Genomic DNA, 219,143 nt, shown 5'->3' with positions numbered 1-219,143 from the left:
ATGGCGAGGCGAACCGGTTTCAGCAGTTCTCGCTGATCTGGCGGGCGCTGCCGGTGCCGGTGATCGCGGCGCTGCAGGGGGTGGCCTTTGGCGCGGGGTTCCAGCTCGCGATGGGGGCTGATCTGCGGATCGCGGCGCCGGGGACGCGGCTGTCGGTGATGGAGATGAAATGGGGGCTGATCCCGGACATGGGCGGGATGGTGACCTTGCCCGAGCTGGTGCGGGCGGATGTCTTGCGGCGGATGACCTATACGGCCGAGGAGGTGAGCGCCGAGGAGGGGCTTGCGCTCGGGCTCGTGACCGAGATCGCGGCGGAGCCCTTGGCGCGGGCGCGGGAGCTGGCCGAGGCGATCGCGGGGCGCAGCCCTTCGGCGATCCGGGCGGCGAAGCGGTTGATTTCCAAGGCCTATACGGCGGGCGCGGCGGAGGTTTTGCTCGCCGAGAGCCGCGAGCAGACCGATCTGATCGGCAAGCCCGACCAGATGGAGGTGATCGCCGCGAACATGGCCGGGCGCGCGCCGAAGTTCGGCTGAGGGATTTGCGTATTTGAGCCAAGAAGAAACGGCATGAAAAAGCCCCCCGGCCGCGCGGCGCGGGGGGGTTTTGGGTTCTGGCCCCGGGTCAGCCGAGATCGGCGAGGCGTTTGACCGCGGCGGCGACCTTGGCGGCCTCGTCGGTGCGTTGGGCGAGGTTGTCGCGGCTTTCCTCGATCACCTCTTCGGAGGCGTTGGCGAGGAATTTCGGGTTGTCGAGCTTGGCCTTGAGGCCCGCGGCCTCTTTCTCGAGCTTGGCGAGGGCTTTCTCGAGGCGGGCCTTTTCGGCCTTCACGTCGATCACGCCTTCGAGCGGCAGGCCGAAGAGCGCGCCGGCGACCGGGATCGAGATCGCGCCTTTCGGGATCGCGGTTTCGGTGATGCTGTCGATGCGCGCAAGGCGCAGGATCAGCGCCTCGTTGCGCGCGATGGCGGCGCGGGCGGCCTCGTCGGCCTCGGCGAGCACCATCGGCAGTTTCAGCCCCACCGGCACGCCCATCTGGGTGCGGCTCGAGCGGATCGTGTCGATCAGGTCGATCACCCAGTTCATCTCGCGGTCGGCGTCCGGGTCGACGAGTTCGGCCCCGTAGCTCGGCCAATCGGCATGGACGAGCATCTTGGCGCGCCCGCCTTCCGGGGCGGTCAGCGCCCAGAGCTCTTCGGTGATGAAGGGCATCACCGGGTGGAGCATGGTGTAGCACTGATCGAGCACCCAGCGCATGGTGGCGCGGGTTTCCTCGGCCTCGGGCCCGTCGAAGAGCGGCTTGGCAAACTCGACATACCAGTCGCAGACCTTGCCCCAGACGAAGGCGTAGAGCCCAAGCGCCGCCTCATTGAAGCGATAGGCGGCGAAGGCGGTATCGACGAGCTCGCGGACCTTGGCGGTTTCGCCGATGATCCATTTGTTCACCGTATGGGTGGGCGTGGGCAGGCCGGTGGCCGGGCCCTCGAAGACGCCGTTCATCTCGGCGAAGCGCGTGGCGTTCCAGATCTTGGTGCCGAAGTTGCGATAGCCGGCGATGCGGTCTTTCGAGAGCTTCAGCACGCCGCCGATCGAGGCCATCGCGGCATTGGTCATGCGCAGCGCGTCGGCGCCGTATTCGTCGATGATCTCGAGCGGGTCGATGACGTTGCCCGCGGTTTTCGACATCTTCTTGCCCTTCTCGTCGCGGACGAGCTGGTGCAGGTAGACGGTGTGGAAGGGCACCTGATCCATGACGGCGAGCTGCATCATCATCATCCGAGCGACCCAGAAGAAGAGGATGTCGGCGCCAGTGACGAGCACATCGGTCGGGAAGTACTTCGAGGTGCTCTCATCCCAGTTCGGCCAGCCGAGCGTGCCGATCGGCCAGAGGCCCGAGGAGAACCAGGTGTCGAGCACGTCGGGGTCGCGGTAAAGCTCTACCGTCAAGCCGCGGCCATCTTTATTGAATCCGATCTCACCCGACGGGGCGTCGGTGGCCGTAATCGTGTAGGTGCGCGGGTAATATGATTGTGCGAGCTTAATCGCTTCTTCTTTCGTCGGCGCACAGAAGGCAACGTCGTCCGTAGCTGGTTGCGTCAGGCCGGAGCCAGACGTCCAAGTCGCGATTCCGTCGCCATCGTCAGACATTTTTGGCCCATACCACACCGGGATCTGATGCCCCCACCAAAGCTGGCGCGAGATGCACCAGGGTTCGATGTTCTCGAGCCAGTGGTAATAGGTCTTCTCGCCCGCCTCGGGCAGGATCTTGGTCTCGCCGTTGCGCACCGCGTCGAGCGCGCGGCCGACGATCTTCTCGGCGTCGACATACCATTGATCGGTCAGCATCGGCTCGATGACCACTTTCGAGCGGTCGCCGAAGGGCTGCATGATCGGTTTGTTCTCGACATGGGGCACAAGGGTTTCGACCTCGTTGCCCTCGTCGTCCTTGGTGAGGGCCGTGGTCATCACCGCGAGGCCCTCGGCGTTGATCTGGGCGACGACGGCCTTGCGGGCCTCCATCCGGTCGAGGCCGCGCAGCTCCTCGGGGATCAGGTTCAGCGTGTCGATCTCGGCCTCGGTGAAGGCCGCACCGCGCGAGATCTCCATCGCGCGGCGCGCGCAATCCTCGTAGCTCGCGCCATCGGCGCGCATCGCGCCTTTGGTATCCATCAGCCGATACATCGGCAGGCCCGCGCGTTTGGCGACCTGATAGTCGTTGAAATCATGCGCGCCGGTGATCTTCACCGCGCCCGAACCGAAGGTCGGGTCGGGGTATTCATCGGTGATGATCGGGATCAGGCGGCGGTGCTCCTTCGGGCCCACCGGGATCTCGCAGAGCATGCCGACGATCGGGGCGTAGCGCTCGTCCGAGGGGTGCACGGCCACCGCGCCATCGCCCAGCATCGTCTCGGGGCGGGTCGTCGCGATCGAGATATAGTCGCGGGTTTCGCGGAGCGTGACGTTGCCCTCGGCGTCCTTCTCGACATATTCGTAGGTGGCGCCGCCCGCGAGCGGGTATTTGAAATGCCACATGTGGCCGGCGACCTCGATATTCTCCACCTCGAGGTCGGAGATCGCGGTCTCGAAATGGGGGTCCCAGTTGACCAGCCGCTTGCCGCGGTAGATCAGGCCCTTGTTATACATCTCGACGAAGACCTTGATGACCGCGTCGTGGAAGTTGCCCTCCTCGCCCGCCGGCGCGCCGGGGGCGCCCGACATGGTGAAGGCGTTGCGCGACCAGTCGCAAGACGAGCCGAGGCGCTTGAGCTGGTTGATGATTGTCGAGCCGTATTGGCCCTTCCATTCCCAGACCTTCTCGAGGAATTTCTCGCGGCCGAGTTCGGTGCGCTTGGGCTGGCCGGTCTTGGCGAGCTCGCGCTCGACCATCAGCTGGGTGGCGATGCCGGCATGGTCCTGGCCAGGCTGCCAGAGCGTGTCGAAGCCGCGCATCCGGTGCCAGCGGACAAGGATGTCCTGGATGGTGTTGTTGAAGGCGTGGCCGACATGGAGCGCGCCGGTGACATTCGGCGGCGGGATCATGATGCAGAAGGTTTCCGGGCGCGAGGCATTGGCGCCGGCCTTGAAGGCCCCGGCCTCTTCCCATTTCGCATAGAGGCGCGGCTCGGCCTCGCGCGCGTCAAAGGTCTTTTCCATCGTCATCGGTCACGTCCTTGTTGGGCTTGAGGCTCTTTAACGCGCGCGCCCTGCAAGGAAAAGCCTTTCTCGGCGGGCTCTGGCGCGCAGGGGACTCTGCCCCCTCGACCCTCACGGGCCTCCCCCCGGGATATTTGGACAGCGTTGAAGGGAGATCTCCTGCTCTTCAATGATGCCGAAATATCCCGGGGGTCCGGGGGCTGGCCCCCGGTCCGCGGGGTGGCTCAAACGGCGCGGTCGAGTTTGGTGGTGAGGTGGATCAGGCTTTCGGAGCCCTGCACGCCGGGGATCGCGCCGACCTCGTCGAGGACCTTGTCGAGCTGTTGGGTGGAGGTGGCAGCGATTTGCAGCAGCAGATCGACCCGGCCCGAGGTGGTCGAGATCCGCTCGACCTCGGGGATCGCCTTGAGCCGGTGCAGGATCGTCGGCTGGGCGCGCAATTCGATCTCGAGGAGCACGGTGGCGCGCAGCCGCCCCGCGCGCGCCGCCTCGCCGAGCTTGACGGTATAGCCCGCGATCACGCCCGCGGTCTCGAGCCGCTCGAGGCGCGCCTGGGCGGTGGAGCGCGCGACCTTCAGTTTGCGCGCGAGCACCGCGAGCGACATGCGCGCATCGCCCGAGAGGAGCCCGACGATGGCACGATCGAGGTCATCCATGGTTTGCCCTCAAATTGACCGGCAGTTTCGTCATTATAACGATATTTCGCAGCAAATATACCCTTTTGCACGGTGAGATTGTGCCTCATATGGCGCAGCATGAACTGACAGGAAAAGGGCGGCTCATACGCACCTGGCCTGGGCTTGGAAGCAACGCGCAAGCGTCTCCCAACCCGAGTAGGGGCAAGAGGTGGCTGCGCTCATTGGGAGGGAGAAACCAATGGGCCTGTCGAAGACGATCTGGACCAATCCGGCCGAGTTGATCGCGCATCGCCGCCCGGCGCAGCCGGTGCTGGTCTTTGCGCCCTCCGTGTTGCAGGCGACCGCGCGGCGGTTCATCCGCGGGTTTCCGGGGCTGGTGACCTATGCGGTCAAGTCGAACCCGGAGGAGGCGGTGATCGACAATCTGGTTGCGGCCGGGGTGCGCGGGTTCGACGTGGCCTCGCCCGCCGAGATCGACCTGGTGCGCCGCCTCGCGCCGGGTGCGGCGCTGCATTACAACAACCCTGTGCGCGGGCGTGACGAGATCGCGCATGCGGTGGCGGCGGGGGTGAAGAGCTGGTCGGTCGACGCGGCGAGCGAGCTTGAGAAGCTGATCGAGATGGTGCCGGCGGAGGGCTGCGAGATCTCGGTGCGCTTCAAGCTGCCGGTGGCGGGGGCGGCCTATGATTTCGGCGCGAAATTCGGCGCCGAGCCCGCGCGGGCGGGGGAGCTTCTGGCGCGGGTGGCGCAGGCGGGGTTCCGCGCTTCGCTGACCTTCCATCCGGGCACGCAATGCATCGACCCGATGGCCTGGGAGGCCTATATCCGCACCGCGGCCGAGATCGGGCGTGCGGCGGGGGTCGAGATCGCGCGGCTCAACGTGGGCGGCGGGTTCCCGAGCCACCGCACGGGCCCGGCGCCGGCGCTCGAGGAGATTTTCGCGCGGATCGAGCGCGCCAGCGAGGAGGCCTTTGGCGCGGCGCGGCCGGTTCTCGTCTGCGAGCCGGGGCGGGGGCTGGTGGCGGATGCGTTCAGCCATGTCACGCGGGTGAAGGCGCTGCGCGACGGCGCGCAGGTGTTTCTCAACGACGGGGTTTATGGCGCGCTGGCGGAGATGCCCTTGATGGGCAATCTCGAGCGGATCGAGGTCTATTCGCCCGAGGGGCTGCGGCGGATGGCGGCGCCGGTGGGGCGGGTGGTCTTCGGGCCGACCTGTGATTCGGTCGACCGGCTGCCGGGCGAGGTGCCGCTGCCGGGCGATCTCGAGGAGGGCGATTTCATCGTCTTTCATGGCCTTGGCGCCTATTCGACCGCCACCAACACCCATTTCAACGGCTTCGGCCAGCTCGAGATCGCGACGGCGATGACGCTCGGGCGCTGAGCGCCGGGCGTTGATAGCTCTTTTACGACCTTGTCCTATATTGAAGGGCAAGGTCGTTTTTATGGGCGGAGAGATGGTCGTGATGTTCCACTTGCCGCGCCGGGCAGCCTGATGCGCGGGCTGTTGCAGCGCCTCTGGGATCGGATGTTCCGGTCCGAGCCGACCGATCCGGGCGAGAGCCCTGCGGGGCGGGTCCGCGGTTCGGTCGATCATGTGATCTTGCTCGATGGCACGATGGGGGCCTTGAAGCCCGAGTTGTTGACCTCGATCGGGCTGATCTATCGGCTGTTGCGGCGCGCGGGGCCGCGCGTCTCGGTGCATTACAACAAGGGGTTGCAGTGGCATTCCTGGCGCGATCTGCATGATGTATGGTTTGGCTGGGGGGTGAGCCACCAGATCTTGCGGGCCTATGGCTGGCTCTCGATGCGCTATCGGCCGGGGGACCGGATCTTCTTGATCGGCTATTCGCGGGGGGGCTTTGCGGCGCGCTCGCTCGCGGGGATGATCGACCGGGCCGGCCTCTTGCGCCCCGAACATGCGACGGAGCGCAATGTCCGCCTCGCCTGGCGCTATTATGAGGCGCAAAAGCTCAGCCCGGTCGCGGGGATCTTTCGCAAGCGGTTTTGCCATGAGACGAGCCCGATCGAGATGGTGGGGGTGTTTGATTCGGTGCGCGCGCTCGGGATCCAGTTGCCGCTCCTGTGGGCCCTGAGCGAGCCGCGCTGGCGGTTCCACGATGACCGGCTCGGGCCTTCGGTCAACCACGGCTATCAGGCGCTGGCCTATCATGAGACGCGGCGGATCCTGACGCCGCTGATCTGGGATTCGACGAATACCGGCGCGAACCGGATCGAGCAGGTCTGGTTTCGCGGCGTGCATGGCGATATCGGCGGCCAGCTTGGCGCCTTCGAGGCGGCGCGGCCGCTGGCGAATATCCCGCTCGTGTGGATGCTCGAGCGGGCCGAGGCGCTGGGCCTCGCGTTGCCGCCGGGCTGGCGGGCGGAGTTCCCGACCGACCCGGACGCGCCCTCGGTGGGCTCGTGGCGGTTCTGGGGGCGGTTCTTCCTGATGCGGGGCGCACGGGTGGTGGGGCGCGACCTCTCCGAGCGGCTTCATGAAACCGTCTCGGTGCCGCGCCGCCGCTTTGCCTTGCCGTGGCGGGCGGGCTCAGCCGGCCTCGCCCATGACGAAGCAGGTCGCCGAGCCGGTGGCGTAAAGTTTGCCATCCGCCGCGCCCCGGATCTCGCCTCGGGCGACCCCGGTTGAGCGGCCCAGGTGCATCAGCTCGCCCACGCCGATCACCTCGGTGCCCACCGGGATCGCGCGCAGCATGTTGACCTTGTATTCGAGCGTGGTCTGGAACTGGCCGCGCGGCAGGCCGGTGATCACCGCGCAGGTCAGGCAGGTGTCGAGGATCACCCCATACCAGCCGCCATGCACCCCGCCAAAGGCGTTGGTATGCTCGAAGCCGGGTGTGCCGGTGACCTCGACGCGGCCGGGGGCGACGGCGCTGATGCGGTAATTCGTGGCCTTGGCGAGGGTGGTGGTGGGCACCTCGCCGGCGAGCATTTTCTGCATGTATTCAAGGCCGGAATACTGTTTGATCGCCTCGAGGGGCAGAAAATCGGCGGGGCTTTCGGCAAATCTGGTCATGGTGGTCCTCCCTTTCGGGCAGCGTAGCGACGCCGTGGCCGAGGGGAAGGCGCTGCGAAAATGCCGTAACGTCAAAAGGGGCCCGAAGGCCCCTTTGTCATGCGACGTTCGAGAGTTTGACCTCCGGCGCCACGCCGAGCGCGTGGCAGACATCGCGGGTCATCTGCGGGCGGTTGAGGGTGTAGAAATGCAGATCCTCGACGCCGCCCTGGATCAGGTTGTCGCAGAGCTCCGAGCAGAGCGCGGTCGCCAGAAGCTCCTCGCGGCCATCGCGGGTGGCGGCCTCGAAGGCCTCTTCGACCCAAGCCGGGATCGAGGTGCCGCAGCGCTGGGCGAAGGCTTTGGCGCCTTTCCACGACTGGATCGGCAGGATGCCCGGGATGATCTTCGCGGTGATCCCTTCCTTCTCGCAGGCGTCGCGGAAGCGGAAGAAGGTTTCGGCCTCGAAGAAGAACTGGGTGATCGCCGAGGTGGCGCCGGCTTCGCATTTGCGCTTGAGCCAGCGGACATCGGCGAGGGGGTCAGCGGCCTCGGGGTGCGGCTCGGGGTAGGCGCCGCAGCGGATCGTGAAGCGGCCATCCTCGGCCAGGGCCTCGATCAGCGCGACGGAGCTTTCAAACCCCTCCGGGTGGGGGGTGAAGCGGGCCGCGCCCTTCGGCGGGTCGCCGCGCAGCGCCACGATCTCGGTCACGCCGACCTCGGCGTAGGAATTGACGATCTCGAGCGTCTCGGCGCGGGTCGCCTCGACGCAGGTCAGATGCGCCGCGACATTGAGGCCGTAGTTCTTGTGGATCGTGCCGACGGCTTCGTGGGTGAGCTTGCGGGTGGTGCCACCGGCGCCGTAAGTCACGGAAACAAAAGAGGGTTTCATCGGCGCCAGGACCTGCGCGGTCTCCCACAGACGGAACGAGGCGTCGAGCGTCTGGGGGGGGAAGAATTCAAAGCTGATCTTCGGCGTGGTCATGGCGGGTTCCTTTCGTTGGGCCCCTTGTGCCAGATTCGCGGATGTGAGACAAATTCATAAACTTCAAGAAGGTTATGAGCCGGGCAACAAGATGCACCTCGAGTTTCGACATCTGCGCACGATCAAGGCGATCCATGATGCGGGCGGGCTCGCGCGCGCGGCGGATATCTTGCATATCACCCAATCGGCGCTGAGCCATCAGGTGAAGGGGCTCGAGGATCAGGCGGGGGTCGAGCTGTTCGTGCGCCGCTCGAAGCCCCTGCGGCTCTCGGCGGCGGGGATGAAGCTGTTGCGGCTGGCCGAGCGGGTGCTGCCCGAGCTCGCCGCGACCGAGGCCGAGTTCGAGGCGCTGCGCCAGGGCCGCGCAGGGCGGTTGCATATCGCGATCGAATGCCACGCCTGTTTCGACTGGCTCTTTCCGGTGCTCGAACAGTTCCGCCGCGCCTGGCCCGATATCGACATCGACATCCGCCCGGGGCTCGCCTTCCAGGCGATGACCGCGCTCGAACGCGAGGAGGTCGATCTGGTGATTTCCTCGGACCCGGAGAAGATCGAGGGCGTCACCTTCAACCCGCTCTTCGATTATTCGCCGACCTTCATCGCCGCTTCGACGAGCCCGCTGGCGCAGAAGAACTTTGTCGTGGCCGAGGATTTCGCCGATCAGACGCTGATCACCTATCCGGTCGACCGGGCGCGCTCGGATGTGTTCTCGATGCTGCTCACGCCCGCGCGGGTCGAGCCGAAGGCGCATCGGCAGGTCGAGCTGACCGCGGTGATCTTGATGCTGGTGGCGGCGGGGCGGGGGGTGTCGGTTCTGCCCGATTGGGTGCTGCGCGAGGTGAAATATCAGCCCGATTACATCACGCGGCGGGTGACCGAGGCGGGGCTGACCAAGCGCCTCTATGCCGCGACGCGCGCCGAGGATGCGACCGAGCCCTTCATGGCGCATTTCCTGCGGCTGGCGCGGACCGAGCCGGTGAAACTCCAGCGCGCGTGAGCCCGGCGCGCCAAAGCCCTTGGAATCCAAGCCGCGCCCGTGTAAGCGAGGCGCTTGAGCCAAAGGAGTCCGCCCATGCAAGGTAGCGCAAATCTCAACCTGATGATCAAGGCCGCCCGCAAGGCGGGCCGGGCGCTGGTCAAGGATTTCCGTGAGGTCGAGAACCTGCAGGTCTCGTCGAAGGGCCCGGGCGATTTCGTCTCGAAGGCCGATCGTGAGGCGGAGCGGATCATCAAGGAAGAGCTGCGCGGCGCGCGTCCGGGCTATGGCTGGCTTGGCGAGGAAACCGGCGAGGATGCGGGCGAAGACCCGACCCGGCGCTGGATCGTCGACCCGCTCGATGGCACCACGAACTTCCTCCACGGCCTGCCGCATTGGGCGGTGTCGATCGCGCTCGAGCACAAGGGCGAGGTGGTCGCCGGGGTGGTGTTCGACGCGGCCAAGGATGAGCTTTATTACGCCGAAAAGGGCCTCGGCGCCTTCATGAACGAGACCCGTCTGCGGGTGTCGGGGCGGCGGCAGATGATCGAATCGATCTTCGCGACGGGCGTGCCCTTTGGCGGCAAATCGACCCTGCCGGCGACGCTGCAAGACCTCGCGCGGCTGATGCCGGTCTGCGCGGGCGTGCGGCGGTTTGGCTCGGCGGCGCTCGATCTGGCCTATGTGGCGGCGGGCCGCTACGACGGCTATTGGGAGCGCGGCATCCAGCCCTGGGATATCGCGGCGGGGCTGATTCTCGTCAAGGAAGCCGGCGGTTTCATCGGCCCGGTGCGCGAAGATCGCGATATTTTCGGCTCGGGCTCGGTGATCGCGGCGAATGGCGCGCTCTTTGAGCCGCTGTGCAAGATCATCCGCCAGCCGGCCTGACCGGGCCGCGACAGGGTGAACATAAAAAGAACACGCGGGCGTGTTGTTCACTTCTTGTTCACCCTGCTGTGACAGTCTCGACGCATCAACTTAGCGCGGGATGTCAACATGCTTCAGGATACGAATTGGATCAAAGCCGGCCGTCTCTATGCGGGGGCGCGTCCCGTGGGGGCGCTGTTTCCGCTCGAATCGGCGATGGATGAAATCGGCCGCGCGGCGCGCGATATCGCCTTTTGCGAGGCGGCCGAGGCGATCGCGCTGAACCGGATCTCGGCGCTCAAGGAGATGATCGCGGCCTGCGAGGCGGAGATCATGTTGCAAGACGATGATGTCGCGGCGGAGCTGCAATCGGCCTCCGAATCGCTGCGCGAGGAGCTGGCGTCCTTCGAGGGCACGCTGCCGCTCGAGCTCGATTTCCACGCGGATCAGCGCGATCAGGCGGTGGTGCGGATCATCGCGGCGCAAAAGCGGCTGCGCGGGTTCATCGCGCGCACCGATCAGGATGTGGAGCTCTTCGACCCCGCGCTGACGCGCGAAGAGGCGGTGACACTCGCCGAAGCCGCGCTGGCGCGCGCGCCCGAGGAGATCGTGCTCTCGGCGCGGGCCGAGGCGCGGGCCCGCGTAGCCGGCGCCCCGATCCCGATGCCGGAGGGCGAGGGCTATCACTTCACCCAACCCGAGGGCTGGACGGCCTGGCTCGCCACCCGTCTCGCGGCCTCGGCCGGGGTGACGCTGCGCCGCGCCGGCGCTCGCTGAGCGCGCTTGGCGGGGCCGGTCGCCCGGCCCCCGCGGCTCAGTCGCGCTTGGGGATCATCAGCCCGCGCTGCACGGCCGGGCGCGCGAGGAACCGCTCGAGATAGGCGGGCACATGGGCGAGCTTGTCCCAGCCGGTGAGGTCGCCCGCCTTGTAGAAGTCGCGCAGCGTCCGCAGCCAGGGCGCGATCGCGATATCCGCGATCGAATAATCCCCCGCGATCCACTCACGCCCCGCGAGCGCACCGTCGATCACCTTCAGGAGCCGCTCGCTCTCCGCCCGATAGCGTTCCTTCGGGCGCGGATCCTCGATCTCCTTGCCGGCGAAGGTGTGGAAGAAGCCGAGCTGCCCCAGCATCGGGCCGAGCCCGCCCATCTGGAACATCAGCCATTGCAGAACCTCGTAGCGGTTCGCCGCCGGCAGAAGCTGCCCCGATTTCTCTGCGAGGTAGATCAGGATCGCCCCGCTCTCAAAGAGGCCGAGCGGCTTGCCGCCCGGGCCGCTCGGGTCGAGGATCGCGGGGATCTTGTTGTTCGGGTTGAGCGACAGAAACTCCGACGTCATCTGGTCGTTGGTATCGAAGCGCACCAGATGCGGCTCATAGTCGAGCCCGATCTCCTCCAGCATGATCGAGACCTTGACGCCGTTGGGCGTGGGCAACGAGTAGAGCTGAAGGACATCGGGCCGGGTCGCGGGCCAGCGTCGGGTGATCGGGAAATCTGACAGGTCGGCCATGGGGGTCTCCTTTTCCTGCGCCAAGCGAAGCAGAAATTCCCCCCAAGGAAAAGATGCGAGCCGGCAAAATTCGTGTTAACCCTGACCCGCCGCGCCTCTCCATGCGGCTTGCTAAGGGGCAGTAAATGATCAAAGAGTTCAAGGATTTCATCGCCAAAGGCAATGTCATGGACATGGCCGTTGGTATCATCATCGGCGCGGCCTTCACCGCGATCGTGACGTCGCTCGTCGCCGATCTGATCAACCCGATCATCGGTGTGATCACCGGCGGGATCGATTTCTCCAACCTGTTCGTCAACCTCGGCGAGGGCGAATTCGCCTCGCTCGCCGCGGCGCGCGAGGCCGGGGCGCCGGTCTTCGCCTATGGCTCGTTCATCACCGCGGTGATCAATTTCCTGATCATCGCTTTCGTGGTGTTCCTGCTCGTGAAGGGCGTCAACCGGCTGAAAGACGCGGCCGTCGCCAAGCCCGAGCCGGCGCCCGCCGCGCCCACGGGGCCGAGCGAGCTCGATGTGCTTCTCGAGATCCGCGACGCGCTGAAGAAATGAGGAAAAGGCCCGGCCCTGCGCCGGGCCTTTTCTTACATCGCGAGCGCATCCGAGCCGGTGATGAACGGCAGGCCGAGCGCGCGCCCCACCGCCGGGCAGGTGATCTGGCCGGCGTGGACATTCAGCCCGTTGAGCAGATGCGGATCCTCCGCGCAGGCCCGTTTCCAACCCTTGTCAGCGAGTTCGAGCAGGAACGGCAGCGTCGCATTGCCGAGCGCCTGGGTCGCGGTGCGCGCCACCGCGCCGGGCATGTTCGCCACGCAATAATGGATCACACCGTCGATTTCGTAGATCGGGTCATCATGCGTGGTGGCGTGTGAGGTCTCAGTGCAGCCGCCCTGATCGATCGCGACATCGACGATCACCGCGCCCGGCTTCATCCGCCCGAGCATCGCGCGGGTGATCAGCTTGGGCGCCTTCGCGCCCGGGATCAGCACCGCCCCGATCACGAGATCGGCTTTGTAAACAAGGGCTTCGGTCGTCGCCTTGCTTGAATAGGCGGTGCGGAAGAGGCCGCCATAGAGCTCGTCGAGCTGGCGCAGCCGCGGGATCGAGCGGTCGAGGATGGTCACATCCGCCCCCATCCCGGCGGCGACCCGCGCGGCCTGCGTGCCGACGACGCCGCCGCCGATCACCACGACCTTGGCCGGCGCCACGCCCGCGACCCCGCCCATCAGCACGCCGCAGCCGCCGTTCGCCTTTTGCATCGCCCAAGCGCCCATCTGCGGCGCGAGCTTGCCTGCCACCTCCGACATCGGCGCGAGCAGCGGCAGCGCGCCGTTGCGGTCGGTCACCGTTTCATAGGCGATGCAGGTCGCGCCGGATTTGACCAGATCGCGGGTCTGATCGAGGTCGGCGGCGAGGTGCAGATAGGTGAAGAGCAGCTGATCGCGGCGCAGCATCGCGCGCTCCTCCGCCTGCGGCTCCTTCACCTTCACGATCATGTCGGAGGCGGCAAACACCCCCTCGGCATCGCGCAGGATCCGCGCGCCCGCCTCCTTGTAATGGCCGTCGTCATAGCCCGACCCGGCCCCCGCGCCGCTCTCGATGAGCACCTCATGGCCCCGCGCGGCGAGCTCCGTCACCGCCTCGGGCGTCAGCCCGACGCGATATTCCTGTGCCTTGATCTCCCGAACGCATCCGACTTTCATCGGCTCCGCCTCTGGTTGTCCCCAGGTTCAGCCTGCGCCCGATCTGTTGAAATTGTGTTGAATTTGCATTGATTTCCCCGGCTCTTCGCGCGCATATCTTCGGCCTGAGACCGAAATTGCCGAAGAAGATTGCGCGCCCATGAGCATTGACGCCACAGATCGCCGGATCCTCACCGTTTTGCAAAAGCTCGGGCGGATCTCCAACGCCGAGCTGTCCGAGCGGGTGAACCTCTCCGCCTCGGCCTGTCACCGCCGCGTGCAGCGGCTCGAGGAGGAGGGCTATATCCGCGATTATGTCGCGCTGCTCGATGCCCGCAAGCTCGGCCGGCCGACCACGGTTTTCGTCGAGATCACGCTCTCGGGGCAGGCCGATGAGGTGCTCGAGGCCTTTGAGCGCGAGGTCAAGAAGATCCCCGATGTGCTCGAATGTCACCTGATGGCGGGCTCGGCGGATTATCTTCTGAAGGTCGTGGCCGAGGATACCGAGGATTTCGCCCGCATCCACCGCGCCAAGCTCGCGCGGTTGCCCGGCGTGCAGGGGATGCAATCGAGCTTCGCGCTGCGCACGGTGTTCAAGACGACCGCGCTTCCGGTTTAAGCGCGCCAGAACCGCGGCAGCGCGAGCACCAGGATCGCCAGCAGCCCGAGCCGGCCGAGCAGCATCGCGAGCGTCATGATCCAGGTCGCGGTGTCGTTGAAATCGACCATCGTGCCGGTGCGCGCCACCATCGGCCCGATCCCGAAGCCGATATTGCCCAGGCACCCCCAGATCGCGAAGAGCGCCGAGGTCAGATCCACCCCCGCCATCGAGAGCGCGACCGAGAGCACGCCGAGCGACAGGATATAGCCGGTGACATGCAGCATGAGCGGGTAAAGCGTGCTGTCATCGAGGGTCTTGCCGTCGTAGCGCGGCTGGATCACCCGATGCGGCGCGCGCAATTGGCGCAGCGCGGTGTGGATCGCGGCAAAGACGATCTGGACCCGGAAGACCGAGAGCGCGCCCGAGCTCGAGCCGGTGCAGCCGCCCACCAGCCCGATCAGGAAGGCCGCCACCACCGCGAAGGAGCCCCAGGCCTCGATCCCGCTCACGCCAAAGCCGGTGCCGGTGAGCACCGAGGCGAAGTTGAACGAGGTCTCGCGGAAGATCTGTTCGAGCGGCAGATCCTCATGGGTGAGCCGGTAAAGCACTATCATCGCGGTGAAATAGCCATACCAGCGCAGGAAGGCGCGGGTCTGCGAATCGCGCCAGAGCGGGCGCGGGTTGCCCTGCACGAGCTGGAAAAACCGGATATAGGGCATCGCGCCGAGCAGCATCGAAACGGTGCCGACATATTGCGCCGCCGGCGACCAGACCGCGAAATTCGCGTCATAGGTGCCAAAGCCCCCCGTCGCGATCGCCGCCATCGCATGGATCAGCGCATCGAGCGGCGGCAGCCCGCAGCCCAGAAACGCCAGCGTGCAGATCAGCGTCAGCCCGGCATAGACCTGCAGCAGCGAGATCGCGATATCGCGCGCGCGCGGCAGCACCTTGCCCAGCGTGTCGAAGCCCTCGGTCTGGAAATAGCGCATGCCGCCGATGCGCATGACCGGCAGGAAGATCATCGCGACAAAGGCGATCCCCAGCCCGCCCATCCAGTTCAGCATGCCCCGCCACAGCACCACCGAGCGCGGCAGTTCCTCGAGCCCGGTGAAGACGGTGTAGCCCGTCGTCGTGATGCCGGAGACCGCCTCATAATAGGCGTCGGTATAGCTCACATCGGGTTTGCCGAGGATGAAGGGTAGCGCGCCGAAGGCCGGCACCACGATCCAGATCGCGGCGGTGAGCAGATAGGCCTGGCGGATCGTGAGGCCATGGCCGCTGTCGACCCGCGAGGCGAGCGCAAGCAGCGCGCCGAAGAGAATCGTGATCACCGCGGCCTCGAAGACCTGCGCCCAGTTCGCGTCGGCGAGCGAGAAATCGAGCCAGGCCGGCGCCAGCATCGTGACCCCGAGCGCCAGCAGGATCAGGCCGAGATGATGAAAGACAGGACCGAAATCGGGCATGATGACCGAGCCTTTGACCTTGCGCGCCGCCCGCGCAATTCACGACCGCGTGAGAACCAAAAAACCCCCGATGGCGGGGCCCCGGGGGTTGATCGGTGCGGATAAACCGCCAGCATTTTCAGGCTCTTAGAGAGCGCCTTCGCGCTGAGCTTTCTTCCGCGCCAGTTTACGGGCACGGCGAACGGCTTCAGCTTTCTCGCGCGCTTTCTTGACGGACGGCTTCTCGAAATGTTGCTTGAGCTTCATTTCACGGAAAACCCCCTCGCGCTGAAGTTTTTTCTTCAGAGCACGAAGCGCCTGTTCGACGTTATTGTCGCGAACGCTGACCTGCATGTGGTGTCACCACCTTCCTAAGTTAGAGTTGCATCAGTGTGCAGGAAGCGGCCATATAGCAAGGAAGCCCGGCTTTGTCTACGGCCCAGTTCGAGGATAATCCCATGAAAAACGACCATTTGGACGTGGATCGGCTGAAGGCCGAATTGCTCGGGGCGATTACCCCGCATGTGCCGTTCGAGGGTTGGTCGGAGCCCGCTTTCCGCGCGGCGGTGGCCGATCTCGGCGTCGATGAGGCGCTGGCGCGGATCGTGTGTCCGCGCGGCGCGGTGGATCTGGCGGTGGAGTATCACCGCGCGGGCGACCGGGCGATGGAGGCGGCGATCGCGGCGGCGGATTTCACCGGGATGAAGTTTCGCGACAAGATCGCGGCGGCGGTTCTGCTGCGGCTCGAGGCGGTCGATCGCGAGCTCGTCAGCCGCGGCGCCTCGGTCTTCGCGCTGCCGCAAAACGCCGCCACCGGCAGCAAGCTCATCTGGGAGACCGCCGACCGGATCTGGGCCGCGCTGGGCGACACCAGCCGCGATTACAACTGGTATACCAAGCGGATGACGCTCTCGGCGGTCTATGGCGCGACGGTGCTCTTCTGGCTCGGCGATGACAGCGAGGGCGGGGTCGAGACGCGGGCGTTTCTCGATCGGCGGATCGAGGGCGTGATGACCTTCGAGAAGGTGAAGGGCAAGGTGCTCGGCCTGCCGTTCCTCAAGGAGATGCTCGGCGCGGTGAAGGCGCCCGAGCCTGCCGACTTGCCCGGGCGGATGGGGGGGGCGCGATGAGCCTGCCGAGCCTGATGCGCGCGGTCGAGATTTCGGCGCCGGGCGGGCCGGAGGTTCTGCGCGCGGTGACGCGGGCGGTGCCGGTGCCGGGGCCGGGCGAGATCCTGATCGAGGTGGCCTATGCGGGCGTCAATCGCCCCGATGCGCTGCAACGCGCGGGCGCCTATCGCGCGCCGCCGGGCGCCTCGGATCTGCCGGGGCTCGAATGTTCGGGGCGGGTGGCGGCGCTTGGCCCCGATGTGGCGGGCTGGGCGGTGGGCGATGCGGTTTGCGCGCTTTTGCCGGGCGGGGGCTATGCCGAATATGTGGTCACCCCCGCGGCCCATGCGCTGCCGGTGCCCGAAGGCGTCAGCCTGCGCGATGCGGCCTGTCTGCCGGAGACCTGTTTCACCGTCTGGTCGACGGTGGTGATGCGCGGTGGGCTGGTGGCGGGGGAGCGGTTTCTCGTCCATGGCGGCTCCTCGGGGATCGGCACGACCGCGATCCAGATCGCCACGGCGCTCGGCGCGCGGGTCTTTGCGACGGCCGGCTCGGCGGAGAAATGCGCGGCCTGCGAGGGCCTCGGCGCCACCGCGATCAACTACCGCGAGGCGGATTTCGTCGAGGTGCTGCGGGCCGAGGGCGGCGCGAATCTCATCCTCGACATGGTTGGCGGCAGCTATATAGCGCGCGATATCAAGGCCTTGGCCGATGACGGGCGGCTGGTCTTCATCGCGTTTCTGGAAAGCCCGAAGGCCGAGATCAACTTCGCGCAGATCATGTTGCGCCGCCTGACGGTCACCGGCGCGACGCTGCGCCCGCAATCGGACGCCGCCAAGGCCGAGATCGCGCGGGCGCTCGTCGCGCAGGTCTGGCCGATGGTCGAGGCGGGCAAGCTGCGGGTGGTGTTTGACAGCGAATACCCGCTCGAGGAGGCCGCCGCCGCCCATGCGCGGATGGAAAGCGGCGCCCATATCGGCAAGATCGTGCTGAAGCTGCGCTGATCAGCGCACCCGCTCCATCAGCGCGTTGGTCATCGTGCAATCGCGGATCACATCGGCCCCGCATTTGCGCGGGGTCAGATCGCGGGTGAGGCAGATCCGCGCCTCCTGAATGCGGCCCTCGGCGCAGGTGATGGTGATCCCGTCGCGGGTGAGGCCGGGGTTCGCCTCGAGAAACGCCTCTTCGACGACCTTCGCGGGCAGCCGCACATCCTTCGGCAGGGCTTTGAAAACCTGTGGGATTTCAATGCTTTCATAGGCCGCGCGGGCGGTTGCATAATACTCGGCGGCGGAAAGGCCGGCGCAGCGGCCGTGTTTCTTCCATTGATACCAGGCCGCGCCATCGGAGCCCATGATATCCTCCATCGCCGCCGATTGCGCGCGCGAGGGGTCGCGGGCGGTGGTGCGGCAATAGCTTGGATAGCCCGCCTCGTCCTGCGGCCAGAGCCCGTGCAGCACGAAGCTCGCGTCATTGGCCGGGTCGCATTGCGCCGCGCCGCGCCCCGCGCCGTCGGTCGCGCACCAGCCCGGCGACCACGAGAGCGCGAGGACGTAATAGTCGAAATCCCCCGCGCGCTCGCCCTCCGCCCGGGCGATGGGCGCCGCAAGCGCGAGGCCCAGGGCGCAGATCGCTAAAACTCTCATTTTCTCTTCCCTCGCAGTGGATTTCTGACTATATACGCCCCAATTCCCCACCAGAAATGGACCGCGGCCCGGGGGAACCGAGGCCGCAGCCGGTTTCTCGGCACGGGAGAGATTTGTAAAGGATGGCTCCGATGACCAACAAGCCCCTGATGGCCAAAGCGACCGCCGTTTGGCTGGTGGACAATACGACGCTCAGCTTCAAGCAGATCGCGGATTTCTGCGGCATGCACGAGCTTGAAGTGCAGGGCATCGCCGATGGCGACGTGGCGGCGGGCGTGAAGGGCTTCGACCCGATCGCCTCGAACCAGCTCGACCAGAAAGAGATCGACAAGGGCGAGGCCGACCCGCTCTACAAGCTGCGGCTGAAGTTCAACGCCGCCGCGGTGGGCGAGGACAAGCGCCGCGGGCCGCGCTACACGCCGCTCTCGAAGCGTCAGGACCGCCCGAACGCGATCCTGTGGCTGGTGAAATTCCACCCCGAGCTCGCCGATGCGCAGATCGCGCGGCTGGTGGGCACGACCAAGCCCACCATCGCCTCGATCCGCGAGCGCACCCACTGGAACATCCAGAACATGACCGCGATCGACCCGGTGGCGCTCGGCCTGTGCCGGCAATCGGAGCTCGACAGCGAAGTGCAGAAGGCGGCGAAGAAACGCGCGGCCGAGGGCGTGATGTCGGATGACGAGCGTCGCAAGCTGGTCTCGACCGAGCAATCGCTCGGCATGTCGGACGAGCCGCGTCTGCCGTCCTCGATCGCGGGGCTGGAGAATTTCACCCTGGGCGGTGGCGCCGTCGAGGAAGAGCGCGAAGATCCGAAGGATTTCTCGGATGCCGACAGCTTCTTCAACCTGCCGCATGGCGATGATGAGGATGAGGACGACGACGATCGCAAGTGATCGGCGCCCGGACCGCAAGAGCCGCCCTTCGGGGCGGCTTTTTCGTCAGTCGGGCGGGGTGAGCGAGGCGAGGATCTTGGTCAGTTTGGCGCGCGCGCTCTGCCGGTCCTGCACGCTGTCATGCTCGGGCGAGACGACGATCTCCGCGAGCCGGTAAGCCTCTCGCACGGCGGCGATGGGTTGCGGTCGGGCCTTCCCGCGCGGTGCGGCGAGACGGGCGGAAGAGCTGGCGGCGCGAGCGAGCGACATCGTGATCTCCAATCGGCAATTGGTGGGGGCATCATCCCCTCTCCCCGCGATCACCCTCGCACAGCGGCGACCTTCATGCCTTGATCTGCGTCATATTGGCGCGGGGCCCGAAGGCCTCGCGCCGAAATTTTCCTGAACCTGTCTCGGTTTGGCGTCAGATCGAGAGGCAGATATATTTCATCTCGAGGTAATCCTCGGTGCCGTGATGCGAGCCTTCGCGGCCGAGGCCGGATTGCTTGACGCCGCCGAAGGGCGCGACCTCGGTCGAGATGATGCCGGTGTTGACGCCGACGATCCCGTATTCCAGCCCCTCTTGCACGCGGGTGATGCGGCCGATGTCGCGGGCGTAGAAATAGCTCGCCAGACCGAAGATCGTGGCGTTGGCTTTCTCGATCACCTCTTCCTCGGTCTCGAACTTGAAGAGCGGCGCGACCGGGCCGAAGGTTTCCTCGGTCGAGACTTTCATCTCCTGCGTCACGCCGGTGAGCACGGTCGGCTCGAAGAAGGTGCCGCCGAGCGCGTGGCGTTTGCCGCCGGTGACGACCTGGCCGCCGCCGGCGAGCACGTCGGCGATATGGTCCTCGACCTTGGCGACCGCCTTGTCGGAGATCAGCGGGCCGGTGGTGGTGCCCGCTTCGAGCCCGTCGCCGATGTTCAGCTTCGCCACCGCGGCGGCGAGTTTCGCGGCGAAGGCGTCATAGACCCCGGCCTGCACATAGATACGGTTCGCACAGACGCAGGTCTGGCCGTTGTTGCGGAATTTCGACATCATCGCGCCCTCGACCGCGGCGTCGAGATCGGCGTCGTCGAAGACGATGAAGGGCGCGTTGCCGCCGAGCTCCATCGAGCATTTCATCACCTGATCGGCGGCCTGGCGCATCAGCACGCGGCCGACCTCGGTCGAGCCGGTGAAGGTCAGCTTGCGCACCGTCGGGTTCTCGCAGAATTCCTTGCCGATGTCGGAGGCCTTGGTCGAGGTGATCACCGAGAGGATCCCCTTGGGCAGGCCCGCGCGTTCACCAAGCACCGCGAGCGCGAGCGCCGAGAGCGGGGTTTCCGCCGCCGGGCGCGCGACGAAGCCGCAGCCGACCGCGAGCGCGGGGCCGCATTTGCGGGTGATCATCGCATTGGGGAAGTTCCACGGCGTGATCGAGCCGACAACGCCGATCGGCTGTTTGATCACCTGGATGCGCTTGTCGCGCATATGGCCGGGGATCGTCTCGCCATAGATGCGCTTGGCCTCTTCGCCGAACCATTCGATGAACGAGGCGCCATAGGCGATCTCGCCCTTCGCCTCGGCGAGCGGCTTGCCCATTTCGGCGGTCAGGATCGCGCCGAGGTCGTCCTGGTTGGCCATCATCAGCTCGAACCATTTGCGCAGCACGCCGGCGCGTTCCTTGCCGGTGCGCGCGGCCCAGTCCTTCATCGCGACGCGGGCGGCCTCGATGGCGCGGGCGGTTTCGGCGCGGCCCAGATCGGGCACCGAGCAGATCACGTCGCCGCGCGCGGGGTTGAGCACGTCAAAGCGCGCGCCGTCATCGGCCTCGACCCATTCGCCCGCCACGAAGGCGCGGGTTTCGAGAAGGGTCGGGTCCTTGAGAAGCGATTTCAGGTCGGTCTTGGTATCGAGCATGAGGGGGTCTCCCGCGAGGATGGGCTTTGCGCGAGGGAACCATGCGCGCGCGGGCTTGTCCATCCGCCGCGGTGGCAAGCCGGGCGCGGGGATTTGCCAAAAGGGCGGGGTCAGGTGCCGAAAAGGTGGGACCAGGTGGGTTGCAGATCGCCCGGCTGTGGCGTCGCGGCATAAACCGCGCGGGCGATGGCGCGGGCCAGCGTGCAGGCCGCGGCATGGCCGAGCGCGAAGGTGTCGAGGGCCTCGGCGAGGGGTTTTTCGCCGGTCGCGGCGGCAAAGACGAGATCGCCGTCGAGCGGCGTATGCGAGGGCACGAGCGCGCGCGCCATCCCGTCATGGGCGGCGATGGCGAGGCGCTGGGCCTGCGCCTGGCTGAGCGCGGCATCGGTCGCCACGATCGCGATGGTGGTGGCCTCGCCGGTGCGTTTCATCGGGCGCGGTTCCTCGGTGGCGGGGTAGGCGCGCGCGGGGCCGCGCCCGCCGAATTCCGCGTCGATCTCCCAGGGCGCGGCCCAGAAATGCCCGCTCTCGCCCACCGTCGCGGAGCCCAGCGCATTGACCGCCACAAGCGCGCCGACCGTCAGCCCGTTGCCCAGCACCGCCGAGGCCGAGCCGAGCCCGCCCTTGAGCCGCCCCGTCATCGCGCCATAGCCCGCCCCGGCCGAGCCGATCTCGAATCGTGTGCCCGCGCCCGCAAAGGCCGCCCGCCCGAGCCCGCGATAGGGGTTCTCGGCCCAGCCCTTCTCGCCGCCGTTCAAGAGATCGAAGAGGATCGCGCTCGGCACGATCGGCACAAGCGCAGGCCCGACCGCAAAGCCCCGCCCGGCCGCGGCGAGCGCCTCCATCACCCCCGAGGCCGCGTCGAGCCCGAAGGCCGAGCCGCCCGAGAGCACCAGCGCGTCGACCTCCTGCACGAGCTTGTCGGGGGCGAGCAGATCCGTCTCGCGGGTGCCGGGCGCGCCGCCCATCACATGCACCGCGGCCGTGAAGGGGCGCGCCGCGCTCAGCACGCTGACGCCCGAGCGCAGCCGCGCGTCATGGGCGTTGCCGACGACCAGCCCCGCGACATCGGTGATCAGGTTGAGCGGGCCGGGGCGCATCTGGGTCTCCTCGCGTTTGCCCAAGCCTCGGCGCGGTCGCGGCCCGGGTCAACCCCCTTGCGCGGCGCGCGCGCCTCTGGCAGCATCTGCGCGACCGCGACGATGGCGTCGTCGCAGGAGGGGCACCTCCGAGGTTGGCGGGCAACCGCCGTTCGTCCTGAACGCCGGGATCTTTCGGGGTCCCATGGCCCCACAGGAGACTAAGATGCAACGCCCTGATTTCTATATCTGCGAAAACGGCGAAAAGGTGGTTCTGCCCTTTGCGGCGGCCGAATATGAGGCGCGGCTCGGGGGGCTGCGCGCGGCGATGGCGGCGGCCGGGGTCGAGGCGGCGGTGCTGACCTCGATGCAGACGATCGCCTATTACTCGGGCTTTCTCTATTGCTCCTTCGGGCGGCCCTATGCGCTGGTCGTCACCGCCGATGCCTCGACCACCGTTTCGGCGGGGATCGACGCGGGCCAGCCCTGGCGGCGCAGCCATGGCGCGAGCCTGACCTATACCGACTGGACGCGGGATAATTACTGGCGCGCGATCCGCCATCTGATCGGCGAGGGGCGCCGGCTCGGGATCGAGGCCGATCACCTCACCCTCGAGGCCTCGGCCAAGCTCGATACCTTCCTCAAACCCGCCGCCCGGGTCGATATCGCGCCCGCCAGCATGCGCCAGCGGATGGTGAAATCCGCCGCCGAGATCGCGCTGATCAAACAGGGCGCGGCGGTGGCCGATATCGGCGGCTACGCGATCCGCGAGACGATCCGCGAGGGGCTGCGCGAGATCGACGTGGCGATGGCCGGGCGCGACGCGATGGAGGCGGCGATCGCCGAGCGCTTCCCCGATGCGGAATATCGCGACACCTGGGTCTGGTTCCAATCCGGGCTGAACACCGATGGCGCGCATAACCCGGTCACCGGGCGGCGGCTGCGGCGCGGCGATATCCTCTCGCTCAACTGCTTCCCGATGATCTCGGGCTATTACACCGCGCTCGAGCGCACGATGTTCGTGGGCGAGGTCGATGCGGCCAGCCTGACGATCTGGGAGGCCAATGTCGCGGCCCATGAGCTCGGGCTCGGGCTTTTGAAACCCGGGGCGAGCTGCGCCGAGGTGACGGCGACGCTCAACGCCTTCTTCGAGGAGAAGAACCTGCTGCAATACCGCAGCTTCGGCTACGGCCACAGCTTCGGGGTGCTCTCGCATTACTATGGCCGCGAGGCGGGGCTCGAGCTGCGCGAGGATATCGAGACGGTTCTGGCGCCGGGGATGGTGGTGTCGATGGAGCCGATGGTGACGATCCCCGAGGGGCGCCCCGGCGCCGGCGGCTACCGCGAGCACGATATTCTCGTGATCGGCGAGGACGGCGCGGAGAATATCACCGGCTATCCCTACGGGCCGGCGTTCAACGTGGTGGGGTGAGGGGCAGGGGGCGCTGCCCCCTCGACGCTCGTCGTTACGCAATCGTCATGGCTTGGTCGCGGAGATGTTACCGCGCCCGGGCATGGCTCCGCTCAGCAAATGACGGAGACACCGATGATGATGCGACTTTCGCTCGGGGCTGTGCTTGCCCTGACCACGGCTCTGCCCGCTGCGGCCGAGATGAGCTTCAACCGGGTGGCGGCTTTCGCGACGCCCCTGAACATGGCGGCGGGCGAAGACACCGCCCGCGCCACCTCCGCCGAGATCATCGCCGCGAGCGAGGACGGGATGCGGCTGGTTTACACCGACAGCCTGCTTGGCGTGATCGGCATGGTCGATATTGCCGAGCCTGCGGCGCCGAAGCCGCTTGGCGCGATCGACATGAAGGGCGAGCCGACCTCGGTTGCGGTGGTGGGCGACATGGCCTTTGTCGCGGTGAACACCTCGGAAAGCTATGTCGCGCCCTCGGGGCGGCTGGCGATGGTCGATCTGGGCAAGGGCGCGGAGGTCGGCTCCTGCGATCTCGGCGGCCAGCCCGATTCGGTGGCGCGCGCCAAGGATGGCAGCTTCCTCGCGGTGGCGATCGAGAATGAGCGCGACGAGGATCTGAACGATGGCGATCTGCCGCAGATGCCGGCGGGCTATCTGGTCAAGCTGCCGCTCAAGGCGGGTGTGGCGGATTGTGGCGCGGCTGAGCGGATCGAGCTCACCGGCCTTGCGGGCGTTGCGGGCGACGACCCGGAGCCCGAATTCGTTGACATCAACGCGCTCGGCGAGATCGTCGTGACGCTGCAGGAGAACAACGAGATCGTGGTGATCGGCGCCGATGGCAAGGTCGCGGGCCATTTCAGCGCGGGCACGGTCAGCCTCGAGGGGGTCGACACCAAGAAGGACGGCAAGCTCGATTTCACCGGCGCGCTCAGCGATATCCCGCGCGAGCCCGATGCGGTGAAATGGATCGACGAGGATCATTTCGCCACCGCCAACGAGGGCGACTGGAAGGGCGGCTCGCGCGGCTGGACGATCTTCAAGAAGGACGGCACCGTCGTCTATGACAGCGGCAACACCTTCGAGCGCGCGCTGGCCCAGATCGGGCATTTCCCCGAGGGCCGCGCCGCCAAGAAGGGCGTCGAGCCCGAATCGGTCGAGGTGGGCGCGTTCGACGGCCAGCCGCTGGTGTTCATCGGCTCCGAGCGCGGCTCGATCGTGGGCGTCTATGACGTGAGCGATCTCACCGCGCCGAAGCTCCTGCAGCTCCTGCCCTCGGGGGTCGGCCCGGAGGGCTATGCCGCGATCCCGGCGCGCGGGCTCTTGGTTTCGGCCAATGAGACCGACCTTGGCGAAGATGGCGGCGCGCGGGCGCATGTGATGATCTTTGCGCGCGCCGAGGCCGCGGCCTCCTATCCGACGATCACCTCGGCGGGCAGCGCCGAGCTGATCGGCTGGGGCGCGCTTTCGGGCCTTGCGGCGGATCCGGCGGAGCCGGGCAAGCTCTATGCGGTCTCCGACAGCGTTTATGGCGCGGCGCCGACGATCTTCACCCTCAATGCCACGCAAAAGCCCGCGAAGATCACCGGCGCGACCGTGGTCACGCGCGGCGGCGAGGCGGCGCAGCTGATGGATCTCGAGGGGATCACCCCCGATGGCGAGGGCGGGTTCTGGCTCGCCTCCGAGGGGCGGTCGGACAAGATGATCCCGCACGGGATCGTGCATGTCGATGCCAAGGGCAAGATCAAGGAACAGATCGGCCTGCCCGCCGAGCTCGCCGCCGCCGAGACGCGGTTTGGCTTCGAGGGGATCGCCAAGCTCGGCGAGACGCTCTGGATGGCGGTGCAGCGCGAATGGGCCGATGACCCGAAGGGCATGGTCAAGCTGGTGGCCTACAACACCGAGACCAAGGACTGGGGCGCGGTGCACTACCCGCTCGAGCCGAAGGGCGCGGGCTGGATGGGGCTTTCCGAGATCACCATCCGCGGCGATTACGCCTATATCGTCGAGCGCGACAACCAGCTGGGCGACCTCGCCAAGGTCAAGAAGATCTTCCGCGTGAAGCTCTCCGAGATGGTGCCGGCGGCGCTGGGCGGCGATCTGCCGGTGGTGACCAAGGAAGAGGTGCGCGACCTGATCCCCGATCTGGCGGGTTATGGCGGCTATATCGTCGACAAGGTCGAGGGCTTCACCATCGACGCCGCGGGCGAGGGCTTTGTCGTGACCGACAATGACGGGCTCGACGACAGCTCGGGCGAGACCTTCTTCTTCTCGATCGGCAAGGTCGAGTGAGGGGGCGGCGCGGGGCCCGGCTCCGCGCCACTTTTGCCACGCTCGGGGGCCGCAAGGCCCCGGGCATCTTGACGCGGGCGCGCGGGCTTGGGCAGATGCGTGAAAGGGCCAGTTGCTCGGCCCGGTGACGTTGCCAAGGATGCTGCCCCGTGATCCGACCCGTTTTGCGCGTTTTGCGCCCCGCTCTTCTTGTGTCCGCCCTCGCTGTCGCGCTCGCCGCCTGTGGCGCGCCGCAGACCGCGCCCACCGCGACGCCGAGCACCGCCAATATCCCGGCCGAATATCAGGCCCGCCCCGATGGCGATATCACCATCCCGGCGGTGAGCCCGGCCTATCTCAACGATCACAACCGCCGCCAATGGGTCGATTACAACGGCCCCGAGCGCGCGGGCACGATCGTTGTCGACCCCTATGCGCGCTATCTCTACCATGTCGTCGAGCCCGGCCGCGCGATGCGCTTTGGCGTGGCGGTCGGCAAGGCGGGCAAGGGTTTCAAGGGCAGCGCCACCGTGCGCCGCAAGGAGCAATACCCCTCCTGGACGCCGACCAAGAACATGGTGCGCAACGACCCCGATCTCTACGGGCCGCTCGCGGGCGGGCTGAAGGGCGGGCTCGACAACCCGCTCGGTGCGCGCGCGCTCTACCTCTACCGCGGCGGGCGCGACACGATGTATCGCATCCATGGCACGATGGACCCGAGCTCGATCGGGCGGGCGACCTCGGCGGGCTGCATCCGGCTGTTCAACCAGGACATCATCGACCTCTATGACGAGATGGATCTGGGCACGCCGGTGAAGGTGCGCACGCTCTCCGAGAGCCTCGAGCTCGAGGGCGAGATGGTCGAGCTGCACACCGGCTATCTCGTGCCCGCGACCGATACCGCCGCGATTGCGGCTGATCAGGCGGCTTGGGAGGCGGGGCAGATCGTCGACCCGGCGGTGGCCGAGGCGCAATCGCATGCGGCCGCGGTGGCGGCGGCGGAGGCCACGGCCGCGGGCAAGACCCCGGTGCCCTACGACCCGACGAAAAGTGCTGAAGAGCGCGAGGCGCTGTTGATCGGCGCGAATTGAGACGAGAGGCCCGGGCCGGCGCCCGGGCCTTTGCTTTCATCGGTAGAGGATGACGTAATCCTTGCGGATCGTCTCCAGCACCTCCCAGGTGCCGGTGAAGCCCGAGCGCATCACGAAGGAATCGCCCGCGCCGACCTCGAGGCGGGAGCCGTCATCGCCCTCGATCACCGCGCGGCCCTCATGGATGCGGCAATATTCCCATTCGGTCATGGTGACGCGCCATTTGCCCGGGGTCGAGGTCCAGATCCCGCAATAGAGGCCGGCGTCGTCCTCGAGGTTCCAGGTGGTGTGCAGCGGGTCGCCCGAGACCAGGGTTTCGGGCTCGGGGCGGGTGATTTCGGGCTCGATGGCGCCGATTTCGAGTTTTTCGAGAAGCATATCGTCCTTTTGGGTGGTGAGAGCCGGGGCGCCGCCCCGGACCCCGGGATATTTGGGCATCATTGAAGGGGGAAACGTGGCGGCATTCTCCCTCGGGGTGCCGCGGCGCGGCATAGTTATCTTTGCATTTCCGCGCGCGGAGGGCTAGGAGACGGGCAAGGGAGAAGGAGATTGCGATGAGCGCTACCGGAACCACGCGGCAGAAGATGCCGTCGGATATTGCGGCGATGAAGGGGCAGGCCCCGATCGTCTGCCTGACCGCTTACACCACCCCCATGGCGCGGATGATGGACGCCGAGGTCGATGTCGTCCTGGTGGGCGATTCGGTGGGCATGGTGCTGCATGGGCTGCCCTCGACGCTGGGCGTCACGATGGAGATGATGATCCTGCACGGGCAGGCGGTGGCGCGCGGGCTCGCCCAGGCGTGTCTGGTGATCGACATGCCGTTCGGGAGCTATGAGGAGAGCCCGGCGCAGGCGTTTCGCAACGCGGCGCGGCTGATGGCGGAGACCGGCGCGGGGGCGGTGAAGCTCGAGGGCGGGCAGCACATGGCCGAGACGATCGCGTTTTTGGTGGCGCGCGGGATCCCGGTGATGGCGCATATCGGGCTGACGCCGCAATCGGTCAACGTGTTTGGCGGCTACAAGGTGCAGGGGCGCGGCGACGATGGCGCGCGGCTGGTGCGCGATGCGCAGGCGGTGGCGAAGGCTGGGGCCTTTGCGGTGGTGCTCGAGAAGGTGCCGGCGAGTTTGGCCGACCGGATCACCGCGGAGATCGCGATCCCCACGGTGGGCATCGGCGCCTCGGCGGGCTGCGACGGGCAGGTGCTGGTGGTCGATGACATGCTCGGCCTCTTCACCGCGTTCAAGCCGAAATTCGTCAAGCGGTTCGGCAACTTGGGCGAGGCGGGGGCGGCGGCGATCGCGGCCTATGCGGCCGAGGTGCGCGCGCGCAGCTTCCCGGCGCCCGAACATGTGTTTGCCGACGAGGTGAAGAAATGACGCAGGTGATCCGCTCCTCGGCGGAGCTGCGCGACAAGGTTGCGGCGTGGAAGCGCTCGGGGATGCTGGTCGGGGTGGTGCCGACGATGGGGGCGCTGCATGACGGGCATATGAGCCTCGTGCGCGAGGCGCGCAAACAGTCGGACCGGGTGATCGTGACGATCTTCGTCAACCCGATGCAGTTCAACAACGCCTCCGATCTCGAGAAATATCCGCGCGACGAGGCCCACGATCTCGCGATGCTCGAGGCCGAGGGGGTGGATGTGCTCTTCGCGCCGGGGGTGGATGAGGTCTACCCCGACGGCTTCTCGACCAAGATCTCGGTCGCGGGGGTTTCCGAACCGCTGGAGGGCGCGTTCCGGCCGGGCCATTTCGACGGGGTGGCGACGGTGGTGGCCAAGCTCTTCGGCATGACCCAGGCGGGGCGGGCGTTCTTCGGCGAGAAGGATTGGCAACAGCTGCAGGTGGTGCGCCGGCTGGTGGCGGATCTCAACATCCCTGTGCGGATCATCGGCTGCCCGACGATCCGCGAGGCCGACGGGCTGGCGATGTCGTCGCGCAACGTGCGCCTGACCGAGGCGGAGCGCGCGCAGGCGCCGGCGCTTCATGCGATCATGCAGGCGGCGGCGGCGCGGATGCGCGCGGGCGTGAGCGTGCAGGGCGCGCTTCTCGATGCTCAGGCCGAGATCCTCGAGGCTGGCTTCCGGGAGGTCGAATATCTTGATCTGCGCACCGCAGAGGGGCTGCGCCCGGCGGCAGATCTTGCCGAGCCCGCGCGGATGCTGGTCGCGGCCTGGCTCGGCGATGTGCGCCTGATCGACAATATCGCGGTGTGAGCCGGGGCTGGGGGCGCTGCCCCCTCGCCCGTTCCGGGCTCACCCCCGGGATATTTGGACATCATTGAAGCGCAAAGCCTGATTTCAACGATGCGGAAATATCCTCGGGGGGTGAATGCCGGAGGCAGAGGGGGGCGGAAGGCCCCCCTGCGCGGGTGCAAAAGGCGCCTCAGTTCCCGAGTTTGGCGTGGACTTCGTCGAGATCGACTTCGCCGGTCGGCATCTTGTTGTCCGGGTCGTCGAAGTCGTATTTGAAGAGCTGGAAATCCTTCTTGTAGATTTCCCACACAAGATGGCGCGAGAGATCGTCGAAATACTCCGAGATCTTGTGGATGCGCTTCGGGCCATGGCCCTCGGATTCGTTGAACTTCGGGATCGCCTTGATATCGACCGGCACCGGGGTCTTCACATGATCGAGGACCGATTGCATGCCGTCGTTGAACTTCTCGGTGAAGAAGATGTTGTCGTAGCGCCCGCCGTTGACGATGAAGGTCGAGATATGGCCCGACATTGCGGACCAGTGGATATCGGGCTCCATCGGGCGGCGCCAGCGGATGGTGTCGCGCGCGAAGAGCAGGAAGCGGCGGAAGGATTTGATCTGGTCGAAGTCGAACCCGTCCTCGGGGCTGCCGACCTCGATGCCGTATTTCTGCACGAGCTGCGGCACGAGGTTGCCGCGGTAGCGTTTGCCGTTGCGCTGGATGCCGGCGATCTTGTCGAAGAACGAGCTCAGGATCCGGCCGTAGGGGTTGCGCACGCAGGTGAAGGCGTAGCTCTTGTGGCCCTTCACATTCTGCTCGATCGGTTTCTGGCTCTCGGCCTGGGACCATTTGTGCAGCCCCGCGGTCGAGTCGTGAATGTCGCCATCAAAGAAACGACCGTGATCGGAATAGAACATGATCTGCCCGATCGAGGAGCAGGCGCATTTCGGGACGACCCGATAGACCATGCTCTCGCTCTCGGTCATCCACGTGCCGGGAAAACCCATTTATCAGCCTCCGTTATCGCCGCGCCCCCGGATCGAAACCGCAGCGTAATAATTACATCCTAAAAATCAAAGAACCTCTGTCATTTCAACGTCCTTTGACGCTATCAAGGCAGATAATGACTGAACCAGACCCCGGCTTGTTTCCGATATGGCAAAAATCGCCTTCATCTTGCTGACCCACAAGGACCCTGACGGGATCATCAAACAGGCGGAGCGGCTGACGGCAACGGGCGATTATGTCGCGATTCATTTCGATGCGCGGGCGAAGGCGGCCGATTACGCGCGCATCCGCGATGCGCTCGACTCGAACCCCTCGGTGGCCTTTGCCCGGAAGCGGCTGAAATGCGGCTGGGGGGAGTGGAGCCTCGTCGGCGCGACGCTCGAGGCGGTCAAGGCCGCGGTCGAGGCCTTCCCGGATGCGACGCATTTCTACATGCTCTCGGGCGATTGCATGCAGATCAAGACCGCCGAATACGCCCATGAGTTCCTCGAGCGCGAGGATGTCGACTATATCGAGAGCTTCGATTTCTTCGCCTCCGACTGGATCAAGACCGGGATCAAGGAGGAGCGGCTGATCTACCGCCACTGGTTCAACGAACGCGGGCGGAAATGGTTGTTTTACAAGAGCATGGAGCTGCAGCGCGCCCTGGGGCTCGCGCGTCGGGTGCCTGAGGACATCCAGATGATGATCGGCTCGCAATGGTGGTGCCTGCGCCGGCGCACGGTCGAATGGGTGCTCGATTTCTGCCGCGAGCGGCCCGATGTGATGCGGTTCTTCCGCACCACCTGGATCCCCGACGAGACGTTTTTCCAGACCATCGTGCGCCATGTCGTGCCCGAGCGCGAGATCCGCACCCGCACGCTGACCTTCCTGATGTTCACCGATTACGGGATGCCGGTGACCTTCTACAACGACCATTACGACCTGCTGCTCGCGCAGGATTTCCTCTTCGCGCGCAAGATCAGCCCGGATGCGGCGGAGCTGAAGGCGCGGCTCGGGCTCTTGTGGGGCGAGCGGGGCGTGGCCTTTCCGCGCTCGAACGAGGGGCGGGCGCTGTTCACCTTCCTCTCCGGGCGCGGGCGCATCGGGCGGCGGTTCGCGCCGCGCTTTTGGGAGACCGAATCGAGCCTCGGCCGCGGCCGGCAGCTCTTCATCCTTGTCTGCAAGAAATGGCATGTCGCCAAACGTCTCGTCGACCAGATCCGCGCGCGCACCGATCTGCCGGCGGTCGAATATCTCTTCAACGAGGAGGGCGGCTTGCCCGATCTGGGCGGCATCGAGCGCACCGTCGAGAAGCGCAACCGCCATCGCCGCGCGCTCCTGCGGATGCTCTACGACCATTTCAAGGACGAGCGGCTGATCCTCTGTCTCGATCCGGCGGCTTTCGACTTGATGCAGGATTTCACCGGCGACAAGGCCGAGGCGCGGATCCTCGAGATCGAATGTGACTTCACCGATGATTATCTGATCGGCCATGCCCAGCGGGTCGGCCTCGCCGGCGCCGAGACCCCGCGCGAGGTGATCGACCAGCTCTTGCCGACGATCCGCTATGATCTGAAGTTCGAGAGCGACCGGATCCGCGACGCGGAATTCCCGAAATTCGAGCGTATCCGCCAGAGTGCCTCGGTCGAGGCCAATGGCGCGGCGCTCGCGCGGTTTCTCGGCATCGACGAGGGGCTTGCGCGCGAGATCATGGCGACCGATTATCTGTTCGTCGATTGAGGAGACCTGCCGTGGCCTATGTCTATGATCCGAGCAATATTTTCGCGCGCATCCTGCGCGGCGAGATCCCGAACAACACGGTTCTCGAGACCGATCACACGCTCGCTTTCCGCGATATCGCGCCGCAAGCGCCCGATCATGTGCTGGTGATCCCGAAGGGGCCTTATGTGACCTTCGATCACTTCATCAACGAAGCCCCCGAGGCCGAGATCGTCGATTTCTACCGCACCGCGGGGCAGGTCTGCAAAGTGCTCGGCATCGAGCCCGGCCATGGCGGCGCGGGGTTCCGCGCGATCACCAATTCGGGCGAGAACGGCGTGCAGGAAGTGCCGCATTTCCACCTCCATATCCTCGCCGGGCGCAACCTCGGCCGGATGCTCGGCCGCGGTTGAGCCCCTTGCCGGGGCGCGCGGGGGCTCTTGCCCCGTGCGCCCCAATCGCTAATATGCGCGGCCAAATGGCGCAGCCGCGCCGCATCGCCAGCCGGAGCCAGCCCATGAGCCTTGCCGCCCCCGAGACCCAAGTCGTGACCACCTGGAAAGTCGCCTGCGACGGCGGCGAAGGCGCGCTCGGCCATCCGCGCGTCTATCTGACCATCCCGCATGACAGCGGCGAGGTCGAATGCCCCTATTGCGACAAGAAATTCGTCATCGACCGCGATCACGCGCATGATGACCACTGAGCGGCGCTGATCGCGCGCGCGGGGCGGCCTTCGGGCCGCCTTTTTCATTGCCCTTTCGGGTTTTCGCGCCCGCGCGGCTGTGGCACAACGAACCGTCACGGCAACGGAGGGTCCCATGGCGTTTGGCAAAGGCTGTCACCTGCATCTGATCGACGGTTCGGCCTTCATCTTCCGCGCCTATCACGCGCTGCCGCCGCTGACGCGCAAATCCGATGGCCTGCCGGTGGGCGCGGTCGCGGGCTTTGCCAACATGCTCTTCAAATATATCGAGGACGCGTCCGGCCCCGATGCGCCGACCCATGCGGCGGTGATTTTCGACCATAGTTCCAAGACCTTCCGCAACGAGATCTACCCCGCCTACAAGGCCAACCGCCCGCCTGCGCCCGAGGATCTGCGCCCGCAGTTCCCGCTGACCCGCGAGGCCACGCGCGCCTTCAACCTGCCCTGTCTCGAGACCGAGGGGTTCGAGGCCGATGACATCATCGCCACGCTCGCGCGCGAGGCCCGCGAGGCCGGCGGGCGGGTCACGATCATCTCGTCGGACAAGGATCTGATGCAGCTCGTCGGCGGCGGCGTCGAGATGCTCGACGCGATGAAGAACAAGGTGATCGGCCCCGATGAGGTGGTCGAGAAATTCGGCGTCGGGCCCGAGCGGGTGATCGATGTGCAGGCGCTGGCGGGTGATTCGGTCGATAACGTGCCCGGCGCGCCGGGGATCGGGCTGAAGACCGCGGCGCTTTTGATCAACGAATACGGCGATCTCGAGACCCTGCTTGCGCGCGCCGAGGAGATCAAGCAGCCCAAGCGCCGCCAGACCCTGATCGACTTCGCCGAGCAGATCCGGGTCTCGAAACGGCTCGTCACGCTCGAGGATCACGCGCCGCTGCCGGTGGCGCTCGACAGTCTCGAGATCCGCGACCCGGAGCCCGAGGTGCTGATGAACTTCCTCAATGAGATGGAGTTCCGCACGCTGACGAAGCGGGTGGCGGATAAATTCGGCGTGGCGGCGCCGACCTTGCCCGCGATCGCGCCGGGCGGCGGGGCCGATGCCGCCGAGCGCTGGGCGCGGGGGGCGGCCCCGGCCGCGCCCGCCGCGCCGGTCGCTGCGCCCGAGGCGCCGTTCGACACCGCCGCCTATACCGCGATTTCGACGCGCGAGGAGCTCGCCCGCTGGCTCGAGGCGGCGCGGGCGGAGGGCGTGCTCGCCGTCGATACCGAGACCACCTCGCTCGATGAGATGCGCGCCGAGCTGGTGGGGGTGTCGCTTGCGCTCGCGCCCGGCCGCGCGGCCTATATCCCGCTGGGCCATCGCGCGGGGGGCGACGATCTCTTCGGCTCGGCCGAGCTCGCGCCCGGGCAGATGCCGATGGAGGAGGCGCTCGCGCTTCTCAAGCCCGTGCTCGAGGACGACAGTGTCCTCAAGATCGGCCAGAACATGAAATATGATCTGAAGATCCTCGCCCGCCACGGCATCCGCGTCGCGCCCTTCGATGATACGATGCTGATGAGCTATGCGATGTTCTCGGGGCTGCATGGGCACGGGATGGACGAGCTCTCCGAGCGCTATCTCGACCACCGGCCGATCCCGATCAAGGAGCTGATCGGCTCGGGCAAGAGCCAGATCACCTTCGACCGCGTGCCGGTGGATAAGGCCGTCGCCTATGCCGCGGAGGATGCCGATATCACGCTGCGGCTGTGGCGCCGGTTCCGCCCGATGCTCGCACCCGCGCGCGCCACGACGATCTATGAGACCGAGGAGCGGCCGCTCGTGCCGGTGCTCGCCGAGATGGAGATGGCGGGGGTGCGCGTCGATACCTCGGTGCTCGCGCGGATGTCGAACGCTTTCGCGCAGAAGATGGCCGGGCTCGAGGCCGAGATCGCCGAGATCGCGGGCCAGCCCTTCAACGTGGGCTCGCCCAAGCAGCTCGGCGAGATCCTGTTCGACCAGATGGGCGTGCCCGGCGGGCAGAAGGGCAAGACCGGCGCCTATGGCACCGGCGCCGATGTGCTCGAGGATATCACCACGATGGAGGGCCAGCCGGTGGCGGCGCGGCTCGCCTCGGCGGTGCTCGACTGGCGCGCGATCTCGAAGCTGAAATCGACCTATACCGACGCGCTGCAGGGCCATCTCAACCCCGAGACCGGGCGGGTGCACACCTCCTATTCGATCGCCGGGGCGAACACCGGGCGCCTCGCCTCGACCGACCCGAACCTGCAAAACATCCCGGTGCGCTCCGAGGAGGGCCGCCGCATCCGCGAGGCCTTTGTCGCGGGGCCGGGGATGCGGATCGTCTCGCTCGATTACAGCCAGATCGAGTTGCGCATCCTCGCCCATGTCGCCGATCTGCCGGAGATGAAAGAGGCCTTCCGCCAGGGCGTCGACATCCACGCGATGACCGCCTCGGAGATGTTCGGCGTGCCGGTCGAGGGGATGGACCCGGGTGTCCGCCGCCAGGCCAAGGCGATCAATTTCGGGGTGATCTACGGGATCTCGGGCTTCGGGCTCGCGCGCAACCTGCGTATCCCGCGCGCCGAGGCGCAGGGCTTCATCGACCGCTATTTCGAGCGCTTCCCCGGCATCCGGCGCTACATGGACGACACCATCGCCTTCGCGAAAGAACACGGTTACGTCGAGACCCTGTTCGGCCGGCGCATCCACACCCCCGAGATCAACGCCAAAGGCCCCGGCGCAGGCTTTGCCAAACGCGCCGCGATCAACGCGCCGATCCAGGGCGCGGCGGCAGATGTGATCCGCCGCGCGATGGTGCGCATGCCCGAGGCGATCGCGGGCCTGCCCGCCAAGATGCTCCTGCAGGTCCATGACGAACTGATCTTCGAGGTCGAGGCGGGTGCCACCGGCGCGCTGATCGAGACCGCCCGCCGCGTGATGGAAGGCGCCGCCGACCCGGCGGTCCGCCTCTCCGTGCCGCTTGTCGTCGATGGCGGCGAGGGGGCGAGCTGGGCCGAGGCGCATTGACCCCGCCGCCCCGCAGGCGGAGAGTGCGGCTGCCTCCGGCGGGGATATTTCCGCATCGTTGAAGAGCGGGCCTCTTTCCGTTTCAATGATGCACAAATATCCCGGGGGAGGCCGCAGGCCGGGGGCAGCGCCCCCAGAACGCGCGCGAAAGGATCTCGACATGGCGCATGATCACCACGGCCACCACCACCCGCACGCCGATCATGGCGACCGGCAGGTGGCCTTCGCGGTGGCGATCAACGTGCTTTTGACCGTCGCGCAGGTGATCGGCGGCTATCTCGCGGGCTCGGTCGCGCTGATCGCCGACGGGGTGCATAATTTCTCCGATGCGGCGGCCTTGGTGCTGGCCTTTGGCGCGCGGCGGATCGCGCGGCGGGCGCCCGATGCGGCGATGAGCTTCGGCTATGGCCGGGCCGAGGTGGTGGCGGCCTTGGTCAATTATGTTGCGCTGATCCTTGTCGCTCTTTGGCTTCTGGCCGAGGCCTTGGGGCGGATGGCCAACCCGCCCGAGGTCGAGGGCTGGGTGGTGGTCTGGCTCGCGGGGCTCGCGCTCGTCATCGATCTGGGCACCGCCGCGCTCACCTTCCGGCTCTCGCGCGAGAGCCTGAACATCCGCGCGGCCTTCCTGCACAACCTCGCCGATGCCGGGGCCTCGGTCGCGGTGATCCTGGGCGGGGTGGTGATCTTGCTCTGGGATTGGCGGCTCGTCGATCCGATCCTGACGATCGGCATCTCGGCCTTCATCCTGTGGCATGTGGTGGCTGATCTCGGGCCGGTCCTGCGGATCCTGATGCTCGGCGCGCCGCGTCATCTCGACGAGGCCGAGGTCGCCGCGCGGCTCGGGGGGCTTGCGGGGGTCGAGGAGGTCCATCACCTCCATCTCTTCGAGATCGAGGAGGGGCGCGCCGCGCTCGAGGTGCATCTGGTGCTCGCCGAGGGGGCCGATTTCGCGCCGCTGATCGCGCAGGCGAAGGCGATGCTCGCGGCGGAGTTCGGGCTCGCCCATGCGGTGATCGAGCCCGAGACCCGCGCGGGGGGCTGCGCCGACCCGGAGGGCGCCTGTCTCAGGCGGTGAGCCAGCCGAGCCCGTCTTCGGTGCGCGCGGCGGGGTTGTATTCGCCGCTGACGTAGCCCTTGTAGCCGCCCTTGTCCAAGGCCTTGAAAAACGCCGGATAATCGATCGCGCCTTTCACCGGCTCATGGCGCCCCGGGTAGCCCGCGACCTGCACATGCACCGCCCGCGCGCCGTATTTCGCCCAGGCCCCCGCGGCATCCTCGGTCAGCATCTGTGCGTGATAGGCGTCGAATTGCAGGTTCAGGTTCGCCGCCCCCACCGCATCGAGCACCTCGATCGCCAGATCGAAACTGTCGAGGAAATAGCCCGGCATGTCATGGCGGTTGATCGGCTCGATCGTCAGGCTCCAGTTCGGCGCCCGCGCCGCGGCCCATTTCAGGTTCTCGATATAGGTCTGGCGCGCCACCGCGCCCTCGGCCTTGCCCGCCATGATATGGATATGGCGCGGCTTGAGCACCTCGGCAAAGCGCAGCGCGCGGTCGAAATCGCGGCGAAACCGCGCCTCGAGGCCGGGCACCGCGGCAAAGCCGCGCTCGCCGCCCGCGTAATTGGGCGGCGGCACGTTCATCAGCGCGAAGGTGAGGTCGTTCATCACCAGCTGATAGCGCAGCTCCTGCGCGGAATTGTCATAGGGAAAGAGGATCTCGACCGCATCGAAGCCCGCGGCCTTGGCGGCGGCGAAGCGCTCCATCATCGGGCGCTCGGTGAACAACATGGTCAGGTTGGCGCAGAATTTCGGCACGTCAAAGATCCGCCATCGGAATGATCGGGAAGAAGGCGCCGCCCGAGCGCAGGCCGAGCCACTCGGCGCCGTCATGGGCCCCCGGCGTGGCGATATCGACGAGCCGGTAGAAGGTCTTGCGGTCGATCAGCGCCTCGAGGCCCGCGCGCACCATCACATAGGGCGAGGGCTCGCCATCGGCCGCGCGGGTGACGCGGATCGGGTGCTCGGGGCCGGCGGTGACCTCGTCGCCGACATTGGTGGTGAAGGTCAGGCTCTGGCCCTCGCCCGCGCCCGAGACGGTGCAATCGACCGCCACGAAGGGCGCGTCGACCACCCGGATGCCGACTTTCTCGACCGGCGTGACGAGGAAATACTTGCCCTCCTCGCGCTTCAGGATCGAGGCGAAGAGCCGCACCAGAGGCGCCCGCCCGATCGGCGTGCCGAGATAGAACCAGGTGCCATCGCGGCGGATCTCCATGTCGAGATCGCCGCAAAATGGCGGGTTCCACAGGTGCACGGGCGGCGGGCCCTTCTTCGTGGCGCGGGTGGCGGCCGCGGCCAGCCCCTCGGCGGAGGGCTTCACGGCATTTTGTGTCGGCTCGGTTTCGGTCATCTGCTCTTTGCGGTTGGGTCCGGGGCGGATATCTGTTTGAGTTGAGACTATAGCGTCGAGGGAGCGTTTGTCATGTCCGAGCCGGTCGATCTGGTTGCCGAAATCGAAATGCTGGGCGCGAAACTCGCCGCCGCGCGGGCCTCGATCAACCGCCGCTTCATCGGCCAGGAGCGGGTGGTGGAGCTGGTGCTCGCCTCGCTGCTCTCGGGGGGGCATGCGCTCCTTGTCGGTCTGCCGGGGCTCGGCAAGACGATGCTGGTCGAGACGCTCTCGACGGTGATGGGGCTGTCCTCGAGCCGGATCCAGTTCACCCCCGACCTGATGCCTGCCGATATCTTGGGCTCCGAAGTGCTCGAGACCGCAACCGATGGCAGCCGGGCGTTCCGCTTCCTCGAGGGGCCGGTGTTCTGCCAGCTCCTGATGGCCGATGAGATCAACCGCGCGAGCCCGCGCACGCAATCGGCGCTTCTGCAGGCGATGCAGGAGCGTGAGGTCACCGTCGCGGGGGTGCATCACCCGCTCGGCCGGCCCTTCCATGTGCTCGCCACGCAAAACCCGATCGAGCAGGAGGGCACCTATCCGCTCCCCGAGGCGCAGCTCGACCGCTTCCTCGTGCAGATCGATGTCGACTACCCCGACCGCGCGACCGAGCGCGAGATCCTGCTCGCGACCACCGGCGCCGAGGAGGGCGCGGCGGTTGCCGTCTTCACGCCCGAGGAGCTGATCGCGGCGCAGGCGCTGGTGCGGCGGATGCCGGTGGGCGAGCGCGTCGTCGAGGCGATCCTCGATCTCGTGCGGGCCTGCCGCCCGGGCGAGCCCGAGGCCGCGGGCATCGCGCGTGACGCGCTGGCCTGGGGGCCGGGCCCGCGGGCGGCGCAGGCGCTCATGCTCACCGTGCGCGCCCGCGCCCTGATCGAGGGGCGGCTTGCGCCCTCGGTCGAGGATGTGCTCGCGCTCGCGCGGCCGGTGCTCAGCCACCGGATGGCGCTCAACTTCGCGGCGCGGGCGCGCGGCGAGACCGTCTCGGCGGTGATCGCGCGCGTCGCGGCCGAGGTCTCGGGCCTTGCCGAGGCGGCCGAGTGAGCCTTCCGCCGCCCGATCCTGCGCTCGATCTGCGCCGCGCGGCCGAGGCCGAGGCGGGGGCGCTGCCGGCGCTCTTGCTCGCGGCCGAGCATCTGGCGGCGACGGTGCAGGGCGGCGGCCATGGCCGGCGCCGGGCCGGCGCGGGCGAGGAGTTCTGGCAATATCGCGCCGCCCATGCGGGCGATGCGGCGCGGTTCATCGACTGGCGCCGCTCGGCGCGGTCGGATGCGCAATTCGTCCGCGAACGCGAATGGCAGCTCGCGCAATCGGTGCATCTGTGGGTCGATGACGCGGCCTCGATGCGGTTTTCGGGCGCCCCCGAGGGCGCGCGCGCCCGCCCCGAGAAAGCCGCCCGCGCGCGGCTTTTGGCGCTGGCGCTGGGCGTCCTGATGATCCGCGCGGGCGAGCGGGTGGGGCTCACGGGCCCGCTTGTGCCGCCGCGCCCGGGGCGCGCGCAGCTCCTCGCGCTCGCCAGCCATCTGAGCGCCCCCGCCCCGGCGGGCGAGTATGGCGCGCCCGAGGTGGCGGGCGTGTCCTCTGGCGCGCGGGCGGTGTTTCTCTCCGATTTCCTCGGCGATCTCGCCCCGCTCGAGGCGGCGCTGGGCGCGCTTGCGGGGCGCGGGGTTTCGGGCGTCCTGATGCAGGTTCTCGACCCGCTCGAGGAGGAATTTCCCTTCGAGGGCCGCACGGTCTTCGAGAGCATGACCGGGGCGCTGAGCCATGAAACCCGCGAGGCCGGCGCGCTGCGGGCGCGCTATCTCGCGCGGCTGGCGGAGCGGCGCGCGGCGCTCGCGTCGCTGGCCCGCGCGGCGGGGTGGCAATTTTCGACCCATCACACCGGGGCGCCCGCGCAGGGCGCGCTGTTGTGGCTCTGGGCGGCGCTTGAGCGGGGGGCGCGATGACCGTTCTCGGCCCGCTCGGCTTTACCGCGCCCTGGCTTTTGCTCGGGCTTCTGGCGCTGCCGGTGCTGTGGTTTTTGCTGCGCGCGGTGCCGCCCGCGCCGGTGCGGCGGCGCTTCCCCGGGGTGGCGCTGCTGCTTGGCCTCGCCGATGAGGAGGCGCAGGCCGAGCGCACGCCCTGGTGGCTTTTGCTCCTGCGGATGGCGGCGCTCGCGGCGGTGATCCTCGGCTTTGCGGGGCCGGTCCTGAACCCGGCGGTCGAGGCCGCGCCGGGCGGGCGGCTCTTGATTGTCGAGGATGGTTCCTGGGCCTCGGCGCGCGATTGGCCCGCCCGCGCCGAGCGGATGGAGCGCGCGCTCACCGAGGCCGCGGCGGCCGGGCGCCCGGCGGCGGTCTTGATCCTCACCGATCCCCCCGGCGGCGCGCCGGCGTTCACCGATGCGGGCGATCTCGCCGCGCAGCTCCCTGGTCTTGCGCCCAAACCCTGGGAGCCCGGCGCCGCCGCGCCGCCCCCGCCCGAGGGCGCGTTCGAGACGCTCTGGCTCTCCGACGGGCTCGCGCGCGAGGGGCGCGAGGCGCTTGCCCGCGCGCTTTTGGCGCGCGGTGCGCTGCATGTCTGGCAGCCCGAGGCGCCGGTGCTCGCGCTGGGCCGCGCGCGGGTCGAGGGGGCCGAGGTTGTCGTGCCGCTCAAGGCCTCCGCCGCGCCGCTCACGCCGCTCGATCTGCGCGCGGTCGGCCCCGATCCGGCCGGGGTGGAGCGCGAGCTTGCCCGGCTCAGCCTCGCGCCGGGCGAGGCCGAGGCGCGGTTCGATCTGCCGCCCGAGCTGCGCAACCGCGTCGCGCGGTTCGAGATCGCGGGGCTGCGCAGCGCGGGGGCGGTGAGCCTGACCGATGATGCGGTGAAGCGGCGCAAGGTCGCGTTGGTGGGCGCGGGGCCCGCGCGCGAGGGGCTCGCGCTTCTCGATCCGCTCCATTACCTGCGCGAGGCGCTCGCGCCCTCGGCCGATCTGCTCGAAGGCGCGCTCGAGGATATGCTCGCGGCCAAACCCGATGTGATCGTGCTGGCCGATAGCGCGCCCGGGCCCGCCGCCGACCGGCTCGCCGAATGGGTCGAGGAGGGCGGGCTTCTCCTGCGCTTTGCCGGGCCGCGGATGGCGGCCGAGGATGCGGCGGCCGATCCGCTCTTGCCGGTGCGGATCCGGGCGGGCGGGCGCACGGTCGGCGGCGCGATGAGCTGGGGCGCGCCGCGCAAGCTCGCGCCCTTCGCGCCGGGCTCGCTCTTCGCCGGGCTCGCCGTGCCCGAGGAGGTCGAGGTGCGCGCGCAGCTGATGGCCGAGCCCGGCCCCGAGCTCGCCGAGCGCAGCCTCGCGAGCCTTGCCGACGGCACGCCGCTGATCACCCGCGCGGCCTTCGGGACGGGCGAGATCGTGCTTTTCCATGTCACCGCCAATGCCGAATGGTCGAGCCTGCCGCTCTCCGGGCTCTTCCCGCAAATGCTTGCGCGGCTTGCGATTTCGGCGCGGGGCGCGGCGGCGCCGGGGGGGAGCGAGCTCGCCGGGCGGGTCTGGCAGCCGCTGCGGCTCGTCGATGCGTTTGGCCAGGTGTCGGGGGCCGAGGCGGCCGCCGGGGTCGCGGGCGAGGATCTCGCCGAGGCGCTCAGCGCGGGCCCGGGCGCGGCGACCCCGCCGGGGATTTACGCCGCCGAAGGCCGGGCGGTGGCGCTCAACGCGGTGCCGGAGGGGCGCGCGCTCGCGCCCGCCACCTGGCCCGCCGGGGCGCAGCGCGAGGTCGCGAGCGCGCTCGCGCCGATGCCGCTCAAAGGCGCGGCGCTCGGGCTTGGGCTCGGGCTTTTGCTCCTCGACATCCTCGCCGCGATGGCGGTGTCGGGGCGGCTGCGGGGGCCACGCGGCGCGGCGCTCGGGCTTCTTCTCCTCGCGCTTTGGCCCGTGCTCTGGCCAGTGCCCGGGGCCCGCGCCGAAGACGCCATGCCCGAGGAGCGCGCGATCGCCGCGGCCTCGAATGTCGTGCTCGCCGCGATGCCGTCGGGCGACGCCGAGGTCGACCGAATCGCGCTCGCCGGGCTGCGGGGGCTCTCCGATACGCTCGCGATGCGCACCACGGTCGAGCCCTCCGAGCCGATGCAGATCGACCTCGCGCGCGATGATCTGGCGCTCTTTTCGCTGATCTACTGGCCGGTGACCGCGGGCCAGCCCGCGCCGAGCCCCGAGGGTTATGCCAAGCTCAACCGCTATCTGCGCGGCGGCGGCATGATCCTCTTCGACACCCGCGACGCCGATCTCGCCGAGATGAGCGCGACCCCGGCGGGCCAGCGCCTGCAGGCCCTCGCCGCGCCGCTCGATATCCCGCCGCTCGAGCCGATCCCGCCCGATCATATCCTCACCCGCACCTTCTATCTGCTGCAGACGTTCCCCGGCCGCTATGATGGCTCGATCTGGGTCGAGGCTGCGCCGCCTGAGGCCGCCGCCGCCGAGGGGATGCCGTTTCGCCAGCTCAACGACGGGGTGACGCCGGTGGTGATCGGCGGCAATGACTGGGCCGCGGCCTGGGCGCAGGATGCGCGCGGGATGCCGATGTTCCCGGTCGGGCGCGGGCTCTCGGGCGAGCGTCAGCGCGAGGTCGCGCTGCGCTTCGGGGTCAATCTGGTGATGCATGTGCTGACCGGGAATTATAAGTCCGATCAAGTGCATGTGCCCGCGCTTTTGGAAAGGTTGGGGCAATGAGCGCCGTCTCGCTGGGGTTTTCGCCGCTCTTGCCCTGGGCGGTTCTGGCGGTGCTGGCGGCGCTTGCGGCGGGGCTCGTCGCGCTCGCGGTCTGGCGGCGCCAGCCGGGCGCGAGCCTGCGCGCGCTCGCCGCGATGGCGCTTCTGGCGGCGCTCGCGGGGCCCGCGGCGCTGCGCGAGGATCGCGCGGCGCTCAAGGATATCGTGGTGCTGCTCGATGACCGCACGGCCTCGCAAAGCCTCACCGACCGCCCCGCCCAGACTGATGCCGCGCTCGCCGATCTGAGCGCGCAGATCGCCGCGCGCCCGGGGCTCGAGCTGCGCCGCGTCACGCTTGGCGATGGGCCGGAGAACACCGGCACGCGCCTTGGCGCCGCGCTCGCCGAGGCGCTGGCCGCCGAGCCGCGCGGCCGCGTCGCCGGCGTGATCGCGCTCACCGATGGCCAGGCCCATGACGCCGCCCTCGCCCCCGACCTGCCCGCGCCGCTGCAGATCCTGCTCACCGGCCACCGCGCCGATTGGGATCGCCGGCTCGTCATCGAAACCGCCCCCGCCTTCGGCATCATCGGCGAGGCGCTCTCGATCCGGCTGCGCATCGAGGATCTCGGGCCGCGCCCGGCGCGCATCCCCGCCCGCGCGCAGATCTCGATCGCGATCGATGGCGCCGCGCCGCAGGACTATGAGGTCGAGACCGGCCGCGATCTCGAGCTGCCGCTGACGCTCGAGCATGGCGGGCAGAACGTCGTGCAATTCACCGTCGCCGCCGCGCCGGGCGAGCTGACCGAGGCCAACAATTCCGCGGTGGTGCAGATCAACGGCGTGCGCGATCGGCTGCGCGTGCTCCTCGTCTCGGGCGAGCCGCACCCGGGCGAGCGCACCTGGCGCAACCTCTTGAAATCCGACCCGGGCGTCGATCTGGTGCATTTCACCATCCTGCGCCCGCCGGAAAAGCAAGATGGCGTGCCGGTCTCCGAGCTCTCGCTGATCGCCTTCCCGACGCGCGAGCTCTTCATCGACAAGATCGACCAATTCGACCTGATCATCTTCGACCGCTACGGCGAGCGCGGCATCCTGCCCGCAAATTACTTCGAGAATATAACGCGTTACGTCGAGAACGGCGGCGCGATCCTGGTCTCGGCGGGGCCGGAATTCGCCACCGTCGAGAGCCTCTGGCAGACCGATCTCGCCGCGATCCTGCCCGCGCGGCCCACCGGGCGGGTGTTCTCCGAGCCCTATCTGCCGCGCCCGACCGAGCTTGGCCTGCGCCACCCGGTCACCGCGGGGCTGACCGGCGCGCCGCCGGTTTCGGGGGCGGCGGAGGGCGCGCATTGGGGCCGCTGGCTGCGCCAGATCGAGCTCACCGCGCCGAGCGGCGAGGTGGTGCTGAAAGGCGCGCGCGAGGCGCCGCTTCTGGTGCTCGCACGCGCGGGCAAGGGGCGGGTGGCGCTTCTGGCCTCCGATCATCCCTGGCTGTGGGACCGCGGCTATGAGGGCGGCGGGCCGCAGCTCGAACTGCTGCGCCGCATCGCGCATTGGGAGATGAAAGAGCCCGATCTCGAGGAGGAAGCGCTTTATGCCGAGCTCGAGCCGGGCAGCCTCGCGCTGACCGTGGTGCGGCGCACGATGGCGCCCACCGCCGCGCCGGTGACGGTGACGGGGCCGGATGGCAAGATGGTCGAGCTCGCGCTGCGCGAGGCGGGCGCGGGGCGGTTCAGCGCGACCTGGGTGGCGCCGGGGCCGGGGCTCTACCGGCTCAAGGAGGGCGATCTCGAGCGCGTCGTGGCGCTCGGCCCGGCGAGCCCGCGCGAATTTGAAAACCCGATCCCCTCGGGGGCGCCGATGGCGGCGGCGGTCAGGGCCTCGGGCGGCGGGGTGAGCTGGCTCGAGGACGGGGTGCCGAGCCTGCGGGAGGTGCGCCCGGGGCGGGTCTCGGCGGGGGCCGGCTGGATCGGGATCACCCCGCGCGGCGCCTCCGATCTGCTCGAGGTGCGGCGCAGCCCGCTTCTGCCGGAATGGGCGTGGCTCGTGATCGCGGCGGGGCTCGCGGTGGCGGCCTGGGCGCGCGAAGGGCGGCGGCTGCGGCGGGTCTGAGGGCGGATTTGCGTATTTGGTCAAAGAAGAAGCGTGAGGGGTTTCTTCTTGGCCTAAATACGCCCCCGCCGGAGGCGTCCGACAGATCTCTCAGGCGGGCGGGTTTTCGAGAAGCGCCTGCCGTGCCACCGAGGCGAATTCGCGCCGCCAGAGCATCCCGAAGGTGAACAGGCTCGCCCCGATCAGCGCCCAGGGCCCGAGCAGCCAGGCGAGCGAGGCCAGCGCGAAATAGACCGCGCGCAGGCCGCGGTTGAAGCTTTTCGCGGCATTGATGTTGAGGCGCGCGGCCTGCTCGGCGCGGGGATAGGCGAGCGGGTCGGTGGCATCATTGGGCACCGCCGCCATCGCGATTGCGGCATAGGAAAACAGCCGGTGCGACCAGACGAATTTCAAGAACGCATTCGCCCCGAACAGAACCGCGGTGAGGATCCGCGTCTCCCAAAGCAGTTTCGGCCCCGAGGCGAGCGCGAATTCCTGTGCGAGATCGGTGAGTTGTTCGGGGTTGCCGATCAGCGCGAGGCCGCCGCCGATCGCGATCAGCGCGGTCGAGGCGAAGAAGGTCGTCGATTGGCGCAGCCCGTCGATCATCGCGCTGTCGAAGATCCGCGGCTGGCGGGTGACGAGCTGGCGCATCCATTCCCGGCGGTAGCCCTCCATCAGCTTGCCGACCGAGGGGCGATGGGCGGGCGGGTGCTCGGTCAGGTGCCCGATCAGCAGCCAGGCGCCGACGAGGGTGACCAGCGCGGTCAGGTCAAGGGGCCCGAGCGGGCCGATATGGAAGGTCTCGATCATGGTGTGAGCCTAGCCGAGCGCCGTCGCGCTTGCCAGATGGCATGATTGGTTATAATTTCTGACCGGACGGGAGGAAAACCATGGATATGCCCAGCCCCAACGCGCGCGTTCTGGCGCGCAAGGCCGAGATCGTGGCGCGGCTGCGCGCCGCTTTGCCCGCCGATGCGGTGATCGACGCGCCGGAGGCCACGCGCGCTTATGAATGCGATGCGCTCTCGGCCTATCGCTGCGCGCCGATGGCGGTGGTCTTGCCGCGCACGACGGCGCAGGTTGCGGCGGTGCTGAAGATCTGTGCGGCGGAGGGCGTGCCGGTGGTGCCGCGCGGCGCGGGCACGAGCCTTGCGGGCGGCGCGATGCCCTCGGCGGATTCGGTCGTTCTGGGGCTCGCGCGGATGAACCGGGTGCTCGAGGTCGATTATGCCGACCGGGTGATCCGGGTCGAGGCGGGGCGCACGAACCTCTCCGTCACCGGCGCGATCGAGGGCGAGGGGTGGTTTTACGCGCCCGACCCCTCGAGCCAGCTCGCCTGCGCGATCGCGGGGAATATCGCGATGAACTCGGGGGGCGCGCATTGTCTGAAATATGGGGTGACGACGAACAACCTGCTGGGCGTGACGCTCGTCACCATGGCGGGCGAGGTGGTCGAGATCGGCGGGCCCTATGCGGATGCGGGGGGGCTCGATCTGCTCGGGCTGATCTGCGGCTCGGAGGGGCAGCTCGGCGTGGTGACCGAGGCCTGGCTCAGGATCTTGCCCAAACCTGAGGGCGCGCGGCCGGTTCTGATCGGGTTTTCCGCCAATGAGATCGCGGGCGCCTGTGTCGCCGATATCATCCGCGCGGGCGTTTTGCCGGTCGCGATCGAGTTCATGGACCGGCCCTGCATCGTCGCGACGGAGGCCTTTTGCCACGCGGGCTACCCCGATTGCGAGGCGCTTTTGATCGTCGAATGTGAGGGTTCGGAGGCCGAGATCGCCGAGCAGCTCGGGCTGATCCGCGAGATCGCGGCGCGCCATGACCCGGTCGAATTCCGCGAGGCGCGCGACGCCGAGGAAGCGCGCAGGATCTGGCTTGGCCGCAAATCGGCCTTCGGCGCGATGGGGCAGATGGGCGATTACATGTGTCTCGACGGCACGATCCCGGTCTCGAGCCTGCCCGAGGTCTTGCGCCGGATCGGGGCGCTCTCGCGCGAGTATGGGCTTGAAGTTGCGAATGTTTTTCACGCCGGCGATGGCAATATGCACCCGCTGATCCTCTACAACGCCAACGCGCCCGGCGAGCAGGAGCGCTGCGAGGCGCTTGGCGCGGAGATCCTCAAGCTCTGTGTGGCGGTGGGCGGCTGTCTGACCGGCGAGCATGGCGTGGGGATCGAGAAGCGCGATCTGATGGAGGTGCAATTCGCGCCCGAGGATCTGGAGGCGCAGATGCGGGTGAAGGATGTGTTCGACCCGGGCTGGCTGTTGAACCCGGCCAAGGTGTTTCCGCTGCATGTGAGCGCGGCGCGGCGGGGGGCGATGTGATGCGGGTGACCTGTGAGGCGGATCTGGCCGAGGCGATCCGCGGGGCGCGAGCGCCGCTTGCGGTCCGCGGTGGCGGCACGCGGGGCGGCGCGGCGGCGGGGCTCGAGGTCGCGATTTCGGGGATCTCGCTTTATGAGCCGGGCGCGCTCACGCTGATCGCCGGGGCGGGCACGCCCCTGGCCGAGATCGAGGCGGCGCTCGCGGCGGAGGGGCAGCGGCTGCCCTTCGAGCCGGCGCGCTGGGGCGGGCTTCTGGGCCTTGCGGGCGAGAGCACGATCGGCGGCGTGGTGGCGGCGAATGTCTCCGGGCCGCGGCGCGTGCAGGCCGGCGCCTGCCGCGACAGCCTGATCGGGGTGCGCTTTGTCGACGGCACCGGCACGGTGGTCAAGAACGGCGGGCGGGTGATGAAGAACGTCACCGGCTATGATCTGGTGAAGCTGATTGCGGGCAGCCATGGCGCGCTCGGCGTCTTGAGCGAGGTTGCGTTCAAGCTCCTGCCCGCGGCGCCGGCGCAGGCGACGGTGGCGATGGATCTGGCGCCGGGCGCGGCGGTGGCGGCGCTGGCGGCGGCGCTGGGCTCGCCCTTCGATGTCTCGGGGGCGGGCTGGTTGCCCGGGGTCGGCGCGATCGTGCGGGTCGAGGGGCTGGCGCGCTCGGTCGCCTATCGGGCCGAGCGGCTGACCGCGCTTCTGGCGCCGTTTGGCGCGCGGCAGATCGAGGGCGCGGGGCTCTGGGCGGACCTCGCCGAGGTGCGGCCTTTCCATGGCCGCGCGGGCGATCTCTGGCGGCTCTCGATCCGGCCCTCGCAGGCGCCCGAGGTCGTGGCGCGGATCACCGCGGCGGGCGGCGAGGTGGTGCTCGATTGGGGCGGCGGTCTCGTCTGGGCGCGGATGCCCGAGGGCGCCGATCTGCGCGCGCTCGCGGCGCCCTACAGCGGCCACGCGACCTGCCTGCGCGGGGCCGCGCCGCGCTTTGAACCCGAACCCGCCGCCGTCGCCGCGCTCAGCCGCGCGCTGCGGGCGCGCTTTGACCCGCGCGGCATTTTTACCCCGGAAGGCGCGCTCTGATGCAGACGAATTTCACCCAGGACCAGCTCGCCGACCCCGGCCTTGCGCGCGCCAACGAGATCCTGCGCGCCTGTGTGCATTGCGGGTTTTGCACAGCGACTTGCCCGTCTTATCAAGTGCTTGGCGATGAGCTCGACAGCCCGCGCGGGCGCATTTACCTGATCAAGGAGATGCTCGAGACGGGCCGGCCCGCCGACGCCGAAACCGTGCGCCATATCGACCGCTGCCTGAGCTGTCTGGCCTGCATGACGACCTGCCCCTCGGGGGTGCATTACATGCATCTGATCGACCACGCCCGCGCCCATGTCGAGAAGACCTATCGGCGGCCGCTTCTCGACCGGCTGTTGCGCTTTGCGCTGGCCAAGATCGTGCCCTATCCGGGGCGGTTCCGGCTTGCGATGCGCGGCGCGCGGCTCGCGCGGCCCGTCGCGCGGCTTCTGCCCGATGCGCGGCTCAAGGCGATGGTGGCGATGGCGCCGCCAGTGCTGCCCAAACCTTCCGAGAGCGACCGCCCGCAGGTCTTCGCCGCGATCGGCGAGCGGCGGCACCGGGTCGCCTTGCAGATCGGCTGTGCGCAGCGCGCGCTCGATCCCGATATCAACGACGCCACGATCCGGCTCCTGCGGCGGCTTGGCTGCGAGGTGGTGATCCCCAAGAATTTGGGGTGCTGCGGCGCGCTTTCGCATCATATGGGGCGCGCGAGCGAGAGCCACGCCCAGGCCGCGCGCAATATCCGCGCCTATCTGGCCGCCGGGCCGCTCGATGCGGTGATCATCAACACCTCGGGCTGCGGCACCACGGTCAAGGATTACGGGCATATGTTCCGCACCGGGCCGCTCGCCGCGGAGGCGGCCGAGGTGGCGGGGCTCGCGCTCGATATCTCCGAGTTTCTCCAGCAGATCGGCCTGCCCGAGGGCGCGCCGAAGGGGCTGCGGGTGGCCTATCACGCGGCCTGTTCGCTGCAACACGGCCAGCAGGTCAAGACCGCGCCGAAGGATCTGTTGAAACGGGTGGGTTTCGAGGTGGTGGAGCCCGCCGACAGCCATCTGTGCTGCGGATCGGCGGGGACGTATAACCTGCTGCAGCCCGAGATTTCGGCCGAGCTGAAGGCGCGCAAGGTCGCCACCCTCGAGGCGCGGCGCCCGCAGGTGATCGCGGCGGGGAATATCGGCTGCATGATCCAGATCGGCTCGGGCACGGCCGTGCCGGTGGTGCATACGGTCGAGCTTCTCGATTGGGCGACCGGCGGGCCGAAGCCGCGCGCGCTCGCGGATCTGCCTTAATCTCGCCGCAGGGGCGCGTTAGCCTCGGGGCATCCAGAAGGAGTTCCGATGCTGCGCCTTGCCCTCGCCCTGATCCTGCTCGCGCTGCCCGGCCTCGCCCAGGAGGCGCCGACGCGGCTCGAAACGCTCGAGACCGGCTCGGACAGCCGCGGCTGGGAGGCGGTGGGGCGGCTCGAGCTCGGCGCGAGCTTCTGCACCGGCACGCTGATCGGCCCCGATCTCGTGCTGACCGCGGCGCATTGCCTCTTCGACAGCCTCTCGGGCAAGATGATCCCGACCGATCAGATCCAGTTCCGCGCGGGTTGGCGCAACGGCCGCGCGGTGGCCTATCGGGGCGCGCGGCGGGCGGTGGCGCATCCCTCCTATCAATATCAGGGCGCCGACAAGATCGACCGTGTCGCCTGGGATCTGGCGCTGATCGAGCTCGATCAGCCGATCCGGCTGCCGCAGCTGCGCCCCTTCGGCCTCGATGGCCCGCCCGCGCCGGGCGAGCATGTCGAGGTGGTCTCCTATGCCCATGACCGCGCCGAGGCGCCGTCGCTGCAAAAATCCTGCACCGTGCTCGAGCGGCCCGCCGATGTCGTCTTGATGGATTGTTCGGTGGATTTCGGCTCCTCCGGGGCGCCGGTTTTTGCGATCCGCGCGGGGGCGCCGCAGATCGTCTCGGTGATCTCGGCCAAGGCCGAATACAACAAGACCCCGGTGTCGCTCGGCACGCTGGTGGGCCGGGTCGCGGATCTGAAGGCCGCGCTGAACGCCCGCGCCGCGCCGCAGGCCGCGCAATTCTCCCGCCAGGGCGGGGCGAAATTCGTCCGCCCCTGAGGCGGATGCAGGGCTTGAAACCGGCTTTTGCGCTCCCCAACTCTTCCTCATCGGGGCGCCACAACGGGCCCCGGCGCCGCGCCCGGAGGGGCGGGCTTTCCATCGCTCAAGTGAGGATGACATGCGCAATTTCGATCTTTCGCCGCTTTACCGCGCGACCGTGGGCTTTGACCGGGTCGCCGATCTGATGGACCGGGCGCTGGCCGCTGATCTGGCCCAGCCGACCTATCCCCCCTATAACATTGAGAAAACCGACGAGAACGCCTATCGGATCTCGGTCGCCGTCGCGGGCTTTGGCTCTGATGAGCTGAGCGTCGAGCTGCGCGAGGGGGCACTCATCGTCGCGGGCCGCAAGGCCGAGGATGTGACGCCGCGCAGCTATCTGCATCGCGGCATCGCGACGCGCGCTTTCGAGCGCCGCTTTGCGCTGGCCGATCATGTGAAGGTCACCGGCGCGAGCCATGCCGACGGGATGCTCCATATCGAGCTCGTCCATGAGGTGCCCGAGGCACTCAAGCCCCGGCGCATCGAGATCACCGGCCCGGCGAAGGGGACCGCGGTCGAGACGGTCGAGGCCTGATCCCGGCCCGAGAGACGCGGCGCGCGAGGCCCCTCGCGCGCCCTTTTCAGGCGCGCAGCGAAAGTTCGTCGCGCGCCAGCACCACCGATTTCAGGATCGCATGGCACCCCACCCCGGGCGCGAGGCCAAGCGCCGCGACCGAGCGCTGGGTGAGCCGCGCGAGGATCGCGCTTTGCCCGAGCCGGATCTGCGCCCAGGCGCGGCCGCCGGGCTCGGCCTCGATCCGCTCGATCACGCCGGGCAGGATGTTGAGCGCCGAGATCTGTTCGGGGCGGGTGCGCGCGATCATCACGTCGCTGGCGTGGATGCGCAGGCGCACCTCGGCGCCGGGCGGGGCGGCGAGATCGGCGATGAAGAGGGGGCCGGCCTCGGTCTCGAGGCGGGTGAGCCCGTCGGGCGCGGTCTCGGCCACGCGGGCGGGCAGGACGGCGCCCGCCTGATCGGCGCCGAAGAGCCCGGCGAGCCCCGGGTCGGCGAAAATCTCCGATGTCGGGCCGATCGCGCGGGCGCGGCCCTCAGCCATCAGGATCACGGTTTGCGCGAGCCGCGCGACCTCGGCCGCGGAATGGCTGACGTAGAGGACCGGCAGGCCCGCCTCGCCGAGGCGCTCGAGAAACGGCAAGATCTCGGCCCGGCGCGGGGCGTCGAGCGCGGCGAGGGGTTCGTCGAGGAGCAGGATGCGGGGCTTCGAGAGCAGCGCGCGCCCGATCGCCACGCGCGCCTTTTCGCCGCCCGAGAGCGCGGCGGGGCGGCGGGTGAGAAGCGCCTCGATGCCGAGCAGCGCGACGATCTGGTCAAACCCCGGCCCGGTGGCGCCGCGCGGCGCAAAGCGCGCTCCATAGGTCAGGTTCGCGCGCACGTCGAGATGCGGGAAGAGCCGCGCGTCCTGAAACACATAGCCCACGCGGCGCGCCTCGGGCGGCAGGCAGAGCCCGCGCGCGGTATCGAGAAGCACCTCGCCCGCGCAAACAATACGCCCGGTCTCGGGGCGCAGAAGGCCCGCCACCGCGTTGATCACGCTGGTTTTGCCCGCGCCAGAGGGGCCGAAGAGCGCGGTGACGCCGGGCGGCGCGGCAAAGCGCAGGTCAAGCCGCAGCGCGCCGAGCGGGTGGGAGAGGGCGACCTCGAGCATCATGCCCCCCGGATCCGCGCCGCGACCCGGCGCGCGATGAATTCCGAGGCGAGCAGCGCGCCGGTTGCCACCGCGACCGAGATCAGGGCGAGCCGAGCGGCGGCGGCGCTCGCCTCGGGGCCGGGCACCTGAAGGGCGGTGTAGATCGCCGAGGGCAGGGTCTGGGTCTGGCCCGGGATGTTCGAGACGAAGGTGATCGTCGCGCCAAACTCGCCCATCGCCTTGGCGAAGGCGAGGATCGCGCCGGCGATCACCCCGGGCGCGATCAGCGGCAGCGTGACGGTGGCGAAGACCGCGAGCGGGCGGGCGCCGAGCGTGCGCGCGGCCTCCTCGAGGCGCGGGTCCACCGCCTCGATCGCGAGGCGGATCGCGCGGACCATCAGCGGAAAGCCCATCACCCCCGCCGCGAGCGCCGCGCCCGTCCAGCGGAAGGCGAAGACGAGGCCGAAGGTCTCTTCGAGAAAGGCGCCGACCGGCCCCTTGCGGCCAAAGGCGAGCAGCAGGAAATAGCCGGTCACCACCGGCGGCAGGATCAGCGGCAGATGCACGAGCAGGTTGACCGCGCCGCGCAAGGGGCCGCGCCCGCGCGCCAGCCACAGCGCCACCGCCACCCCCGGCGGCAGCGCGCAGACGACCGCCACCGCCCCCACCTTGAGCGAGAGCAAAAGCGCGGTGAGTTCCTCGGGGGTTAGCCCCATCATTCCTCCGTGAGAACCGTGAAACCTTGCGATTTGAAGACGTTGGCAGCCTCGGGGCCGGTCAGGAACTGCTCGAACGCGGCGGCGGCCTGCGGGTGGGGCGCGGCGGCGAGGCGGGCGGCGGGGTAGGTGATCGGCGGGTGGCTCTCGGCGGGGAAGGTCGCGGCGAGATGCACGCGCGGCTCGGCGGCGGCGTCGGTGGCGTAGACGACGCCATAGGGCGCCTCGCCGCTCGCCACGAGCGCCAGCGCCGCGCGCACGTTATCGGCCTGCGCGACCTGCGGCGCGAGCGCGCCCCACAGCCCCAGGCTCTCGAAAGCCGCCTTGCCATATTGGCCCGCGGGCACCGAATCGACCAGCGCCATCGCCAGATGCTCCTGGCCGAGCCGCGCGGGCAGATCGGCGAGCGCGACCTCGCCCGCGGCATGGCCGACGAGCACGAGCCGGTTGCCCAGGAGATCGCGCCGCGAGCCCGGCGCCAGCGCGCCGCCCTCGGCCACCGCATCCATCCAGTTCGGCGCGGCCGAGATGAAGAGATCGGCCGGCGCGCCCGCGAGGATCTGCTGGGCGAGTTTCGAGCTGCCGGCATAGGAGATCACGGCGGTGTTGCCGGTCTTCTCCTGCCACTCGGCCGCGACGGCATCGAGCGCGGTTTTCATCGAGGCGGCGGCGAAGATCACCACCTCCTCGGCCTCGGCGGCCGCGGGGGTGAGCAGGGTGAGGGCGAGGAGAAGGGCGCGCATCGGGGGCTCCGTTGTGTTTCGTCGGACATAACAGGCGCGGCGCGAACCGGGCAAGCGTTATTTCTCGTCGGACATATCCGGGCGGATGTGGCGCCCGATCGCACCGATCTCCGCCGCCCCCTCTGTCGCAAGCCGCGCCTCGAGCCGCCGATAGGCCGCGAGCACCTCCGCGCCCGCCTCGGTCAGATGCGCGCCGCCGCCGCGCGCGCCGCCGCGCGCGCTCGCGACCAAGGGCTCGGCAAAGCCCGCGTTCATCTCCTCGACGAGGCTCCAGGCGCGTTTGTAGCTCATCCCCATCCGCCGCCCGGCGGCCGAGATCGAGCCCTCCGCCGCGATCCCCTCGAGCAGGTCGGCCTTGCCCGGGCCAAACATCAGCGGCCCGAAATAAAGCCGCAACATCATACGGGTCGGGTCCATCGCGCCCTCCTTTTGGCCTAGCCTGCCCGGCGCGCGCCGCCGCCGCAAGGCCTTGCGCGCGCCCGCGGTCTCTGTCAGCTTCGGGGCCTTCACGGGGGGGATCATGCGCCTGTCGATTGCTTTTCTGGTGCTGGGCTATGTGCTTAGCCAGTTCTACCGCGCCTGCCTCGCGGTTCTGACGCCGACCCTCAAGGCCGAGCTCGGCGCCGATGCGGGCGATCTCGCGGTGTCGCTGGGGCTTTGGTATGTCGCCTTCGGGGTGATGCAGATCCCGGTGGGCGAGGCGCTCGACCGGATCGGGCCGCGGCGCACGGCGGGGTGGCTGCTGGCGCTCGGCGGGGCGGGCGGGGCGGCGGCTTTCGCCATGGCCGAGGGGCCCTGGGGGGTGCATGTCGCGATGATGCTGATCGGGGTCGGCTGCTCGCCGGTCTTGATGGCGGGCTATTACATCTTCGCGCGCAGCTTCGCGCCGGCGATGTTTGGCACGCTGGCCGGCGCGATGCTCGGCACGGGCAGCCTCGGCAATCTCGCCGGCGCGGCGCCTTTGGCGGCGGCGGTCGAGGCCTTTGGCTGGCGCGGCACGCTGTGGGGGCTGGCGGTGGTGACGGCGGTGGTCGCGCTCGCGATCCTGACCTTAACCCGCGACCCCGAGCGCGTCGCCCATGCCGGCCCGCGCGGCTCGGTGCTCGATATCCTGCGGCTGCCGGGGTTCTGGATGCTCCTGCCGATGACGGCGGCGAATTACACCGCCGCGGCGGGGATCCGGGGGCTCTGGGCGGGGCCCTATCTCGACGCGGTGCATGGCGCGGATGCGGCGCTGATCGGGCAGGTGACGCTGGTGATGGGGCTCGCGATGATCGCGGGGAATTTCGCCTATGGCCCGGCCGACAAGATCTTCGGCAGCCACAAACGGGTGGCGCTCCTGGGCAATATGGTGCTCGCCGGGGCGATCGCGGTCTTGTGGCTCGCGCCGGGGATGGGGCTGTGGCAGGCGACGGCGGTCTTTGCGGTGATCGGCTTCTTTGGCGCGACCTTCCCGGTCTTGATGGCGCATGGACGCGCGTTCTTCCCCCCGCATCTTGTGGGGCGCGGGGTCACGCTCCTCAACATGTTCTCGATCACCGGGGTCGCGGCGGCGAGCTTCGGCTCGCGGCCCGTCTATGAGGCGGCGGCGCATCTGCCCCCGGCCGAGGCCTTCGGGCGGCTCTTTCTGTTCTTCCTCGTGCCGGTTTGTCTCGGCCTTGCGGTCTATCTCTTCGCCCGAGACAAACCCGACGCCGCGCGCTAGAACACGCCCATGACCCAGATCGATGTCATCGCCCCGAACCTCAAGCGCCGGCTCTCCGGCGTCACCGCGACGGTGGTGCGCCTCGTGCCGCTCCAGGCCAGGCTGATCGGCATCGCGGCGACGGGGCCGGGGCTGCCGCCTTCGGTGCCGCATGTGCCGCTCTGGCGGGTGCCGTTCCTGCCGCGGCGCCGCCGGGTCTGGCATGCGCGGCGCAATACCGAGATGTTGCTCGGGCTCGCGCTGAAGACGCTGGCGCGGATGGATCTCAAATTCGTCTTCACCTCGGCCAGCCAGCGCCGCCACACCGGCTATACCAAGTGGTTGATTTCAAGGATGGATGCGGTGGTGGCGACGAGCGCGCGCACGGCGGGTTATCTCGAGCGCCCGGCGCGGGTGATCTTGCACGGGATCGATACCGCGGGCTTTGCGCCGCCGAGCCACCGCGCGGCGCTGCGCGCGCGGCTTGGCCTGCCCGAGGGGGTGCTGGTCGGCTGCTACGGCCGGATCCGCGCGCAAAAGGGCACCGACGCTTTTGTCGAGGCGATGATCGGGCTCTTGCCGCAGCGGCCGGGGGTGACCGCGCTCGTCATGGGCCGCGCGACCGAGAGCCATGGCGCCTTTCTCGAGGGGCTGAAGGCGCGGGTGGCGCAGGCGGGGCTTGGCGGGCGGATCCTGTTTCTGCCCGAGGTCAGCGTCGACAAGATGGCCGATTGGTATCGGGTGCTCGATCTCTATGTGGCGCCACAGCGCTGGGAGGGGTTCGGGCTGACGCCGATCGAGGCGATGGCCTGCGGGGTGCCGGTGGTGGCGACGCGGGTCGGCGCCTTCGAGGAGATCGTGACGCCCGAGACCGGCGCGCTCGTCGCGCCCGACGATATCGGGGCGCTGGCGGCGGCGGTGGCGCCGTTTCTCGACGATGGCGCGCGGCGCGGCGCGGCCTCGCAGGCGGCGCGGGCGCGGGTCATGGAGCGGTTTCGCATCGAGGGCGAGGCGGAGGCTCTGGTGGCGCTTTACCGCGAGCTTTTGGCGTGAGCCGGGCGGGGTTTTACCTCGCGCGGCTGATGCGTCGCGAGGCGCCGATCGCGGCGCTGTCGGTGCCGCAGGCCGCGCTTCTCAATGATCTCGCCGGGCGGCGGGTGGCGCTGGTGGGCAATGCGCGCGCGCTCTCCGAGAGCCAGTTGGGCGCCGAGATCGACGGCCATGATCTGGTGATAAGGATCAACCGCGCGCCGATGCCGGCGGCGGCGAGCCACGGGGCGCGCACCGATTGGCTTGCGCTTGCGACCCGGCTGGGCGGGGCGGATCGCGCGCGGATCGGTGCCGCGCGCTATCTGTGGATGAGCCACAAGAGGAAGCGCCTCGATTGGGCGACCGCTTCGAGCCCCGGGTTTTACCTGCATCCGCTGGCCGATTACGCGGCGCTCAAGGCGCGGCTCGGCGCGCAGCCTACCACCGGCGCGATGCTGATCGATCTGCTTGCCCGCGCGCCGCTGGCGGGGCTGCGGCTTTACGGCTTCGATTTCATGGCCTCGCTCTCGCTCTCGGGCGGGCGCCGGGCCGAGCAGACGCCGCATGATTTCGCCGCCGAGGCCGCGATGGTCGCCGATCTGATGGCGCGGGATTCGCGCATCACCTTGGCGAAATCGTAGCGAATCCCTTTCCAAATCGGCGCGTTTCCGCTAAGCGGCCTCGTTCTTTCGAGAAGGAGGCCTTAGATGGGCTACAAAGTCGTCGTCGTCGGTGCCACGGGCAACGTTGGCAAGGAAATGCTGAACATTCTCGCCGAGCGCGAGTTCCCGGTTGATGAAATCGCGGCGCTGGCGTCGCGCAAATCGCTGGGCACTGAGGTCAGCTTTGGCGACAAGACTTTGACCACCAAGGATCTCGACACCTTCGATTTCACCGGCTGGGATATCGCGCTCTTCGCGATCGGCTCGGATGCGACGAAGGTTTACGCGCCCAAGGCCGCGAGCCAGGGCTGCGTGGTGATCGATAACTCCTCGCTCTACCGCTATGACCCCGAGATCCCGCTGATCGTTCCGGAAGTGAACGCCGACGACGTCGTGCGTTACAAGAACAAGAACATCATCGCGAACCCGAACTGCTCGACCGCGCAGATGGTTGTGGCGCTGAAACCGCTGCATGACCGCGCGAAGATCAAACGCGTCGTGGTCTCGACCTATCAATCCGTCTCCGGCACCGGCAAGGAGGCGATGGACGAGCTTTGGAACCAGACCAAGGGCATGTATGTCCCCGGTCAGGAGGTTGAGCCGAAGGTCTACCCCAAGCAGATCGCCTTCAACGTGATCCCGCATATCGACGTGTTCCTCGACAGCGGCGAGACCAAGGAAGAGTGGAAGATGGTCGCCGAGACCAAGAAAATCCTCGACCCGTCGATCAAGCTGACCGCGACCTGCGTGCGCGTGCCGGTGTTCGTGGGCCACTCGGAAGCGATCAACATCGAGTTCGAGGAATTCCTCGACTGGGAAGAAGCGACCGAGATCCTGCGCGAGGCGCCCGGGATCCTCGTCGTCGACAAGCGTGAGGCCGGTGGCTACATCACCCCGATCGAATGTGTGGGCGAATATGCGACCTATATCTCGCGGATCCGTCAGGACAGCACGATCGAGAACGGGCTGAACATCTGGTGCGTGTCGGACAACCTGCGCAAGGGCGCGGCGCTGAACGCGGTGCAGATCGCCGAAGTGCTCGGCCAGCGCTGCCTCAAGAAGGGCTGATCCGGCCCTGAGCTGACCGGAATTTGAGGGCGCCGTGATCGGCGCCCTCTTGCTTTTGGGCGGGCAAGGGCGGAGCCTTCGCGGAGATTTTCCGGGAGGACCCCATGAAACCTGTTTCCCTGATCGCCGCGCTGTGCCTGTGCGCCGCGCCAGCCGCGCTGTTTGCCGCGCCGCTCGAGAAAGCCGCGGCGCCGGTCGCGGTGACGCTCTACCCCTGGGGGGCGGAGGTGACGCGCGCGCTCGAGGTTTCGGCCGCCGAGCCCGTCGAATATCTTGTGACCGGCCTGCCCGCGGGCAGCGATATGGCGAGCCTGCGGGTCAGCGGCGAGGGGCTCGAGATCGGCGCGGTGTCGTTGATCCATGACCGGCTGCCCGAGGGCACGGGCGCGGTGGTGCCCGAGGCAGTGGCCGCGGCGCGCGCGCGGGTGGCCACGGCGGAGGAGGCTTTGGCGGCGGGCGAGGACGGGGTTGCGGCGATCCGCGCCGAGGCCGAGGCCGCGCGGGCGCGGGCGGCGTTTCTGAGCGGGGCGGAGACCGGCGGGCTCTCGCCCAAGGCGCTTGGCGATCTGGCGGCGGCGGTGTCGGCCGGGGTGCTCGAGGCCAATCGCGCGGCGATTGCGGCCGAGGCCGAGGCGCGGCGCGCGTCCGTGGCGCTCGAGCCCGCCCGCGAGGAGCTTGCCGCGGCGCAAAAGGCGCTCGCGGCGATTGATCACCCGGGCGAGGCGGGCGACGCGCTTTTGGTGACGGTGAAGGGCGCGGGCGCGCTGAAGATCCGCAGCTATACCGATGCGGCGGGTTGGGCGCCGGCTTATGATGCGCGCATCGACCGGGCGAGCGGGGCGTTGACGCTCGATCGTTATGTGTCGGTGCATCAGGAGAGCGGCGAGGATTGGTCGGGGGTCGCGCTGACGCTCTCGACCGCGGCGCCCTCGGAGCGCGCCGCGCCCTCCGAGCTCTGGCCCGAGGCGCTGCGCTATGGCCCGCCCGAGCCGGTGGCCGCGCTGCGCGCCGAGAAGACGTTTGCCGCCGATGCCGAGCCGATGATGGAGGCCGCGCCCGCGCCGGTGATCGTGGGGGACGGGGTCGCGCAGCAGGGGGTGGCGCTGAGCTATGCCTTTGACGGGCCGGTCGATTTGCGCGACGGGGTCGAGGGGCTGCGGCTCAAACTCGGCGCGGTGGCGCTGAACGCCGATCTCTTCGCCGAAGCCGTGCCCTATTATGATGCGACCGCCTATCGGGTGGCGGAAGCCGAGAACACCAGCGGCGAGGTGTTGCTCGCGGGGCCGGCGATGCTCTGGGTCGATGGCGAGATCGTCGGCGCGACGGATCTGCCGCAGGTGGTGGCGGGCGACAGGCTGCGGCTCGGCTTTGGCGCGATCGAGGGGCTGCGGCTCACGCGCGTGACCGAAGACAGCGCCGAGGGCGGGCGCGGGTTGATCTCGAAAACCAATGAGCGCAGCGAGCGGGTGCGGATCGAGGTGAAGAACCTGACGGCCGAGAGCTGGCCGGTGCGGCTGATCGACCGGGTGCCCTATGCCGAGCAGGAGGATCTCAAGATCAGCTATGCCGCGACGCCCGCCCCGGCCGAGGAGGGCTACGAGGACAAGCGCGGGCTTCTGGTCTGGCGCTTCGATGTTGCGCCGGGGGCGACGCAGACGGTCAGCCTCGAGACCACGATCAACTGGCCCGAGGGGCAGATCCTGCGCTGAGCCTCAGGCGATGTCGCGCGCCACGGCCCCTTCCGGCGGCGGTTGCGCGCGCCGCCGCGGGATTGCGCCCGGGAAGGGCGCGCGAAACCGCAGCGTCAGATCGGCGAGCGTTTCGCCCAGATCGTCGAGCCAGAGGATGAACCGATCGGCGGGCCAGCTGTTGAGCGCAAGGCGATCGGCCCGCAGCCGCAGCACCACGCCCTCCTGGCGCAGCCGGTGTTGCAGATCGAGCCAGCCCGCGGCCCCGGCGAGCGCCTCTTGCACCGCCCTGGCCGCCATGAGGTTGGGGGCGAGGGCGGTCTCGCCCTCTGCCAATGTCGCGATCAAGGCTCGGCGGATGACCTCCGCCGGGGCGATCTGATCACCATGCGCGCGCGCCTCGATCCTTGCGATCAGGCTCACGGGCAGGCGAAGCGTGACGAGTCGGTGCTGTTCCATGCCCCGACTCTCCCGCGTTAAGCTTAAGATGCGATGAACGCCTCAGATCGGCTCGAATTCGCCCGTCGCCGGGTTGAGCTGGCTGAGCCCGCCCGAGCCGATGTCGTGCCACAGCCCGTGCAGCGTCATGTCGCCCTCTTCCAGCGCGGCCTGCACGAAGGGGAAGGTCATCAGGTTCTCGAGGCTGATCATCACCGCCTGTTTCTCCAGCGCGGCGACCTGCTCGGCCTCGGGGAGCTCCTTGACGTGCTCATAGCCCGGGCGAAGCAGGTTCAGCCAGGTGCCCACGAAGGAGGTCTTTTCCTCGAGCTCGGGCGCATGGCCGGTGCACATCGCATGGCAGCCCGCGACGCCGCCGCATTGCGAATGGCCGAGCACGATCAGATGCGAGACCTTCAGCGCCTTCACGGCATATTCGACCGCCGCCGAGGTGCCGTGGTGGTCGCCGTCCGGGTTGAACTTCGGCACCAGGTTGGCGATGTTGCGGTGGCTGAAGAACTCGCCGCTGTCGGCGCCGAAGAGCGAGGTCACATGGACCCGCGAATCGCAGCACGAGATGATCATCGCGCGCGGGCGCTGGCCATCCTCGGCGAGGCGTTTGTACCACGAACGGTTCTCGGCATAGGTGGTCGCCTTCCAGCCGAGATAGCGTTGCACGAGGTAAGTCGGCAACGGGCGCACATGTTCCTTCATCTCACGTCCCTTTCGATGATGGGCGATAGATAGGGCCGCCTCCGCGGGATTTCGAGATATTTTTTCGCGCCTCTCAACGATTTCTTGAGGCTTGGCGGGCATGTTTGGCTCAGGTCGTGGGGGCCTACGGATGCGGACGGTGCCGCAAAAGCGCGGAGGTTAGGGGTGGCGCAGATTGAACAATTCCGCTGTGATGAGCCGGTGAGGCTCGATCCGGATCGGATCGTGGTGCTTTATGCCGAGCTCGGGCAGGTGGCGGCGGAGCGGGTGATTTCCGCCGCGATGGAGGATCTGGCGGTGCATATGCTCGCCATCCAGGTCGCGCTCAAGGAAGGTCAGCCGGAGGTCTTCGATCAGGCCGCGCGCGAGATGGAGCATCTGGCGCGGCAGGTCGGGCTGTCGCTTCTGGCGCGCATCGCGCGGGATCTGCGCGGCTGTGTGGCGCGCGCCGACAAGGTGGGCCAGGCGGCGGTGCTCGCGCGGCTCGTGCGGATCGCGGATCGGTCGCTGACCGCGGTCTGGGATATGGCCGATATCGGCGGATAAGGGGCTTGCGGGGGCGGGCGGCGGCGTTACCTTGGGCGCGAGATTGCCTCAAGGAGAGCGCCGATGCCGCAGCCCGATCAAACCCCGCTGGCCGTTCTGACCGACCGCCCGGAGATGCGTTTCGCGCCGCAGGGGACTGCGGCGCTTTCGCTTTTTCTGATCGAGGCGGGGGCGGATCTGCCCGCAGCCCTCACCCCAGCGCAGGCCGCGTTCGCGCGCGCCCAAGGGTTTACCGGCGCGGCGGGGCAGCTTTGTCTTCTGCCCGGGGAGGCGGGCGTCGCGGGGGCGCTCTTCGGCTATGGCACGGCGCAGGCGCGCGTCAGGAAACGCTTCTTGCTCGCGCAGGCGGCGGCGGGCCTGCCTGAGGGCGCCTGGCAGATCGTGGGCGATCTGCGCGGGGCCGAGGCCGAGGAGGCCGCGCTCGGCTGGCTTCTCGAGGGCTATCGCTATGCCCGCTATGCGCCCGCGAAAGCGCCCTGCGCGCGGCTCGTGGCGCCGGCGGGGGTCGATGCCGCGCGGCTCGAGGCGATCGCGGCGGGCGAGGCGCTGACCCGCGATCTGATCAACACGCCGCCCAATGACATGGGCCCGGCCGAGCTCGAGGCCGAGGCGCGCGCGCTGGCCGCGGCCTTTGGCGCCGAGATCACGGTGATCACCGGCGAGGATCTGCTCGAGGCGGGCTATCCGCTGATCCATGCGGTCGGGCGGGCGAGCCCGCGGGCGCCGCGGCTGATCGAGCTGCGCTGGGGGGCGGAGGGGCCGGAGGTCGCGCTGGTCGGCAAGGGGGTGTGTTTCGACACCGGCGGGCTGAACCTCAAGCCGGGCAGCTCGATGGGGCTGATGAAGAAGGACATGGGCGGCGCCGCGACGGTGCTGGGGCTTGCGCGGATGATCATGGCGCTGGGGCTCGGGCTACGGCTGCGGGTGCTGATCCCGGCGGTCGAGAATTCGGTCTCGGGCGCGGCGTTCCGGCCGCAGGATATCTACATCTCGCGCAAGGGGTTGAGCGTCGAGATCAACAACACCGATGCGGAGGGGCGGCTCGTGCTCGCCGATGCGCTGGCGGCGGCGGATGAAGAGGCGCCCGATCTGATCTTGTGTCTGGCGACGCTGACCGGGGCGGCGCGGGTCGCGCTCGGGCCCGATCTGCCGCCCTTCTACACCGATGACGCGGCGCTCGCGGCGGCGCTGGCGCGCGGCGCCGAGGCCGTGGCCGATCCGCTCTGGCGGATGCCGTTCTGGGCGCCCTATGAGAGCCTGATCGAGCCCGGGATCGCCGATCTCGACAACGCCCCCGCGGGCGGTATGGCGGGCTCGATCACGGCGGCGCTGTTCCTGCGCCGGTTTGTCACCGAGACCGAGCGCTTTGCGCATTTCGACATCTATGGCTGGCAGCCGAGCGCCCAGCCCGGCCGCCCGAAAGGCGGCGTGGGCCAGGGCGCGCGCGCGATCCTTGCCGCTTTGCCGGAGGTTCTGGGCCTGTGAGCGACCGTCGTCTGACCCCGTTTTCGGGCCGTGTGGCCCATGAGAGCCTGCGCGGCCAGATCGAGGCGCCCGCCTTCACCGCGGGTGAGGCCGCGAGCCTGATCGCGCCGGTGGCCGATCTGTGCCCCGAGCCCGGCGCGCTGCGCGACCGCCAGCTGCTCTTTGGTGCCGCGCTCACGGTGATCGACCGCGCGGGCGAGGCGGTTTTCGTGCAGGCGGTTGCCGATGGCTATTGCGGCTGGGTCGCGGCGGCGGCGGTGGGCCCGGCGTGCGAGGCCTCGCATTGGGTCGCGGCGCCCGCCACGCATCTCTATCGCGAGGCCTCGATCAAACGCGGCGAGGTGGCGCGGCTCAGCCTCGGCGCGCGCGTCGCGGTGTTGGCCGAGACGGGCGGGTTTGCCCGCACCGCCGAGGGCTACATCCCCGCCCAGCATCTCGCGCCGCTCGCCGCCCCCGCGCCCGACCCGGTCGCGCTCGCCGAGAGCCTCCTCGGCACGCCCTATCTCTGGGGCGGCAATTCGCGCGACGGGATCGATTGTTCGGGCCTCGTGCAGGTGGCCTTCCACGCCGCCGGCCGGCCCTGCGCGGGCGACAGCGATCTGCAACGCGCGGATTTCGGCGATTACCTGCCCGCAGGCACGGCGCCGCGGCGGGGGGATCTCTTCTTCTGGCGCGGGCATGTGGCGATTGCGGTCTCGGGCGAGGTGCTCCTCCATGCCAATGGCCATACGATGAGCGTCGCCCATGAGGGGATCGCGGCCTGTCTCGCGCGGATCGAGGCGGCCGGGCAGGGGCCGTTTTACGGGATCAAGCGCCCCTGATCACTCGATCGGGCGGATCAGCTTGCGCTCGAGTACGCGCAGCACGGAGGCGAGATCCTGCCCGCGTTTGAGGATCTGGCCATCCATGCCGATCACCGCATACATGCCCTGGCGGTTGCGCAGCGCGGGGCGCTTTTCGATCCGGTAGAGCGGGTTTTCGGCGCTGCGCCGGAAGACCGAGAAAACCGCCACATCGCGCAGGAAGCTCATCGCGTAGTCGCGCCACTCGCCGGCCGCGACCATCCGCCCGTAAAGCCCGAGGATCGTGCCGAGCTCGGTCCGGTCGAAGGCGACCTGCTCGGGGGCAGGGCGCGGGCCGGGGAACGGGGTCGGGTCATGGATCGACATGACCGAATCGTGACACCGCCGGGCGCGCAAATCAAGGCCCGGCTGCGGCGGGATGTCGCGCCGCAAAAATGCCGTGAAAAGACCTCTGGAATGCCGGGATTCGCGCCCGGTGCTGCCGCGATCTGGGGGGATAAGTGACTTAGCGGAAAACGCTAACCCCCGGCGGTGCGGTCAACAGCCCCCACCCAGTTCGTGCCGTCGGGGCGCTTTTCGCGCCAAACCCCGCCTGCCAGGGCGGGGTTTCGCATTTGCGTGAGCGGGCGCGGCGCGGCTTGCCCCCGGCGGATTTAGCCCGAATAAATGGGCCAAAAGCCGGAGATTTCGCCCATGCGTCTTGCGCCCCTCGCCCTGCCCCTGCCCCTGGCCCTGAGCCTTGCCGTTCTGTCCGCCGCGCCCGCGGCCTTTGCGGGCGAGGATCCGACCGACCCGACCGTGCTCGCGCGGGTGCAGCTGATGCGCGCGATGAAGGCCGATCTCGCGGCGCTGGGCGATCTGGCGGCGGGGAAGGTGGCCTTCGACGAGGCCGCGGCCGAGGCGGCGGTGAACGCTTTTCTGGCGCGGGCCGACAAGGTCGAGGCGGCTTACAAGGACAAGGCCGATGACCCGGCCTCGGACGGGCTGCCCGATATCTGGACCGCGCGGGCCGAGTTCCGGCAAAAGGAAAACCGCCTTGTGAAGGCGGCGATGGGGCTCGAGTGGTCGAGCCCCGCGGCTCTGGCCGAGACGCTCGCGCCGGTGGCGGCCGCGTGCAAGGATTGCCACGGCCGCTTCCGGATGTGATCAGCCGCAGTCGATGTTGAAGATATTGCCGGCCGCGTCGAGGCGGAACACCACGCGCTGCGGGTTGTATTCCTGCGGCTCGATGCCGCGCCATTCGACGACATTGATCGCGCGGGTGATGCCGAGCGTCGGGATCACGCTCGCGGGTTGACCGAGCACGCCGATATGGTCGGCGGCGTGGCAGGTATCGGGCTCGCGCTGCTCGAGCGGGCCGGTTTGCGTGACCGCGGGGGTCATGTGCGGCGTCGGCAGCGGCTGCGGCGGGGTGTCCTCAACGGGCGACTGGCAGGCCGCAAGGCTCAGCGCGGCGGCGGCGATCAGGGAAAGGCGGATCAACATCTCGAACCTTCGGTTTGGGGTTGCATGCCCTGCGCGGGCGATCGGGAATTTATATAGCCCCGCGCGCGGGTTGAGAACCCGTGGCGCGGTATGAGGGGGCGCGGGCGATCAAATTCTCGGGAGAGTGTTGCCCAGATAGGCGGCGAGCGCGGGCGGCGGCGCGGCGAGCAGCGTCTCGGTCGGCGCGGGCGGCGCGGCGCGGCCCTCGGCGACGAGAATCGTCTCGGGGCAGAGGGTGCGGGCGTCCTCGGGGTCATGGCTGACCATCAGCACGGTGAGCGCCTCTTCGGTGGCGATTTCGGCGACGAGGGCGAGCATCTCGGCCTTCAGCGCGGGGCCGAGCGCGGCGAAGGGTTCATCGAGGAGGAGAAGCGGGCGCGCGCGCAGGAGCGCCCGGGCGAGCGCCACGCGGCTTTGCTGGCCGCCGGAGAGATCGGCCGGGCGGCGGGCCCCGAGCCCCGGCAGCCCGATGCGCGCAAGCGCCGCCTCGATCCGGGCGTGATCCGCCTTGCTCAGGCGCAGCCGCGGGTCGAGCCCGAGGCCGATGTTTTGCGCCACGCTGAGATGGGGGAAGAGGTTTTGATCCTGAAAGAGGATCGAGAGCGGGCGCGCGCCGGGGGCGAGGGGGCCGAGATCCGCGCCCTGCCAGAGCAGGCGCCCGGCGGCGGGGGCGAGGAAGCCCGCGATCGTGGAGAGGAGCGTCGATTTCCCCGCGCCGGAGGGGCCGATCAGCGCCACGCGGGCGTGCGTGGCGATGGTGAGATCGGCGCGGAGGGTGAAATCGCCCTGTTCGATCAAGAGGTTATCGAGGGTCAGCATGCTGTCCGATCCGGTCGAAGGCCCAGAAGAGGGCGAAGGTGAGGGCCATGAGCAGGCTCGCGGCGGCGGCGGCCTGATCCATCCGATAGGCGCCCATGAGCTGATAGAGCGCGAGCGGCAGGGTCTGGGTGCGGCCGTCCGAGAAGAGGGTGATGACGCCGAGGTCGCCCATCGAGAAGGCCGCCGCGATGCCCGCCGAGAGGCCGAGCGGGCGGGCAAGGCGCGGCAGCGTCAAGAGCCGCAGCCGCGCCAGGCCGGTGAGCGAGAGCGCGCTCGCGAGGCGGTCGTAATCAGCCTGCAGGCGGCGCACCTCGGGCAGCAGGAGGCGCAGCGCGAAGGGCAGGCTGAGGAGCGCGTTGGTCGCGAGCGTGACGGGCAGGGCGAGCGCGGGGGGGCTCACGAAGGGCCGCGCGATCAGGAACAGCCCGGTGCCGAGGACGAGGCCGGAGACCGCCATCGGCGCCATCCCCGCGGCCTCGGCCCACCGCGCGCGCGGCGCGGCGAGCGCAAGCGGCAGCGCGAGCGCAAGGGTGAGCGCGGTGGCGCCGAGCGCGAGGGCGAGCGAGGTCGCGCAGGCCGCCCAGATCGAGCCCGGCAGCGCGCCGAGCGCGGGCAGCCCGCGCCAGAGCAGCGCCGCGAGCGGGGCGAGCAGGAAGGCCGCCGCGAGGGTGATCAGCGCGGTGTCCTTGGCGCGCCGCGCGCCGGCCGGGGCGGCGAGGGGCTGCGCGCGATCAAGCCCCGCGCCGAAGCCCTCGGCGCGCGTCACCCGCGCCGCGAGCGCAAGCGCGGCAAGGCAGATCGCGACCTGCACCAGCGCCAGCGCCGCCGCGCGGGCGAGGTCGAAATCGAGCCGGAAGGCCTGATAGATCGCGAGTTCGATGGTGGTGGCGCGCGGGCCGCCGCCGAGGATCAGCGCCACCGCGAAGGAGCTCAGGCAGACCAGAAAGATCGCGAGCGCCGCGCCGGGCAGCACCGCGCGCAGCATCGGGCGCTCGAGATGGCGGGCGATCTCGCGCGGGCCGAGCCCGAGCGCCGCGGCAAGGCGCAGCCGTTCGGCCGGGATCGCAGCCCAGCCGCCGAGCACCATCCGCGTGGCCAGCGGCAGGTTGAAGAACACATGCGCAAGGATCACGCCGCCCGCGCCATAGACCGTGACCTCGGGCAGGCCGAGCGCGCCGAGCGCGCCGTTGACCCAGCCGCGCCGCCCGAACACCGCGATCAGCCCCATCACCGCGACCACGGTCGGCAGCAGGAAGGGCGCGCCCATCAGCGCGATCAGCGCGCCCCGCCCGACAAAGCGCCGCCGCCAGAGCGCGCGCGCCACCGGCACGGCGAGCGCGCAGGAGAGCGCGGCCGAGGCCGCCGCCTGCCAGAGCGTGAACCAGACCGCCTCGAGATCGGCCGGCCGGAGCGCGCCGAACCCGCCCGCGCGCCAGATCACGGCGCCGAGCGGGCCCGCGACCAGCGCGACCGCGACCCCCGCGGCCAGCGCCGCCGGGATTATTTGGCGAAGGCCGCGCGCCATTCTTCCAACGCGCCTTCGCGCAGCGCCTCGGCCTCGGTCTCGCTATAAAAGAGCGTCTTTTCCGGGCGCGGCAGGGCGGCGAAGCCCGCCGGCAGGAAGCCCTCCTTGATCACCGCCGGATAGGACCAGTTCGCGGTCGCGATCATGCCCTGAAACTCGTCCGAGAGGGTGTAATCGAGGAAGGCCTGCGCGAGGTCGGGCTGATCGGAGGTGGTGAGCTGGGCCGCGACCTCGGTGTAGAAATAATGCCCCTCGGGGAAGATCGCGGCGGCCTTGGTGGCGTCCTCCTCGGCGATCAGGTGATAGGCGGGCGAGGTGGTGAAGGAGAGCACCATGTCGACCTCGCCATCGGTGAAGAGGCCATAGGCCTCGGACCAGCCGGGCGTCACGGTCAGCACCTTGGGCGCGAGCTTCGCCCAGGCCTCGGGCGCCTTGTCGCCATAGATCGCCTTCACCCAGAGCACGAGCGCGAGGCCGAGCTCCGAGCTGCGCGGGTCTTCGATGGCGATCTTGAAGGCGTCGTCGGGGGCGTCGAGCAGCGCCTGGAAGCTCGCGGGCGGGGTGGCGAGGCGGGTCTTGTCATAGACAAAGGCGGTCTCGCTCCAGTTGAAGGGCAGGAAGGTCGCGTCGTCCCACGCGATCGGCAGGGTCAGGCGCGCGACATCCTCGTTATGGGGCGCGAAGAGGCCGGTGGCGCGGGCGCGCGCCATCAGATCGGTGGTCAGTCCGATCACCACATCGGCCTCGGTCTTGTCGCCCTCAAGCAGCACGCGCGGCAGCACATCGCCCGCGACGAAGTCGAGATCACAGCCGCAGCGCGCCTCGAAGCCCTTTTCGATCGCGGGGCCGGGGCCCCATTCGGAGGTGAAATAATCGGGGGCATAGACGGTGAGCACGGGCTTGTCAGCCGCCATCGCGGGGGTCGCGAGAGCGAGGGCCGCAAGCATCAGAGGGTATTTCATTAGTCTCTCCAATGGCTTGACGGGGGTCAGGCCGGGAGAGTGCGCCCGGATACCTTCCCTCCGCCGGTTCTAACCGGGTCAGGTTCAACGGGTTTGCTTGCGCATCTCAGCCGGGGGGCGGGCCCCCTCGGCACCCCGAGGTAGCGCGCAAGATAGGCGCGCGCGCCCGCGTTGCAAGGGAAATCGCTTGAGCCGCGCCCGCCCGGCGGCTATTTCGGCAGCAAAGGGAGGCGCCGATGAGCTACAACACCTTCGGACATATGTTCCGCGTGACCACCTGGGGCGAGAGCCACGGGCCGGCCCTTGGCGCTACCGTCGACGGCTGCCCGCCCGGCATCGAGATCTCCGAGGAGTTCATCCAGGTCTTCCTCGACCGCCGCCGCCCGGGCCAGTCGAAGATGACCACCCAGCGCCAGGAACCCGATCAGGTGAAGATCCTCTCGGGCGTCTTCGAGGGGCGCACCACCGGCACGCCGATCCAGCTGATGATCGAGAACACCGACCAGCGCTCGAAGGATTACGGCGAGATCGCGCGGCAGTTTCGCCCGGGCCATGCCGATATCACCTATCACCAGAAATACGGGCTGCGCGATTATCGCGGCGGCGGGCGGTCCTCGGCGCGCGAAACCGCGGCGCGGGTGGCGGCGGGGGGCGTGGCGCAGGCGGTGCTGAAGGCGCTGGTGCCGGGGCTCGTGATCACCGGCTACATGACCCAGATGGGCGCCAAACACATCAACCGCGAGCGCTTCGACCGCGACGAGATCCTGCGCAACCCGTTCTTCATCCCCGATGCCGAGGCGGTGGCGGAATGGAGCGATTACCTCGAGGCGATGCGCAAGGGGCAAAACTCGGTGGGCGCGATGATCGAGCTTGTCGCCGAGGGCTGCCCGCCCGGGCTCGGCGCGCCGATCTATGCCAAGATGGACAGCGACCTCGCCGCGGCGATGATGACGATCAACGCGGTCAAGGGCGTCGAGATCGGCGAGGGGATGGCGGCGGCGATGCTGACCGGCACCGAGAACGCCGATGAGATCGTGATGGGGCCGGAGGGGCCGGAATATCTGACCAACCACGCCGGCGGGATCCTGGGCGGCATCACCACGGGCCAGCCGATCGTGCTGCGTTTCTCGGTCAAGCCGACCTCGTCGATCCTGACGCCGCGGCGCTCGATCAACACCGCGGGCGAGGCGGTCGAGGTGGTGACGAAGGGCCGCCACGACCCCTGCGTGGGGATCCGCGCGGTGCCGGTCGCCGAGGCGATGATGGCCTGCGTGATCCTCGATCACCTGCTCCTCGATCGTGCGCAAACCGGCGGTATGCGCGGCGAGATTGGCTGAGCGCGGCGCCCGTGACGCTGCGGAGCGCGCGCGCGGGCGAGGCTGCGGCCTTGCCGTTTGGCGCGGCGCGGCGCTATTCTCGGCCATCGGGCTTTACCAGGGGGACGGGGGCGCGTGACCGAGGCAACGAAAATCCGCAAGGGCCGCAAATTCGGGCAAGTGCTCGACGGCGCGCGCACGATCTTTTTGCGCGACGGGTTCGAGGGCGCTTCGGTCGATGATATCGCGCGGGAGGCGGGGGTGTCGAAGGCGACGCTCTACAGCTATTTCCCCGACAAGAAGCTTCTCTTCATGGAAGTCGCGAAGGCGGAATGCGCGCGCCAATCCGAGGAAGCGGTGGAGATCACCCGCACCGGCGCGCCCGTGCGCGAGGTGCTGCGCGCGGCGGCCGAGCGGATCGTGGCCTTCATGACCTCGGATTTCGGGCAGGGGATCTTTCGGATCTGTGTCGCCGAGGCCGACCGTTTCCCGCAGCTCGGCCATGAGTTCTACCACTCCGGCCCGATGATGGTGCGCATGCGGCTTGTCGAGTATCTGCGCGAGGCGGTGGCGCGGGGCGAGCTCGCGATCGAGGATTTCGACCTCGCCGCCGATCAGTTCGCGGAGCTGTGCAAGGCCGATATCCACGCCCGGCTGATCTTCGGGGTCGATGCCTGCTGCGCGCCGCGCGATGTACAGCGCACGATCGACGGCGCGGTCGAGATGTTCATGGCGCGCTACGGCGCGAAGGGCTGATCAGGCGAGATCGCGCACGATCAGGTGGTTGCCGGGGCCCTGTTTGACCTCGAACCGGCCGGTCTTGCGCAGAAGGTCGGAGAGTTTCGCGCTGCCATAGGTGCGGGTGTCGAAATCGGGGCTCGCCTGGGTGATGAACTGGCCGATCTGGCCGAGCGAATACCAGTCTTCCTCGAGGCCGATGCGTTTCATCGCCGCGACGATCAGCGGGATCGCCTGCGCGGGGGAGAGTTTGGTCGAGGCGGGCGCGGGGGCCGCGGGCTGCGGGCCGCTCGGCGCGACGGCTTCGGGCTCGGCCTCAGGCGCGGACTCGGCGCCGAGGTTCTCGACATAGATGAAGCGTTTGCAGGCGTTGCGGAAGGCCTCCGGGGTCTTCTTCTCGCCGATGCCGAAGACATCGAGCCCCTGTTCGCGGATCCGCGAGGCGAGGCGGGTGAAATCGCTGTCCGAGGAGACCAGCACGAAGCCGTCGAAGAGCCCGGAATGGAGGAAATCCATCGCCGCGATCACCAGGCCGATATCGGAGGCGTTCTTGCCCTTGGTGTTGGAGAACTGCTGATCGGCGACCATGCCGAGCGCATTGACCTTGCGCGCCCAGCCCGCGAGCCGGGTCGAGGACCAATCGCCATAGATCCGCCGCACCGAGGCTTCGCCAAGCCCCGAGATCTCCTCGAAGATCGCTTCGGCATGTTGGGAGGGGATGTTGTCGGCGTCGATCAGGACGCACAGACGCGGGGCGCGGGTATTGGTCATGGGGGCTCCTTTGCGCCCAAGCTACCCGACCGAGCCCGCGCGCGCCATGACAAAAGAAAACGCGCCCCGGAGGGCGCGTTTCAAAGGCTTTGACCGCGTGGATCAGTGTTTGCCCTTGTGGGGCGCCCAGATCCGCTTGTTGCTCAGATAGAGCAGCGTGGTCAGCAGGCCGAGCAGGAGCACGGCGGTGAAGCCCATGTTCTTGCGCGCCATCATCTTCGGCTCGGCGGTCCACATCAGGAAGGCCGACACGTCCTCGGACATCTGTTCGACGGTCGCCGGGGTGCCATCTTCATATTCCACGAGCTCATCCGAGAGCGGCGGGGGCATGGCGATCCAGCCGGTCGAGAACACATGGTTCTCATAGTAGATCGCGCCCGCTTCCTCTTTCTCTTCGCCGGTGAAGCCGGTGAGCAGAGCGTGGATATATTCGGGGCCGCCGATGCCCTTGACGAGCTGGTTGAGGCCGGTGCCGTAGGGGCCGTGGAAGCCCGCGCGGGCCTTGGCCATCAGCGACAGGTCCGGGCCCATGCCATCCCCCACGCGGATCGGGAACATGTCCGTTTCCTTGCGCGGGCGCTCTTCGCCGGTTTCCTTGTCGATCGCCGGGTCGAGCTCGGCGGCAAAGCCGCGCACCCATTCCGGGTCCATTTCCGGGCCGCCCTTGTCCGACAGCGAGCGGATCGGCACGAATTTCAGGCCGTGGCAGGCCGAGCAGACCTCCCGGTAGACCTGGAAGCCGCGACGCAGCTGCTGCTGATCGTAGCGCCCGAAGGGGCTCTCGAACGAGAAGGCGAAGTCCTCAACCTCGGCGGTGCCCGAGGCGAAGGCCGCACCGGTGCCGATCGCAAGCGCGGAAACGGCAGAGATCAGAAGGTTTTTCATGATATCCGGTCCTATTCCTTACTCGGCCTTGGCGCCGTAGTGGTTATTGAAGTCTTCCTCGATCGTCGCCGGCATCGGCAGCGGCTTCTCGATCAGGCCGAGCACCGGCAGGATCACGAAGAAGTAGCCGAACCAGTAGGTCGCGCCGATCAGCGAGATGTAGGGATAGATCCCGTCGGTCGGCATCGCGCCCACCCACATCAGCACCACGAAGTCGATCGCGAGCAGCCAGAACCACCATTTGAACATCGGACGGAACTGGCCCGAACGGATGCGCGAGGTGTCAAGCCACGGCGCCAGCGCCATCGCGATGATCGCGCCGAACATCGCCAGCACGCCGAAGAACTTCGCGTCGACGATGCCGAAGGTGATCTTGTTGACCAGCATCACGACCCAGACGTCGGCGGTGAAGGCGCGCAGGATCGCGTAGAACGGCAGGAAGTACCATTCGGGCACGATATGCGCCGGCGTCGAGAGCGGGTTCGCCTCGATGTAGTTGTCGGGGTGGCCGAGGTAGTTCGGCATGAAGCCGACGACCGCGAAGAAGATCGTCACCACGAGCGCGAGCGCCACCAGGTCTTTCACCACGAAATAGGGCCAGAAGGGCAGGGTGTCCTTGGCGGCTTCCTCTTTCGAGCCACGGCGCACTTCGACCCCGGTGGGGTTGTTGTTGCCGGTGGTGTGGAAGGCCCAGATGTGCACGGCGACGAGGGCCGCGATCACGAAGGGCAGCAGGTAGTGCAGCGAGAAGAAGCGGTTCAGCGTCGCGTTGTCGACGGCCGGCCCGCCCAGCAGCCAATCCTGGATCGCCGGACCCACGCCGGGAATGGCGCCGAACAGGCCGGTGATCACGGTGGCGCCCCAGAACGACATCTGGCCCCACGGCAGCACGTAGCCCATGAAGGCGGTGCCCATCATCGCGAGATAGATGACCATGCCGACGATCCAGGTGATCTCGCGCGGGGCTTTATACGAGCCGTAGTAGAGGCCGCGGAAGATGTGGATATAGACGGCGAAGAAGAACAGCGAAGCGCCGTTCGCGTGGATGTAGCGGATCGCCCAGCCACCGTTGACGTCGCGCATGATATGCTCGACCGAGGCGAAGGCCAGGTCGACATGCGGGGTGTAGTGCATCACGAGCACGATGCCGGTGACGATTTGCAGCACCAGGCAGAACGCGAGGACGATGCCCCAGATCCACCACCAGTTCAGGTTCTTCGGCGTCGGGATCATGATGGTGTCATACATCAGACCGACGATCGGAAGGCGCTCATTGAGCCATTTTTCGAAGCCCGTCTTGGGCTCGTAATGGTCGTGCGGAATTCCAGCCATTCTTATGCTCTCCCTCAGCCGAGCTTGATCGTGGTTTCGTCGGTGAACGCCGCGATCGGGATATCGAGGTTGCGCGGCGCGGGGCCTTTGCGGATCCGGCCGGCGGCGTCGTAGTGCGAGCCGTGGCAGGGGCAGAACCAGCCGCCGAAATCGCCCGAATCGCCGAGCGGCACGCAGCCGAGGTGGGTGCAAACGCCCATCATCACGAGCCATTCGCCGGCTTCGTCGAGGGTGCGGTTCTCATCCGAGGCGTCGGTGCCCGGCTTGTTGGCGTTTTCCGAGCTCTGGTCGGTCAGCGTGGCGATATCGACGGCGCGGGCCGAATCGATGTCTTCCTGGGTGCGACGACGGATGAACACCGGCTTGCCGCGCCATTTCACGGTCAGCTGGGTGCCGGGCTCGATGCCCGAGATGTCGACGTAGATCGAGGCGAGCGCCTTGACATCCGCCGAGGCGTTCATCTGATTGACCAGCGGCCAGACGGCCGCACCGACAGTCACCGCGCCGGTGGCGCCGGTGGCATAGTAGAGGAAATCCCTCCGAGTGCCTGCGTGATCTTCTGCGTGGGACACGAATTTTCTCCCTTCCCGGGCCTGGGGTGAGGCCGATACGACGTTCCGGGCCGCACTATGTGCCGCCGAACATGGCCGCTCTTTAGCAATCACAACCCTGTCAGTCCAGCGGACAATAGCGCGCATCGTCTTGCAATTGCACGACCGCGACCCCCAAGTAACAGGGTTATCGCTAGCAGGCGCGCCGGCTCAGTCGGGCGCGAGCATGTAGCCCAGCCCGCGCACCGTCTGCAGATAGCGCGGCTCGCGCGGGTCGGGCTCGATCTTGCGGCGCAGCCGGGTGATCTGCACATCGATCGCGCGGTCGCCGCCCACGCTTTCCTCGGGGCTCGCCCCGGCAAGGCCCGCCCGGTCGCGGCCAAGCTCCTCGATGACATCGGCGCGACTCACGACCTCGCCCGCGCGCGCGGCAAAGATCCGCATCAGGGCCGCCTCGGTCGCGGTCAGCCGCACCGGGCTCTCGCCCGACCAGAGCTCGCCCCGGTCCTGATCGTAGCGCAGCGGCCCGAGGGTGAGATATTTCGGCCCGGCCTGCACCTCGCTCGGCACCCGGCGCAAGATCGCGTTGATCCGCAGCAGAAGCTCCTTCGGCTCGAAGGGCTTGGGCAGGTAATCATCCGCCCCCGCCTCGAGCCCCTCGATCCGCTCGCGCGTCTCGCCGCGCGCGGTCAGGAGCAGGATCGGCGTCACCACCCGATGCGCCCGCAGATCGCGCGTCAGCGTCAGCCCGTCCTCGCCCGGCATCATCACATCGAGCACGATCATGTTGAACTCGAGCCCGGCGAGAAGCCGGCGCGCATGGCCCGCATCGCGCGCCGCCGTCACCAGAAAGCCGTTGCGCGTCAAGAACTTGTGGAGAAGCCCGCGGAGCCGCTCATCATCATCGACGATCAGCAGATGCGGCGTTTGCAGCGCGATACCCATCAGGCGCCATCCTTCATCTGCTGATACTGGCGGCGCATGTCGGCATCCATCATCGCCTCGAGAACCTGGCGGAACCCCGCCACCGCCTGCGGCCCGGCGGCGCGATAGGCCGCGCGCATCCGCTCGCGCTGGGCGCCCGAAAGCTCGCGCTCGAGCGCCGATCCGGCCTCGGTCAGATAGAGATGACGCTCGCGCTTGTCGCGCTTGCCTACGCGGTTCTCGACCAGCCCGTCCTCGATCAGCGTGCGCAGGACGCGGTTCAGGCTCTGCTTGGTGACGCCGAGCACCGACAGGAGCGTGGTGACCGTCAGCCCGGGCTGGCGGTTGATGAAATGGATCGCGCGATGATGGGCGCGGCCATAGCCGTGATGGTCGAGGATCCGGTCCGGGTCGGCGGTGAAGCCGCGATAGGCGAAGAACATCGCCTCGATGCCCTTGCGCAGCTGTTCATCGGTCAGAAACAGCAGGGTTTCGCCGCCCTGCGGGGCAATGTCGGCCATCGCTCGTCCTCTCTTTTTGGTGATTTTATGTCAGCCTTGTTGACTTTCCAAGAATCAATATGTTACCGAGGCGCAGAATTTACGCAACTTTATGACCGCGGCGGACATAACTTGCGCAACTTTTGAAAAACCGGGGATCCGAAGGAGGATAAAATGGCCGGGGCTTATGATGATCGTGATGGCTGGATCTGGATGGACGGCAAGCTCGTTCCGTGGCGGGATGCGAATGTCCACATTCTGACCCACGCGCTGCATTACGCCTCGTCCGTCTTCGAGGGCGAGCGGTGCTATAACGGCAAGATTTTCAAAGGGGTGGAACATTCGGAGCGGCTGCGGCGCTCGGCCAATCTGCTCGACATGGAGATCCCCTATTCGGTCGAGGAAATCGAGGCCGCGAAATACGAGATGCTGAAGGCGAACGGCTGGACCGACGCCTATGTGCGCGCCATCGCCTTCCGCGGCGCGGGCGAGGAAATGGGCGTCTCGGCGATCCACAACCCGGTGCGACTCGCGATCGCGGGCTGGGAATGGGGCGCCTATTACGGCGATGCGAAGATGAAGGGCGCCAAGCTCGACATCTCGAAATGGCGCCGCCCGGACCCGAAGACGATCCCCTGCGAGGCGAAGGCCGCCGGGCTCTACATGATCTGCACGATGTCCAAACACGCCGCCCAGGCGAAGGGCTGCTCGGATGCGCTGATGATGGATTACCGCGGCTATGTCGCCGAGGCGACCGGCGCGAACATCTTCTTCGTCAAGGATGGCGAAGTGCATACGCCCAAGCCCGATTGCTTCCTCAACGGCCTCACCCGTCAGACGGTGATCGGCATGCTGAAGGAAAAGGGCATCACCGTGCATGAGCGCCATATCGAGCCGGTCGAGCTTGCCGGGTTCGAGCAATGCTGGCTCACCGGCACGGCGGCCGAGGTCACCCCGGTCGGCCAGATCGGCGATTTCCACTTCGAAGTGGGCGCGCTGACCCGCGATATCGCGGAAAGCTACGAGCGCCTCGTGCGCGCCTGAGCCTCAGGCCCAAGCCGAAACAGAAAGGCGCGCCCTTACGGAGGGCGCGCCTTTTCTTTCAGGCCTTGGGGAAGTGACCGGCGAGCGCCCTCAGGCGTCCTCCTGTTGCTCGCGATCAATCCGGAGGAACTCCTGAACCTTTCGCGCCGAGCGATCGACCGGACGTTCATTCAGTTCGGTAACCGCCGGGTGAACCCCTTCCTTGCGCGCGATATCGAGGAAATGCCGCATGCGGGCCTCGTCGTTGCGGTCGCGGGGTTGGTCGATGACGTGACGGGTCATAAGTGCCTCCTTCAGCTCATCTATGGAACAACCATAGCACGAGTCGCGCGAAATTGCACGCACCATCTTGCCGCAGGGTTGGCGCGGGCTCAGCCCTGCGGGGTCTGCGCCTTGCGCTGACGCTCGCGCGCGAGGCCGAGGCGGTGCTCGCGCCAGATGATCGAGACGCCCGCGAGGATGATCAGCGCAGCCCCCCCGAGCATCACCGCGGTCGGCGCCTCGCCGAAGATGAAATAGCCGATCAAAAGCGCGAAGATCATCGAGGCATAGTCGAAGGGCGCCACGATCGAGGCATCGGCGAAGCGATAGGAGGAGGTCAGGAAGATCTGCGCGATGCCGCCGAGCACGCCCGCGCCGATCAGGAGCGCGGCCTCCTCGGCGCTCGGCACGACCCAGCCGAAGGGCAGCGAGACGAGCGAGAGCACCGTCGAGGTCACCGAGAACCAGAACACGATCGCCGAGGTGCGCTCGGTCGCGACGAGCTTGCGGATGAAGACCTGCGCAAGCGCGGTGCAAAGCGCGCCGGTCAGCACCACCATCGCGCCAAAGGCCTCGCGGTCGGAGCCGTCATGCGCGGTGAAGCGCGGCGAGAGCACGATCAGCACGCCCACGAGCCCCAAAGCCACCGCCGAGAGCCGGAAGGCGCGGACCTCCTCGCCCAGAAACATCGCCGCGAAGATGACGACGAGGAGCGGGCTCGCATAGCCGATCGCGGTGACCTCCGGCAGCGGCAAGAGCCCGAGCGCGGCGAAGTTGAGCCCCATCGCCGCCGTGCCCGCCACGCCTCGCCAGACATGGCCCATCGGCCGCGCGACCCGCAGCCCCGTCGCCAGCTCGCCCCGCCAGGCCAGCCAGACAAGGATCACCGGCACCGCAAAGAAGGAGCGGAAGAACACCGTCTCCCCCGCGGGCACATGCTCGGCCGCCGCCTTGATCATCGCCGACATGACGATGAAGATCAGCACCGAGGCGAGTTTCAACCCGATGCCGAGGGCGGGGCGGTGCTGGAGCGTGGTCGAGGCGGGGGTCATGGCGCCAAGCTAGCGCAGGCGCGGGTCATGGCAAGGGCCGCTCGAGCCGCGCCACCGCCCAGGCCGCGGCCTCGGCGATCGTGGGGTCGGGGTCGTTCAGATGCGGCGCGGCGGCACCCGCGAGCGCCGGGTCACCCGAATTGCCGATCGCATAGAGCACATTGCGCAGCATCCGATCCCGCCCGATCCGCTTGATCGGCGAGCCCGCAAAGCGCGCCCGAAACGCGGCGTCATCAAGCGCGGCAAGCTCGGCCAGCGGCGGCGCCCCCACCCGCGCGGCATAGCCGATCTCGCGCGCTTCTGCCGCAAACTTGTTCCACGGACAGGCCGCCAGACAATCGTCACAACCATAGATCCGGTTGCCCATCCGCGCCCGCAACTCCTCCGCAATCGGCCCCCGGTGCTCGATGGTGAGGTAAGAAATGCAGCGCCGCGCATCCATCCGGTAAGGCCCCAAAAACGCCTCCGTCGGGCAGGCGGCGAGACAGGCCGTGCAACTCCCGCAATGGCCCCCCTCCGGCGCATCGGGCGCCAGATCCAGCGTCGTGAAAATCGCGCCGAGAAAGAACCAGTTGCCCAGATCGCGCGCCAGAAGGTTCGTGTGCTTGCCCTGCCAGCCGAGCCCCGCCGCCTCGGCCAAAGGCTTCTCCATCACCGGCGCGGTATCGACGAAGACCTTGATCTCGCAAGCAATCCCCGCCTTCGCCGCCGCGTCGATGAGCCACCGCCCGGTGCGCTTGAGCCGCCGCTTCACGAGGTCATGATAATCCTTGCCCTGCGCATAGACGCTGACCGCCCCGCGGCCCGGGTCCGCCAAAGCCGCGCGCGGGTCCATATCGGGCGCATAACTCTCCGCCACCATCAGCACCGAACGCGCCTCGGGCCAGAGCGCCGCCGGGTTGCCCCGCCACTCCCGCCGCTCCGCCATCCAGCCCATCTGCCCATGCAGCCCCGCTGCCACAAAGGCCTCGAGCCGCCCCGCCGCCTGCGGGATCGCATCGGGCCGCGTCACGCGCGCCTTCGAAAACCCCTCCTCCAGGGCCTTCGCGATCAGCCGCTCCTTGAACCCGGCCTCTTTCATCTTGCCTCAAATATCCTAGGGGGTCCGGGGGAGGATCCCCCGGCCGCGCTCAGAAATCGAGCTCGGCATATTGCGGCGAGGGCGGCAGCCCCGGCAACTGATCGGCCAGAAGCGAGCGGAACGCCGGGCGCGACTTGATCTTCGCATACCAATCCTTCACCGCCTCCGAGCGGTTCCAGTCGACATCCGAAATATAATCGAGACAGCTCAGATGCGCGGCGGCCGCAAAATCCGCGAGCGTCATCACATCGCCCGCCAGCCAGCGCCGCTGATCGAGCAGCCAGCCCATGTAATCGAGGTGGAACTTGATCGCCGAGAGCCCTTCCTTGACGGTCTTGCTGTCAGGGTAGCCCTTCTTCATGACCTTCTTCCAGACCCGCTCACCCATCACCTTGCGGGTGACTTCCTCGTTGAACTTGTCGTCGAACCAGGCGCAGAGCCTGCGCACCTCATAGCGGCCCTCCGCGTCGCGCGGGATCAGCGTGGGCCCCGGAACGGTCTCGTCGAGATATTCGCAGATCGCCTGGCTTTCGCTCATCACCCGCGCATCGAGCCGCAGAACCGGCACCTTGCCCGCCGGATTGCGGCGCAAAAACTCGGGGCTTTGCTCCCAGTAGCGCTCCTCGACCAGCTCGACCTCGATCTTCTTTTCCGCGAGCGTCAGGCGCACCTTGCGGCAGAAGGGCGAAAGCGCGACGTGATAAAGGCGGTTCATGCGAAAACTCTGGCTGTTCGGGTGTCATCCCCTGATAGCCCCGGGGGGCGGGCGGATCAATGCCCGGTTGCAGCGGCGGCCCCGGCGGCGGAATGCGTATTTTTGCCAAGAAGAAGCGGAGGGGGCGGGGCTTGGGGCCGCGGTCAGAACGCCCGCCGCGCGCGCAGCGCCGCCGAGATCGTGCCATCGTCGAGATAATCGAGCTCGCCCCCGATCGGCACGCCCTGGGCAAGCGAGGTGATGCGCACGCCCCGCCCCTCGAGGGTTTCGGCGATGTAATGCGCGGTGGTCTGGCCCTCGACGGTGGCGTTGAGCGCCAAGATCACCTCGCCCACCCCCTCCGCCTCGATCCGTGCGAGGAGCCGCGGGATGCCGAGCTCCTCGGGGCCGACCGCATCGAGCGCCGAGAGCACGCCCCCGAGCACATGATAGCGGCCCTTGAAGGCGCCGCCGCGCTCCATCGCCCAGAGATCGGCGACATCCTCGACGACGCAAATCTCGCCGGTCGCGCGGCCCGGCGCGGCGCAGATCTCGCAGCAGCCGCCCACCGAAATATTGCCGCAGATCTCGCATTCGCGCGCGTTTTCCGCGACTTGCGCCATCATCTTTGCGAGCGGCGCCATCAGCGCCGCCCGTTTGCGCAACATCTGCAACACCGCACGGCGCGCCGAGCGGGGCCCGAGCCCCGGCAGCCGCGCCATCAGCGCGATCAGCTCCTCGATCTCGCCCTGCGGCCCCGCCATGATCAGCCCGGAAGCTCCATGTCGGCGGGCAGGCCGAGCGCGGTGAGGAGCTTTTTCTGCTCCTCCTGCTCGCGGGCCTTGGCCTTGGCCTGGGTGTCCTTGATCGCGGCGAGGATCAGGTCCTCGACCACCTCTTTTTCCGAGGCGACGAGGATCGAGGGGTCGATCGAGAGCCCGGTCAGCACGCCCTTGGCCGAGGCGGTGGCGCGCACCAGCCCCGCGCCGGCCTCGCCGGTCACCTCGATGCGGGTGAGCTCCTCTTGCAGCGCGGCCATCCGCTCCTGCATCTCCTTCGCCGCCTTCATCATCTTGGCCATATCGCCAAGCTGGCCCAAGCCCTTGAACATGCTCGTCTCCTTAATTGTCCTCGAAAGGATCCCATTCATCCTCGACCTCGGGCAAAGCCTCGGCCTGGTGTTCCTGTGCGAGTTCGGCGGCGGTGGTGATCGCCTCGAACCTGGCCTTCGGGAAGGCCGCGAAAATCGCCTGCACGACCGCGCTTTGCGCGCGCGCCTCGGCCTCGGCGGCGCGGCGCCCGGCGTTGCGGGTCTCGGCGATGGTCTCGCCGCCGCCCTCGCTCACGATCGACACGCCCCAGCGCGCGCCCGTCCAGCCCATCAGCCGCTGCGAGAGCGTCGCGGCGAGGTCGCGCGGCGCGTCCTCGGTCGGCTCGAACTCGATCCGGCCGGGGGCATAGCGCACGAGGCGCAGACAATTCTCGACATCGAGGAGGAGCTTCACATCGCGCATCCGGCGGATGAGCTCACAAACATCCTCAAACCGCGCAAAGCGCGCGAGCGCGGTCTCGGCCTGCACGGCCTGGGCGAGAGCCGCGTTGCCCGCCCGCGCGATCGGCGCGCCAAAACGCGCGCGCATCGTGGTCGCGGCCAGGGGGCCCGCGGCCATCGTCGGCCCGCCCGCCCCGCCGCCGCCCGCCGCCGGGCCGCGCCCGCCGGCCTCGCCCGGGCCGGACTGGATCTTGCGCATCAAGGTTTCCGGGTCGGGCAGGTCGGCGACATGGGTCAGCCGGATGATCGCCATCTCGGCCGCCATCATCGTGTTGGGCGCGGCGCCGACCTCTTCGATCGCCTTGAGCAGCATCTGCCAGAGCCGCGAGAGCACCCGCATCGGGATCGCCGCCGCCATCGCCTGGCCGCGGGTGCGCTCCTCGGGGGGCACGGTCGGGTCCTCGGCGGCCTCGGGCGTGATCTTGATCACCGAGACCCAATGGGTGATCTCGGTCAGATCGCGCAGCACCGCCATCGGGTCGGCGCCGTCGGAATACTGGCTGCCAAGCTCAGTCAGCGCGCCGGCGGCATCGCCCTTCAGGATCATGTCGAAGAGATCGAGCACCCGGGCGCGATCGGCGAGCCCCAGCATCGCCCGCACCTGCTCGGCCGTCGTCTCCCCCGCGCCATGCGCGATCGCCTGGTCGAGCAAGCTCATCGCGTCGCGCACCGAGCCCTCCGCCGCGCGGGTGATCAGCGCCAGCGCATCGGGCGCGAGATGCGCGCTCTCGAGGCCTGCGATGCGCGCCAGATGCGCCATCATCACCTCGGGCTCGATCCGCTTGAGGTCAAACCGCTGGCAGCGTGACAGAACCGTGACCGGCACCTTGCGGATCTCGGTCGTGGCGAAGATGAATTTCACATGCGCGGGCGGCTCTTCGAGGGTCTTCAGGAGCGCGTTGAAGGCGCTCGTCGAGAGCATGTGCACTTCGTCGATGATATAGACCTTGTAGCGGGCCGAGGCCGCCCGGTAATGCACGCTCTCGATGATCTCGCGGATATCGCCGACCCCGGTGCGCGAGGCCGCGTCCATCTCCATCACATCGACATGGCGGCCCTCGGCGATCGCGCGGCAATGCTCGCAGACGAGGCAGGGCTCGGTCGTCGGGCCGCCCTGGCCATCGGCGCCGACACAGTTGAGGCCCTTGGCGATGATCCGCGCGGTGGTGGTTTTGCCGGTGCCGCGGATGCCGGTCATGATGAAGGCCTGGGCGATGCGCGAGGCGGCGAAGGCGTTCTTCAGCGTGCGCACCATCGCTTCCTGGCCGATCAGGTCGGCGAAGGTCGCGGGGCGGTATTTGCGGGCCAGAACCTGATAGCCGGTCGCGGGCGTGTCGGACATGCGCGTCTCCTGTCGTCGGGCGCAGTCTAGCCACGCCGGGCCCTGTGTCAAACCGATGAGGAGGAGGGTGAGAGGCTGGACATCGACCCAAGCGGGACTCGTTGCGGCTGCTTCCTTCCGGACCTGACCGGGTTGGCGAGGCGCTCGCCCGCGCCAACCTCTCGAGGGCTCATATAGGGGGGGCGCGCAGGATTCGCAAGCCTTGCCCCGCGACGAGGGCGCAGGGGGCGCTGCCCCCTCTGCCTGCGGCATTCACCCCCGGGATATTTTCGCATCGTTGAAGGGGAGGGGGCCTCTTCAATGATGTCCAAATATCCCGCAGGGGGTCCGGGGGCGGCGCACGCCCCCGGCGCTCTCAACCGGGGCTGCGCTCGGCCCAGCCCGCGAAGATCCGCTCCAGCGCGACGACGGCGTAGTAGAGAACGATACCGAGGAAGGCGAGCGCGATCAGCACCGCGAACATCAGCGGGTAATCGCCGTTCGTCTCGCCCGATTTGAAAAGCGCGCCGAGGCCGCGGCCATGGGGGGAGACGATTTCCACGAGGTTCGTGCCGATGAAGGCGAGGGTCACCGCGACCTTCAGCGCGCCGAAGAACTCGGGCAGGGTTTTCGGCAGGGCGATTTTCCGGAAGATCGTGAATTTCGAGGCGCCGAGGGCGGCCAGAATATCGCGATATTCGGGTTCGAGGGTGGAGAGGCCGATCGAGACCGAGACCGCGATCGGGAAGAACGAGATCAGGAAGGCCATCAGCACGGTGTTGAAATCATGCTGGCCGATGAAGAGGAGCGCCAGCACCGGCACGAGGGTTGCCTTCGGGATCGCGTTGAAGCCGACGAGGAGCGGGTAGAGCCCCTCGCGGGCGATTTTCGAGAACCCCATGACCATGCCCAAAAGCGTGCCCGCGACCACCGCGATGGCGAGGCCGAGCACCGTGCGCCAGAGCGTCTGCCAGCCCATCGTGAGGAACAGATGGCTGTATTTCCAATAGGCTTCGGGCAGGTCGGAGGGCGAGGCCATGACGTAATTGGGCCAGTCGTTGATCCAGACGATGCCCTCCCAGAGCATCAGGAAGACGAGGATCGCGAGCAGGGGGACGATGATTTTCTGGGCCTTGTCCATCAGTGGGCGCCTCCGTCGCGGCCTTGGGCGATGCGGATCTGGTCGCGCAACAGGTGCAGCATCTCGACGGCTTTGGGCTCGTAGAGGATGTCGATCGTGCGGTCGGCAGGCAGATCGACATCGAGCACATATTGGGTGCGCGCGGGGCGGCCCGAGAGCACGATCACCTGATCGCCGAGGAACACGCTTTCGCGCAGGTCATGGGTGATCAGGATGCAGGTGAAGGGCTCGGCCGCGCGCAGATCGCGCATCGTCTGCCACAGATCCTCGCGGGTGAAATTGTCGAGCGCGCCGAAGGGTTCATCCATGATCAGCACCTGTGGCTTGTGCACGATCGCGCGGCACAGGCTGGCGCGCTGGCGCATGCCGCCGGAAAGCTCGGAGGGGCGTTTCTTCTCGAAGCCCTTCAGCCCGACCATGGCGAGCAGATGCTCGGCGCGGGCCTCGGCCTCGGCGCGGGGCATCTTCGGCGCGACGATCTCGAGCGGCAGCATGACGTTTTCGAGGATCGTGCGCCATTCGAGCATGACCGGGTTCTGAAACGCCATGCCGACGGTCTTGCGCGGGCTCGAGACCTCCTGGCCGTCGAGCACGACCGCGCCTCCATCGGGGCGCATCAGCCCCGAGACGAGCCGCGTCAGCGTCGATTTCCCGCAGCCCGAGGGGCCGACGACCGCGCAGAACTCGCCCTGGCCGACCTCGACATCGAGCCCGTCGAGCACCGGCAAGAGCCCGTTGCGGGTCTTGTAGGCGTGTTTCACGCCCTTGATATCTATGAATTTTGTCATGCGCCCACCCCGGAAGAGGACGGGGGCCCGAAGGCCCCCGCCGGTTATTGCAGCATCAGGCTGCCATCTTTGGGCAGGTAGCTCGGGTCGAAATAGAGGGCCGCGTCGGGGGTGGCCTTGAACTCATAGACCGAGCCCGTCTGGTCGATCGCCTTGGCAAAACGCGCCGGGTCGACCGCGCCGATGCCGTGCTCCTTGACGTAATCGGTCAGCACGTTGTCCTTGATCGCCATCTCGAGGCGCCGGGTCTCGAGCGCCTTGTCGGCGGCGACATTGCGCGTCATCAGGCTGTCGATGGCGGTTTCGGGGGCGGAGATCGCGTCTTTCCAGCCCTTCGCGGTGGCGCGCAGGAAGCCGGTCACCACCTCGGGGTTGGCCTTGGCGAACTCGGTGTTGACGAGAATCGCATTGCCGTAAAGCGCGACGCCGTAATCGGCCATCAGGAGCACCTTGAGGTCGTCCTCCGGCACGCCGAGGCGGATCGAGGAGAGCGTCGAGGTGAAGGAGAAGCCGGTCACCGCGGCGACCTTGCCCTCGGCGAGCATCGGCTCGCGCACCGGGAAGCCGACCGGCTCGACGGTGATCTTCGTCATGTCGAGGCCCTGCTCGGCGGCAAAGATCGGGAACTGCGCCCAGGCGCCATCGGGCGGCGGCGCGCCGAGCACCTTGCCCTCGAGATCCTTCGGCGTCTCGATGCCGAGCGATTTGCGCCCGACCACCGCAAAGGGCGGCTTGTCATAGACCATCATCACCGCGGTCACCGGGGCGCCGGGGTTCTGGTCGAGGAATTTCATCAGCGAGTTGATGTCGGAAAAGCCGAACGGATAGGCGCCGGTCGCGACCTTCGGGATCGCGTCGAGCGAGCCCGCGCCCTCGGAGATTTCCACATCGAGCCCCTCGGCCTTGTAATAGCCCTTGTCGAGCGCGAGGAAATAGGGCGCCGCGGGGCCTTCGAATTTCCAGTCGAGCGTGAAGGGGATTTTGGTCTCGGCGAGCGCGGGGGCGCTCAGCGCGGTGCCGATCAGCGCGGCGGCGCCAAGCGCGCGCAGGGTGCGGTGGAACATCTCGATCTCCGTCTTTGGTTCGGGATGATCCTGCGAGCTTGCCGGGCGCGGCGTAAGGGCGGCGCCACGGTCGGGCGGCGCGGCGCGGGGTGAAAGCTTATCAAGCGGTCAAAAATTCAACCCATGCACAAATTTGCATCAAAAGGCGAAGCTCGCCGGTCAGAGATGCAGGCGAATCCGCAAGAACCCCTGCGTGTCGAGGCCGAGGGTCTCATGGCGGTAGGCGTCGATCTCGCCCAGAAACGGCGCCGCGCGGGGGCTGGTGCGGAACAGCACGCTGGTGCCCGGCATCGGCGCGAAGCGCCAGATCGGCCGGGGCGGGGTGCGCGGCACCGGCGAGGTGGCGCTCAGATGGGTGATCAGCGCATCGAACGAGGTTTCGGCGGGGCCGAGGTTGAGCGCGGGGCGCTGCGGGCGGATGAAATGGCCCGCGCCGGCGCTGCGATAGCTGTTGGTGGCGAGGATGAAGCGCGCCTGCGGGTCGAGCGGCGCGCCCTGAAACCGCAGATCGCGGATCCGGCGCGCCGAACCGTTGCGCAGCCGCCCGTCGGTGGGCGAAAACCGCGCGGGCTGGGTCAGGTCGATCTCATAGGTGAGCCCCGCGATCACGTCGAAATTGTAGCAGGGGAAGTCGAGGTTCAGCAGCTGTTGGTCGGCCCGGCCGGGGGTGATGCGGCGGAACATGCCCGCGGCGCGCTCGAGCCAGTCGCGCAGCTCGGCGCCGGTGAGTTCGAGCGCGCTGACGACATTGGGGAAGGCGTAAAGATCGGTGATATGGCGGATGGTGAGCGGGCCGGGGGGCAGCTCGAGGTAATGATCGGGCCCGCCGCGGCCGCCGCATTTGAACGGCGAGACCGCGCTCAAGAGCGGCAGCTCGGCCTGCGGGCGGCCGATCAGGCGGGCGCGGACATGGGCGGCCTGCGCCTCGGCGACGAGGGAGAGCGCGGCATCGGGGGCGATTTGCGAGAAGAAGCTGTGCAGCGGCGCCGTCAGCGTGCCGATCGCGCGTTTGGTATATCGCAGGGTTTCGCGGTGGGCCTCGGCGTTGAGCGCGAGGATCCCGGTGTCCTCGGCCACCAGCGGCGCGGCCGGGCAGCCCGGCGCGGGGCGGCGGCTGATCGCGCGCAGCTCGGTGCGGAAATCGCGGATCCGCCAGCCCGCCGGCCCCTCCTCGAGGGTGAGATCCATCACCCCCAGATGCGAGCCCCAGCGCCCCGGGATCATCGCGGGTTTGCCTGCCAGCGTGCCGCGCACAGGGTCGATGCCGCCGCCCTCGGCGATATCGGGGCCGGGGAAGCACAGGTGGTTATGGCCGCACAAGAGCACGTCGATCCCCTCGATCCGCGCCAGCGGCAGCGCGAGGTTTTCGTTGTCGCAATCGAGCTCGGGCAGCGGCAGGGCCGCGGCGATGCCGGTATGGGCCAGCGCGATCACGAGATCGGGCTTTTGCGCGCGCAGCGCCGGCAGATGCGCCCGCGCCGCCGCGAGCAGGCCGCGCGCCTCGAGCTGGCCCTCGAGGTGGATGCGGTCCCATTCGACGAATTGCGCGGGCAGGCAGCCGATCACCCCGATCCGCAGCTTGCGGCGCGCGCCGTGGCTGTCGGTGAGCTCGCGCTCGAGGATCGTCCAGGGCGGCAGCAGGGTCTCGTCCTCGGCCGGGGTGGCGCCGACGCGGCGTACCGCATTGGCGCAAACGAGCGGGAAGCGCGCCCCCGCCAGCGCGCGCCTGAGGAACCCGAGCCCGAAGTTGAAATCGTGGTTGCCCGGCGTCGCGGCGTCATAGCCCACCGCGTTCATCGCCGCGATCATCGGGTGGATCTCGCCCGGGCCAAGGCCGCGCACCTGCGCCCAATATTGCATCATCGGCGTGCCTTGCAGGAAATCGCCGTTGTCGAAGAGCAGGCTGGCCTCGACCTCGGCGCGAGCCTGCGCGATCAGCCCGGCGAGGCGCGCAAGGCCGACCGAGGCGCTGGGCGCGTTGGCGGCGTAATCATAGCCCTGGATATGGCCGTGCAGATCCGTCGTCTCGAGCAGTCGCAGCGATACGACCGGGGGCGCTGGTGTCTCGGGCTGGCCAGAGGGGGGCTGGTCAGGAGGTTCTGCCATCGAATTGCCTTCTGTCCGCGACGGATCGCGGGGGGGGGAGAGGGGGCGGCCCGGGGGCCGCAACTCAACCTAGGGTAGTTTTCCGCCGAGGCCCAGCCCTGAATTAACTCTCTGGCCCGGTTCAGCTTTTGGCGCGGCATCTGTGCAACGCTGCTGGTCAAGGCGCGCGGTCCGTGCCAAGAGAAAAGCGCTGTCGAGGAGGTTCTCATGCCGTCATCCGCGCCTGTTTCGCCCCGGCCGGGGCTTGCCTTCGAGGCTTCGGGGTTTGACCGCGCCGCGCATCTGCGCGCCGACCCGCAGGCGCTTGCCGCGCTGCGCGCCGCGGCGGCGATCTTGCCGGTCTGGCGCGGGCGGCCGCTCTTTGCGGGGCCGGGGGCGCGGGGCGTCTCGGGGCCTGTCGGCGCGGGGCTGGCGGCGCTCGACGCGGATCATGTGATCTTCGAGGCCAGCCGCGCGGAGATCTTCCTCGGGCTGTCCGAGGGCAGGGCGGTCTTTGCGCGCGATGTCTCGGGCTGGCATCCGGGCGGCGATCTGCCTGACCCGGAGGCGTTTTTCGACGCGAGCGAGCACAGCCACCCCGACCTGCCCGAAGGCGCGCGCTTTGCCGAGCTGCGCGGCCAGATGACCGCGCTCGACGCGCGCGCGGCCGAGCTTGCGGCGACGGCGCGGGGGCTTCTGACCTGGCACGCGCGCCATGGCTTCTGCCCGGCCTGCGGGGCGGCGACCGAGCCGGAGGCGGCGGGCTGGCAGCGGCGCTGCACCGGCTGCGGGGCGGTGCAATTCCCGCGCATCGAGCCGGTCGCGATCATGCTCGTCACCCGCGGCAATGCGGTGCTGCTCGGGCGCAGCCCCGGCTGGCCCGAGGGGATGTATTCCTGCCTTGCGGGGTTCATGGAGCCCGGCGAGACGCTCGAGGCGACGGTCGCGCGCGAGGTCTTCGAGGAGAGCGGCGTGCGGGTCGGGGCGGTGCGCTTCCTCGCCTCGCAGCCCTGGCCCTTCCCCGCCTCGCTGATGCTCGGCTGTCACGCCGAGGCGGTGAACGCCGAGATCACCCTCGACCCCGCCGAGATCGAGGATGCGCTCTGGATCAGCCGCGAGCGCCTCGCCGAGGTCTTTGCCGGCACCGACCCTGTGATCCGCGCGCCGCGCGCCGGTGCAATTGCGGGCTGGATGCTGCGGCAATGGCTTGCGGACCGGCTGGTTTGACGGCAAAGCTGCGCCAAAGCCCCAAGCCTGTCAGGAGAGCGCATGAAACTGTCGACGCGCGAGGATATCGAGCTGCCTGCCGAGGCGCTTTTCGACGAGCTGTGCGATGTGTCGCGGTTCGAGCGCGCCGCGCTCAAGCGGGGGGTGTCGCTCAAGCGGCTCGATACGCTTTCTGCGCCGGGGGCGGGGATGTCGTGGGACATCGGCTTCCGCTTCCGCGGCAAGCCGCGCCAGATCCTCGCCGATCTGCGCCGCTTCGAGCGGCCCGAGGCGCTTGATTACGCGGGCGAATCGTCCTCCTTCGCGATGGTGCTCGAGCTGCGGATGGTGGCGCTGTCGCGGTCGCGCACGCGGCTCGTGGCGGCGCTCGAGGTCAAGCCGCGCACGCTCGGCGCGCGGCTGATGATCCAGTCGGCCAAGCTCGGCCGCGCCAATCTCGAGCGCAAATTCGCCGAGCGGGTGAAGCTCTTCGCCCGCGCGCTCGAGATGAAGGGCGCCGCTGAGGGCTGAGATCAGTCGTTGCGGCGCCGGTCGGAGGGATAGACCCCGAGCAGGTTGAGATGCGCGGTGAAATAGCGCAGCTCATCGAGCGCGAGCGCGACATTGGGGTCTTCGGGGTGGCCCTCGATATCGGCGTAAAAGCGGGTTGCGGTGAAATTGCCGTCGACCATGTAGCTCTCGAGCTTGGTCATGTTCACGCCATTGGTCGCAAAACCGCCGAGCGCCTTGTAGAGCGCGGCGGGGATGTTGCGCACCTCGAAGACGAAGGTGGTCATCATCGGCCCCTCGCCGCGGCGGGTGAGATCGGGCGCGCGGCCCATGATCAGGAAGCGCGTGGTGTTGTGGCCGTGGTCCTCGATATCGCGGGCGAGCACCTCGAGGCCGTAGATCTCGGCGGCGAGTTCGGAGGCCAGAACGCCCTCATGCGGCGTGCGGCTCTCGGCCAGCGCGAGCGCGGCGCCCGCGCTGTCGGCGGCGGCGATGCCGGTGATGTTGTGGGTTTTCAGAAACCGCGCCGATTGCGGCAGCAGCACGAGATGGGCGCGCACCTTCTCCACCGCGGAAAGCGGCGTGCCCGGCAGGCTCATCAGCGAGATCCGCACCCGCAGGAAATGCTCGCCCAGGATATGCAGCCCCGATTCCGGCAACAGCCGGTGGATATCGGCCACGCGCCCATAGGTCGAATTCTCGACCGGCAGCATCGCGAGATCGGCGCGGCCCGAATTGACCGCCTCGATCACCTCCTCGAAGGTGGCGCAGGGCAGCGCCTCCATCTCGGGGCAGGTCTCGCGGCAGGCCTCGTGCGAATAGGCGCCCGGCTCGCCCTGAAACGCGATCCGTCCGGTTTTCATCTGGCTCATCTCGTCCTCCCTGCTCGTGCGGCCAGCCTTAGCGCGCGGGCGCCGGTGAGAAAAGCGGCATTCGCCGTGCGCGGGCCGCGGGGCGCGCGCGAAACTGCGAAAATCCGCCGCTGTTAGCGGGATCGGCGGGCGCGGCGCGGCAAAGATCCCTTGAAAGCGGGGGGCAAAGGCGGATACATGCGCTCAACTGAACAGCCATATCAGGGAAGAGCCATGTTCAAGAATATTCTCAAGGCAGTCGTGGGCGTGGTCGGCGCCGGGCTGTTCCTTATCGTCGTCTCGAAAGCCTCGGATGCCCTCTTCACCCTGAAGGCGCAGCCCACCGGCGAGAACGTCGTGGCGATGACCGCGGCGCCGGGCGGCGCGGGCGGCGATGCGGCCCCGGCGGAAGAAGAGGTGGCTGTCGTGCTCGGCGCGGGCGATGCGGCCAAGGGCGAGAAGGTGTTTGGCAAGTGCAAGGCCTGCCACAAGGTCGACGGCACCAACGCCACCGGCCCGCATCTCGACGGCGTTGTCGGCCGCGCGGTCGGCTCGGTCGCCGATTTCGCCTATTCGGATGGCGTGAAGGCCCATGGCGGCGTCTGGACGATCGAGATGCTCGACGCCTGGCTCGCCAAGCCGAAGGATTACATCCCGGGCAACAAGATGGCCTTCGCCGGCCTGCCCAAGGACGAAGACCGCTACAACGTGATCGCTTACCTGCAATCGATCAGCCAGTAAGCCGCGCAAGCCGCGCAAGGATCAGGCCGCGCCCCCGGGTGCGGCCTTTTTCGTTCTGCCTCACGCAGTTGCGCCTTGCGCCCGCGGGGCGGGGGCTTTTAGCTGGGCGAAAGCGATGAAGGGGAGGGCCGGATGGCGGTTGCACGGGCGGTTGAGATGCGGGCGGCGGGGCTGCGCGCGGGGCTGACGGGGCTGATGGTGGGCGCGGCGCTTCTGGCGGGGCTCGGCACGGCGCGGGCCGAGGAGGTGATCACGGCCTCCGCGATCGCGACGCTGGGGGAGCTGAAATATCCCCCCGATTTCGCCCATCTCGATTACGTCAACCCCGAGGCCCCGAAGGGCGGCGAGATCTCGGAATGGGCGCCGGGCGCGTTTGACAATTTCAACCCCTACACGCTCGAGGGCCGCGCCGCCGCGCTCTCCTCGATCGGGCATGAGACGCTGCTCACCGGCACGGCCGATACCGTCGGCGAGGCCTATTGCCTCTTGTGCGAGAGTTTCGACTATCCGCCCTCGAAGGATTGGGTGATCTTCACGCTGCGCGAGGGGATCACGTTTTCCGACGGCACGCCGATGACCGCCGAGGACGTGCTCTTTTCCTATGAACAGCTGCGCGACAAGGGGCTGTCGAGCTTCCGCGCGGTGGTGGCGCAGCAGATCGCCTCGGCCGAGGTGCTCGACGCGCGGCGGATCAAATTCACCTTCACCGCCGAGTATCCGCGCCGCGATATCATCCAGGCGGCGGGCGGGCTGCCGGTCTTCTCGAAGGCGCAGTTCACCCGCGACGGCATCGACCTCGCGAAATCCTCCGACAAACCGCTGATCGGCTCGGGGCCCTATCTGTTCGACAGCGCGCGCGAGGGGCGCACGGTGGTCTGGAAGCGCAACCCCGATTACTGGGGCGCCAAGCTGCCGATCAACCTCGGGCGGGCGAATTTCGACAAGATCCGGGTCGAATATTACGGCGATTATCAGGCCGCTTTCGAGGGGTTCAAGGCGGGCACCTACACGTTCCGCAACGAGGCCAGCTCGCTGATCTGGGCAACGGGCTATGATTTCCCGGCCTATCAATCGGGCGCGGTGGTCAAGGCCGCGCTGCCCGACGGCAATATCGCCTCGGGGCAGGGCTTCGCCATCAACCTGCGCCGCGCGCAGTTCCAGGATATCCGCGTGCGCGAGGCGCTCGGGCTGATGTTCAACTTCGAATGGTCGAACGAGACGCTCTTCTACGGGCTTTACGCCCGGGTGAACTCGATCTGGGAGAACTCCGATCTCGCCGCGACCGGCAGGCCCTCGCCGGAGGAGCGCGCGCTGCTCGCGCCCGTGGCCAAGGATCTGCCCGCGGGGGTGCTGGAGGCGCCGGCGGTCACGGCGCCGGTCTCGGGCGCGCGCCAGCTCGACCGGGGCAACCTGCGCAAGGCCTCGGCGCTCCTCGATGCGGCGGGCTGGGAGGTCGGCGCGGATGGCATGCGGCGCAACGCGGCCGGGCAGATGCTCAAGGTCGAGATCCTCAACGACAGCCAGACCTTCGACCGGGTGATCAACCCCTATGTCGAGAACCTGCGCGCGCTCGGCGTCGATGCCTCGATGGCGCGGGTCGATGATGCGCAATATGAAAACCGCAGCCGCAGCCATGATTACGACCTGATCACCGCGCATTTCGGCCAAGGCGAGATCCCCGGCGCGGATCTGCAGCAATATTTCGGCTCGGGGTCGGTGGACGATGTGTTCAACGCGATGGGGCTGGCGAACCCGGCCATTGACGCGCTGATCGCCAAGGTCGAGGCGGCGACGACCCATGAGGAGCTGGTGCCGCGGGTCCATGCGCTCGACCGGGCGTTGCGCGCGCTCCATTTCTGGGTGCCGCAATGGTTCAAGGCCACCCATACGGTCGCCTATTTCGACATGTATGAGCACCCCGAAACGCTGCCGCCCTATGCTCTGGGCGAGCTCGATTTCTGGTGGTATAACCCCGAAAAAGCCGAAAAACTGAAGGCCGCCGGGGCGTTCTGAGCGGGCTCAACGGAGAGGCAGGGCAGGCATGGGCGCCTATATCCTGAGGCGGTTGCTTCTGGTCATCCCGACGTTGATCGGGATCATGGTGATCAACTTCACGCTGACGCAATTCGTGCCGGGCGGGCCGATCGAACAGATCATCGCGCGCGTGCAGGGCGAGGCGGATGCGATGCGCAACCTCTCGGGCGGGGGCGATGCGGGCGCGGGCCAGGGCGGTGTCGAGGAGAGCGGCTATCAGGGCGCGCGCGGCATCTCGCCCGAGCTCCTTGCCCAGCTCGAGGTGCAGATGGGGTTTGCGCGCATCACCTGCCCGCCGGGCCATGCGCCCGATCTGAAAGACCCCGCCTGCGTGAAGGAAAAGATCCCCGCCTGGCAGCGGTTCTTCCTCATGATGGGCGATTATCTGCGCTTCGATTTTGGCAAGAGTTTCTTTCATAATCAGACGGTTGTGGAGCTTGTCCTCGACAAGATGCCGGTCTCGATCACGCTCGGGCTCTGGTCGACGCTGCTCGCTTATCTGATCTCGATCCCGCTCGGCATCCGCAAGGCGGTCAAGGACGGCACGCCGTTCGACACCTGGACCTCGGGCGCGATCATCGTCGGCTATGCGATCCCGTCGTTTCTCTTCGCGGTGATGTTGATGGTGCTGTTCGCGGGCGGGTCGTTTTGGAAGATCTTCCCGCTCAGGGGGCTGACCTCGGACAATTTCGCCGAGCTCAGCCTGATGGGCAAGGCGCTCGATTACCTGTGGCACATCTGTCTGCCGGTCGCCGCCACCACGATCGCGAGCTTTGCGACCATGACGCTGCTGACCAAGAACTCGTTTCTTGACGAGATCAACAAACAATATGTGGTAACCGCCCGCGCCAAGGGCCTGAGCGAGAGCCGCGTGCTCTACGGCCATGTGTTCCGCAACGCGATGCTGATCGTGATCGCGGGCTTCCCGGCGACCTTCCTCGGCGTGTTCTTCGGCTCCTCGATCATCGTCGAGACGATCTTCTCGCTCGACGGGCTGGGGCTTCTGGGCTTCCAGGCGGCGGTCGAGCGCAATTACCCGGTGATCTTCGGCACGCTTTACGTCTTCGGGCTGATCTCGCTCGTGGTCGGCATCCTCTCCGACCTGACCTATGCCTTCGTCGACCCCCGGATCGATTTCGAGCGGAGGCAGGGATGAGACTGAGCCCGCTCAACGCGCGCCGCTGGCGCAATTTCAAGGCCAACCGCCGCGCGCTCTGGTCGCTGGTGATCTTCGGCACGCTCTTCGTGCTTTCGCTCTTTGCCGAGCTTCTGGCCAATGACAAACCGATCCTGGTGAGCTACCGCGGCGCGCTCTACCTGCCGGTTTACAAATTCTACCCCGAGACCACCTTTGGCGGCGATTTCCGCACCGAGGCGATCTATCGCGACCCGGCGGTGCAATGTCTGATCGTGACCGGCGGGCGCGAGGAATGCTGGGATACGCCCGAAGACACGATGGCCGAGGCCCGCGCCACCGGCATGGTCGGCGGCGAGGCGGTGGAGCGCGGGTGGATGATCTGGCCGCCGATCCGCTACCATTACCGCACGATCAACAATGTCGGCGCCGCGCCCTCGGCGCCTGATGCCGCGCATTGGCTGGGCACCGATGACACCGCGCGCGACGTGCTTGCGCGGGTGATCTACGGCTTCCGCACCTCGATCCTGTTCGCGCTGATCGTGACCGCGGTGTCCTCGCTGATCGGCATCGCGGCGGGGGCGGTGCAGGGCTATTTCGGCGGGCGGGTCGATCTCGTGCTGCAACGGCTGATGGAGATCTGGTCCTCGACCCCCTCGCTTTACGTCATCATCATCCTCTTCGCGATCCTCGGGCGCAGCTTCTGGCTGCTGGTCTTCGTCACCATCCTCTTCGGCTGGCCCGCGCTCACCGGCGTGGTGCGCGCCGAATTCCTGCGCGCGCGCAATTTCGAATATGTCCGCGCGGCGCGGGCGCTTGGGGTCTCCGACCGGGTGATCATGTTCCGCCATATCCTGCCCAATGCGATGGTGGCGACGCTGACCATGCTGCCCTTCGTGATCACCGGCGCGATCTCCGGCCTCGCGACGCTCGATTACCTCGGCTATGGCCTGCCGAGCTCGGCGCCGAGCCTGGGCGAGCTTGTCCTGCAAGGCAAACAGCACCTGCAGGCGCCCTGGCTCGCCTTCACCGCCTTCTTCACCTTCTCGGCGATGCTCTCGCTTCTGGTCTTCATCTTCGAGGGCGTGCGTGACGCTTTCGACCCGCGCAAGGTGTTCAAATGAGCCGCCCCGATCCTGTTCTCGAGGTCTCGGACCTGCGTGTGATCTTCCGTCAGGACGGGCGCGATGTGCCCGCGGTCAAGGGGGTGAGCTTTGCCGTCGGGCGGGGCGAGACGGTGGCGCTGGTGGGCGAATCCGGCTCGGGCAAATCGGTGACGGCGCTCTCTTCGGTGGCGCTTCTGGGCCCGAATGCGCGGATCGAGGGCTCGATCCGCTACGGCGGGCGCGAGATGGTCGGCGCCCCGGCCGAGGTCTTGCGCGCGGTGCGCGGCAACGACATCTCCTTCATCTTCCAGGAGCCGATGACCTCGCTCAACCCGCTCCACACGATCGAAAAACAGATCGCCGAGAGCCTCGCGCTGCATCAGGGGCTGACGGGGGCGGCGGCGCGCGCGCGGGTGGTGGAGCTTCTCGCCCGCGTCGGCATCCCCGAGCCCGAGACGCGGCTCGCCGATTACCCACATCAGCTCTCCGGCGGCCAGCGCCAGCGGGTGATGATCGCGATGGCGCTGGCCAACGGGCCTGAGCTTCTGATCGCCGATGAGCCCACGACCGCGCTCGATGTCACTATCCAGGCGCAGATCCTCGCGCTTCTGGCCGAGCTCAAGCGCGATCTCGGCATGAGCCTGCTCTTCATCAGCCATGATCTCGGCGTGGTGCGGCGCATCGCGGACCGGGTTTGCGTCATGCAAAACGGCGAGATCGTCGAGCAGGGCCCGGCGGAGGAGATCTTCGCCAACCCGCAGCACCCCTATACGAGGAAGCTCCTCGCCGCCGAGCCGCAGGGCCGCGCCGAGCCGCTCGACCCGGGGGCCGAGGAGCTCCTCTCGGCCGAGGATCTGAAGGTCTGGTTCCCGGTCAAGCGCGGCTGGCTGCGCCGCACGGTCGGGCATGTGAAGGCGGTGAACGGCGCGAGCCTGCGGCTCAAGGCGGGCGAAACCCTAGGGATCGTGGGGGAATCTGGCTCCGGCAAGACCACGCTCGCGCTCGCGCTGATGCGGCTGATCGAGAGCGAGGGGCCGATCGTGTTTCTCGGGCGCGAGATCTCGGGGCTGGCGGCGCGGGCGCTGCGGCCCTTGCGGCGCGATATGCAGATCGTGTTTCAGGACCCGTTCGGCGCGCTCAGCCCGCGGATGACGGTCGAGCAGATCATCGCCGAGGGGCTGGGTGTGCATGGCGTCGAGCCCGGCCGCAACCGCCGCGAGATGGTCGCCGAGATCATGGAGGAGGTCGGCCTCGACCCCGCGGTGATGAGCCGCTACCCGCATGAATTCTCGGGCGGCCAGCGCCAGCGGATCGCGATCGCGCGGGCGATGATCTTGCGCCCGCGGGTGGTGGTGCTCGATGAGCCGACCTCGGCGCTCGACATGACGGTGCAGGTGCAGATCGTCGAGCTTTTGCGCGGGCTGCAGCGCCGCCATGGGCTGGCCTATCTCTTCATCAGCCACGATCTGCGCGTGGTGCGGGCGCTCGCGCATCAGGTGATGGTGATGAAGCGCGGCGATGTGGTCGAGCAGGGCAGCGCCGAGGAGATCTTTGCGCAGCCGAAAACCGCTTATACAAAGGATCTGATTGCCGCCGCGCTCGGAGAGATTGTTTGAAGATCCTGTTCGTTCACCAGAATTTCCCCGGCCAGTTCCCCCATCTCGCGCCCGCGCTCGAGGCGCGCGGCCATCATGTTCTGGCGCTGACGACCGAGACGAACACCCGCCCCTCGCCGGTGAAAGTGCTGAAATATCGCAAGCCCGCCGAGGTCAAGATCGAGCCGCGGCTGACGCGGATGTATGCCGATTGCGCCGAGCGGGGGCTGAAGGCGGCGCTCGCGGCGCGGCAGCTGCGCGCGCGGCACAATTATGTGCCCGATGTGATCTTTGGCCATTCGGGCTGGGGCGAGACGCTGTTTCTCAAGGAGGTCTGGCCCGAGGCGCGGCTCCTCGTCTATGCCGAGATGATGTATCAGACCTCGGGCCTCGACACCGATTTCGACCCGGAATTCGCCCGCCCGGCGTTCGAGTCGCGCGTTTCGACCACGGCGCGTTCGGCGCATCTGATCCAGTCGATGGTGCAGGCCGATGCCGCGCTCTCGCCGACCGAGTTTCAGGCCGCAACCTTCCAGCCCGAGTTCCGCCCGAAGATCACCGTCTGCCATGACGGGATCGATACCGCGCGGGTCTGCCCCGATCCGCAGGCGCGGCTCGCGATCCCGGGGACCGATCTGGTCTTCAAACCCGGCGATGAGGTGATCAGCTTCGTCAACCGCTCGCTCGAGCCCTATCGCGGCTATCACAGCTTCCTGCGCGCGCTGCCCGAGGTGCTGGCGGCGCGGCCCGGGGCGCATGTGGTGCTGATCGGCGAGGAGGGGCAGAGCTATGGCGCGGCGCCCGGCGGCGGGCGGAGCTGGAAGCAGATCTTCCTCGAGGAGGTCAAGGACCGGCTCGATCTGAGCCGCGTACATTTCCTCGGCCGCGTGCCTTACCCGACTTATCTGAGCCTGCTGCAGGTCAGCCGGGTGCATGCCTATCTGACATATCCTTTCGTGCTGAGCTGGTCCTTGATGGAGAGCCTCGCGGCGGGGTGCCATGTGATCGGCTCGGATACCGCGCCGGTGCGCGAGGTGATCCGGCCGGGCGAGAACGGGCAGCTCGTCGATTTCTTCGATATCAAGGGCTGGTCGGCGCGGCTGATCGAGGCCCTGGCCGAGCCCGAGCGCTTTGCGGCCCTGCGCGCGCAGGCGCGGGCCGATATCGTGGCGCGCTATGATCTGAACGCGGTCTGTCTGCCGCGGTTGATCGACTTCGTGGAGCGGGCCGGGGCCTGATCCGGCGTGCCGCGCTTGATGCGGCGGGGGGCGCTGCCCCCCGAGCCCCCCGGCGTATTTTTGCCAAGAAGAAACGAGGGGGCTTCTTCTTGGCGCAAATACGCATCTTTGCCCTCGGCGGGGCGCAGGTCTCAGATTGCCGAGCTGTGCCCGGCTTTCGACAGGTCGTAGGCGTCGAAATGGCGCGCGATCATCCGGGTCAGGGGGCGGCCCTTTTCCGGGATCGCGAGGCCTTCCGTGGTGATCTCGACCATATCCTCGAATTTCTCGGCGCAGCTTGAGAACATCTTTGCGAGGGCGACCGGATCGGCGCCGTAGTCGCGGGTGAGTTCCTGGGCGGAGACCTTGAAATCGCACATCAGCGCCTCGATCAGCCGCGCGCGCATCTTGTCCTCGGCGGTGAAGACATGGCCGCGCGAGGTCGAGAAATGGCCGTCGCGGATCGCGCCGGTATGGGCGCCGGTCGCCGGGGCGTTTTGCGCATAGCCTTGCGGGAAGCGCGAGATCGAGGAGGCGCCCATGCCGACGAGCGCTGCGGCGAGGTCGTCGGTATAGCCTTGGAAATTGCGGCGCAGCAGGCCGTTTTTCTGGGCGATCGAGAGCCCGTCGGTGGGCAGCGCGAAATGGTCGATGCCGATTTCGTCATAGCCATCGGCGACGAAGAGCTTGCGCGCGACCTCGAAGAGTTCGAGGCGTTCTTGCGGGGTCGGCAGGTGATCCGAGGGGATCAGCGTCTGGCGCCGCGCCATCCAGGGCACATGGGCATAGCCGTAGAGCGCCACCCGGTCGGGGCCGAGCGAGAGCAGTTTTTGCACCGATTCCGCGATCTTGCGCGGGGTCTGGTGGGGCAGGCCGTAGAGGATGTCGGCGTTCAGGCTCTGCACGCCGCGTTCGCGGATCATGTCGACGGCGGCGCGGGTGACCTCATAGCTCTGGTCACGGCCGATGACTTCCTGGATCTGCGGGTCGAAATCCTGCACCCCGATCGAGGCGCGGTTCATGCCGCTTTCGGCGAGCGCATCCATCCGCGCCGCGTCGATCTCGTTGGGGTCGATCTCGACGGAGAATTCCGCGCCCGGGCCCATCGGCACCGCTTCGAAGACGGCGCCGGCCACGCGGCGCATCATGTCGGCGGGCATGAGCGTCGGCGTGCCGCCGCCCCAATGCAGCCGCGAGAGCGTGACGCCGGGCGCGAGGCGCGCCTTGAGCATCTTCAGCTCGGCCAGCAGCGTTTCGGCATAGGCGCGCACCGGCTCGTCGCTCTGCGTGCCCTGCGTGCGGCAGGCGCAAAACCAGCACAGCCGCCGGCAGAACGGCACATGCATGTAGAGCGAGATCGACGCCCCCGCGGGGATGGCCTCGATCCATTGGGCAAACTCCGAAGGCCCCACATCATTGGCGAAATGGGGCGCGGTCGGGTAGCTCGTATAGCGGGGCACCCGTGCGTCGAAGAGCCCGAGCCGGGTGAGTTGCGATTCCTGTTCCATGCGCGTATCCTTACCGACAACACGCGCAACAGAATTTGACACAAATCAAGAAGACGAAATGGCTCACGACGACGTGCATCCGGTCTCCCTCGCCTGTGGAGACTGCCCTATCCGGCATCGTGCGGTCTGCGCGCGCTGTGAGACCGATGAGCTCGATGAGCTCGAATCGATCAAGTATTACCGCAGCTTCGAGGCCGGTCAGACGGTGATCTGGGCGGGCGACAAGATGGATTTCGTTGCGTCAGTTGTCACCGGGATCGCGACGCTGACCCAGACGCTCGAGGATGGGCGCACGCAGATGGTGGGGCTGTTGCTGCCCTCGGATTTCGTCGGGCGGCCCGGGCGCGAGGCGGCGGCCTACAACGTCACCGCGACGACCGACATCCTGATGTGCTGTTTCCGGCGCAAGCCTTTCGAGGAGATGATGGACCGCACGCCGCATATCGCGCAGCGGCTTTTGCAGATGACCCTCGACGAGCTCGACGCGGCGCGGGAATGGATGTTGCTTCTGGGCCGCAAGACCGCGCGCGAGAAGATCGCTTCGCTCCTTTCCATCGTGGCGCGGCGCGATGCCTCGATCAAGCTGCGCACGGCGACCGGGCGGATGACCTTCGATCTGCCGCTGACGCGCGAGGCGATGGCGGATTATCTGGGGCTGACGCTCGAGACGGTGAGCCGGCAGATTTCGGCGCTCAAGCGCGACGGGGTGATCGAGCTCGAGGGCAAGCGGCATGTGACGGTGCCCGATATGGACCGGCTCCTGCTCGAGGCGGGGGATGACGCCGACGGCGGCTTCCTGGTCTGAGCGCGGCCCCCGGCAGGACAGCGGCGCCCCGAAGGGCGCCGTTTTGCATCAATGCGCCATCAGGACCGGCACTTCGGCCATCTCGAGCATATGGCGCGTGGCCCCGCCCAGGATCGCCTCGCGGAAGCGCGAATGGCCATAGGCGCCCATCACCACGAGGTTCGCATCGGTGTCGCGGATGTGGCGGTTGAGCACGTCGGAGACCCGCGGCATGGTCTTGGCAAGCACCGAGACCTCGGCATGGACGCCGTGGCGGGCGAGCATCTGGCTGAGCTGGCCGCCCGGGTCCGAGCGTTCCGGGCCGTGGGTCGGCGGGTCGATGACGGTGATGTCGACCAGATCGGCCGCCTTGAGCACCGGCAGCGCCTTGCGGATCGCGCTCATCGCCTCGTTCGACTGGTTCCAGGCCACGACGACCTTCGCCGCCGCCACCGCGCCCGAATAGCCATCGGGGACGATCAGCACCGGCACCTGACCCTCGAAGAGCGCGGCCTCGACCACGGCTTCGAGCTCCTGCCCGCGGCCCTTGCCATAGGGGCGGCCCATGACCACCACATCGGCAAAGCGCGCGCGCAGCCCGACGATCGTCGCGATCGCGCCGATCTGCACCACGAGCGTCTCGGATGCCCAGCGGATGTCTTCCCCAGCCAGACGGTTTTTCACAGCCGTTTCAACGGCTTGCGCATCTTCCTGAGCCCGTTCGAGCGTTTCTTGCTGAACGAAGGCGGTGGCGCCGGCGTAGTAATAGCCGGTCTGCGTGCGATCGACGCCCATGCACAGCACATCGAGATGTGCATCCTGCCGCCGGGCCATGGCGATCGCTGTGTCGAGCTGCCAGCGGGCGGCTTCGGCATCGGTGACGATGGTGAGAATGGTTTTGTAAGACATGGCTGCCCTCCGCGCGTTTTCCAGATCGGATCCTAGGCGCCGGCGCGGCCCGATACCTTGACCCGGATCAATTTGCCGCAGAATCGCGGCGCCGGCGCGGCGGGGTCACGGGGGTGTGATCGGCGGAGCGCGGTGGCTGCAATTCCCGCTGCTCATATGGGGGCGCGCTTGACGCCTTGCCAGAGCAGCCGCATGGTAAATTTGCGTATGCGGCGAAACAGCTCACCGCAACGTGAAGGATTTGATGCAGATCAAGGCATCTGGCATACCCTATGACCACAAGGGCTACAGTCATGAATCTCTTGTCCGACATCCGACTCGGGCGGGGCAGGGGAGCAGACAAGACGAAGGGACGCACAACATGTGGGATTACATTAAGCTGATCGCGCTGGCGTTGGTTGCGGTGCTTGCCGCAATCGCCGCCTCGAACGCGCGCGATCTTGCGTATATGGTGAACGCGATCGAGGTCATGCTGGCCGCCGCCATCGCGTTCATCTGGGTGCTCCGCACCCTGGGGTCGGCTCCGGCCCCGCAAACGGAATATTTCGACGGCGTGGTTCGCGCTGGCGTGATCGCAACGACCTTGTGGGGCATCGTGGGCTTCCTGGTCGCGGTGATCATCGCCTTCCAGCTGGCCTATCCGGCGCTCAACTTCGAATGGGCCCAGGGCTACCTGAACTTCGGCAAGCTGCGCCCGCTGCACACCTCGGCGGTGATCTTCGCCTTCGGTGGCAACGCGCTGATCGCCTCGTCGTTCTATGTGGTGCAACGCACCTCGGCGGCGCGTCTCTTCGGTGGCGGCCTCGGCTGGTTCGTCTTCTGGGGCTACAACCTGTTCATCGTGCTGGCGGCTTCGGGCTACATCCTCGGCGCGACCCAATCGCAGGAATATGCCGAGCCGGAATGGTATGTCGACTGGTGGCTGACGATCGTCTGGGTCGCCTACCTGGTCGCGTTCCTCGGCACCATCATCAAGCGTAAAGAACCCCACATCTATGTGGCCAACTGGTTCTACCTGTCGTTCATCATCACCATCGCGATGCTCCATGTCGTGAACAACCTCGCGATCCCGGTCTCGATCTTCGGCTCGAAATCGGTGCAGGTGTTCGCCGGCGTGCAAAACGCGATGACCCAATGGTGGTATGGCCACAACGCGGTGGGCTTCTTCCTGACCGCCGGCTTCCTCGGCATGATGTATTACTTCGTTCCGAAGCAAGCTGAACGCCCGGTCTACTCCTACAAACTGTCGATCGTGCACTTCTGGGCGCTGATCTTCCTCTACATCTGGGCTGGTCCGCACCACCTGCACTATACCGCTCTGCCGGATTGGGCCTCGACGCTGGGCATGGTGATGTCGGTGATCCTGTGGATGCCCTCGTGGGGCGGCATGATCAACGGCCTGATGACCCTCTCGGGCGCGTGGGACAAGCTGCGCACCGACCCGGTGATCCGCATGATGGTGGTCTCCGTCGGCTTCTACGGGATGTCGACCTTCGAAGGCCCGATGATGTCGATCAAGGCGGTGAACTCGCTGTCGCACTACACCGACTGGACCATCGGTCACGTCCACTCCGGCGCTCTGGGCTGGAACGGCATGATCACCTTCGGCGCGCTCTACTTCCTCGTGCCGCGTCTGTGGGCCCGTGAGCGTCTCTACTCGCTCAAGCTCGTGAGCTGGCACTTCTGGCTCGCCACCATCGGCATCGTGCTCTACGCCGCCTCGATGTGGGTGACCGGGATCATGGAAGGCCTGATGTGGCGCGAAGTTGACAGCCAGGGCTTCCTCGTGAACGCCTTCGCCGACACCGTGGCCGCGAAGCACCCGATGTATGTGGTGCGGGGTCTGGGTGGTGTGATGTACCTGACCGGTGCCTGCATCATGGCCTACAACCTCTGGGCGACCGTCGCCAAGCAACCGCGTGCCGCGGCGGCTTCGGTGGCTGCTGTCCCGGCCGAATAAGGAGACCAGCACATGGCACTTCTTGATAAACACAGCGTCATCGAAAAGAACGCGACGCTGCTGCTGGTCTTCTCCTTCGCGGTGGTTACCGTCGGCGGCATCGTCGAGATCGCCCCGCTCTTCTACCTCGAGAACACCATCGAAAAGGTCGAAGGCGTGCGTCCCTATACGCCGCTGGAACTCACCGGGCGCGATATCTACATCCGCGAGGGCTGCTATGTCTGCCACTCGCAGATGATCCGCCCGATGCGTGACGAAGTGGAACGCTATGGTCACTACTCGCTCGCCGCCGAGTCGATGTATGACCACCCGTTCCAGTGGGGCTCGAAGCGGACGGGGCCCGACCTCGCCCGCGTCGGCAACCGCTATTCGGATGCGTGGCATGTGGACCACCTGACGAACCCGCAATCGGTCGTGCCGGAATCGGTGATGCCGAAATACGGGTTCCTCAAGAACCGCATGATCGCGCCCGAATTCATCGAAGACCGCCTGTCGACCGACTCGCTCGTCGGCGTGCCCTATACCTCGGAGATGATCGAGGCTGCCAAAGCGGACTTTGCCGCCCAGGCGGACCCGAACGCAGATACCGATGGGCTGCTTGCGCGCTACGGCGACAAGGTGAACGTCCGTAACTTCGATGGTCAGCCCGGCATCTCGGAAATGGATGCTCTGGTTGCCTATCTTCAGGTTCTCGGCACGATGGTCGATTTCTCGACCTTCGAACCCGTGGCAAGTCGCTAAGGAGGCAGGGGATGGACTACCATATCCTCCGGGAATTCGCGGATAGCTGGGCGGCGCTCGGCATGTTCGCCGTCTTCATCGGCGCGGTGCTGTTCATGTTCCGTCCGGGGTCGCGCAAGACCCACGAGGACACGGCAAGCATCCCCTTCCGGCATGATGACAAACCCGCCTGTTCTGGCGGCTGCTCCGGCGGCTGCAAGGACGACGGCGCCACGTTGTAAGGAGGCGTGGACGAAATGAGCAAAAAACCGACCAAGAAACAGGATGTCGAGACCACGGGTCACTCGTGGGACGGGATCTCTGAATACAACAACCCCCTGCCGCGCTGGTGGCTGTGGACTTTCTACGCCTGTATCGTCTGGGGCGTTGGCTATTCGGTCGCGATGCCGGCATGGCCGATCTTCCAGAGCGGCGCGACGCCGGGCCTGATGGGCGCGTCGACCCGGGCCGATGTGCAGGCGGAGATCGACCGTTACGCGGCGGCCAACAAGCCGGTCGAAGAGAAACTGGTCGCGGCCGATCTGACCCAGATCGCCAACGACCCGGAGCTCGCCGACTACACCCGTAACGCCGGGGCGGCCGTGTTCCGCACCTGGTGTGCGCAGTGTCACGGCGCGGGCGCGGGCGGCAACAAGGGCTTCCCGAACCTGCTCGACAACGACTGGCTCTTCGGCGGCTCGATCGAACAGATCTATGCCGACGTGCAGCACGGGATCCGCGATCCGCTCGATCCCGATACCAACCCGGCGGCGGCGATGCCCGCGCACCTGACCGATGAGATCCTGACCCAGGAGCAAATCGACCAGGTCGTGCAATATGTCCTGCAAATCTCGGGCCAGACGGCGGATGCCGCGGCGGCCACCGAGGGCGCGACGCTCTTCGCCGAAAACTGCGTTGCCTGCCACGGCGAAGACGCCAAGGGCATGGTGGAAACCGGTGCGCCGAACCTGACCGATGCGATCTGGCTCTATGGTGGCGATGTCGCGACCCTGACCCAGACCATCCAATACGGCCGTGCGGGCGTCATGCCCTCGTGGAGCTACGTCCCCGAAGGCGGCACCGCGCGCCTGTCGGAAGCGCAGATCCGCGCCGTCTCGGCCTATGTCCACTCGCTGGGTGGCGGTCAGTAACGAGATATTCGGGGGGGCCTCGGCCCCCCCGGGTAGCACCGGCGCCCCGTCCTGTTCGCGCGTTTCCTGGGGGCGCCGGTGTCTTTTTAGGGCGTGACTTCGGTCGCGCCTTTTCTATATTCAGGATATACCTTTGAGCGAAATCCGTTATTCGTCAAAGGTTTTGTGCGATCCTTGGCGCCTGGGCCCGCCCCGCGAGACGCCGTGCCGCGCAATACCTGTATCGGAAACCCGCCTTTTTGACGCATGTCAAAGTCTTTTGACCTGCGCCATAGGAGAAGGGACCGAACCTAGCCAGATCTAGCCAACGGAGAGAGTCGTGAGCTCCACCGAACATTCCGAACCGCCGCTCTATGCTGCCCGCGAACCGATTTTCCCCAAACGTGTGTCGGGCAACTTCCGCACGATGAAATGGGTGCTGATGGCGGTGATGCTCGGCATTTACTACATCACCCCCTGGATCCGCTGGGAGCGGGGCCCGGCGCTGCCCGATCAGGCGGTGCTCCTCGATCTCGCGAATCGGCGCTTCTTCTTCTTCATGATCGAGATCTGGCCGCATGAATTCTACTTCGTGGCGGGGCTGTTGATCATGGCGGGGCTCGGGCTCTTCCTGTTCACCTCGGCCGCGGGGCGCGTCTGGTGCGGCTATGCTTGCCCGCAGACCGTCTGGACCGACCTTTTCATCCTCGTCGAGCGCTGGGTCGAGGGCGACCGCAACGCCCGCATCCGGCTTCTGCGCCAGAAATGGGATGCCGAGAAGATCCGCAAGCGGCTGACGAAATGGACGCTGTGGCTGCTTATCGGCCTCGCGACCGGCGGCGCCTGGGTCTTCTACTTCACCGATGCGCCGACGCTGCTCAAGGAGCTGCTCAACGGCACCGCGCCGACGGTGGCCTATCTCACCGTGATCGTGGCGACCGCGACGACCTTCGCCTTCGGCGGCTTCGCGCGCGAACAGATGTGCATCTACGCCTGCCCCTGGCCGCGGATTCAGGCCGCGATGATGGATGAGGACACGCTCACCATCGCCTATCGCGAATGGCGCGGCGAGCCGCGTGGCAAGCTCAAGAAAGGCCAGACCACCACCGAGGGCCAGGGTGATTGCATCGACTGTAACGCCTGTTTCGCGGTCTGCCCGATGGGGATCGACATCCGCAACGGTCAGCAGCTCGAATGCATCACCTGCGGGCTGTGCATCGACGCGTGCAACGAAATGATGGACAAGATCGGCAAGCCGCGCGGGCTGATCGGCTACATGGCGCTCAAGGACGAAAATATCGAGCGCGCCGGCGGCCATCCGAAGAAGGTCTGGAAACATATCTTCCGGCCGCGCACGGTGCTCTATTTCACCCTCTGGGCGGGGATCGGCATCGCGCTGATCGTCGCGCTGTTCCTGCGCTCGCCGATCGATTTCAACCTGACGCCGAACCGTGACCCGCTCTATGTGGTGCAGGGCGATGGCACCGTCCGCAACATCTATACGATGCGGCTGCGCAACAAGAATGGCTCCGACACCACCTTCAAGGTCACCGTGACCGATCCGAGCGGCCAGCCGGTGCCGGATCTGACGCTGATCCTCGAGGGCGAGAGCGCCGCTGAGCTCACCGCTCCGGCCGATGAGACGCTCAACCAGCGCGTCTATCTCGAAGCCGCGCCGCGCTCGGCGCTGGCTCTGGCGGACCGGACCGATTTGCGTGTATGGGTTGAGGAAGTCGGCTCGCCCGCACGGGCTGCGGTCGGCACGGTCTTCAACGGCATGGGCAGGTAAGAATGGCCAAAGAGATTACCGGCAAGAAGGTTCTGGCCTTCGCGGTTGGCGCTTTCGGGATCATCATCGGGGTGAACCTCGTGATGGCCTGGCAGGCGGTCAGCACCTTCCCCGGGCTTGAGGTTCCGAACTCCTACGTCGCCTCGCAAAGCTTCGACAAGGAGCGGGCGGCGCAGGAGGCGCTCGGCTGGACGGTCGAGCCGAGCTATGAAAACGGCGTGCTGTCTCTTGTGGTGCGCGACAAGGCCGGGCTGCCCGCGCCGGTCGCCGAGCTCAAGGCGCTGGTCGGCCGCACCACCCATGTGCGCGCCGATGCCGAGCCGAAGTTCACCCAGGCCGGCGCGGTTTTCACCGCGCCGGTGACGCTCGAGCCGGGCGCCTGGCTGATCCATCTCGATGCCACGGCGGCTGACGGGACCGAATTCCGTCAGCGCATCGATCTCTTCATCGAGGGCTGATCCGATGACGGTCGCGCCGGTCGCCGGTTCCGCCGATCTGCGTGCCGCCGGGGCTGCCGACGGCGCCGATTTTTCCGAGGAGCACGTCTCTGCCTCGGCCTGCCCGGCCTGTCTGGCCGCGCCCTCGGCCGAGCAACTTGCGCGCTCGGGCGATCTGAAGGGCGCGCGGATCATGCTCTCGCTGCCCACCGCGCATTGCGCCGTCTGCATCACCGATGTCGAGCGCGCGATGGAGCGCCACCCCGGCGTGCGCTCGGCGCGCGTCAACCTCACGCTCAAACGCGTCTCCGTCGATGCCGAGGCGCAGGTGACCCCGGCCGAGCTGATCGAGACGCTCGACGGGATCGGCTACGAGGCCTATGAGCTCGACGCGGGTATGCTTTCGGCCACCGAGACCGACAAACGTGGCCGCGATCTGCTGATGCGAATCGGCGTCTCGGGCTTTGCCATGATGAATATCATGCTGCTCTCGATCGCGGTCTGGTCGGGGGCCGAGGCCGCTACGCGCGACCTCTTCCACTGGATTTCCGCCGCGATCGCGCTGCCGACCGTGGCCTTCGCCGGCCAGCCGTTCTTCGCCTCGGCCTGGGCCTCGCTCAAGGGCGGGCGGCTCGGGATGGATGTGCCGATCTCGCTCGCGATCATCCTCGCCTCCTCGATCTCGGTCTTCGAGACGATCAAACACGGCCATCACGCCTATTTCGACGCGGCGGTGATGCTGACCTTCTTCCTGCTCGTCGGGCGCTACCTCGATTACCGCACCCGCGCGGTGGCGCGCTCGGCGGCCGAGGAACTCGCCGCGCTCGAAGTGCCGCGCGCGACGGTGCTGCGCGGCGGCGCCGAGGTCGTGGTGCCGGTGGGCGAGCTCGTCCCGGGCGATCTCATCCGCGTGCGCCCCGGCGGGCGGATCCCGGCGGATGGCGAGGTGACCGAGGGCAGCTCGGAGACTGACCGCTCGCTCCTGACCGGAGAGAGCCTGCCGGTCTATGTCGGCCCCGGCGCGATGCTCTCGGCGGGCGAGGTGAACCTCACCGGCCCGCTCACCCTGCGCGTCACCGCCGCCGGCAAGGACAGCTCGCTGCACCGCATGGCCGATCTCGTCGCGATGGCCGAGAGCGCCAAGACCCGTTACACCTCGCTTGCCGAACGGGCCGCGCGCGCCTATTCGCCGCTCGTGCACCTGCTCTCCTTCACCGCGTTTGGCACCTGGCTGTGGCTGACCGGCGGCGATGTGCGCTATGCGGTCAATATCTCGGCGGCGGTGCTGATCATCACCTGCCCCTGCGCGCTTGGCCTTGCGGTGCCGGCGGTGGTGACGGCCGCCTCGGGGCGGCTCTTCCGGCGCGGGCTGCTGATCAAGGACGGCACCGCGCTCGAGCGCCTCGCCGAGGTCGACACGGTTGTCTTCGACAAGACCGGCACGCTGACCATGGGCGCGCCGGAGCCGGTGAACCTCGCCGATCTCTCGCCCGCGGAAATCGCGGCCGCGGCGGCGCTGGCCGAGGGCTCCTCACATCCGCTCGCCCGCGCGATCCATGCCGCGGCGGGGGCGCTCGGCGTGGCGCCCGCTCTTCTGGAGGATCTGCGCGAACTTCCCGGATATGGGGTCGAGGGCCGCCTTGATGGCCAGATCTTGCGGCTCGGGCGCGCCGATTGGGTCGGCGCCGAGGCCGGCGAAACGACCGCGACGCATCTGCGCATCGGCGCGGGCGCGCCGATCACCATCCGTTTTGCCGATAGCCTGCGCCCGGGCGCCGAGGAGGCGGTCGCGACCTTCCACGGCCAGGGCAAGCGGGTGCTGCTCGTCTCGGGCGATGTCGAGGGCGCGGTCGCCGCGCTCGCCGCGCGCCTTGGCATCACCGAATGGCGCGCGGGCGCCTTGCCGCAGGAAAAGGCCGCGCTCGTGGCCGAGCTGACCGGGCAGGGAGCGCGGGTCTTGATGGTGGGTGACGGGCTCAACGATACCGCCGCGCTCACCGCCGCCCATGTCTCGGTCTCGCCGGCCTCTGCGCTCGATGCGGCGCGCACGGCTTCCGATATCGTGCTGCTGGGCCAGGATCTCGCGCCGGTGGCCGAGGCCGCGCGCATCGCCGTGCTCGCCCGCCGCCGGATCAAGCAGAACTTCGCGATTTCCATCGCTTACAACATCGTCGCCGTGCCGATCGCGCTCGTCGGTCTCGCCACGCCGCTCGCCGCGGCCTTGGCGATGTCGACCTCCTCGATTACAGTGTCGCTCAATTCGCTGCGCCTGAAGTGAGCCCTGATGGAAGTTCTCGTCTACCTGATCCCGATCTCGCTGTTTCTCGGCGGCATAGGTCTCGTCGCCTTCTTCTGGTCGCTGCGCACGCGCCAGTATGACGACCCGAAGGGCGACAGCGAGCGGATCCTCTCCGACAAATACGACGATCACCCGCGGGCCTGAGGCGGCGGGCGGATCGGTCATCCCGAGCAGGAAGGGCCGGGCCTCAGGGCCCGATCACCGTGCAATCGCTGTCACGCGCGCTGAGCCGCGCGCAGGCCAGCTCCGCATCGGCCTTCGACAGCCCCACGAAATTCGCCTCGAACCCGGTCTTGCGGGTCGCGACCTTGCGCAGCGCATCGCCGAGCGTGTCGCTCTCCATCAAAGCCGTCTTCAGGAGCGCGCGTTCGGCGGCGTAATGCGAGGCGTATTTGCCCAGCGAAATGCCCCAGTTGCGCCCGCCCGAGGAGGAGGCGCGCGCCACCACCACCGGCGCCGCCTGCGGGGCGGGGGCCGGCGGGCTCAGCGCGGCGAGGATCATCGTCTCCGAGCGCGCCTGCGGCTGGGTGGCCATCTCGAGGGTCTCGGGCTGCGGCTGGGTGGTTTGCGCAAAGATCGGCTCGGAGGGCGGCGCATCGCCCTGCGCCTCGGCCTCGTCGAAATCGGCCATGGCGAGGGTTTCGGGCTGCGGCGCATTGGCCTGGATGAACTGCTCGCGCGCGGGGGCGGCGGCGGCGGGGCGCGGGGTGGCTTCGGTCGGGGCGGCGGCCACGACCTCGGTCACCGCCTCGATCGGCGCGGCAGGCGCCGCCGCCGGGGCGGCGTTCACGGCCGAGTTCAGCGCCAGCGCGATCGCCTCGCGGTCATGCGACACGACGCCGGGGCGGGCGATCGGGCGCGGGCTCGCGGCGGGCGCGGGCGTCACACGGATGGTCTTGGCGCTCGCGACCGGCACGGCGGCCGCGACCTCAACCTCGTCCTTCGGCACCTCGGCTTCGGCGATCAGGCCGAGCGGCGCGGGGCGTTTCTCCTCGACCTTGCCCGGCGCGCGGCCAAAGCCCATGTCGAGGAGTTCCGCCATCTTCGCGTTGCGCTGCGCGGTCGAAGTGCCGCCGAAGACGGTCGCGATGATGCGCTTGTTGCCGCGCTGCGCCGAGGCGGTCAGGTTGAAGCCCGCGGGCACGGTGTAGCCCGTCTTGATCCCGTCGGCGCCCTCATAGGCGTCGAGGAAACGGCGGTTCGTATTGGCGACCTGGGCGATCCCGGCATCGGCGGTGCGACGCGAGAAGATGTTGTAATATTGCGGGAAATCGTAAAACAGCCGGCGCCCGAGAACGGTCATGTCGCGCGCGGTCGAGAGGTGGCCGGCGCGGGTCAGGCCGTTGGCGTTCTTGAAAGTGGTGCTCTTCATGCCGAGCGCCTTGGCGGTCGCGTTCATCCGCGCGGCAAAGCGCGCCTCGTCGCCGCCGATGAAATCGCCAAGCGCGGCGGCGGCGTCATTGGCCGATTTGATCGCGGCGGCGCGGATCAGATAGCGGACCTGGATCTTCTGGCCGGGGCGCAGCCCGAGCCGCGAGGGCGGCTGGCTTGCGGCATGGGGGGTGACGGTCACCACCGAATCGAGGCTGATCTCGCCGCGTTCGAGCGCCTGGAAGGTGATGTAGAGGGTCATCATCTTGGTCAGCGAGGCGGGGTGCAATCGGGTGTCGGCGTTCTTGGCGTAAAGCACCTCGCCGGTGCGCGCATCCATCACGAGCGCCGCATAGGGCGCCGCGAAAGCCGCAACGGGAGCGATGATCAGGAGGATTGCCAACAGCCCATGACGGACCCAGCGCGCGAGCGTGGTCACGGTTCTTGCCCTTTTACTGCCTCTCGCCCCGATTGTTTTATGTGGGGCTTATCGGAGCAGCCTAGCACGGGTTTTCGATGCTGAAAACCGCCTAATTTCAATGTGTTTGACTGCGGCTTTTCTGCCATGACGCAAGATTTCGCGGCGCTGCGGCGGGGCTGCACCAAGGCTGGTGTTACTCCAAAGTGGCGATGATCGCGCGGAGCGTTTCGATCCCCTCGCCCTTCTCCGAGGAGGTCACCACGATCTCCGGGTGGGCGGCGGGGTGCTTCGCGAGCGCGCCCTTGACCTGGGCGATCACCTTCTCGCGCTCGGCCTTCGAGATCTTGTCGACCTTGGTCATCACCACCTGAAAGGTCACGGCCGAGCGGTCGAGCAGCGACAGGATCTCCTCATCGACCTTCTTCACGCCGTGGCGCGCGTCGATCAGCACGAAGGCGCGGCGCAGGTTCACCCGGCCGGAGAGATAGGCCTTCAGCAGTTCTTGCCATTTCTTAACGATATTGACCGGCGCCTCGGCGAAACCATAGCCGGGCAGGTCGACGAGATAGGGGCCGCCCTGGGTGGTGAAGAAGTTGATCTCCTGCGTGCGGCCGGGCGTGTTGGAGGCGCGCGCGAGGTTCTTGCGGTTGGTCAACGCGTTGATCAGGCTCGATTTTCCGACATTCGAGCGGCCCGCGAAACAGATTTCGACCCGGTCCGAGGGCGGCAGGCCGTTCATCGCGACGACGCCTTTGAGGAACTCGACCGGCGCGGCGAAGAGGAGCCGCCCGCGCTCGGCGGCGATCGGTTCGGGCTCGGGGGCGAGTTGGAATTGCAGTTGCATCAAAGCACCTCGACGCTGTCTCCGCGCCCGATGTCGCCGGTCTTCACGACCGTCGCATAGACGCCGAAATGGGTGTTGCCCCAAAGGCCGGTGAGGGTCGCGAGCGTCTCGTGATCCTCGCGGCCGGTTTCGGGGTTCGCGCAGGTCGCGCGGCAGCGGGTGATCGGCATGGCCACCTCGAGCTCGGCCTCGCCCACCCGCAGGCGGCGGCCGATCAGATCGCGCTCGGCGGCGCTCTCCCAGCCCTCGACCCAGAGGTTGCCGCGGAAGCGGTGCGGCGAAAGCGCGCGCCCCGCCGCGGCCGAGAGCGCGGCGAGCGAGCTGAGCGACAGGATCGAGATATAGGGCTCGCGCATGTCCGTGAGCGAAAGCCCCGCGACGCGCTCCATGGCGCGGGGGGCGGGGCGGTTTGCGGGCCAGAGCGGGCGCAGCCATTCGATCAGTTTCGCCTGATCGGCGGGGCTCTGCGGGTCGAGGCGCAGATGCCAGAGCTCGGGGTGGGTGAGCTCGATCGTGCCGTCCTCCAGGGTCCGCGCGGCGATGGCCATCAGCCCCGGCGCCGCGACGCCGCGGACGAAATTGCGTTTAGGCGCCCAATCGGTCAGCGGGCCCTCGAAGCTCGCCGCCTCATGCGAGAGCGCCCAGAGCCGGTCGAAAGGCAGAACGCGCCCCTCCGTGAGGGACGCGCTGCGGATTTCCTCGAAGCCGATCGACTTGATCGGATGTCGGAAGATATGGGCGAGCCGGGCGCTCATTTCTTCGGGTCGGCCGGCGTTTTCTTGGCGAAGCTCGACTTGATGTTATCGAAGAGCTCCGGGCGTTTGCCGTGCATCGTCATGATCGTGTATTGCTGGAGGAAGGTGATCGTGTTGTTCGCGATCCAGTAGAGCACGAGGCCCGAGGCGAAGCTGCCCAGCATGAACATGAAGATCCAGGGCATCCAGGCGAAGATCATCGCCTGGCTGGCATCGGTCGGCGCGGGGTTGAGCTTTTGCTGGAACCACATCGAGATGCCGAGCAGGATCGGCAGCACGCCCAGCGAGAACATGAAGAACATGGAGCCGGGTTCGGGCGTTGCGAAGGGCAGCAGGCCGAAGAGGTTCAGGATCGAGGACGGATCGGGCGCGGAAAGGTCGCGGATCCAGCCGATGAACGGCGCGTGGTAGAGCTCGATGGTGACGTAGATCACCTTGTAGAGCGAGAAGAAGATCGGGATCTGCAGCAGGATCGGCAGGCAGCCCGCGGCGGGGTTCACCTTCTCGCGCTTGTAGAGCTCCATCATGTCTTTCTGCATCGCGGCAGAATTGCCCTTGTTGCGCTCCTTGAGCGCTTCCATCTCGGGCTGCAGCTCCTTCATCTTCGCCATCGAGATGTAGGATTTGCGGGCCAGCGGGAAGACGAGGGCCTTGATGATGATGGTCAGCGCGATGATCGCCCAGCCCATGTTGCCGATCGCGCCATGGAGCCAGTGCAGCAGGCGGAACATCGGCTTGGTCAGGAAGTAGAACCAGCCCCAGTCGATCGAGTCGATGAAGCCCTTGATGCCGACATCGTTCTGGTAATGGCGGATCGCCTCCCATTCCTTCGCGCCGGCGAAGAGACGGGTCTCGGCCTTGCCGGTCGCGCCGGGGGCGACCTCGATCACCGGCAGGCGCGCCTCGGTCTGGTAGAGATCGGCGTTGGCGGTGTATTTGACGACCGAGGTGAAGGCGCCATCGATCGGCGCAAGCGTGGTCATCCAGTATTTGTCGGTAAAGCCGGTCCAGCCGCTTTCGGTGACCTGCGTGAGCTCGGCCTGACCTTCGGCCTCGATCGGGTCGAGCTTGGTGATATCCTTGTATTTCACCTCTTCGAGCTTGCCATCGCTCATCCGCACAGCGCCCTCGTGAAGGACGTAGACGCGGTTGCCCTCGGGGATGCCGTGGCGCGCGATGATCCCGTAGGGCGCGAGGCGCACCGGGGCGCCGGTCTTGTTCTCGACGCTTTGGGTGATGGTGAAAAGGTAGTCGTCATCGACCGCGATGGTGCGATGGAAGACGAGGCCGGCGCCATTGTCCCAGCTGAGCTCGAGCGGCGTCGCGGGGGTGAGCTTGGCGGTGGCCGGCGCGGTCCAGACGGTTTTCGGCCCGGGCACGAGCGCGGGGTCGAGCCCGCCCGCCGGGGCCCAGCCATAGACCGCGTAATAGGGGGTCGCGTTCAGCGCCGGGTCGTCGACCGGGGCGAGGAGGCGCACGAGCGGCGAGTCATCAGCCAGCGTCTCCTTGTATTTCTTGAGCGAGAGATCGTCGATGCGACCGCCCGAGAGCGAGATCGAGCCGGTCAGCGCCGGCGTGTCGATCGTGATGCGCCGTGCCGCGGGGCCGGTCGCCGCCGCGGTGTCGAGCGTCGCGGCTGCGGCCGTGTCGGCCTCCGCGGGCGCGGCCGGGGCCTCGGCCGTGGCGGTCTGCTCGGTCGCCGTCTCCGGCGCGACCGGCGCGGTCTGTTCGGGCGGGAAGAAATAGGTCCAGCCGATCAGCACCAGCGCGGAGAGCGCGGTTGCAGCGATAAGATTCTTGTTCTGATTGTCCATGAGGGGCAGTCCACCAACCTGTCCTTGGTTGGGGGTGGTTCAACAGAAGGGGGGGCGAAAGGTCAAGAGATTTTCCTGTAAAAGCGCTGCGACGGCATGAGAATGGCCGCCGGGAGCGAAAATTCTCCCCGGCGGCCCCATGAATTCCGAGATTCGTGGGCCTCACGGTCCTCGACGGCGCACGATCTGCGGCGTCGCGTCGAGCTTCGAGCGATGGTGCTCCGCCCATTGCTGTGTTTCATCGAGCGGCATCGGCGCGGCGATCGCTCGCCCCTGGACGTGATTGCAGCCGAGTTGCGAAAGCATCGCATGTTCGCCGAGGCTGCCGACGCCTTCGGCGATCGTCGACAGGCCGAGCCCCTCGGCCATCGAGATCATGGCGGCGACGAGTTGCTGTTGTTCGGGGTCGCGGTCGACTTTCTTGACGAAGCTGCGGTGGATCCGCAGACGCTTGGCGGAGGAGCGGCGGATCGCGCCGACGGAGATCGGCCCGGCGCCGAAACCCGCAAGTTCGATCTCGCAGCCCAGTTTGGCGCAAGCGGCGAGGTTGTGGGTGATGACATCCTCATTGAGGTTGGCGACCACCCCTTGTTGCAAGACGAGGCGGATCATGTTCGGGGGCAGCTCGAAACGGTCGAATTCCCATTTCAGCCGTTCGGCGAGTTTCGGGTTGGCCATCAGCTCGGGCGAGACGGGCAGCGAGATGGCCCCGAAGTTCTGCCCCTGGCGCGCCCATTCGCGCAGCGCGTTGAAACTTTGGAAGAGCATCACCTCGGCGAGGCGTTGGCGCAGCCCGACCGCATCGATCGCGGGCAGGATATGGGCCTCGGTCAGCACGCCGCGGTCGCGGTGCATCCAGCGCGGCACGGCCTGCATCCCGGAGATCTGGCCGGTGTCGGTGCTCAGCTGCGGTTGGAAAAATGCGATGATCTGTCCGCCTTCCAGCGCTTCGGCGACCTCGGAGGCGAGCGCGGAGCGAATCTTGACGCTGTTGTGCAGCTCGGTCGAATAGGCGCGGATCGCGCTCGGCCCGTTGCGGCGCGCCTCGTCGGCGGCGGTTTCGGCGGCCTCGAGCAGCGCGGTGCCGGTCTGGTCGGGGCTGCGGTTGAGCAGGCAAAAGCCGATATGCACGGTCGCCGCCACGGTGCGCGCCGAGATCGACAGCGGCGCCTCGCAGGCGACCTGCAGGCGCGCGGCGAGCTGGATCATGCTTTCGAGGTCGGCATGGGCGGTCGGGCACAGAACGATCGCGAAACGGGCGCCTTCGAGGCGCAGGACGCGATCGTTTTCGCGCAGCGCGCCGCGCAACCGCTCCGAGGTGCGCCGGATCACCTCGTCGAATTCCTGACGGGTCATGTGGCGGATCATCACCTCCTCCTCATCGATGCCGATGACGAGGCAGGTGGTGCTGCGCCCGGCCGTATGGGCGCGCTCGACATACCAGCCGAGAATCTCCGCGGCCTCTTCGCGCAGGGGCCGCCCGCCATCCTCGCGCGACAGTGCGGCTTCGGCCTCGGCGGTGCGCGCGTGCATCGGCCGGGTCGCCCAGGCGACCGCGAGCGCGGTGCCCGCGACGAGAATCAGCGCCTCGAGGCCGAACCAATAGCCCGCCAGGACAATCGCCGGAACAAAGACGGCCAGCTCGCGGCGGAGCAGGATCTCTCCCACCGTGCCCGAAATTCTTGCTCCCCCGAAACGCACCATATCAAACCTCTGTCGCAGCAGCGGAGGCCGAGCCCCCGGACAGGGCCAAATTAGGCGCGTTTGGTCAGCGAACCGTTAATCGGTATGGCCGAATCTGGGCACGGTTTGGTTAAAATCCTCGATTTTTGCACTTTCGCCGCGCATCAGCCCGGCGAAATCGAAGATCGAGGGATCGGCCAGATGCGAGGGCCGCACGTTCATCAGCGCGCGGAACATCACCTGCCGACGGCCGGGGCTGTTGCGCTCCCATCCGTCGAGGATCTGCTTGACCTGCTGGCGCTGCAAGCCGTCCTGCGAGCCGCACAGATCACAGGGGATGATCGGGTAATTCATTGATTTCGCGAACTTCTCGCAATCGGCCTCGGCCACGAAGGCGAGCGGGCGATAGACGAAGAGATCGCCCTCCTCGTTGAGCAGTTTCGGCGGCATCGTGGCCAGCCGCCCGCCGTGGAAGAGGTTCATGAAGAAGGTTTCGAGGATGTCGTCGCGGTGATGGCCGAGCACGACCGCCGAGCAGCCCTCCTCGCGGGCGATTCGGTAAAGGTTGCCGCGGCGCAGGCGCGAACAGAGCGAGCAATAGGTCCGCCCCTGCGGGATCTTGTCGACGACGATCGAATAGGTGTCCTGATATTCGATGCGGTGCGGCACGCCCATGTCTTCGAGGAATTTCGGCAGCACCGTCGAGGGAAAGCCCGGCTGGCCCTGATCGAGGTTGCAGGCGAGCAGGTCCACAGGCAGGAGCCCGCGCCATTTCAGCTCATGCAAGATCGCCAGCAGCGTATAGCTGTCCTTGCCGCCCGAGAGGCACACGAGCCAGCGCGCCCCGCGTTCGATCATGCCATATTTTTCAATCGCATCGCGGGTTTCTCGCACGATGCGCTTGCGCAGTTTCTTGAACTCGGTCGAGCTCGGCGCCTGGGCGAACAGCGGGTGGATCGGGGCGTCGTCCTCGTCAAGCATCGCTCTTCTCCTGTCGTTTTTGCGCGTCGAACTCCGGGTCGGCGCCGGGCACCGGGTCGTAGCCATGGCCGCCGAGCGGATGGCACGAGAGCACCCGTTTCGTCGCGAGATAAGAGCCCTTCAGCGCGCCGTGACGCTCCAGCGCCTCGAGCGCATAAGCCGAGCAGGTCGGCTGATAGCGGCAGCCATGGCCGACCCAGGGGCTCAAGAGCAGCCGATAGCCGCGCACCGGCAGCGAGACGAGAAAGGCGAGCGGGCTCATCCCTTGCCTCTCCGGCGGCCCTTTTGCGGGGCGGGGCGGGGGCGCGATTCGCGGGCGCGGGGGGAGTGGATCTCCTCGAGCGCGCGCTCGATATCCTTCAGGAGCGCCGCGAAATCGCGGCTCGCCGTCGCCTCGGGGCGGCCGACGAGCACATAATCCCAGCCCGCCCGGGCGCGGCCGGTGAGCACGAGCCGCGCGATCTCACGCAGGCGGCGCTTGGCGCGGTTGCGCGCCACCGCATTGCCGAGCTTTTTCGAGCAGGTGAAACCGACCCGCGCGAGGCCCGCGGCCTCTTCGGGCGCGCGGGCGCGGGCTTGCAGCAAAAACCCCGGCGTGCCGGCGCGCAAGGCACTGGCCGCGCGCAGAAAATCCGCGCGCTTGCACAGGGTTTCCAGTCGCTGTGCGACCTCAGGACATGACAAAACCGCCGGTGGGCACTCCGCTTCCCGGCCGATCTGGCCAGTCGCGGGAGCCTCCGGCGGCGTCATCGCTTGCCTGGCTTTCCCGGCCTTACGCCGACAGAACCTTGCGGCCCTTGGCGCGGCGGGCGTTCAGCACACGGCGGCCGCCTTTGGTGGCCATGCGGGCGCGGAAGCCGTGACGACGTGCGCGAACGAGGTTCGACGGCTGGAAAGTGCGTTTCATCGCGGTTACTCCGGGTTCTGTCTACGGTAGGGCTGCACGCTCACGAGGAGACGACAGCCGCTCATATTCGAGGCCCGGGCTATACGCGGGGGCGGATCACAAGTCAACGCTCGCGCGCAGATTTTTCGCCCGAAAGCGACGGCGGGGCGGGCCTGCGGCGTTTTCTCTGCATCGGCGGGCTTCCGCGCAGCCGATAGGGCCCCTATTTATTGCGCGAAGCGTTTGGTATCACTTGTAAAAGCCGCAGTTCGGCGGACAGCGGGGAAAGGCCCGCGATAGGTAGGATGGCGATCAACACTCTTTCGGGCCGGTTTCTGATTCTCACGACGATTTTCGTCGTGCTGGCCGAGGTTTTGATCCTTCTGCCGGGGCTGGCGAATTTCCGCGAATCTTATCTCCAGACCCGGCTCGAGCGCGCGCAGATCGCCTCGCTCGCGCTTTTGACCACCGATCAGATGATCGAACCCGATCTCGAGACCGAGCTTCTGGCCAATGCTGGCGTCTATAACGTCGTGCTGCGGCGCGATGCGGTGCGTCAGCTCGTGCTCTCCTCGCCGATCCCGAGCCAGATCGCGGCGAGCTATGATCTGCGCGAGACGCCGCCCTGGGTCCTGGTGCGCGATGCGCTGGCGCTGCTGATCGACCCGGAGAATCATGTGATCCGGGTGATCGGCGATCCGGTGCAGAAGGGCGGGCTCGTCATCGAGGTCACCATGCAGACCGGGCCGATGCGGATCGAGATGATCGAATACGGGCTGCGGCTGCTCGCGCTCTCGGCGGCGGTTTCGGTGATCACGGCGCTGTTGCTGTTCTTCCTCGTGCGGCGGCTGATGGTGGTGCCGATCAAGCGGGTGGTGGCGCATATGTCGGCCTATGCCGAGGCGCCCGAGGATGCGCGGCGGATCATCGCGCCCGAGGCCCGGATCGAGGAGCTGCGCGTGGCCGAGGAGGCGCTGGCCTCGATGCAACGCCAACTCACCGCCGCGCTCAAGCAAAAGGAGCGTCTGGCGCAGCTCGGTCAGGCGGTCGCCAAGATCAGCCACGATCTGCGCAATATTCTCACCACGGCGCAGCTTTTCGCCGACCGGATGGAGGATTCGCAAGATCCGGCGGTGCAGCGTGCGGCGCCGAAGCTGATGAATTCGATCGGCCGGGCGGTCAATCTGTGCGAGACCACGCTCGCCTTTGGCCGCGCCGAGGAGCCGCCGCCGACGCTCTCGCGCTTTGCGCTGGCCGCGCTCGTCACCGAGGTCGTCGAGGGCGAGCAGCCCCCCGCCGAGGCCGCGCAGATCGATTTCGTCACCGATGTGCCGCCCGCGCTCGAGATCCGCGCCGATCACGAACAGCTCTACCGGGTGATCTCGAACCTCGTGCGCAACGCGCGTCAGGCGATCGAGGCCACCGCCAAGCCCGGCACGATCGAGATCGGCGCGGGCGAGGAGCCGGAGGGCTGGTGGATCCGGGTGCAAGATACCGGCCCGGGCCTGCCGATGCGGGCGCGCGAACATCTCTTCCAGCCCTTCGCGGGCGGCGTGAAGAAGGGCGGCACCGGGCTTGGCCTTGCGATCTCGGCCGAGCTCGTGCGCGGCCATGGCGGGCGGCTTGAGCTCGTGCGCACCGACGAGACCGGCACCGAGTTCAAGCTCCACCTGCCGCATGAATTTTCGCCCGAGCCCGCGCCGGCGGGCTGACGGAAACGTGAGCCTCGTGCGTTTCATCTGCAGAAGATGATGCAGAGGATTTCATCATGTCTCTCCGGGCTTGGGCCACGCCGCTCGTTATCGGCGCTTTCGCGATCATGGCGCTCACGGGCGTCTTGATGTTCTTCCACCTCGATACCGCGACCATGAAGACCGTCCATGAATGGGCGGGGCTGGTGATGGTCGCGGGCGCGCTCGCGCATCTGCTGCTCAACTGGCGCGCCTTCACCACCTATTTCCGTCGGCCGCTGGCCAATGCGATCATGGCGGCGGGGGTGATCGTTGCGGGGCTGACCTTCGTGCCGAACCTGATCCCGGGTGTCGTCGAGGGCGCGGGGCTCGGGCCGGAGGTGGTGATCCGCTCGCTCGGCAATGCGCGCATCGATGTGCTGGCCGACCTCGCCGGCAAGGCGCCCGAGGCGCTGCAGGCCGAGCTGAAGGCCGCGGGCTACGGCGATCTGGCGCTCGATCAGACGGTGAAATCGGCCGCGCAGGGCGACGGCGGCGTGCTGCGCGGGATTTTGGCGACCGCGCTCGTGCCGAAAGCCGAATGAAACAAGGCGCCGCGCGCGCCGGGCGAAAGAAAATCGAAAAAGCCGGAATTTAGCCCTTGCATACCCCCGAAGCAGGGGCTAAATCCCGCCCTCACAGCGGACCCGTAGCTCAGCTGGATAGAGCATCAGACTACGAATCTGAGGGTCGGGCGTTCGAATCGCTCCGGGTCCGCCATTTCTTCCCAACATCATGAACCGCCTTGATGTCGCCCTCCGGGCGCCTGGGGTGGCGTTTGCGCGCGCGGGATCCGGGCGCCGTTTCCGCCGCCCGGACCGAGGGTTTCGCCTCGCTCAGCCCTCCTGCCGCAGCCCGAAGGCCGGCGGGTGGTAGACCTCGCCCGCGGGCGGTTCCGCGCCAAAGGGCAGGGCCAGGATGAACCGCGGCGGGCAGGCGCCCACCGTCAGCCCGGCCCCGGCGCGAAAGCCGAAGCGCGCATAATAGCCCGGGTCGCCGACCAGCACCGCGCCCTTGCAGCGCCTGCGCAGCCGGGCGAGTGCGGCGCGCATCAGCGCCCGGCCGATCCCCTGCCGGTGCCGGGCCGGGGTGACGGCGAGCGGCCCGATCAGCCCCCAGCCGCTCTCGGCGCCGATTCGCGCCTCGGAGGCGGCGAGATAGCCCACCACCGCGCCCGCCTCCTCGGCCACCAGCCCGAGGCGGAGCGCACCCTCGGCGCGCAACCGCTCGATGATCTCGGCCTCGGTGCCAGAGGCCTGCGGCAAAAGCCGCATCGCCTCGGTCACCACCGTTCGGATCTGCGCGAAATCCCCCGCGCGTTCGGTTCGGATCCGCATGTCAGCCCCCCTGGTTGTCAAGCTGCGCGCGCACCGAGAGGCGCCCCTTGCGCGAGATGCGATAGGGGCTGCCGGCGCGCGATTCGATCAGCCGTTTGCGCCGCAATCGGGCGAAGACGTTCAGGTCGAAATCGGCGAGAATCATCCCCTCGCGGGTGACGCAGAGCGCGGCGGTGACTTTCGGGCCGGTCTCCCGCTCATGGAGGATCCGGCCGCCCAGAGCCAGAACGTGCAACGCACGTTGTTCGTTTTTCGAGATATTCATGGAAGTCTCTGTGATGGACGTGAAAATTCACGCAGGCGCAGTGGCGCCCGGCGGTTTCTCGATCGCCGGCTCTCTGAAGTTCAGAGAGCCTTTTCACACAAGCTCTGACATCCAATCTCCATTGGGGAAGGGCGCGGGGTGCGCGCCGCTTCAAGGCCGACCTAGGCGCGCCGCCGGCCGGTTTCAACCGCCTCCCCCGCGATAAAAGCGCGCAACCGCGGCCGTAATGGGCTACTTGCGGCGGGCAAGATCGGCTTCCCGCCCGGCCGCGCGCTCAGCGCCGCGCCGGGAGTTGCACGAGAAACTGCGCCGCGAGCGGCAAGATCGCCGCGCCGAGCGCCGCCGTCTGGGGGCCGAGCGTCGCGGCATGGAGCGCGGGCAGCCCCGCGAGGTTCGCCTCGTCCGCCTCGAGATGGGCCGCCACCGCCTGCACCAGCGCGGCGCGCGCTGCGGGCGGGCGGCAGACAGCGATCACCACATGGCTGAGCGAAAGCAGCGCATCGGCGCTGCAGATCACCTGCGCGAGGGCCGGCGCCGCCTCCGCGCGCCAGCGGGTCTCGGCCTCGGGCAGCTCGGGCCAGCCGGAGGGCATGCCGCGCAGCGCCTCGGGCAGCGCGCCCTGCGCCGCCATCAGCTCGGCCAGCCGCCCGAGCGAGGCGCAGCCGTCAAGCGCCACAGAGCCGCCCGCGGGCGCGCAGACCTCGATCCGGCCGAGCGGGCGATGCACCCGCCCGCCCTGTAGCGGCTTGCCGGCCTGCACCACCGCGCCGCGGATCGTCTCGCGGATCTCGATATAGAGCAGATCGGCCGCCCCGATCGCGCTGCCAAGCGCCATTTCCGCGCGGCAGGCGGCGACGATATCCTGCTCGGCATAGATCGGCAGATCGGTCAGCTCGCGCAATTCCTCCGCCAGATCAAAGCGTTGCCACGCCGTTCGCGCCGCGGGTTCAGTGGCCCAGAGCCAGGGCTGATCGGGCAGCGCCACGCCAAGCCCGCGCAGCCGCACGCGCAGCGTTTCGGGCAGCGTCTGGGCCAGTTCGTCCAGCGCCGTGCGGGCAAAGCTCACGATCGTGTCGGGATGGGGCGCGCGATAGGCGCAGCTGCGGCTGGCGCGGATCGTGCCGAGAAAATCCATCAGCACCATCTCGGCGCTGTCGCGGCGGATCTGCAGGCCGAGCGAGAACGCGCCATCCTCGGCCAGCATCATCGGCACCGAGGGCTGGCCGATGCGCCCGCGTTGCGGCGCGCCGCGGCGCACGAGGCCCGCGGTCTCCAGCGCGCGCATGATCACCGAACAGCTTTGCGGCGAGAGGCCGGTGGCGCGGGCGATCTGGCTGCGCGGGATCGGGCCGACCTGGCGCAGCAGGCTCAGCACCAGCTTTTCGTTATAGGCGCGCATGTCGCTCTGATCTTTGCCGAGCGCGGCTCCGTCTCGCGGGCGGGGCAGGCGCTCAGAGCACATGGCGGCAAGCCCCGGGGCGGGGGCGGGCAGGGAGGGGCCGATACCAAGGGCCCGTGCGAACAATCACGGCGCGAAAAAATACAGAAATCTCGCGCCGCCCGAAAACAAGATGGGGAGCCACGTCTGAAAACTCCAGGTCACGCCAAAACCGGCGTCTGGAAAGAGTGCGACCGACCCGGGGGGCCTGTCAACGCTAACATTGCTTTCAGGTGTATCTTTCACGACAAGAACCCGCGCCCCGGTGGGGGCGCGGGTCAGCGCGGAAAGCCAGGCGATTACGCCTTGGGGCCAGCTTCCAGCGCATCCTCGAAGGTGCGCAGCCCGGTGCGGGGCGCCTGCACGAGCACGGCCATGTTGCCCGGCTTGTGCTCATTGCGCAGCATCTTGGTATGGGCCTGCGGGATCTGATCCCAGGGGAAGACCTCCGACATGCACGGATCGATGCGGCGCTCGATCATCAGCTTGTTGGCGGCCGAGGCCTGTTTGAGATGGGCGAAGTGCGAGCCCTGCAGGCGCTTTTGGTGCATCCACATGTAGCGCACGTCGAAGGTGCAGTTGAAGCCCGAGGTGCCGGCGCAGATCACCACCATGCCGCCCTTTTTCACCACCAGCGAGCTGACCGGGAAGGTCGCTTCGCCGGGGTGTTCGAAGACCATGTCGACGTTCACGCCCTTGCCGGTGATCTCCCAGATCGCCTTGCCGAACTTGCGCGCCTCTTTGAGCCAGTCGTTATACTCGGGCGAGTTGACCTTCGGCAGCTGCCCCCAGCATTTGAAATCCTTGCGGTTGATCACGCCCTTGGCGCCCAGGCCCATGACGAACTCGCGCTTGTCCTCATCGGAGATCACGCCGATGGCGTTGGCGCCGGCCGCGTTGATCAGCTGGATCGCGAAGGAGCCAAGGCCGCCCGAGGCGCCCCAGACGAGCACGTTCTGGCCGGGTTTGAGGTCATGGGGCTCATGGCCGAAGAGCATCCGGTAGGCGGTCGCGAGCGTCAGCGTGTAGCAGGCGGCCTCTTCCCAGGTCAGGTGCTTGGGGCGCGGCATGAGCTGTTGGGCCTGCACGCGGGTGAATTGCGCGAACGAGCCGTCATGGGTCTCGTAGCCCCAGATCCGCTGGCTGGGCGAGAACATCGGATCGCCGCCGTTGCATTCTTCGTCGTCGCCGTCGTCCTGGTTGCAGTGGATCACCACCTCGTCGCCCACTTTCCAGCGGGTGACCTTGTCGCCCACCTTCCACACGATGCCCGAGGCGTCGGAGCCGGCGATGTGGTAGGGCTGCTTGTGGCCGTCGAAGGGCGAGATCGGCACGCCGAGGCCGGCCCAGATGCCGTTGTAGTTCACGCCCGCGGCCATCACGAGCACCAGCACTTCATGGCTGTCGATTTCCCAGGTCGGCACCACTTCCACCTGGAAGCTCTGCTCGGGCTCGCCATGACGCTCGCGGCGGATCGCCCAGGCATACATGTTTTTCGGCACATAGCCGAGCGGCGGCATCTCGCCGATTTCGTAGAGGTCTTTCTCGGGCGCTGCGTAGGGCGCGATATTGGTGTTCACGTCGAGGGCCATGAGCATCTCCTGTTAGCGTCGCCGCGCCGCAGAATCGGGGCGGGTATGTCCGTTGAAATAATCTTGCGTGCGCAACAATGCAATGCCTGAGATTGTGATTTTGAAACTTTATGACCCCGCCGTTGCGTCGGGGCCAAAAAAACGGCCGCGCAATGCTGCGCGGCCGCATGACGCCCGGGGCGCGCCTCAGCGATAGGTGAAGGTCGCGACTTCGCAGATGTTGACGCCCTCGCGCACCAGTTCCTCGCCATCGTCGAAGACGGCCTTGAAATCGAACATGCAATAGCCGGTGGCATCGTCGAAATCGATCACGACGCTCTGGCCGGAGGGCAGCATGTCTTCGCCCAGGATGTCTTCTTGCCAGTCTTGCTCGCCGGAGTTCGAGCCGTAGAACTCGACGATCGTGAAGCCGGTTTCGTTCTCGATCGTGACCCGGCGGTCAAGCGCGAGGGCGGGGCTGGCGAGCCCCAGCAGGCCAAGGCCGACCACAGCGGCCTTGAGGGTGTTCAGGGAACGCATCTTGCGAGTCTCCAAAAGGTCAGAGCGAAGGACTGTCGATCGCCCGCGCTACAATGACATTTCTGTGATCGCGAACAAGGAAATTCGCCTCGCGCGCGGCGGGCGTTTCGGAAAGCCCGACCGATCGCCGCGCTTTGCGCAATGCCGCAGCGCGGCGAATTGACAGGGACACATTCTTTCGCTTATCAGGGATTGAATCGCAACTTTGTTGCGGAAAAAGGATTCGACTTTCCCCGGAGGCCGCCATGACCGAGACCACCAGACCCGCCAAGGACAAGCCCTGGCTGTTCCGCACCTATGCGGGCCATTCGACCGCCGAAAAGTCGAACGCGCTCTACCGGATGAACCTCGCCAAGGGGCAGACGGGCCTCTCGGTCGCCTTCGATCTGCCGACCCAGACGGGCTATGACAGCGATCATGTGCTCTCGCGCGGCGAGGTCGGCAAGGTCGGCGTGCCGGTGTGCCACTTGGGCGACATGCGCGCGCTCTTCCATGAGATCCCGCTCGAGCAGATGAACACCTCGATGACGATCAACGCGACCGCGCCGTGGCTTCTCGCGCTCTATATCGCGGTGGCCGAGGAGCAGGGCGCGGATGTCTCGAAGCTGCAAGGCACGGTGCAGAACGATCTGGTGAAGGAATATCTCTCGCGCGGCACCTATATCTGCCCGCCGAAGCCCTCGCTCGCGATGATCACCGATGTCGCCGCCTATACCCGCGAGCACCTGCCGAAATGGAACCCGATGAACGTCTGTTCCTATCACCTGCAGGAAGCCGGCGCGACGCCCGAGCAGGAGCTCGCCTTCGCGCTCGCGACGGGGATCGCGGTGCTCGATGACCTCAAGGTCAAGGTGCCGGCCGAGGGCTTCCCCGAGATGGTCGGGCGGATCTCGTTCTTCGTGAACGCCGGGATCCGCTTCGTGACCGAGATGTGCAAGATGCGCGCCTTCACCGAGCTCTGGGACGAGATCTGCCGCGAGCGCTACGGGATCGAGGAAGAGAAATACCGCCGCTTCCGCTATGGCGTGCAGGTCAACTCGCTCGGCCTGACCGAGCAGCAGCCGGAGAACAACGTCTACCGGATCCTGATCGAGATGCTGGCGGTGACGCTGTCGAAAAACGCGCGCGCGCGGGCGGTGCAGCTGCCGGCGTGGAACGAGGCGCTGGGCCTGCCGCGGCCCTGGGATCAGCAATGGTCGCTGCGGATGCAGCAGATCATGGCCTATGAGACCGACCTTCTGGAATATGGCGATCTCTTCGAGGGCAACCCGGCGGTGACCGCCAAGGTCGAGGATCTGAAGGCGGGCGCGCGCGCCGAGCTTGCGCAGATCGACGCGATGGGCGGTGCGATTGCCGCGATCGATTACATGAAGGGCCGGCTGGTCGAGGCCAATGCCGAGCGCATCGGCCGGATCGAGAGCGAAGAGACGATCGTTGTGGGCGTGAACCGCTGGCAACAGGGCGAGCCTTCGCCGCTGACCGCGGGCGATGGCGGGATCATGGTCGTCGACCCGGCGGTCGAGAAGGATCAGATCGCGCGGCTCGAAGCCTGGCGCGCGGGGCGCGACGAGGCCGCGGTGCAGGCCGCGCTCGCCGAGCTGAAGGCCGCCGCGGCGGCGGGGCAAAACGTGATGCCCGCCTCGATCAAGGCCGCGAAGGCCGGCGCCACCACCGGCGAATGGGCGGGCGTGATGCGCGCGGTGCATGGCCAGTATCGCGGCCCGACCGGCGTCTCGAAAGCGCCGTCGAACAACACCCGCGGCCTCGACGAGATCCGCGCGGCGGTGGACGAGGCTTCGGCGCGGCTCGGCCGGCGGCTGAAGTTCCTGGTCGGCAAGCCGGGGCTCGACGGCCATTCGAACGGCGCCGAACAGATCGCCTATCGCGCCCGCGATTGCGGCATGGATATCACCTATGACGGCATCCGCCTGACGCCCGAGGAGATCGTCGCCAAGGCGCTCGAGGAGGGCGCGCATGTGGTGGGGCTGTCGATCCTGTCGGGCTCGCATCTGCCGCTGATCGAGGAGCTGATGGAGCGGATGCGCGCGGCGGGGCTGGGCGATGTGCCGGTGGTCGTCGGCGGGATCATCCCCGATGAGGATGCGGCGCGGCTCATCGGCTATGGCGTCGCGCGGGTCTATACGCCGAAGGATTTCGAGCTCAACCGGATCATGTTCGACATCGTCGCCCTCGCCGCGCCGACGCCGGCCGCGGCCTGAGGCGCGCGCGCCGGGGGCGCTGCCCCCGGACCCCCGGGATATTTTTGGCAAGATGAAGGGGCGGCCTTTCATCTTGCTGATAAATATCCCCGCCGGAGGCATCCGCCCTCTCCGATTTCGTGCCTTTCGGATGCGGGCGAGCCCCTGTAAGGTCGCGCCATGACGACCCCTGCTTTGATATTTTCCGACGATCAGGCCGAGGCCTGGGATGCTGTGGCCGCGGCTCTCGAGGCGGCGGGCGTCGATATCGTCGGCGGCCATCTCGAGCCCGAGGGCGACGGGGCGCGGGTGCTTTCGGTGATCGGCAAGGCGGGTTCGGGCAAGACGATGTTGCTCGCGCAGCTTTACAAGGCGCTCGAGGAGGCCGGGGTCGAGATCGTCTCGGGCGATTTCGAGGGCAAGCGCCGGCGCGAGCGGCGCACGCTGGCGATTCTCGCGCCGACGAACAAGGCGGCGAGTGTGTTGCGCTCGCGCGGGGTGCCGGCGACGACGATCCACCGGATCCTCTATACCCCCGTCTATGACCCCGAATATGAGCGCATCGCCGAGTGGCTGGCGGGGCAGGGCGAGCGGCCGAACCTTGAGCTCTTGCGTCTCGATGGGCTGACCGAGGAGGCGCTCGACCGGGCCAAGGCGTTTTACGATCTGCATAAGTCGGTGCCGGGCGCTTTGGCGGCGGCGGGGCTGCGGGGGTCGGATTTCATCCAGGGCTGGAAGCGGCGCGAGGAGGGGCTCGATATCGGTTTCGTCGATGAGGCCTCGATGCTCGATGAGCGTCAGTTCGACGACCTGCGCGAGATTTTCCCGACGCTGGTGCTCTTTGGCGACCCCGCGCAGCTCGCGCCGGTGAACCAATCGGGCGAGATGTGTTTCGAGCGTCTGCCGGAGGCGGACAAGCATATCCTGCACCGGATCCACCGTCAGACCCAGGACAACCCGATCCTCGATCTGGCCCATGCGCTGGCCGATGAGAGCCTCGGCTTCGAGGCGTTCGAGCGGATGATCGAGGAGATTTCGCGCCGCGATGAGCGGGTGGTCTGGGCCGAGCGGGTGGAGAGCGATCTGATGGCGCGCTCGCCGGTGCTGGTGTGGCGCAATGCGACGCGGATCCGGCTGATCTCGGCCTTTCGCGCGGCCCATAATGCGCCGGCGGATGCGCTTTTGCCGGGCGAGCCGCTGATCTGCGACGGGATCGAGCTGCCGCTCAAGCACCGCAAGAAGCGGATCGATCTGGAGGCGCGGGGGCTGATCAAGGGCGCGCAGGTGGTCTATCTCGGCCCCGGCAAGAAGCCCGGCTTCTCGCGGCTGCATGTGCTCGGCGCCGAGGATCCGCGGCTCTCGGCGGCCTCGATCATCAAGATCGAGATGCCCGATGAGGAGGAGCCCTTCATCCCCTATGCGGCACGGATGGGGGCGGCGTTTCTGCATGGCGCGGCGGTGACGATCCACAAGGCGCAGGGCAGCCAATGGCCCGCGGTGCAGGTGTTCGCGCCCGATATCTATGCCGCCCATCGCGCGGGGCGGACGGAAGCGGGGATCCCGCTGTGGAAGCGCCTCGCCTATGTGGCGATCACCCGGGCCGAGCATCGGCTGTTGTGGGTGACACGGGCGCGGCTTGCGCGGCCCTCGGCGCCGCTCGGGATCGAGGATCTGCCGTCGGGGGCGGCGGCGCTGCGGCTCGAGCGCGAGGAGGAGTAGCGCGGCTCAGTTGCGCAGCAGGCGGAAGGCCTCGGCCGCCGCCCAGCCGGCAAAGACCGCGAGCGCGAGCGAGAGCGCGCCGTAGATCGCGGCATGTTGGCGCGAGAGGATATAGAGCCAGCGCTCCAGCCCGACGCGGCGCACATAGATCGCGGTGCGATATTGATCGACGACCGCGCCGCCGCGGGTGAGGAAGATCCGCGTCGTGTAATCGCCCTCGATCAGGTTCGCGGGCAGGTGGAAATCGGCGCGGAAGAGGGTGTTCTCGACCAGCCGCACCGCGCCTTCATCGACCCGGTAGAGCCCGTCCTCGGTGCGGATGCGCATCAGCGCGGCGGTGAAGGGGCGCGCGTCGGTGACCTCGATCGGCCCGGCGAAGGCGCGCAGCGCGAGCGGCACCGAGATGCGCTGGATCACATCGGTCTCGGGGGCGAGGATCTCGGCGAGCGGCGCCGAGGTCGCCACCGCGTAATAGCTCGGCGCCGAGGCCACGCCCACGGAATCGGTGTTCACCCAGACCCCGAATTCGCGCGATTTGCGCCGGATCGTGACCGGGCCATCGGGGCCCTCGAGGGTGACGATGACGCCGAGCGGGGGCCCCTCGGGCTCGGGCTCGGCGCGTTTCACCGCGCCATAGATCAGGATCTCGGAGCCGTTGAAGGAGGCGGTGATGCCGATATTGTCGTGGCTGAGCCCGGCGACGATATCCTCGGCGCGGGCGGGCAGGGCGGCGAGCAGGGTGAGGGCGAGCAGCGCGAGACGGATCATGGTTTGCCCCGCGGGATGGTGAGCGAGAAGAGATCGGCGGGGCGCAGGAGCAGGTCGAGCCCGAGTTTCACCGCCACCGCGATGACGAGGAGCGCGAGCAGCACGCGCAGCTGTTCGGCCTTGAGCCGCGCGCCGAGCCTTGTGCCGAATTGCGCGCCGACGACGCCGCCGAGGATCAGCAGGAGCGCCAGCATCACATCGACCGACTGGTTGGTGATCGCATGCATCATCGTGGTGAAGGCGGAGACGAAGATGATCTGGAACAGCGAGGTGCCGATCACGACTTTCGTCGGCATGCCAAGCAGATAGATCATCGCGGGCACCATGATGAAGCCGCCGCCCACCCCCATGATCGCGGCCAGAACGCCGACCGCAAAGCCCACCATGATCGGCGGGATCACCGAGATATAGAGCCCCGAGGCGCGGAATTTCATCTTCAGCGGCAGCTTGTGGACCCAGTTGTGCTGATGGCGTTTGACGCGCTTTTGGGTGCCGCGGCGCTGGCGGCGGATGGTGCGCAGCGCCTCTTGCAGCATCAAGAGCCCGATCGCGCCGAGGAAGACGACATAGGAGAGCTGCACCACGAGGTCGATCTGGCCCATGCGGGTGAGCAGGTTGAAGACCCAGATCCCCGCGGTCGAGCCGAGAAGCCCGCCGATCTGCAGCACGATCCCCATCGGCACATCGACCGCCTTGCGCTTGAACTGCGCGAGCACGCCCGAGACCGAGGAGGCGACGACCTGATTGGCGCCGGTGGCGACCGCGACGGTCGGCGGGATGCCGATGAAGAACAGTAGCGGCGTGATCAGAAAGCCGCCGCCCACCCCGAAGAGCCCCGAGAGCAGCCCCACGACCCCCCCAAGCCCGAGCAGGAGAAAGGCATTGACCGAGACCTCGGCGATGGGGAGGTAGATCTGCATGGCGGGTCCGGCTCGCGACTTGGGACCAGTGTTGCCCGCATGGGGGCGGCTGTCAAACCCCGTCTCGCCCCGGGGTCACAGGGCGCGCAGATATCGTCGCAGCACGCGCTCGAGCTTGGCCGCGCCCAGAGGCGCCATCGCCTTGGTGTGCTCATGGCTGATCGCCTCGGAGGAGAGGCCCGCGCCCATGTTGGTGATCACCGAAACGGCCGCCACCCGCAGCCCGAGAAACCGCGCGAGGATCACCTCGGGCACCGTCGACATGCCCACCGCATCGGCGCCAAGGACGCGCGCGGCGCGGATCTCGGCGGGCGTCTCGAAGGAGGGGCCGGAGAACCAGCAATAAACCCCCTCGGGCAGCTCGACGCCCTCGGCCGCAGCGGCGGCGGCGAGGCCCGCGCGCATCGCGGGGTCATGGGCCTCGGTCATCGGCACGAAGCGCGCGTCCGAGGGCTCGCCGATCAGCGGGTTCGTGCCGGCGAAGGCGATATGGTCGTTGAGCAGCATCAGCCCGCCCGGCGGGAGATCGTCGCGCAGCGAGCCCGCGGCATTGGTCAGGAGCAGGCTCTCGCAGCCGAGCGCCTTGAGAAGCTCGAGCGGCAGGCGCATCTCGGCGGGGTTGCCGTGCTCGTAATAATGCGCGCGCCCGCCGAAGACCGCGACGCGCACCCCCTCCAGATCGCCGATCACGAGTTTCGGGTTATGGCCCGAGACGCCCGCCTGCGGAAAGCCCGGAAGGTCCTCATAGGGGATCGCGGTGCCCGCGACCTCCTCGGCCAGATGGCCGAGGCCGGAGCCGAGGATCAGCCCGAGCCGCGGCGGCTCGGCGCCGGCGCGCGCCTGCACGAGGCGGGCGAGTTCAGCGCTCTTTGACATAGGGTTGGCCTCCGGCACGGGGGGGGATCGCGCGGCCGACAAAGCCCGCCAGAACGATCACGGTGAGGATATAGGGCAGCGCATCGAGCGCCGAGACCGGCACCGGGAAGCCGACGGTGCGCTCGAGCACATCGGGGCGCAGCGCCAGCGCCTGCAGGAAGCCGAAGAGCATCGTCGCCCAGAGCGCCGACCAGGGCCGCCATTTCGCGAAAATCAGCGCCGCGAGCGCGATATAGCCGCGCCCGGCGGTCATCTCGCGGCCAAAGCCCGCCTGCAGGCCGGTGGCCATATAGGCGCCCGCAAGGCCGCAGAGCACGCCGGTGATCAAAACCGCCGTATAGCGCAGCCGGAGCACCGAAACCCCCGCGGTATCGACCGATTCCGGGTTCTCGCCGACCGCGCGCAGCCGCAGCCCGAAGCGCGTGCGATAGAGCAGCCACCAGGTCCCCGGCACCGCCGCCAGCGCGACATAGACGAGCGCGGAATGGCCCGAGAGCACCTCGGCGTAGAAGGGGCCAAGGCCGGGGATCGCGCGCAGCGTCTCGGCGAAAGGCAGCTCGATCGGGTTGAACCGCGCCGCGCCGGTGAGCGAAGGGGTGCGCCCGCCTTGCTGGAAGAGCGATTGCGCGATCAGCACGGTCGCGCCCGAGGCCACGAAATTGAGCGCGACGCCGGAGATGAGCTGGTTGCCGCGGAAGGTGATCGAGGCGAGGCCATGGATCAGCGCGAGCGCCATCGAGGCGCCGATGCCGGCCAGAAGCCCGGCCCAGACCGAGCCCGAGAGCGCCGCTACCGCCCCCGAGGCCATGCCCGCCATCAGCATCTTGCCCTCGAGCCCGATGTCGAAGATGCCCGAGCGCTCGGAATAGAGCCCCGCGAGACAGGCGAGCAGCAAGGGCGTGCCGAGCCGCAGCGTCGAATCAAGGATTTGCAGAAGCGTTGCGTAATCCATCAGGCGGCCCTCCGCACGCGGAAGAAGGGGGCGAGCATCATCCGCACCATCGTGTCGAGCGCGCCCGTGAACAGGATCACGAGGCCCTGCAGAAGCAGCCGCAGCTCGATCGGGATCGTCGTCCAGAGGCCGAGCTCGGCGCCGCCCTGATAGAGAAAGCCGAACAGGATCGCCGCGAGGAAGATGCCGACCGGATGGTTGCGCCCCATCAGCGCCACCGCGATGCCGATGAACCCCGCGCCCTCGGCGGAGTTCTGCAACAGCCGCTCGGCCTCGCCCATGACGTTGTTGATCGCCATCATGCCCGACAGCCCGCCCGAGATCAGCATCGAGACCATGATCATTTTCGTCGGCGAAATGCCCGCATAGCGCGCCGCGGGCTCGGATTTGCCGAACGCCCGGATCTCATAGCCGAGCCGCGAGCGCCACAGGAGCAGCCACACCGCCCAGCAGGCGAAGACCGCGACGAAGAAGGTCACATTCGCGGGCACGTTCTTGGAGAAGATCGCCGAGAGGCCGGGGATCTCGCCAAAGGTCGGCAGGCTTGCGCCCGCGGGGAATCGGGCGGTGGCCGGGTCCATCTGGCCGGCCGGGCGCAGCACCTCGACGAGGAGGTAAACGATCAGCGCCGCCGCGATATAGTTGAACATGATCGTGGTGATGACGATATGGCTGCCGCGTTTGGCCGCGAGCCAGGCCGGCACCGCCGCCCAGGCCGCGCCGAACACCCCCGCGCCCAGGATCGCGGCCGGCAGCGCGAGCGACCAATGCGGCCAGGGAGCCGCGAGGCAGACCAGCGCGACGCCGAGCCCGCCGAGCTGCGCCTGACCCTCGCCGCCGATGTTGAACTGGCCCGCGTGATAGGCCACCGCGACGCCGAGCCCGGTGAAGATGAACGAGGTCGCGTAATAGAGCGTGTAGCCCCAGCCATAGGGCGAGCCGAGCGCGCCATTGACCATGATCGTGACGGCCTCGACCGGGTCGCCGCCGATCGCGAGGATGACCAGCGCCGAGATCGCCGCGGCGAGCGCGAGCGAGATCAGCGGCACGAGCACGAGATCGGCCCAGCGTGGCAGTTTGTCCATCAGGCGGCCTCCCCCGCGACCCCGGCCATCAACAGGCCGAGCTCGCGCTCATTGGTCTCGGCGGGCAGGCGCTCGCCCATGATCTGGCCGTCGAACATCACCGCGATGCGGTCCGAAAGCGACATGATCTCATCGAGTTCCACCGAGACGAGCAGCACCGCCGCGCCCGCGTCGCGCAGCGCGATGATGCGTTTGTGGATGAATTCGATCGCGCCGATATCGACTCCGCGGGTCGGCTGGCCGACGAGCAGGAGCACCGGGTTGCGCTCGATCTCGCGGGCCAGAACGATCTTTTGCTGGTTGCCGCCGGAGAAACTCTTCGCCGGCAGGTCGGGGATCGGCGGGCGCACGTCGAAGCGCTCCATCGCGCCCTCGGTCATCGCGACGATCCCGGCATTGTCCATCATCAGCGGGTTTTTCTGGTATTCGGGGCGGGTGTGATAGCCGAAGACCATGTTCTCCCAGGCGGCGAAATCGAGGATCAGCCCGTGGTGGTGGCGGTCCTCGGGGACATGGGCGATGCCGCGCGCGCGCCGGCTCTGGCCGTCGGAATGGCGGCCGGTCAGGTCGATCTCCTCGCCGCGGATCGCGACGCGGCCGGTGGCGCGGGCATAGCCGCCGAGCACCTCGAGGAGCTGCGACTGGCCGTTGCCGGCGACGCCCGCGATACCGAGGATCTCGCCCGCGCGGATCTGGAGCGAGATGCCCTTCAGCCGCGCGACCTTGTCGGCATCGATGACCCGCAGGTTCTCGATCTCGAGCACGGTCTCGCCCGGCCGGGCGGGGGATTTGGGCACATGCAGGAGCACCTTGCGCCCGACCATGAGCTCCGCGAGCGCCTCGGGCGAGGTCTCGGCGGTTTTCACCGTCGCGGTCATCTCGCCGCGCCGCATCACCGAGACGGTATCGGTTATCTCCATGATTTCGCGCAATTTATGGGTGATCATGATGATCGTCTTGCCCTGCGCGCGCAGGTTCGCGAGGATCCGGAACAGATGGTCCGCCTCGGCGGGGGTGAGCACGCCGGTGGGCTCGTCGAGGATCAGGATATCGGCCTGACGGTAGAGCGCTTTCAGGATCTCGACGCGCTGCTGGTGGCCTACGGAGAGGTTCTCGACCGTCTCGTCGGGGTCGACATCGAGCTCGTAATCCTCGGCGAGCTGGCGCAGCGCCTTGCGCGCCTTGGCCAGCGACGGGCGCAGGAGCGCGCCCTCTTCCGCGCCGAGAATGACATTCTCGAGCACGGTGAAATTCGGGACCAGCTTGAAATGCTGGAAGACCATGCCGATCCCGGCGCGGATCGCGGCCTGGCTGTCGGGGATCTGGGTCGGGCGACCGTGGATCACGATCTCGCCGGCATCGGCCTTGTAAAAGCCGTAGAGGATCGACATCAGCGTGGATTTGCCCGCGCCGTTTTCGCCGATGATGCCGTGGATCGTGCCGGGCATCACCCGGATCGAAATGTCCTTGTTGGCCTGCACCGGGCCGAAGGCCTTCGAGATGCCCTTCAGCTCGATCGCCGGAGCGGCAGTTTCCTGCCGCCCCGTTTGCATGTCAGAGCCCATCATTCCACCGGGCAGGTATTGTCCGCCATGTAGTCATGGACCGTGATCTCGCCCGATTTGATCTTCTCGGCGGCGGCGTCCACGGCGGCCTTCATCTCGGGGGTGACGAGGGCGGCGTTGTTGTCGTCCATCGCGTAGCCCACGCCCTCGGAGGCCAGATCCATCACGACAAGCCCGGTCGAGATCTCGGGGCCGGCCTTGAACGCGTCATAGACCGCGTTGTCGACGCGCTTGACCATCGAGGTCAGCACCTTGCCGGGGAACAGGTAGTTCTGGTTACTGTCGACGCCGATCGAGAGGATGTTCTCATCCGCCGCGGCCTGAAGCACGCCCATGCCGGTGCCGCCCGCCGCGGCATAGATCACATCGGCGCCCTGCGAGATCTGCGCCTTGGCGAGCTCGGTGCCCTTGACCGGGTCGTTCCAGGCGGCGGGGGTGGTGCCGGTCATGTTCTGCACGACCTTGGCCTCGGGCTTGGCGGCCTTCACGCCCTGCGCATAGCCGCAGGCGAATTTGCGGATCAGCGGGATATCCATGCCGCCGATGAAGCCGACCGTATCGCTCTTCGAGGCCATCGCGGCCATCATGCCGACGAGGTAGGAGCCCTGTTCCTCGGTGAACACGACCGAGCGGACGTTGGGCTGTTCGACGACCATGTCGATGATCACGAATTTGGTGTCGGGGTAATCGGGGGCGACGGTGTTGAGCGTGTCACCGAAGGCAAAGCCGGTCATCACGATCGGGTTCGCGCCCGACTCGGCCAGCCGGCGCAGCGCCTGTTCGCGCTGGGCCTCGGATTGCATCTCGAGCTCCTTGTAGGTCGCGCCGGTCTCCTCGGACCATTTCTTCGCGCCGCCATAGGCCGCCTCGTTGAAGCTCTTGTCGAATTTGCCGCCGAGATCGTAGATCAGCGCCGGGTCGGCCAGCGCCGCGCCCGCGCCAAGCGCCAGAACCGCTGCCGCGCCGAGAAACTGTTTCATCATCGTCATGGGTCACTCCCGGTCAGAATAAGGCGCCTCAACGGGGCGCGTTGGCGGGCGTTTTGCCCGCGGACCACGAGGATTAGGGCCTCGATTGCCGGGCCGGTCAAGCGCGTTTTTTGTCGGGTGACGTGGGGCTTGGCCGGAATTTGAGCGCTTGGTCAAACGCTGGGCGGTGCGATCTGGCGGCTCAGGACGAGCGCATCGACCGCCGCGCCCGAAGGCGCTTGGTAATAGCCCCGCCGGCGCCCCGATTCGACCCAGCCCGCCGCGGCATAGGCGGCGCGCGCCGGGGCGTTGGTCTCGGCCACTTCGAGAAAGGCGGTTTCGGCGCCGCGGGCGCGGGCGGCGGCCTCGAAGCGCGCCAGAAGCGCGCGGCCAAGGCCCTGGCGCCGCGCCGCGGGGGCGGTGCAGATCGTCAGCAGCTCGGCCTCGCCCGCGATCACCCGGCCGAGCACGAAGCCGGTGAGCGCGCCCGCGTCCGTGGTTTCGAGAAAGCAGAATTTCGAGGCGAGAAACGCGGCGAATTCGGCCTCGTCCCAGGGTCGCGGCATGGTGAAGCAGGCGCCATGCAGCGCGACGAGCTCGGCGGCCGAGGCGCTCACGGCAGGATCACCGGCGGCGGATCGGAGGGCGGCGCGGCATCGGCGCCGCGCAGGTAGAGCGGCGCGGGGCGCGCGAGCGGCGCGCCCGCGGCAAGCCGGCGCGCGGCGATCTGCGCGGTCGCCGCAATCAGCGCCTCGGGCGCCGCGCCCTCGACCTGCGGGCCGGCGGGCAGCGCCGCGCGGGCGATGAGCTCGGGCGCCTCGGCCCCGGTGTCGGTGAAGCGCTGGGCGTAAACCTCGTCGCGGCGCGCATCGAGCACCGCAGTGACCGGCCGCGCCGCGCCCTCGGCCGCGGCCTCGAGCGCGCTCACCCCGATCGCGGGCACCCCGAGCGCGAGCGCAAGCCCGCGCGCGGCCGAGACCGAGATCCGCACCCCGGTGAAATTCCCCGGCCCGATGCCGACGCCGATCGCGGCGAGATCGGCCCAGCCGAGGCCCTCGGCGGCGAGAAGCTCCTCAAGCAGCGGGATCAGCCGCTCGGCCTGGCCCTTGGCCATCTCCTCGACACGGGCCACGACCCGCCCGTCGGCGCGCAGCAAAGCGGCCGCGCAATGCGCGGCCGATGTGTCGAAGGCGAGGAGCGCGCCGTTATTGGGCAACGGGGCGGACCTCGGTGACCTCGGGGATATAGTGGCGCAGCAGGTTCTCGATGCCCATCTTGAGCGTCAGCGTCGAGGACGGGCAGCCCGCGCAGGCGCCCTGCATATGCAGGTAAACCACGCCGCGCTCGAAGCCGTGGAAGGTGATATCGCCGCCGTCCTGCGCCACAGCCGGGCGCACACGGGTGTCGAGGAGCTCCTTGATCTGCGCCACGATCGCGGCATCGGGGCCGTCATGATCGGCATGGCCGCCCGCCGCCGGGCCCTCGCCCTCCATCACCGGCGCGCCGGATTGGAAATGCTCCATGATCGCGCCGAGGATCGCGGGTTTGGCATGATCCCACGAGGTCGCGGCCTCTTTCGTCACGGTCACGAAATCCGAGCCGAAGAACACGCCGGTCACGCCCGGCACCGCGAAGATGCGCCGCGCGAGCGGCGATTTCGCGCCCGCCTCCGCGCTCGGGAAATCGGCGGTGCCGGTCTCCAGCACGGTCTGACCGGGCAGGAATTTCAGCGTCGCGGGGTTCGGGGTCGTCTCGGTCTGGATGAACATCTCGTGCCTCCTTGGCTTGAGGGACATATGCGCGCGCCGAGTGTTTTCGTCAAGTTTCGCGCCGCGGCAGATCGGCGCAGAGGGCTGTTTCTTCTTGGTCCAAATACGCAAAATTCCGGCCTCTCCGCGGCCCCGGCGCCGGAGTTTTGCGTATTTTTGCCAAGAAGAAACTCAGGTGATTTCTTCGAGTCGTTCCTTCGACATGTCGCCCGGCACGATGGTGAGCGGGCAGGGCAGCGAGCCCGAGTTGCGGCTCATCGAGGTGACGAGCGGGCCGGGGCCGGATTTGTCGGTGCCCGCGCCGAGGACGAGCACGCCGATTTCCGGGTCCTGGCGGATCACGTCGAGGATCTCGTTTGCCGGTTCGCCCTCGCGGATCACAAGCTCGGGGTCGACGCCCTGCCGGTCGCGCATCCATTTCGCGAAGACCTCGAAATGCGCCTCGATCCGGTCGCGGGCTTCCTGGCGCATGATCTCGGCGACGCCGATCCAATGTTGGTATTCTTCCGGCGGGATCACCGACAGGATCGTCACGCCGCCGCCGGTATGGGCCGCGCGCATCGCCGCATAGCGCATCGCGTTCAGGCATTCGCGGGTGTCGTCGAGCACGACGAGAAACTTGCGCATCGGGTCTTCCTCGTGGAGGGGGTTGCCCGCGCGATCATTGCGCGCGGGCGGTGCTTTGGCAAAGAGAAATCAGAGCGGCTGGGTCAGCGCCCACTCCATATAGACCTCGCGCGCCTTGCGGGTGGCGGGGCCATGGGCATAGGTCCGGTCGTCGAAGGCCTTGACGGCGGTGACTTTCGCGAAGTTGCCGGTCAGGAAGATCTCATCGGCGCTGCGGAAATCCTCGAGCGTCAGCACCGCCTCGTGCACCGTCTCGCCGGCCGCGCGCAGCAGGCCCATGACCCGTTTGCGGGTCAGCCCGGCGAGGAAGGTGCCGTTCGCGACCGGGGTGAAATACTCGCCGTCCTTGACCATCCAGACGTTGGCGGTGGCGGTTTCGGCGACATTGCCCATCGCATCTTGCACCAGCGCGTTGCCAAAGCCCTTGCGGTTCGCTTCGACGAGCATACGCGCGTTGTTGGGGTAGAGGCAGCCCGCTTTCGCGTTGCAGACGTTATCGGCCAGAACCGGGCGGCGGAAGGAGGTGGTGGTCAGCGTGGTCGCGACCTCCGGGTCGGGCATCGGCACCTCTTCGAGGCAGAGCGCGAAGCCCGTGGCGCCCATCGCCGGCGCGACGCCGAGATCGGAGCCGTTGAGCGCCCAATACATCGGCCGGACATAGACCGCCGCGCCGGGCGCATATTTGCGCAGGCCCTCGCGGGCGATCGCGACCATCTCCTCGGGAGCGACGGTCGGCGTGATCATCAGCGCCTCGGCCGAGCGGTTGGTGCGGGCGCAATGGGCCTCGAGATCGGGGGCGAGGCCGTCGAAGAGCCGGGCGCCGTCGAAGACCGAGCTGCCTTGCCAGATGCCATGATCGGCGGCGCGCATGACGGGGATATCGCCTTCGTGCCACTGACCTTCGAAAAACGTGCGGATATTCTTGCCGAAAGACATGGGGGCCTCCTTGAGTGGCGGCGATCTAAGCACCGGGGGCGGGCGAGGTCCAGCGGCGCGATTGTATCGGTGTCAAAACGGCTCGCGCGGGGCGGGGCGGGGTGGTAGGAGGGGGCGAGTTTGACCCGGAGAGCCGATGAGCGCCCTGATTTCGCCCCCGCCTGTGCCGCGCCTGTTGATCCTTGGAGGGACGGGGCGGCTTGGTGGGCTCTTGCGCCGGGCCTGGGGGGGCGGGGCCGAGGCCGGGATCGCGCCGGTCTGGCAGACGCGCGGGGCGGCGCCGGGGGCGGGGGATTGGCTGCGGGTTGATCCCTTGGCCGAGCCCGAGGCGCTCGCGGCGGCGGCGCGGGCGGCGGATGTGATCTTGTGTCTTTCGGGGGTGACGGCGGGCGATGCGAAGGCGTTGTCGCTGAACGTCACCCTGGCCGAGGCGGCGGTGGCGGCGGCCGAAGCGGCGGGCCGGCCGGTGTTTCTGGCCTCCTCGGCGGCGGTTTATGGCGCGGGCGCCCCGCCCGGGCCGGAGGGCTGGGCCGAGGGCGATGCGCTGGCGCCCGCGGCGCCTTACGGGGCGGCGAAGGCGGCGATGGAGGCGGCCTGTGGCGGGCGGCCGGGCATTGTGATCCTCCGGATCGGCAATGTCGCGGGGGCGGATGCGCTTTTGGGGCGGGCTGCGCCCGAGGGCGGGCGGGGGCTCGATATCTTCGCCGACGGGATCGGCCCGCGCCGCGCCTATATCGGGCCGCAGGCCTTGGCCCGGGCGCTGGCGCGGCTCACCCGGCTTGCGGCGGCGGGGGCCGATCTGCCTGCGGTGATCAACCTCGCGCTGCCCGGCACGGTGGCGATGGAGGCGCTGCTCACGGCCGCCGGCGCGCCTTACACCGCGCGCCCCGCGCCGCCCGGCGCGATCGCGGAGGTCGCGCTCGATTGCGCGCGCGCGGTGGCGCTTGGCCTTGTGCCCGAGGCGCCGGTGCGCGCGCCCGCGCTGATTGCCGATCTGATGTCCCTGCCCGATCCCGAGAGTTGAGATGACCCCGACCCGCCGCCTTGCCAAACGCCTCTTCGACCTCGCGCTCGCGGTGATCCTCGCGCCGATCCTGCTCACGCTGATGCTCGTGGTGCTCGTCACGCTGATGTTCACCGAGGGGCGGCCCTATTTCTACGCCGCCGAGCGGATGAAAAGCCCGACCAAGAGCTTCCGGCTGTGGAAGTTCCGCACGATGACGGTGGTCGAGGGCGACGCGGGCGTTTCCGGCGGCGACAAGGCCGCGCGGATCACCCGGATCGGGCGGATCCTGCGCAAGACCCGCGGCGACGAGCTCCCGCAGCTTTGGAACATTTTCAAGGGCGATCTGAGCTTTGTCGGGCCGCGCGCACCCTTGCGCGAATATGTCGAGCGCTTCCCCGAGGTTTACGCCGAGGTGCTCCAAACGCCCCCCGGCGCCACCGGCATCGCCTCGCTTTATTATCACCGCCACGAGGAATGGCTGCTCAAACGCTGCACCACGCCGGAGGAGACCGACCGGGTCTATTGCGAAAAATGCATCCCCGCCAAGGCCCGGCTCGACCTGATGTATCGCGATCATGCTTCCGTTTGCTTCGATTTTGTGCTTGTTTGCCGCACGATTAAGCGCGTTTTGAGCTGATTTCCGCCTTTCGCAGGCGCAGCATGTTGATTGAAAGACTGTGGCGGGTTAGCTTGGCCGGGCTGGTCGGGGCCCGCCCGATGGAATTGGTTGTCGAATGATCCGCAAGGTAATCTCTCTGACCCGCAGCCAGAAGACCCGGCTTTTGCTGGCCTCGGATATCTTGCTGGTGCCGGTGGCCTTTGCCTCGGCGATCTTGCTGCAACATGATGGTGGTGAGGGGCTGGTGCGCGCGCTGGCCGAGCACTGGGGCTTCTTGCCGATCCTGATGTTCGCGGCGGGCGCGCTGAGCGTGATGCTCGGGCTCAGCCGGGTGCGGCTGAAGGATTACGCGGGCGGCGCGATCGGGCGCACGGCGGGGCTCTCGGCGCTGCTGGGGCTGTTTTCCTTCCTGCTCTCGGGGATCAGCGAAAACGGCATGGCGCTCGGCTTTCATGTGGTCTTCGCGCTGGTCTATTTCGTCGGCTATTTCCTGGCGCGCCATGCGATGTATTGGGTGCTCACCGAGATCTACCTGCGCTCGCATGTGGTGACGCGGGTGGCGATCTATGGCGCGGGGCGCACCGGGCTCACGCTCGCCACCGAGCTGCGCCAGCACCCGCAGATCATGGCCTATGCCTTTCTCGACGATAACGCCACGCTGCACGGGATGACGGTGAACGGCCTGCCGGTTTACCCCGGGGTGCATGTGCAAAAGGTCATGGAGACCTACAAGATCAACCGGGTGATCCTGGCGATGCCTTCGGTGTCGTTCGACAAGCAGAGCTTCATCTCGAAGCGGCTGGAGAAGCTCGGGGTCGAGGTGCAGACGCTGCCCTCCTTCGCGCAGCTTCTGGGCGGCGAGGAGCTGATGGGCAAGCTGATGCCGACAGGCCCCGCGGCGCTTTTGGCGCGCGACCCGCTCGATGAGGCGCTGAGCTCCGGCTGCGCGGCCTATCGGGGCGCGAATGTGCTGATTTCCGGCGGGGGCGGGTCGATCGGGCTTGAGCTTTGCCGTCAGGTGCTGGCCTGCCGGCCGGCGAAACTGGTGCTCTTCGAGCTCTCCGAGCTTGCGCTTTATACCGCCGAGGCGGAGATGCGGCTCCTGGCCGAGACGGTGGGCTGCGAGATCGTCCCGGTGCTCGGCACGATCGCCGACGGGGTGCAGGTGGCGCAGGTTCTGGCCGCCCACCGGATCGACGTGGTGCTGCATGCGGCAGCTTACAAACATGTGCCGCTGGTCGAGATGAACGCGCGCGCGGGGCTTGCCAACAACGTGCTGGGCACCGCGGTTCTTGCGCGTGAGGCGCGCGAGGCGGGGGTGAAGCGCTTCGTGCTCGTCTCCTCGGACAAGGCGGTGCGGCCGGGCAACCTGATGGGCGCCTCGAAGCGGATGGCGGAGCTGATCGTGCAAGATCTCTCGGCGCGCTCGAACCGGACGATCTTCTCGATCGTGCGCTTTGGCAATGTGCTCGGCTCCTCGGGTTCGGTGCTGCCGCTCTTTCAGGGCCAGATCGCGCGCGGCGGGCCGATCACGCTCACCGATGAGCGGGTGACGCGCTATTTCATGACCATGCAGGAGGCGGCGCGGCTGGTGCTGCTGGCGGGCAGTTTCGCCGAGGGCGGCGAGGTCTTCGTGCTCGACATGGGCAAGCCGATCCGCATCGGCGATCTGGCGCGGCGGCTGATCAAGGCGGCGGGCTATACCGTGCGCGACGCCGAGAACCCCAATGGCGATATCGAGATCGTCACCACCGGGATGCGCCCGGGCGAGAAGCTCCATGAGGAGCTGATGGTGCGCAAGGGCGCGCAGACCACCGCGCACCCCAAGATCATCCGCGTGCGCGAGGACAGCCTTTCCGAGATCGAGATGGCGGCGGCGCTGCGTGATCTGCGCGAGGCGCTCGAGCAGGGCGGCGAGGCGGCGGTGATCGAGGTCGTGGCGCGGGCGGTGCGGGAATATAACCCGCAGAGCCTGCCCGCCGAGGCGGTGCAGATGCAGATCGCCAAGGCCCGCAAGGCGCTGGAAAAACCGGCCGAGTGATCAGGCGAAAGGGTCGGTCTCGTAGCTGACGCCGCTCAGGTAGAGCCCTTGCGGCGGGCAGACGGGCCCGCAGGCGGCGCGGTCGCGCGCGGCCAGCGCCGCGGCGACATCGCCCGGCGCCCAAGCCCCCGCGCCCACCCGCTCCAACGTGCCCACGATCGAGCGCACCTGGTTGTGCAGGAAGCTGCGCGCGCGCAGGTAGAAGCGGAATTCGCGCCCGTGCGGGATCTCGAGCTCCTCGATGCGGATCTCGTCGAGGGTCTTCACCGGGCTCGCCGCCTGACAGATCGAGCTGCGGAAGGTTGTGAAATCGTGATGCCCGACGAGATGGGCCGCGCCTGCGCGCATCGCGCTTGCGTCGAGCGGGTTCAGGACCTGCCAGACCCGGCCGCGCTCATGCACCATCGGCGCGCGGCGCTGCACGAGGCGGAAGAGATAGCGCCGCTCCTGGGCCGAGAAGCGGGCGTGGAAATTCTCCGCCACCCGCGCCGCGGCGAGGATTGCGACGGGCGCGGGCTTGAGGTGGAAGTTCAGCGCCTCCGAGAGGCGAAACGGGTCCCAATCCTTGGCGAGATCGACGGTCGCGACCTGCGCGGTGGCATGCACGCCCGCATCCGTGCGCCCCGCCGCCGCGATCGTATGCGCTCCGGGCTCGAGCCGGCCGAGCGCGGCCTCCACCGCGCCCTGCACGGAAGCCTGATCGGCCTGCCGCTGCCATCCGGCAAACGGGGCCCCGTCATATTCGATCTTGAGCGCAAATCTCGGCATAGCCGCCCATAGCGCGGGGCGGGCCGTGCTGCAAGCGGCGCGCGCTTCCCCCTAACAATTCGCCCCCCGCGCGCCTATCTTCGGGGCAGGAGCATGAAAGGGCGCAGAACTTGGGACTTTCCGACCTTGCCGACGGCCTGACGCGCAGCCTCGAGGGGCTGGGCGCCTCGGTCTCCGAGACGCTGTTCGAACCGGTGATCCGGCTCGGGGTGACGGGGCTTTCGCGCGCGGGGAAGACGGTGTTCATCACCTCGCTGGTCGCGAACCTGCTTGACCGGGGGCGGATGCCGGGGCTGGTCGACGCGGGCGCGATCCGCGCGGCGTTCTTGCAGCCGCAGCCCGACGACACCGTGCCGCGCTTCGATTACGAGAGCCATCTGGCCGCGCTGACCGGCCCCGCGCCGCATTGGCCCGAGGGCACGCGGGCGGTCTCCGAACTGCGGCTGAGCTTCCGGGTGGCGCCCTCGGGGGTGCTTGGGGGCTTGCGCGGGATGCGCACGGTGCATCTCGATATCGTCGATTATCCGGGCGAGTGGCTGCTCGATCTGGGGCTGATGGACCGCAGCTTTGCGAATTGGTCGGCGGGCGTGCTCGCGCGGATCGCCGCGCGGCCGGGCGGCGCGAAGTATCTCGCGGCGCTCGGCGCGGCGGATCTGGCTGCGCCCTTCACCGAGCCCGCCGCGAAGGCGCTGGCCGAGCCCTTCACCGCCCATCTCGAGGCCGCCCGCGCGGCCGGGTTCTCGGATTGCTCGCCGGGGCGGTTCCTGCTGCCCGGCGAGCTTGCCGGCTCGCCGGTTCTGACCTTCGCGCCGCTGCCCCCGGGCGAGTGGCCGAAGGGCTCGCTCGGCCGCGAGATGGCGCGCCGCTATGACGCCTACAAACGCGAGGTCGTGCGGCCCTTCTTCCGCGATCATTTCGCGCGGATCGACCGGCAGGTGGTGCTCGTCGATGTGCTCGGCGCGATCCACGCCGGGCCTGCCGCGCTCGAGGATCTGCGCGCCACGATGGCGGGGGTGCTGGCGGCCTTCCGGCCCGGCGCCTCGGGGTTTCTCGCCTCGCTGCTGGGGGGCAAGCGGGTCGAGCGGATCCTCTTCGCCGCGACCAAGGCCGACCATTTGCATCACAGCCAGCACGCCCGCCTCGCCGCGATCACCGCGGCGCTGTTGCGCGAGGCCAAGGACCGCGCCGATTTCGCCGGCGCCGAGACCGCGGCGATGGCGATCGCGAGCCTGCGCACCACGACCGAGGAGGTGCTCACCCATCAGGGCGCCGCGCTCGATGCGCTGCGCGGGCGGCTCACCGATGGCCGCTCGGTCGCGCTTTACCCGGGCAGCCTGCCCGAGCAGCCCGCCCAGCTTCTCGGCCCCGCGCGCGAGGGCGCGCCGCGCTGGCTCGACGCCGATTTCGCGATCATGGATTTCGCGCCCGCGCCGGTCGTGCTGCGCCCGGGCGAGGGGCCGCCGCATATCCGGCTCGACCGCGCGGCGCAATTTCTGATCGGGGACAAGATATGAGCGACAAACCCGTCTTGATCGAGCTCGAGGCCGCGCCCGCCTCGCCGGCGGAGGCGCCGCCGGTGCCAGAGGCCGCGCCCGAGGGCCGCGCGATGCAGGCCGCGGTGCGGATCGCGGCGCGCCCGCCCTCAAGGCTCGGGCGGTTCTTCTGGCAGGCGGCGGCGGCGCTCGTGGGCTTTCTCGCCTCGGTCGCGGCCTGGCGCTTCGTCGAGGGGCTCTTTGCCGCGAACCCGGTGCTGGGCTGGGTGGCGACGGGGCTCTTCGGGGCGTTCTTGCTCGCGGCGGCGCTCCTTGCGGCGCGCGAGCTTGCGGCGTTTGCGCGGCTCAAACGGCTTGATCGGGTGCACAAGGCGGCGCTGGTGGCGGCCGATAGCGGCGATCTGGCGGCGGCGCGGCGGGTGGTGGCGCAGGTCTCGGGGCTTTACGCGGGGCGGGCCGAGTTCGATTGGGCGCGCGCGCGTCTCAAGGAGCGCGGCGCCGAGGAGCTCGACGCCGACACGCTCTTGCGCCTTGCCGAGACCGAGCTGATGGCGCCGATCGACGCCGCTGCGCGCCGCGAGGTCGAGGCGGCGGCGCGGATCGTGGCGACGACGACCGCGCTCGTGCCGCTCGCGCTGGCCGATGTCTTCGCCGCACTGACCGCGAATTTGCGGATGATCCGCCGCGTGGCCGAGCTTTACGGCGGCCGCGCCGGCAGCCTCGGCAGCCTGCGCCTCGCGCGCGCGGTGATGACCCATCTCGTCGCCACCGGCGCGGTCGCGGCGGGCGATGACCTGATCGAGACGGTGACCGGCGGGCATCTCTTCTCGAAACTCTCGCGCCGCTTCGGCGAGGGGGTGGTGAACGGCGCGCTGACCGCGCGGGTGGGCCTCGCCGCGATCGAGGTCTGCCGGCCCTTGCCGTTCCGCGCGCTCGCCCGCCCGCGCGTCACGAACCTGACCTCGCGCGCCCTTACCGGCCTCTTTTCGCGCGAGAAATCCGAAAGCTGAGCGATCGCGCCTTCCCGATGTTCTCTTTTCGTGCTAATCCTGCGGGAACGAAACGAAAGGGCGGGCAGATGCGGGTGATCGGGATCGATCCGGGGTTGCGCAACCTCGGCTGGGGGGTGATCGAGATGACCGGCTCGCGGCTGAGCCATGTCGCGAATGGGGTGATCCATTCGGCGGGCGAGGATCTGGCGCTGCGGCTCGTGGCGCTCCATGCCGGCCTCACGGCGGTGATCGCCGCCCATGCGCCAGAGGCCGCGGCGGTCGAGCAGACCTTCGTGAACAAGGATGCGGTGGCGACGCTGAAGCTCGGCCAGGCGCGGGGGATCGCGCTGCTCGCGCCCGCGCAGGCGGGGCTCGCGGTCGGCGAATATGCCCCCAACGCGGTCAAGAAGGCGGTCGTGGGCGTGGGCCATGCCGACAAGACCCAGGTGCAGCATATGGTCCGCCATCAGCTCCCCGGCGTGGTCTTCGAAGGCCCCGATGCGGCCGATGCCCTCGCCATCGCGATCTGCCACGCCCATCACCTGCAATCGGCCCGCCGCGCCAATGCCGCGCAGCTCGGCCGCACGGCGGGGGCCTATTCGGCGCGGAGGGCGGGCGCATGATCGGCCGTCTCGCCGGCGTCATCCTCCACCGCGCGATGGATCATGTGATGATCGATGTGCGCGGCGTTGGCTATATCGTGTATGTCTCGGCCCGCACGGCCCAATCCCTGCCCCCGGTCGGCGAGGCCTGCGCGCTCTACACCGACCTCCTCGTGCGCGAGGATCTGCTCCAGCTCTTCGGCTTCCAGAGCCTCTACGAGAAGGAATGGCACCGCCTCCTGACCTCGGTCCAAGGCATCGGCGCGAAAGCCTCGCTCGCCATCCTCGGCACGCTCGGGCCCGAGGGCCTCGGCCGTGCGATCGCGCTGGGCGATTGGGCAGCGGTGAAATCGGCCCCCGGCGTCGGCCCGAAACTCGCGCAGCGCGTGGTGATGGAGCTCAAGGACAAGGCGCCCACCGTGATGGCGATGGGCGGCGCGCTCACCGTCGATGCCGCGCCCTCCGATGAGCTGATCGAGCCCGCCCCCAAACCCCGCACCCGCCCCGCCGCCGCGCCCAAGGTGAATTTCACCGCCGAGGCGCTCTCGGCGCTCACCAACCTCGGCTATGCCCCCGCCGAGGCCGCCGCCGCCGTGGCCGAGGCCAGCGAAAACCCCGAGGCCACCGATACCGCCAAACTGATCCGCGCGGCGCTGCGCCTGCTTGCGCCGAAGGACTGATCCCTTCATCTTGCCGGAAATATCCCGGGGGTGCGGGGGCAGAGCCCCCGTCGCCGCCCGCCCCACAGAGACCCCTGAGCGATGACCGAGCCCGACCCGACGCTGCGCCCCGACCGCCTGCCCGAGGACGCAGACCGCGCCCTGCGCCCGCAGGCGCTCGAGGAGTTCGTGGGCCAGGCCGAGGCCCGCGCCAACCTGCGCGTCTTCATCGAAAGCGCCAAGATGCGCGGCCAGGCGATGGATCACACGCTGTTCCACGGCCCCCCCGGCCTCGGCAAGACCACGCTCGCGCAGATCATGGCGCGCGAACTTGGCGTCAATTTCAAGATGACCTCGGGCCCGGTTCTGGCCAAGGCGGGCGATCTCGCCGCGATCCTGACGAACCTCGAGGCGCGCGATGTGCTCTTCATCGACGAGATCCACCGCCTAAACCCCGCCGTCGAAGAGGTGCTCTACCCCGCGATGGAGGATTTCGAGCTCGACCTCGTGATCGGCGAGGGCCCGGCGGCGCGCACCGTGCGTATCGAGCTGCAACCCTTCACCCTCGTCGGCGCGACCACGCGTCTGGGCCTGCTCACCACGCCGCTGCGCGACCGCTTCGGCATCCCCACCCGGCTGCAATTCTACACCGAGGATGAGCTCGACCTGATCGTGGCGCGCGGCGCACGCCTCCTCGGGGTCCCCGCAGACCCCGCCGGCACCCGCGAGATCGCGCGCCGCGCGCGCGGCACGCCGCGGATTGCCGGGCGGCTCCTGCGCCGGGTCGTCGATTTCGCGCTGGTCGAGGGCGATGGCCGGCTGACCCGCGCGATCGCGGATCGCGCGCTGACCCGGCTCGGCGTCGATCACCTCGGGCTCGACGGCGCCGACCGGCGCTATCTCGGGCTGATGGCCGAGCATTACGGCGGCGGGCCGGTGGGGGTCGAGACGCTCTCGGCCGCGCTCTCCGAATCGCGCGATGCGATCGAAGAGGTGATCGAGCCCTACCTCCTGCAACAGGGCCTCGTCGCGCGCACCCCGCGCGGGCGGATGCTCGGCGCGCGCGCCTGGCGCCATCTCGGGCTCGAGGCGCCGCCCGCGCCCGGCGCGCCGCAGGGCGAGCTCTTCGGCGAGGGCTGAGACATTCCGCCCGGTTGCCGGGGCGGGGGCGGCGCGCTACCTCCGCGCCAAAGGAGACCGCGATGACCACCCTGCCGCCCCCTCGTTTCGAGATCACCGAGGCCGAGATCGACCGCGTCGTCGCGCGGTTCTACATGCGCGTGCGCGCCCACCCCGAGCTCGCGCCGATCTTCGCCGCCCATGTCGGCGACTGGCCCGCGCATGAGGCCAAGATCGCGCGGTTCTGGAAGGGCGCGATCTTGCACAAGCCGGGCTATGAGGGCTCGCCGATGATGGCGCATCGCCGCGCGGGCAATGTCGCGCCCGGGCATTTCCCCGATTGGCTGGGCGCCTTCGACGCGGTTCTGCGCGCCGAACTGAGCCCCGAGGCCGCGGCGGGCTGGTCGGCGCTCGCGCATCGCATCGGCCAGGGGCTGCGGATGGGCGTTTCCGACATGGGCGCGCCGAAAGGGGCGGTGCCGAGCCTGCGCTGAGGCGGGGCGCCGTCAGGCGGAAATCAGTGATGTCAGGGGGGGAGAGTGGTGAGCCGTGCAGGATTCGAACCTGCGACCCACTGATTAAAAGTCAGTTGCTCTACCAACTGAGCTAACGGCCCACTTCTCTGCGCGACGCTGGGTTTCCCCATTTTCCCTTTCGGGGCAAGACCTTGGCTTTTCGCATCCGGCGTCGCCCGGGGGCGAAACTTTCTGCGGCGGGCCGAGGCGCGTCGTGTGCGGCTCTCTAAAGGGCCGGGCCGGAGGGGTCAAGGGAGAATCGAGAGAAAATTTCGACGACTGGAAAAAATTTCGGCGCGGGCTTATATCGCGGCCATGGAAAACCAGCCCCTCCCCGCCGCCGGACTTGCCTTCTTCAAGATGCATGGGCTCGGCAATGATTTCGTGGTGATCGATGCGCGCTTTGGCGCGGACCCGGTCACGCCTGCGCTCGCGCGCGCGCTCGGTGACCGCCATCGCGGCGTGGGCTTTGATCAGCTTGCGGTGATCAAACCCGCCGAAGGGGCTGATTTCAAACTGGAATTCTGGAATTCCGATGGATCGATGGCGGGGGCTTGCGGCAATGCCACGCGCTGCGTGAGCGATTACATGATGCGCGAGCTCGGCCGCGATTCGGTTGAACTGGTGACCGCGCGGGGGCGGCTCGCGGCGCGGCGGCGCGCCGACGGGCTCGTCTCGGTGAACATGGGCGCGCCGATTCTCGAGGCGGCGGCGATTCCCGTGGCGGGGGATCCGATGGCGCTGCCGCTCGCGGGCGGGCCGGTCGCGGTGGGCATGGGCAACCCGCATTGCATCTTTTTCGTCGCGGATGCCGAGGCGGTCGATGTGGCGGGCGAGGGGCCCCGGATCGAGCAGGATCCGCTCTTCCCCGAGCGCACGAATGTCGAATTTGCCTCGCTTCTCGGGCCCGATCATCTGCGGATGCGGGTCTGGGAGCGCGGCGCGGGGATCACGCTGGCTTGCGGTTCGGGCACCTGCGCGACCGCGGTGGCGGCGCATCTCAAAGGGCTGACCGGGCGGCGGGTGATGGTCGATGTCGATGGTGGCCGGCTCGAGATCGACTGGCGCGAGGATGGGGTCTGGATGACCGGGCCGACGGCGCATGTCTTTACCGGGTCGCTGACCCCCGCATTTCTGGCAAGCCTATGAAACCGCCCGTCTTTTCCACGCTCGGCTGCCGTCTCAACGCCTATGAGACGGAGGCGATGAAGGAGCTCTCAGTGGCTGCGGGCCTCGAGGGCGCGGTGGTGGTCAACACCTGCGCGGTGACGGCGGAGGCGGTGCGCAAGGCCAAGCAGGAGATCCGGCGCCTCGCGCGCGAGAACCCCGGCGCGGCGGTGATCGTGACCGGCTGCGCGGCGCAGACCGAGCCCGAGACCTTCGCCGCGATGCCCGAGGTCACCCGGGTGATCGGCAACCACGAGAAGATGCAGGCCGAGACCTGGGCGGGGATCCGCGCCGAGCGGGCGGGCCCCGATTTCATCGGCGAGACCGAGAAGGTCACGGTCGACGACATCATGGCGGTGAAGGAAACCGCGGGGCACCTGATCGACGGTTTTGGCCGGCACCGCGCCTATGTGCAGGTGCAAAACGGCTGCGATCACCGCTGCACCTTCTGCATCATCCCCTTCGGGCGGGGCAATTCGCGCTCGGTGCCGGCGGGGGTGGTGGTCGAGCAGATCAAGCGCCTCGTCGGGCGGGGGTTCAACGAGGTGGTGTTGACCGGGGTCGATCTGACCTCGTGGGGCGCCGATCTGCCGGGCACGCCGCGGCTTGGCGATCTCGTGATGCGGATCTTGCGGCTGGTGCCCGATCTCGCGCGCCTGCGGATCAGCTCGATCGACAGTATCGAGGCCGATGAGAATCTGATGCTGGCGATTGCGACCGAGCCGCGGCTGATGCCGCATCTGCATCTGAGCTTGCAGCATGGCGACGACATGATCCTGAAGCGGATGAAGCGGCGGCACCTGCGCGACGATGCGATCGCGTTTTGCGAGGAGGCGCGGCGGCTGCGGCCGGGGATCGTGTTCGGCGCCGATATCATCGCGGGGTTCCCGACCGAGACCGAGGCGATGTTCGAGAACTCGCTCAAGCTGGTCGAGGACTGTGGGCTGACCTTCCTGCATGTCTTCCCCTATTCGGCGCGCAAGGGCACGCCGGCGGCGCGGATGCCGCGGGTGCCGGGGCCGGCGATCAAGGAGCGCGCGGCGCGGCTGCGGGCGGCGGGGGAGGCGGCGCTCGGGCGGCATCTGGCGGCGGAGGTCGGCGCGCGGCGGATGGTGTTGACCGAGGGCGCGCGGCTCGGGCGGACGGAGTTTTTCACCGAGGTCGCCTTCGACACCGATCAGCCCGAGGGCACGTTGATGGAGGTCGAGATCCTCGGGCAGGACGGCGCGCGGTTGCGGGCCTGAGGAGCGGGGCGCCGCCCCGCACCCCGGGATATTTCGGGCAAGATGAAAAGCTCTTCCGTTTTCCGCTTTGGGCGCTAGGGTCGCGTCATGCTTTGGATCAACGACACGCTGGCGATTGCCGATTGGGAGCTCTCGGAGAGCTTCACCCGGTCGCAAGGGCCGGGGGGGCAGAACGTCAACAAGGTTTCGACCGCGGTCGAGCTGCGGTTCGAGGCCGAGCGCAGCCCGCATCTTGCGCCGGCGGTGAAGGCGCGGCTGAAGCGGCTTGCGGGGCGGAAATGGACGCTGGACGGGGCGATCGTGATCCGGGCGGAGGAGACCCGCAGCCAGGTGCGCAACCGCGAGCTCGCGCGTGAGCGGCTGGCCGAGATGATCCGCGCGGCGCTGGTGGCGCCGAAGCGGCGGGTGGCGACGAAGCCGACCTCGGGCAGCCAGCGGCGGCGCCTCAAGGCGAAGACGGAGCGCGGCGAGGTCAAGGCCTTGCGCGGGAAGGTGGGGGATGACGAGTGATCTTCTGGCGCGGCGCGCGCGGCTGATGGGGCCGAATGTCCCCACCTTCTATGACGACCCGGTCGAGATCGTGCGGGGCGAGGGGGTGTGGCTTTGGGATGCCGAGGGGCGGCGCTATCTCGATTGCTACAACAATGTCGCGCATCTGGGCCATTGTCACCCGAAGGTGGTCGAGGCGATCGCCGCGCAGGCCGCCACCCTCAACACCCATACGCGTTATCTGCATCGCGGGATTCTCGATTATATCGAACGGCTTACGGGAAAGTTCGGGCATGATCTGAGCCAGGCGATCATGGTCTGCACGGGGTCGGAGGCGAATGATGTCGCGCTGCGCATGGCGCAGGCGGTGACCGGCAAGACCGGGCTGATCGCGACCGACAACACCTATCACGGCAACACGACGGCGGTTGCGCATCTGTCGACCCGGCGTCCGCCGATCGGGGGCTATCCGGGCCATGTGCGCCGCGTGCCCGCGCCCGACAGCCTTGCGCCCTTGGGCGGTTCGCTCGCGGCGCAGGCGCAGGCCTTTGCGGCGGGGGTGGCGCGCGCGATCGAGGAGCTGGAGGCGGCGGGGCATGGGTTTGCGGGGCTGATGCTGTGCCCGATCTTCGCCAATGAGGGCACGCCCGGGGTCGGGCCGGGGTTCATGGCGCCGACCGTCGAGGTGGTGCGCCGCGCGGGCGGGCTGATCTTGTGCGACGAGGTGCAGCCGGGCTTTGGCCGGGTCGGCGCGGCGTGGTGGGGGCATGAGCTGATCGGGTTTGCGCCCGATGTCGTCACGCTTGGCAAGCCGATGGCGAACGGCCATCCGGTCGGCGCGGTGGTGACGCGGCCCGATGTGATGGCGGCCTTCCGCGAGGCCTTTGGCTATTTCAACACTTTCGGCGGCAACCCGGTTTCTTGTGCCGCGGCGCTGGCCACGCTCGAGGTGATCGAGGACGAAGGGCTGGTCGAGAACGCCCGCGAGGTGGGCGCCTATGCGCTTGAAATGATGCGCGGATTGCACCACCCACTGATCGCGGACACGCGCGGGTTCGGGCTCTTTTTCGGGATCGAATTTGCCCGCGAGGGGGCGCCGCAGAGCGATTTCTGCGGCCGGGTGGTCGAGGCGGCGAAGGCGCGCGGGATCTTGCTCGGCCGGGTCGGGCGCGCGCAGCATATCCTCAAGATGCGCCCGCCGATGCCGTTTTCGCGCGAGAACGCCGAGATGCTCGTCGAGACGCTTGACGCGATCTTGCGGGAGATGCCGGCATGACCGACGCCGAGATCGCCGCCGAGGCGCTTTATTACTGGGGCTCGGCGGGTGCGCCGCTGCGGCTCGTGTGGCAAAGCGAGAATGTGGTTTTCGAGACCCGGCTTCAGGGCGGGGTTCGGGCGGCGTTGCGGCTGCACCGGCCGGGCTATCAGGGGCGCGGCGGCATCGAGGCGGAGCTTGGCTGGTGTGCGGCGCTGGCGGCGGCGGGGGTGCCGGTGGCGGCGCCGATCCGGGCGGTTGACGGGCGGTTCACGGCGGGGCTGCCGGGGCGGGTGGTGTCTTGCGTGGCTTGGGTCGAGGGCGAGCCGCTCGGCGCGGCGGAGGATGCGCTCTCGGGCTCGGCGGTTTTGGCGCAGGCGGGCGCAGTGGGCGGGCTGATCGCGCGGCTCCATAACGCGATCGACGCGGGGGCGGCGCCGGGCGGGCGGCGCCCGGCCTGGGATGCCGAGGGCCTTTTGGGCGAGGCGCCGCGCTGGGGGCGGTTCTGGGAGCATCCCGATCTCACGCCCTCGGAGGCGAACCTGCTCCTTCTGGCGCGGCGGCGGGCCTTCGAGACGCTGGCCGAGGCGCGCGATTACGGGCCGATCCATGCCGATGTGATCCGCGGCAATGTGATCCTCGGGCCGGCGGGGCTGACGCTGATCGATTTCGACGATTCCGGCCCGGGTTGGCGGCTTTATGACCTCGCCTCGGCGCTGGTGCAGAGCTTTGGCGACCCGCTGATGGGGGCGCAGGCGGTGGCGCTTGTCGCGGGCTATCGGGGCGAGCGGGCCCTTGCGGCGGATCAGGCGGCGCTCTTGCCGCTTTTCGTGGCGCTGCGGGCCTTTGCCTCGGCGGGCTGGGTGGTGAGCCGCACCGCGCCGGGCGATGCGCGCCGCCGCGCCTATGCCGCGCGGGCGGTGGCGGCGGGGCGGGCGCTTTTGGAGGGCCGCGCGCCCTGGGAGGCGCGATGATCGCCAAGGTCGGCACGCTCCTCTCCGGGCTCTTCGGGTTCCGGCCGCGCCATCTACAGGTGGGGGCGGTGTGCCTGCGCCGCCACAAGGGGGAGCGTCAGGTTCTCCTCATCACCTCGCTTGGTACCGGGCGCTATGTGATCCCGAAGGGCTGGCCGATGAAGGGGCGCAGCCTCGGCGGCGCGGCGGCGCAAGAGGCCTGGGAGGAGGCCGGCGTGCGCGGCCATCTGCGCCACGAAACGCTCGGCAGCTACAGTTACCTGAAGGTTCAGGACGGCGGCCTCGCGATCCATTGCGAGGTGCGGGTCTTTGCGCTCGAGGTCGAGGCGCTGGCCGAGCGCTACCCCGAGGCGGGCCGGCGCAAGCGCGTCTGGATGAGCCCCGCCGAGGCCGCCGCGCAGGTGGCCGAGCCGGGCTTGCAGGAGATTTTGCGCGCGCTGTGAGATCGGCGGTTGTTTTGCAGGCGCAAAACCGCTACCCCGCCGCCCGACTGTAACAGTTTCCTGACGGATTCGTGACAAGCGGGGAATGGCATGGCGACGCCTCCGGTGAACCAGTGGAAGACGCTCGATAAAGACCTCAAGCGCATCGGGCTCTTGGAGGAGGCGACGATTTTCGTCTCGCGGCCGCTGATCGCGCCGGGGATCGGGCTGGCGTTCATCGTGCTGGCGGGGATCGCGGCGGCGCTGCTGATGGGCTCGCAGCCGGGCAATATCATCGTCATCGCGGCGGCGGCGATCGGGGCCTATATGGCGCTCAACATCGGCGCGAATGATGTCGCCAACAACATGGGCCCGGCGGTGGGGGCGAATGCGCTCACGCTCGGCGGCGCGCTGATCATCGCGGCGGTCTTCGAGACGGCGGGGGCGCTCGTCGCGGGGGGCGATGTCGTCAAGACCGTCTCGACCGGCATCCTCGCGCCCGGCACGGTCTCGGATAGCGCGCATTTCATCTGGGCGATGATGTCGGCGCTGCTGGCGGCGGCGCTCTGGCTCAACCTCGCGACGGCGCTCGGCGCGCCGGTCTCGACCACCCATTCGATCGTCGGCGGGGTCGTCGGCGCGGGCATCGTGGCGGCGGGGTTCGGCGCGGTGAACTGGGGCGCGCTCGGCACCATCGCGCTGAGCTGGGTCGTCTCGCCGGTGCTGGGGGGCGTGATCGCGGCGGTGTTTCTGGCCTTCATCAAGGCGAAAATCATCTATGTCGAGGATAAGCTCGGCGCCGCGCGGCGCTGGGTCCCGGTTCTGATCGGGATCATGGCGGGGGCGTTCGCGGCCTATCTGGCGGTCAAGGGGCTCAAGAAAATCGTCGATGTCACGCTCGGCCAGGCGATGCTGCTGGGCCTCGCGGTGGGGTTCGTGAGCTGGGCGGTGTCGGTGCCGCTCGTGCGCCGGCAGGCCGAGGGCCTCGAGAACCGCAAGAAATCGCTCAAGAAACTCTTCGCGCTGCCGCTCGTGGTCTCGGCCGCGCTGCTTTCCTTTGCGCATGGCGCCAATGATGTCGCGAATGCGGTCGGCCCGCTCGCCGCGATCGTCCATGCCGTCGAGGCGGGCGATATCGGCGACAAGGTCGGCATCCCGCTTTGGGTGATGGTGGTCGGCGCGCTCGGGATCTCGGTCGGGCTGATCCTCTTCGGGCCGAAGCTGATCCGCCTCGTCGGCTCGGAAATCACCAAACTCAACCCGATGCGCGCCTATTGCGTGGCGCTCTCGGCGGCGATCACGGTGATCGTGGCGAGCTGGCTCGGCCTGCCGGTGAGCTCGACCCATATCGCGGTCGGCGCGATCTTCGGCGTGGGGTTCTATCGCGAATGGCATGCCGAGCGGCGCGCGCGGCTCCTTGGCCTCGAAAAGGGCAAACCGGTGCCGCCCGAGGAGCGCTCGCGCCGGCTGCTGGTGCGCCGCTCGCATATGCTCACCGTGGCGGCGGCCTGGGTGATCACGGTGCCGGCCTCGGCGGGGCTCTCGGCGCTGCTTTACGTCGTGATCAACGGGCTCGCGGGTTAAACCACGACGGCGCGCGGCTGCTGCGCGCCGACCCCGAAAACGCGTTTGTAGCGCGCGACCTCCTCGGCCGGGCCCATCGCCTTTTCCGGGTTGTCGGAGAGCTTGACGGTCGGGTGACCATCGGCCGAGACCGCCTTGCACACGAGCGAAAACGGCGCGAGCCCGTCGCCCGGCACGAGGCCGCGGAAATCATTGGTGAGCAGCGTGCCCCAGCCGAAGCTGACCTTGACGCGCCCCGCAAACCGCGCATGCAGCGCCTTGATCTCGGCCACGTCGAGCCCGTCGGAGAAGATCACGAGCTTCTCGCGCGGGTCTTCGCCGCGGGCCTGCCACCAGCTGATCGCGGTCTCGGCGGCGGTGATCGGGTCGCCCGAGTCGATGCGGATCCCGGTCCAGCCGGCGAGCCAATCGGGGGCGTGTTCGAGGAAACCCGCGGTGCCATAGGTGTCGGGCAGGATGATCCGCAGATTGCCCTCATGCTCCTCATGCCAATCGGCGAGCACCCTGTAGGGCGCCTCGCGCAGCTCGGCATCCGTGCGCGCGAGCGCGGCATAGACCATCGGCAGCTCATGGGCATTGGTGCCCACCGCCTCGAGATCGCGCCGCATCGCGATCAGGCAATTCGAGGTGCCGGTGAAGGCGCCACCCTTGGCTGCGTCGCCCAGACCCTCGACCATCGCCTGCACGCACCAATCCTGCCACAGGAACCCATGCCGCCGCCGGGTGCCGAAATCGGCGATCTTGAGGCCTGGGATCTCGCGCAGCGCCTCGATCTTCTCCCACACACGCGCCATCGCGCGGGCATAGAGCACCTGCAATTCGAACCGCCCCATCGTGTTCAGCACCGCGCGCGAGCGCAGCTCCATCAAGATCGCGAGCGCGGGGATCTCCCAGAGCATGACCTCATGCCAAGGGCCCTCGAAGGTCAGGTGGAACTGCCCGTCGATGATCTCGAGCTCATAGGGCGGCAGCTGATAGCCCTCGAACCACTCCATGAAATCCGAGCGGAACATCTGGCGCTTGCCGTAGAAGGTGTTGCCGCGCAGCCAGGTGCTCTCGCCGCGGGTGAGCTTGAGGCCGCGCGCGTAATCGAGCTGCTGGCGCAGTTCGGCCTCGTCGATCAGCTCGGCGAGGCGGATGTCCTTGGAGCGGTTATGCAGGCTGAAGGTGACGCGGGTGTTCCGGCTGTTGCGGAAAATCGATTGGCACATCAACAGCTTGTAGAAATCGGTATCGATCAGCGAGCGGATGATCGGGTCGATCTTCCATTTGTGGTTATAGACGCGGGTGGCGATATCGACCATGGCGGGGGCCCCTCTCATGCCTCGAGCTCGACGCCCGCATCGCGCATCGCGGCGCGCGCGGCGGCGAGCGAGCCGCCCAGATCGATCGCCCGGCAGGCGCCCTCGAGCACCCGCACCCGGAAGCCAAGACGCGCCGCGTCGATCGCCGACCAGGCCACGCAATAATCGAGCGCAAGGCCGGTGAAGGTCAGATCGGTGATGCCGCGCTCGCGCAGATAGCCCGCGAGGCCGGTGGCGGTGGCGTGGTCATTTTCGAAAAACGCCGAATAGCTGTCGATCTCGGCGCGGAAGCCCTTGCGCAGGATCAGATCGGCCGGGTCGATGGCGAGGGCGGGGTGGAAGGCCGCGCCCGGGGTGCCCCAGACGCAATGCGACGGCCAGAGCGTTTGCGGGCCGTAGGGCATCTCGATCGTGTCGAAGGGCGCGCGGCCCTCGTGCATCGCGGCGAAGGAGAGGTGCTCCTCGGGGTGCCAATCCTGGGTCAGGATCGTCACCGGGATCTCCTGCATCAGCCGGTTGATGCGCGGGATGATCTCGTCGCCCCCGGCGACCGCGAGCGCCCCGCCGGGGCAGAAATCGTTTTGCACATCGATGACGATCAGCGCCTCGGTGGTCTGGGCCATGGGATCCCTCCGCAGTTTCCTCAATGGGTAGGGCGCGGGCGGGCCGAGGTCAACGCCGCTTGCGCGCGGCAGCTTGCGCGATGGGCGGCGCGGGCGTATGGCGGGGCCATGCTGATCGTCGCCGCGCTTTATCATTTCACCCGTTTTGACGACCCCGCCGCGCTGCGCGGGCCGCTTCTGGCGCTGGCCGAGGCCGGCGACGTCAAGGGCTCGCTTCTGCTCGCGCGCGAGGGGATCAACGGCACCGTCGCGGGGCCGCGGGCGGGGGTGGATGCGCTGTTGGCGCATATCCGGGGGCTGCCGGGCTGCGCGGGGCTCGTCTGGAAGGAAAGCGCGGCCGCCGAGATGCCCTTCGGGCGGATGAAGGTGCGGCTCAAGCGCGAGATCGTCACCATGGGCGAGCCCGATATCGACCCGCGCGCGCGGGTGGGCCATTATGTGGCGCCCGCCGACTGGAACGCGCTGATCTCGGCGCCCGATGTCGTGGTGATCGACACGCGCAACGATTACGAGGTCGCGATCGGCACCTTCGAGGGCGCGCTCGACCCGGGCACGAAGAGCTTCCGCGAGTTCCCCGGCTGGTGGCGCGAAAACGCGGCGCGGTTTCACAACAAGCGCGTGGCGATGTTCTGCACCGGCGGGATTCGGTGCGAGAAATCAACGAATTATCTGCTCGGCGAGGGGGTCGAGGAGGTCTATCACCTCGAGGGCGGGATCTTGAAATACCTCGAGGAGGTGCCGCAGGAGGAGAGCCTCTGGCACGGCGATTGCTTCGTCTTCGATGGCCGCGTCAGCCTGCGCCATGGGCTCGTGCAGGGCGATTACACGCTCTGCCACGCCTGCCGCCGGCCGCTCGCCCCCGCCGACAAGGCCCGCCCGGAGTATGAAGAGGGCGTCTGCTGCCATCAATGCGCGGGCGATTATTCCGAGGCCGACCGCGCGCGGTTCCGCGAGCGCGCGCATCAGATCCGCCTCGCCGCGGCGCGGGGGGCGCGCCACCTCGGCGAGGGCTGATCATTTGCCCCGGGCGGGGGGCTGCGTCACTTGCTCGCCTTGGCTCGGGAAGAACAATCGCGGTAGATCGAAGCCGAGGGCGCTGGCGGCCTGTGCCGTGAGCGCGACGAGGACGAGCGCGAGGAGGAGGCGGAGCATGGCGGGTCTCCAAAGTGAACCGGTGAGTCTGGCTCCAATAATGAACCGAACCGTTCAGTTTGCAACACAAAACCGCGCGCGGGCGATTTTGCGCTTGCAGCACGCCGGCGGCGCGGTATTTTAGAATCATTCTAAAGAGAGGCTGACATGATCCCCGGTTTCGCATCACGGCGGCGGTTTTCCGAGCTTTCCGAGCAGGAAGTCCTCGCGCTGGCGATCTCCTCGGAAGAGGATGACGCGCGCATCTATCGCCAATATGCCGAGGAATTGCGCGCGCAATACCCGGCCTCGGCGGTGATTTTCGAGGAAATGGCGAAGGAGGAGGACCACCATCGCCAGCTTCTGATCGAGCGTCACCGCGCGCGGTTTGGCGAGGTGATCCCGCTCATCCGGCGCGAACATGTCGCCGGGTTTTACGCGCGCAAGCCGGTTTGGCTGGCCAAGAACCTCTCGCTCGAGACGATCCGCGGCGAGGCCGAGGCGATGGAGCGCGACGCGCAGGAGTTCTACCTGCTGGCCGCCAAACATGCCTCCGACGCGGCGACGCGCAAGCTTCTGGGCGATCTCGCGGCGGCCGAGGCGGGCCATGAGCAGAAGGCCGAGCATCTGGTGGCGAGCACGCTGACCGAGGATGCGCGCGCCGAGGAGGACCGCGCCGCGCATCGCCAGTTCATCCTGACCTGGGTGCAACCCGGTCTCGCGGGGCTGATGGATGGCTCGGTCTCGACGCTCGCGCCGATTTTCGCGACCGCCTTTGCCACGCAAAACACCTCGACGACCTTCCTCGTCGGCCTCGCTGCGGCGGCCGGGGCGGGGATCTCGATGGGCTTCACCGAGGCCGCGCATGACGACGGCAAACTCTCGGGCCGCGGCTCGCCGCTCAAACGCGGCATCGCCTCGGGGGTGATGACGGCGGTGGGCGGGCTGGGCCACGCGCTGCCCTATCTGATCCCCGATTTCTGGACCGCGACGACGATCGCGATCATCGTGGTCTTCATCGAGCTCTGGGCGATTGCCTGGATCCAGAACCGCTACATGGAGACGCCGTTCCTGCGCGCGGTGCTACAGGTTGTGATCGGGGGCGCGTTGGTCTTTGCGGCGGGGGCCCTGATCGGGGGCGGTTAAAGCGCCATTACCTTCTCGTAAAAGGCCTGATTTGCGGCGCGACCTTCCTCGAGAATGTCGCGCCGTTCTGCTTTTGCGAGCGCCTCGGGCCAGCTCTCCGGCGCGGCCATCGCGGGCGGGTCGCGAAAGCCCGAGAACTTCTCCGAAAACGGCACGCACAGCACCCGCCGCTCGAGCGCCATCGCCCAGAGCGTGCCGTGGTAGGAGTTCGTCACCACCGTCTCGCCCCGCGCCAGATGGGCGACCGCCTCGGCCATCGTGCCGCCGTGATTGCGGCGCGCGGGGAATGCCTCGGGGGTGATGATCGGGCCCGATTTCGTCGCATGCCAGAAGCACACGACCTCGGTCTGCGGCAGGGGGGGCGCATCGAAGAGCGGCGAGAGCAGCGAGGCGCAGGGCACATAATCGCAGCCCGGCACGCCCCAGTTGCGCGAGGAAATCAGCGTATGTTCCGCCAGCAGATCAAAGAGCAGCCCCGCCGCCTGCGCCCCCGAGATCCCCACCCCCCAAAGCACCCGGCGCCGCGCCGCGCGGGCGCGCAGGGCGGCCTCGGCGGCCTGGCGGAACACCTGGCCCCCGCCGAAGATCGCGCGGCGGCAGGGTGGCACCTCGGCGCCCAGATGCGCAAAGCTCGCCTCGCCAAAATCGCGCCAAAGCCCCGGCGAACAGGCCCGGTCGCCGACATTTTCCGTCTCGCGCAGATGCTGAAAAACCGTCTCGATCATGGCGCAAGCCTAGCGCGGCGGCGCGCTTCCTGCTAGCGCTGGCGCATGGTTGCGATCTTTCTCAAAGTGCTGCCCTTCTTCGGGCTGATCGGGCTCGGGTGGTTCGCCGGGAGGATCCGGGTCTTCCCGGCCGAGGCGACGGCCTGGCTCACCAAATTCGTCTTCTATTTCGCGCTCTCGGCGATGCTGTTTCGCTTCACCGCGACGCTCGATCTCGGCGCGCTCTTCGATCCGGCCTTTGTCGCGGCCTATCTGCTCGGCTCGCTGGCGGTCTGGGGGCTGGGCTTTGGCGTGGCGCGGGCGCGCGGGCGGGGCTTGGCCGAGGCGGCGATGGAGGCCCATACCGGCATGACCGGCAACACCGGCTTTCTCGGCGTGCCGATGCTGGTGATGCTGCTCGGGCCGGCGGCGGTGGGGCCGGTTCTGATGGTGCTCGCGATCGACATGATCGTGTTTTCCTCGCTGATCACGCTGCTGATCACCGGCGCGCGGCAGGGGCGGGTGGCGATCGGGCCGCTGGCGCTCGGCCTTGCGCAGAACCCGATGATCGTGTCGATGGCGGCGGGGCTCCTTTGGGCGGGGGCCGGGGTGCCGATGCCGGGGCCGCTGGCGGAGTTCCTGACGCTGCTCGGCGCGGCGGCAACGCCCGGCGCGCTTTTCGCGATCGGCGCCTCGCTCGCCGGGCGCTCGGCCGAGGCGATGGGCGCGGCGAGCTGGCTCTCGGCGCTCAAGCTCGGGGCGCATCCGCTCGCGGTCGGGCTTGCGGCCTGGGGCCTCGGGGTCGCGCCCTTTGCCGCGGGGGTGATGGTCGCGGCGGCGGCGCTGCCGGTGGCGGGCAATGTCTATATTCTCGCCGCGCATTACAGCGTGATCCCGCAGCGCGTCTCGGCCGCGATCCTGATTTCGACGGCGGTGAGCGTGGTCACGGTCCCGCTCGTCATCGCCTGGATCGAGGCGGGGGGGATGCCATGATCTGGATCGATGCGGACGCCTGCCCGGTCAAGGCCGAGGCCGAACGCGTCGCGACGCGCCATCGGGTGAAGCTCGCGCTGGTCTCGAATGGCGGTCTGCGGCCCTCGGAAAACCCTTTCGTCGAAATGGTTTATGTGGCCGAGGGGCCGGATGTCGCCGATATCTATATCGCCGAGCGCGCCACGCGCGGCGATGTCGTGGTGACCAATGACATCCCGCTCGCGGCGAAATGCGTGGCCGCCGGCGCGCGGGTTTTGCGCCCCGATGGCGAGGCGCTGACCGAGGCCAATATCGGCAATGTGCTGGCGCTGCGCGATCTGATGGCGGATCTGCGCTCGGCCGATCCGTTCCGCCAAGGCGGCGGTCGGGGCTTTACAAAGGCCGACCGGGCGCATTTCCTCGAGGCCTTGGAGCGCGCCGTGCGGGCGGCGGAAAGGGAGCGCGATGATTGAGGCGGTGATTTTCGACATCGGCAATGTGCTGATCGAATGGCAACCCGAGCGGCATTATGACCGGCTGATGCCGCGCGCGCGGCGCGAGGCGATGTTTGCCGAGGTCGATCTGCATGGGATGAACGACGTGATCGACCGGGGCGGGCCGTTTCGTGAGACGGTCGAGGCCTGGGCCGCGCGCACGCCGCAGTGGCGCGAGCAGATCCTGCGCTGGCATGACGACTGGATCGAGATGGCAAGCCCGGTGATCGAGCGCTCGCTGCGCCTGATGCGGGCCTTGCAGGCCAAGCAGATCCCTGTGTTTTCGCTCACGAATTTCGGGATCGAGACGTTTGATCACGCCTGCACGCATTACCCGTTCCTGCGGGCGTTCGACCGCCCCTTCATCTCCGGCCATCTCGGCGTGATCAAGCCCGAGGCGCGGATCTACGAAATCGTCGAGGAGGTCTCGGGGCTCGCGGGCCACCAGCTTCTCTTCACAGATGACCGCGCCGACAATATCGCCGCGGCGCATCTGCGCGGCTGGAAGACCCACCTTTTCGAGGGCCCGGCCGGCTGGGCCGCGCGTCTGGTGGCCGAGGGGCTCCTGTCCGAGGCCGAGGCGGTTTGAAACGCCGGATCTTGCGTATTTAGGCCAAGAAGAAACCCCCTCGCTTCTTCTTGGTCCAAATACGCAAATTCTGCCCTCGCCCGCGGCGATCAGGCCCGTTTGGCGAGCGCGGCCCCGGCAAGCTCGAGCACTTTCGCCTCGATATCGGCCGCGTCGAGCTGGGCGGTGCGATACATGTCTTCGGCGCTGGCGTGGTCGATGAAGGTATCGGGCAGCACCATCGAGCGGAATTTGAAGCCGCGGTCGAAGACGCCATGTTCGGCCAGAAGCTGGGCGACCTGGCTGCCGAAGCCGCCGATCGCGCCCTCTTCGATGGTGATCAGCGCCTCATGCTCGGCCACGAGCCGCAAGATCAGCTCCTCATCAAGCGGTTTGGCGAAGCGCGCATCCGCAACGGTGGGCGCGAGGCCGCGCGCGGCGAGCGCCTCGCGGGCCTTGAGAACCTCCGCGAGCCTTGTGCCGAAGCTCAGGATCGCGACGCGCCCGCCTTCGGCGACGATCCGGCCGCGGCCGATCTCGAGCGGCACGCCCTCTTCGGGCATGTCGACGCCCATCCCTTCGCCGCGCGGGTAGCGAAACGCGATCGGCCCCGTGTCATGGGCGGCTGCCGTGGCGACCATATGGACAAGCTCCGCCTCGTCGGCGGCGGCCATCACCACCATCCCGGGCAGGTTGGCCAGAAACGCGATATCATAGGCGCCCGCATGGGTCGCGCCATCGGCGCCGACGAGCCCCGCGCGGTCGATCGCAAAGCGCACCGGCAGCCGCTGGATCGCGACGTCATGCACGATCTGGTCGTAGCCGCGTTGCAGGAAGGTCGAGTAGATCGCGCAGAAGGGTTTCATCCCCGCCGCCGCGAGCCCGGCCGAGAAGGTCACTGCATGTTGCTCGGCGATGCCGACATCAAAACAGCGGCGCGGGAAGCGCTCGGCGAAGAGGTTGAGCCCGGTGCCATCGGGCATCGCGGCGGTGATCGCCACGATCTTGTCGTCGCGCGCGGCCTCCTTGATCAGGCTTTCGGCGAAGACCTTGGTATAGCTCGGCGCGTTCGAGGGCGCCTTGACCTGCACGCCGGTCGCCACGTCGAAGCGGTTGGTGGCGTGGCCGCCGTCGGGGCGGCTCTCGGCGGGGGCGTAGCCCTTGCCCTTTTTCGTCAGCACATGGATCAGCACCGGCCCGCGCGCGCGGCTTTTCAGCATCCGCAGGATCGGCAGCAGGCTGTCGAGATCATGGCCATCGACCGGGCCGACATAGGTGAAGCCCAGCTCCTCGAAGAGCGTGCCGCCCACCGCCATGCCCTTGAGCATCTCCTTGGCGCGGCGCGCGCCTTCCTGGAAGGGCTCGGGCAGGAGGCTGACCGCGCCTTTGGCGACGGCCTTGAGGTCTTGCAGCGGGCCTTCGGCATAAAGCCGGGTGAGGTAGCTCGAAAGCGCGCCGACGGGGGGCGCGATCGACATTTCATTGTCGTTGAGCACGACAAAGAGCCGCTTGCCGAGGTGGCCGGCGTGGTTGAGCGCCTCGAAGGCCATGCCGCCGGTCAGCGCGCCATCGCCGATGATCGCGATCGCGTCGCCGGTCTCGGCGCCGAGCTCGCGCGCCATGGCAAAGCCGGTCGCGGCCGAGATCGAGGTCGAGCTGTGGCCCGCGCCGAACGGGTCATAGGGGCTTTCCGAGCGTTTGGTGAAGCCCGAGAGCCCGCCCTTGGTGCGCAGCGTGCGGATCCGGTCGCGCCGCCCGGTCAGGATCTTGTGGGGGTAGCATTGGTGCCCCACATCCCAGATGATCTTGTCGCGCGGCGTGTCGAAAACCGCGTGCAGCGCCACGGTCAGCTCGACCACGCCGAGCCCCGCGCCGAGGTGGCCGCCGGTGACCGAGACCGCCGAGATCGTCTCGGCGCGCAGCTCGTCGGCGAGGCGATGGAGCTCGCGGTCGGTCAGCGCCTTGAGGTCAGAGGGCAGCGTCACCCGGTCGAGGACCGGGGTTTTCGGGGCGGTTTGGGTCGTCGGGGTCTCGGTCATGGGCCTTCCCGTCATGTCTCGCGCGCGATCACGAACCGCGCTGCCTGCCGCAAAATCTCTGCCCGGTCCCCGAAGGGTGCCAGCGCGGCCTCGGCCTCGTCAATCAATTCCTGCGCCCGCGTGCGCGCGCCCTCGAGGCCGAGGAGCGACACGAAAGTCGCCTTGCCGGCCTCGGCATCCTTGCCAAGCTGTTTGCCGACGAGCGCCGCATCGCCCTCGACATCCAAGATATCGTCGGCGATCTGGAAGGCGAGGCCGAGCGCGCGGGCGTAAGCCGCGAGCGGGCCCGGGTCGGCGCCCGCGATCAGCGCGCCGGCCTCGGCCGAGAACGAGATCAGCGCGCCGGTCTTGCCGGCCTGGAGGCGGGTGATCTCGGCAAGGGTGAGCGGCGCAGGCGCGGTTTCGGCGGCGATATCAAGGGCCTGGCCGTAAACCATGCCCTCGGCGCCCGAGGCTTTCGCCAGCCGCGCGACCAGCGCGAGCCGGTGCTCGGCCGCGCCCAGCTCGGGCGCGCAGAGGAGCTCGAAGGCCAGCGTCTGCAGCGCATCGCCCGCCAGAACCGCCGTCGCCTCATCCCATTTCACATGGACGGTGGGCTGGCCGCGGCGCAGCGCGTCGTCATCCATGCAGGGCATGTCATCATGCACGAGGCTGTAGGCATGCAGCGCTTCGACCGCCGCCGCCGCGGGCATCGCCGCCGCCGGGGCTATGCCGTAAAGCGCCGCCGATTCGAGCACGAGAAAGGCGCGCAGCCGCTTGCCGCCCGAAAGCGCATAGCCCATCGCCTCGCGCAGCGCGCCCTCGGGCAGCCGCGCGACCGCCTGATCGAGCGCGGCCTGCACCGCCACCTGCACGTCCTTCAGCCGCTGGGCAAACATCACAGACCTTCGACCGGAACCGTCCCCGTGGGGCCATCGGCGCCCAGAGTGATCTTCTCGACCCGCTCCTCGGCGGCTTTCAGAAGCTCCGCGCAGCGCGCCTTGAGCGCCGCGCCGCGTTCGTAAAGCTCGATCGATTTGTCGAGCGGGACTTCGCCGCGCTCCAGCTGGCTGACCACGCGCTCGAGCTCGCCCATCGCTTGCTCGAAACTCATCGTGGCAATACTGGCCTGATTATCGCTCATCCGCCCACTCCTTTGGCCCAAGGGGATGCCAGTTTTCGGGCCGCGGCACAATCGAAAAGGGCGATTTCGCGGGGCCGCGGGCGGCCCAAAAGCGAAAGCCCGCCCGGGGCACGGGCGGGCTTTGGCGATCGAAAAGGGCCGCCGGCTCTGCCTGCGGCCCCCGAGATCTACGGAGATGGTCCGGTTAGGGTTGGAACCCGCCGTCCCAGCCAGGGTTATTTGCCCTCAGGTCTGCCCTCAGGCCACGGCCCCCCTGACTGTCCCGACACCTCTCTCCAATATCACTCTAGACACTGGACCACCTCCTTTCATGCGTTGCCGATGAGTTAAGGGTGGCACAGATTTGGTGTATGGCAAGATAATTCACGCAAGTTTTGGCGAAAGTTGCGTGACGATTGCCTTAAAAGGAGGCAGCGCCACGAGCGAAAGCGCGAATTTCACACACCAATCGGCGCAGGCCAGCGAGACCCAGAGCGGCACCGCCGGGCCGAAGCCCAGAAGCGGGATCTGCTCATTGGCCCAGGCGACATCGGTGCCCGGGTCGAGGAAGGCGAGCTGACTGGCGAAGGCCACCGAGAAGAAGATCGCGGTATCGAGCGAGGCGCCCACGATCGTCGAGGCGAGCGGCGCTTTCCACCACACGCCCGCGCGCAGGCGGTTGAAGATCGCGACATCCATCAGCTGCGCGGTCAGGAAGGCCGCGCCCGAGGCGAGTGCGATGCGCAGCGTGACATAGGGGCCGAATTCGCCCTCGATCTGGGTGCCGATCAGCGAGCAGATCACGCCCACGACAAAGCCCGCGAAGACCACGCGCCGCGCGGCCTGCACGCCATAGACGCGGTTCATCACATCGGTGACGAGGAAGGCGAAGGGGTAGGTGAAGGCGCCCCAGGTCAGCCAATCGCCGACGAGGAATTGCACCAGGATATTCGACGCGACGACGATCGCCGCCATGGCGAGAACGCCGGGGAGGGTAGCTTTCATGGGTTCACCGTTTTTACATGGTAGCGGGGACATGGCCCGGAGGCTCCGGGCAAGCGCGGCGCATACGCTTCGGCCGCGCTTCGGTCAAGAAAAACCTCAGCGCAGGATGTATTCGACGATCTCGGTGCGCTGGAAGAGGTTGAAATTGTCGTCCGAGACCATGGTGAGGCGAATCGCGCCGGTGCGGTCGCGCCAGACCGAGAGGCCCTCGAGATTGTCATGCACGCCGGCATTGGTCTGGATCAGCACCTCGCCGCCGGTGACGGTCTTGCCCGCGATGTCGAAGACGCGCACCCGGCTGAGAAAGCCCAAAAGCCCCCAGAAATCGCGCTCGAGCAGGTAGAAGCGGCCATCGGGCCCGAAGGCGGCATCGACCGCGAGCCAATCGCCATCGCGCGGGATCGAGAAGGGCTGATCCCAGCGGCCGTTGCGAAAGCGCCAGACCGGGAAGGGCCGCGTGAGCAGGCCTGAGCGCTCGGGCAGGGTGTAGAGCGTGCCCTCGGCGTCGATCGCGAGCGTCTCGAGCGAGGAATTGTTCTGCATCTTCTTGAAGGCGTCGGGGCGGGGCAGTTTCTCGGCCGGGCCGCCATCGGTCGGGTAATGGGCGACGCGGGCGAGCCCCTCGAAGGAGATATAGACCGAGCCATCGCGCGCGCGCGCCAGGCCCTCGCTGTCGCCGGTGCGGGTGCTCAGGGTCTCGCCGGTGGAGGAATGCAGCGCGACCGGGCCGGAGGTGACGGTGACGCCGAGGATCCGGTCGGTGGCGTCGCGCCGGATCTCGCCGCGCCAGAGCGTCGTGCGGTCCGAAAGCGCGATCATCTCGCGCCCGTCGGGGCTGAGTTCGATCCCGGAAAACCCGCCGAAGGCCTCGTCGCGCTCGTTCCAGACATAGGTCTGCAAGAATTCCGCCGGCGCGGCGAGGGCCAGCCCCGGCGCCGCGATCGCGGCCCAGAGCAGAAGGGCCAGGGCGCGCGCGGCCCCGCTCACGGCCCCGCTCACGGCGCGGCGAGGACGTTGCGGCATTGGCCGGGCAGATCCGCCATCACATAGGTCTTGGCGGTTTTCGGCGCGGGGCCGGTCGGTTTGGGCCGTTTGGGCGGGTTGCGCAGCTCCTCGAGATAGGTCGTCACCCACCAGTTCAGCGTCTCGTCACAGCCATCGCCCCCCTTCGAGAGCTCGGCCACCGTCGGGCTTTGCACCTCGCAGGCGCGGCTGCCGGGGGGGCATTTCAGGCGCACATGGAAATGGGTGTTGTGGCCATAGATCGGGCGGATCTTCTGCAGCCAGGCGCGGTCGCCCTGCGGTGCGGCGTTGCACATCGCGATCTTCGCCGCCGCCGCGACGAAAACGCGGTCGACGCGCGGATCCGAGGCCGCGGCCTTCATCAGCGCCATATGCGCGGGCGTCCAGGCGCGGGTGGTGCGGGTCTGATCCTCGGTGCGGATCGAGATCGAGGAGATCTTCTCGCGTTCCGCCCGCGAGAGCGTGAGGCTTTTCGGCGGCAGCATCCAGATATCGGCATCGAGGCCGATCTGGTGGCTGGCGTGGCCGCCGGTCATCGGGCCGCCGCGGGGCTGCGAGATATCGCCGATATAGAGGCCCTTCCAGCCCGGCAGGGTGGCGGCAAAGCGCGACAGATCCTGCAGATAGGCGAGCATCTCGGGCTGGCCGTAGAAGCGGTTGCGCGAGAGCCGCATCATCTGCCAGGTCTCGCCGCTTTCGGGCATCGCGACGAGGCCGGCCGCGCAGCCCTTCGAGTAAAAGCCGATCGGCGCGGGGGCCTGCTGCGAGGGGGTGCGCGCGGCGCCGAAGAGCTCGCGCGCGAGCGGCTCGGCGCGGGCGGGCAGGGCGGCGAGAAGCAGGGCGAAGGCGAGGGCGGCGCGGGCACGCAGGCGGGTCATCGGGGGCTCCTTGGCTCGGGCTCAGGCACGGGGAACGGGGGTCGAACGGACAAAGACTAGCAGCCCCGCGCCGAGAACGAAAAGCACGATCACGGGAGTGATGCCGAGCGACTGGTTGTCGGTGATCTGGGTCACGGCGGCGATCGAGAGCGGCGCGAGGAAGGCGGTGGCCTTGCCGGTGAGCGCGTAAAGGCCGAAGCTCTCGGTGATCTTCTCGGGCTCGGCCTGGCGCACCATCATCGTGCGCGAGGCCGATTGCAGCGCGCCGCCGCCCGCGCCGATCAGCCCGCCGAGCAGGTAGAAGGCGATATCGGGCAGGCGGCTTTCCGGCCCGACGGCAAGGCCGAAGACCGTGCTGCGGTCGATGAAGACCACGCCGATCACCACCACGATCAGAACCCCAAGGCAGGCCGTGATCACCGCCATCGGGCCGAAGCGGTCATCGGCCTTGCCGCCAAGCCAGGCAAAGAGCGCGCCGGTGATCGTGCCGAGGATGCCGAAGATGCCGATCCGGGGGATCGACCAATCGAGCACGCCTTTGGCGTAGAGTCCGCCGAAGGTGTAGATGCCGTTGAGCGCGTCGCGGTAGAACATCGAGGCGATCAGGAAGGCCAGGAGCGAGCGGTTTTGCGGCAGGGCGCGCAGGGTGGCGCGCAGCTCGGGCCAGGCCTCGCGCGCGGCGCGGGCGACGGGCACCGCGCCGGGGTGGCGCGGCTCGCGCACCCAGAGGAAGAACGGCACCATGAAGAGCGCATACCAGAGCGCGGTGAGCGGCCCGACGATGCGGGTATCCTCGCGGCTCGCCGGGTCGAGGCCGAACATCGGCGGCAGGCCGATCAGGGTCTTGCCGGTCGCCGGGTTCACCTGCAGGAGCGCGAGCATGACGACGAGCGACAACAGCCCGCCGACATAGCCAAAGGCCCAGCCCGAGCCCGAGACCTTGCCGATCTCGGCACGCGGCGCGAGATCGGGGAGCATGGCGTTGGTGAAGGTGGTGGCGAATTCCATCCCGATCATGCCGATCGCGAAGGCGGTCATCACGAAGAGCAGCGAGAAATCCCCCGGCGCGGCGGCCCAGAGCGCCCCGGCGCCCGCCACATACATCGCCGAGAAGAGCCAGATGAACGGCATCCGCCGCCCCGAGCGATCCGCGATCGCGCCCAGAAACGGCGAGGCGAGCGCGATGACGAGGCCCGCGAGCCCGACCCCATAGCCCCAGACCGTCTGCGCCGCAGAGCCCGAGCCGAGCAGATCCTTCATGTAGGGCGCGAAGATGAAGGTGATCAGCAGCGTATTAAAGGGCTGGCTCGCCCAGTCGAAAAACCACCAGCCCCAGATTTTCTTGCGTGCCGCGTCCATGCCCGTCCCCCGGTTTGCGCCCGGGCCGATCAAGCCCGAATTCGCCGCCCGGCGCAAGGCGCGGCGGGGTCAGAAGCTCGGCGGCCAGGGGCGTTCGCCCTCGGCCTTGATCCAATCTTGCACCCAAAGCGGCAGATCGGGGCTCGGGCCGGTGTGGCCCAGCGCGGCCGCGACCTCGGCGGGCGGCACGATGCCCGCGCGCGAGGTGATCGCGCCGCGGATCAAGATATGGTTGCAGCACTCGCCCCCGCGCCACATCGCCTGCTCCATATAAAGAAAGCGGTGGTCCCAGCCGATGCAGCGGGTGCGCATCTCGAAGCGCTGCATCATGGTGATGCGCTTGCGATAGCGCGTGGTGTTGCCGGCCACCACGATCCCCCAGCGGTTGCGCATCAAGGCCGCGTTCAGGCCCGCGCGCTGGGCGAGCTGGATCCGCCCGAGATCGAACAGCGTCAGGATCCGGCCGTTGTTGAGATCCTTCCAGGGGTCGATGTCCCAGGGCCAGGCGATATGGTGGCTGACCACCGTGTCGAGGATGTCGAGGGGCTCTTTGCGGCGATGGATGAGCGCCTTGCCCATGCGGATGATCGGATACATGCGGGTCTCCCTTTGCGCCAGCCGTGCCGCACCGCGGCGCGATGTCAACCGAAACGTCGCGGAAATGGCGCCCCAAGGTTGCAACGGGGCCCGGGCTGGCATACCTCTGATCTGTCTTGCCCGGAGGTTTCGCATGGTCACGCTGTTTCAGGCGCTCAACCTGATCCTGAACGTCATCTGGTTCATCATGATCACCCAGATCATCATGAGCTGGCTGATCAATTTCCAGGTGCTGAACCTGCGCCAGCCGCTCGTCGCGCAGATCTGGTATGGGCTGAACAACCTCCTCGAGCCCGCCTATCGCCCGATCCGCCGGATCTTGCCCAACACGCCCGGGATCGACCTCGCGCCGCTCGTCGCCTTCATCGTGCTGATCATTGCGCAGCGCGCGCTGATCAACAACGCGGGCTTCTTCTACGGCTATTGAGAATGCTCGAACGGCCCTCCGACCCCGCGCCCGATCCGGGCGAGCTCTTGGCCCGGATCTTCGGCTTTCAGGCCTTCCGGCCGGGCCAGGAGGAGATCGTGCGCGCGGTGATCGCGGGGCGCGACACGCTCGCGATCATGCCGACGGGGGGCGGGAAATCCCTGTGTTTCCAACTGCCTGCGCTCTGCCTGCCGGGGATGACGGTGGTCATCTCGCCGCTGATCGCCTTGATGCGCGATCAGGTGCGGGCGCTGAAGGCGGCGGGGGTCGAGGCGGGCGCGCTGACCTCGGGCAACACCGAGGAAGAGACCGAGGAGGTCTTCGCCGCGATCGACGAGGGGCGGCTCAAGCTCCTCTATATCGCGCCCGAGCGGCTTGCCTCGGGGGCGACGATGGCGCTCTTGCGGCGCGCCCGCACCGGGCTCATCGCGGTCGACGAGGCCCATTGCGTCAGCCAGTGGGGCCATGATTTCCGCCCCGATTACCTGCGCATCGGCGAGCTCAAACGCGCGCTCGGCGTGCCGCTGGCGGCCTTCACCGCGACGGCCGACGAGGAAACCCGCGCCGAGATCGTCACCCGGCTCTTCGAGGGGCGCGCGCCCGCGACCTTCCTGCGCGGGTTCGATCGGCCCAATATCCACCTCGCCTTCGAGCCGAAAGACCAGCCGCGCCAGCAGATCCTGCGATTTGCCGCCGCGCGGCGGGGCCAATCGGGGATCGTCTATTGCGCCGCGCGCGCGCGCACCGAAAGCCTCGCCGCGGCGCTGCGCGAGGCGGGGCACCCGGCGTGCCATTATCACGGCGGCATGGAGGCCGAGGACCGCCGCGCGGTCGAGGCGCGGTTTCAGCGCGAGGACGGGCTGATCGTGGTCGCGACCGTGGCCTTCGGGATGGGCATCGACAAGCCCGATATCCGCTGGGTCGCCCATGCCGATCTGCCGAAATCGATCGAGGGCTATTATCAGGAGATCGGCCGCGCGGGCCGCGACGGGGCGCCGGCCGAGACGATGACGCTTTACGGCCCCGACGATATCCGCTTTCGCCGCCAGCAGATCGACGAGGGCCTCGCGCCCGCCGAGCGCAAGGCGGCCGATCACGGGCGGCTCAACGCGCTTTTGGGCCTCGCCGAGGCGACCTCGTGCCGGCGCCAGAAGCTCCTCGCCTATTTCGGCGAGGCGGCGGAGCCTTGCAACAACTGCGATCTGTGCGAGACGCCGCCCGAGCTCTTCGACGGCACCGAGGCGGTGCGCAAGGCGCTTTCGGCCGCGCTGCGCACCGGCGAGAGCTATGGTGCGGGCCATCTGATCGAGATCCTGCTCGGCCAGACGAACGAGCGTATCGCCGCGCGCGGCCATGACCGGCTGCCGACCTTCGGGGTGGGCAAGGATCTGACGCGGCCGCAGTGGCAGGCGGTGTTCCGGCAGATGATGGGGCATGATCTGGTGCGCCCCGATGTCGAGCGGCACGGCGCGCTGGTGATGACCGAACGCGCGCTGCCGATCCTGCGGGGCGAGGAGGCGATCACGCTGCGCCGCGATCTGGTGCGGGCGGCGAAGGGGCGGCCAGTGGTCAAGGCGCTCGTCTCCGAGGAGGACGCGCCGCTGCTCTCCGCGCTCAAGGCCAAGCGGCGCGCCTTGGCCGAGGCGGCGGGCGTGCCGGCCTATGTCGTTTTCGCCGATCGCACGCTGATCGAGATGGCCGAGGCGCGGCCTGCGAGCCTCGATGCGATGGCGCGGATCAACGGGGTCGGGGCGAAGAAGCTCGAAAGCTACGGCGCGGCCTTTCTCGAGGTGATTGCCGGGGCGGGGGCCGCGGCGCCGGTGCACCCGGCGCGGATGAAGCTCGCCGGCCGGCCCGAGGGGGCGCTTTTCGATCAGCTCGCCGAGGCGCAGCTCGCGCTGGCGCGCGGCGCGGACGGGCAGGAGCGCTATCTGAGCTGCACGCAGACGACGCTGCGCCAGATTGCCGAGCAGAAACCGAAGAGCCTCGAAGGGCTCGAGCGGATCTCGGGGATGGGCGCACAGAAGGTGGAACGTTTCGGCGCGGCGTTCCTCGCGCTGATCGCGGCGGAGGCCTGATCACCCCGGGTCCGGCGCCACCGGGGCGCGGGTGCCTTCGGGCTGCGCCTCGGCGATCCGCTTGGCAATTTCGACCTTTTTCAAGGGCTTGGTGAGGTAGTGATCGACGCCGGCGGCGAAAATCGACTCGCTGTCGCCATCCATCGCATGGGCGGTGAGCGCACAGATCGGCACATGGCCGCCCTGCATCAGCTCTTCGGTGCGGATTGCGCGGGTCGCCTCGCGGCCGTCCATCTCGGGCATCGAGATATCCATGAAGATCAGATCTGGCGCGAAGCTGCGCCATTTCTCCACCGCCTCGCGGCCGTTATTGGCAAATTGCAGCTCGATGTCGAAATCCTTGACCATCTTCGAGAAGACGAGCTGGTTGGTGCGGTTGTCCTCGGCGGCGAGGACGCGCATCTGCCGGGCCTCGACGGGGGGCGGCGGCAGGGGGGCGGCGGGGATCGGTGCGCCCGGCGCGGCCTTGTTCTGATCGCAGATCTTTTGCAGCATGTGAAAGAGCTGTGAGCGCAGCACCGGCTTTTCGAGGCAGCCGGCGAGCTGGCCCGCGAATTCGTCGGCGGCGAGCGCGCCGGCATCCGAAGTGAGCAGCAGGATCGGCGTTTCGATGCCGCGTGCGCGCAGCCGGCGGCTGAGCTCGAGCCCGTCCATTTCCGGCATCTTGTGATCGGTGAGCACGACATCGAAGCTCGCCCCGTCGTCGAGCACGCGCAGCGCCTCGGCGCCGCTGCGGCACAGCGTCACCTCGAGGCCGAAGGTCTCGAGCTGGCGTTCGAGGATCACCCGGTTGACGAGCAGGTCGTCGATCACCAGCGCGGCCTTGAGCGCGATCGGCGGGCCGAGATCCTCGGGCGCCTCCGCCGGCTCGGCGCGCGGCACCGTCACCTTGAAGCCAAAGCACGAACCGACGCCGAGCTCGCTGTCGACCCAGACCGTGCCGCCCATCAGCTCGATCAGTTGTCGCGTGATCGCGAGGCCAAGCCCGGTGCCCTCGAACTTGCGGTTCGAGGCGCTCTCGACCTGGTTGAACTCGCCAAACACATGGTCGAGATTTTCCCGCGCGATGCCGATCCCGGTGTCCTCGATCGAGATGTGCAGATCGAACTGGCCGCCCTCGCGCTCGAAGCCGACGATGCGCGCCATGACGTGCCCCTTGGCGGTGAACTTGACCGCATTGCCGATCAGGTTGGTCAGGATCTGCCGCATCCGGCCCGGGTCCGCGATGAAGCGGGTGGGCAGGAAGAGGTCGTAATCGACCAGCAATTTCAAGCCCTTGTCCTTGGCGGAGGGCTGCAGGAGCACCATGATTTCATGCACGCAGCGCTCAAGATCGAAGACCTCGGGGTAGAGCTTGAGCCGCTCCGCCTCGATCTTGGAATAGTCGAGCACGTCGTTGATGATGGTCAAAAGCGCCTCGCCGGAGGAGCGGATCGTCTCGGCATAGAGGCGTTGCTCGTCGCTCAGATCGGTCTCGGAGAGGAGTTCCGCCATGCCCACGACGCCGTTCATCGGGGTGCGGATCTCGTGGCTCATGTTGGCGAGGAAGGCCGATTTCGCGCGGTTCGCGGCCTCGGCCTTTGCGCGCGCTTCCTCGAGCTCGGCCTCGCGTTCGATCACCGAGGTGATGTCTTGCGCGAGACAGACCAGATCGCCGCCCTCGCCCCGGCGGTCGATGAGCCGAATATGGCGCCCGGTGCGGGTGGTCAGCACGAAGGGCTCGATCTGGTCGCGGCGGATCCGCGCGATCATGTCGTGGTGCCAGTCGAGCGGGTCGCGCCCGCCCATCTCGACCATGCCGTGACGCGCGACGATCCGCAGCACCGCGTCATAGGTCACGCCCGCCGAGACCGCGATTTCGCCGCGGAAGAACGACAGATAGGCCTTGTTCGCCGCGACGAGGCGCAGATCGGTATCATAGACGGCAAAGCCGTCGCGGATCGTTTCGAGCGCGTCCCACAGCCGGCGCTGCGCGATCAGGGCGACGGAATGGGCCTGTTCGAGATCGTTGCGGACCTTGTTGTTCTCGCCCTTGAGCGACTCGGCCTCGGTGAGCGCGCGTTGCAGGCCGTGGCGCTGCTGCACGATCTGATCGGAGAGCGAGCGCGCATGGAGGGCGAGCTTCTGGTTCGCGGCAAAGAGCTCGCGCTTCTTTTGCTCCAGAAGCCGCTCCGCCGCGAGTCGGGCCCGCCGTTCCTGCGCCAGTTTTTCGACGATGCTGGCACTCATCCCAAGGCCATCCGCTAGATCTCTACCGGGCTCACCATGGCAGAGCTGCGTGAATTAACCCTTAATCCGTTTAACTTCGTTGCGGCGACTCTCCGGAAGTGAGAGGCTTTGCGCAATTTCAGGAGGATCGTCATGCGTATTTTGGGCCTCATTCTTGCGTTCACCCTGACGGCGGGGCCTGTGCTGGCGGATACGGCGCTGATTCCCGAGCGGCGGATGGTCTATTCCGAGGGGATGGATCTCGCCGGGCGCGATCTGGCGCAGATCTTCGACACCACGCTCGAGGGCTGCGAGAGCGCCTGTCTGGCGCGGCGCGATTGCGAGGCGGTGGTGTTCAACGCGCGCAACAATTCCTGTTTCCCGAAGGCCGATCTGCGCGAGGCGACGCCCTATCAGGGCGCCTTTGCCGGGGTGGTGAAGGCGGCGGCGCCGGGGGCGGTGGCGCGGGCGGCGGCGCGGGCGGCGGATCTTGCGTTCCTGACCGGCGCCGAGCTCACCATGGCCCATGATCAGGCGCGCGGCCTCGGGCGGGCGCATATGACCGGCGATTGGTCGGCCGATGAGCTTTCCGCGGCGCTGGCGGCGGCGCGCAAGGCGCGCGATGCGGGCCAGGTCGAGCGACTGACCGGGGCGCTTCTGGCGCTTTCGGACAGCTCCGAGCTCTGGCTCGATTACGCCCGCGCGATTCTGGTGCGCGGCGGCGAGGGGGCGGCCACGCGCGCGGTTGCGGCGGCGGTGAACGGCTATCTGCGCGCGCCCGCCAAGCCCGCGCAGGCCGAGGCGGCCTATGCGCTCTCGCAGGCCTTGGCGCGCGAAAACGATCACCGGGGCGAGCTTGGCGCGCTGCGGCTTGCGGGCGGGCTGAGCGCGCGCGCCGATATCGCCGAGGCGCTGGCCGCGGCGGAGGCGAAATACGGCTTCCGGATCGTCGAGAACACCGTCGAGGCCGATCTCGCGAGCCCGCGGGTTTGTGCGCAATTTTCCGAACCCCTTGACAAGGCGGGCGATTATGCGCGCTTCGTGCAGCTTCCTGCGCCCGGCCTCGCGGTCGAGGCCGAGGAGAACCAGCTTTGTGTCGCGGGCCTTGAACATGGCGCGCGGGTCAGCCTGACCTTCCGCGCAGGCCTGCCTTCGCGCGCGGGCGAGACGCTCGCCAAGGATGTCACGATCACCTCCTATATCCGCGATCGCAGCCCCGCGGTGCGCTTCCCGGGCCGCGCCTATATCCTGCCGCGCGCGCAAGATGCCGGCCTGCCGGTCGAGACGGTGAATGTCGAGCATCTCGATGTGCGGCTCCTGCGGGTCTCGGATCGCAACCTCGTCGCGGCGATGCGGCGCGATTATTTCGCCCGCTCGCTCGATACCTGGGCGGCCGAGGATCTCTCCGACAGCCTCGCCGAGGAGGTCTGGTCGGGCACCGCCGATGTCGCGATGGAGGTCAACCGCGATGTGCTCACCCGCCTGCCGGTGCAGGAGGTGACGGGGCCGCTCGGCGCGGGGGTCTATGTGTTGCAGGCCTCGGTGCCGGGCCAAGACCCCTATGACCACCCGCCCGCGGCGCAGTGGTTCGTGATCTCCGACCTCGGGATGACCAGTTTCGCGGGCGTCGACGGGCTGACGGTCGCGCTGCGCGGGCTTTCGGATGCCGGGCCGCGCGGCGGTGCGATGGTCGAACTTGTCTCGCGCGCCAACAGCGTGCTGGGCCGGGCGCAGACCGATGCCAAGGGCGTGGCGCATTTCCCCGCCGATCTGACCTCGGGGCGCGGTGGGGCGGCGCCGGCGATGATCTCGGCGGTCGATGGCGAGGATATGGCGTTCCTCTCGCTCACCGAGGCCGAGTTCGACCTCTCCGACCGCGGTGTCGAGGGCGCGCCGCCCGCGCCGCCGATTGATGTCTATCTGACCACCGACCGCGGCGCCTATCGCGCGGGCGAGCAGGTCTTCGCGACGATCCTCGCGCGTGATGGCGCCTCGAAAGGGCTCGCGGGGGTGCCGCTCACCGCGGTTCTGATGCGCCCCGACGGGGTGGAATATGGCCGCCAGCTGACCGAAGAGGTCGGCGCGGGCGGGCATGTGGCGCGGTTCGTGCTGGGCGGCGAGGCGCCGCGCGGCACCTGGCGGATCGAGGTCTATGCCGATCCGAAAGCGCCTGCGCTGGCCTCCGAGCGGCTCTTGGTCGAGGATTTCCTGCCCGAGCGGATCGATTTTGCGCTCTCGCTGCCCGAGGGGCTTCTGGCCGGCGGGTCGGTGCCCGAGCTGGGCGTCGAGGCGCGCTATCTCTATGGCGCGCCGGGGGCGGGGCTTGCGATCGAGGGCGAGGTGACGCTTTCCGAGGCGGGGGATCTGCCCGGCTGGGCGGGCTATCGGTTCGGGCGCCATGATGCCGGCTTCGCGCCGATCAGCGAGCCGGTCGACGGCGGCGAGACCGATGAAAGCGGCCATGCGACGGTCTATGCCGCCCTCCCCGATGCCGCGGAGGCAGGCGCGGTGCCGCTCGCGGCGCGCTTCACGCTGCGCCTTTCGGAGGCCTCGGGCCGCCCGGTCGAGCGCGAGATCACCCGGATCCGCATGCCCGAGACGCCGGTGATCGGCATCAAGCCGCTCTTCGAGAGCCTCGGCGAGGGGGATGAGGCGCGCTTCGGGCTGATCGTGCTCGGCCCCGATGGCGCGCCGCAGACCGCGGGCCTGAGCTGGCGGCTCAACCGGATCGAGACGCGCTATCAATGGTATCAGCTCTACGGCTCGTGGGATTGGGATGCGGTGACGGTGCGCAAGCGCGTGGCCGAGGGCAAGGCCGCGACGGGCGCCAAACCCGCCGAGATCGCGGCCCCGGTCGGCTGGGGCGAATATGAGCTCGTGGTGAGTGACGCCGACGGCCGCGAAAGCGCGGTGCGGTTTGACGCGGGCTGGTTTGCGCCCGCCGATGTGCTGGCCTCGCCCGACCGGCTCGAGCTCGCGCTCGACAAGGCGGGCTACCGCGCGGGCGAGGAGGCCGAGCTGCGGCTTGTCGCGCCCGCCGAGGGTGTGGCGCTCGTCTCGGTGCTCTCGAACCGGGTGATCTCGCTGCAATCGGTGAAGATCGAGGCGGGCGAGAACCGCATCACCCTGCCGGTGACCGAGGAATGGGGCACCGGCGCCTATGTCACGGCCTCGGTGCTGCGCCCGATGAAGGGCACAGCGCCTGAGCGCGCGCCGGTGCGTGCGCTGGGCCTTGCCCATGCTGCGGTCGACCCGGGCGCGCGCAAGCTTGGCGTTTCGATCGAGGCGCCCGAGGCCTCCGAGCCGCGCGCCGATCTCGTGGCGCGGCTGCGGGTCGAGGGCCTCGCGCCGGGCGAAACCGCCTTTGCCACCGTCGCGGCGACCGATCTGGGGATCTTGAACCTCACCGGTTTCGCGCCGCCCGACCCGCAGGGGCATTACTTCGGCCAGCGGCGCCTGGGCGTTGCGCTGCGCGATCTCTACGGGCGGCTGATCGACGGGCAAAACGGCAACCTCGGCGCGCTGCGCTCCGGCGGCGATGCGGGGCGGGGGATGTCGCTCAAGGCGCCGCCGCCGACCGAGGAGCTGGTGGCCTATTTCTCGGGCCCGGTGGTGGTGGGCGAGGATGGCACGGCCGAGCTGCGCTTCCCGATGCCCGCCTTCAACGGCACGGTGCGGCTTGCCGCGGTCGCGTGGTCGGACACGGCCGTGGGCCAGGCGAGCCGCGAGGTTCTCGTGCGTGATCCGGTCGTCGTCTCGGCGGCGCTGCCGCGCTATCTCGCGCCGGGGGATCGCTCGCGCCTGCTGCTCGATCTGACCCGCACCGAAGGCGCCGCGGGCCCGGCCGAGCTCTCTGTCACCGGCGCGGCCTTTGGGCTTGCGGGCGGGGCAGAGCAGGTCGCGCTCGCGCCCGGGCAACGGGTCGAGATCAGCCTGCCGCTCGCCGCGCCGAAGGGCCCCGCGCCAGAGGCCGGGATCTCCGTCGCGCTGACGCTGCCCGACGGGCGTAAACTCACCAAACCGCTCGCCCTGCCGGTGGGTTCGGCCGCGCCGAAGACCATGCGCCAGAGCCGGTTCGACCTCGCCCCCGGCGCGACATTCACCTTTGATACCAATGTCTTCGCAGGCTTCACTCCGGGCAGCGCCACGGCGCTTTTGACCGCGGGGCCGATGGGGCAGTTCAACGTGCCCGGGCTGATGGCGGCGCTCGACGGCTATCCCTATGGCTGCACCGAACAGGTCACCTCGAAGGCGCTGCCGCTCCTTTACCTCAGCGCGGTGGCCGAGGCCGCGGGGCTTGCCACCCCCGCCGATCTGCCCGCCAAGATAGAGAGCGCGATCGCGCAGGTGCTCGCCAATCAGGATGCCGGCGGGGCCTTTGGCCTCTGGGCGCCGGAATCGGGCGATTTCTGGCTCGATGCCTATGTCACCGATTTCCTCGCGCGGGCGAAGGCGGCGGGCTATGCGGTGCCTGATCTGGCGCTGCGCGCTGCGATGGACAACCTGCGCAACCAGGTCAATTACGCGCCCGAATTCACCGCCGAGGAGAACGGCGGCGGCGTGGCGCTGGCCTATGCGCTGATGGTTCTGGCGCGCGAAGGGGCGGCCTCGATCAGCGATCTGCGCTATTATGCCGATGTGAAACCCGACGATTTCGCGACGCCGCTGGCGGTGGCGCAGATCGGCGCGGCGCTCGCCTCCTATGGCGATCAGGCGCGGGCGGATGCGATGTTCGCCCGCGCGGCGGAGCGTTTGCGCCAGACCGCGCCGACGGGCTGGCGCGACGATTACGGCTCGGATCTGCGCGATAGCGCGGGGGTTCTGGCGCTGGCCTCGGCGGCGGGGTCGCGGGCGGTGCCGGTCGAGGCGCTCGGCGCCTCGCTCGCGAGCCGGATCGCCGCGGTGCCGCTCTCGACGCAGGAGGCGGCCTGGGTGCTCCTCGCCGCGCAGGCGGGGCTTTCGGGCGGCGATGCGGGGCTCAGCCTCGATGGTCAGCCGCTGACGCGCCCGGTCCTGCGGCTCGACGATCAGGGCGCTACGGGGGCGCGGGTGATCGCCAACACCTCGGCGCGGCCGGTGACGCTGACGCTGACCACGACGGGCCTGCCCGAGGTGGCCGAGCCCGCCGGCGGCAAGGGGTTCACCGTGACGCGCAGCCTCTACACGCTCGAGGGCGAGCCGGTCGACGCGGCCCATATCGCCCAAGGCGCGCGGCTTGTCGCGGTGGTCGAGGTGGTGCCCCATGGCCCCACCGAATCGCGGCTGATGATCGCCGACCCGCTGCCCGCGGGCTTCGAGATCGACAACCCGAACCTCTTGCGCGCGGGCGATATCGCGGCGCTCGACTGGCTCTCGGTCGAGGAAAACACCCGCATGGTCGAGTTCCGGCAAGATCGCTTCCTCGCCGCGCTCGATTGGCGCTCGGACGCGCCTTTCCGGCTGGCCTATATCCTGCGCGCGGTCAGTCCGGGCGAATTCGCGCGCCCTGCGGCCTCGGTCGAGGATATGTATCGCCCGGATCTGCGCGCCTGGAGCGAGACGGGGCGGGTGGTGATCGAGTGAGCCGGGCGTTCTTCGCGCTGGCGCTGGGCCTGGCGCTGGCGGCGGGCGGGGCGGATGGGCTGCGCGATTGGGTCGCGCGGACCGATCTGCCGCCGCTCGCGGTGCCGGTCGGCACCGAGGTTCTGGCCCGCGACGGCAGCCTTCTGCGCGCCTTTCAGGTGGCCGATGGGCGCTGGCGGCTCGCGCCCGGGCCGGTCGATGCGGGCTTCCTCGGCGCGCTCGTGGCCTATGAGGACCGCCGGTTTTACGCCCATGGCGGGGTGGATCTGCGCGCCATCGCGCGGGCGGCGGTGCAGGCGGCGCTCGCGGGGCGGGTGGTGTCGGGCGCCTCGACCCTCTCGATGCAGGTCGCGCGGCTTCTGGAGGAGGGGCCGACCGGCCAGCTCGCCGGCAAGATCCGCCAGGCGCGGGTCGCGCTTGCGCTCGAGGCGCGGCTCTCGAAGGCCGAAATTCTCGATCTTTATCTGCGGCTTGCGCCCTATGGCGGCAACCTCGAGGGGGTGCGCGCTGCCGCGCTCGCCTGGTTTGGCAAGGAGCCGCGGCGGCTCTCGACGGCCGAGACCGCGCTCCTGATCGCGTTGCCGCAGGCTCCGGAGGCGCGCCGCCCCGACCGCGCGCCCGAGGCCGCGCGCGCCGCCCGCGACCGGGTGCTTGCGCGGCTCGCGGCCGAAGGCGTGATCGACCCGGCCCAGGCCGAGGCCGCGCGGCGCGAGCCCATCCCCCTGACGCGGCGCGATTTTCCCGCGCTCGCCCCGCATCTGGCGGCGCGGCTCGCCGCCGCCGCCCCGCCCGGCGCGCGGATCGAGACGACGATCGACCCGGGCCTCCAACGCGCCGCCGAGGCGCTGGCGCGGCGCGCGCTTGCGGGCCTGCCGCCGCAGGCCACCGCCGCGATGCTCTTCGCCGACCACCAGAGCGGCGCGATCCTCGCCAGCGTCGGCGCGGGCGATTGGCGCGCCGAGCGCCGCGCGGGCTTTGTCGACATGACACAAGCGATCCGCTCGCCCGGCTCGACGCTCAAACCCTTCGTCTATGCGCTGGCCTTCGACGAGGGCCTCGCCCACCCCGAGACCCTGATCGAGGACCGCCCGCGCGCCTTCGGCGCCTGGCGGCCGCAGAATTTCGACCGCCATTTCCGCGGCACGATCCCGCTGCGGGAGGCGCTGACGCAATCGCTCAACCTGCCGGTCGTGAGCCTGACCGAGGCGCTTGGCCCCGAGCGGTTGATGGCGGTCCTGCGAGCAGGCGGCGCGGCGCCGGTGCTGCCCTCGGGCGCGCCGGGGCTTGCGGTCAGCCTCGGCGGTGTGGGGGTCAGCCTCGAGGGGCTGGTGAGCGCCTATGCGGGCCTCGCGCGGCTTGGCGCGCCGGTGCGTCTCTCGGCCGAGCCCGGCGCGGGGGGCGGCGTCGCGGGGCGGCTCATTGGCCCGGTTGCGGCCTGGCAAGTCATGGATATCTTGGCGAAAATTCCGCCACCCAAAGGCGGCGCGCCGGGCCGGATCGCCTATAAGACCGGCACCTCTTATGGCTATCGCGATGCGCTGGCGGTGGGGTTCGACGGGCGCCATGTCGGCGGCGTCTGGCTCGGGCGGGCCGATGGCACGCCGGTGCCGGGCGCCTTTGGCGGCGAGGTCGCGGCGCCGATTCTCTTCGAGCTTTTCGGCCGGGCGAAGCCCGCGCCCGATGCCCTGCCGCCGCCGCCGCCTGCGACGCTGATCGTGCCGACCGCGCGTCTGCCGGCGCCGCTGCAACGCTTCCGGCCGCGCGATGCGCTCTTTGCCGAAGACCAAGGCGGGCCGGCGCTCGCCTTTCCGCCCGATGGCGCCGAGGTCGCCGCGGCGGGCGATCTTGTCGTGAAGCTCGAGGGCGGACGGGCGCCCTTCACGGTCTTGGCCGATGGCGCGCCGGTGGTGGTGGGCGCGCGCGGGCGCGAGATTGCGCTGCCGCTCGGGCGGGGGGGGGCTTGGCGGCTGACCGTGCTCGATGCCGAGGGGCGCTCGGATTCGGTGCAGATCCGGCTCGCCAAATGAAACGCCCGGCCGCGAGGGCCGGGCGCGGGGTCAGACCCGGGCAATCAGACCCGTTCGATCGCGAGCGCGATGCCCTGCCCGCCGCCGATGCACATCGTGACAAGGCCGAGTTTGCCGCCGGTGCGCTCGAGGTGGTAGAGCGTCTTGATCGTCAGGATCGCGCCGGTCGCGCCGATCGGGTGGCCGAGCGCGATCGCGCCGCCGTTCGGGTTGACCTTGGCGGGGTCGAGGCCGAGCTCTTTCGAGACCGCGAGCGCCTGCGCCGCGAAGGCCTCGTTCGATTCGATCACGTCGAAATCGGCGACGCTCAGGCCGAGTTTCGCGCAAAGTTGTTGCACCGCCGGGATCGGGCCGACGCCCATCACCTCGGGGCGCACGCCGGCGACCGAATAGCCGAGCAGTTTCGCGCGCGGCTTCAGCCCCGCGGCCTCGGCGGCCTCGGCGCGCGCGAGCACCAGCGCCGCGGCGCCGTCATTGATGCCCGAGGCGTTGCCCGCGGTCACCGAGCCGTCTTTCTTGAACACCGGCTTGAGCGCGGCGAGCTTGTCGAGCGAGGTCGCTTTCGGGTGCTCGTCGGTGTCGAAGATCACCGAGCCGCGGCGCGAGGCGATCTCGACGGGCACGATCTCGTCCTTGAACACGCCCGCCTCGATGGCAGCGGCGGCGCGTTTTTGGCTCTCGAGCGCGAAAGCGTCCTGATCTTCGCGCGAGATGTCATGCTCGCAGGCGACGTTTTCGGCGGTGACGCCCATATGGCCGGTGCCGAACGGGCAGGTCAGCGCGCCGGTCATCATGTCGATCACCTTGGCGTCGCCCATCTTCTGGCCAAAGCGCGCGGCGGGCACGGTGTAGGGGGCGCGGCTCATGCAATCGACCCCGCCGGCGAGGGCGAAATCGGCGTCGCCGAGCATCAGCGCTTGGGCGGCCGAGACCACCGCCTGCGCGCCCGAGCCGCAGAGCCGGTTGACGTTCATCGCCGGCGTGCCGACCGGGATCCCGGCCTGAACGGCGGCCACGCGCGAGACATACATGTCGCGCGGTTCGGTGTTGAGCACATGGCCGAAGACCACCTGGCCGATCTGCTCGGGGGTGACGCCCGCGCGCGCGATGGCTTCCTTGGCCACCAGCGTCGCCAGATCGCAGGGCGCAAAGCCCGCGAGGCTGCCGCCGAAGGTGCCGATTGCGGTGCGCGCGCCGCCGAGAATAACGATACCGGTCATGGATAACTCCGCCCTTGGTTGGTTCGGGGGAGAGGTTATCCGCGCGCCGGCCGTGGCGCCAGTTGCCGCAGGGGAAGTGACGAAGCGTCACGCGCCCGGCATCGTAACGTTCCGGCGCGTCAGGGCCCGCGCAGCGCCTGCGGGGGCGGTTCGGTCGCGGTGAGCAGGTTCCAGATCAGCGCGACGCCATAGCGCTCGGCCGCGAACTCTTCCTCGAGGATCTCCTCCTTGAGAACATAATGGTTCGTGAGGGCATCGCCCTCGACCTGCCAGTGGCTTTCGAGTTTGGGATGATCCGACATGTCTTCCCCCGTGGTTGGTGTGCCCTCGGGAGAAGGGTCGCGCAAAGCGGTGAAGAAACCGTTGAGATCCGGGCTCAGCCGAGCAAAACCCGCCCCTCCGGCGTCAGAAGCCAGGCCTGCCGCCCCTCGATCACCGCCGCCGAGACCGGCCCGCCGTAGCCTGCGCTCGAATCGAGGTTCAGCCGGTTGCCGTAATGGGTCGCGCGGTCGATATGGCTGTGGCCGTGGATGACGAGGGCGCCATGCTCGCGCGGATCTTCGAGAAAATCGCCGCGGATCCAGAGCAGATCGTCCTCCACCTGCGCGGCGAAGGCCACGCCGGGGCGGACGCCCGCATGGGCGAAGAAGAGCTCGCCCGCGGCGTAGCTCAGCGGTAGCGCGGCGAGCCAGTCGCGATGCGCCTGCGGGATCGCGGCGAGGGCCTCGGCATGGAGCGCGGCGAGGGGGCGGTCCTCCTCGGCCATCACGCCATAGGAGCGCAGCGTGGTCAGCCCGCCCACCCGCGGGTGGGTCCAGCTCATCTCGGCGCGCAGCATCGGGTGGCGGGCGAAGGGGTCTTCGAGCCAGCGCTGGAAGAGCAGATCGTGGTTGCCCTTCAGCACGATCCAGGGCGCGCCCGCCGCCTGGCCCGCGATCAGCCGCGCGATCACCTGCGCCGAGGTCGGGCCCCGGTCGACGAGATCGCCGATATGGACGACCGGCGCGGCCGCGTCGCCCGTGCGCGCGCGGTCCTCCGCGATCAGCGCATGGGCGGCGGCGAGCAGGCCGTCCTGGCCGTGGATATCACCGATGGCATAATGGCGCATGGGGCCCTCCAATGGCGAAGGCCCCCCGCCGGAGCGAGGGGCCTGATGTCAGATCACCGGGGCGCTCAGGCGACGGTGAATTCGAGCGGTTTGACCTGCTGGAAGAGGCCGGTCTTCTCGAGCTCGGCCACGACCTTCGGGTCGAGCGCCTCGTCGAGATAGGCGATCGCGATCGCCTCGCCGCCCGCGGCCGACCGGCCGAGCGTGAAGTTCGCGACGTTGACCTTGTTGTCGCCGAGCAGGGTGCCGAGCTTGCCGATGATGCCGGGCACGTCCTTGTTGGTGGTGTAGAGCATGTGTTGGCCCACTTCGGCGTCGACATTGATGCCCTTGATCTGGATGAAGCGCGGCTTGCCATCCGAGAACACGGTGCCCGCGATCGAGCGCTCACGCGCCTCGGTGACCACGGTGACCTTCACATAGCCGTCGAACACGCCCGATTTGTCCTGGGTGGTGGTCGAGATCTGCACGCCGCGCTCTTTCGCGATCACCGGCGCCGAGACCATGTTCACGTCTGGGTTGGCCTTTTGCATGATGCCCGCAACCACCGCGCAATCGAGCGCCTTGAGGTTCATCTTCGAGGCGACGCCGTCATAGGTGATGTTGATCGCCTTGATCGGCTCGTCGGTCATCTGGCCGATGAAGCCGCCCAGATATTCGGCGAGTTTCACCCAGGGGCCCATGACCTTGGCCTCTTCGGCGGTCATCGAGGGCATGTTGAGCGCGTTCTCGACCGCGCCGTCGAGCAGGTAGTTCGCCATTTGCTCGGCGACTTGCAGCGCGACGTTTTCCTGCGCTTCGGTCGTCGAGGCGCCGAGGTGGGGCGTGCAGACGACGTTGGGCAGGCCAAAGAGCGGGTTTTCGGTGGCCGGCTCAACCGAGAACACGTCGAAAGCGGCGCCCGCGACGCGGCCCGATTTCAGCATCTCGGCCAGCGCCGCTTCATCGACGAGACCGCCGCGGGCGCAGTTGATGATCCGCACGCCGGGCTTGGTCTTCTCGAGGTTTTCTTTCGAGAGGATGTTGCGGGTGCTGTCGGTCAGCGGCACGTGCAGCGTGATGAAATCGGCGCGCGCCAGCAGCTCGTCGAGCTCGACCTTCTCGACGCCCATCTTCTCGGCCTTTTCTTCCGACAGGAAGGGGTCATAGGCCACGACCTTCATCTTCAGGCCCTTGGCGCGGTCGCAGACGATCCCGCCGATATTGCCCGCGCCGATCACGCCAAGGGTCTTGGCGGTGAGCTCGACGCCCATGAATTTCGACTTTTCCCATTTGCCCGCATGGGTCGAGGCCGAGGCCTCCGGGATCTGCCGCGCGACCGCGAACATCATCGCGATGGCGTGTTCGGCGGTGGTGATCATGTTGCCGAAGGGGGTGTTCATGACGATCACGCCCTTCTTCGAGGCGGCTTCGCGGTCGACGTTGTCGACACCGATCCCGGCGCGGCCGACGACCTTGAGGTTCGTGGCTTTCTCGAGCAGCGCCGCGGTCACCTTGGTGGCCGAACGGATCGCCAGACCGTCATAATTGCCGATGATTTCGGCCAGCTTTTCCTTGTCCTTGCCGAGTTTCGGCTGGAAATCCACCTCGATCCCGCGGTCGCGGAAGATCTGGACGGCGGCGTCGGAGAGTTCGTCGGAGATGAGAACCTTGGGGGCCATGATGGGCTCCTGAAATTGGGGATGGTCGGAAAGGGCGGGCAGGGCTGCCCGCCGCGCTTTCGTCAATCAGGCTTGCGCCGCGATTTCCGCCTCGAAGGCGAATTCGATCCAGGGCATCAGCGCCTCGACATCGGCTTTCTCGATGGTCGAGCCACACCAGATGCGCAGGCCGGCCGGCGCGTCGCGATAGGCGCCGACGTCAAGCGCCACGCCTTCCTTCTCGAGCCGCTTGGCCACGGCTTTCGCGAAGGCGGCGCCGTCCTTGATGCGCTCATCGGTGAACTTCAGGCACACCGAGGTGGTCGAGGCGGTCGCCGGGTCGTTGGCGAGGTTCGCGATCCACGGACGCGCGGCGCAGAAATCCCACACGACTTTCGCATTGGCTTCGGCGCGGGCGACGAGGCCCTTCAGCCCGCCGATGGTCTTCGCCCATTTCATCGCGACGAGGTAATCTTCCACGCAGAGCATCGAGGGCGTGTTGATCGTCTCACCGGTGAAGATGCCTTCGATCAGCTTGCCGGCCTTGGTCATGCGGAAGATCTTCGGCAGCGGCCAGGCGGGCTTGTAGCTCTCGAGGCGCTCGACGGCGCGGGGCGACAGGATCAGGACGCCATGGCCGCCCTCACCGCCCAGCACTTTTTGCCAGGAGAAGGTGGTCACGTCGAGCTTGTCCCAGGGAAGGTCCATCGCGAAGGCGGCCGAGGTCGCGTCGCAGATCGTCAGCCCGTCGCGGTCGGCGGGGATCTTGTCGCCGTTGGCCACGCGCACGCCCGAGGTGGTGCCGTTCCAGGTGAAGACGACGTCGGTCGCGAAATCGACCTCGGCGAAGTCGACGATATCGCCGTAGCCGGCTTCCTTGACGGTCGCGTCGAGTTTGAGCTGTTTCACCACATCGGTGACCCAGCCGGAGCCGAAGCTTTCCCAGGCGCACATGGTCACCGGGCGGGCGCCGAGGAGCGACCAGAGCGCCATCTCGACCGCGCCGGTATCCGAGGCGGGGACGATGCCGATGCGGTAATCCGCCGGCACGCCGAGAATGTCACGGGTGGTCTCGATCGCCTCTTTCAGCTTGGCCTTGCCGACGGCGGCACGGTGCGAACGGCCCAGGGGCGCGTCGGCGAGCATATCGAGGGTGAAACCGGGGATCTTCGAGCAGGGGCCCGAGGAGAAGCGCGGATTGGCCGGCCGCGCGGCCGGAGCTTGTTGAGCCATCTATGGTATCCTTACAGATAAACGCCTCTCGTTGGGGAGAGGTGTCCCGCCGCCGGAGATACGGGGGCGCGGCCTCTGGCACAAGAGGGAAAATTGCGCTAATGCGGCCTATCAGCCATCAAAAGCGACACCGCTTTCCACTATCGGAAACATGCCCATGTTCATCGTGACCCTCCTCGCCGACCCGAAAGCCGCCAATCTCGCGCAGGTGACGCTCGATTCGCTCCATGGGGCCTGGGTCGGGCGGGAGGCGCGCTGGCTCAACCCGGGGGTGGCGGCGGAATTCGCGATCGAGGCGATCCCGGCGAATCGCTGGGAGGTCTGGGAGGGGCTGCAGGGCCTCGGGGTCGATCTCGTGGTGCAGCCCGCCGAGGGGCGGCGCAAGAAGATGCTGCTGGCCGATATGGACAGCACGATGATCCAGCAGGAATGTATCGACGAGCTGGCCGATGTCGCGGGGGTGGGGGCCAAGGTCGCCGCGATCACCGCGCGGGCGATGAATGGCGAGCTCGATTTCGAGGGCGCGCTGACCGAGCGGCTGGGGCTCCTGACCGGGCTCTCGGCCGAGGTGATCGACCGGGTGATCGCCGAGCGGTTGAGCTTCATGCCGGGGGGGCATGACCTTCTGCGCACGATGAAGGCGAACGGCGCCTATTGCGCGCTCGTCTCGGGGGGCTTCACCGCTTTCACCGGCCATGTCGCCGAGGTGCTCGGCTTTGACGAGAACCGCGCCAATATCCTCGGCATCGAGGACGGCAAGCTGACCGGCGTGCCGGTGCGCCCGATCCTGGGCCGCGAGGCGAAGGTGCAGGCGCTCGAGGAGATCAGCGCGCGGCTCGGCATCGCCCATTCCGAGGTGATGGCGGTGGGCGATGGCGCCAATGATCTCGGCATGCTGCATCTCGCCGGGGCGGGGGTGGCGCTGCACGCCAAGCCCTCGGTCGCCGCGCAATGCGATATCCGCATCAACCACGGCGATCTCTCGGCGCTGCTCTATATCCAGGGCTACGCGGTCGAAGACTTCGCCTGAGCCTCGAGCGCGACGCCGCCGCGCCAGGTGCCGGCAAGGCGCCAGTTGCGGTCAAAGAGCACCAGATCGGCGGCGCGGCCAGGCGCGATCCGGCCGGCCTCGGCGCCGATCAGCCGCGCGGGCGTCGCGGTGGCCATGGCGAGCGCCGCGCCGGGCTCGAGCCCGATCTCCGTGATCAGGAACCGCACCGCCTGCGGCAGCGACAGATCCGCCCCCGCGAGCGTGCCATCCTCGAGCCGCAGAGCGTCGTCGCGCCGCAGGATCTTGCGCCCGGCAAGGGTGAACTCCTTGAGCGCGGTGCCCGCCGGCGCCATCGCATCGCTGACGAGGAACAGCTCGCCCATATGTTTGGCGTAAATCGCCAGCCGCAGGCTCTCGGGGTGGACATGGATCCCGTCCGCGATCACCCCCGCCGCGACCGGCAGGCCAAGCGCCGCCCCCACGAGCCCCGGCTCGCGCGCGCCGAGCTGGCTCATCGCGTTGAAAAGATGGGTGACCATCCGCGCGCCGGCCTCGAAGGCGGCGCCGGCTTCGGCAAAGCTCGTCTCGGCATGGCCGAGCGAAACGAGGATCCCCGCCGCGGTCAGCCGGGCGATCTGGGCGGGGGTGGCGGCGGCGGGTGCGAGCGTGATCAGGAGCGTCGGCAGCCCGGTCTTCGCCTCGCAATAAAGCGCGATATCGTCGTCATCGAGCGGGCGGATATGCGCGGGCGGGTGGCAGCCGGGGCGCCGCGGGTCGAGATGCGGCCCCTCGAGATGCAGCCCGAGCAGGCCCGGCACGCGGCTCATCGCGGCGGTGGCGGTGGCGAGCACCGATTGCGTCGCGGCGCGGCTGTCGGTGATCAGCGTCGGCAAAAGGCCCGTCGTGCCGAGCCGCGCATGGGCCGCGGCGATGGTCGCGAAACTCTCGATCGTGGCGGTGCCGTCGAGCATGATCCCGCCGCCGCCGTTGACCTGCAAATCGATCAGCCCGGGTGCCAGCGTGCCGCCGCCGAGGTCGATCCCCTCGCCCTCGACCTGCCGGGTCTGGGGCAGGATATCGGCGATGATCCCGTCCTCGACCACGAGTTGATGGGCGGTGAAAAACCGTGCGCCATCAAAGAGATGACCGTTCTTGAAAATCAGGCGGCCCATGTCGCCTCCTCGCGCGCGAGCGCCAAAGCGCCATCGAGCGCGGTGCCCTTCGCCGCGATCCGCGGCCAGTCGTCGAGCGCAAGCTCCGGCCCGAGCCCGCCCAGCCAACAGACCGGCAAGACCCGCTCGCGCGGCTGCAACCGGGTCACCGCGCGGCGGATCTCGGCGCGCGCGGCCTCGAGGATGCGGCGCGCGGCCGCGTCGCCCGCCTGCGCCGCCGCGAGCACCCGCGGCGCGAGCGCGGCATAATCGGCGGGCGTGGCGCGCAGCGAAAACCCCACGATCCCCGGCGCGCCGCCCAATTCGCCCGCGATCTGCGCCAGAAGCGGCGTCGGGCACTCGAACCCGTCGAGCATCCGCGTGCCCTCGATCAACAGCGCCCGCCCGATCCAGGCGCCCGAGGCCTCATCGCCGAGCCGCAGCCCCCAGCCGCCGATCGCGCGCACCCGCGCCTCCGTTTGCCGCACGAAGACCGAGCCCGTGCCGATCGCCGCGACGATCCCGTCCTCGGTGCCGATCGCGCCGCGCAGCGAGGTCAGCGCATCTTGCACCACCCGCGCCGCAAACGGCAGCCGCGCCGCGAGCCGGTCGCCCGCCGAGGAGAAATTGCACCCCGCAAGCCCCAGAACCGCGCGCAGATTGTCCCGCGGCAAATCGCCGAGCGCGGCCTCCGCCGCAGCGCGGATATTGGCCTCCGCGCCGTCGAAATCGCTTGCGATATTGGCCGGGCCCGCGCGCCCTTCGCCCAGAATCGTGCCCGCGCCGTCACAAACCGCCGCGCGGCAGCCCGAGCCGCCGCCATCGATTCCGAGATAGAGCATCGTCGATCCTTTCCTGGTCAGGGGGGCTGACCTGTCTACCAAAGGCGCCTTGACGCGCCGATGCAAGATGGACTTTGAGTCTAGTCGCCCGATATATCTTGGAAATTCGTTAACGCCGGAGGGGGGCTTGCGCAAACCGATCCTGTTGGCCCTGCTCGGGGCGGCCCTGCTCGCCGGCGGGCTCTGGGCGGCCTCGCTCGAGCCCGGCGCGGCGCGGGCGGCGCTCGGGCGGGCGCTTGTCGGGCTCGAGGCCTGGCGGGGGGCGCATCCGGGGTGGCTGCCGCTGGGCTATTTCGCGGCCTATGTCGCGGTGGCGGCGGCCTCGCTGCCGGTTGCGGTGTGGATGACGCTCGGGGCGGGGGCGCTTTTCGGCTTCTGGGGCGGGCTCGTGCTCGTCTCCTTCGCGGCGGCGCTGGGCGCGACGGGGGCGTTTCTCGCCGCCCGCTGGCTCGCGCGCGATTGGGTGCGGGCGCGGTTCGGCGCCCGGCTCGGCGCGATCGAGGCGGGGCTTGCGCGCGACGGGGCGCTTTATCTCTTCTCGCTGCGGCTGATCCCGGTGGCGCCGTTTTTCATCGTCAACCTGCTCTTCGGGCTGACCCCGATGGCGCCGGCGCGGTTCTATTGGGTGAGCCAGATCGGCATGCTCCCCGCCACCGCGGCCTATGTCTTCGCCGGCACCCGGCTCGCCGAGGTCGCCACGCCCGCCGATGTCCTCAGCCCCGGCCTGATCGGCGCCTTTGTCGCGATCGGGGTGCTGCCCTGGCTCGCGCGTGGCGGGCTGGCGCTTTGGCGCCGGGTTGCGCGCGCGCGGCGCTGGCCCCGTCCGGCGCGGGCCGAGCGCAACCTCGTGGTGATCGGCGGCGGCGCGGCGGGGCTCGTCGCGGCCTATGTCGCGGCGGCGGCGCAGGCGCGGGTGACGCTGATCGCCGAGGGGCCGATGGGCGGCGATTGTCTCAACTTCGGCTGCGTGCCCTCCAAGGCGCTGATCGCGGCGGCGCGGGCGGCCGATGCGGCGCGCGGCGCGCCCGCGCTCGGCATCGAGGGCGCGGCCAGGGTGCATTGGCCGACGGTCATGGCCCATGTCCGCGGCGCGATCGCCGCGATCGCCCCCAACGACAGCGAGGCGCGCTATCGCGGGCTTGGGGTCGAGGTGATCCGCGGCCGCGCGCGGCTTCTCTCGCCCCATGAGGTCGCGGTTGAAACCGGGCCGGAGGCGGGGCGGCGGATCACCACCCGCGCGGTCGTGCTGGCCACTGGCGCGGCGCCGGTGGTGCCGCCGATCCCGGGGATCGAGGGCGTGGGGGCGCTCACCTCCGAGACGCTTTGGGCCTGGCTCTCGGGCCTGCCCGCGCCGCCCCGGCGGCTGCTGATCTTGGGCGGCGGCGCGATGGGCTGCGAGCTCGCGCAGGCGCTGGCGCGGCTCGGGGCGGGGGTGGTTCTGGTTGAGCCCGGGCGGATTCTGGCGCGCGAGGAGGAGGAGGCCGCGGCGCTCGTCGCGCAGGCGCTTGCCGCCGACGGGGTGGAGATCATCGCGGGCCGGGTCGTGCGCTTCGAGGGGCGCGAGGCGGTGCTCGAAAGCGGCGCGCGGGTGGGCTTCGAGGCGGTTTTGCTCGCCACCGGGCGGCGCGCGCGGCTCACCGGGCTCGGCCTCGAAGCGCTCGGTGTGCCCACCGAAAAGCCCCTTGAAACCGATGCCTGGCTCGAAACGCTGCTGCCGGGCGTTTATGCGGCGGGCGATCTCGTCGGGCCGGTGCAGCTCACCAATGCCGCGGGCCATCAGGGCTGGGTTGCGGCGGCCAATGCGCTCGCGGCGCCGCTGTGGCGGTTCCGCGCCGCCGCCCCGATGCCGCAGGCCGTGTTCACCGCGCCCGAAATCGCCCGCATCGGCCCGACCCGCGCCGAGCTCACCGCGCAGGGCCTCGCGCCCGAGGTCACCCGCTATCCGCTGGCCGAGCTCGACCGCGCCATCGCCGAGGGCGCGCGCGCGGGCTGGGTCGAGATCCTGACCGACCCGCGCGGGCGGATCCTCGGCGCGAGCGTGGTGGGCGCGCGGGCGAGCGAGATCCTCGCGCCGATTGCCCTCGCGATGCGTCAGGGGCTCGGGCTCGGCAAGCTCCTCGCCACGCCGCAGATCTACCCGAGCTGGCCCGAGGCCGCGAAAAACGCCGCCGGCCGCTGGCGTCAGGCGCGGGTCAGCCCGCGCGCGCTGGCGCTCGCGGCGCGCTATTTCGCCTGGAGGCGCGGATGATCGACGCGCGCCTCGCCGCGCCGCTGCGCCGGCTCCTCGGCCCGCCCGCCCGCGTGCTCGATGCCGCGGGCCTGCGCGCCGATCAGGTCTCGCTCGCGGGCTTCGTGCTGGGGCTCGGCGCCTTTGCGGCGATCAGCCTGGGCGCCTTCGGGGCGGGGCTCGCGCTGATCGCGGCGAACCGCCTCGCCGACGGGCTCGACGGCGCGCTCGCCCGCCGCCAGGGCCCGACCGACCGCGGCGCCTTCCTCGATATTGCGCTCGATTTCGTCTTTTACGCGCTGGTGCCGCTCGGGTTTGCGCTCGCCGACCCCGGGGCGAATGCGCTCGCGGCGGCGGTGCTGATCGCGGCTTTCGTCGGCACCGGCTCGAGCTTTCTGGCCTTTTCCGCCGTCGCCGCCGGGCGCGGCCTGCGCGCCGAGGCCTTCCCTGCGAAGGGCATCTACTATCTCGGCGGCCTCACCGAAGGCTTTGAAACGATTTTGTTTTTTGCGCTGATCTGCCTCTTCCCGGCGGCCTTTGCGCCGCTCGCTTACGGGTTCGCGGCGCTCTGCGGCTTGACCACGGTGAGCCGCTGGGGGATGGGCTGGCGCGCGTTTGACAGGAGGGACTGATGCGGCTGACGGCGATTTTGGCGACTTTGGGCGCGCTTTGGGCGGGGGCGGCCGAGGCCGATTGGGCGGCGACGCTCGCGCAGGCGCGCGGCCAGACGGTCTATTTCAACGCCTGGGGCGGCGATCCGCGCACCAATGAGTTCCTCGCCTGGGTGGGCGCCGAGACCGAGGCGCGCTACGGCGTCAAGCTCGTGCAGGTGAAGCTCTCCGATACCGCCGAGGCGGTCGCCCGCGTGCGCGCCGAGGCCGCGGCGGGGCAGGAGACCGGCGGCGCGGTCGATCTGATCTGGATCAACGGGCCGAATTTCCTCGCGATGAAAGAGGCGGGGCTGCTGGCCGGGCCCTTCGTCGCGGATCTGCCCAATGCGCGCTATCTCGATCTCGCGCCCGGCGCGCCGGCGGCGAGCGATTTCACCGTGCCGGTCGAGGGCTATGAGGCGCCCTGGCGGCTGGCGAAATTTGTCTTTGCCGAGGATCGGGCGCGGGTCAGCCTGCCGGCGCGGATGGCCGATTTTCCGGCTTGGGCGGCGGCGCATCCGGGGCGGATGACCCATCCGACGGCGGCGAATTTCATGGGCGCGACCTTCCTCAAACAGGCGCTGGTCGAGCTCGCGCCTGACCGCGCGGTGCTTGCGGCGCCGGTGACGGAGGCGGCCTATGCGGCGGCCACCGCGCCGCTTTGGGCCTGGTATGAAGCGCTTCGGCCCAACCTGTGGCGCGCGGGCCGGGCCTTCCCCGAGACCGAGAGCGTGCAGGCCCAGCTCCTCGCCGATGGCGAGATCGATGTCGCGATGTTCTTCGATCCGGCGGCGCCGGCCTCGTTGATCGAACAGGGGGTTCTGCCCGAGAGCGTGCGGGTTTTCGTGCCCGAGGGCGGCACGATCGGCAATGTCTCCTTCGTCGCGATCCCGTTCAACGCGAGCCATCGGGCGGGGGCCGAGGTGGTGGCGAATTTCCTGCTCGAGCCCGAGGTGCAGGCGCATATGCAAGATGTCACGGTGCTCGGCTCCTATTCGGTGCTCGATCCGGCGCGGCTCGATGAGGCGGGGCGGGCGGCCTTTGCGGCGCTGCCGCAGGCGCCGGCGCTGCCGCGGCTCGAGGATCTCGGGCCGACGCTGCCCGAGCCGCATCCGAGCTGGATGGAGCGCCTCGCCGCGGATTGGGCGCGCCGCACCGCGCCGTGAGGGCGCTGATCTGGGCGCTGATCGGGGCGCCGGTGCTTTTAGGCCTTGCGATGACGGTGGCGGCGGCCTGTGCGCCCGGTGCGCTGGCCGCGGCGCTGGCCGAGCCCGGGCTCTGGGCGAGCCTGCGGGTGACGCTGATCACCGGCCTTGGCGCGACGGCGGTGTCGCTCGCGCTGACCCTGCCGCTCGGGCTGTGGCTTGTGCGCCAGCCGCGCGCGGGGCGGGCGCTCGCGCCGATGCTGGCGGTGCCCCATGCCGCGCTCGGGCTGGGGCTGGCGTTTCTCTTCGCGCCCTCGGGGCTCGTCGCGCGGGGGCTTGCGGGGCCGATGGGTTGGGCGCAGCCGCCGCAATGGGCCTGGCCGGGCGACCCTTGGGGGGGCGCGCTTTTGCTGGGGCTGGTGCTGAAGGAGGCGCCGTTTCTGTTGCTCATGATGCTCTCCGCGGCGAGCCAGCTCGACCCCGCGCGGATGATGGCGGCGGGCCAGAGCCTTGGCCGGCGGCCGGGGGCGGCCTTTGCGCTGGGCCTCTGGCCGCAGCTTTACGCGCGGCTGCGGCTGCCGGTGCTGATCGTGCTGGGCTATGGGCTTTCGAATGTCGATATGGCGCTGATCCTCGGCCCGTCGCATCCGCCGACCCTCGCGATCCGGGCGCTGCGGCTCTATACCGCGCCCGATCTGCGCGGGGCGGGGCCGGGGGCGGTGCTGGCGCTCGGGCTGGTGGCGGTCTGCGCGGCGGCGGCGGCGCTTGGCTGGGCGGTCGAGCGCGGCGCGGCGCGGCTCGGGCGGGGGCTGGTCTGGCGCGCGGGCGAGCCGGGGCGGGGGGCAGGGCCGGGGCGGCTGGCGGGCCTCGGCGCGGGGCTTGCGCTGGCGCTGGGCGCGCTCTTCTGGGCATCGGTGGCGATGCTGGTGCTGTGGAGCCTCGCGGGGGCGTGGCGGTTTCCGGCGCTCTGGCCGGAGGGGATCGGGCTCGGGGCCTGGCGGCGCGGCGGCTGGCTCGAGGCGGCGGGCGAGACGCTGCGCCTCGGGCTTGGCGTCACCGCGGCGGCGGTGCTGCTCGCCATCGCGCTCCTTGAGGCCGAGAGCCGGTCGGGCCGCGCGCCGCGGCTGTGGCTCTTGCTGGTGCCGCTCCTTCTGCCGCAGATCGGGTTCCTGCAGGGGCTGGTGAGCGGGTTTCTCTGGCTTGGCCTGCCGCCGGGGCGCGCGGCGGTGCTCTGGGCCGAGGCACTTTTCGTCTTTCCTTATGTCTATCTCACCCTCGCGGGGCCCTGGCGCGGGCTCGGCCGGGCGGAATTCGACGCCGCCGCGAGCCTTGGCGCGGGGCCTTGGCGGCGGCTCGTGCGGCTGCGCCTGCCGATGCTCGCGCGGCCCCTGGCGGTGGCGGCGGCGGTCGGCTTTTCGGTCTCGGTCGCGCAATATCTCGCCGTTCTGCTGCCCGGCGGCGGGCGGGTCGCGACGCTCACCACCGAGGCGGTGGCGCTCGCCTCCGGCGCGGATCGGCGGGTCGCGGCGAGCTATGGGCTTGCGCAGGCGGTGCTGCCCGCGCTTGGTTTTGTGCTCGCCTTTCTGGCGCCAGACCGGCGCGGGCGCCGCTGAGAGCGGCTTTTTGCCCCTCGCGGGGCGGCGCCGGGCCGCGAGACTTGCCCGAGGGGCCGGGCGGTTGTATCGCTCTCCCATGACCCAGACCCCGCGCCTCCCCGCCCGCCGCACCCGCCTGACCCTTGCCGCGCTCGCGCCGCTTGTCCTCGCGGGGTGCCTTGCCGCGACCACGCCCGCCTCGGATCGGATCACGCTGGCCGAGGAGGGGGTCACCCTCGCGGCGCCGGCGGGCTTCTGCGTCGATCCGAAAACCTCGCGCAAGTCGCGCGAGGGGGCCTTCGTGATCTTTGCCAATTGTGCCGCGATCTCGGGCGATCCGGCGGCGCCGCGCCCGGCGCAGCCGGCGATCCTGAGCGCCACCGTCGGGCCGCAATCGCCCGGCCCGGTGGGCGAGAGTTTCGCGCCGATCGAGGATTTCTTCCGCTCCGAGGCGGGGCGCGCGGCGCTGGCGCGTTCGGGCGAGGCCAATGACGTCAAGATCCTGAAAACGCAGGTTTCCGACGGGCTCTTGCTGATCAAGCTGCGCGACGGATCGGTGGCCGAGGGCGCGCCGGTCGAGCCGGTTTACTGGCGCGCGATCACCGGGCTTGGCGGGCGGATCACCGCGCTCTCGGTGCTGCCGCTGCAGGGCACACAGATGCAAGACGCCAGCCAGATCGAGATCTTGCGCGCCTTTGCCGCGCGCAGCCAGCAGCTGAGCGCGCCCGGCGCGGGTTCGTGACGCCGCACGATCGGGCACTGCCGCAGCGCGGGGCAGAAATTTGCACCCGCGCGCGGAAAGTCCGGGATTTTCTCTGGTGCTCGGGAAACGTTAAAGGGTAACTGTTTCCATGATGTTAACAATTTGCTGCTAAATCCCGGTCATGGCTGACGGTTCCTCCTCTCTTCTCGATCGCATCGTGCAGGCGCGCGCGCTCAAGCGCTGGGCGCGGGCGGCGCGGCTGGCGGAAAAGCTGCCGCCGGGCGAGCTGCGCGAATTGCGCGGTCAGGCGCTTGCGCTCAGCCGCGAGATCGGGCGGGTGGTGCAGGTCGCCGAGGAGCGGCTCTCGATGCCCGCGGGCGGCGGCGACGGGATCGAGCGGCCCTTGGGTTGCGATTGGGCCTGGCGGCCCGATTTCTGGCGCCAGCCGGTGCAGCCGCGCGGCATTGCGCCGGCGCAAAACCGCGCGAAATTCGGCGCCGAGCTGACGCTGTTTCACGATTGTGCCAATAGCGCGCTGATGCTGCGCCAGATCCGCAACACCCGCGCCGAGGATATCGCGCCCTTCGCGCTGCGGATGGATGTGTTCCGCTTCGAGGGCTCGTTCCTGTCGCTCGTGCTCGATCTGCCGGAGGCGGCGGTGCGCGGGCTGCGGCGCAACCAGCTGGTGCGGCTCGGGCTCGATGTGGCGCTCGAGCGGCCGCTCGAGATTTTCTGTCGGCTCAATATCAAGCACGGGCCCAACACCGAGCAGATCGTGCGCGAGATGGGGCCGGGGGAGAGTTTCGTCGAATTCGATCTCGGCTATGCCAAGCTCAACGAGAAGCGGCTCGAGAAGGCCTGGGTCGATCTGATTTTCGAGGGGCCGCAGATGAACGAGATCGTGTTGCGCGATCTGACGATGCTGCGCCATCCGCGCGCGGAGCTGTGAGGGAAGATGCTGGAGACGTCGCGTATTCGGGCCGGGGTCTGGGAAGGGGTGATTGCCGCCTCCGAGGCGCCGAGCCTTGAGGTGGTGCATCTGGGCGAGGTGGTGCCGGGGCTCGAGATCGGGCCGGTCGAGGGCGGCAAATGGCGGGTGAGCCTGCCGATCCCGGCGGCGCTTCTGTCGGAAGGGGTGCAGAGTTTCATCCTGCGCGCGCCGGGGGGGGCGGAGGTCGGGTCTTTCGCGATCATCTGCGGGCAGGTGCTGGAGAGCGATTTGCGCGCGGAGATCGATCTGTTGCGCGCCGAGCTCGATCTCTTGAAGCGCGCGTTTCGGCAGCATTGCGCGGCGAGCGGGATGTGAGCGGGGCGCAGGGGCGCCGCCCCTCGCGGCCCGAGGGCCGCTCACCCCGGGATATTTAGGGCAAGATGAAAGGGCGGGGGGACCGCCCTTTTCTTTTGCGTCAGAGGCTTGCGCCGAGGCGGGTGCCCTGGTCGATCGCGCGTTTGGCGTCGAGCTCGCCCGCGACATCGGCGCCGCCGATGATATGGGGGGTGAGGCCGGTCGCGATCAGCTGATCGGCGAGGGAGCGCTCGGAGAGTTGGCCCGCGCAGAGCACGACCGTATCGGCGGCGATCAGGGTGGGGTCCTTGCGCTCGGGGCCGAAGGAGATCTCGAGCCCGTCGGCGGTGATGCGCTCGTAATTCACCCCGCCGAGCATTTTCACGCCCTTGGCCTGGAGGGCCGCGCGGTGGATCCAGCCGGTGGTCTTGCCGAGTTTGCGGCCCGGTTTCTCGGGTTTGCGTTGCAAGAGCGTGACGCTGCGTGCCGGGGCCTCGGGGGCGGGGCGGGCGAGGCCACCGGGGGTCTCGGCCGGGTCGCCGACGCCCCATTCGCGTTTCCAGTCGGCCAGATCGAGGGTCGGGCTCGCCGTGACGGTGAGGAATTCGGCCACGTCGAAGCCGATGCCGCCCGCGCCCACGACCGCCACGCGCGGCCCGGCGGTGACCTTGCCGGTGAGGATGTCGATATAGCTCGCGGCGCGTTCCTGGCCGGGGATCTCGGGGTCGCGCGGGGTGACGCCGGTCGCGATCACCACTTCGTCGAAGGCGGCGAGGCTCGCCACGTTGGCCTCTTCGCCCAGCCGCAGCGTGACGCCGGTGCGCGCGAGCATCGTCGCGAACCAGTCGGTGAGGCCGTAGAACTCCTCCTTGCCGGGCACTTTGCGCGCCATCAGGAGCTGGCCGCCGACCTCCGTCGCGCGGTCGAAGAGGGTGACCGCATGGCCGCGCCCGGCCGCGGTGATCGCCGCCGAGACGCCCGCGGGCCCGGCGCCGACGACGGCGATGGTCTTGGGCTGGGCGGTCGGGGCGAGGGTCAGCTCGGTCTCGAAGGCCGCGCGCGGGTTGACGAGGCAGGTCGAGATCTTGCCTGAGAAGGTGTGGTCGAGGCAGGCCTGGTTGCAGGCGATGCAGGGCGCGATCTCATCGGCGCGGCCCGCGGCGGCCTTGGCCACGAAATCGGGGTCGGCGAGGAAGGGGCGCGCGAGCGACACCATATCGGCATCGCCCCGCGCGAGGATGTCTTCGGCCACCGCGGGCGTGTTGATCCGGTTCGAGGTGATCACCGGGATCAAGACCTCGGGGCGCAGCCGCGCCGTCAGCCAGGTGAACGCCGCGCGCGGCACCGAGGTGGCGATCGTGGGCACCCGCGCCTCATGCCAGCCGATGCCGGTGTTGAGCATCGTCGCCCCCGCCGCCTCGATCGCGCGCGCAAGCTGGACGACCTCCTCCCAGCTCGAACCATCGGGCACGAGATCGATGAGCGAAATCCGGTAGATGACGATGAAATCAGGGCCGACGGCAGCGCGCACGCGCCGCACCACCTCGACCGGCAGCCGCATCCGGTTCTCATACGGCCCGCCCCAGCGATCCTCGCGCTTGTTGGTATGGCGCACGAGGAACTGGTTGAGGAAATAGCCCTCCGAGCCCATCACCTCGACCCCGTCATACCCCGCCTCGCGCGCCCGCACGGCGGCCGTTACGATATCGGCGATCTGCTTCTCGATCCCGTCCTCGTCGAGTTCGCGCGGCGCAAAGGGCGAGATCGGCGATTTCACCGCCGAGGCTGAGACACAGTCCGGGCTATAAGCATAGCGCCCCGCATGCAGGATCTGCATCGCGATCCGCCCGCCCGCCTCATGCACCCGCTCGGTGATCATCCGGTGGTTGGCGATGTCCTGCGCGGTGAAAAGCCCCGCCGCCCCCGGAAACACGCCGCCCTCGAGGTTCGGCGCCATGCCCCCCGTCACCATCAGCCCGACGCCCCCCCGCGCGCGCGTCGCGTAGAACTCCGCCACCCGGTTCCAATCCCCGGTCTCCTCGAGATTGGTGTGCATCGACCCCATCAACACGCGGTTCTTGAGCACCACATGCCCCAGATCGAGCGGCGCCAGCATATGCGGAAATTGGCTCATCGGTCTCCCTCCCTTGGCTCGCGCCAAATTGACGTGCACGGAAGCCGATGTCACGCCAGACGCCGCGTCATTGTAAACCGCCCCCGCCTTCAACGATGCCGAAATATCCCGGGGGGCGGCGCAGCCGCGGGGGCAGCGCCCCCTCCGCCCCTTGCAACCGGCGCCTGCGCGCGAACAATCGTTTCCCGCCCCGGACCAGACGCGCAATTTCCCCGGTATTGTCCCTGCGAGGCCCCATTTGCGCCCGATTCCGCTCCGATACCTTGTTGAAACGAGAAACGTTCCCGATAGGTGCACAATGGATCGCCTGACCGAAATGGAAGCCTTCGCCACCGTCGTGGATCAGGGTGGCTTCACCGATGCCGCCAAGAAGATGGGGATCTCGAAATCCGCCGTCTCGAAACATGTCTCGGCGCTCGAGGCGCGGCTCGGCGCGCGGCTCTTGAACCGCACCACGCGGCGCGTCTCGCCCACCGAGATCGGCCTCGCCTATTACGACCGCGCCCGGCGCGTGCTCAACGATGCGGGTGAGGCCGATGCGCTCGTCACCGCGATGCAGGTCGCGCCCTCGGGGCTCTTGCGGATCTCGGTCGCGACCGATTTCGGCGTCAACCTGCTCTCGCCGGTCCTGGGCGACTTCTTGCAGGAATATCCCGAGATTACCGTCAACATGGTGCTCAACAACCGCTATGTCGAGCTGATCTCCGAGGGCTTCGACATGGCGATCCGGGTGGGAGAGCTCGAGGATTCCAGCCTGCGCGCCCGCAAGCTCACCGAAACCGCCCGCCGGATGATCGCCGCCCCCGCCTATTTCGAGAAATACGGCCGCCCGCAGAAGATCGACGATCTCAACGATCACAAGCTCCTGCATTATTCCAACCAGTCGAACGGCAACCTGTGGAAGATCACCGCCCCCTCGGGCGAGCGTCGCCAGGTCCGCTCGAACGGCTGGCTGACCGTCAACGACGGCCAGTCGCTGCTCCATGCCTGCATCGCCGGTCTCGGCATCGCCTATCTGCCCTCCTTCCTCTACGCCGATGCGATGAAGAAGGGGCTGGTGGAGGAGGCCATGCCCGAGCTGCCGATGGAAACGCTCGGCATTTACGCGGTCTACCCGCCCGGGCGCTTCACCCAGCCGAAGGTGCGCGCCTTCATCGATTTCCTCGCGCAGACCTTCGCCGACAAGGGCCCCGACAACTGGTGACGCCAGACCGATGTTTTCCCGCGGCGCTTTCCGTCGGCGCCGTCAACTCCGGGTCGAGGTGAGAACCGCCTCGACCCGTCTGTTTTGGGTGCGCCCCTCTTCGGTGAGATTGGTGGCGCGCGGCGCGAGCCAGCCCGCGCCCTCGGCGGTGAGCTGTTTGGCCGAAACCCCATAGCGCTCGATCAGCCGCGCCCGCACCGCCTCGGCCCGCGCCTTCGAGATCGCGACATTGGGCCCCAGCGCCCCCACCGCATCGGTATGGCCGACGAGCGTCACCCGCGCCTCGGGGCGGGTCGAGAGATAATCCGCAAGCGCCGCGAGCGAGGGGAAATCCTCCCCCTCGAGCGCCGATTTGCCGCTTTCAAAGGCCAGATCCTCGAGCACCGCGCGCCCGGCGGTTTCCAGCGTCGCGCCGATCCCCTCCTTGGGCGCCTCGGTCGGCGTCGGCTGGGTGGGGGTGAGCGGGTTTTCCGGCTCGGCGGTGGTGATCGCCTGCGCGGTCATCTCGGTCAGGTGGATGAACCCCGATTCGGACGAGCGCGACACCGTCAGCGCAAGGTAATCCGCGCCCTTCCTCGCCGCGAGATAGCGGAAATCGGCGAGGTCGACATGCATCTGCGGCTCGGGCAAGAGATCGAGCGCATAGCGGAAATCGAAGCCGCCACAGGCATCGGTCTCACATTCATAAAGGATCGAATAGCCCTCCGCGGCGATCTGCTGGCGCAGGCTCGCGAGGAGCTGGAGCGTGGTCATCTGATTGGCCCGCAGCCGCCAGGCGGTATCGCTGCGCGCCCCTTCGAGCATCCGCCGCTCGGCCCCCTCGGGGCGCCAGGGGCCGGTCGCCAGCGCGAGGCTCGTCGCCGGGTTCGAGGCCTGCGCGCTGACCATCGCGCCTTGGGGCAGCTCGGGCACAAACGGCCCGGCGGCGAGCATGGCCGCCGAGGCAAGCCACAGAGGGGCCGCAAAGATCAACGATTTCATGGGTTTGCCTCGCGGCGATAATGGTAGCCGCCGGCCTCGACCATGCCCATCGAGAGGTAGAGCGCATTGGCGCCGGCGTTGGCGCGGGTGACGACAAGCGCGATTTCCCGCGCGCCCGCCTCCGCGGCCCAGCGCGCGCCCTCATGGATCATCGCGCGCGCAAGGCCAAGCCGGCGCACCTCGGGCAGCACGACGAGCGCATGGATCATCGCGCGTTCCCCCGAAAGGCCGATAAACATCGCCCCCGCCGCGCGGTCCTGCTTGCGGCCGAGCACACAGGCTTTCGGCCCCGCCGCGCGCGCCATCACCGCCTGCCGCGCGGCCCCGATGCCCGCGCTCTCCCACAGCTCGCGCGCGATCGCGAGCGGCGGCCAATGCGCAAAGGCCGTCACCGGCGGCACCTCGCCCGCGAGCGTCTCGACCGGCGCGGTATGGATCACCGTCGCGTCGGCGACCTCATAGCCGCGCGCGGCAAGATCCGCGTCGAGCGCGTCATTGCCCGGCAGCCCGGGGCGGATCTGGAACTTCGGCACCTGCCCCAGCGCGCGGTGCGCCGCGATCACCGCCTCGAGATCGGCCTGCGTATAGGGCGCCTCGAGCGAGGCCGAGCTCACCCGCGAGCCCGCGCCGCGCCCCTCGCGCAGCGTGAAAGGCCCGAGCTGATGCACCGCCGCCGCGGGCCAGGTCGCATCGATCAGCGCGAAAGCCTCGGGCAGGGAAAGCGGCGCGACCGAGCTCATTTGCCCTCCGGGAAAGCCGCTTGCAGCGCCGCAAACGCCGCCGCGAGCGCGACCGGGTCGGTCGCGCGCACGACCAGGTTGGTGCCGTATTGCCCTTCGGTCACAAAGGGATAGGAGCCCATCGAGACGCCCGGGTGGGCGGCGGCCAGCGCGCCGAGCTGATCGGCGATCGCGGCTTCGGCGACCATCAGCTGCCAGGTGCGGCTCTCAAGCGGCGCGCCCCCCGTGAGGCGCGGCAAGAGCCCCGTCACCATCGCCTGAAAGATATTGGGCACCCCCGCCATCACATGACAATTCTCCACCGAGAACCCCGGCGCGCCGGAGACCGGGTTGTCGATCAGCGCCGCGCCCTCGGGGATCCGCGCCATCCGCATCCGCGCGGGCGTGAACTCCACCCCCCGCGCGGCGTAATGCGCGGCCAAAATCGCGCGCGCATCCTCGCGCACATCGATCGCCCGGCCAAAGGCCGCGGCGACCGCATCGGCGGTGATGTCGTCATGGGTCGGGCCGATCCCGCCCGAGGTGAAGAGCTGGTCATGCCCGCCCGCAAGCTCGCGCACCGCGGCGCTGATGGTGGCATGATCATCGCCGATCACCCGGATCTGGCGCAGGTCTATCCCCGCGCGGGCGAGCTCGCCGGCGAGGAAATGGGCGTTGCCCTCGCGGGTGCGCCCGGTCAGGATCTCATCGCCGATGATCAGGATCGCAGCTGTCGGATTGGGCATCTGGGCCTCCTTTGCGCCAAGGTATAAGCCCGCTTGCAGGCTCGGAAAAGCCCGGCTCTGGCCAAGCGGCGCTTTTGTGACTATCTAGAGCCCAAGTCAGGACAGGAGAAGACCAGTGGACGAAGCCCGCGGCCGGGTCACCAAAGATGGCATCCGGATCTATGAACAAGCCGATTTCGAGGGGATGCAAGCGGCCGGCCATGTCGCGGCGCGCATCCTCGACGAGGTGGCCCCCCTCGTCGAGCCCGGCGTGACCACCGGCGCGTTGGATGATTTCATCCGCAACCGCGTCACCGAGCTCGGCACGAAATCCGCCACGATCGGCTATCGCGGCTATAAACACGCCTCCTGCATCTCGGTCAATCACGTCGTCTGCCACGGGATCCCGGGCGACAAGGTGTTGAAAGACGGCGATATTCTGAACATCGACGTGACCGTGATCCTCGATGGCTGGTATGGCGACAGCTCGCGGATGTATGTCGCGGGCAACCTCAGCCGCAAGGCCGAGCGGCTGATCCAGGTCACCCATGACGCGCTGATGATCGGCATCGAACAGGTCCGCCCGGGCAATACCTTCGGCGATATCGGCCATGCGATCCAGCAATTCGTCGAGGGGCACCGGATGTCGGTGGTGCGCGATTTCTGCGGCCACGGGCTCGGGCGCGTGTTCCACGCCCCGCCGAATGTGCTCCATTACGGGCGCGCGGGCTCGGGCGCGGTGCTCGAGGAAGGCATGTTCTTCACCATCGAGCCGATGGTCAACCTCGGCCGTCCCGAGACCAAGGTGCTCGCCGATGACTGGACCGCGGTGACGCGCGACAAATCGCTCTCGGCGCAGTTCGAACATTCGATCGGGGTGACGGCGGATGGCTGCGAGATCTTCACGCTCTCGCCCGCGAACCGGTTCCACCCGACCTGGGGCTGATCTGCCCTTCAATGATGTGAAAATATCCTGCGGGGGTCCGGGGGTGCAAAACCCCCGGGCTTTCCATTTGTGAGAGGTTTGGAGGGGGCGCTGCCCCGCCGAGGCAGGCCTCGGCCCCCCGGGATATTTCGACATCGTTGAAACGATCAGTCAGGGGCGGGGCGCGGCCCGGTCGCGGCGCCGCCCGCCGCAGGCCGCCGCGATCCGCAGGAGGCGCCGCCGGTCGCCCGCGAGAGCGGCTTCGAGCAGGCCCGCGAGGGCGCCCTTGCGTTTGAGATGCGGCACGAGGCTTGCGTGGCTTTCTTCGGCGAAGAGGATCTGTTCGGTGCCGGGTGCGCGGGGGAAGGCTTCGGCGTGGGGGGTGTCGTCGCGCATCCCGTGAAAGAGCCAGGCCGTGCCGCGGGTGGGGAGCGGGGCCTCGGGCCAGCGGGGCGCGGTGAGGCGGGTTGTCCATTCCGCCCAGCGGGTTTCGCCCGCGATATGGCCGGGCAGGGGCGAGAATTGCGGCGAGAAGGCGAGCACGGTATCGACCGGCAGCACCTGCGCTGCGGCGAGCGCCGAGAAGGCGCCCATCGAGAGGCCGAGGGTGGCGATCCGGCTCACCGGGGCGTCGAGGCGGGCGAGGGCCTCTTCGAGCATCGGCGCGAAGCCCGGGTCGGAGGCCCAGCTGCGGCTTTCATCGGAGATGAAGAGCGCGCGGCGGGGCGCGGCGGCGGTGCCACGGCCGGTGGCGGTGGCGATGAATTCGGCGCCGGGCGGGCGCGTGGGGTCATGGCCCACCGAGGCGAAGGAAATCACCAGATCCGGGCCCGTGCCTTCGGCGAAATCGACGCTGTAGGGTGGGCGGGAGAGGAGGCGGGTGAGCGCCACCGCTCACAGCCCGAGGAGGGCGGGCACCTGCGCCATGTCGGAGAAGATCTCCGCGCCCTCGGCCGCGAGGCCCGGATGCGCGCCCGAGGGCGCATAGCCGAGGCAGCGCATCCCCGCCGCGCGGGCGGCGCGCGCGCCCGTCGCGCTGTCCTCGATCACCACGCAGGCCTCGGGCGGGGCGCCGAGCGCGCGGGCGGCCAGCAGGTAGAGATCGGGGGCGGGTTTCGGGCAGCCCAGATCCTGGCCTGAGAACATCAGCCCCTCGAGCCGCGCGCGGATCGCGGGGTGTTGGCCGAGCGTCGCCTCCATCTTGGCCGCCCGCCCGTTCGAGCCGACCGCGAAGGGCACCCCCGCCGCATCGAGCCGCGCGAGCAGATCCGCGACGCCGGGCATCAGCGCCGTGCCCGCCGCGAGGCGCGCGTAGAGCCGGGCGTAATAGCTCTCGACCCAATCGGGGGGCAAAGCGGCGCCCATCTCGCGGCCCTTGCGCGCCACGCCCTCGATCGTGCCGCCCAGAAACAGCGCCTCGAGCGCGGGGATCGAGAGGGCGAGCCCGTGGGCGGCGAACTCCTCCTGAATGAGGGCGAAGGTGGCGGGCTCGCTGTCGACGAGCACGCCGTCGCAATCGAAGAGAACGGCGGCGGGTTTCATGCTTGCATCCGGGCGAGGGTGACGAGGGTGTCGCCATATTTGCGCTGGTCGATCTCTTCGAGCGGCGCGGGGATCATGGGCGCGGTGTTTTCCTCCCAGACGACCATCGCGCCGGGCGCGATCCAGCCGTTCTCGAGGCAGGACGCGATCGCGCCTTCGCCCAAGCCCATGCCATAGGGCGGGTCGAGGAAGATCAGGTCATAGCCCGCGCCGCGGCAGGGGCCCATATTGGTCGCGTCACGCCGCCAGACATCGGTGACGCCCATCGCGCGCATCAGCTCGATATTGCGCCGCAAAAGCGCGCGTGCCGCCGCGCCGTCATCGACAAAAGCCACCCGCGCCGCGCCGCGCGAGAGCGCCTCGAGCCCGAGCGCGCCGGTGCCTGCGAAGAGATCGAGCACCCGCGCGCCGGGGATCGGGTTGCCATGGGTGCCGTTGATCAGGAGGTTGAAGATCGACTCGCGCACGCGGTCGGTCGTCGGGCGCAGATGGGCGCGCGCATCGCCCTCGCCGACCTCTGCGAGCTTCAGCCCGCGCCGTTCGCCGCCGATGATCCTCATTTCAGGAGCGCCTTGAGATCGGGGGCGGTGGCGATCGTGTCGGCGGTGACGGGGCTGGCGGCCTCGATCAGGCGCTTGCCGATCATATAGGCGCGCGCATCCGAGAGCGCATCGACCGCGATCAGCCGGCCCGCGCGGAAATACCAAAAGCTCTGCCCGTCGCCCTGGCGCGCGACGATCTGGTCATAGCCGGTGTTGAGGCCCGCGATCTGCAGCTTCATGTCGAATTGATCCGACCAGAACCAGGCTTTGGGCGCATAGGCGCGGCCCGCGCCGAGCATGTTGGCGGCGACAAGTTCGCCCATGTCGATGGCATTGCCGACCGATTCGAGGCGCATCCGCCCCTCGGGCCCGGGGAAGGCCGCGCAATCGCCCGCGGCCCAGATCGCGGGGTCGGAGCTGCGGCCCAGCGCGTCGACGGCGATGCCGGTCTCGATCTTGAGGCCCGCGGCCTCGGCCAGCGCGATATCGGGGGTGACGCCGATGCCGACAATGACGAAATCGGCCGGGATATGGCGACCATCGGCGAGATCGGCGCCGCTGACGCGGCCTTCGCCGGTGAGCCGCGTGAGGCCCACGCCCTCGATGATCTCGACGCCATGGCCCGCGTGCAGCGCGCGGATCGCGGCGGCGGTCTCGGCGCAGGCGACGCGGCCGAGGATCCGCGGCGCGGCCTCGATGAGCGTAACCTCGAGCCCGAGCTTGCGCGCCACCGCCGCCGCCTCGAGCCCGACATAGCCGCCGCCGACCACCAGAAGCCTGCGCCCGGGGCGGAACTCGGCCTCGATCGCGTCGACATCGGCGAGCCGGCGCACGGTATGCACGCCCTCGAGCCGCCCACCCACCGCCTCGGGCAGCCAGCGCGGGTTGGCGCCGGTGCACAGCGCGAGCTGATCATAAGAGATCAGCTGCGCGCCGGCGGTCACGGTTTTCGCGGCGCGGTCGATGGCGGTCGCGCGGGTGTCGGTCAGGAGCGTGATGTCATTGGCGGCCCACCAGTCCTCGGCGCGCAAGGTGAGCCGTTCGAGCGGCATCTCGCCCATCAGGTAGGCCTTCGAGAGCGGCGGGCGCTGATAGGGCGCGACGGGTTCCTCGCCGATCACGGTCACCGCGCCGACATAGCCCAGCGCGCGCAGTTTCGCCGCCATCGAGGCCGCCGCCTGGCCGCCCCCAACGATCACGATCCCGGACATCTCATCCCCTCTGGTCACTACCCGCGCCGACCCTATATCCTCCGGGCGAACCTGTGCAATCCGAAGGGAGGTCGACAATGACGATTACGGTGGGGGATAAACTTCCCGGCGCGAGCCTGCTTGTGCTCGGCGAAAACGGGCCGGAGGCGGTGAGCCTCGGCGAGAAGATGGCGGGCCGCAAGATCGTGATCTTTGCGGTGCCGGGCGCCTATACGGGCGTGTGCACCACGGCCCATGTGCCGAGCTTCATCCGCACCGCGGGCAAATTCGCCGAGAAGGGCGTCGAGGAGATCCTGTGCATCTCGGTCAACGACCCCTTCGTGATGAAGGCCTGGGGCGAGGTGACGGGGGCGGCGGCGGCCGGCATCACCATGCTCGCCGATGCCGAGAGCGCGTTCACGACCGCGATCGGGATGGATTTCACCGCCCCGCCGGCGGGGCTGATCAAGCGCTCGGCGCGCTATGCGATGCTGGTCGAGGATGGTGTGGTCAAGGTGCTCCACAAGGAAGAGAGCCCCGGGGCCTGCGAGATCTCTGCGGGCGAGGGGCTGCTCGCGGCGCTCTGACGGCTCGGCCCCCGCGCGCTTGGGCGGCGGGGGATTTTGCGTATTTTTGCCAAGAAGAAGGGGCGGGTGCGCCCCTTTTTTCAGGCCGGGGCGGGGAGCGCGGCGCCTTCGACCACCAGCGTGCGGGTCGGGAAGGGGATGCCGACGCCCTCGCTGTCGAAGGCTTCCTTGATCGCTTGGGTGAGATCGCATTTCGTGGCCCACCAATCGTCGCTTTTCGTCCAGACGCGGAAGGTGAAATCGACCGAGCTCTCGCCGAGTTCCTTGACCTTGATGAAGGGGGCGGGCTCGGCCAGCACGCGGGGGTCGGCCTTGGCGAGGCGCAGCATCGTGGCCTGCGCGGTTTTCAGATCGGCCGTGTAGGCCACGCCGATCGTCAGATCGATCATCCGCGTCGCATTGACCGAGTAATTCTTGATCGCCGAGGACCAGATATCGGAGTTCGGCACGATGATTTGCAGCCCGTCATAGGTGCGCAGCTCGGTGAAGAAGAGCGCGATCTGGCGCACGGTGCCGGCCTCGGAGCCCGCCTCGATATAATGGCCGACGCGGAACGGGCGGAAGAGGATGATCATCACCCCGGCGGCGAAATTCGACAGCGTGCCTTGCAGCGCGAGCCCGATGGCGAGGCCTGCGGCGCCGATCAGGGCGACGAGCGAGGTGGTCTGGATGCCGAAGCGGTTGAGCACGAAGATCGCGCCCATCGCGAGGATCAGATATTTCACCATGCTGGCGAGAAAGCCGAAGAGGGTCGGGTCGAGGCGGGGGTGGCGTTCGGCGAGGCGCTCGATGCGCGTGCGCGCCCAGCCCGAGAGGAGAAAGCTCAGCAGGATGATCGCGGTGGCGTAGAGCAGGTTGAGGGTGAATTCGATCAGCGCGTCGATGCGGTCGGGGGTGACGAGGTCCTGAAGGCTTTGCAGATCCAGGGTTTCCATTCGGTCTCCTTTCGTTGGGGTCAATCGGCCCGGTAGGGGCCCTCGGCGGCGAGCGCGGCGATATCGGCGGCGATGGCCGGGCGCTCGGCCTCGAGAAATTGCGCAACCGCGCGGCGAAAGCCCGGGTGGGCGATGAAATGCGCGGAATGGGTGGCCACGGGCAGGTAGCCGCGGGCGAGTTTGTGCTCGCCCTGGGCGCCCGCTTCGACGCGGGCGAGGCGATGGGCGATCGCGTAGTCGATGGCGCGGTGGTAGCAGAGCTCGAAGTGCAAGAACGCATGGTCCTCGAGGCAGCCCCAGTAGCGCCCGAACAGCGCCTCGCGTCCGATCAGGTTGAGTGCGCCCGCGACGGGGGCGCCCGCGCGCGCCGCGATCACGAGGAGCACGTCGTCGCGCATCTCATGGAGCGCGTCGAAGAAGGCGCGAGTGAGGTAGGGCTGGCCCCATTTGCGCGCGCCGGTGTCCTGGTAGAAGGCCCAGAGCGCGTCCCAATGTTCGGGGCGGATCGCGTCACCCGTCAGCATCTCGATCTCGCCGCCGAACTCTTGCGCGCGGGCGCGTTCGCGGCGCAGTGCCTTGCGCTTGCGCGACGAGAGTGCGGCGAGGAACTCCTCGTAATCGGCGTAGCCGTTGTTTTGCCAATGAAATTGCAGGCCCTCGCGGCACAGGAAGCCGGCGGCTTCGGCGGTTTCGGCCTCGGCCTCGGTGCAGAAGGTCAGATGCGCCGAGGAGAGGCCCGAGCCGGTGCAGAGATCGGCGAGCGCCGAGAGCAGCGCCGCGCGCCCTTCGGCTTCATGGCCCGGTCGCGTCAAAAGCCGCCGCCCCGGCACGGGCGAGAACGGCACGGCGAGTTGCAGCTTGGGGTAATAGCGGCCGCCCGCGCGCTCGAAGGCATCGGCCCAGGCGTGGTCGAAGACATATTCGCCCTGGCTGTGGGTCTTGAGGTAAAGGGCCGCGACCGCGATCACCTCGCCCCCGGCCCGCGCCACCAAGGGCCGCGGGGTCCAGCCGGTGCCCGGCCCGACCGAGCCGGAGCGCTCGAGCGCATGGAGGAAGCGATGCGTGGTGAACGGGTCGAGTGGGCGCCCGCCATCGGCGGCCTCGGGCGCCGCGCAGGCATCCCAATCCGCCGCGGCGATCTCGCCAACGCCTTGATGCACCGTGATTTCAACCGAGCCCGACATGGCACCTCCTTCGCCCCAAAGCTGGGGCGAAGGGCGCGCGCGTCAAGCGAAGGGCGCCAGATAGCCCTCGAAGGTGATGTTCTGGGCGGTCGCGCGCGCCTTGGCCTCGGCTGCGGGCGAGCGGATCGTCCAGCACAGGATCGCAGCGCCGCGCGCCTTCAGCTCGGCCACCCGCGCCCGGCCCAGGTCAGCCGCCTCATGCGAGATGAACGACGCGCCAAGCGCCTCGTAATCGGGGATCTCGCGCAGCCGATCGCGCACCGGCGCGGGGATCAGCGGCCAATCCTCGGGCGTATAGGCCGAGGTGGTCAGCCCCACCGGCACCCCGGGCGCCCCCGCCGCAAAGGCCGCGACCGAATGGGGGTTGAAGGACATCACCGCGACCGGGCCCTTGTAACCCGCCAGACCCTCGGCCACCGCGCGCTCCATCGCGCCCACCTCGGGGCCGAGCGCGCCGTCCTGATCCTTCAGCTCGATCAGGAGCGGCACCTTTCCGCCCACGATCTCAAGCACTTCGGCCAGGGTCGGGATACCGTCCTCGGCGTCGAGCAGCGGCAGGGCGCCGAGCTCGGCCGCGGTCAGGCCGCGCACCCGCCCGCCCACGCCGGTCAGCCGGCGCAGGTCGTAATCGTGAAACACCATCGGCACGCCATCGGCCGAGGGCTGGATGTCGATCTCGATCCCGTAGCCCGCCGCCACCGCCGCCGCCACCGCAGCGCGCGAGTTCTCGGGCCGGCTGGCGGCGCGGTCATGCAGCGCGCGATGCGCGATCGGCAGGCGCAGGAAAGCCTCGGGCAGCATCAGGCGATCTCGAAGATCGCTTCGATCTCGACCGCGACGCCCAGCGGCAGCGAGGCCGCCGAAACCGCCGAACGCGCATGCCGCCCGGCCTCGCCGAAGACCTCGACCATCAGGTCCGAACAGCCGTTGATCACCTTGGGTTGCTCGGTGAACTCGGCGGTCGAATTGACGAAGCCGACGAGCTTCACCACGCGTTTCACCCGGTCGAGATCGCCGAGCGCGGCCTTCGCCTGCGCGATCAGCGACAGCCCGCAGCGCCGCGCCGCCGCCGCGCCCTCCTCGGTGGTCATGCCCGCGCCGAGCTTGCCCAGGATCAGCCCGTCGGCATTGGCCGAGATCTGGCCCGAGACGAAAAGCTGCGCGCCGCTTTGCACGAAGGGCACGTAATTCGCCGCCGGGGCGGGGGCTGCGGGCAGCTCGATCCCAAGCTCGGCAAGACGCGCGTCGATCTGGCTCATGATTCCCTCCAAATGGCCTGTTCGGGGCGGAGGCTAGGCGCAATACCGCCCCGCCTCAAGGGTGCGCGCGGGGGCCAGCCCCCGCACCCCCGGGATATTTGGACATCATTGAAGGGGAAGGTCTGGCGTCAATGATGCCGAAATATCCCGGGGTGAGGCCGCAGGCCGAGGGGCAGCGCCCCTGCGCCTCAGGCCACCAGCGCTTCGGCGCGTTTGAGATCGACCGAGACGAGCTGGCTCACGCCCTGTTCTTGCATGGTCACGCCAAAGAGCCGGTCCATCCGGCTCATCGTCACCGCATGGTGGGTGATGATCAGGAAGCGCGTGTCGGTGCGGCGGGTCATCTCGTCGAGCAGGTCGCAAAAGCGGGTGACATTGGCGTCGTCGAGCGGCGCGTCGACCTCGTCAAGCACGCAGATCGGCGCGGGGTTGGCGAGGAATACCGCGAAGATCAGCGCCATTGCGGTCAGCGTCTGCTCGCCCCCGGAAAGCAACGACAGCGTCGAGAGTTTCTTGCCCGGCGGTTGGCACATGATCTCGAGCCCGGCCTCGAGCGGGTCGTCGCTTTCCACCAGCTGCAGGTTCGCCGTGCCGCCGCCGAAGAGGTGGGTGAAGAGCGTGCGGAAGCTCTCGTTGACCTGTTCGAAGGCGGTCAGAAGCCGCTCGCGGCCCTCGCGGTTGAGCCCCGAGATCCCGTTGCGCAGCTTGCGGATCGCCTCTTCGAGATCGGCTTTCTCGCGGACCAGCGTGTCGTATTCCTCCTGCACCGTGCGCGCGTCTTCCTCGGCGCGCAGGTTGACCGCGCCGAGGGCCTCGCGCTGGCGCTTGAGCCGCGCGACCTCGATCTCGAGCGCGTCGGAGGCGGGCATCTTGTCGGGGTCGGTGCCGAGCGCCTCGAGAAGCTGCGCAGGCGTTTCGCCGTTTTCCTCGGCGATGCGCTCGGCGGCGGCGGCGACGGTTTCGCGCGCGGCCTCGAGGCGGGCCTCGGCGCGGGCACGGGCTTCGCGGGCCTCGCCGGCGAGCCGTTCGGCCTCGCGCTCGGTGATCTGGGCCTCGCGCAGGCGGTCCTCGGCCTCGGCGAGGCGTTCGGCGGCGGCGCTTCGGCGGGTCTCGGCGGTCTCGATCGCCTCGTCGAGCTCGGCGCGGCGTTCGGCCAGCTCCTCGGGCACGGCGGCGGCTTCCTCGAGCTCCTCCTCGGCCTCCTCGCGGCGCTGGGCGAGCTCGGCGGTGCGCTTCTCGGCGGTCTCGAGCCGGTGGCGCCAGCCGGAGATCTCCTTCGTCACCTCCTGGCGGCGCTTGAGCCGCGCCTCGCCCTCGCGGCGGATCTCGTCATGGCCGGAGCGGCGGGTGAGCATCGTCATCCGCGCGGCCTCGACGGTCATCTTGACGGCATCGACCTCGGCGCGGGCGGCGTCGAGATCGGGGAGCGCGGCCTGCGCGCTTTCGGCCTCGGCCAGCGCCATCCGCGCGGCGGAGGCGGCCTCCTCATGGCGCTTCACGGCAAGGCGCGCGCTCTCGAGCTTGCCTGCGGTGATCGAGCGATCGGCCTCGGCGCGGCTCAGTGCGCGGCCCGCTTCGGCGAGGCGTTGGTCGGCGGCGCGGCGGGCCTCGCGGGCGCGGGCATCGGCGGCCGAGGCCTCGGCCAGACGCCGGCCGAGCGCCTCATGCGCCTGCCGCGCGCCCTCAGCGCGGGCCGCGACCTCCTCGAGGTCGCGCTTGAGCTCCACCAGCCGGTTGAGCTGTTGCAGCCGCAGCGCGGCGGCCGTCGGCGCATCCTCGGCGCCCGCGCGCAACCCGTCCCAGCGCCACAGATCGCCCGCCTGCGACACGAGCCTCTGCCCGGGCGCGAGCGCCGCTTGCAACCGCGCGCCCTCGGCGGCATCGGCGACCAGCCCGATCTGCGCGATCCGCCGCGCGAGAACCGGGGGCACCTCGACATGGGCGCCGAGCGGCTCGACGCCGGGCGGCAGCGGCTGCGGCTCGGGATAATCGGGCAGCGCCCCCCAGCCCGAGCGCGCCCCGGCCTCGACCTCGGGCGCGCGCAGATCATCGGCCAGCGCCGCGCCGAGCGCCGCCTCATAGCCGCGCGCAACCCGCACCCGGTCGAGCAGTTGATGCCCGCTCGCGGCCTCGCGCTCGACGAGCCGGGCGAGCGCCGCGACCTCGGCGCGCAGCGCGCCGGCCTCGCCCTCGGCCTCCGAACGCGCGGCGCGGGCCGCGCTTTCGCGCGCTTGCACCTCGGCGCGGGCCTCTTCGGCGGCGGCGAGCGCCTCTTCGGCGGCCTCGGCGGCCTCGGTGGCCTCTTCCTGGGCGGCTTGGGCGGCCTCGAAAGCCTCGCCCGCGCTCTCGAGAGCCTCCGCCGCGGCCTCGGCGGCCTCGGAGGCGCGCGCCGCTTCGGTCTCGGATTTCTCCGCCGTCACCCGGCTGTCGGCCAGGAGCCGCGCGGCCGATTGGTGGCGCGCCGCGAGGCGGGCGACATCCTCGGTCAGCTCGCTCAGCACCGCCTCGCGCTCTTGCAACACGCCCGCGGCCTCGGCGGCCTCCTCGGCGGCGGCGGCGAGCTTGTCCTCATGGCCCTCGGTGGCCTTCAGAAGCTGGCCCATCTCCCAGTCGAGCCGCGCGATCGTCTCGCCGGCGTCGCGGTTGAGCCCCGCCTCGCGCTCCATGTCGCGGTCGAGCTGCAAGATCCGGCCCTTCAGCGTCTCGATCCGCGCGCCCGCCTGGCTTTCGAGCTCGCCGAGCTGGTCGCGCTGCACCGAAAGGCGCTGCAAGATCGCGCCGGCGATCGCCTCTTCCTCGCGCAGGGGCGGCATCGCCGCCTCCGCCGCGCCGCGCGCCTTGGCCGCCGCGCGGGCGGCAAGCTCGGCCTGCGCCGCGCCGCTCAGCCGCTCGCGCCAGACCGCCTCGGCCTCGGCGCGCGCGTGATCGGCCTCGCGCCAGCGCCGGTAAAGCAGCGCCCCCTCGGCCCGGCGCAGCTCCTCGCCGATCTCGCGGTAGCGCGCCGCCTGGCGGGCCTGACGGGCGAGCGTGGCGAGCTGCGCGCCGAGCTGTTCGATCACATCATCGACGCGCAACAGGTTCTGCTCGGCGCCGTTGAGCTTCAGCTCGGCCTCGTGGCGGCGCTGATAGAGGCCCGAGATCCCCGCGGCCTCCTCGAGGATGCGCCGGCGCGCCTTCGGCTTGGCGTTGATCAACTCGGAGATCTGGCCCTGACGCACCAGTGCGGGCGATTGCGCCCCTGTCGAGGCATCGGCGAACAGCATCTGCACATCGCGCGCGCGCACGTCCTTGGTGTTGACCTTGTAGGCCGAGCCCGCGTCGCGGGTGATGCGGCGCACGATCTCGAGCGTGTCGGCATCGTTGAACCCCGAGGGCGCGAGGCGCTCGGTGTTGTCGATCTGGAGCGAAACCTCGGCGAAATGGCGCGCGGTGCGGGTCGCGGCGCCGGCGAAGATCACATCCTCCATGCCGCCGCCGCGCATCGCCGAGGCGCGGGTCTCGCCCATCACCCAGCGCAGCGCCTCGAGCAGGTTCGACTTGCCGCAGCCATTGGGCCCGACGACGCCGGTCAGCCCGTCATGGATCACCAGATCCGTCGGGTCGACGAAGCTCTTGAAGCCGTTGAGACGCAGCCGGGTGAAGCGCAAGAGCGGGCCTTTCGATTCCGCGAGGGTGGGGGCGAGTGTGTTTTGTGCGCGCGCCGGAGTCAACGCCGCGCCCCATGATCTCGCGCGGGGCCCGCGGTTATCCACAAGATATATCCCGCGCGGGGGCGCATTTTGGGGTTTCGCGCGCGGGGCCGGGGGCGTAGCCTTGGCCGGTTCTGGCCGAAGGAGGGGGCGCATGGTTGCCGCGCTAGCGATCGTTTTGCTGTTTCAACTGGTGGGGGAGGTGGTCTCCCGCGCGCTCGGGCTGCCGCTGCCGGGGCCGGTGCTGGGGATGATCGCGATGGTCGTCGCGCTCGCGCTCTCGCCGCGGCTCGGTGCGCTCATCAAGCCCACCGCGCAGGGGCTCTTGCAGCATCTCTCGCTCCTTTTCGTGCCCGCCGGGGTGGGCGTGGTCGCGCATCTGCCGACGCTGGCGAGCCATGGGCTCGCGCTCGCGCTCTCGCTCGTCGGCTCGACGCTTCTGGCGATCATCGTCGGGGCGGTGACCTTCACCCTCGTCGCCCGCGCCGTGGGGAGCCGCGACGATGTCTGATGCCGCGCTGATCTGGTCCTATCTCGCCTCGAAACCGCTGCTGTGGCTTTGCGCCACGCTCTTTGCCTATTGGGCGGGGGATGCGCTCTTTCGCGCCACGGGGCGGGCGCCCTTCGCCAACCCGGTGATGATCGCGGTGATCTTGCTCGCGATCTTGCTCGAGGCGACGGCCACGCCCTATGCGAGCTATTTCGAGGGCGCGCAATTCGTCCATTTCATGCTCGGGCCGGCGACCGTGTGCCTTGCGGTGCCGTTGCAGGCCAACCTCCATGCGATCCGGCGCGCGATCGTGCCGATCGCGGCGGCGCTTCTGGCGGGGTCGTTCACGGCGGTGGCCTCGGCTCTGGCGATCGCGAAGGCGCTCGGCGCGGGGCCGCAGCTTCTCGCCACGCTCGCGCCGAAATCGGCCACCGCGCCGGTCGCGATCGGGATCTCCGAGCAGCTCGGCGGCCAGCCGACGCTGACCGCGGTGCTGGTGCTGCTCACCGGCATGATCGGCGCGATCTTCGTCACCCCGATGCTCAACGCGCTGGGGCTGACCGACTGGCGCGCGCGCGGCTTCGCGACCGGCGTCGCGGCCCATGGGATCGGCACCGCACGCGCCTTTCAAGTGCATGATACGGCGGGGGTTTTCGCCTCGATCGGGATGGGGCTGAACGCCGTTCTCACGGCGTTTCTGGCGCCGCTCGTGCTGCATCTCTTTCAGTGAGGCTCAGCCCTTGAAGGGCGCCATGCCGGCGCGGGCGAGCTCGTCGGCGCGCTCGTTCTCGGCGTGGCCGGCGTGGCCCTTGATCCATTTCCAGGTGACCTTGTGACGCGCCTGCACTTCGTCGAGGCGCTGCCAGAGGTCGGTGTTCTTCACCGGCTTGCGGTCCGCGGTTTTCCAGCCGTTGCGCTTCCAGCCATGGATCCAGCCGGTGACGCCGTTCTTCACATAGGCGCTGTCGGTGGTGATGGTGATCTCGGCGGGCCGGCTGAGCGCCTCGAGCGCTGCGATCGCCGCCAAGAGCTCCATGCGGTTGTTGGTGGTCGCGGCCTCGCCGCCGCTCAGCTCTCGCTCCTTGACGACCGCGCCGCCCTCCATCGCGCGCATCAACACCCCCCAGCCGCCCGGGCCCGGGTTGCCCGAGCAGGCGCCATCCGTCCAGGCATGCAGCTCCATCAGGCGCGCTCCATCGCCAGACGCAGCCCGAGGGCGGCGAAACTCGCGGCAAAGGCGCGCCGCATCCAGGCCATCACGACGGGCCGCGAGAGCACCGCCTCGCGCCCCGAGGCTGCGAGCCCGGCATAGAGGAGGAAGGTCACGAAGGTCATCGCGGCAAAGCCCGCGCCGAGCCAGGCCATGCCCGCGAGCCCATCGGTCGGCGCCATGAACTGCGGCAGGAAGGCCATGAAAAACATCGGGATTTTCGGGTTGAGCAGGTTCAGCGTCACGCCCCGGCGGATGATCCGGGCGGCGGGTTGCGGGGCGGCGGCGGTCAGCGTGAGCCCGCCCGAGCCGCGCAGCGTGCCCCAGGCCATCCAGGCCAGATAGGCCACGCCCGCGAATTTCACCGCCTGAAAGAGCACCGCCGAGCTGTGCAGCAGCGCCGCGAGCCCGGCCATCGCCACGCCGAGATGGACGAGCGTCGCCAGCGTGCAGCCGAAGGCCGCCAGAACGCCCGCGCGCAGGCCCTGGCCGAGGGTGACCGAGAGCGTGTAGACCACGCCGATCCCCGGCGCGAGGCAGACGATCAGCACGGTGAGCAGGTAATCGAGGCTCATTGCGCGGCCCTCAGCACCCGCGGCACCTTGAATTCGATGTCTTCGCGCGCGGTTTCGACGAGTTCGACGGTCAGCTCGAAACGCGAGCGGAAGGCGTCGATCACCTCCT

At 68.6% G+C, this 219,143-nt stretch carries 212 protein-coding genes, 2 tRNA genes, 1 other RNA gene and 1 riboswitch (2 of these 216 only partly in view); of the genes, 102 read left to right on the top strand and 113 right to left on the bottom strand.

Going from position 1 to position 219,143, the window contains the following annotated elements; all coding sequences use genetic code 11:
- Positions 1–533: the 3' portion of a crotonase/enoyl-CoA hydratase family protein gene (locus LPB142_RS15210; RefSeq protein WP_071166871.1), read on the top strand. The gene continues 253 nt to the left of window position 1, outside the view; only the last 533 of its 786 coding nucleotides appear in the window; its start codon lies beyond the left edge, outside the window; it ends in the stop codon at positions 531–533.
- Positions 534–621: 88 nt separating this feature from the next.
- On the opposite strand, the gene LPB142_RS15205 is transcribed toward LPB142_RS15210, so the two are convergent.
- A complete protein-coding gene (locus tag LPB142_RS15205) occupies positions 622–3,657 on the bottom strand; it encodes a valine--tRNA ligase (protein WP_071166870.1) in 3,036 nt (1,011 codons plus the stop codon).
- 218 nt (positions 3,658–3,875) lie between these two features.
- Positions 3,876–4,307: an Lrp/AsnC family transcriptional regulator gene (locus LPB142_RS15200; protein ID WP_071166869.1), complete on the bottom strand. Its 432-nt coding sequence runs from the start codon at positions 4,305–4,307 to the stop codon at positions 3,876–3,878.
- 220 nt (positions 4,308–4,527) lie between these two features.
- On the opposite strand from LPB142_RS15200, the gene LPB142_RS15195 reads away from it, so the two are divergent.
- Both LPB142_RS15195 and LPB142_RS15190 read left to right on the top strand, forming a co-directional pair.
- On the top strand, positions 4,528–5,670 hold the full coding sequence (locus LPB142_RS15195) for a type III PLP-dependent enzyme (RefSeq protein ID WP_071166868.1): 1,143 nt from the start codon (positions 4,528–4,530) through the stop codon (positions 5,668–5,670).
- Positions 5,671–5,781: 111 nt separating this feature from the next.
- Positions 5,782–6,936: a DUF2235 domain-containing protein gene (locus LPB142_RS15190; protein ID WP_071166867.1), complete on the top strand. Its 1,155-nt coding sequence runs from the start codon at positions 5,782–5,784 to the stop codon at positions 6,934–6,936.
- Here the strand turns inward: LPB142_RS15190 and LPB142_RS15185 are convergent.
- Together LPB142_RS15185 and metF are read right to left on the bottom strand one after the other, a co-directional pair.
- Positions 6,838–7,323, bottom strand: a complete 486-nt coding sequence (locus LPB142_RS15185) for a PaaI family thioesterase (RefSeq protein ID WP_071166866.1) — start codon at positions 7,321–7,323, stop codon at positions 6,838–6,840. The two genes, LPB142_RS15190 and LPB142_RS15185, sit on opposite strands and share 99 nt — an antisense overlap.
- 97 nt (positions 7,324–7,420) lie before the next feature.
- Positions 7,421–8,287, bottom strand: a complete 867-nt coding sequence (gene metF, locus LPB142_RS15180; RefSeq protein ID WP_071166865.1) for a methylenetetrahydrofolate reductase [NAD(P)H] — start codon at positions 8,285–8,287, stop codon at positions 7,421–7,423.
- A 91-nt stretch (positions 8,288–8,378) separates the two neighbouring features.
- Between metF and LPB142_RS15175 the strand changes: the two genes are divergently transcribed.
- From LPB142_RS15175 to LPB142_RS15165, 3 genes are all read left to right on the top strand, one after another.
- A complete protein-coding gene (locus LPB142_RS15175; RefSeq protein WP_071166864.1) occupies positions 8,379–9,284 on the top strand; it encodes a LysR family transcriptional regulator in 906 nt (301 codons plus the stop codon).
- Positions 9,285–9,359: 75 nt separating this feature from the next.
- A complete protein-coding gene (locus tag LPB142_RS15170) occupies positions 9,360–10,151 on the top strand; it encodes an inositol monophosphatase family protein (protein WP_068765509.1) in 792 nt (263 codons plus the stop codon).
- 108 nt (positions 10,152–10,259) lie between these two features.
- On the top strand, positions 10,260–10,907 hold the full coding sequence (locus LPB142_RS15165) for a hypothetical protein (protein WP_071166863.1): 648 nt from the start codon (positions 10,260–10,262) through the stop codon (positions 10,905–10,907).
- Between the two features lie 37 nt (positions 10,908–10,944).
- On the opposite strand, the gene LPB142_RS15160 is transcribed toward LPB142_RS15165, so the two are convergent.
- Positions 10,945–11,640 (bottom strand): glutathione S-transferase N-terminal domain-containing protein, encoded by a 696-nt coding sequence (locus tag LPB142_RS15160; protein WP_068765507.1) that lies wholly within the window; start codon positions 11,638–11,640, stop codon positions 10,945–10,947.
- Positions 11,641–11,765: 125 nt separating this feature from the next.
- On the opposite strand from LPB142_RS15160, the gene mscL reads away from it, so the two are divergent.
- The gene (gene mscL, locus LPB142_RS15155; RefSeq protein WP_068765506.1) at positions 11,766–12,188 is read left to right on the top strand and encodes a large conductance mechanosensitive channel protein MscL; all 423 of its coding nucleotides are present in this window, start codon (positions 11,766–11,768) and stop codon (positions 12,186–12,188) included.
- A 32-nt stretch (positions 12,189–12,220) separates the two neighbouring features.
- On the opposite strand, the gene ald is transcribed toward mscL, so the two are convergent.
- Positions 12,221–13,339: an alanine dehydrogenase gene (gene ald, locus LPB142_RS15150; protein WP_071166862.1), complete on the bottom strand. Its 1,119-nt coding sequence runs from the start codon at positions 13,337–13,339 to the stop codon at positions 12,221–12,223.
- Between the two features lie 139 nt (positions 13,340–13,478).
- On the opposite strand from ald, the gene LPB142_RS15145 reads away from it, so the two are divergent.
- Positions 13,479–13,937, top strand: a complete 459-nt coding sequence (locus LPB142_RS15145) for an Lrp/AsnC family transcriptional regulator (protein WP_068765504.1) — start codon at positions 13,479–13,481, stop codon at positions 13,935–13,937.
- On the opposite strand, the gene LPB142_RS15140 is transcribed toward LPB142_RS15145, so the two are convergent.
- Positions 13,934–15,382, bottom strand: coding sequence for a TrkH family potassium uptake protein (locus LPB142_RS15140; protein WP_068765503.1), 1,449 nt, complete (start codon positions 15,380–15,382; stop codon positions 13,934–13,936). The two genes, LPB142_RS15145 and LPB142_RS15140, sit on opposite strands and share 4 nt — an antisense overlap.
- A 126-nt stretch (positions 15,383–15,508) precedes the next feature.
- On the bottom strand, positions 15,509–15,715 hold the full coding sequence (gene rpsU / locus LPB142_RS18525) for a 30S ribosomal protein S21 (protein WP_011748553.1): 207 nt from the start codon (positions 15,713–15,715) through the stop codon (positions 15,509–15,511).
- Between the two features lie 104 nt (positions 15,716–15,819).
- On the opposite strand from rpsU, the gene LPB142_RS15135 reads away from it, so the two are divergent.
- Positions 15,820–16,491, top strand: a complete 672-nt coding sequence (locus LPB142_RS15135; protein WP_068765502.1) for a COQ9 family protein — start codon at positions 15,820–15,822, stop codon at positions 16,489–16,491.
- The gene (locus tag LPB142_RS15130) at positions 16,488–17,474 is read left to right on the top strand and encodes an NAD(P)H-quinone oxidoreductase (RefSeq protein ID WP_071166861.1); all 987 of its coding nucleotides are present in this window, start codon (positions 16,488–16,490) and stop codon (positions 17,472–17,474) included. Before LPB142_RS15135 ends, LPB142_RS15130 begins: the two co-directional genes overlap by 4 nt.
- Here LPB142_RS15130 and LPB142_RS15125 read toward each other — a convergent pair whose 3' ends face one another.
- On the bottom strand, positions 17,475–18,116 hold the full coding sequence (locus LPB142_RS15125) for a ribonuclease T2 family protein (RefSeq protein WP_071166860.1): 642 nt from the start codon (positions 18,114–18,116) through the stop codon (positions 17,475–17,477).
- 131 nt (positions 18,117–18,247) lie between these two features.
- Between LPB142_RS15125 and LPB142_RS15120 the strand changes: the two genes are divergently transcribed.
- Positions 18,248–19,012 (top strand): DUF1013 domain-containing protein, encoded by a 765-nt coding sequence (locus LPB142_RS15120; RefSeq protein ID WP_071166859.1) that lies wholly within the window; start codon positions 18,248–18,250, stop codon positions 19,010–19,012.
- Positions 19,013–19,057: 45 nt separating this feature from the next.
- Here LPB142_RS15120 and LPB142_RS19445 read toward each other — a convergent pair whose 3' ends face one another.
- From LPB142_RS19445 to LPB142_RS15105, 3 genes are all read right to left on the bottom strand, one after another.
- The gene (locus tag LPB142_RS19445) at positions 19,058–19,261 is read right to left on the bottom strand and encodes a hypothetical protein (protein ID WP_156506784.1); all 204 of its coding nucleotides are present in this window, start codon (positions 19,259–19,261) and stop codon (positions 19,058–19,060) included.
- A gap of 154 nt (positions 19,262–19,415) precedes the next feature.
- Positions 19,416–20,894 carry an NAD-dependent succinate-semialdehyde dehydrogenase gene (locus tag LPB142_RS15110; RefSeq protein ID WP_071166858.1) on the bottom strand — a complete coding sequence of 493 codons (1,479 nt, stop codon included), beginning with the start codon at positions 20,892–20,894 and terminating at the stop codon, positions 19,416–19,418.
- A 110-nt stretch (positions 20,895–21,004) separates the two neighbouring features.
- Positions 21,005–21,994 carry a P1 family peptidase gene (locus LPB142_RS15105; RefSeq protein WP_071167275.1) on the bottom strand — a complete coding sequence of 330 codons (990 nt, stop codon included), beginning with the start codon at positions 21,992–21,994 and terminating at the stop codon, positions 21,005–21,007.
- Positions 21,995–22,199: 205 nt separating this feature from the next.
- Here LPB142_RS15105 and LPB142_RS15100 point away from each other — a divergent pair, with 205 nt between their 5' ends.
- From LPB142_RS15100 to LPB142_RS15090, 3 genes are all read left to right on the top strand, one after another.
- Complete coding sequence (locus LPB142_RS15100) at positions 22,200–23,405, top strand: M24 family metallopeptidase (RefSeq protein WP_071166857.1); 1,206 nt, start codon at positions 22,200–22,202, stop codon at positions 23,403–23,405.
- A 114-nt stretch (positions 23,406–23,519) separates the two neighbouring features.
- A complete protein-coding gene (locus tag LPB142_RS15095; protein ID WP_071166856.1) occupies positions 23,520–25,685 on the top strand; it encodes an esterase-like activity of phytase family protein in 2,166 nt (721 codons plus the stop codon).
- Between the two features lie 149 nt (positions 25,686–25,834).
- On the top strand, positions 25,835–26,755 hold the full coding sequence (locus tag LPB142_RS15090; protein WP_330390684.1) for a L,D-transpeptidase: 921 nt from the start codon (positions 25,835–25,837) through the stop codon (positions 26,753–26,755).
- 36 nt (positions 26,756–26,791) lie between these two features.
- Here the strand turns inward: LPB142_RS15090 and LPB142_RS15085 are convergent, their stop codons facing one another.
- Positions 26,792–27,133, bottom strand: coding sequence for a cupin domain-containing protein (locus LPB142_RS15085; RefSeq protein ID WP_068765545.1), 342 nt, complete (start codon positions 27,131–27,133; stop codon positions 26,792–26,794).
- Between the two features lie 176 nt (positions 27,134–27,309).
- Between LPB142_RS15085 and panB the strand changes: the two genes are divergently transcribed.
- Both panB and panC read left to right on the top strand, forming a co-directional pair.
- On the top strand, positions 27,310–28,134 hold the full coding sequence (panB, locus tag LPB142_RS15080; protein WP_068765494.1) for a 3-methyl-2-oxobutanoate hydroxymethyltransferase: 825 nt from the start codon (positions 27,310–27,312) through the stop codon (positions 28,132–28,134).
- A complete protein-coding gene (panC, locus tag LPB142_RS15075; protein WP_071166855.1) occupies positions 28,131–28,970 on the top strand; it encodes a pantoate--beta-alanine ligase in 840 nt (279 codons plus the stop codon). The genes panB and panC overlap by 4 nt, the downstream gene beginning before the upstream one ends.
- 169 nt (positions 28,971–29,139) lie before the next feature.
- Here the strand turns inward: panC and LPB142_RS15070 are convergent, their stop codons facing one another.
- Positions 29,140–29,958 carry a sulfotransferase family protein gene (locus LPB142_RS15070; protein ID WP_068765492.1) on the bottom strand — a complete coding sequence of 273 codons (819 nt, stop codon included), beginning with the start codon at positions 29,956–29,958 and terminating at the stop codon, positions 29,140–29,142.
- Between the two features lie 148 nt (positions 29,959–30,106).
- On the opposite strand from LPB142_RS15070, the gene LPB142_RS15065 reads away from it, so the two are divergent.
- From LPB142_RS15065 to LPB142_RS15045, 5 genes are all read left to right on the top strand, one after another.
- Positions 30,107–31,681: a DUF5928 domain-containing protein gene (locus tag LPB142_RS15065; RefSeq protein ID WP_068765491.1), complete on the top strand. Its 1,575-nt coding sequence runs from the start codon at positions 30,107–30,109 to the stop codon at positions 31,679–31,681.
- An 11-nt stretch (positions 31,682–31,692) separates the two neighbouring features.
- Positions 31,693–32,073 carry an HIT domain-containing protein gene (locus LPB142_RS15060; RefSeq protein ID WP_068765490.1) on the top strand — a complete coding sequence of 127 codons (381 nt, stop codon included), beginning with the start codon at positions 31,693–31,695 and terminating at the stop codon, positions 32,071–32,073.
- Positions 32,074–32,177: 104 nt separating this feature from the next.
- The gene (locus LPB142_RS15055; RefSeq protein WP_068765544.1) at positions 32,178–32,363 is read left to right on the top strand and encodes a zinc-finger domain-containing protein; all 186 of its coding nucleotides are present in this window, start codon (positions 32,178–32,180) and stop codon (positions 32,361–32,363) included.
- 115 nt (positions 32,364–32,478) lie between these two features.
- The gene (polA, locus tag LPB142_RS15050; protein ID WP_071166854.1) at positions 32,479–35,340 is read left to right on the top strand and encodes a DNA polymerase I; all 2,862 of its coding nucleotides are present in this window, start codon (positions 32,479–32,481) and stop codon (positions 35,338–35,340) included.
- Positions 35,341–35,500: 160 nt separating this feature from the next.
- Positions 35,501–36,415, top strand: a complete 915-nt coding sequence (locus LPB142_RS15045) for a cation diffusion facilitator family transporter (RefSeq protein WP_071166853.1) — start codon at positions 35,501–35,503, stop codon at positions 36,413–36,415.
- Here the strand turns inward: LPB142_RS15045 and LPB142_RS15040 are convergent.
- Complete coding sequence (locus LPB142_RS15040) at positions 36,405–37,157, bottom strand: hydroxypyruvate isomerase family protein (RefSeq protein ID WP_071166852.1); 753 nt, start codon at positions 37,155–37,157, stop codon at positions 36,405–36,407. The two genes, LPB142_RS15045 and LPB142_RS15040, sit on opposite strands and share 11 nt — an antisense overlap.
- Before the next feature lies 1 nt (position 37,158).
- Positions 37,159–37,752, bottom strand: a complete 594-nt coding sequence (locus LPB142_RS15035; protein WP_071166851.1) for a DUF1285 domain-containing protein — start codon at positions 37,750–37,752, stop codon at positions 37,159–37,161.
- A 72-nt stretch (positions 37,753–37,824) separates the two neighbouring features.
- Between LPB142_RS15035 and LPB142_RS15030 the strand changes: the two genes are divergently transcribed.
- The 4 genes from LPB142_RS15030 to LPB142_RS15015 are packed head-to-tail and all read left to right on the top strand — an operon-like array spanning position 37,825 to position 44,565.
- Positions 37,825–38,835, top strand: coding sequence for an AAA family ATPase (locus LPB142_RS15030; protein ID WP_071166850.1), 1,011 nt, complete (start codon positions 37,825–37,827; stop codon positions 38,833–38,835).
- Complete coding sequence (locus tag LPB142_RS15025; protein ID WP_068765484.1) at positions 38,832–39,737, top strand: DUF58 domain-containing protein; 906 nt, start codon at positions 38,832–38,834, stop codon at positions 39,735–39,737. Before LPB142_RS15030 ends, LPB142_RS15025 begins: the two co-directional genes overlap by 4 nt.
- On the top strand, positions 39,734–42,475 hold the full coding sequence (locus LPB142_RS15020; protein ID WP_071166849.1) for a DUF4159 domain-containing protein: 2,742 nt from the start codon (positions 39,734–39,736) through the stop codon (positions 42,473–42,475). The genes LPB142_RS15025 and LPB142_RS15020 overlap by 4 nt, the downstream gene beginning before the upstream one ends.
- A complete protein-coding gene (locus LPB142_RS15015) occupies positions 42,472–44,565 on the top strand; it encodes a hypothetical protein (RefSeq protein ID WP_071166848.1) in 2,094 nt (697 codons plus the stop codon). The genes LPB142_RS15020 and LPB142_RS15015 overlap by 4 nt, the downstream gene beginning before the upstream one ends.
- A 90-nt stretch (positions 44,566–44,655) precedes the next feature.
- Here LPB142_RS15015 and LPB142_RS15010 read toward each other — a convergent pair whose 3' ends face one another.
- Complete coding sequence (locus LPB142_RS15010) at positions 44,656–45,357, bottom strand: DUF599 domain-containing protein (RefSeq protein WP_068765481.1); 702 nt, start codon at positions 45,355–45,357, stop codon at positions 44,656–44,658.
- An 80-nt stretch (positions 45,358–45,437) separates the two neighbouring features.
- Between LPB142_RS15010 and LPB142_RS15005 the strand changes: the two genes are divergently transcribed.
- The 5 genes from LPB142_RS15005 to LPB142_RS14985 all read left to right on the top strand — a co-directional run bounded on the left by LPB142_RS15005 (position 45,438) and on the right by LPB142_RS14985 (position 50,626).
- Complete coding sequence (locus LPB142_RS15005; RefSeq protein WP_071166847.1) at positions 45,438–46,874, top strand: FAD-linked oxidase C-terminal domain-containing protein; 1,437 nt, start codon at positions 45,438–45,440, stop codon at positions 46,872–46,874.
- Positions 46,874–47,941, top strand: coding sequence for an FAD-binding protein (locus LPB142_RS15000; RefSeq protein ID WP_071167274.1), 1,068 nt, complete (start codon positions 46,874–46,876; stop codon positions 47,939–47,941). Before LPB142_RS15005 ends, LPB142_RS15000 begins: the two co-directional genes overlap by 1 nt.
- Complete coding sequence (glcF, locus tag LPB142_RS14995) at positions 47,941–49,224, top strand: glycolate oxidase subunit GlcF (protein ID WP_071166846.1); 1,284 nt, start codon at positions 47,941–47,943, stop codon at positions 49,222–49,224. The genes LPB142_RS15000 and glcF overlap by 1 nt, the downstream gene beginning before the upstream one ends.
- A 48-nt stretch (positions 49,225–49,272) precedes the next feature.
- Positions 49,273–50,046: a trypsin-like serine peptidase gene (locus LPB142_RS14990; protein WP_071166845.1), complete on the top strand. Its 774-nt coding sequence runs from the start codon at positions 49,273–49,275 to the stop codon at positions 50,044–50,046.
- Between the two features lie 121 nt (positions 50,047–50,167).
- Complete coding sequence (locus tag LPB142_RS14985; RefSeq protein WP_071166844.1) at positions 50,168–50,626, top strand: Hsp20 family protein; 459 nt, start codon at positions 50,168–50,170, stop codon at positions 50,624–50,626.
- A 46-nt stretch (positions 50,627–50,672) separates the two neighbouring features.
- Here LPB142_RS14985 and modC read toward each other — a convergent pair whose 3' ends face one another.
- From modC to LPB142_RS14965, 4 genes are read right to left on the bottom strand one after another with little or no spacing between them, the layout of a single operon-like run.
- Complete coding sequence (gene modC, locus LPB142_RS14980) at positions 50,673–51,761, bottom strand: molybdenum ABC transporter ATP-binding protein (RefSeq protein ID WP_071166843.1); 1,089 nt, start codon at positions 51,759–51,761, stop codon at positions 50,673–50,675.
- Positions 51,758–52,459, bottom strand: coding sequence for a molybdate ABC transporter permease subunit (modB, locus tag LPB142_RS14975; RefSeq protein WP_068765474.1), 702 nt, complete (start codon positions 52,457–52,459; stop codon positions 51,758–51,760). The genes modC and modB overlap by 4 nt, the downstream gene beginning before the upstream one ends.
- Positions 52,456–53,199, bottom strand: coding sequence for a molybdate ABC transporter substrate-binding protein (gene modA / locus LPB142_RS14970; RefSeq protein ID WP_071166842.1), 744 nt, complete (start codon positions 53,197–53,199; stop codon positions 52,456–52,458). Before modA ends, modB begins: the two co-directional genes overlap by 4 nt.
- A 57-nt stretch (positions 53,200–53,256) precedes the next feature.
- Entirely contained in the window at positions 53,257–53,616 is a 360-nt protein-coding gene (locus tag LPB142_RS14965) for a winged helix-turn-helix domain-containing protein (RefSeq protein WP_071167273.1), read from the bottom strand.
- A 103-nt stretch (positions 53,617–53,719) separates the two neighbouring features.
- Between LPB142_RS14965 and LPB142_RS14960 the strand changes: the two genes are divergently transcribed.
- From LPB142_RS14960 to LPB142_RS14940, 5 genes are all read left to right on the top strand, one after another.
- The gene (locus tag LPB142_RS14960) at positions 53,720–54,904 is read left to right on the top strand and encodes an MFS transporter (RefSeq protein WP_068765472.1); all 1,185 of its coding nucleotides are present in this window, start codon (positions 53,720–53,722) and stop codon (positions 54,902–54,904) included.
- Between the two features lie 9 nt (positions 54,905–54,913).
- Complete coding sequence (locus LPB142_RS14955) at positions 54,914–55,936, top strand: glycosyltransferase family 4 protein (RefSeq protein WP_071166841.1); 1,023 nt, start codon at positions 54,914–54,916, stop codon at positions 55,934–55,936.
- Positions 55,933–56,553: a glycosyltransferase family 29 protein gene (locus LPB142_RS14950; protein ID WP_071166840.1), complete on the top strand. Its 621-nt coding sequence runs from the start codon at positions 55,933–55,935 to the stop codon at positions 56,551–56,553. Before LPB142_RS14955 ends, LPB142_RS14950 begins: the two co-directional genes overlap by 4 nt.
- A 66-nt stretch (positions 56,554–56,619) precedes the next feature.
- On the top strand, positions 56,620–57,642 hold the full coding sequence (locus LPB142_RS14945) for an aspartate-semialdehyde dehydrogenase (RefSeq protein WP_068765469.1): 1,023 nt from the start codon (positions 56,620–56,622) through the stop codon (positions 57,640–57,642).
- Positions 57,643–57,746: 104 nt separating this feature from the next.
- Positions 57,747–59,351 carry a DUF4139 domain-containing protein gene (locus LPB142_RS14940; protein WP_071166839.1) on the top strand — a complete coding sequence of 535 codons (1,605 nt, stop codon included), beginning with the start codon at positions 57,747–57,749 and terminating at the stop codon, positions 59,349–59,351.
- Positions 59,352–59,354: 3 nt separating this feature from the next.
- Here the strand turns inward: LPB142_RS14940 and LPB142_RS14935 are convergent, their stop codons facing one another.
- Positions 59,355–59,789 (bottom strand): hypothetical protein, encoded by a 435-nt coding sequence (locus tag LPB142_RS14935; protein ID WP_071166838.1) that lies wholly within the window; start codon positions 59,787–59,789, stop codon positions 59,355–59,357.
- A gap of 42 nt (positions 59,790–59,831) precedes the next feature.
- Positions 59,832–60,482: a carbonic anhydrase gene (locus LPB142_RS14930; protein ID WP_068765466.1), complete on the bottom strand. Its 651-nt coding sequence runs from the start codon at positions 60,480–60,482 to the stop codon at positions 59,832–59,834.
- A gap of 165 nt (positions 60,483–60,647) precedes the next feature.
- Between LPB142_RS14930 and LPB142_RS14925 the strand changes: the two genes are divergently transcribed.
- The 3 genes from LPB142_RS14925 to LPB142_RS14915 all read left to right on the top strand — a co-directional run bounded on the left by LPB142_RS14925 (position 60,648) and on the right by LPB142_RS14915 (position 63,334).
- Positions 60,648–61,028 carry a hypothetical protein gene (locus LPB142_RS14925; RefSeq protein WP_071166837.1) on the top strand — a complete coding sequence of 127 codons (381 nt, stop codon included), beginning with the start codon at positions 60,648–60,650 and terminating at the stop codon, positions 61,026–61,028.
- A 63-nt stretch (positions 61,029–61,091) separates the two neighbouring features.
- Entirely contained in the window at positions 61,092–62,513 is a 1,422-nt protein-coding gene (locus tag LPB142_RS14920) for a leucyl aminopeptidase family protein (protein ID WP_232230900.1), read from the top strand.
- On the top strand, positions 62,510–63,334 hold the full coding sequence (locus LPB142_RS14915; protein WP_083392698.1) for a C40 family peptidase: 825 nt from the start codon (positions 62,510–62,512) through the stop codon (positions 63,332–63,334). Before LPB142_RS14920 ends, LPB142_RS14915 begins: the two co-directional genes overlap by 4 nt.
- On the opposite strand, the gene LPB142_RS14910 is transcribed toward LPB142_RS14915, so the two are convergent.
- Complete coding sequence (locus LPB142_RS14910) at positions 63,335–63,682, bottom strand: DUF2794 domain-containing protein (protein ID WP_071166836.1); 348 nt, start codon at positions 63,680–63,682, stop codon at positions 63,335–63,337.
- Positions 63,683–64,009: 327 nt separating this feature from the next.
- Here LPB142_RS14910 and LPB142_RS14905 point away from each other — a divergent pair, with 327 nt between their 5' ends.
- A complete protein-coding gene (locus LPB142_RS14905; RefSeq protein WP_198037840.1) occupies positions 64,010–64,462 on the top strand; it encodes a cytochrome c in 453 nt (150 codons plus the stop codon).
- Here LPB142_RS14905 and LPB142_RS14900 read toward each other — a convergent pair whose 3' ends face one another.
- From LPB142_RS14900 to LPB142_RS14885, 4 genes are all read right to left on the bottom strand, one after another.
- Positions 64,463–64,801 carry an I78 family peptidase inhibitor gene (locus LPB142_RS14900; RefSeq protein WP_068765462.1) on the bottom strand — a complete coding sequence of 113 codons (339 nt, stop codon included), beginning with the start codon at positions 64,799–64,801 and terminating at the stop codon, positions 64,463–64,465.
- A 108-nt stretch (positions 64,802–64,909) separates the two neighbouring features.
- Complete coding sequence (locus LPB142_RS14895) at positions 64,910–65,620, bottom strand: thiamine ABC transporter ATP-binding protein (protein WP_071166834.1); 711 nt, start codon at positions 65,618–65,620, stop codon at positions 64,910–64,912.
- Complete coding sequence (locus LPB142_RS14890; RefSeq protein ID WP_071166833.1) at positions 65,604–67,145, bottom strand: ABC transporter permease family protein; 1,542 nt, start codon at positions 67,143–67,145, stop codon at positions 65,604–65,606. The genes LPB142_RS14895 and LPB142_RS14890 overlap by 17 nt, the downstream gene beginning before the upstream one ends.
- Positions 67,121–68,107 (bottom strand): thiamine ABC transporter substrate-binding protein, encoded by a 987-nt coding sequence (locus LPB142_RS14885; protein ID WP_071166832.1) that lies wholly within the window; start codon positions 68,105–68,107, stop codon positions 67,121–67,123. The genes LPB142_RS14890 and LPB142_RS14885 overlap by 25 nt, the downstream gene beginning before the upstream one ends.
- 38 nt (positions 68,108–68,145) lie before the next feature.
- A riboswitch (TPP riboswitch) is annotated at positions 68,146–68,255 on the bottom strand.
- Positions 68,256–68,343: 88 nt separating this feature from the next.
- On the opposite strand from LPB142_RS14885, the gene aroC reads away from it, so the two are divergent.
- Both aroC and LPB142_RS14875 read left to right on the top strand, forming a co-directional pair.
- Positions 68,344–69,444, top strand: coding sequence for a chorismate synthase (gene aroC / locus LPB142_RS14880; protein ID WP_071166831.1), 1,101 nt, complete (start codon positions 68,344–68,346; stop codon positions 69,442–69,444).
- Between the two features lie 114 nt (positions 69,445–69,558).
- Positions 69,559–70,179 carry a TetR/AcrR family transcriptional regulator gene (locus tag LPB142_RS14875; protein ID WP_068765458.1) on the top strand — a complete coding sequence of 207 codons (621 nt, stop codon included), beginning with the start codon at positions 69,559–69,561 and terminating at the stop codon, positions 70,177–70,179.
- On the opposite strand, the gene LPB142_RS14870 is transcribed toward LPB142_RS14875, so the two are convergent.
- The 6 genes from LPB142_RS14870 to LPB142_RS14845 form a co-directional block, all read right to left on the bottom strand.
- Positions 70,180–70,932, bottom strand: coding sequence for an NYN domain-containing protein (locus LPB142_RS14870; protein WP_068765457.1), 753 nt, complete (start codon positions 70,930–70,932; stop codon positions 70,180–70,182).
- A 102-nt stretch (positions 70,933–71,034) separates the two neighbouring features.
- Positions 71,035–71,820, bottom strand: a complete 786-nt coding sequence (locus LPB142_RS14865) for a cytochrome c1 (RefSeq protein ID WP_068765456.1) — start codon at positions 71,818–71,820, stop codon at positions 71,035–71,037.
- A 15-nt stretch (positions 71,821–71,835) separates the two neighbouring features.
- Complete coding sequence (gene petB, locus LPB142_RS14860; RefSeq protein ID WP_068765455.1) at positions 71,836–73,149, bottom strand: cytochrome b; 1,314 nt, start codon at positions 73,147–73,149, stop codon at positions 71,836–71,838.
- A gap of 14 nt (positions 73,150–73,163) precedes the next feature.
- Positions 73,164–73,721 (bottom strand): ubiquinol-cytochrome c reductase iron-sulfur subunit, encoded by a 558-nt coding sequence (gene petA / locus LPB142_RS14855; RefSeq protein WP_068765454.1) that lies wholly within the window; start codon positions 73,719–73,721, stop codon positions 73,164–73,166.
- 189 nt (positions 73,722–73,910) lie between these two features.
- On the bottom strand, positions 73,911–74,645 hold the full coding sequence (locus LPB142_RS14850) for a response regulator (protein WP_068765453.1): 735 nt from the start codon (positions 74,643–74,645) through the stop codon (positions 73,911–73,913).
- Entirely contained in the window at positions 74,645–75,145 is a 501-nt protein-coding gene (locus tag LPB142_RS14845) for a MarR family winged helix-turn-helix transcriptional regulator (RefSeq protein ID WP_068765452.1), read from the bottom strand. The genes LPB142_RS14850 and LPB142_RS14845 overlap by 1 nt, the downstream gene beginning before the upstream one ends.
- A 153-nt stretch (positions 75,146–75,298) precedes the next feature.
- Here LPB142_RS14845 and LPB142_RS14840 point away from each other — a divergent pair, with 153 nt between their 5' ends.
- On the top strand, positions 75,299–76,168 hold the full coding sequence (locus LPB142_RS14840) for a branched-chain amino acid aminotransferase (protein ID WP_071166830.1): 870 nt from the start codon (positions 75,299–75,301) through the stop codon (positions 76,166–76,168).
- Positions 76,169–76,258: 90 nt separating this feature from the next.
- Here LPB142_RS14840 and LPB142_RS14835 read toward each other — a convergent pair whose 3' ends face one another.
- From LPB142_RS14835 to LPB142_RS14780, 12 genes are all read right to left on the bottom strand, one after another.
- Positions 76,259–76,450 (bottom strand): hypothetical protein, encoded by a 192-nt coding sequence (locus tag LPB142_RS14835; RefSeq protein ID WP_068765450.1) that lies wholly within the window; start codon positions 76,448–76,450, stop codon positions 76,259–76,261.
- Between the two features lie 89 nt (positions 76,451–76,539).
- Positions 76,540–77,481 carry a DMT family transporter gene (locus LPB142_RS14830; RefSeq protein ID WP_071166829.1) on the bottom strand — a complete coding sequence of 314 codons (942 nt, stop codon included), beginning with the start codon at positions 77,479–77,481 and terminating at the stop codon, positions 76,540–76,542.
- Positions 77,482–77,506: 25 nt separating this feature from the next.
- On the bottom strand, positions 77,507–78,562 hold the full coding sequence (queG, locus tag LPB142_RS14825) for a tRNA epoxyqueuosine(34) reductase QueG (RefSeq protein WP_071166828.1): 1,056 nt from the start codon (positions 78,560–78,562) through the stop codon (positions 77,507–77,509).
- A gap of 49 nt (positions 78,563–78,611) precedes the next feature.
- The gene (fzlA, locus tag LPB142_RS14820) at positions 78,612–79,277 is read right to left on the bottom strand and encodes an FtsZ-binding protein FzlA (RefSeq protein ID WP_071166827.1); all 666 of its coding nucleotides are present in this window, start codon (positions 79,275–79,277) and stop codon (positions 78,612–78,614) included.
- Positions 79,278–79,420: 143 nt separating this feature from the next.
- Complete coding sequence (gene recR / locus LPB142_RS14815; RefSeq protein ID WP_068765446.1) at positions 79,421–80,020, bottom strand: recombination mediator RecR; 600 nt, start codon at positions 80,018–80,020, stop codon at positions 79,421–79,423.
- Between the two features lie 2 nt (positions 80,021–80,022).
- Positions 80,023–80,367: a YbaB/EbfC family nucleoid-associated protein gene (locus tag LPB142_RS14810; RefSeq protein ID WP_068765445.1), complete on the bottom strand. Its 345-nt coding sequence runs from the start codon at positions 80,365–80,367 to the stop codon at positions 80,023–80,025.
- Between the two features lie 10 nt (positions 80,368–80,377).
- Positions 80,378–82,150 carry a DNA polymerase III subunit gamma/tau gene (locus LPB142_RS14805; protein ID WP_071166826.1) on the bottom strand — a complete coding sequence of 591 codons (1,773 nt, stop codon included), beginning with the start codon at positions 82,148–82,150 and terminating at the stop codon, positions 80,378–80,380.
- 65 nt (positions 82,151–82,215) lie between these two features.
- Positions 82,216–82,314, bottom strand: an RNA gene (gene ffs / locus LPB142_RS14800) — signal recognition particle sRNA small type.
- A 191-nt stretch (positions 82,315–82,505) separates the two neighbouring features.
- Entirely contained in the window at positions 82,506–83,270 is a 765-nt protein-coding gene (locus LPB142_RS14795) for an ABC transporter permease (RefSeq protein WP_071166825.1), read from the bottom strand.
- A complete protein-coding gene (locus LPB142_RS14790; RefSeq protein WP_068765442.1) occupies positions 83,270–84,058 on the bottom strand; it encodes an ABC transporter ATP-binding protein in 789 nt (262 codons plus the stop codon). The genes LPB142_RS14795 and LPB142_RS14790 overlap by 1 nt, the downstream gene beginning before the upstream one ends.
- A 44-nt stretch (positions 84,059–84,102) precedes the next feature.
- Positions 84,103–85,122, bottom strand: coding sequence for an ABC transporter substrate-binding protein (locus LPB142_RS14785; protein WP_071166824.1), 1,020 nt, complete (start codon positions 85,120–85,122; stop codon positions 84,103–84,105).
- A 159-nt stretch (positions 85,123–85,281) separates the two neighbouring features.
- Positions 85,282–87,228: a bifunctional 2',3'-cyclic-nucleotide 2'-phosphodiesterase/3'-nucleotidase gene (locus tag LPB142_RS14780; RefSeq protein ID WP_082872865.1), complete on the bottom strand. Its 1,947-nt coding sequence runs from the start codon at positions 87,226–87,228 to the stop codon at positions 85,282–85,284.
- A gap of 207 nt (positions 87,229–87,435) precedes the next feature.
- On the opposite strand from LPB142_RS14780, the gene nudC reads away from it, so the two are divergent.
- Positions 87,436–88,434, top strand: coding sequence for an NAD(+) diphosphatase (gene nudC, locus LPB142_RS14775; RefSeq protein ID WP_071166823.1), 999 nt, complete (start codon positions 87,436–87,438; stop codon positions 88,432–88,434).
- A 42-nt stretch (positions 88,435–88,476) separates the two neighbouring features.
- Positions 88,477–88,944 carry an SRPBCC family protein gene (locus tag LPB142_RS14770; protein WP_068765439.1) on the top strand — a complete coding sequence of 156 codons (468 nt, stop codon included), beginning with the start codon at positions 88,477–88,479 and terminating at the stop codon, positions 88,942–88,944.
- A 2-nt stretch (positions 88,945–88,946) separates the two neighbouring features.
- Here LPB142_RS14770 and LPB142_RS14765 read toward each other — a convergent pair whose 3' ends face one another.
- Entirely contained in the window at positions 88,947–89,795 is an 849-nt protein-coding gene (locus LPB142_RS14765; RefSeq protein ID WP_232230899.1) for a prephenate dehydratase, read from the bottom strand.
- A gap of 213 nt (positions 89,796–90,008) precedes the next feature.
- Here LPB142_RS14765 and LPB142_RS14760 point away from each other — a divergent pair, with 213 nt between their 5' ends.
- From LPB142_RS14760 to LPB142_RS14735, 6 genes are all read left to right on the top strand, one after another.
- Positions 90,009–90,515 carry a c-type cytochrome gene (locus LPB142_RS14760; RefSeq protein WP_068765437.1) on the top strand — a complete coding sequence of 169 codons (507 nt, stop codon included), beginning with the start codon at positions 90,009–90,011 and terminating at the stop codon, positions 90,513–90,515.
- A gap of 132 nt (positions 90,516–90,647) precedes the next feature.
- The gene (locus LPB142_RS14755; protein ID WP_156894387.1) at positions 90,648–92,528 is read left to right on the top strand and encodes an extracellular solute-binding protein; all 1,881 of its coding nucleotides are present in this window, start codon (positions 90,648–90,650) and stop codon (positions 92,526–92,528) included.
- 28 nt (positions 92,529–92,556) lie between these two features.
- Positions 92,557–93,705, top strand: a complete 1,149-nt coding sequence (locus LPB142_RS14750; RefSeq protein WP_071166820.1) for a microcin C ABC transporter permease YejB — start codon at positions 92,557–92,559, stop codon at positions 93,703–93,705.
- On the top strand, positions 93,702–94,808 hold the full coding sequence (locus LPB142_RS14745; protein WP_071166819.1) for an ABC transporter permease: 1,107 nt from the start codon (positions 93,702–93,704) through the stop codon (positions 94,806–94,808). Before LPB142_RS14750 ends, LPB142_RS14745 begins: the two co-directional genes overlap by 4 nt.
- Entirely contained in the window at positions 94,805–96,406 is a 1,602-nt protein-coding gene (locus tag LPB142_RS14740; RefSeq protein ID WP_068765433.1) for an ABC transporter ATP-binding protein, read from the top strand. The genes LPB142_RS14745 and LPB142_RS14740 overlap by 4 nt, the downstream gene beginning before the upstream one ends.
- A complete protein-coding gene (locus tag LPB142_RS14735) occupies positions 96,403–97,623 on the top strand; it encodes a glycosyltransferase (RefSeq protein ID WP_071166818.1) in 1,221 nt (406 codons plus the stop codon). The genes LPB142_RS14740 and LPB142_RS14735 overlap by 4 nt, the downstream gene beginning before the upstream one ends.
- Positions 97,624–97,754: 131 nt before the next feature.
- Here LPB142_RS14735 and hemN read toward each other — a convergent pair whose 3' ends face one another.
- On the bottom strand, positions 97,755–99,110 hold the full coding sequence (gene hemN / locus LPB142_RS14730) for an oxygen-independent coproporphyrinogen III oxidase (protein ID WP_068765431.1): 1,356 nt from the start codon (positions 99,108–99,110) through the stop codon (positions 97,755–97,757).
- A 58-nt stretch (positions 99,111–99,168) separates the two neighbouring features.
- Between hemN and fnrL the strand changes: the two genes are divergently transcribed.
- Positions 99,169–99,915 (top strand): transcriptional regulator FnrL, encoded by a 747-nt coding sequence (gene fnrL / locus LPB142_RS14725; RefSeq protein WP_068765430.1) that lies wholly within the window; start codon positions 99,169–99,171, stop codon positions 99,913–99,915.
- Positions 99,916–99,963: 48 nt separating this feature from the next.
- Here fnrL and LPB142_RS14720 read toward each other — a convergent pair whose 3' ends face one another.
- A complete protein-coding gene (locus tag LPB142_RS14720; protein ID WP_071166817.1) occupies positions 99,964–100,803 on the bottom strand; it encodes a universal stress protein in 840 nt (279 codons plus the stop codon).
- A gap of 361 nt (positions 100,804–101,164) precedes the next feature.
- On the opposite strand from LPB142_RS14720, the gene ccoN reads away from it, so the two are divergent.
- From ccoN to ccoS, 8 genes are all read left to right on the top strand, one after another.
- The gene (gene ccoN / locus LPB142_RS14715; RefSeq protein ID WP_068765428.1) at positions 101,165–102,763 is read left to right on the top strand and encodes a cytochrome-c oxidase, cbb3-type subunit I; all 1,599 of its coding nucleotides are present in this window, start codon (positions 101,165–101,167) and stop codon (positions 102,761–102,763) included.
- A gap of 12 nt (positions 102,764–102,775) precedes the next feature.
- Positions 102,776–103,504, top strand: coding sequence for a cytochrome-c oxidase, cbb3-type subunit II (ccoO, locus tag LPB142_RS14710; protein ID WP_068765427.1), 729 nt, complete (start codon positions 102,776–102,778; stop codon positions 103,502–103,504).
- An 11-nt stretch (positions 103,505–103,515) separates the two neighbouring features.
- A complete protein-coding gene (locus tag LPB142_RS14705) occupies positions 103,516–103,725 on the top strand; it encodes a cbb3-type cytochrome c oxidase subunit 3 (protein ID WP_068765426.1) in 210 nt (69 codons plus the stop codon).
- A gap of 15 nt (positions 103,726–103,740) precedes the next feature.
- Positions 103,741–104,634, top strand: coding sequence for a cytochrome-c oxidase, cbb3-type subunit III (ccoP, locus tag LPB142_RS14700; protein WP_068765425.1), 894 nt, complete (start codon positions 103,741–103,743; stop codon positions 104,632–104,634).
- Positions 104,635–104,953: 319 nt separating this feature from the next.
- On the top strand, positions 104,954–106,402 hold the full coding sequence (gene ccoG / locus LPB142_RS14695) for a cytochrome c oxidase accessory protein CcoG (protein WP_071166816.1): 1,449 nt from the start codon (positions 104,954–104,956) through the stop codon (positions 106,400–106,402).
- A gap of 2 nt (positions 106,403–106,404) precedes the next feature.
- Entirely contained in the window at positions 106,405–106,860 is a 456-nt protein-coding gene (locus LPB142_RS14690; protein ID WP_071166815.1) for a FixH family protein, read from the top strand.
- A 4-nt stretch (positions 106,861–106,864) separates the two neighbouring features.
- The gene (locus LPB142_RS14685; RefSeq protein ID WP_083392697.1) at positions 106,865–109,117 is read left to right on the top strand and encodes a heavy metal translocating P-type ATPase; all 2,253 of its coding nucleotides are present in this window, start codon (positions 106,865–106,867) and stop codon (positions 109,115–109,117) included.
- Positions 109,118–109,123: 6 nt separating this feature from the next.
- Complete coding sequence (ccoS, locus tag LPB142_RS14680; RefSeq protein WP_071166814.1) at positions 109,124–109,282, top strand: cbb3-type cytochrome oxidase assembly protein CcoS; 159 nt, start codon at positions 109,124–109,126, stop codon at positions 109,280–109,282.
- A 43-nt stretch (positions 109,283–109,325) separates the two neighbouring features.
- Here the strand turns inward: ccoS and LPB142_RS14675 are convergent, their stop codons facing one another.
- The 9 genes from LPB142_RS14675 to rpmH form a co-directional block, all read right to left on the bottom strand.
- Positions 109,326–110,948 (bottom strand): D-alanyl-D-alanine carboxypeptidase family protein, encoded by a 1,623-nt coding sequence (locus LPB142_RS14675; protein WP_071166813.1) that lies wholly within the window; start codon positions 110,946–110,948, stop codon positions 109,326–109,328.
- A gap of 175 nt (positions 110,949–111,123) precedes the next feature.
- On the bottom strand, positions 111,124–111,774 hold the full coding sequence (yihA, locus tag LPB142_RS14670; RefSeq protein WP_068765420.1) for a ribosome biogenesis GTP-binding protein YihA/YsxC: 651 nt from the start codon (positions 111,772–111,774) through the stop codon (positions 111,124–111,126).
- The gene (locus LPB142_RS14665; protein ID WP_071166812.1) at positions 111,774–112,529 is read right to left on the bottom strand and encodes an MOSC domain-containing protein; all 756 of its coding nucleotides are present in this window, start codon (positions 112,527–112,529) and stop codon (positions 111,774–111,776) included. The genes yihA and LPB142_RS14665 overlap by 1 nt, the downstream gene beginning before the upstream one ends.
- The gene (yidC, locus tag LPB142_RS14660; RefSeq protein WP_071166811.1) at positions 112,526–114,343 is read right to left on the bottom strand and encodes a membrane protein insertase YidC; all 1,818 of its coding nucleotides are present in this window, start codon (positions 114,341–114,343) and stop codon (positions 112,526–112,528) included. The genes LPB142_RS14665 and yidC overlap by 4 nt, the downstream gene beginning before the upstream one ends.
- A 162-nt stretch (positions 114,344–114,505) precedes the next feature.
- A complete protein-coding gene (locus LPB142_RS14655; RefSeq protein ID WP_071166810.1) occupies positions 114,506–116,047 on the bottom strand; it encodes a bifunctional diguanylate cyclase/phosphodiesterase in 1,542 nt (513 codons plus the stop codon).
- Between the two features lie 75 nt (positions 116,048–116,122).
- The gene (gene ttcA / locus LPB142_RS14650) at positions 116,123–117,007 is read right to left on the bottom strand and encodes a tRNA 2-thiocytidine(32) synthetase TtcA (RefSeq protein ID WP_068765416.1); all 885 of its coding nucleotides are present in this window, start codon (positions 117,005–117,007) and stop codon (positions 116,123–116,125) included.
- Positions 117,000–117,269, bottom strand: a complete 270-nt coding sequence (gene yidD / locus LPB142_RS14645; RefSeq protein WP_071166809.1) for a membrane protein insertion efficiency factor YidD — start codon at positions 117,267–117,269, stop codon at positions 117,000–117,002. Before yidD ends, ttcA begins: the two co-directional genes overlap by 8 nt.
- Entirely contained in the window at positions 117,266–117,757 is a 492-nt protein-coding gene (gene rnpA, locus LPB142_RS14640) for a ribonuclease P protein component (RefSeq protein ID WP_071166808.1), read from the bottom strand. The genes yidD and rnpA overlap by 4 nt, the downstream gene beginning before the upstream one ends.
- 22 nt (positions 117,758–117,779) lie before the next feature.
- The gene (rpmH, locus tag LPB142_RS18520) at positions 117,780–117,914 is read right to left on the bottom strand and encodes a 50S ribosomal protein L34 (protein ID WP_073061402.1); all 135 of its coding nucleotides are present in this window, start codon (positions 117,912–117,914) and stop codon (positions 117,780–117,782) included.
- A gap of 284 nt (positions 117,915–118,198) precedes the next feature.
- On the opposite strand from rpmH, the gene LPB142_RS14635 reads away from it, so the two are divergent.
- The 3 genes from LPB142_RS14635 to LPB142_RS14625 all read left to right on the top strand — a co-directional run bounded on the left by LPB142_RS14635 (position 118,199) and on the right by LPB142_RS14625 (position 120,343).
- Entirely contained in the window at positions 118,199–119,605 is a 1,407-nt protein-coding gene (locus LPB142_RS14635) for a sensor histidine kinase (RefSeq protein WP_071166807.1), read from the top strand.
- A gap of 56 nt (positions 119,606–119,661) precedes the next feature.
- Positions 119,662–120,168, top strand: coding sequence for a DUF4405 domain-containing protein (locus LPB142_RS14630; protein ID WP_068765412.1), 507 nt, complete (start codon positions 119,662–119,664; stop codon positions 120,166–120,168).
- Between the two features lie 98 nt (positions 120,169–120,266).
- Positions 120,267–120,343, top strand: a tRNA-Arg gene (locus LPB142_RS14625).
- A gap of 116 nt (positions 120,344–120,459) precedes the next feature.
- On the opposite strand, the gene LPB142_RS14620 is transcribed toward LPB142_RS14625, so the two are convergent.
- The 5 genes from LPB142_RS14620 to LPB142_RS14600 all read right to left on the bottom strand — a co-directional run bounded on the left by LPB142_RS14620 (position 120,460) and on the right by LPB142_RS14600 (position 124,774).
- The gene (locus LPB142_RS14620) at positions 120,460–120,960 is read right to left on the bottom strand and encodes a GNAT family N-acetyltransferase (protein ID WP_071166806.1); all 501 of its coding nucleotides are present in this window, start codon (positions 120,958–120,960) and stop codon (positions 120,460–120,462) included.
- Between the two features lies 1 nt (position 120,961).
- A complete protein-coding gene (locus LPB142_RS14615; protein WP_071166805.1) occupies positions 120,962–121,225 on the bottom strand; it encodes a YjhX family toxin in 264 nt (87 codons plus the stop codon).
- Between the two features lie 274 nt (positions 121,226–121,499).
- Entirely contained in the window at positions 121,500–122,624 is a 1,125-nt protein-coding gene (locus LPB142_RS14610; RefSeq protein ID WP_198037839.1) for an ROK family transcriptional regulator, read from the bottom strand.
- 338 nt (positions 122,625–122,962) lie between these two features.
- Complete coding sequence (ccrA, locus tag LPB142_RS14605) at positions 122,963–124,255, bottom strand: crotonyl-CoA carboxylase/reductase (RefSeq protein ID WP_071167269.1); 1,293 nt, start codon at positions 124,253–124,255, stop codon at positions 122,963–122,965.
- Positions 124,256–124,441: 186 nt separating this feature from the next.
- Positions 124,442–124,774, bottom strand: coding sequence for a hypothetical protein (locus LPB142_RS14600; RefSeq protein ID WP_071166803.1), 333 nt, complete (start codon positions 124,772–124,774; stop codon positions 124,442–124,444).
- A gap of 245 nt (positions 124,775–125,019) precedes the next feature.
- Here LPB142_RS14600 and LPB142_RS14595 point away from each other — a divergent pair, with 245 nt between their 5' ends.
- The gene (locus tag LPB142_RS14595) at positions 125,020–126,993 is read left to right on the top strand and encodes a protein meaA (RefSeq protein ID WP_071166802.1); all 1,974 of its coding nucleotides are present in this window, start codon (positions 125,020–125,022) and stop codon (positions 126,991–126,993) included.
- 159 nt (positions 126,994–127,152) lie between these two features.
- On the top strand, positions 127,153–128,691 hold the full coding sequence (locus tag LPB142_RS14590) for an ATP-dependent DNA helicase (protein ID WP_071166801.1): 1,539 nt from the start codon (positions 127,153–127,155) through the stop codon (positions 128,689–128,691).
- A gap of 6 nt (positions 128,692–128,697) precedes the next feature.
- Here the strand turns inward: LPB142_RS14590 and LPB142_RS14585 are convergent, their stop codons facing one another.
- The 12 genes from LPB142_RS14585 to LPB142_RS14530 all read right to left on the bottom strand — a co-directional run bounded on the left by LPB142_RS14585 (position 128,698) and on the right by LPB142_RS14530 (position 139,157).
- Positions 128,698–129,459, bottom strand: coding sequence for a TIGR02186 family protein (locus tag LPB142_RS14585; RefSeq protein ID WP_068765405.1), 762 nt, complete (start codon positions 129,457–129,459; stop codon positions 128,698–128,700).
- Positions 129,456–130,379 carry a sulfite exporter TauE/SafE family protein gene (locus LPB142_RS14580; protein WP_068765404.1) on the bottom strand — a complete coding sequence of 308 codons (924 nt, stop codon included), beginning with the start codon at positions 130,377–130,379 and terminating at the stop codon, positions 129,456–129,458. Before LPB142_RS14580 ends, LPB142_RS14585 begins: the two co-directional genes overlap by 4 nt.
- 75 nt (positions 130,380–130,454) lie before the next feature.
- Positions 130,455–131,255, bottom strand: a complete 801-nt coding sequence (locus tag LPB142_RS14575; protein ID WP_071166800.1) for a purine-nucleoside phosphorylase — start codon at positions 131,253–131,255, stop codon at positions 130,455–130,457.
- Positions 131,239–132,207 (bottom strand): ABC transporter permease, encoded by a 969-nt coding sequence (locus LPB142_RS14570; RefSeq protein ID WP_071166799.1) that lies wholly within the window; start codon positions 132,205–132,207, stop codon positions 131,239–131,241. Before LPB142_RS14570 ends, LPB142_RS14575 begins: the two co-directional genes overlap by 17 nt.
- Positions 132,207–133,292 carry an ABC transporter permease gene (locus LPB142_RS14565; RefSeq protein WP_071166798.1) on the bottom strand — a complete coding sequence of 362 codons (1,086 nt, stop codon included), beginning with the start codon at positions 133,290–133,292 and terminating at the stop codon, positions 132,207–132,209. Before LPB142_RS14565 ends, LPB142_RS14570 begins: the two co-directional genes overlap by 1 nt.
- The gene (locus LPB142_RS14560; protein WP_071166797.1) at positions 133,292–134,857 is read right to left on the bottom strand and encodes an ABC transporter ATP-binding protein; all 1,566 of its coding nucleotides are present in this window, start codon (positions 134,855–134,857) and stop codon (positions 133,292–133,294) included. Before LPB142_RS14560 ends, LPB142_RS14565 begins: the two co-directional genes overlap by 1 nt.
- Entirely contained in the window at positions 134,857–135,846 is a 990-nt protein-coding gene (locus LPB142_RS14555) for a BMP family lipoprotein (protein ID WP_071166796.1), read from the bottom strand. The genes LPB142_RS14560 and LPB142_RS14555 overlap by 1 nt, the downstream gene beginning before the upstream one ends.
- Positions 135,847–135,998: 152 nt before the next feature.
- Positions 135,999–136,442: a GNAT family N-acetyltransferase gene (locus LPB142_RS14550; RefSeq protein ID WP_071166795.1), complete on the bottom strand. Its 444-nt coding sequence runs from the start codon at positions 136,440–136,442 to the stop codon at positions 135,999–136,001.
- The gene (tsaB, locus tag LPB142_RS14545; RefSeq protein ID WP_071166794.1) at positions 136,439–137,041 is read right to left on the bottom strand and encodes a tRNA (adenosine(37)-N6)-threonylcarbamoyltransferase complex dimerization subunit type 1 TsaB; all 603 of its coding nucleotides are present in this window, start codon (positions 137,039–137,041) and stop codon (positions 136,439–136,441) included. Before tsaB ends, LPB142_RS14550 begins: the two co-directional genes overlap by 4 nt.
- The gene (locus LPB142_RS14540) at positions 137,031–137,594 is read right to left on the bottom strand and encodes a NifU family protein (protein WP_068765396.1); all 564 of its coding nucleotides are present in this window, start codon (positions 137,592–137,594) and stop codon (positions 137,031–137,033) included. Before LPB142_RS14540 ends, tsaB begins: the two co-directional genes overlap by 11 nt.
- Before the next feature lie 171 nt (positions 137,595–137,765).
- Positions 137,766–138,221, bottom strand: a complete 456-nt coding sequence (locus tag LPB142_RS14535; protein ID WP_068765536.1) for a universal stress protein — start codon at positions 138,219–138,221, stop codon at positions 137,766–137,768.
- A 69-nt stretch (positions 138,222–138,290) separates the two neighbouring features.
- Positions 138,291–139,157 (bottom strand): branched-chain amino acid aminotransferase, encoded by an 867-nt coding sequence (locus LPB142_RS14530; RefSeq protein ID WP_071166793.1) that lies wholly within the window; start codon positions 139,155–139,157, stop codon positions 138,291–138,293.
- 136 nt (positions 139,158–139,293) lie between these two features.
- Between LPB142_RS14530 and LPB142_RS14525 the strand changes: the two genes are divergently transcribed.
- The 3 genes from LPB142_RS14525 (at position 139,294) to LPB142_RS14515 (ending at position 142,823) form a co-directional block, all read left to right on the top strand.
- Positions 139,294–140,181 (top strand): NAD-dependent epimerase/dehydratase family protein, encoded by an 888-nt coding sequence (locus tag LPB142_RS14525; RefSeq protein ID WP_071166792.1) that lies wholly within the window; start codon positions 139,294–139,296, stop codon positions 140,179–140,181.
- A 1-nt stretch (position 140,182) separates the two neighbouring features.
- Positions 140,183–140,800, top strand: coding sequence for a sugar transferase (locus LPB142_RS14520; RefSeq protein ID WP_071166791.1), 618 nt, complete (start codon positions 140,183–140,185; stop codon positions 140,798–140,800).
- Positions 140,801–140,897: 97 nt separating this feature from the next.
- Positions 140,898–142,823 (top strand): nucleoside-diphosphate sugar epimerase/dehydratase, encoded by a 1,926-nt coding sequence (locus LPB142_RS14515; RefSeq protein WP_071166790.1) that lies wholly within the window; start codon positions 140,898–140,900, stop codon positions 142,821–142,823.
- Here LPB142_RS14515 and truA read toward each other — a convergent pair whose 3' ends face one another.
- Positions 142,824–143,591 (bottom strand): tRNA pseudouridine(38-40) synthase TruA, encoded by a 768-nt coding sequence (gene truA / locus LPB142_RS14510; protein ID WP_071166789.1) that lies wholly within the window; start codon positions 143,589–143,591, stop codon positions 142,824–142,826. It abuts the gene before it with no gap.
- Positions 143,592–143,701: 110 nt separating this feature from the next.
- On the opposite strand from truA, the gene LPB142_RS14505 reads away from it, so the two are divergent.
- From LPB142_RS14505 to LPB142_RS14480, 6 genes are all read left to right on the top strand, one after another.
- The gene (locus LPB142_RS14505) at positions 143,702–145,105 is read left to right on the top strand and encodes a YcjX family GTP-binding protein (RefSeq protein ID WP_068765390.1); all 1,404 of its coding nucleotides are present in this window, start codon (positions 143,702–143,704) and stop codon (positions 145,103–145,105) included.
- A complete protein-coding gene (locus LPB142_RS14500) occupies positions 145,102–146,094 on the top strand; it encodes a YcjF family protein (protein ID WP_068765389.1) in 993 nt (330 codons plus the stop codon). Before LPB142_RS14505 ends, LPB142_RS14500 begins: the two co-directional genes overlap by 4 nt.
- Positions 146,095–146,162: 68 nt before the next feature.
- Positions 146,163–146,699 (top strand): crossover junction endodeoxyribonuclease RuvC, encoded by a 537-nt coding sequence (ruvC, locus tag LPB142_RS14495; protein ID WP_068765388.1) that lies wholly within the window; start codon positions 146,163–146,165, stop codon positions 146,697–146,699.
- Complete coding sequence (gene ruvA / locus LPB142_RS14490; RefSeq protein WP_071166788.1) at positions 146,696–147,358, top strand: Holliday junction branch migration protein RuvA; 663 nt, start codon at positions 146,696–146,698, stop codon at positions 147,356–147,358. Before ruvC ends, ruvA begins: the two co-directional genes overlap by 4 nt.
- Positions 147,359–147,439: 81 nt before the next feature.
- Entirely contained in the window at positions 147,440–148,477 is a 1,038-nt protein-coding gene (gene ruvB, locus LPB142_RS14485; RefSeq protein ID WP_071166787.1) for a Holliday junction branch migration DNA helicase RuvB, read from the top strand.
- Positions 148,478–148,539: 62 nt separating this feature from the next.
- On the top strand, positions 148,540–148,950 hold the full coding sequence (locus LPB142_RS14480; protein WP_071166786.1) for a group III truncated hemoglobin: 411 nt from the start codon (positions 148,540–148,542) through the stop codon (positions 148,948–148,950).
- A gap of 46 nt (positions 148,951–148,996) precedes the next feature.
- On the opposite strand, the gene LPB142_RS14475 is transcribed toward LPB142_RS14480, so the two are convergent.
- Positions 148,997–149,072 (bottom strand) — tRNA-Lys (locus tag LPB142_RS14475).
- Positions 149,073–149,286: 214 nt separating this feature from the next.
- Between LPB142_RS14475 and dapF the strand changes: the two genes are divergently transcribed.
- The 7 genes from dapF to LPB142_RS14440 all read left to right on the top strand — a co-directional run bounded on the left by dapF (position 149,287) and on the right by LPB142_RS14440 (position 156,106).
- Complete coding sequence (gene dapF, locus LPB142_RS14470) at positions 149,287–150,120, top strand: diaminopimelate epimerase (protein ID WP_071166785.1); 834 nt, start codon at positions 149,287–149,289, stop codon at positions 150,118–150,120.
- Positions 150,117–151,382 carry a tRNA (N(6)-L-threonylcarbamoyladenosine(37)-C(2))-methylthiotransferase MtaB gene (gene mtaB, locus LPB142_RS14465; RefSeq protein WP_071166784.1) on the top strand — a complete coding sequence of 422 codons (1,266 nt, stop codon included), beginning with the start codon at positions 150,117–150,119 and terminating at the stop codon, positions 151,380–151,382. The genes dapF and mtaB overlap by 4 nt, the downstream gene beginning before the upstream one ends.
- Before the next feature lie 87 nt (positions 151,383–151,469).
- Positions 151,470–151,892 (top strand): alternative ribosome rescue aminoacyl-tRNA hydrolase ArfB, encoded by a 423-nt coding sequence (gene arfB / locus LPB142_RS14460; RefSeq protein ID WP_071166783.1) that lies wholly within the window; start codon positions 151,470–151,472, stop codon positions 151,890–151,892.
- On the top strand, positions 151,882–153,147 hold the full coding sequence (locus tag LPB142_RS14455; RefSeq protein WP_071166782.1) for an aspartate aminotransferase family protein: 1,266 nt from the start codon (positions 151,882–151,884) through the stop codon (positions 153,145–153,147). Before arfB ends, LPB142_RS14455 begins: the two co-directional genes overlap by 11 nt.
- A complete protein-coding gene (locus LPB142_RS14450; protein WP_071166781.1) occupies positions 153,144–154,100 on the top strand; it encodes a phosphotransferase enzyme family protein in 957 nt (318 codons plus the stop codon). Before LPB142_RS14455 ends, LPB142_RS14450 begins: the two co-directional genes overlap by 4 nt.
- Positions 154,097–154,543: an NUDIX hydrolase gene (locus LPB142_RS14445; protein WP_071166780.1), complete on the top strand. Its 447-nt coding sequence runs from the start codon at positions 154,097–154,099 to the stop codon at positions 154,541–154,543. The genes LPB142_RS14450 and LPB142_RS14445 overlap by 4 nt, the downstream gene beginning before the upstream one ends.
- A 90-nt stretch (positions 154,544–154,633) precedes the next feature.
- Positions 154,634–156,106 carry an inorganic phosphate transporter gene (locus LPB142_RS14440; protein WP_071166779.1) on the top strand — a complete coding sequence of 491 codons (1,473 nt, stop codon included), beginning with the start codon at positions 154,634–154,636 and terminating at the stop codon, positions 156,104–156,106.
- Here the strand turns inward: LPB142_RS14440 and pncB are convergent.
- Together pncB and pncA are read right to left on the bottom strand one after the other, a co-directional pair.
- Positions 156,103–157,410: a nicotinate phosphoribosyltransferase gene (pncB, locus tag LPB142_RS14435; protein ID WP_071166778.1), complete on the bottom strand. Its 1,308-nt coding sequence runs from the start codon at positions 157,408–157,410 to the stop codon at positions 156,103–156,105. The genes LPB142_RS14440 and pncB overlap by 4 nt on opposite strands.
- Before the next feature lie 14 nt (positions 157,411–157,424).
- Positions 157,425–158,033: a bifunctional nicotinamidase/pyrazinamidase gene (gene pncA, locus LPB142_RS14430; protein WP_068765376.1), complete on the bottom strand. Its 609-nt coding sequence runs from the start codon at positions 158,031–158,033 to the stop codon at positions 157,425–157,427.
- 108 nt (positions 158,034–158,141) lie between these two features.
- Here pncA and trhO point away from each other — a divergent pair, with 108 nt between their 5' ends.
- Entirely contained in the window at positions 158,142–159,047 is a 906-nt protein-coding gene (trhO, locus tag LPB142_RS14425; RefSeq protein WP_071166777.1) for an oxygen-dependent tRNA uridine(34) hydroxylase TrhO, read from the top strand.
- Here trhO and LPB142_RS19125 read toward each other — a convergent pair whose 3' ends face one another.
- Positions 159,048–159,185 carry a hypothetical protein gene (locus LPB142_RS19125; protein ID WP_156894386.1) on the bottom strand — a complete coding sequence of 46 codons (138 nt, stop codon included), beginning with the start codon at positions 159,183–159,185 and terminating at the stop codon, positions 159,048–159,050.
- Between the two features lie 147 nt (positions 159,186–159,332).
- On the opposite strand from LPB142_RS19125, the gene mbfA reads away from it, so the two are divergent.
- Positions 159,333–160,310, top strand: coding sequence for an iron exporter MbfA (gene mbfA, locus LPB142_RS14420; protein WP_071166776.1), 978 nt, complete (start codon positions 159,333–159,335; stop codon positions 160,308–160,310).
- Here the strand turns inward: mbfA and LPB142_RS14415 are convergent.
- Positions 160,307–161,035, bottom strand: a complete 729-nt coding sequence (locus tag LPB142_RS14415) for a hypothetical protein (protein WP_071166775.1) — start codon at positions 161,033–161,035, stop codon at positions 160,307–160,309. The genes mbfA and LPB142_RS14415 overlap by 4 nt on opposite strands.
- Before the next feature lie 45 nt (positions 161,036–161,080).
- Here LPB142_RS14415 and LPB142_RS14410 point away from each other — a divergent pair, with 45 nt between their 5' ends.
- From LPB142_RS14410 to LPB142_RS14400, 3 genes are read left to right on the top strand one after another with little or no spacing between them, the layout of a single operon-like run.
- Positions 161,081–162,007, top strand: coding sequence for an AEC family transporter (locus tag LPB142_RS14410; RefSeq protein WP_068765372.1), 927 nt, complete (start codon positions 161,081–161,083; stop codon positions 162,005–162,007).
- Positions 162,004–162,459: a YaiI/YqxD family protein gene (locus tag LPB142_RS14405; protein ID WP_071166774.1), complete on the top strand. Its 456-nt coding sequence runs from the start codon at positions 162,004–162,006 to the stop codon at positions 162,457–162,459. The genes LPB142_RS14410 and LPB142_RS14405 overlap by 4 nt, the downstream gene beginning before the upstream one ends.
- Complete coding sequence (locus tag LPB142_RS14400) at positions 162,452–163,069, top strand: HAD family hydrolase (RefSeq protein WP_071166773.1); 618 nt, start codon at positions 162,452–162,454, stop codon at positions 163,067–163,069. The genes LPB142_RS14405 and LPB142_RS14400 overlap by 8 nt, the downstream gene beginning before the upstream one ends.
- Positions 163,070–163,158: 89 nt before the next feature.
- Here the strand turns inward: LPB142_RS14400 and dxs are convergent, their stop codons facing one another.
- The 8 genes from dxs to LPB142_RS14360 all read right to left on the bottom strand — a co-directional run bounded on the left by dxs (position 163,159) and on the right by LPB142_RS14360 (position 171,051).
- A complete protein-coding gene (gene dxs, locus LPB142_RS14395; RefSeq protein WP_071166772.1) occupies positions 163,159–165,087 on the bottom strand; it encodes a 1-deoxy-D-xylulose-5-phosphate synthase in 1,929 nt (642 codons plus the stop codon).
- A gap of 11 nt (positions 165,088–165,098) precedes the next feature.
- The gene (locus tag LPB142_RS14390) at positions 165,099–165,968 is read right to left on the bottom strand and encodes a polyprenyl synthetase family protein (RefSeq protein ID WP_394328600.1); all 870 of its coding nucleotides are present in this window, start codon (positions 165,966–165,968) and stop codon (positions 165,099–165,101) included.
- On the bottom strand, positions 165,965–166,210 hold the full coding sequence (locus LPB142_RS14385) for an exodeoxyribonuclease VII small subunit (protein ID WP_068765367.1): 246 nt from the start codon (positions 166,208–166,210) through the stop codon (positions 165,965–165,967). The genes LPB142_RS14390 and LPB142_RS14385 overlap by 4 nt, the downstream gene beginning before the upstream one ends.
- A gap of 363 nt (positions 166,211–166,573) precedes the next feature.
- A complete protein-coding gene (locus tag LPB142_RS14380; protein WP_071166771.1) occupies positions 166,574–167,194 on the bottom strand; it encodes a queuosine precursor transporter in 621 nt (206 codons plus the stop codon).
- A 96-nt stretch (positions 167,195–167,290) separates the two neighbouring features.
- On the bottom strand, positions 167,291–168,217 hold the full coding sequence (locus tag LPB142_RS14375) for an esterase-like activity of phytase family protein (protein ID WP_071166770.1): 927 nt from the start codon (positions 168,215–168,217) through the stop codon (positions 167,291–167,293).
- Positions 168,190–169,095: a penicillin-insensitive murein endopeptidase gene (gene mepA, locus LPB142_RS14370; protein ID WP_071166769.1), complete on the bottom strand. Its 906-nt coding sequence runs from the start codon at positions 169,093–169,095 to the stop codon at positions 168,190–168,192. Before mepA ends, LPB142_RS14375 begins: the two co-directional genes overlap by 28 nt.
- A gap of 21 nt (positions 169,096–169,116) precedes the next feature.
- Complete coding sequence (locus LPB142_RS14365; protein WP_071166768.1) at positions 169,117–170,454, bottom strand: MFS transporter; 1,338 nt, start codon at positions 170,452–170,454, stop codon at positions 169,117–169,119.
- A gap of 69 nt (positions 170,455–170,523) precedes the next feature.
- Complete coding sequence (locus tag LPB142_RS14360) at positions 170,524–171,051, bottom strand: acyl-CoA thioesterase (protein WP_071166767.1); 528 nt, start codon at positions 171,049–171,051, stop codon at positions 170,524–170,526.
- A 133-nt stretch (positions 171,052–171,184) separates the two neighbouring features.
- Here LPB142_RS14360 and LPB142_RS14355 point away from each other — a divergent pair, with 133 nt between their 5' ends.
- Together LPB142_RS14355 and recQ are read left to right on the top strand one after the other, a co-directional pair.
- Positions 171,185–171,478: a YggT family protein gene (locus LPB142_RS14355; protein ID WP_071166766.1), complete on the top strand. Its 294-nt coding sequence runs from the start codon at positions 171,185–171,187 to the stop codon at positions 171,476–171,478.
- A gap of 2 nt (positions 171,479–171,480) precedes the next feature.
- The gene (gene recQ / locus LPB142_RS14350; RefSeq protein ID WP_071166765.1) at positions 171,481–173,556 is read left to right on the top strand and encodes a DNA helicase RecQ; all 2,076 of its coding nucleotides are present in this window, start codon (positions 171,481–171,483) and stop codon (positions 173,554–173,556) included.
- Here recQ and LPB142_RS14345 read toward each other — a convergent pair whose 3' ends face one another.
- Complete coding sequence (locus LPB142_RS14345) at positions 173,557–175,785, bottom strand: response regulator (RefSeq protein WP_071166764.1); 2,229 nt, start codon at positions 175,783–175,785, stop codon at positions 173,557–173,559. It abuts the gene before it with no gap.
- A 132-nt stretch (positions 175,786–175,917) separates the two neighbouring features.
- On the opposite strand from LPB142_RS14345, the gene LPB142_RS14340 reads away from it, so the two are divergent.
- Entirely contained in the window at positions 175,918–181,326 is a 5,409-nt protein-coding gene (locus tag LPB142_RS14340; RefSeq protein ID WP_071166763.1) for an alpha-2-macroglobulin family protein, read from the top strand.
- Positions 181,323–183,353 carry a penicillin-binding protein 1C gene (gene pbpC / locus LPB142_RS14335; protein WP_071166762.1) on the top strand — a complete coding sequence of 677 codons (2,031 nt, stop codon included), beginning with the start codon at positions 181,323–181,325 and terminating at the stop codon, positions 183,351–183,353. The genes LPB142_RS14340 and pbpC overlap by 4 nt, the downstream gene beginning before the upstream one ends.
- 44 nt (positions 183,354–183,397) lie before the next feature.
- On the opposite strand, the gene LPB142_RS14330 is transcribed toward pbpC, so the two are convergent.
- From LPB142_RS14330 to LPB142_RS14310, 5 genes are all read right to left on the bottom strand, one after another.
- Complete coding sequence (locus tag LPB142_RS14330; protein WP_071166761.1) at positions 183,398–184,573, bottom strand: acetyl-CoA C-acyltransferase family protein; 1,176 nt, start codon at positions 184,571–184,573, stop codon at positions 183,398–183,400.
- Positions 184,574–184,692: 119 nt separating this feature from the next.
- Positions 184,693–184,875: a hypothetical protein gene (locus tag LPB142_RS14325; protein WP_068765356.1), complete on the bottom strand. Its 183-nt coding sequence runs from the start codon at positions 184,873–184,875 to the stop codon at positions 184,693–184,695.
- Positions 184,876–184,949: 74 nt separating this feature from the next.
- The gene (locus tag LPB142_RS14320) at positions 184,950–185,681 is read right to left on the bottom strand and encodes a metallophosphoesterase (RefSeq protein WP_068765355.1); all 732 of its coding nucleotides are present in this window, start codon (positions 185,679–185,681) and stop codon (positions 184,950–184,952) included.
- Positions 185,682–185,746: 65 nt separating this feature from the next.
- Positions 185,747–187,342 (bottom strand): phosphoglycerate dehydrogenase, encoded by a 1,596-nt coding sequence (serA, locus tag LPB142_RS14315; protein ID WP_068765354.1) that lies wholly within the window; start codon positions 187,340–187,342, stop codon positions 185,747–185,749.
- Positions 187,343–187,408: 66 nt separating this feature from the next.
- Positions 187,409–188,554: a phosphoserine transaminase gene (locus tag LPB142_RS14310; RefSeq protein WP_071166760.1), complete on the bottom strand. Its 1,146-nt coding sequence runs from the start codon at positions 188,552–188,554 to the stop codon at positions 187,409–187,411.
- Positions 188,555–188,711: 157 nt separating this feature from the next.
- On the opposite strand from LPB142_RS14310, the gene serB reads away from it, so the two are divergent.
- The gene (gene serB / locus LPB142_RS14305) at positions 188,712–189,584 is read left to right on the top strand and encodes a phosphoserine phosphatase SerB (protein WP_071166759.1); all 873 of its coding nucleotides are present in this window, start codon (positions 188,712–188,714) and stop codon (positions 189,582–189,584) included.
- Here serB and nagA read toward each other — a convergent pair.
- Both nagA and LPB142_RS14295 read right to left on the bottom strand, forming a co-directional pair.
- Entirely contained in the window at positions 189,560–190,717 is a 1,158-nt protein-coding gene (gene nagA, locus LPB142_RS14300) for an N-acetylglucosamine-6-phosphate deacetylase (RefSeq protein ID WP_071166758.1), read from the bottom strand. The two genes, serB and nagA, sit on opposite strands and share 25 nt — an antisense overlap.
- A complete protein-coding gene (locus LPB142_RS14295; protein WP_071166757.1) occupies positions 190,705–191,538 on the bottom strand; it encodes a BadF/BadG/BcrA/BcrD ATPase family protein in 834 nt (277 codons plus the stop codon). Before LPB142_RS14295 ends, nagA begins: the two co-directional genes overlap by 13 nt.
- 127 nt (positions 191,539–191,665) lie before the next feature.
- On the opposite strand from LPB142_RS14295, the gene LPB142_RS14290 reads away from it, so the two are divergent.
- From LPB142_RS14290 to LPB142_RS14260, 7 genes are all read left to right on the top strand, one after another.
- Positions 191,666–193,786 carry an FAD-dependent oxidoreductase gene (locus LPB142_RS14290; protein ID WP_071166756.1) on the top strand — a complete coding sequence of 707 codons (2,121 nt, stop codon included), beginning with the start codon at positions 191,666–191,668 and terminating at the stop codon, positions 193,784–193,786.
- The gene (locus LPB142_RS14285; RefSeq protein WP_071166755.1) at positions 193,783–194,397 is read left to right on the top strand and encodes a CDP-alcohol phosphatidyltransferase family protein; all 615 of its coding nucleotides are present in this window, start codon (positions 193,783–193,785) and stop codon (positions 194,395–194,397) included. The genes LPB142_RS14290 and LPB142_RS14285 overlap by 4 nt, the downstream gene beginning before the upstream one ends.
- Positions 194,397–195,581, top strand: coding sequence for an ABC transporter substrate-binding protein (locus LPB142_RS14280; protein WP_071166754.1), 1,185 nt, complete (start codon positions 194,397–194,399; stop codon positions 195,579–195,581). The genes LPB142_RS14285 and LPB142_RS14280 overlap by 1 nt, the downstream gene beginning before the upstream one ends.
- Complete coding sequence (locus tag LPB142_RS14275; protein WP_156894385.1) at positions 195,578–197,173, top strand: ABC transporter permease; 1,596 nt, start codon at positions 195,578–195,580, stop codon at positions 197,171–197,173. Before LPB142_RS14280 ends, LPB142_RS14275 begins: the two co-directional genes overlap by 4 nt.
- Before the next feature lie 79 nt (positions 197,174–197,252).
- Positions 197,253–197,897: a hypothetical protein gene (locus LPB142_RS14270; RefSeq protein WP_068765345.1), complete on the top strand. Its 645-nt coding sequence runs from the start codon at positions 197,253–197,255 to the stop codon at positions 197,895–197,897.
- A 142-nt stretch (positions 197,898–198,039) separates the two neighbouring features.
- Positions 198,040–198,807, top strand: coding sequence for a DUF6478 family protein (locus LPB142_RS14265; RefSeq protein WP_071166752.1), 768 nt, complete (start codon positions 198,040–198,042; stop codon positions 198,805–198,807).
- Between the two features lie 6 nt (positions 198,808–198,813).
- Complete coding sequence (locus tag LPB142_RS14260; protein WP_071166751.1) at positions 198,814–199,164, top strand: hypothetical protein; 351 nt, start codon at positions 198,814–198,816, stop codon at positions 199,162–199,164.
- A 100-nt stretch (positions 199,165–199,264) separates the two neighbouring features.
- On the opposite strand, the gene LPB142_RS14255 is transcribed toward LPB142_RS14260, so the two are convergent.
- Positions 199,265–201,277, bottom strand: coding sequence for an oxidoreductase (locus tag LPB142_RS14255; RefSeq protein ID WP_071166750.1), 2,013 nt, complete (start codon positions 201,275–201,277; stop codon positions 199,265–199,267).
- A 298-nt stretch (positions 201,278–201,575) separates the two neighbouring features.
- Between LPB142_RS14255 and LPB142_RS14250 the strand changes: the two genes are divergently transcribed.
- A complete protein-coding gene (locus LPB142_RS14250; protein WP_068765341.1) occupies positions 201,576–202,481 on the top strand; it encodes a LysR family transcriptional regulator in 906 nt (301 codons plus the stop codon).
- Between the two features lie 42 nt (positions 202,482–202,523).
- Here LPB142_RS14250 and LPB142_RS14245 read toward each other — a convergent pair whose 3' ends face one another.
- Genes LPB142_RS14245 through LPB142_RS14235 form a run of 3 tightly spaced genes read right to left on the bottom strand, consistent with a single transcriptional unit; the run spans position 202,524 to position 204,927 of the window.
- Entirely contained in the window at positions 202,524–203,462 is a 939-nt protein-coding gene (locus LPB142_RS14245) for an OmpA family protein (protein WP_083392696.1), read from the bottom strand.
- The gene (locus LPB142_RS14240) at positions 203,459–204,202 is read right to left on the bottom strand and encodes a GNAT family N-acetyltransferase (protein ID WP_071166749.1); all 744 of its coding nucleotides are present in this window, start codon (positions 204,200–204,202) and stop codon (positions 203,459–203,461) included. Before LPB142_RS14240 ends, LPB142_RS14245 begins: the two co-directional genes overlap by 4 nt.
- Positions 204,199–204,927 (bottom strand): competence/damage-inducible protein A, encoded by a 729-nt coding sequence (locus LPB142_RS14235; protein WP_071166748.1) that lies wholly within the window; start codon positions 204,925–204,927, stop codon positions 204,199–204,201. The genes LPB142_RS14240 and LPB142_RS14235 overlap by 4 nt, the downstream gene beginning before the upstream one ends.
- A gap of 115 nt (positions 204,928–205,042) precedes the next feature.
- On the opposite strand from LPB142_RS14235, the gene map reads away from it, so the two are divergent.
- Positions 205,043–205,852, top strand: a complete 810-nt coding sequence (gene map / locus LPB142_RS14230) for a type I methionyl aminopeptidase (RefSeq protein WP_068765338.1) — start codon at positions 205,043–205,045, stop codon at positions 205,850–205,852.
- Positions 205,853–206,002: 150 nt separating this feature from the next.
- On the opposite strand, the gene LPB142_RS14225 is transcribed toward map, so the two are convergent.
- Genes LPB142_RS14225 through LPB142_RS14210 form a run of 4 tightly spaced genes read right to left on the bottom strand, consistent with a single transcriptional unit; the run spans position 206,003 to position 209,126 of the window.
- Positions 206,003–206,722 carry a hypothetical protein gene (locus LPB142_RS14225; protein ID WP_071166747.1) on the bottom strand — a complete coding sequence of 240 codons (720 nt, stop codon included), beginning with the start codon at positions 206,720–206,722 and terminating at the stop codon, positions 206,003–206,005.
- Positions 206,723–206,725: 3 nt separating this feature from the next.
- Entirely contained in the window at positions 206,726–207,373 is a 648-nt protein-coding gene (locus LPB142_RS14220) for an HAD family hydrolase (RefSeq protein WP_071166746.1), read from the bottom strand.
- The gene (gene rsmD, locus LPB142_RS14215) at positions 207,370–207,933 is read right to left on the bottom strand and encodes a 16S rRNA (guanine(966)-N(2))-methyltransferase RsmD (protein ID WP_071166745.1); all 564 of its coding nucleotides are present in this window, start codon (positions 207,931–207,933) and stop codon (positions 207,370–207,372) included. The genes LPB142_RS14220 and rsmD overlap by 4 nt, the downstream gene beginning before the upstream one ends.
- Complete coding sequence (locus LPB142_RS14210; RefSeq protein WP_071166744.1) at positions 207,930–209,126, bottom strand: NAD(P)/FAD-dependent oxidoreductase; 1,197 nt, start codon at positions 209,124–209,126, stop codon at positions 207,930–207,932. The genes rsmD and LPB142_RS14210 overlap by 4 nt, the downstream gene beginning before the upstream one ends.
- Positions 209,127–209,203: 77 nt before the next feature.
- Between LPB142_RS14210 and LPB142_RS14205 the strand changes: the two genes are divergently transcribed.
- The gene (locus tag LPB142_RS14205) at positions 209,204–209,692 is read left to right on the top strand and encodes a peroxiredoxin (protein ID WP_071166743.1); all 489 of its coding nucleotides are present in this window, start codon (positions 209,204–209,206) and stop codon (positions 209,690–209,692) included.
- Positions 209,693–209,772: 80 nt separating this feature from the next.
- On the opposite strand, the gene LPB142_RS14200 is transcribed toward LPB142_RS14205, so the two are convergent.
- The 5 genes from LPB142_RS14200 to LPB142_RS14180 all read right to left on the bottom strand — a co-directional run bounded on the left by LPB142_RS14200 (position 209,773) and on the right by LPB142_RS14180 (position 216,717).
- Positions 209,773–210,627 (bottom strand): mechanosensitive ion channel family protein, encoded by an 855-nt coding sequence (locus LPB142_RS14200; RefSeq protein ID WP_068765332.1) that lies wholly within the window; start codon positions 210,625–210,627, stop codon positions 209,773–209,775.
- Positions 210,628–210,647: 20 nt separating this feature from the next.
- Complete coding sequence (locus tag LPB142_RS14195) at positions 210,648–211,811, bottom strand: GNAT family N-acetyltransferase (protein WP_071166742.1); 1,164 nt, start codon at positions 211,809–211,811, stop codon at positions 210,648–210,650.
- Between the two features lie 42 nt (positions 211,812–211,853).
- Positions 211,854–212,612, bottom strand: coding sequence for a glycerophosphodiester phosphodiesterase family protein (locus LPB142_RS14190; RefSeq protein ID WP_071166741.1), 759 nt, complete (start codon positions 212,610–212,612; stop codon positions 211,854–211,856).
- Positions 212,612–213,070, bottom strand: a complete 459-nt coding sequence (locus tag LPB142_RS14185; protein ID WP_068765329.1) for a RidA family protein — start codon at positions 213,068–213,070, stop codon at positions 212,612–212,614. Before LPB142_RS14185 ends, LPB142_RS14190 begins: the two co-directional genes overlap by 1 nt.
- Positions 213,071–213,258: 188 nt before the next feature.
- Positions 213,259–216,717 (bottom strand): chromosome segregation SMC family protein, encoded by a 3,459-nt coding sequence (locus LPB142_RS14180; RefSeq protein WP_071167267.1) that lies wholly within the window; start codon positions 216,715–216,717, stop codon positions 213,259–213,261.
- Between the two features lie 196 nt (positions 216,718–216,913).
- Between LPB142_RS14180 and LPB142_RS14175 the strand changes: the two genes are divergently transcribed.
- Positions 216,914–217,270: a CidA/LrgA family protein gene (locus LPB142_RS14175; RefSeq protein WP_071166740.1), complete on the top strand. Its 357-nt coding sequence runs from the start codon at positions 216,914–216,916 to the stop codon at positions 217,268–217,270.
- A complete protein-coding gene (locus LPB142_RS14170; protein WP_071166739.1) occupies positions 217,263–217,979 on the top strand; it encodes an LrgB family protein in 717 nt (238 codons plus the stop codon). Before LPB142_RS14175 ends, LPB142_RS14170 begins: the two co-directional genes overlap by 8 nt.
- 3 nt (positions 217,980–217,982) lie before the next feature.
- Here LPB142_RS14170 and rnhA read toward each other — a convergent pair whose 3' ends face one another.
- The 3 genes in view from rnhA to ispH are tightly spaced (each overlapping or abutting the next) and all read right to left on the bottom strand, a layout consistent with a single transcriptional unit that may run on beyond the window.
- Positions 217,983–218,435, bottom strand: coding sequence for a ribonuclease HI (gene rnhA / locus LPB142_RS14165; protein ID WP_071166738.1), 453 nt, complete (start codon positions 218,433–218,435; stop codon positions 217,983–217,985).
- Entirely contained in the window at positions 218,432–219,034 is a 603-nt protein-coding gene (locus LPB142_RS14160; RefSeq protein WP_071166737.1) for a LysE family translocator, read from the bottom strand. The genes rnhA and LPB142_RS14160 overlap by 4 nt, the downstream gene beginning before the upstream one ends.
- On the bottom strand, positions 219,031–219,143 hold the 3' portion of the coding sequence (gene ispH, locus LPB142_RS14155; RefSeq protein ID WP_068765324.1) for a 4-hydroxy-3-methylbut-2-enyl diphosphate reductase. Its footprint extends 832 nt past the window's final position; only the last 113 of its 945 coding nucleotides appear in the window; its start codon lies beyond the right edge, outside the window; its stop codon occupies positions 219,031–219,033. The genes LPB142_RS14160 and ispH overlap by 4 nt, the downstream gene beginning before the upstream one ends.

The sequence above is a fragment of the Rhodobacter xanthinilyticus genome (assembly GCF_001856665.1).
In the GTDB taxonomy this organism is placed as follows: domain Bacteria; phylum Pseudomonadota; class Alphaproteobacteria; order Rhodobacterales; family Rhodobacteraceae; genus Rhodobacter; species Rhodobacter xanthinilyticus.
Note: the sequence above shows the minus strand (reverse complement) of the source record. Positions and strands in the feature narration are given on the sequence as shown.

What these genes read in the sequence shown, in the direction of transcription:
- LPB142_RS15205 (WP_071166870.1), bottom strand. Translation starts at nt 3,657, where the DNA reads ATGACGATGGAAAAGACCTTTGACGCGCGCGAGGCCGAGCCGCGCCTC.
- LPB142_RS15200 (WP_071166869.1), bottom strand. Translation starts at nt 4,307, where the DNA reads ATGGATGACCTCGATCGTGCCATCGTCGGGCTCCTCTCGGGCGATGCG.
- LPB142_RS15195 (WP_071166868.1), top strand. Translation starts at nt 4,528, where the DNA reads ATGGGCCTGTCGAAGACGATCTGGACCAATCCGGCCGAGTTGATCGCG.
- LPB142_RS15190 (WP_071166867.1), top strand. Translation starts at nt 5,782, where the DNA reads ATGCGCGGGCTGTTGCAGCGCCTCTGGGATCGGATGTTCCGGTCCGAG.
- LPB142_RS15185 (WP_071166866.1), bottom strand. Translation starts at nt 7,323, where the DNA reads ATGACCAGATTTGCCGAAAGCCCCGCCGATTTTCTGCCCCTCGAGGCG.
- metF (WP_071166865.1), bottom strand. Translation starts at nt 8,287, where the DNA reads ATGACCACGCCGAAGATCAGCTTTGAATTCTTCCCCCCCCAGACGCTC.
- LPB142_RS15175 (WP_071166864.1), top strand. Translation starts at nt 8,379, where the DNA reads ATGCACCTCGAGTTTCGACATCTGCGCACGATCAAGGCGATCCATGAT.
- LPB142_RS15170 (WP_068765509.1), top strand. Translation starts at nt 9,360, where the DNA reads ATGCAAGGTAGCGCAAATCTCAACCTGATGATCAAGGCCGCCCGCAAG.
- LPB142_RS15165 (WP_071166863.1), top strand. Translation starts at nt 10,260, where the DNA reads ATGCTTCAGGATACGAATTGGATCAAAGCCGGCCGTCTCTATGCGGGG.
- LPB142_RS15160 (WP_068765507.1), bottom strand. Translation starts at nt 11,640, where the DNA reads ATGGCCGACCTGTCAGATTTCCCGATCACCCGACGCTGGCCCGCGACC.
- mscL (WP_068765506.1), top strand. Translation starts at nt 11,766, where the DNA reads ATGATCAAAGAGTTCAAGGATTTCATCGCCAAAGGCAATGTCATGGAC.
- ald (WP_071166862.1), bottom strand. Translation starts at nt 13,339, where the DNA reads ATGAAAGTCGGATGCGTTCGGGAGATCAAGGCACAGGAATATCGCGTC.
- LPB142_RS15145 (WP_068765504.1), top strand. Translation starts at nt 13,479, where the DNA reads ATGAGCATTGACGCCACAGATCGCCGGATCCTCACCGTTTTGCAAAAG.
- LPB142_RS15140 (WP_068765503.1), bottom strand. Translation starts at nt 15,382, where the DNA reads ATGCCCGATTTCGGTCCTGTCTTTCATCATCTCGGCCTGATCCTGCTG.
- rpsU (WP_011748553.1), bottom strand. Translation starts at nt 15,715, where the DNA reads ATGCAGGTCAGCGTTCGCGACAATAACGTCGAACAGGCGCTTCGTGCT.
- LPB142_RS15135 (WP_068765502.1), top strand. Translation starts at nt 15,820, where the DNA reads ATGAAAAACGACCATTTGGACGTGGATCGGCTGAAGGCCGAATTGCTC.
- LPB142_RS15130 (WP_071166861.1), top strand. Translation starts at nt 16,488, where the DNA reads ATGAGCCTGCCGAGCCTGATGCGCGCGGTCGAGATTTCGGCGCCGGGC.
- LPB142_RS15125 (WP_071166860.1), bottom strand. Translation starts at nt 18,116, where the DNA reads ATGAGAGTTTTAGCGATCTGCGCCCTGGGCCTCGCGCTTGCGGCGCCC.
- LPB142_RS15120 (WP_071166859.1), top strand. Translation starts at nt 18,248, where the DNA reads ATGACCAACAAGCCCCTGATGGCCAAAGCGACCGCCGTTTGGCTGGTG.
- LPB142_RS19445 (WP_156506784.1), bottom strand. Translation starts at nt 19,261, where the DNA reads ATGTCGCTCGCTCGCGCCGCCAGCTCTTCCGCCCGTCTCGCCGCACCG.
- LPB142_RS15110 (WP_071166858.1), bottom strand. Translation starts at nt 20,894, where the DNA reads ATGCTCGATACCAAGACCGACCTGAAATCGCTTCTCAAGGACCCGACC.
- LPB142_RS15105 (WP_071167275.1), bottom strand. Translation starts at nt 21,994, where the DNA reads ATGCGCCCCGGCCCGCTCAACCTGATCACCGATGTCGCGGGGCTGGTC.
- LPB142_RS15100 (WP_071166857.1), top strand. Translation starts at nt 22,200, where the DNA reads ATGCAACGCCCTGATTTCTATATCTGCGAAAACGGCGAAAAGGTGGTT.
- LPB142_RS15095 (WP_071166856.1), top strand. Translation starts at nt 23,520, where the DNA reads ATGATGATGCGACTTTCGCTCGGGGCTGTGCTTGCCCTGACCACGGCT.
- LPB142_RS15085 (WP_068765545.1), bottom strand. Translation starts at nt 27,133, where the DNA reads ATGCTTCTCGAAAAACTCGAAATCGGCGCCATCGAGCCCGAAATCACC.
- panB (WP_068765494.1), top strand. Translation starts at nt 27,310, where the DNA reads ATGAGCGCTACCGGAACCACGCGGCAGAAGATGCCGTCGGATATTGCG.
- panC (WP_071166855.1), top strand. Translation starts at nt 28,131, where the DNA reads ATGACGCAGGTGATCCGCTCCTCGGCGGAGCTGCGCGACAAGGTTGCG.
- LPB142_RS15070 (WP_068765492.1), bottom strand. Translation starts at nt 29,958, where the DNA reads ATGGGTTTTCCCGGCACGTGGATGACCGAGAGCGAGAGCATGGTCTAT.
- LPB142_RS15065 (WP_068765491.1), top strand. Translation starts at nt 30,107, where the DNA reads ATGGCAAAAATCGCCTTCATCTTGCTGACCCACAAGGACCCTGACGGG.
- LPB142_RS15055 (WP_068765544.1), top strand. Translation starts at nt 32,178, where the DNA reads ATGAGCCTTGCCGCCCCCGAGACCCAAGTCGTGACCACCTGGAAAGTC.
- polA (WP_071166854.1), top strand. Translation starts at nt 32,479, where the DNA reads ATGGCGTTTGGCAAAGGCTGTCACCTGCATCTGATCGACGGTTCGGCC.
- LPB142_RS15045 (WP_071166853.1), top strand. Translation starts at nt 35,501, where the DNA reads ATGGCGCATGATCACCACGGCCACCACCACCCGCACGCCGATCATGGC.
- LPB142_RS15035 (WP_071166851.1), bottom strand. Translation starts at nt 37,752, where the DNA reads ATGACCGAAACCGAGCCGACACAAAATGCCGTGAAGCCCTCCGCCGAG.
- LPB142_RS15030 (WP_071166850.1), top strand. Translation starts at nt 37,825, where the DNA reads ATGTCCGAGCCGGTCGATCTGGTTGCCGAAATCGAAATGCTGGGCGCG.
- LPB142_RS15020 (WP_071166849.1), top strand. Translation starts at nt 39,734, where the DNA reads ATGACCGTTCTCGGCCCGCTCGGCTTTACCGCGCCCTGGCTTTTGCTC.
- LPB142_RS15015 (WP_071166848.1), top strand. Translation starts at nt 42,472, where the DNA reads ATGAGCGCCGTCTCGCTGGGGTTTTCGCCGCTCTTGCCCTGGGCGGTT.
- LPB142_RS15010 (WP_068765481.1), bottom strand. Translation starts at nt 45,357, where the DNA reads ATGATCGAGACCTTCCATATCGGCCCGCTCGGGCCCCTTGACCTGACC.
- LPB142_RS15005 (WP_071166847.1), top strand. Translation starts at nt 45,438, where the DNA reads ATGGATATGCCCAGCCCCAACGCGCGCGTTCTGGCGCGCAAGGCCGAG.
- LPB142_RS15000 (WP_071167274.1), top strand. Translation starts at nt 46,874, where the DNA reads ATGCGGGTGACCTGTGAGGCGGATCTGGCCGAGGCGATCCGCGGGGCG.
- glcF (WP_071166846.1), top strand. Translation starts at nt 47,941, where the DNA reads ATGCAGACGAATTTCACCCAGGACCAGCTCGCCGACCCCGGCCTTGCG.
- LPB142_RS14990 (WP_071166845.1), top strand. Translation starts at nt 49,273, where the DNA reads ATGCTGCGCCTTGCCCTCGCCCTGATCCTGCTCGCGCTGCCCGGCCTC.
- LPB142_RS14985 (WP_071166844.1), top strand. Translation starts at nt 50,168, where the DNA reads ATGCGCAATTTCGATCTTTCGCCGCTTTACCGCGCGACCGTGGGCTTT.
- modC (WP_071166843.1), bottom strand. Translation starts at nt 51,761, where the DNA reads ATGATGCTCGAGGTCGCCCTCTCCCACCCGCTCGGCGCGCTGCGGCTT.
- modB (WP_068765474.1), bottom strand. Translation starts at nt 52,459, where the DNA reads ATGATGGGGCTAACCCCCGAGGAACTCACCGCGCTTTTGCTCTCGCTC.
- modA (WP_071166842.1), bottom strand. Translation starts at nt 53,199, where the DNA reads ATGCGCGCCCTTCTCCTCGCCCTCACCCTGCTCACCCCCGCGGCCGCC.
- LPB142_RS14965 (WP_071167273.1), bottom strand. Translation starts at nt 53,616, where the DNA reads ATGGACCCGACCCGTATGATGTTGCGGCTTTATTTCGGGCCGCTGATG.
- LPB142_RS14960 (WP_068765472.1), top strand. Translation starts at nt 53,720, where the DNA reads ATGCGCCTGTCGATTGCTTTTCTGGTGCTGGGCTATGTGCTTAGCCAG.
- LPB142_RS14955 (WP_071166841.1), top strand. Translation starts at nt 54,914, where the DNA reads ATGACCCAGATCGATGTCATCGCCCCGAACCTCAAGCGCCGGCTCTCC.
- LPB142_RS14945 (WP_068765469.1), top strand. Translation starts at nt 56,620, where the DNA reads ATGGGCTACAAAGTCGTCGTCGTCGGTGCCACGGGCAACGTTGGCAAG.
- LPB142_RS14940 (WP_071166839.1), top strand. Translation starts at nt 57,747, where the DNA reads ATGAAACCTGTTTCCCTGATCGCCGCGCTGTGCCTGTGCGCCGCGCCA.
- LPB142_RS14935 (WP_071166838.1), bottom strand. Translation starts at nt 59,789, where the DNA reads ATGGAACAGCACCGACTCGTCACGCTTCGCCTGCCCGTGAGCCTGATC.
- LPB142_RS14930 (WP_068765466.1), bottom strand. Translation starts at nt 60,482, where the DNA reads ATGAAGGAACATGTGCGCCCGTTGCCGACTTACCTCGTGCAACGCTAT.
- LPB142_RS14920 (WP_232230900.1), top strand. Translation starts at nt 61,092, where the DNA reads ATGCCGCAGCCCGATCAAACCCCGCTGGCCGTTCTGACCGACCGCCCG.
- LPB142_RS14910 (WP_071166836.1), bottom strand. Translation starts at nt 63,682, where the DNA reads ATGTCGATCCATGACCCGACCCCGTTCCCCGGCCCGCGCCCTGCCCCC.
- LPB142_RS14905 (WP_198037840.1), top strand. Translation starts at nt 64,010, where the DNA reads ATGCGTCTTGCGCCCCTCGCCCTGCCCCTGCCCCTGGCCCTGAGCCTT.
- LPB142_RS14900 (WP_068765462.1), bottom strand. Translation starts at nt 64,801, where the DNA reads ATGTTGATCCGCCTTTCCCTGATCGCCGCCGCCGCGCTGAGCCTTGCG.
- LPB142_RS14895 (WP_071166834.1), bottom strand. Translation starts at nt 65,620, where the DNA reads ATGCTGACCCTCGATAACCTCTTGATCGAACAGGGCGATTTCACCCTC.
- LPB142_RS14890 (WP_071166833.1), bottom strand. Translation starts at nt 67,145, where the DNA reads ATGGCGCGCGGCCTTCGCCAAATAATCCCGGCGGCGCTGGCCGCGGGG.
- LPB142_RS14885 (WP_071166832.1), bottom strand. Translation starts at nt 68,107, where the DNA reads ATGAAATACCCTCTGATGCTTGCGGCCCTCGCTCTCGCGACCCCCGCG.
- aroC (WP_071166831.1), top strand. Translation starts at nt 68,344, where the DNA reads ATGAGCTACAACACCTTCGGACATATGTTCCGCGTGACCACCTGGGGC.
- LPB142_RS14870 (WP_068765457.1), bottom strand. Translation starts at nt 70,932, where the DNA reads ATGACCAATACCCGCGCCCCGCGTCTGTGCGTCCTGATCGACGCCGAC.
- petB (WP_068765455.1), bottom strand. Translation starts at nt 73,149, where the DNA reads ATGGCTGGAATTCCGCACGACCATTACGAGCCCAAGACGGGCTTCGAA.
- LPB142_RS14850 (WP_068765453.1), bottom strand. Translation starts at nt 74,645, where the DNA reads ATGGGTATCGCGCTGCAAACGCCGCATCTGCTGATCGTCGATGATGAT.
- LPB142_RS14845 (WP_068765452.1), bottom strand. Translation starts at nt 75,145, where the DNA reads ATGGCCGACATTGCCCCGCAGGGCGGCGAAACCCTGCTGTTTCTGACC.
- LPB142_RS14840 (WP_071166830.1), top strand. Translation starts at nt 75,299, where the DNA reads ATGGCCGGGGCTTATGATGATCGTGATGGCTGGATCTGGATGGACGGC.
- LPB142_RS14835 (WP_068765450.1), bottom strand. Translation starts at nt 76,450, where the DNA reads ATGACCCGTCACGTCATCGACCAACCCCGCGACCGCAACGACGAGGCC.
- LPB142_RS14830 (WP_071166829.1), bottom strand. Translation starts at nt 77,481, where the DNA reads ATGACCCCCGCCTCGACCACGCTCCAGCACCGCCCCGCCCTCGGCATC.
- queG (WP_071166828.1), bottom strand. Translation starts at nt 78,562, where the DNA reads ATGAAAGAGGCCGGGTTCAAGGAGCGGCTGATCGCGAAGGCCCTGGAG.
- fzlA (WP_071166827.1), bottom strand. Translation starts at nt 79,277, where the DNA reads ATGAACCGCCTTTATCACGTCGCGCTTTCGCCCTTCTGCCGCAAGGTG.
- recR (WP_068765446.1), bottom strand. Translation starts at nt 80,020, where the DNA reads ATGGCGGGGCCGCAGGGCGAGATCGAGGAGCTGATCGCGCTGATGGCG.
- LPB142_RS14810 (WP_068765445.1), bottom strand. Translation starts at nt 80,367, where the DNA reads ATGTTCAAGGGCTTGGGCCAGCTTGGCGATATGGCCAAGATGATGAAG.
- LPB142_RS14805 (WP_071166826.1), bottom strand. Translation starts at nt 82,150, where the DNA reads ATGTCCGACACGCCCGCGACCGGCTATCAGGTTCTGGCCCGCAAATAC.
- LPB142_RS14795 (WP_071166825.1), bottom strand. Translation starts at nt 83,270, where the DNA reads ATGGACAAGGCCCAGAAAATCATCGTCCCCCTGCTCGCGATCCTCGTC.
- LPB142_RS14790 (WP_068765442.1), bottom strand. Translation starts at nt 84,058, where the DNA reads ATGACAAAATTCATAGATATCAAGGGCGTGAAACACGCCTACAAGACC.
- LPB142_RS14785 (WP_071166824.1), bottom strand. Translation starts at nt 85,122, where the DNA reads ATGTTCCACCGCACCCTGCGCGCGCTTGGCGCCGCCGCGCTGATCGGC.
- LPB142_RS14780 (WP_082872865.1), bottom strand. Translation starts at nt 87,228, where the DNA reads ATGGCAGAACCTCCTGACCAGCCCCCCTCTGGCCAGCCCGAGACACCA.
- nudC (WP_071166823.1), top strand. Translation starts at nt 87,436, where the DNA reads ATGCCGTCATCCGCGCCTGTTTCGCCCCGGCCGGGGCTTGCCTTCGAG.
- LPB142_RS14770 (WP_068765439.1), top strand. Translation starts at nt 88,477, where the DNA reads ATGAAACTGTCGACGCGCGAGGATATCGAGCTGCCTGCCGAGGCGCTT.
- LPB142_RS14765 (WP_232230899.1), bottom strand. Translation starts at nt 89,795, where the DNA reads ATGAGCCAGATGAAAACCGGACGGATCGCGTTTCAGGGCGAGCCGGGC.
- LPB142_RS14760 (WP_068765437.1), top strand. Translation starts at nt 90,009, where the DNA reads ATGTTCAAGAATATTCTCAAGGCAGTCGTGGGCGTGGTCGGCGCCGGG.
- LPB142_RS14755 (WP_156894387.1), top strand. Translation starts at nt 90,648, where the DNA reads ATGGCGGTTGCACGGGCGGTTGAGATGCGGGCGGCGGGGCTGCGCGCG.
- LPB142_RS14750 (WP_071166820.1), top strand. Translation starts at nt 92,557, where the DNA reads ATGGGCGCCTATATCCTGAGGCGGTTGCTTCTGGTCATCCCGACGTTG.
- LPB142_RS14745 (WP_071166819.1), top strand. Translation starts at nt 93,702, where the DNA reads ATGAGACTGAGCCCGCTCAACGCGCGCCGCTGGCGCAATTTCAAGGCC.
- LPB142_RS14740 (WP_068765433.1), top strand. Translation starts at nt 94,805, where the DNA reads ATGAGCCGCCCCGATCCTGTTCTCGAGGTCTCGGACCTGCGTGTGATC.
- hemN (WP_068765431.1), bottom strand. Translation starts at nt 99,110, where the DNA reads ATGGAACAGGAATCGCAACTCACCCGGCTCGGGCTCTTCGACGCACGG.
- fnrL (WP_068765430.1), top strand. Translation starts at nt 99,169, where the DNA reads ATGGCTCACGACGACGTGCATCCGGTCTCCCTCGCCTGTGGAGACTGC.
- LPB142_RS14720 (WP_071166817.1), bottom strand. Translation starts at nt 100,803, where the DNA reads ATGTCTTACAAAACCATTCTCACCATCGTCACCGATGCCGAAGCCGCC.
- ccoN (WP_068765428.1), top strand. Translation starts at nt 101,165, where the DNA reads ATGTGGGATTACATTAAGCTGATCGCGCTGGCGTTGGTTGCGGTGCTT.
- ccoO (WP_068765427.1), top strand. Translation starts at nt 102,776, where the DNA reads ATGGCACTTCTTGATAAACACAGCGTCATCGAAAAGAACGCGACGCTG.
- LPB142_RS14705 (WP_068765426.1), top strand. Translation starts at nt 103,516, where the DNA reads ATGGACTACCATATCCTCCGGGAATTCGCGGATAGCTGGGCGGCGCTC.
- ccoP (WP_068765425.1), top strand. Translation starts at nt 103,741, where the DNA reads ATGAGCAAAAAACCGACCAAGAAACAGGATGTCGAGACCACGGGTCAC.
- LPB142_RS14690 (WP_071166815.1), top strand. Translation starts at nt 106,405, where the DNA reads ATGGCCAAAGAGATTACCGGCAAGAAGGTTCTGGCCTTCGCGGTTGGC.
- LPB142_RS14685 (WP_083392697.1), top strand. Translation starts at nt 106,865, where the DNA reads ATGACGGTCGCGCCGGTCGCCGGTTCCGCCGATCTGCGTGCCGCCGGG.
- ccoS (WP_071166814.1), top strand. Translation starts at nt 109,124, where the DNA reads ATGGAAGTTCTCGTCTACCTGATCCCGATCTCGCTGTTTCTCGGCGGC.
- yihA (WP_068765420.1), bottom strand. Translation starts at nt 111,774, where the DNA reads ATGCAACTGCAATTCCAACTCGCCCCCGAGCCCGAACCGATCGCCGCC.
- LPB142_RS14665 (WP_071166812.1), bottom strand. Translation starts at nt 112,529, where the DNA reads ATGAGCGCCCGGCTCGCCCATATCTTCCGACATCCGATCAAGTCGATC.
- yidC (WP_071166811.1), bottom strand. Translation starts at nt 114,343, where the DNA reads ATGGACAATCAGAACAAGAATCTTATCGCTGCAACCGCGCTCTCCGCG.
- LPB142_RS14655 (WP_071166810.1), bottom strand. Translation starts at nt 116,047, where the DNA reads ATGGTGCGTTTCGGGGGAGCAAGAATTTCGGGCACGGTGGGAGAGATC.
- ttcA (WP_068765416.1), bottom strand. Translation starts at nt 117,007, where the DNA reads ATGCTTGACGAGGACGACGCCCCGATCCACCCGCTGTTCGCCCAGGCG.
- yidD (WP_071166809.1), bottom strand. Translation starts at nt 117,269, where the DNA reads ATGAGCCCGCTCGCCTTTCTCGTCTCGCTGCCGGTGCGCGGCTATCGG.
- rnpA (WP_071166808.1), bottom strand. Translation starts at nt 117,757, where the DNA reads ATGACGCCGCCGGAGGCTCCCGCGACTGGCCAGATCGGCCGGGAAGCG.
- rpmH (WP_073061402.1), bottom strand. Translation starts at nt 117,914, where the DNA reads ATGAAACGCACTTTCCAGCCGTCGAACCTCGTTCGCGCACGTCGTCAC.
- LPB142_RS14635 (WP_071166807.1), top strand. Translation starts at nt 118,199, where the DNA reads ATGGCGATCAACACTCTTTCGGGCCGGTTTCTGATTCTCACGACGATT.
- LPB142_RS14630 (WP_068765412.1), top strand. Translation starts at nt 119,662, where the DNA reads ATGTCTCTCCGGGCTTGGGCCACGCCGCTCGTTATCGGCGCTTTCGCG.
- LPB142_RS14620 (WP_071166806.1), bottom strand. Translation starts at nt 120,960, where the DNA reads ATGCGGATCCGAACCGAACGCGCGGGGGATTTCGCGCAGATCCGAACG.
- LPB142_RS14615 (WP_071166805.1), bottom strand. Translation starts at nt 121,225, where the DNA reads ATGAATATCTCGAAAAACGAACAACGTGCGTTGCACGTTCTGGCTCTG.
- LPB142_RS14610 (WP_198037839.1), bottom strand. Translation starts at nt 122,624, where the DNA reads ATGCGCGCCTATAACGAAAAGCTGGTGCTGAGCCTGCTGCGCCAGGTC.
- ccrA (WP_071167269.1), bottom strand. Translation starts at nt 124,255, where the DNA reads ATGGCCCTCGACGTGAACACCAATATCGCGCCCTACGCAGCGCCCGAG.
- LPB142_RS14600 (WP_071166803.1), bottom strand. Translation starts at nt 124,774, where the DNA reads ATGCGTTCCCTGAACACCCTCAAGGCCGCTGTGGTCGGCCTTGGCCTG.
- LPB142_RS14595 (WP_071166802.1), top strand. Translation starts at nt 125,020, where the DNA reads ATGACCGAGACCACCAGACCCGCCAAGGACAAGCCCTGGCTGTTCCGC.
- LPB142_RS14590 (WP_071166801.1), top strand. Translation starts at nt 127,153, where the DNA reads ATGACGACCCCTGCTTTGATATTTTCCGACGATCAGGCCGAGGCCTGG.
- LPB142_RS14585 (WP_068765405.1), bottom strand. Translation starts at nt 129,459, where the DNA reads ATGATCCGTCTCGCGCTGCTCGCCCTCACCCTGCTCGCCGCCCTGCCC.
- LPB142_RS14580 (WP_068765404.1), bottom strand. Translation starts at nt 130,379, where the DNA reads ATGCAGATCTACCTCCCCATCGCCGAGGTCTCGGTCAATGCCTTTCTC.
- LPB142_RS14575 (WP_071166800.1), bottom strand. Translation starts at nt 131,255, where the DNA reads ATGTCAAAGAGCGCTGAACTCGCCCGCCTCGTGCAGGCGCGCGCCGGC.
- LPB142_RS14570 (WP_071166799.1), bottom strand. Translation starts at nt 132,207, where the DNA reads ATGGATTACGCAACGCTTCTGCAAATCCTTGATTCGACGCTGCGGCTC.
- LPB142_RS14565 (WP_071166798.1), bottom strand. Translation starts at nt 133,292, where the DNA reads ATGGACAAACTGCCACGCTGGGCCGATCTCGTGCTCGTGCCGCTGATC.
- LPB142_RS14560 (WP_071166797.1), bottom strand. Translation starts at nt 134,857, where the DNA reads ATGGGCTCTGACATGCAAACGGGGCGGCAGGAAACTGCCGCTCCGGCG.
- LPB142_RS14555 (WP_071166796.1), bottom strand. Translation starts at nt 135,846, where the DNA reads ATGACGATGATGAAACAGTTTCTCGGCGCGGCAGCGGTTCTGGCGCTT.
- LPB142_RS14540 (WP_068765396.1), bottom strand. Translation starts at nt 137,594, where the DNA reads ATGTTCATCCAGACCGAGACGACCCCGAACCCCGCGACGCTGAAATTC.
- LPB142_RS14535 (WP_068765536.1), bottom strand. Translation starts at nt 138,221, where the DNA reads ATGCGCAAGTTTCTCGTCGTGCTCGACGACACCCGCGAATGCCTGAAC.
- LPB142_RS14530 (WP_071166793.1), bottom strand. Translation starts at nt 139,157, where the DNA reads ATGTCTTTCGGCAAGAATATCCGCACGTTTTTCGAAGGTCAGTGGCAC.
- LPB142_RS14525 (WP_071166792.1), top strand. Translation starts at nt 139,294, where the DNA reads ATGAGCGCCCTGATTTCGCCCCCGCCTGTGCCGCGCCTGTTGATCCTT.
- LPB142_RS14520 (WP_071166791.1), top strand. Translation starts at nt 140,183, where the DNA reads ATGACCCCGACCCGCCGCCTTGCCAAACGCCTCTTCGACCTCGCGCTC.
- LPB142_RS14515 (WP_071166790.1), top strand. Translation starts at nt 140,898, where the DNA reads ATGATCCGCAAGGTAATCTCTCTGACCCGCAGCCAGAAGACCCGGCTT.
- truA (WP_071166789.1), bottom strand. Translation starts at nt 143,591, where the DNA reads ATGCCGAGATTTGCGCTCAAGATCGAATATGACGGGGCCCCGTTTGCC.
- LPB142_RS14500 (WP_068765389.1), top strand. Translation starts at nt 145,102, where the DNA reads ATGAGCGACAAACCCGTCTTGATCGAGCTCGAGGCCGCGCCCGCCTCG.
- ruvC (WP_068765388.1), top strand. Translation starts at nt 146,163, where the DNA reads ATGCGGGTGATCGGGATCGATCCGGGGTTGCGCAACCTCGGCTGGGGG.
- ruvA (WP_071166788.1), top strand. Translation starts at nt 146,696, where the DNA reads ATGATCGGCCGTCTCGCCGGCGTCATCCTCCACCGCGCGATGGATCAT.
- ruvB (WP_071166787.1), top strand. Translation starts at nt 147,440, where the DNA reads ATGACCGAGCCCGACCCGACGCTGCGCCCCGACCGCCTGCCCGAGGAC.
- LPB142_RS14480 (WP_071166786.1), top strand. Translation starts at nt 148,540, where the DNA reads ATGACCACCCTGCCGCCCCCTCGTTTCGAGATCACCGAGGCCGAGATC.
- dapF (WP_071166785.1), top strand. Translation starts at nt 149,287, where the DNA reads ATGGAAAACCAGCCCCTCCCCGCCGCCGGACTTGCCTTCTTCAAGATG.
- mtaB (WP_071166784.1), top strand. Translation starts at nt 150,117, where the DNA reads ATGAAACCGCCCGTCTTTTCCACGCTCGGCTGCCGTCTCAACGCCTAT.
- arfB (WP_071166783.1), top strand. Translation starts at nt 151,470, where the DNA reads ATGCTTTGGATCAACGACACGCTGGCGATTGCCGATTGGGAGCTCTCG.
- LPB142_RS14455 (WP_071166782.1), top strand. Translation starts at nt 151,882, where the DNA reads ATGACGAGTGATCTTCTGGCGCGGCGCGCGCGGCTGATGGGGCCGAAT.
- LPB142_RS14450 (WP_071166781.1), top strand. Translation starts at nt 153,144, where the DNA reads ATGACCGACGCCGAGATCGCCGCCGAGGCGCTTTATTACTGGGGCTCG.
- LPB142_RS14445 (WP_071166780.1), top strand. Translation starts at nt 154,097, where the DNA reads ATGATCGCCAAGGTCGGCACGCTCCTCTCCGGGCTCTTCGGGTTCCGG.
- LPB142_RS14440 (WP_071166779.1), top strand. Translation starts at nt 154,634, where the DNA reads ATGGCGACGCCTCCGGTGAACCAGTGGAAGACGCTCGATAAAGACCTC.
- pncB (WP_071166778.1), bottom strand. Translation starts at nt 157,410, where the DNA reads ATGGTCGATATCGCCACCCGCGTCTATAACCACAAATGGAAGATCGAC.
- pncA (WP_068765376.1), bottom strand. Translation starts at nt 158,033, where the DNA reads ATGGCCCAGACCACCGAGGCGCTGATCGTCATCGATGTGCAAAACGAT.
- trhO (WP_071166777.1), top strand. Translation starts at nt 158,142, where the DNA reads ATGCTGATCGTCGCCGCGCTTTATCATTTCACCCGTTTTGACGACCCC.
- LPB142_RS19125 (WP_156894386.1), bottom strand. Translation starts at nt 159,185, where the DNA reads ATGCTCCGCCTCCTCCTCGCGCTCGTCCTCGTCGCGCTCACGGCACAG.
- mbfA (WP_071166776.1), top strand. Translation starts at nt 159,333, where the DNA reads ATGATCCCCGGTTTCGCATCACGGCGGCGGTTTTCCGAGCTTTCCGAG.
- LPB142_RS14415 (WP_071166775.1), bottom strand. Translation starts at nt 161,035, where the DNA reads ATGATCGAGACGGTTTTTCAGCATCTGCGCGAGACGGAAAATGTCGGC.
- LPB142_RS14410 (WP_068765372.1), top strand. Translation starts at nt 161,081, where the DNA reads ATGGTTGCGATCTTTCTCAAAGTGCTGCCCTTCTTCGGGCTGATCGGG.
- LPB142_RS14405 (WP_071166774.1), top strand. Translation starts at nt 162,004, where the DNA reads ATGATCTGGATCGATGCGGACGCCTGCCCGGTCAAGGCCGAGGCCGAA.
- LPB142_RS14400 (WP_071166773.1), top strand. Translation starts at nt 162,452, where the DNA reads ATGATTGAGGCGGTGATTTTCGACATCGGCAATGTGCTGATCGAATGG.
- dxs (WP_071166772.1), bottom strand. Translation starts at nt 165,087, where the DNA reads ATGACCGAGACCCCGACGACCCAAACCGCCCCGAAAACCCCGGTCCTC.
- LPB142_RS14385 (WP_068765367.1), bottom strand. Translation starts at nt 166,210, where the DNA reads ATGAGCGATAATCAGGCCAGTATTGCCACGATGAGTTTCGAGCAAGCG.
- LPB142_RS14380 (WP_071166771.1), bottom strand. Translation starts at nt 167,194, where the DNA reads ATGAAAGCTACCCTCCCCGGCGTTCTCGCCATGGCGGCGATCGTCGTC.
- LPB142_RS14375 (WP_071166770.1), bottom strand. Translation starts at nt 168,217, where the DNA reads ATGCCGCAACGTCCTCGCCGCGCCGTGAGCGGGGCCGTGAGCGGGGCC.
- mepA (WP_071166769.1), bottom strand. Translation starts at nt 169,095, where the DNA reads ATGACCCGCCTGCGTGCCCGCGCCGCCCTCGCCTTCGCCCTGCTTCTC.
- LPB142_RS14365 (WP_071166768.1), bottom strand. Translation starts at nt 170,454, where the DNA reads ATGGACGCGGCACGCAAGAAAATCTGGGGCTGGTGGTTTTTCGACTGG.
- LPB142_RS14360 (WP_071166767.1), bottom strand. Translation starts at nt 171,051, where the DNA reads ATGTATCCGATCATCCGCATGGGCAAGGCGCTCATCCATCGCCGCAAA.
- LPB142_RS14355 (WP_071166766.1), top strand. Translation starts at nt 171,185, where the DNA reads ATGGTCACGCTGTTTCAGGCGCTCAACCTGATCCTGAACGTCATCTGG.
- recQ (WP_071166765.1), top strand. Translation starts at nt 171,481, where the DNA reads ATGCTCGAACGGCCCTCCGACCCCGCGCCCGATCCGGGCGAGCTCTTG.
- LPB142_RS14345 (WP_071166764.1), bottom strand. Translation starts at nt 175,785, where the DNA reads ATGAGTGCCAGCATCGTCGAAAAACTGGCGCAGGAACGGCGGGCCCGA.
- LPB142_RS14340 (WP_071166763.1), top strand. Translation starts at nt 175,918, where the DNA reads ATGCGTATTTTGGGCCTCATTCTTGCGTTCACCCTGACGGCGGGGCCT.
- LPB142_RS14330 (WP_071166761.1), bottom strand. Translation starts at nt 184,573, where the DNA reads ATGACCGGTATCGTTATTCTCGGCGGCGCGCGCACCGCAATCGGCACC.
- LPB142_RS14325 (WP_068765356.1), bottom strand. Translation starts at nt 184,875, where the DNA reads ATGTCGGATCATCCCAAACTCGAAAGCCACTGGCAGGTCGAGGGCGAT.
- LPB142_RS14320 (WP_068765355.1), bottom strand. Translation starts at nt 185,681, where the DNA reads ATGCGCCATTATGCCATCGGTGATATCCACGGCCAGGACGGCCTGCTC.
- serA (WP_068765354.1), bottom strand. Translation starts at nt 187,342, where the DNA reads ATGGCCCCCAAGGTTCTCATCTCCGACGAACTCTCCGACGCCGCCGTC.
- LPB142_RS14310 (WP_071166760.1), bottom strand. Translation starts at nt 188,554, where the DNA reads ATGGCTCAACAAGCTCCGGCCGCGCGGCCGGCCAATCCGCGCTTCTCC.
- serB (WP_071166759.1), top strand. Translation starts at nt 188,712, where the DNA reads ATGTTCATCGTGACCCTCCTCGCCGACCCGAAAGCCGCCAATCTCGCG.
- nagA (WP_071166758.1), bottom strand. Translation starts at nt 190,717, where the DNA reads ATGGGCCGCCTGATTTTCAAGAACGGTCATCTCTTTGATGGCGCACGG.
- LPB142_RS14295 (WP_071166757.1), bottom strand. Translation starts at nt 191,538, where the DNA reads ATGCTCTATCTCGGAATCGATGGCGGCGGCTCGGGCTGCCGCGCGGCG.
- LPB142_RS14285 (WP_071166755.1), top strand. Translation starts at nt 193,783, where the DNA reads ATGATCGACGCGCGCCTCGCCGCGCCGCTGCGCCGGCTCCTCGGCCCG.
- LPB142_RS14280 (WP_071166754.1), top strand. Translation starts at nt 194,397, where the DNA reads ATGCGGCTGACGGCGATTTTGGCGACTTTGGGCGCGCTTTGGGCGGGG.
- LPB142_RS14270 (WP_068765345.1), top strand. Translation starts at nt 197,253, where the DNA reads ATGACCCAGACCCCGCGCCTCCCCGCCCGCCGCACCCGCCTGACCCTT.
- LPB142_RS14265 (WP_071166752.1), top strand. Translation starts at nt 198,040, where the DNA reads ATGGCTGACGGTTCCTCCTCTCTTCTCGATCGCATCGTGCAGGCGCGC.
- LPB142_RS14260 (WP_071166751.1), top strand. Translation starts at nt 198,814, where the DNA reads ATGCTGGAGACGTCGCGTATTCGGGCCGGGGTCTGGGAAGGGGTGATT.
- LPB142_RS14255 (WP_071166750.1), bottom strand. Translation starts at nt 201,277, where the DNA reads ATGAGCCAATTTCCGCATATGCTGGCGCCGCTCGATCTGGGGCATGTG.
- LPB142_RS14250 (WP_068765341.1), top strand. Translation starts at nt 201,576, where the DNA reads ATGGATCGCCTGACCGAAATGGAAGCCTTCGCCACCGTCGTGGATCAG.
- LPB142_RS14245 (WP_083392696.1), bottom strand. Translation starts at nt 203,462, where the DNA reads ATGAAATCGTTGATCTTTGCGGCCCCTCTGTGGCTTGCCTCGGCGGCC.
- LPB142_RS14240 (WP_071166749.1), bottom strand. Translation starts at nt 204,202, where the DNA reads ATGAGCTCGGTCGCGCCGCTTTCCCTGCCCGAGGCTTTCGCGCTGATC.
- LPB142_RS14235 (WP_071166748.1), bottom strand. Translation starts at nt 204,927, where the DNA reads ATGCCCAATCCGACAGCTGCGATCCTGATCATCGGCGATGAGATCCTG.
- LPB142_RS14220 (WP_071166746.1), bottom strand. Translation starts at nt 207,373, where the DNA reads ATGAAACCCGCCGCCGTTCTCTTCGATTGCGACGGCGTGCTCGTCGAC.
- rsmD (WP_071166745.1), bottom strand. Translation starts at nt 207,933, where the DNA reads ATGAGGATCATCGGCGGCGAACGGCGCGGGCTGAAGCTCGCAGAGGTC.
- LPB142_RS14210 (WP_071166744.1), bottom strand. Translation starts at nt 209,126, where the DNA reads ATGTCCGGGATCGTGATCGTTGGGGGCGGCCAGGCGGCGGCCTCGATG.
- LPB142_RS14205 (WP_071166743.1), top strand. Translation starts at nt 209,204, where the DNA reads ATGACGATTACGGTGGGGGATAAACTTCCCGGCGCGAGCCTGCTTGTG.
- LPB142_RS14200 (WP_068765332.1), bottom strand. Translation starts at nt 210,627, where the DNA reads ATGGAAACCCTGGATCTGCAAAGCCTTCAGGACCTCGTCACCCCCGAC.
- LPB142_RS14195 (WP_071166742.1), bottom strand. Translation starts at nt 211,811, where the DNA reads ATGTCGGGCTCGGTTGAAATCACGGTGCATCAAGGCGTTGGCGAGATC.
- LPB142_RS14190 (WP_071166741.1), bottom strand. Translation starts at nt 212,612, where the DNA reads ATGCTGCCCGAGGCTTTCCTGCGCCTGCCGATCGCGCATCGCGCGCTG.
- LPB142_RS14185 (WP_068765329.1), bottom strand. Translation starts at nt 213,070, where the DNA reads ATGAGCCAGATCGACGCGCGTCTTGCCGAGCTTGGGATCGAGCTGCCC.
- LPB142_RS14175 (WP_071166740.1), top strand. Translation starts at nt 216,914, where the DNA reads ATGGTTGCCGCGCTAGCGATCGTTTTGCTGTTTCAACTGGTGGGGGAG.
- LPB142_RS14170 (WP_071166739.1), top strand. Translation starts at nt 217,263, where the DNA reads ATGTCTGATGCCGCGCTGATCTGGTCCTATCTCGCCTCGAAACCGCTG.
- LPB142_RS14160 (WP_071166737.1), bottom strand. Translation starts at nt 219,034, where the DNA reads ATGAGCCTCGATTACCTGCTCACCGTGCTGATCGTCTGCCTCGCGCCG.